Source organism: Flavobacterium lindanitolerans (assembly GCF_002846575.1).
Taxonomy (GTDB): domain Bacteria; phylum Bacteroidota; class Bacteroidia; order Flavobacteriales; family Flavobacteriaceae; genus Flavobacterium; species Flavobacterium lindanitolerans.
The window spans coordinates 1,384,116-1,614,801 of record NZ_PJND01000007.1 but is presented as its reverse complement, the minus strand read 5'-3'; the positions used below and the strand labels follow the sequence as shown (position 1 = coordinate 1,614,801).

Genomic DNA, 230,686 nt, shown 5'->3' with positions numbered 1-230,686 from the left:
AGCCCGCCCATTCCGAAAGCAAAACCATAAAAAAGGCCGGAAACCATGCCCAGTTTTTTAGGCAATAGTTCTTGTGCATATACCAGAATTGCAGGAAAAGCAGAAGAAATGATGATTCCTATAACCACAGACAAAATACCGGTCCAAAACAAATCGGCATAAGGCAAGAATAACGCAAACGGAGCCGCTCCCAGAACCGAAAACCAGATGACATATTTTCGACCAAACTTATCGCCTAACGGTCCTCCTAACAATGTTCCTAAAGCACAGGAAGCCAAAAACAGGAAAAGGTGGAATTGGGCATCCTGAACAGAGACATTAAATTTTTCAATCAGATAGAACGTAAAATAACTGGACATACTGGCCATGTAGAAAAACTTCGAAAAGATTAATACCAGCAAAATGATGACAGTCAGGACAATCCTGTTTTTTGACAAATCCGGCAAAATGACTTCTATTTTTTTCTTAGCTCTTAAAGTAAGATGATTATCATACCAGCGTGCAATCCTGCCCAGAACTAACAATGCCAGAGTGGCTATTATCACGAAAAACAAAATATAGCGCTGTGAATTTGGCACTACCAGCAACGCCACCAATAAAGGCCCTATAGCGGTACCTGCATTTCCTCCTAATTGAAAAACCGACTGTGCCAGTCCGCGTTTGCCTCCTGAAGCCAGAAATGAAATTCGGGAAGCTTCCGGATGGAAAATGGAGGAACCTATCCCTACCAGAATTACCGAAAGTATGATGACATAAAAATTCGAGGCATAAGACAGCAGGATAATTCCTGATAAGGTAAAAAGCATTCCGTAAATCTGCGAATAAGGCTGTGGCTTTTTGTCTGTATAAAACCCTACAAACGGCTGCAGGATTGAAGCTGCCATCTGATAGGCAAAAGTAATCAGTCCTATCTGCGTAAATGACAGCTTATAGCTTTCTTTTAATATGGGATAAACAGACGGAATGACCGCCTGAAGCAAATCATTCAGCATATGTGCAAAAGCTATAGAGAAAAGAATGGAATAGACCGTTTTTTGCGCTACTTCCTTATTATCCTGAGCTTGAAAATTCAAATCTGTTGCTTTCATATTTTTTTAAAAAGTAATTAAAACCCAATACCAAAAGGCCAATGTTATAAACGAAAGCGGAATACCAATGCCAATCATCATACTGCTGAGCTTAGGTTTGAGCCCATAATTTGAAGCAATGATTGATGCTGTAATCATGGGTGCCATAGCCGACTCCAATATCGCAACATCTGTTTCGATTCCGTTTCCGTTAAAAATTATTTTATATAAGACATAAAAAAATGCCGGAGTAATCATCAGTTTGAAAAACAATCCCAAAACCAAAAAATTCCAATGCCTGCTTTTTTCCTGTATTTTTATCTGTAAACCTACCGCTACAAGGGCTATTGGTGTTACCGTACTTCCCAATCGCTGAAAAACCAATTGTAGGTTTTCATTAAAATCGGCATCCAAGACATTCATCAGCAAAGCTGCAAAAAAGGCCAGAAAAGGAGGAAAAAGCAAAATTTTTGAAACAATTTCTTTGGGATTTGGAGTACCTCTTGAATAGAGCGATGCTACAATAATCCCTAAAGTTGCCATGACTACGAACGTACCGGGCTGGTCTACAATTATAGCCGTTTCCATTCCTTCTTTGCCATATAAAGCCTCTATTACGGGAAAACCAACAAAAGCCGTATTTCCTAAACCACCCATCAGAATAAGGCAACCCACTAATTTTCTCGACCATTTGAAATAACTTCCTAATACCGAAAAAAACAGGAAAGAAAATAAAAAACCCAGCCAGGCTATACCCAATGGAAATAAAAGTTTGGAACTGATTTCAATCTTAGGAATATAGAATAATGCCAGAGCCGGCAATGAGATATAAATCACGAACTGGTTCAATACCTGATGTGAATTCGCCGGGAAATTTTTAGCTCTTTGCAGTACAAATCCTACCAGCAGGCACAAAAACAACAAGATAATACTATCCATTTTTATATTCAAATTACGGAGGTTTAAGACCTATCCCGTCTTTTGTTTTTTTTATTGATGAAAACAGTGCAAATTTACGGCATTACCTACAATTTATCAGTCATCCCGGAATCATAAAAAAAAGCCAAAATATTTGTTAAGAAATAAAATCGTTATAAATTTGTAACATATTTTATTACAGTATGATTTCCGGCAAGTTTGCAATAACGCTTCATATCCTGACCCTTCTGTCTAAGTTTCCTGACGAATATCTTTCCTCAGAATTCCTTGCAGGGAGCATGAACCTGCATCCGGTACTGATTCGAAAAGAAATTGCCAACCTCAAAAAACACAATATTGTAGAAAGCAAAGAAGGAAAAAATGGCGGTACAAAATTATTAAAACCCGCTGCGAAGATTAACCTTGACGACATTTTCAAAATGACTTTTGAAAAAGTGACTTTGGGCTATTCTAAAAATGACCCAAATCCGGATTGTCCGGTTGGAAAAAACATCAATAAAAAATTGGACGAACTATATGAAGATATTAACGATAAAATCATCAAGCAATTAGGTACGATTTCACTGACTGAATTTTCAGATAAGTTCTAGCTATTTTTTTTAAACTAAACTGTAACTTTTTTTATTACTTTTAAAACATATACTATTATGAAAATCGCAATTATTGGAGCCACCGGATTTGTAGGCTCAAAAATTACCGCCGAACTGGCCAACCGTCATCATGAAATAACAGCAATTTCAAGAAACGGGAAAAAATCCGACATCCAAAATGTAAAATATGTTGCAGCAGACATATTCAATATTCAGGAATTGGCGCAAATCTTAAAAGGACATGATGCCGTTGTAAGTGCCTATAATTCCGGATGGACCAACCCGAATATCTATGATGATTTTATAGCAGGTTCTAAAGCGATACAGGAAGCTGTAAAGCTTTCTGATGTAAAAAGATTTGTTACTATTGGAGGAGCCGGAAGCCTTTTTGTAGCTCCCGGGTTACAGGCTGTAGATACTCCCGATTTTCCAAAAGAATACCACGCCGGAGCAAGTGCTGCCCGAGATTATCTCAACATTCTTAAAGAAGAAAAAGAGCTGGACTGGGCCTTTTTTAGCCCGGCTTTTGAAATGCACCAGGGAATCACAACCGGAAGAACCGGTAACTACCGTCTTGGTTTGGATAATCCTGTTTTTGATGAAAACCAGAGAAGCATCTTATCTGCTGAAGATTTGGCTGTTGTCATTGCTGACGAAATTGAAAACCCAAAACATCATCAGGTTCGATTTACGGCTGCCTATTAACACTCCGCAATTCAATACCAAAAACAGTTTCTTTAAGCGCCGTCTTTTTGAAACTGTTTTTGTTTTCATTACTTTTACCTTTCAAAACTGCTATAGTGTCTAAATCCGGTCCACATAAATCTGCGCTAAAAGAAAAAGAAGGAATCAGCCAACCTGAAAGCGTTGGCAAAAACTCAGTTGCCCAAATCATACAATTCCGAAAGAAGCAACCTTCAGCACAAGAATTAATCGACGGGATTTTAAAAGGTGATAAAATTTCATTGAGCCGTGCCATAACTTTGGTGGAAAGCACACAGCCCAAACATCTTGAAAAAGCCAACGAAATCATCCAGGCCTGTCTTCCGCATGCCAATAATTCGGTCAGAATCGGGATTACGGGAGTTCCTGGTGTCGGCAAGAGTACTTTTATTGAAGCCTTTGGCCGTTATCTAACTGCAACCGGTAAAAAAGTGGCCGTATTGGCAGTTGATCCCAGCAGTACCATATCACATGGAAGTATTTTAGGCGACAAAACCCGTATGGAAGAACTCGTCAAGGACGAAAATGCCTACATCAGGCCTTCGGCTTCCGGAGAAACGCTTGGTGGTGTGGCCAGGAAAACGCGTGAAACCATTATTTTATGCGAAGCCTGCGGATTTGACACCATCATTATTGAAACTGTTGGCGTAGGACAAAGCGAAACTGCCGTTCACAGTATGGTAGATTTCTTCCTGCTTTTGAAAATAGCTGGCGCCGGTGATGAACTTCAGGGAATAAAAAGAGGCATTATGGAAATGGCAGATGCCATAGTCATCAACAAAGCAGATGGTGACAACATCAAAAAAGCCAAAATGGCCAAGACCGAATTTAATAGAGCATTGCATCTGTTTCCGGCAAAAAGCTCAGGTTGGCAGCCTAAAGTCACCACTTGCAGCGCTATTACACATGACGGCATTGCCGAAATCTGGGAAATGATTTCAGAATATCTCATATTAACAAAAAGCAATGATTATTTTTTCGAGAGAAGAAAAGACCAAAATCAACATTGGCTTTTGGAAACAATCAACGAACAGTTAAAAAATCACTTTTTTGAGCATCCTGAAATAAAAAATCTATTAGAGGAAAATAAAAAAGCGGTACAAAATAGTGAAGTCTCCCCGTTTGCCGCTGCTCAAAATCTATTACAAATCTATCAAAACAGTAAGAATCTTAAATAAAAAACCGCTCCAAAATAAATTGGAAGCGGCTTTCTTTGTTTGGGGTAAAAAACAATTTAGTTTTCAGCTATCGGTATTGAGATGGTATAGAATTCATCATTTCCCTTAATTTTATACCTTCCTTCACGTAACTTATCTGATCTGAATCCTAAAGACTTTGCTACTTCCTTAGGAATGGTTTGCCCTTTAGGAATAGTATAATAACCACCATCCCTTAACAATACACTACCATGTTCTTCAGTAAGAGCGCTTTTATAAATCTTCATAACAAATAATCCGTCAACATTTTGTGCGCCCACCGGAGTATCACCGTTTGGTAGCGGCATAATTAAATTACGCCAGGTGATCCTCCAAATTTCATGGCAAAAACCGTCTGGCTGACTACAATCTACGTTGTGGGCACCCCAAGCCCGTACAATAAAATAATCGTAGTAAATTCTGGCTGCTGTATCAGGCGTATTCTCAGTTTCCTGCTGATCATCCTTGCTACAGCCTACCATAAGTGCTGTCAAAAATAGTGTTACCACTATCGTTTTTACCCCCATCAACGATACAAATCTGTTTGTTTTTTGTTCGGATTTTTTTAAATCCAGGTTTCTAAAATTCTCCATAATTTGTAATTTAATTATCCCTACTCTTTGATTGGCTTTTCGGGTTACGCCGACTTTAGAGTATATCAATTAAATTGTTTTTTTGTTACCCCTTGATTTTTACATTTTTGGAAAATCAATTAATGTATTAAAAAAAAAACGGCTGTAAAACAGCACTGTTAGCCGCTTTACAACCGTTTTTTATTGGAAGGTTTTATTTTGGATTTATGATTTTGGATGTTATTATACTATATTTTTAACCAAACATATTCTAACAAGCACCAAAAACTATAAACTATCAACTATCCTCTATGAACTATCAACTATTCCTCATATCTCCCCACTTCCCTGTCATAAAACTCATTTGCTTCTGTAATCAGGCCTTCCATTACCTGATTTAATTCTCCTTCATCCAGATCTTCTGCTTCTTCCAGAAACTCAACTTCATCGTCTTTCAGATTAATAATAAACCTTGGATAGTCCATATGGATAACAAAGATATCATCCGGGAAATCAGTATTGTCGCCTAATAAAAATTTTGGTAGTTCCATATTGTTTGGATTTTTGATTTATGATTTCAGATTTATGATTTCAGATTGCTGTTTCGACAGTAGCCTCTTTTATCATTTTTTTTGTGAGATAATTAAAGCGAATATACAAAAATACCGCTGCAACAGTCAAACCTGCCAGAAGACCTATCCATATTCCTGTTGCCTTAAGGTCTGTATGTTTTCCTAAATAGTACGAAACCGGAAACCCTACTACCCAATAGGCGGCAAATGTAATATACATTGGCACTTTTACATCCTGGAGTCCTCTTAATGCTCCTAATACTACTACCTGTATTCCGTCTGAAATCTGGAACACGGCTGCCACCAGTAATAGTTTGGCAGCAATAGCTATTACTTCTTCATTGTCTACAAGCAAGGCGCTGTTTTCCATATTGAGGAACAAATGCGGTAAGAATTGATGGAAAAGTACAAATCCTATTGCAAATACTACCTCAATGATAATTGCCAGAAGAAAAATCGAACGGGCAACTACCAGCAGTTTTTTATAGTCTTTCAATCCTTTCTGGTTGCTCACACGAATCATGGCGGTTACGCTCAATCCCATCGCAAACATAAAAGTTGCCGAAGCTAAACTTAAAGCAATCTGGTTGGCGGCCTGGCTGATTTTACCCAAAGACCCCGAAAGCCAGATAGCAGCTGTGAAAAGTGCTACCTCAAAAAACATCTGCATGGCCGAAGGCAATCCAAGACCGATGATTTTTTTAAGCATGGATTTTTTAAGTTCCTGAAAACTGAAATTTTGGAAATAGGCTGTCAGCTTTTCATTTTTAGATAAAATGATGTGCATAAACACCACCATCATAATTCTGGAAATAACTGTTCCAAGCGCCGCGCCAATAATACCCATACGCGGAAAAAACCATATTCCATATATGAGCAGGTAGTTCAACACCACGTGCACAACATTAGCCATAATAATGGCATACATCGAATATTTTGTCATTGAAAGCCCGTCTGCAAATTGTTTGTATCCCTGGTAAATAACCATCGGGATTAAAGAAAAAGCGACCCAATCAATATAAGGCTTTGCCAAAGCAATAACCTCATCCGGTTGCCCCATATAATACATTAGCGGCTTTGCCAATACGATAACGCCAAACAATGTGAGTCCTAAGATGCCACACAAAAATAAACCGTGGTGAAAAGCCGACCTTATCTTTATATTATCCTTTTCTGCATCAGCCTGCGCAATAATAGGCGTAATGGCTGTCGAGAAACCAATACCTAAGGAAATTGCAATAAAAATAAAGCTGTTTCCAAGTGAAACGGCAGCTAATTCGGCAGCACCCAATTTGCCTACCATTATATTATCGACTATTCCTATTAGTGTATGGCCAAGCATACCCAAAATAATAGGGTAAGCTAATTTCAGGTTATATGAAAATTCTTTGGTGTATTGTTGTAAGTTCACGATTGTGTAGAAAATTGTGTGGCAAAGATAGCACCATATCCTACAATTCCACACTTTTAAAAATATTTAATTTTTTTAGGAAAAATTTCACAAATATTACAATTCACTTGCAATCAAAGCCTTATCAGGATGTTAACCTTTTAACAATACTTTAAAAATTAACATTTGGAGGAGTGGCGTTATTATTGTTAAATTTATAGTAATAACTTTTAAAACCTGATCTATGAAAATTTTGAAATCAATTACCGGCTTATTTTTACTTTGCTCTACGGTTCTAACGACAGCTACTATGTCGGCCCAGGAAACCACTTCTGCAATTGGCGCTACTGAAAATTATGACCAAGGGTTTCGTTTAGGGTTTGGAATTAACGGAGGTTTTATTTTTGATGACCCTTATGATTTTTCATTAGGAGCCGATGCCAGAATCCAGTATGACCTGAATCAAAGGTATTCGATTACGTTTACTACCGGATTTACCAATTTGTTTATAGGAGATGATATTCCTGACTTGGGTTTCATTCCTGCCAAAGCCGGTTTTAAAGCTTTTGTTTGGGAAAATCGTTTTTATGTGCTTGGCGAACTTGGAGCCGCCATTCCTGTAACTAATGATTATGATAAGACCAGCTTATTATTATCACCTGGAATTGGTTATGCCAATAAATACTTTGATGCCAGCATTCGTTATGAATACTACAATGATTTTCCAAGAGAAAATGGCGAAGGAGTCGGCCAATTGGCATTACGTCTGGCCTACGGATTTAGACTTTAATTTTTTATATAAAAAAAGCCTTGAATTATCAAGGCTTTTTTATTTTTAGTGTTCATTGGTCAGTTCGTTTTTATAAAACGACATATTGTCTTTGACCTTGTCTTCCAATTCAGGATATTTTATGTCTTTGTGCTGTGACAAAACGTCCCATATTACTTTTGCCAAAAGCAAACGACAGGCATCCTTATCGTCTGCCGGTATTACATACCAAGGTGCTTTTTCTTTAGATGTTTCATTAATGGCTTCTTCATAATAGCGTTGATAATCATCCCAGAAACCTCTTTCTTTTAAATCGCCGGGCGAAAATTTCCAGTTGTGCTTTTCTTTTTCAAGTCGCCTTAAAAGACGCTGTCTTTGTTCTTCCTTGCTCAAATGCAGGAAAAACTTCAAAACAATCGTTCCATTTTCAGCTATATGATTCTCGAAATGGGCTATTTGCTTCATTCGCTTTTTCCAAAAATCTTTCGGAATATCTTCAACAGCTTCAATTCCAGGCAGATTTTCGTTTAGGATATATTCCGGATGGACCCGCGTGACCAGAACATTTTCATAATGTGTCCTGTTAAACACCGCAAACTTTCCTTTTTCAGGCAAAGCAATATAATGTCTCCATAAATAGTCGTGTTCCAGTTCGGCAGAAGTAGGCGTTTTAAAACTATGCACCACTACTCCCCTTGGATTAAATTCCCTAAAAACTTCCCGAATCAGGCTGTCCTTGCCGGAAGTGTCCATTCCCTGAAGACAAACCAGAACACTGTAACGGTTATGGGCGTACATTTTATCCTGCAAATCACTTAAGGCTTCACGCGTCTCATCAAGAGCATCCTTTATTTCGTCTTTTGTAGCTTTGAGGTCTATAAACGTAGGCAGGTCTGATAGTTTTGTTGGGCCGGTAATTTTGAAATCGTCTGTATTTATCGTTCTCATAGGATATTATTTTACATAAATGTATATATTTATCCTAAGAATCCGCGTTCTAACTGTAAATTTATTTCCAAACCACATTTTCAATACTTCTTCAAAGAAACATAGACCATGCAAAAATTTAAGCTTGAATTATTATTTCAGATTATCGGAATAGGTTCCGCCTCAGGATTAGTTTTTAGAGACAATTCGCTTTTCATAATTTCCGATAACAGTAGTGTGCTCTATGAATACAATATGGATAGTAAAAGTCTGGAATCGCACAAAATCATAGAAATGCCAACAGGCACACCTGCTGAAAATATTCCTAAAGCCCAAAAGCCCGATTTTGAATCTATTACCGGCTTTGGAGAAGATTGCTATATTTTTGGTTCCGGTTCTACCGAAAACCGAAACAGGATGATACATTTTGATGTAGACAAAAAGGAAAAAATTAAAGAAACCGATTTGACCGACCTCTATCTGGTCATGCAAAGTTTTGGAAATACAAAACCGGAAGATTTTAATATTGAAGGTGCTGTTTACAATGGCGAAAACTGGTTTCTTTTCAATCGTGGCAACGGTGCTTCCGGTAAAAACGGAATTTTTACCATTGGCGGAAATAACCTGACAGATGATTTTTCTGTTTTATATAATTCTTATAAACTGCCCAAAATAAAGAGTATACAGAGTTCTTTTACAGATGCCGTTCGCGTTGATGGAAAAATTTACTTTTTAGCAACTGTCGAAAATACCAAGTCAACTTATGATGACGGAGCTGTTCTTGGAACATTTATTGGCAGACTGGACATTGAAAAAATGAAAATTGATTTTACCCAAAAGATAACCGACACCCACAAATTTGAAGGACTGACGGTTTACAAAGAAAACGACAAGACCATTGAATTTTTGCTTTGTGAGGATAAAGACAATGACGATTTGAAGTCGGATATATATAAGCTTACTTTGGATAAGTGATATTAGATTTCAGATTTTAGATTTTAGATTTTAGATTTTAGGTAGGTATAAATCATAAATCTTATATCATAAATCCTACATCATAAATCAAAAATTTTTCCACCTCATTCCAACCTTTTTATCTTTTTCTCTCTCTATACAGGAAAGACATTTATTGTGATAGACGAAAAACTAATTACAGCCTGCAGAAAAATGCAACGGGACGCACAGCGTCAGGTGTATGAGCTTTTGGCTCCTAAGCTGTACCGGACTTGCAAGCGGTACCTGAAAAAAGAGGAAGAAATAGAAGAAGCGTTGGCCGATGCTTTTTACACTATTTTCACGAAAATCGATCAATTGAAGGAAGTCCGGGCTTTTGAAGCCTGGGCCAGAAAAATTGCGGTCAATCAATGCTTACTGTCGCTTAAGAAAAACATCAACTTCAACATGTATCTTGACGACGTGAAAATCATTTCACAGCCGATTACAAATCACATGACCGATCTGGAGGAAGAAGATCTGCTTAACCTATTGAATTTTATTCCCGAAGGATGCCGAACCATTTTCAACCTTTTTGCCATTGAGGGCTATTCTCACAAAGAAATTGCCAAAACGCTTGATATTTCAGAAGGAACGTCTAAATCACAACTGAATGTCGCGAAGACCAAACTAAAAGAACTGGTCAATAACCTTTATTATCAAAAAGCAAAATAGTGATGGAAAATCAAGATAAAATATTCGAACAATTCAAAGATGCCTCAAAAAAGGCAGAGACGAAAGACTTTCCGGCTATGGAAAAAGTCTGGAACCGTGTTGAAGAAAAGCTGGATAAGAAAGATGATAAAAAAACAATAGCGCTTTGGAAAAAAATCGGGATTGCTGCTTCGCTTCTTTTGTTCTTTTCTTTAGGCTATCAATTTCTAAAAACAGACGAAACTACAATCGATACTCCAAAAAATCCTGTAGTAACTCAGGAAAAAGAAAACACGATTTCTAATTCTGAAAAAGAAGCCGTTGTTGACAATTCTGATATTACTGTAAAACCTGAAAAGACAGAAACTAAAACTTCTAAAATTATTAAAAGTAAGGCTGTCAGTATAAAAACAGATGCTGTGGCAGTTGCTGAAGACACCAAAGAAAAAGAGGAAGTCTATAGTAAAGCTACAGAAATAGCCGGGGTAGAAATAACACAGGCCAAGCCAAAAGCAGAAACACTTAAAGAGGCAAAAATTATTGTTGCCGAAACTAAAACCGATCCGGTTACAAATGAAAAAACTGTAATAGGAACCGTAGTTGACGGTCAAAATTTGCCTTTGCCTGGCGTTAATGTAGTTGTTAAAGGAACAACCCGCGGCACACAAACTGATTATGACGGAAAATATAGCATTGCGGTTAATCCTAACGAACAACTGGCTTTCTCTTTTGTGGGCTATAAATCAACAACTGTTCCCGTTAAAGATCAATCCAGATTGGATATTGCACTATCAGAAAGCTCCGAAATGCTTAGCGAAGTAATTGTAACCGCATATACTTCTACAAAAAGAACAAAATCATCAGCCGCAGTAAAACCAATTGAATCAGGACGTAAATCTAAAAAAGAAGCTGCATTGGATCCATCAGGTTCTTTTGCAAACGGACATATAGCTCAAAATAATTCAACGGATAACAAACTTTATAGAGATGGAGACAAAAACGGTAATCCTACTATCCAATCGTTACAAGGGGCAGTTGCCGGTTTGAACATAGGTACCGGAAGCGGACAACCCGGCGGAGACACCTCTATTGTTATTAGAGGTAATGGATCTGTTAATGACAATAATGAGCCATTGTATATTGTAGATGGCATGCCTGTGGATGAAGAAGGTTTCAGAAAGCTCACTCAAAACAATATTGAAGAAATCACTGTTTTAAAAGATGCTTCGGCAACAGCTATTTATGGCAATAGGGGTATTAATGGAGTAATCGTAATTAAGACTAAAAATGGTACTAATCAAAAACTTTCTAAAAGAGAATTAAGAAAAAAACTTCGGGAATTAAAACAAAAGAAAAATACCGAAGTTTATAGAACGGATGAACATACAGAAGACTATAATCCGTTTGTTGAAAATCCGTTTGAAAATCCTAAGAGCGAACCGCTTTCTACTTTTTCGATTGACGTGGATAATGCCTCTTATACCAATATACGCCGATTTATAAATAATGGTCAGGAAGTACCAAAAAATGCTGTACGAGTTGAAGAAATGGTCAACTTCTTTAAATACAGTTATGAACAGCCAAAAGGAGAAGATCCGTTTTCTATACAAACAGAATACAGCGATGCACCATGGAATCCGAAACACAAATTATTGAAAATAGGGTTGCAGGGAAAAATTATCCCTACTGAAAAGCTACCAGCTTCCAATTTAGTTTTTTTGATTGATGTTTCCGGCTCTATGGATGAAGAGAACAAGTTGCCATTGCTAAAACAGTCACTAAAGATTCTGGTTAATGAACTGAGAAAAGAGGATAAGGTTTCTATTGTAGTGTATGCCGGAGCTGCCGGAATGGTTTTACCTCCTACTTCCGGAGACGACAAAAAGACCATTATTGATGCTTTAGAGAAACTAAATGCTGGTGGCAGTACGGCTGGAGGTGAAGGAATTGAGTTGGCGTATAAAACAGCACAGGAAAATTTTATCAAAAACGGAAACAACAGGGTTATTCTGGCAACAGACGGTGATTTTAATGTTGGAAAATCATCCAATGCCGACATGGAAACGCTTATCGAAGAAAAAAGGAAATCGGGTGTTTTCCTTACCTGCCTGGGTTATGGCATGGGAAATTATAAAGACAGTAAAATGCAGACCCTGGCCAATAAAGGAAACGGGAACCATGCGTATATCGACAATATTCAGGAAGCCAACCGCTTTTTAGGAAAAGAATTCAAGGGTACGCTTTTCGCCATTGCCAAAGATGTAAAAATCCAAATTGAGTTTAATCCAAAACACGTTCAGTCTTATCGCCTGATTGGTTATGAAAAACGAAAATTAAAAACCGAAGATTTTACCAATGATGCTATTGATGCCGGCGAATTAGGAAGCGGCCACACCGTTACGGCTTTATATGAAATTATTCCTGTTGGAGTAAACAGTGAGTTTGCCGGTAAAACACCCGACTTAAAATACACTAACGCCCAGGAAAACAATACATCCTACAATGATGAGCTGGCAACCATAAAATTCCGGTACAAAAAACCTGATGGTGAAAAAAGTATTGAATTGACAAATGTTGTCGGGAATAAATCTATCCCATTGAATGCCGCTTCTAATGATTTTAAATTTTCTGCCGCAGTTGCATGGTTTGGATTAAAATTAAGAGATTCAAACCTGATTCCGAATAAATCTTTAAACGACATCAAAAAATTGGCAAAAGAAGGATTATCTAATGATGAGGAAGGCTATAAGGCCGAGTTTATCCGATTGGTGGATAGCGTAAAATAAAGCAAGATGAAAAAGTATATTTATATAATCGTACTGTTAATTTCGCCACTTGCATTTGGCCAGAAACAAAATGAAATCGGATGCACAAAATACGCTGCCATGTCTGCCAAAACCAATTTTGAAAATGACCTTAAAAGTAATAGCATTACTATTCATCTTCGTGGCGGAATTGTTTCTGTAATCAAAAAAGAAGATTTAGCGTTTCAGGAAAAATACGGCATCCGTTATCATGATTCGGGTTGTGTAGCCACAAGAGATTTTGATTATTACAAACTGTACAATCATCATGTATTTACCTATTTGTCGGGGAAATTTGGAGAAGACTGGAAGAAAGAACTAAATACCAGCGCTTGGCATAGAGTAGTAAAATAAAAAAACCGATAGCTGGGCTATCGGTTTTTTTATTATTATTTCTCAATTTCTCTAAGGCTCTCCATCTTTTTATGGGCCAGGAATCCGGTAATATCCTCAAAATGTTCCTTCACTCTTTTGTTTCCAAATTCAAATACTTTTGTGGCCAGTCCGTCAAGAAAATCACGGTCGTGGGATACCAGAATCAAGGTTCCGTCAAAATCGCGAAGCGCATCCTTGATAATATCTTTTGTTTTCATATCGAGGTGGTTGGATGGCTCATCCAGAATCAAAAGGTTTACCGGTTCCAGCAATAGTTTAATCATCGCCAGACGTGTTTTTTCACCTCCCGAAAGCACTTTTACTTTTTTAGTCGTATCATCACCGCTAAACATAAAAGCGCCCAGAATATTTTTAATCTGTGTACGGATTTCACCAACGGCTATGCTGTCAATAGTTTCAAAAATAGTAGCGTTTTCGTCTAATAAAGAAGCCTGGTTTTGGGCGAAATAGCCAATTTGCGCATTGTGCCCTATTTCAACCGCACCGCTGTCTATGCCAATTTCCTTCATGATTGCCTTAATCATGGTTGATTTTCCTTCCCCATTTTTTCCCACAAAGGCTACCTTCTCTCCTCTTTCAATTACGATATTGGCATCTTTAAACACCACATGGTCGCCATATGATTTCGACAAATCCTTAACGACTACAGGATATTGTCCGGAACGTACGGATGGGGGGAATTTCAATCGCAAAGCAGAATTATCAACCTCATCAACCTCAACAGGCACTAATTTTTCAAGCATTTTCACACGCGATTGTACCTGTAATGTTTTGGAATAGGTTCCTTTAAAACGCTCGATGAATTCCATATTTTCTGCAATCATCTTCTGCTGTTCTTCATAAGCTTTCAGCTGATGTGCTCTTCTGTCTTTTCTCAATTCCAGATATTGGGAATACTTGGCTTTATAGTCATAAATCCTTCCCATTGTTACTTCAATCGTACGGTTGGTGATATTATCGACAAAAGCCCTGTCGTGCGAAATGACCACTACTGCTTTTGCAGAATTGATAAGAAAATCTTCCAACCATTGGATAGATTCGATATCCATGTGGTTTGTAGGCTCATCCAGCAATATCAAATCCGGTTTTTGCAATAATATTTTAGCCAGTTCGATACGCATTCTCCAACCTCCTGAAAATTCAGAAGTCAGGCGTGTGAAATCTTCTCTTACGAAGCCTAATCCCATCAGGATTTTCTCCACTTCCGCTTCGTAATTGATTTCTTCAATGGCATAATATTTCTCGCTCAAATCAGAAACCCTTTCAATGAGTTTCATATAATCATCAGACTCGTAATCGGTACGGATTGTCAGTTGTTCGTTCAGTTCGTCGATTTCAGCCTTCATCTTAAAGATTCCGCTAAACGCTTTTGAAGTTTCCTCCATAACCGTTGTTTCATCTTTAGTGAGTAAATGTTGCGGAAGATAGGCAATCACAGCATCTTTTGGTGCAGAGATATTTCCTCCGGACGGTTTGTTTTGGCCCGCTATTATTTTTAGAAGCGTTGATTTTCCGGCTCCATTTTTACCCATAAGGGCTATTTTGTCATTTTCATTTATGGAAAAAGTAACATCGCTGAAAAGCGTAGTGCCTCCAAACTGTACTGAAATATCGTTTACTGTAATCATCTGATATGCTATGAAATTGATTGCTAAATCCGCCTCCCGGATTTTTGAAGGTGCAAAGATAACGCAATTAAGGAATTAGGCAATCTGAAAAAACTGGTAATACTGATAGAGAATTCAAAATTAATTGACTTATATTTATAGTAAAGATTTTACTAATGTCTAAAACTACACCTTTTTATACGCGGCTTGCCCATGTTCTGGTTTCTATCATCGGCTTGTTCTATCTCGCTATTATTGGAGAGACCCTACTGGCACCTCTTATTTTTGCTTTTTTATTTTCTTTATTACTACTACCTTTTGCTAACTTTTTAGAAAAACGCTGGAAGTTTCCCCGTTCGTTATCATCGGCTACCGTATTGCTTGCTTTGGTACTCGCCATCACATCCATAGCCTATCTGCTTTTGAATCAATTGAGCGACCTGACCAATGACCTTCCGGCCTTTAAAGAACAGCTTTTGGCCACATCTACTACTTTGCAGGATTGGATTTCAGACACTTTTAATATTGACAATCACGAACAAATCAGTTATATCAATTCTGCCACGACAGAGGCTTTAAGCAAAGGAACCTCTATATTGGGACAGACCTTATTGTCTGTTTCGTCGGTTATGCTTTTTTTGGTATTTATTTTTTTATATACCTTTTTTATATTGCTCCACCGCCGGTTATTACTCACTTTTTTGGTTTCGTTATTCAAGGAAAAACACTCTGCCGTTGTGTATGATGTTGTTTTCAACATACAATATATTGTCAAGAAATATATAGTCGGACTCTTTCTCCAAATGCTGATTGTTTCTGTATTGGCATGTACCGCTTTTGAAATTATCGGAATAAAATATGCTTTCTTATTAGGACTGATTACAGGAATTTTTAATGTCATTCCATATATTGGCATACTGACTTCGCTGATACTTACCGTCCTGCTGACATTTTCAACGATGAATTCTACGTCTGTACTGCTGGTTATTTTCAGTGTCTTTCTGATTCATTTGATTGACAGCAATTATGTCATGCCAAAGATTGTAGGTTCCAAAGTAAAGATAAACACACTTACTGCGTTACTCGGTTTGGTTTTGGGAGAATTAATCTGGGGGATTAAAGGAATGTTTTTATCCATCCCGATTATCGCTATTTTTAAGGTCATTTTTGACCGGGTCGACGGACTGAAACCTTGGGGCTATGTTTTGGGAGAAGATGACAGCACTCCGAAAATTCCCGTTACGGAAACTGAACAAGCCATCATTGAAAAAATGGAAGAACCCGAATAGTTAGCTATTCGGGTTCTTTATTTCATACCAGGCTTGCGAAATGCCGTCCTCATCAAAGAAATTTACAAAGTGTAATCCTGCTTTTTCGAGTACTTTTCGGGAAGCGAAATTATCAAAATCAGCGTAGGCATTGATTTTTTCCAGCTTCATTTCATTAAAGCCAAAATCAACAAAAGCTTTTGCCGTTTCACAGGCGTAGCCTTTGCCCCAATGCTTTTCTATAAAACGGTAGCCTAAATCATAATAGGTGTCGTGTCCGTTGACATTCTTATTCAATTTCAAACCGGACCAGCCAATAAATTCACCTGTTTCTTTTAAGATTACGGCCCAACGCCCAATTCCATTTTCCAGATATTGCTGACGGATATTTGCAATTGCTTCACGAACCTGCTCAATATCTGTAACCGGATTTTTTCCAAGATAGGTATGAACTGCCGGATTGGAATCCAGTTCAAAGATACCCACATCGTCTGAAGGCTGCAGCTCCCTCAGGAGCAATCTTTCGGTTTCTATAGAAGTCCTCATATCCGATTATTAAAGGTTCATTTTGAAATCCGTAATTATCGGGTCGGCTTTTCCATATTTTGATTCATCAATAAAAATCTCAACAGCAATACTGCCTCCTGTTCCCAGAACAATTGCAGACTGGTTGTTATTTCGCATTAATGTTTCAATACCTGCTTCTTCCAGTTTTGTTTTTAAAGCTATTGCCAAAATCTCATCTCCTGAGAATACTTTCATTAGTCCCATTTCTGTTTTTTTTAGTTGTGTTATTCTGTTTCTTCTTCCTCTTCCCAATCATCCATCTCAAAAAACAGAGGCTCGACCATTGTCCGGTCTGCAAAGCTATCCACTCTTTCTGTGATATTTTCTGAAAAATAAATTCTTTGTGTTTTGCCCATTGACTCTGAAATCCTTGCCAGTTTGGTATCAAAACGCAACCTCAGCAAATCATCAGTATCTTCAATAATGAACATTTTCAAGCGGTTGACATCAAATCCTGCTGATGAAAACATATCGCTCAAACGGTTTGGCGTTCCAATCAAAACATCGATTCCCAGAGAAATCTGGTTTTTATCAAAATCAATATCGCCTTTGTCATGAACACCATACACACGAAGATCTGTATAGTTGCCTAATTTTTCGAAAAGCTGTTTCATTTCCAGCATTTTCTCTTTGCTTTCAACAACAATCAGGGCTCTGGGAGATTCCTCAAATGCTTTTTCAAGTCGTTGGATTACATTGATGACCAATGTCGTCGTTTTTCCTGATTTTTCCGGTGCAATAATGACGCAATCAGCACCACTCTTTATGGTTGAAAAAGTTTCCTGCTGCATTTCGTTGGCCTCAACAAGTCCGTTTTCAACCAAAGCTATTTGAAGCTTTTCGTTTATTTTTTTTAATTTCATCTTATATTGTATAACGTCCTGAATGCATTCCCAGGGAAGCTGTTATTTGCTGGCAAAAAGCTTTACATCTGTTTCGGAAATTTCGTTTCCGCCAAGAATAATCAAGCGTTCCACAACGTTTCTTAATTCCCTGATGTTTCCTGTCCAATCATATTCTTTCAAAAGTGCTATGGCTTCATCAGAAAACTGTTTAGGTGCATTTCCCTGTTCAGCTGCTATTTTTTCAGTGAAATGGTGTATTAATAAAGGTATGTCATCGCGCCTGTCATTTAACGCGGGTACTTTAATCAGAATAACGGCCAATCTGTGGTATAAATCTTCACGAAAACGGCCTTCCTCGATTTCTTTTTTCAAATCTTTATTGGTAGCGGCAACCACTCTCACATCTACCTTAATATCTTTATCGGCACCTACCCTCGTGATCATGTTTTCCTGTAAGGCACGCAATACTTTGGCCTGGGCAGAAAGGCTCATATCTCCTATTTCATCAAGGAAGATGGTTCCTTTATCTGCTGCTTCAAATTTCCCTGCCCTGTCTTTTACGGCAGAAGTAAAGGCTCCTTTAACATGCCCAAACAATTCGCTTTCAATTAATTCCGAAGGAATCGCAGCACAGTTTACTTCAATTAAAGGTGCTGCAGAACGTTCGCTTCTTTCATGAAGCTGGTGTGCTACCAGTTCTTTTCCGGTTCCGTTTGGCCCGGTAATCAGAACCCTTGCATCGGTCTGGGCTACTTTTTCAATAATCTGCTTGATATGGTTGATGGCTTCGCTGTCGCCAATCATCTCATAATTCTTGCTTACTTTTTTCTTCAATATTTTGTTTTCAACAACAAGCTTCTTTTTGTCAAGCGCATTGCGAACGGTATTCAAAAGCCTGTTCAAATCCGGCGGTTTTGAAATATAATCAAAAGCCCCGAGACGCATCGTATTGATGGCCGTTTCCAAATCACCATGTCCGGAAATCATCACCATTGGAATTTCAGGCTTGATTTTCTTTACGGCTTCGAGAACTTCGACACCGTCCATTTTAGGCATTTTGATATCGCAAAGCACCAGGTCATAATCATCATTCTTGATTTTTTCAAGTCCTTGCTGGCCGTCTTCGGCTTCCTCAACAACATACGAATCATTTTCTTCAGAAAGAATCTTCACGAGTACTCTCCTGATTGCTGCTTCGTCTTCTATAATCAATATTTTGGGCATATCTTAATCTTTTACTTTGCGTTTAATATTTAAGCCATTTGTAAAGTTCTTTCCAGGTAGGTTTTTTGCCATACATCAGAATACCAATTCTATAAATTTTTGAAGCAAACCACACCACCAAAAAGAACGTTCCGAACAGCAATACCAGAGAAACCACTATTTGCCACCACGGCACGCCAAAAGGAATTCGCATCAGCATGACAATTGGCGAGGTAAGCGGAATGAATGAGAATACGGTGGCTACGGTTCCATGAGGGTCGTTTAGTACGCTAAAGAAACCTACATAAACACCAAGCATTAATGGAAGGATGATTGGCAAAAGGAATTGTTGCGAATCGGTTTCATTGTCAACGGCAGCACCAATTGCTGCATAAATGGAGCTGTATAAAAAGTAACCTCCAATAAAATAAACGATAAACGAAACCAGCAATGTTACTATTGGCAGATTTCTAAATTCATTGACATAAAGCTGCATATTGCCAGAAATTCCCTCATTAGCCGTCGCCATCATTTCAGGAGACATTGATGAAGATGCCCCTATATTAATACCTAGAAATACCGAAACGACAAACAACAATATTCCTCCAAGTAATGCCCAGATTACAAATTGCAGTACGCCCGCCAAAGAAGTTCCAATAATTTTACCCAACATTAGCTTGAACGGCTTTACAGATGAAATAATAATTTCAATAATACGATTGGTTTTTTCTTCGATAACGCTTCTCATCACCATATTTCCGTAAATAATGATGAACATCATAATAAGGTAACCAAAAGCGGCTCCTATAAAAATCTTGATTTCGTTGAGTCCTTTTACCGTTTCCTCACCCGATGCTTTTGCAAGGCTAATGTCCACCTGTGCTTCGGCATTTCTGATGGCCAATGTATCGAGATTGGCCTTTTCAAAATTAGATTTTGTGAGTTTTTGGGCAATAATGCTTTCCAAATCGTCTATATAGGAAAGACTTGGACTGTCATTAGAAATATACTGTATTTTTTTGGACAGTTCTTTATTGTCATCCACTTTCGGAATATACAAAACAGCCTCATATTTTTCGGCCATAATACTGTCTTTCAATACTTTTAAATCGACATTGGAACGGTCAAGATAATGGTATTCGTCTGAATTCTTGAATTCCTTGACAAAAAGATTGGATTCATCATGGATTGCGATTTCCTTGACATCTGACTTCATCGTACTCAGATAGGCTACAAATGCCACAAGCCCTACCATAAGCAAAGGGCTCAGGAAAGTCATGACGATAAATGATTTGTTACGAACCTTTGCAACAAATTCTCTTTTTATGATTAGTGATAATACGCTCATTTTAGATTTTAGATTTCCGATTTATGATTTAGTGATTTTTGGCATGATATAATGCTTTCAAACCGCAACTATTTATCGCTTACTGTTTGGATAAAAATATCGTTAACGCTTGGTATTTTTTCCACGAAATGTGTCACCTGACCCATCTGCGTCAGGATATTCAACAATTCATTAGGTGAAGAATCTCCAATCTGTACTTCCAGTTTTAAATCGTCATTGAGTGTCTTGAAGCTGGTCTGTCCAACAGTAAATTTCTGAGTGAGCTGATACATCAATCCTTCTACATTTGAAGTCATAATCCCTACCTGGAAACTATTGGTTCTGTATTCTTTCTTGACGTCATGCAGTTTTCCCTCAATCAGTTTATTGGATCGGTGAATCAAGGCAATATCATCACAAAGCTCTTCCACGCTTTCCATTCTGTGAGTAGAAAAGATAATTGTAGAACCCTGTTTTTTCAGTTCCAGGATTTCGTCCTTTATCAGATTGGCATTCACAGGATCGAAACCGCTAAAAGGTTCATCAAAAATCAAAAGTTTGGGTTTGTGCAGAACGGTTACTACAAATTGGATTTTTTGAGCCATTCCTTTTGAGAGTTCCTGAATTTTTTTATTCCACCAACCCTGAATTTCAAGTCGGTCAAACCAATAATCCAGCTGCTTTTTGGCTTCCGCTTTTGAAAGTCCTTTCAACTGGGCAAGATAAAGTGCCTGTTCGCCAACCTTCATAGTTTTGTACAAACCTCTTTCCTCCGGCATGTATCCAATATGCTGAACGTGTTCCGGCTTTAATTGTTCCCCATCCAAAAAAACAGTGCCGCTATCCGGCATTGTTATTTGATTGATAATTCGGATTAGCGAGGTTTTTCCAGCGCCATTAGGACCAAGAAGTCCGTATATGCTCCCTTTAGGAACCTGTAGCGAAACATTGTTTAAGGCAGTATAATCGCCATATTGCTTGACTACATTTTTAACTTCAAGTATGTTACTCATTATGTTTTTTTGGATTTATTTCTTCAATAGGGCCTAAAGGTCCATGAGTCTGTAAAAATAAGGAATTTGAAGGCAAAATTTATGCGAATTTCAAAAAAAAACCCACCCCTATTTGCACAAGGATGGGAAAAATTGCTATGAAAAAGAAAATTACTAGTTGCCTAGTAATTTCCAAATATAAAAATTTTTGAATTATTATGAAAACATATCCTTAACTTTTTCAAAAAAAGATTTTTCACTCTTCTCTGGTTTTGGGATAAAATTTTCTTCTGTAATTGATTTTTCAAAAAATTGTTTTTGTTCTTTATTCAAATTTTTTGGTGTCCAAACGTTTACATGCACCAGTAAATCACCATTTCCATAACCGTTGATGCTTGGAATTCCTTTGCCTTTCAGGCGAAGAATCTTACCTGACTGTATACCTTCTTCCAACTTGATTCTTACTTTTCCGTTTACTGCTTCGATATCTCTTGTGACTCCCAAAACAGCTTCCGGGAAACTTATATACAAGTCCAGATGCAGGTTTTCGCCTTCACGTTTTAAAAATTCGTGTTCGACTTCTTCAATTGCAACAATCAAATCGCCCGGAATACTGTTGCTTCCCGGCGCATCATTTCCTTTATTGGAAACTTTTAACTGCATTCCGTCTACTACACCGGCCGGAATTTTGATAGAAACGGTTTCATCAACCATAATCATTCCCTGAGCATCCGCATCTTTAGGCTTGCTTTCAAGCACCTGACCCGAACCACCGCAAGTATGACAGGTTGTTGCCGACTGCATTCTTCCTAAAATTGTATTGGTAACTCTCATTACCTGACCTTGACCGTTACAGGTAGGGCAGGTTTTATAATGGGCATCTTTAGCCTGTACTTTTCTTTTGACCTTTACCTTTTTCTCAACACCATTGGCAATTTCCTCTAAGGTCAGTTTTACCTTGATTCTCAAATTGCTTCCTTTCACTCTTCGCGGACCCGAGTTTCCACCTCCGAAACCACCAAAACCGGCTCCAAAAGCGCTGCCGAAAATATCTCCGAACTGGCTGAAAATATCATCCATATTCATACCTCCGCCACCAAAACCACCTGCGCCATCAAATGCCTGGTGTCCGTACTGGTCGTATTTTGCCTTCTTTTGAGGGTCGCTCAAAACTTCATAAGCTTCTGCCGCTTTCTTAAAATTTTCTTCTGCTTCCTTATTTCCCGGATTCTTATCAGGATGGAATTCTATTGCTTTCTTTCGGTATGCCTTTTTGATTGCAGCAGCATCTGCAGATTTTGAAATTCCTAATATTTCGTAAAAATCTTGTTTCATTTTTTCATTTTTAGCATTGAAATGCTGTAGGATTTTCTACAGCATGACGAGTCATTACTGTCCGATTACCACTTTAGGGAAACGGATAATTTTGTCGCCCAATTTATATCCTTTCTCTACAACATCAACAATCTTGCCTTTCAAATCGGCCGAAGGTGCAGGGATTTGTGTAATTGCCTCCGCAAAATCAGGGTCAAATGAATCACCTGCTTTTACGTCAACTCCTTCAAGACCCTTTGATGCCAAAGTTGTTCTTAGTTTCTCGTGAATCAATTCAACACCTTTTAGAAGGTTTTCGTCACCGGATTTCGAAATTTCAACCTGAGCCCTGTCAAAATCATCCAAAACAGGCAATAATGCCAGAAGAACTTCCTGATTGGCCGTTTTGAATAAATCAATTCGTTCTTTTGCAGTTCTTCTTTTATAGTTTTCGAATTCTGCAAAAAGACGGATAAACTTGTCTTTTTCGGCTGCCAAATCCTGGGTCAGTTGCTCTTCAACGCTTAATTCTTCAACAATTAACTGCTCTCCATTTGCGTTAGCTTCTAAAGTTGCGTCATCGATTTCCTGCTCTTTGTCTTGATTTTCAGCATTCATAGTATTTTTACTTTTAAATATATTCTTAATTTTCATTTTCTGCTTTTCAAGGGATTGCAAAAGTACTGCCAATTGTTTTAAAATGTCAAATTGTCACGCTTTTTTTCTCCTATATTAGAACCTAAAACCCTGAAAACATTTTGATTTTAATATAATTTTAAGATATTTTTGGCCTGAATTTGATATGTTTGCTAAGCTAAAAAATTAAATCTTATGAAGAATCGTATCGCATCTCTATTAATTTTATCTGCATTAACCCTGACAGTTTCCTGCAAAAATGACAAAGCAGCTGAAGCCGAAACTACTGAAGCGGGTGCTGTAAAAGAAGCATCTGGTGAAGCTGTATCCTATACAGTTGACAAAGGGAATTCAAAAATTGACTGGACCGGTTCCAAACCGACAGGAAAACATACCGGAACAATTAATCTTAGTGACGGAACGGTTTCTATAAAAGACAATGTATTGGATAGCGGTAAATTTACTATTGATATGAATACGATTACCGTAACCGACCTGAAAGCCGGTGACGGAAAAGAAGATTTGGAAGGCCACTTAAAAGGAACTGGTGGTACTGAAGAAGACTTTGACCATTTCTTCAACGTAAAAAAATATCCTCAGTCTACTTTTGAAATTACAAAAGCCGTGACTGAAAACGGAAAAACGGCTGTAGAAGGTAACCTGACCATGAAAGGTATTACAAAAAACGTAAAGTTTCCTGCTACCGTAACTGTTGACGGAAATACGGTGACACTTGTCAGCGACCCTTTTACTATCAACAGAACGCTTTGGAATGTGAACTACGGGTCAAAATCTGTATTTGACAATCTGGGAGACAAATTTATCAATGACGACATCGAACTTAAGGTTAGCATTACTGCTAAGAAATAATTGTTAATTCACCCCAAAAAGAGCTCCATTTGTTGAAATGGAGCTCTTTTTATTTTTAAGAAACTCTATATCCTGATAAGTTATATCTTTTGCGGCGCGGCGCCTTTGCGTAAAATAGTTGCCGCAAAGAAGCAGAATCGCAAAGTTTATTAAAGAGTGATTGCTGATTTATTTTTATCAGCCTAAAAGATTTTCCAGAGCCTTATCTAAAGTCCTGTATTTAAATACAAACCCGTTGTCCTGAGCTTTTTGCGAACTAACATTCTGGCTTGAAACCAGCAATATATACATTTCGCCCAAAAGCAGTTTGAGAAGAAATTCCGGGACATTAGGCATAAAAAAAGGCTTTTCAAGAATAGCAGCCGTTTTTTTGACCAACTCATGATTATCGACCGGATTTGGAGCAGTAGCATTGTAGACACCTTCCCATTCGTGCTGGATGGCAAAATGATACAAATGCACTAAATCATGAATATGTATCCAGGATTGCCATTGCTTTCCTGAACCGTAAGCAGAACCCATTCCAACTTTTATTGGCTTGAGCAATTCTTTCAGCATACCCCCTTTTTCGGAAAGCACAAGGCCGGTTCTTATTTTACAAACCTTAATATTTAATCTTTTAAAGTTATCGACAGCTTCCTCCCATTTCACTACTACCTGCCCCAGGAATGAATTATCAACCGATTTATTGTCTTCTGTATAAAAAGCAGTAAGGCTGTCCGGATAAATTCCTATGGCGGATGCCGAAACAAAATGCCTTACCTGATGCGGATGCGATTTCAATATCCTGTAAAGCAAATTTGTGGTTAAAGTACGGCTCTCGATAATTTCCTGTTTATTTTTTGAAGTCCAGCGCATAGAAATAGACGCTCCGGCCAAATGTACAATGGTATTTACCCCTACAATTGCCTTTTCATCAATAACACCTTGTTGCGGATTCCAATAAAAGCCCTGATAATTAGGCTCATTTTTTATTTCTTTTTTAGAAGTGGTCAGATAATGGATTGTGATTCCGTTTTGCAATAACAGGGAAACTAACTCTGTTCCTATCAGACCCGTTGCTCCTGTAATCAAAATTTTCATAGCGTATAAATTTTCTGTATGTCAAATTTACGAGTGCATCAGCGTAATAAAATGTTAATTAAGGTAGGTTTAACGGCAAAGTCCTGTCAGGAAATTACTTCACTCTTATACTCCATTCAAAATCCATTTCGGAAACCTGCTCCCCTTTTTCATTAATACCAATAGATTTCATCCAGAAGGTTTGCCCTTCTCCGGTTTGTATTGTACGCTTTACGGCATCTTCAATCAGATGTCCATCCTGGCAGGTAAAAACAATTCTTCCCGTTGCTTTTTTTGTAAAATTCCCTTTATTGTTGGCAACCAACATGGATATTTTTCTGTTGCTTCTTTTTATATGGTACATGACCAAAGCTCCGGTAGATAATTCTGCCGCCATGGCCTGAACAGCAAAATACATCGAATTAAAAGGATTCTGATTAATCCATCGATGCTTCACGGTAACGACACAACGCTCCAAATCGATTTTCTGTACTCTTACACCGCACAAAAAAGCAGAAGGCAGTTTAAAAAAAAGAAATTTATTGAGTTTTCCGGCTGTAAATTCCATCAGTTTATTTTTTTTGAAATATACTAAATATTAATTGATTTGGAGGAAAAAGATAAAAAAGATGATAGATAAATAGACGGCAGATAAAAGACAAAAAACGCATTACATACTAAATATCAGGTACTTAATTTATTTTTAAAGATTTTGTATTTGTTAATTTTTTGTTAAATATAAGTACTATGTAAAACAAGATACTGTTTTTTAGCCATATATTTGCATAGGATATTATTATATACTTTTACATCATGGAAACATCATCAAATCAAAAAACGACCAGCGCCTTTGTACATTTAAGTACATTGACACAATATTTTATTCCATTTGGGAATTATATTTTTCCGATAATTATTTGGGGAGCCAGTAAAAAAGATTCGGACTATATTGACCATCATGGAAGACAAACCATCAACTTTCAACTTAGTCTTCTATTGTATTCTTTACTATTATGCCTGATTGCTATTCCGATTTTCATCGTTACTATTTTCAAAAACATACCTATCAACGCCATTGTCTACAACGATGACTTTATAATCGATAATTTTCATCTGGAGCATATTACCGGAATTGTGATTATAGGCATAACCGCAGCAGTTCTCTTCTTTACATTAAAAGTTGCCGAATTCTTCTTAATAATTTATGCATCTATCAAAGCCGCAAACGGAGAATTATACAAATATCCGCTAACCATCAACTTTCTTAAGACAGAGAAAAAAGAGGAAAACAAAACTGAAATTTCAGAAGAAAACGAATCATCAATCAATCATCAATCAGAAAGCGAAACAGTTTAACCATCCAAAGCCATGAAGAAAATATAATATCAGGACTAATCATCCAAAAACCATCAATCAATCATCATCAATCATCAATCATCAATCAAAAAACGAACAGTTATGTTAAAATTCATCATCACAACAGCAATGGCAATGGCAGCTTTGACAGGCTATGCCCAGGTATCAGAAAACAGAAAAGTCAATGATTTTTCAAAAATAGAAGTAGAATCAGGAATTGAATTATTTTATATGGAAAGTGACGAAAATTCAATACGAGTAGAGGGAGACAGCAAAGATGGACTTGATTCCATTATTACTGAGACAGATGGAAAAACCTTAAGAATTTATCATGTAAAAAGAAATAAAAAACAAAATGAAAGCATTTCAAAAGTTTTCGTGGCGGCTAAAAATGTCAATTCGTTCAAAGCCTCTTCAAAATCAAAATTATTTTTTGAAAATCCGGTAACTTCAGACGATATTAAAATCGAAATTTTATCCGATTCTTATTTCAGGGGAACCGTACTTCCCAATTCAAGAGTTAGTGTAAAAGTGAGTTCGGGTTCTCTTTTCAGCGGAAGATTTGAAACCGATTCTTTTACCGGAATGTTCAAAAGCGGTGCAACGGTTAGCCTTACAGGGAAAGCCAAAAAAGCAACCATCAATACAAGTTCAGGCGCTTATTGTAATGCTAAAAATTTCTTTGTCGACAAGATGACGGCAACGGCAGACACAAAATCATCTGCCCTGCTCAATGCCAGAGAGAAGATTGCCAAAGCCACAGATGCTTCTTCGATAACCTTTTTCGGAAATCCGGAGAATTTAAAAACAGGCTATGACTCTTTTGCCATTGTCAACAAATCCGGAGCCATTACATGGAATACTCCTGAATAAAGTAAAAAACACAATTAATTAAAATTTTAAAAGCACATATATGAACATTGAAAACACTAAAGCCCAGATGCGCAAAGGAGTGTTAGAGTTCTGTATCTTATCCGTCTTAAAAGAGAAGGATGCTTATACTTCAGAAATACTTGACACTCTAAAAAATGCCAAACTGCTTGTTGTAGAAGGAACGGTTTATCCGTTGCTGACAAGATTGAAAAACGACGGTCTTCTGAACTATCGTTGGGAAGAATCGACATCGGGGCCGCCAAGAAAATATTACGGCCTGACCGAATTAGGAAAACAATTTTTAAAAGAATTAAATGGCACGTGGACGGAATTGTCTGATGCCGTAAACATTATAACCAGCCAAAAATAATCATCATGAACAAAACAGTAAATATTAACTTAGGAGGTATGTTCTTTCATATTGATGAAGATGCATATCAAAAATTAAATCGCTATTTCGAAGCTGTTAAGCGTTCCTTGTCAAACTCAACCGGAAAAGACGAGATTATGAAGGATATCGAAATGCGAATTGCTGAATTGCTTACCGAAAAAAACCGTGGCGAAAAACAAGTCGTAGGTCTGAAGGATGTAGAAGAGATTATTACGGTAATGGGACAGCCGGAAGACTACCGAATTGATGATGAGGAAGTGGCAGAACCTGCCTATAACTTTTCCAGAAGAAGAACTAAAAAGTTATACCGCGACAAAGACAATTCAATGGTGGGTGGTGTATTGGCTGGGTTTGGACATTACCTTGGAATCGACCCGTTATGGTTACGTATTATCATGGTAATCCTTCTTTTGGGCTTTGGTACAGGATTTTTAATCTACATTATCTTATGGATTCTAATGCCGGCAGCCATCACCACAACCGAAAAGTTGGAGATGACCGGTGAACCCGTAACAATTTCAAATATTGAGAAAAAAGTCCGTCAGGAATTCGACACTATTTCTGAAAAATTCAAAAATGTAGATTACGACAAATTTGGCAACCAGGCCAGAAATGCCGGTGAAAGAATCGGGAGCAGTCTAAGTGACGTTCTGCTTAAAATCTTCTCTATTTTTGGAAAATTAATTGGTGCTTTTCTTGTTGTTGTTGCTTCTGCAACGTTGGCATCACTTGTAATCGGATTTATCACTGCCGGTTCATTTTCAATGGTAGATTTTCCATGGCAAAGCTATATCGACAATTTTACAGACGTGCCACTTTGGATTGTTGGAATGTTAATTCTGATAGCTATTGGAATTCCTTTCTTCTTCCTTTTGATATTGGGATTGAAACTATTGATTACCAATATGAAGTCTATCGGAAATCCTGCCAAATATACTTTACTGGCACTTTGGATAATCTCAATTGGAACCTTAGTCGCTTTAGGATTACAGCAAGCCACAGAAGTAGCATTTGATGCCAAAGTAGTGCAAAAGCAAAAATTCGACCTGAATCCGAAAGATACTTTACAAATCAAATTTACATACAATGACTATTTTGCAAAAAGCATCTATGACAGGGAAGATTTCCTGTTCGCACAAGATTCCGCAAAAACAATGGTTATCTATTCCAATAATGTGACCCTGCGTATTTTGAAAACCGATGAAAAAACGCCATACATCCAGATAGAGAAAAAAGCAGAAGGCAAATCGTTTGCTGCCGCCAGAGAAAGAGCTGAAAAAATCAATTACGGCTACAAATTCAAAGGAAATCAGTTACTACTGGACAATTACCTGCTAACTGACAGCAAAAACAAATACCGCCATCAAAAAGTAGAAATCTTCCTGTATCTTCCGGAAGGAACCTACTTCAAACCGGATATGACCGTACAAAATTACGACCATACAGATAATGGTTTCTTTGACTTGTGGTTTGATTCTGACATTTATATCTATCAAATGCAATCTTCTCAGGTAAAATGCTTAAATTGTGCGGATGTACATGGAGAGGGAGAAGGAGAAGTCTGGATTGATGAAGAACAAATAGCCAGAGAAGCGGAACAAGAGGCCCGACTTGAGGTAGAGCGTGAAATGCAACGCCAGAATATACAGAATGGCCAAAATTCTTCAACAACTGTAACAATTAATGACAAAAGCGTACAAATAAAAAAAGAAGGAACAGAAGGACCACAAGGTAATAAGCCAAAAGGTTTAAAAATGGATAAAAACGGAGTAATCATTAAAAACAACTAATTATGATTCGAATTATAATTTATTTCATGAAATTAATTATAGCCCTGCTATTTGCACTGTTCTTTTCTTCATGCCGTTACACAAATGAAAGAACAATAACCGGCAGTGGAAATGTTAGGGTAGAGACTCGAAATGTAACCGGTTTTAAAGGAATCAACGTAAGCAACGCCCTTGAAGTAGAAGTAGAACAGGGCGATGCCTATCAGGTAGTTGTTGAAGCTGATGAAAATCTGCTTTCGCATATTATAACGAGAGTTGAAAACGGAATACTCCATATTGAAGCAGATTCCAATACCTTCAGAAATATTGATGCCAGAAAAATCAAAGTAAAACTGCCTGTAATTGTTAGCCTCGAAGCGTCCAGTGCCTCAAAAATTACCAGCATAGGTACGCTGATAACCGACAAACTTTTGGTTGATGCAAGCAGTGCCGCCGGAATTGATATTGCCGTTGAAGCCGACGAACTTACCTGCAACAGCAGTAGTGCCAGTTCTGTAGATTTAAAAGGCAAAGCCCTAAAATTTAAAGCCGATTCTTCCAGCGCCAGCGAAATCGATGCTGATCAATTGTTAGCAAATGACGTTATTGCCGTTGCTTCCAGTGCTGCTACCATTAGTGCCCACCCCATTCTGACACTGGATGCCGAAGCCAGCAGTGGCGGAAATATAAGCTACAACAATACTCCAAGGAACTCATTAAAACAAAATGCTGATTCCGGAGGCGGTATCAGCAAAAATGAATAATTAAAAATCCCGATAGTTTTTATCGGGATTTTTTTTGCTTATAACTTCTGTTATTTCCTCCATAAAAAGACAAGTTCCTAAAAATTCATCCTTCCACAAAACGTTAGCAATCTTTATTTATATTTGTGAAAACAATCCTTACATTATAATGAGAAGACTTATTCTATTTGCCGTCATTTTGACAACAGCCGTTTCCTTTGCACAAAGCAAGGAAAGAATTAAAGGTACCAAAGTCGTTACCATAGCACCCCGCGAAATCCAAAGTTTTGAAAACCTGGAAGTAGAAGACAATATTGAAATCTTCCTTGTCAAGGGTGATAACAATGCGCTGGAAATTGAGGCAGATGAAAATCTTCATGAAATAATCGAATCCAGCCTGAACGGAGGTACTTTGCGCCTTACAACCACGAAAAATGTAACCAGCTATAAGAAACTAAGTGTCAAGGTTACGTATACCGATGACTTTAAAATGGTGACGGCGAAAAATGAAGCAACAATTAACGCGCTTTCTGACATTGAACTGGATAACATTACCTTTAAGACATTCGACTATACAAAACTGTTTTTAAATGTCAAGTCGCGTTGGTTTACCATTTTTGCCAACGACAAATCCAAAATAGAACTGAATGTAAAAGCAGAAACTGCGGCAGTCGAACTGAGTAAAAGTGCCAATATGAAAGCACTGATTTCTTCTGAATCTCTAAAATTTGATATGTACCAAAAATCGACGGCAGTTATTGAAGGCGATATCGTGGATTTAAAATTACGTCTGGACAACAATGCTAATTTTACAGGAAAAAACCTGAATGCCAAAAATGCTGAAATCATTACCGAAGCTTATGCTAACGGAAGCATACAGGTTAGTGTAAAAGCCATCATAGAAGCAGGAGGCAAATCAGAATTGCAGTTGTATGGTGACCAGAAAATTGAAATCAAAAATTTTACCGACAGCGCGGTACTTATGAAAAAGCCAATCAAATAGTCTCGCAAACAACAATCATAAATAAAAAATCCGGGCAATGCCCGGATTTTTTTATCGTATACATTTGTAGATTAATGTAATGTTGCCAGATAACGTTCTGCATCCAAAGCTGCCATACAGCCTGAACCAGCCGCAGTAATTGCCTGACGGTATTCTTTATCCTGAACATCGCCCGAAGCAAAAACTCCCGGAAGGTTTGTTTTGGTTGTTTTTCCGGACGTAATCAAATAGCCCGTTTCATCCATATCCAACTGTCCTTTAAAGATGTCTGTATTTGGCTTGTGCCCTATCGCGATAAATAATCCGGTAATAGCAATTTCCGATTTTTCACCTGTTGCATTGTTAATCATTTTTAGACCTTCTACTACCTGGTCACCCACAACTTCTTCTACTTCTGTATTAAAAAGCACTTTCAGGTTAGGTGTGTTTTCAACACGGTGCTGCATCGCTTTAGAAGCTCGCATCACATCTTTTCGAACCAGCATGGTTACGCTTTTACAAATATTGGCAAGATAGGTGGCTTCCTCGGCAGCGGTATCTCCTGCTCCAACAATGGCAACATCCTGGTTTCTGTAGAAAAATCCGTCGCAAACCGCGCAGGCAGAAACTCCGCCACCGCGTAATTTTTGTTCACTTGGCAATCCAAGATATTTTGCCGTAGCTCCGGTAGAAATAATTACCGTTTGAGCAAGGACTTCCTTGCTTCCGTCAACCGTAATTTTATGCCACCCTCCTTTTTCTTTTGAAAATTCAACAGCAGTAACCATTCCAATTCTAACTTCTGTTCCAAAACGTTCCGCCTGTTGCTGTAGTTGTATCATCATGGTTGGCCCGTCAATACCTTCCGGATAGCCAGGAAAGTTATCAACTTCTGTCGTGGTGGTTAATTGTCCCCCAGGTTCCATACCGGTATACATAACAGGTTTCATATCCGCACGGGCGGCATAAATTGCAGCAGTATATCCAGCAGGCCCGGAGCCTATAATCAAACATTTTATTTTTTCAATAGTATCAGACATAATAGTATAGTGAATTATTTTTTTCCAACGCAAAAGTACATTTTTATCGAAAGATTAAATGCATAAACGGATTAGTTTTAACTATCTAAAAATAATATTCTCTTATTTCTTTTTTTTCTGTTGCAGAATAAAAATATAGTCTTATATTTGCACTCACCTTTTCGGGGTGTAGCGTAGCCCGGTTATCGCGCCTGCTTTGGGAGCAGGAGGCCGCAGGTTCGAATCCTGCCACCCCGACTAAAACGACAAATGGTGCCATTGGAAGACAAATGGTGCCATTTTTCATTTTAATCCCTTTTTTATTACTATAGCAAGGCTTCCTGTAAAAATTCCCTTTAATTAAAGAATCACCATATCAGTATTTTTGAGCTTATTTTGAGTCAAAAGTCAAGAATATGGGAATATGTTTAAAGGATTCGAACCATGTCCACGCTTTTAAATATTTTCTTTTTTTCAACCGATCTTGATTTTGATAGAAATGCAAATTTCTGCAAGTTTTAACAGGAAGGATAAAACCTTAGTGGCATTTTGAGTTGATATTTTATTCCCTTTGATTAGTTCAATTTCTATAACATTCGAGATTATATCTTCTTGTTCTTTGCTAATGTTTTTAATGACTCCTGCTTCTTCAAAGTTCTCTTTTGTATTAGAGTGCTGAGATACATAAACGATCCGAACCTCATCTTTCAAGTGACTTGTAAAGTCGGCATCGCTATATACAAAATCTTTATTCAAGAACAACGAAGCAACTTTTAATTCTATGGAATTGTCTGTACCACGAAAAATAAGAGCGGGCTTTAAGAAACATTTCGTAAGCTTTTTTAAACTCTGCTTCTGCTGTATATCAAGTTTATAAGCATCATTGAGTTGTGTGCCTAAGATGCCAATTCTATTTTCGCAGTCTGATTTTATTGAATGGTAATCTTCTTCGTCAATTGTACCTTTTACTAAAAGTTCCCTTGCATTAGCAACTCGTTCTATCATTTTATATAATGATCTATTGATATTGGTTTTATCAATAGATTTTTGTTCGTACAATTTGCCATAAATCTTTCTGATAAGATCTTCGAAAATTGGAGTATATTCCACATTTGGTTTTAGCAAACGAATCCCTGATAATAAGTTTTCATTTACTTGATCTGCCCTTACTCGATAACCACAAGAAGAAGAACAATGATAATAAAAGTACTTTTTGGACCTTCCTTTTGAACCACTTCCAGACATTTTTTTTGAACAAAGAGGACAACTGAGTATTCCTCTAAACATAAGCTCACTATTGTCGCTTTGTTTAATGTATTTTTTGTCGCGTCGTTTAATTCTTGATTGTACTTCATCAAAAATTTCTATTGAAATTAAAGGTTTATGGATTCCTTGAACCTCTACTATAGTTTTTCCATTTAAAGATGGAACTCTTATTTTACCACAGTAGACTGGATTTTGAAGTATATTGAAGAAAGCATTTAAACTACATTTTAACCCACCTCTAAGAACGGTTTTGTGGTAAGAACGAACTGATATATTTTCATCGAAGTCTCGAAATGCCTTTTTGATCAATGTTGCCTCTGGCTCACGGGGTACGATTGTTTTTGTGCCATCTGGTAACGATATATTGAGATAACCTATAGGTGCTCGCCCCATATATCTTCCTTCCTTTTTGGCTTTGTGTATGCCTTGCTTAATGTTTAAAGACCTTCGGTCATTCTCTACTTCTGCTGTGACTATATACATTGCTAATAATACTTTGTTTTCAGGTACTGACATATCCAAAGGTTGATCTGTAGCTTGGGGTTCAATTCCAATCTTTTGAAGTTGGGTTATTGTATAATACGCATTTGCTGTATTCCTACTAAATCTATCCCAGCGAGTAAATAGAATAAGGTTTGGTCTTGTAGCTCTATTCATGTTTAATTCTTTTATCATTGAAGTCCAGGCTGGTCGGTCAAAGTTTTTTGCCGAATGATCTTCAAATATGGTCTGGACAATTTCAATATGATTGTCTCTACAATATTTATTTAATTTTTCTTCTTGGCTACGTTGAGAGTATCCTTTTTGTGCTTGTTCGTCTGTGCTGACACGGATGTAAATAATTGCTGTTGACATAATTTTCTAATAATAACGTGAGCGTATTAATGGAAAATTAATTATGCAATTAAACTCTTGAAATTATTGTGTAAATACGGTTTTCCGTAATTGCTCAATTTCTTTTTTTAATATATTTGTAGGTAATACAAGTTGTTGAAAGTCTGTATATTTAGATTGATTGAAGAATATAAACCAATAAGGTCATAGGAAAAATATAATAGTTGATATCTGACTTGTAAATATGTTAAATTTAAGTCATGATGAACAGCCTATTTCCGGAGGAAAAAATTGAAATTATTTTCAATTGTACATATATAAAAAGTATCAACGGCAATAAAAAAGAATATTATATTGGAGTTGAACAAGGCATTATAAGGAAATTTAATGGAAGTAAGTTTTCAGGATATGAATTTCTTTCCGAAAATGGTTCAAAGTATTTTATCTCAACAATTAAAAGCCAGATCCCACAAAATTATGATGCTGTATTCACATTGCTTGAAGAGTATGAAAAACTGACCATTGCAATTCTTTCGAAATGTAAAAAGAAAGCAGAGTATATAAAACTTCCTGATCACAAAAATATCCTTCAGACTTGGGAAGGGAAATTTAATTACAAAAAGGAAGTCAAAGATGAAACTGGTAATATTACTCAATTTGGACTTAGACCTCCACAAATTGGTGCATTACATTCCATCCTCTCACATTGGAGTATTTCAACCAAACCTGCTGTAGTTGTAATGCCTACTGGAACAGGTAAGACTGAAACAATGCTATGCTTAACTATAGCAGAAAAGTGTCAGGGCTTATTGGTAGTCGTTCCCTCGGCCTCATTGAGAACCCAAATTTTCAATAAATTCAAATCTCTGGGTGTTCTCAAAGATAAAAGGTTTCAGATTGTTTCCTCTTCTGCCAAAAACCCTATTGTAGGTTTCCTAAAAACGGGTATAAAAAGCATAGACGATGCAAATACTTTGTTTGAATCAAATGTAATTATTTCCACTCCGCAAATAATTACAGGGATACTGAGTGGTGATACGAAAATAAAGGGGGCATTGCTTAATTGGTGCAATCTTTTAATTATGGATGAAGCACACCATAGTCAGGCAAAAGAGTGGAATAACATTAAAGTACAATTTGAAACTTTTAATAAACCTATTTTGTTATTCACGGCGACTCCATTTAGAAATGACAAGAAACGTTTACAAGGTAAGGTGATTTATGATTATCCCCTCTCACTCGCCCAAAGAGACAATTATTACAAACAAATTGTTTTTCATCCTATTCTAGAATTTAACCCTCTGAAATCTGATCAACTTATTGCAGAGAAAGCAATTTCCATTTTGGAAAAAGATATAGAGGAAAAATACGACCATATACTGATGGCAAGGGTGGATACAATGTCTAAAGCTGAAGAGGTGTTTGAAAAAATCTACAAACCATATCAGAAGTACAATCCGGTATTTATTCATAGTGGTATTAAACAGACAATTCGCAAGAAAATATTGGAAGACATTATTGCGGGAAAACATAAAATAATTGTATGTGTAGATATGCTTGGAGAAGGATTTGACCTTCCTCAGTTAAAAATTTGTGCATTGCACGATTTGCATAAAAACATCACAACCTCATTTCAGTTCTTTGGAAGGTTTACGCGCGAATCAATATTAAAATTGGGCAATGCGTCTATAGTAGCCAATATTGCAGATCCGGAGCTAAAGGGGACTTTGAAAAAATTATATCAAAAAGATTCGGACTGGGATAAAATTATCAGTATGGCGAATGAAGATATAATAGGCTCAGTAAAAGAAGAACAAGACTTTTTTCAGAATTTTTCAGATGCTGAGATCCCGGCAAAAATTCCATTGCGAAATATAACGCCAGCGATGAGCACAGTTGTCTTCAGGTTATTTGATGATAAGATCGAATGGGAACCACAGAATTATACATCTTGTTTTAATGAAGAAAAATATGAAACAGTATCAGTAGAACATGAAGAAAAAAATCTACTCGTTATTGTTGCAAAAAAAGTGGATCCTGTAAAATGGGGGAAAATAGACGATTTGCTAAACTGTCAATATGATCTCTATATAGTATATCTGAACGAAGAACAGAAACTACTCTATATAAACAGTACAAATAATGGAACAACACATGATAAACTTGCCGAAGCCATTGTAGGTGCCAATAAAAGTTTGTTTAATGAGGCTGATATCTATAAGTGCCTGGATGGAGTATTTCAATTAGAGCTATTTAATTTAGGTTTAAAGTCTACTTTAGATGGTCCCATCAGTTTCACTATGTATGCAGGGAATTCTATCGTGAGTGGTCTGGATGAATTGGACAAGGATACTAAATCCAGTTCAAATCTTTTCGGAGTCGGCTATGAGAATGGAGATAAGGTCACAATTGGTTGCTCCTCCAAAGGTAGAGTTTGGACTAAATTGGTGAAAAGTATTCCCGATTTCTGCCAATGGTGTGATAGTCTTGGTAACAAGCTTTTGGATGATTCCATAGATACACAAGACATTTTCAAATTCATTCAGAAACCAGAATTGATTACAGAACTTCCTGCGAACAAAGTTCCTGTAGCCATGAAATGGAACGAAGAATTATATGCTTATACCTCCATGACTTTGCACAGAGGTATTCCTGTAGTTGATTTTAATGTTAAATTGAACTCTTATGGCCGTGATTATGTTGAATTCTCGATAGAGTCGAATCAGAATGCCATCGACTATAAACTTGTATTAGATCCCAAGATTGGACGTGGTTATAGATATGAATTGGTTGGAACTATGCCTTTTGTAATTACTTACAAAGGAAACGAAATAGATATAGCAGAATTATTTTATGATTTTCCTCCTGTGACTTGGTTCCATGACAATTCCAAAATGTATAATAATATCTTCTTTCCTTTTAAAGGGAAAATCAACCTTTTTGATACCTCCAAAATACTTGCTTTAGAATGGACAGGTACAGACATTCGGAAAGAATCACAAAAACAGGAAAAGAGAGCAGACTCAATTCAATATCATATTATTGAAAAGCTAAAATCTAATACTGATTATAAAATAATATTTGACGACGATGATGCCAATGAAGCGAGTGATATTGTAGCGATAAAATTTTGGGAGGGTGGCGACAGCAGAATAAAAATAGACTTGTACCATTGTAAGTTTTCATCAAAATCACAAAGTGGAGGTCGCTTAAAGGATCTATATGAGGTTTGTGGTCAAGCACAAAGAAGCTTTCATTGGAGACATACCACTTATGAGCTTCTGCAACATATGGTTAGACGCCAAAATTCACGGATTAACCAAGGAAAAACAAGTAGATACGAAATTGGCGGGGATGAAGAAATGAATACCTTATTAAATATGATAACATCAGGATATTGTGAACTTGAATTCAATATCTATGTTGTGCAACCAGGTATTTCTAAAAAGGCTATTGAAAAAGAAACAGAACACTTGAAATTACTTGGAGCAACTGATTTACTATTAAAAAAGACAGGGAATAGCTTCTTTGTAATGACCAGTGAATAATGAAAATAATTGAAAATATTATTTAGAAACAAAATCATCAAATATGCCTGAAAACCAAATGCGTACTCAAGAGCTTTTAGCCCAGGAAGGGCTGGAAAGTATTGGACAGAAACTTTACAATAACATCAACATTGAATTATCAGGGGATCCTCAAAGTGCAAGAAGGTGGGTTTGGGAGTTATTGCAAAATGCCAAAGATGTAATCACTGATGATGGGCAAATTGAGATAAACTTAACAGACTCAGCCGTTGAGTTTTCACATAATGGAAGCCCCTTTCAACATAGTAATTTGCTGGCAATACTCAGCCAGCGTTCTACTAAAGCCCCAAGTTATACTGATGATGAAAAACAGACCTTTTTTGATCGCTTATTTAGTGAAGAAGGTATTAATAATGACGATGCAAAAAAGTTCCTTAACACTTCAGGTCGGTTCGGCACAGGTTTCATGACCACTTATTTGTTAAGTAAAAAGATTTCTCTTGAGAGTATTTATACAACAAGTGATAGAATAAAATCCTTTTTTATTTCTCTAGATCGGGAAGCAGAAACTCCAGATCAGATGAAAGAGAAGGTAAAGAAATCCTTTGCTTCATTTACAGAACTGGAACAATCAAACGATACAGAAAACAATATTAGTGATTATAAAGAAGGTAGTAAATGTTACACCAAGTTTGTTTATGAATATGATGCCGAAGGAAAGAAAACAGCAGAAATTGGAATTGCAGACCTTCATAAGTCAATTCCCTTTACGCTTTCATTTGTTGAAAAGATCAATAGTGTTAAAGTAATAGAATATGGAAAGGTAACTACATATACTAAATTAAAACCCTTAACATTTGATAGCGTTTCCATTGTAAGAATTGAAAAGGAAACCGAAAATGATAAAGCTCTTATCGAAATAGCAAAGGTTTCTGAAAAGCATGGTGCCTTAACGATTTCTATACCAGTTGAAAATATTGGAGAAAGCAAATACAAGATACTTTTTCCTAATGAAGCAACACCACGTAAATTCATTTCATTTCCATTGGTTGGCTCTGAAACATTTCCATTTCCCGTAATCATTAATAGCTCTCTTTTTAATCCAGCAGATGATACACGAAGTAGCGTGTCTCTTAATCTATCAGGGAGTTTTCAATATGATAAGAAAGTTCATTTAAATAGAGCAATATTTGAGAAATCTATTGGACTCTATAAACAGCTCCTTTCTTTTGCGAGTGAAAAGAAATGGGAAAATATTCATTATTTGGCTAAATCCGATTTACCTATTGATGTTGATAAGATTTGGTATCAACAAAACATACAACAGGAGATAAGGAAAGAAATTTTAGATGCCGATATTGTAGCAACGGAACACAGCACTACACGTATTAAACCTAAAGATGCAAAGTTCCCCATATACAGTAGTGATAAGCTGGATGAATTTTGGGCATTGTGTCAATATCTTATAGGTGATAAAATTCCACGGAAAGATGATGTAGAGATATGGAAGAATATTATAGAGGCTAATACAGAAAGCTGGTTAGGCGCAGACTTTGATTTTACTCTTGAAAAGCTTTTATTACTTATTCAGGATGAGGGTAATTTTACTGAATTCAGCAAGAAATACTTTTCTACCAATGAAGAGGCCTTTAGCGCATTAAATAAAATTATCCAGTTTGCAGAAGATGAAAACAAAGAGTTATTGGATAGAAAAGAAAACCCATTAAAAGTTTTTCCTGATCAAACACCCGAATCAATCTTTAGGGAAAAGAAAGATTTGAGTAGGGATATAAATGTTCCATTTCAAATTAAAAATGTACTGAGAACTACCGGAGATAATTGGTATGAGAAATTGGTAAGGAATGAGATGACCATATTCGAGCGAGAAAGTAAGTTGACAATAAAACATGCTTCAGACAGAATTAAAGACAAAATAGAGAAGTCGTTTTCAGGAAAGCTTAAAGAGGAAGAAGAAATACAATTGAATGAAGGATTATTCGAACTTATTGGCTATTCTTTTACTGACTCAGAAGCTGATTTTGAAACGCTTCATAGGTTTGCAGCACGTATCTTTCCTGATAAGGTGAATGATAAGTTGGAAGAAGTCACAGGTTTAGATGATTTTGATTATAAACCGTGTCAACTTTGGGCAATTAAAACGATTCTCAAAAAAGTTTCAGAGCTTGTCGACTTAAATGGTCTCTCTCAGCATCTTTTCAACGTAAACTATCCAGAGGTGAAAGATGAATACTCAGAAGCTGAAAAGGACCAAATGTATCCTCTTGATGTCTTTCTTAATGATCTTATTCAATTTTCCATCGCATTTGAAAATAATCAATATCATTTATTATCCAAATATGCAATTATTCCAAACCAGTTAAATGAGTTATGCAAATTTAATAGCGAAATCTTTAATGATGATAACATACCTGTTGAGTTAAAGAACATTCTTAAAGATTTTGGTGTGGAATGCAGGGGAAATTTATTACATAATGGTGTGTCTATAAAATTGAATGACAATCGTGATCTCAAGTGGATTTGCAGCCAGCTTGATGATGTTGTTATAAAAGAGCAAAATAATGACAGCGTTAAACAACCAATCAGAGAATTGGACAAATGGATTTCTGCGCATAAGGAAACGATTACACGTATGGATGAGTTATTTAAAAGTTTCAATCGCAAAAGATCAGGCATTGTATTAAACACTTATGGCTTAGAAGAAAGAAATCAATTTGATGAAATATTAAAAAGTGGCATGAGTGCTGATTTTGCTGACATAGTAAAATCGGGAGCTAAAGCAGAAACAATTAAAGAGCTTGCAATTATATCCAAAGATATAAATCTTGAATCTGCTCTGTCAATCTTGAAAGATCATCCTGAATTAACTTCTGAAAAGATAGAGCGCTTACTGGAACTTGAAGAATTAAGCAAAGGCTGGAATCCCGAATTGAGCTATGAACCTGATGAGGAACAGACAAGAAGAAACTTCGAAAATGGCTGGAAGGGTGAAGCATTTGTTTATAAAGAGCTAAAGAAAAAGAATTTTGAAGTAGATTGGGTAAACCTTTCGAAAACTGAAAATAATAATTCCATAATTGATTTTGAAGGAGAAAAGCATTACATCGTTGACACTGGTGGTAAGTATGACCTGAAAGCCAAGTTAAGCAATGGTAATACCATATACATACAGGTAAAGGCTACCATAACCGATATATCCAATGCTGATCACATTGCTATGCCGATAAGTACAAGGGAGTGGAAATTTGTTTTTGAAACCAATGATAATGAAGCCTATTATTTAGCCAGAGTATTCAATGTGAACGAAAAAGACCCTGAACTATATTTTATGAAACTTGAAAAACCACAGGAATTATGAGCACGTCCAGTATAATAAGCACGCGGTGATGATCGCTGCTTTACGCCTGCTCAGGTCCAGCCCCCTTTTGGAATGAGAATATAATTCTTGGGAAGGAATGCTGGCAGACCAGGTTACCATCCGAGAGGATGGGTACTGGATATCCGATTGGATGGACGAGGTACCTGAAATTAAATTCAGACCCAAAGATGAAAGCTTTGATGAGTGGCAGGATAGTATTGATCAAGGTACTCCGCCGGGATACCCTGGGCAGATGGATGGCCTATTACATTGCAGAAAAATGACTGTTTCACAGACAAAAAATGCTGAACAAAAAGCTGTAGCTGAAAAAGCCTGTATGGAAATCATACTCGCTGCTTAGAAGTACCACTAGGAACTTCAGCTAGAATCCAGGCCGCCTTATCACTTCAGAGAGAAAGTCTTTTTAGCCTTCCCCATGGATTTAAAACGTTAGTCAGGGCCTATCCGAACTAGATTTAGAATGGTGGTAGGATCGTTCGATAATAGGATAATAAAGAAATAAGATTTGAAATTAATTTACTTAACGTAATCAAATAAATATGGCACTTTCAAATGCACACGAAGGATATGAATACCAGGATCTGCTGACCTGCTATTTTATTCTCCAGGAAATATTGAATGAAAACGTCAGTGAGTTCTTCATTGACAGAAAAGAGTTCGCCGACGATAAAATTGATGACCTGACGATAATCCGGCAGGACAAAAAATTTAAAAAACAGATCAAATACAGTAACGCTGACAGCAATCACCGCCTTTGCAAAAATGATCTGTCCAGTGAAACGGCCTACCAGCTTTCCATAGACACTTTATATAAGGCCTGGCAAAACAATCCGCAGAAGGAAAATACAGAATTTCGCATCTGCTTGTCCTGGCTACCGCCCCAAGACACATTACTGGAGATATTGAATGAAAAAAGTGGGATCGGAACATTCAGCAATCATAAGACTACGGTTTACGAGATTGACGGAGCAAGGATATGGCCCGAAAATGCTGAGCCGCTAAGTTCATGGAGACGCTTCAAAGCGGAATCCCAGAATATAAATCGTGACAACTTTCTGCAATTCTGTAAGGCCATGATGATCGAAGTAGAGATGCCCAAACTGAGCCTCAATTTAGATCAGCCCGGAGAGCTGGAAGTTTTAGTACTTAACCAAGCCAGAAATTTGGGTGTTGGAATATTTCCCAACGATCACTGGAGGGTGGAAACATTCGTCCTGACGCTGCTTGCGATTATCAAAAGATCCCGAAGCAGGGGGCAAAACATCAGCTCCGGCAATTTATTCCATGAACTCAATCTGGTCACAGATTATGGATCAATAGCGCAAAACTTCCCCATCGTGGAACATGAAAATGTCCTGAGGAAGACCAAACTGAATGAGTTTGTTAAGGATACTCAGAGAAAAAGCAAAGTAATCCTGGTCGGTGAACCCGGAAGCGGAAAATCATGGTTCGTAGAAAACCTGACCAAAATTCTCCGTAAGCATGGGGCTAAGGTTGTCCGGCATTACTGCTATACCAAACTTGACGACTCTTATCAACAGGAAAGGATCAAAGTCAATGTATTTTATGGAAACCTGATTGCTGAACTTATTGAAACATTTCCGAGACTGAAAGAAATTAAAGAACAAAAATTCGCCAGCAATCTGAACGAACTGAATAGGTTGCTGCTCCATATTGATGAACCAACCTACGTTTTCATTGACGGCCTTGATCATATTGAGCGGATTGCGACCTATCGGAACTATTCAAATATCAGCAAGCAGGACATTGCGATCATTGAAAATATCGCCAAGCTAAAAGCCTCTCCAAATGTAAAAATTGTAGTAACCTCGCAATATATTGATCAACTCAGACTGATTAATGAATTCGAGATTGTCAGTTTGCCCGACTGGAAAGAAACCGATATCAAAAGACTCCTCAAAAACCGGGATATCAACAACCTGCTTTTAACGAAGGACCTAAAGCTATCCCGGTTTTTACTGGAAAAGAGCAATGGCAACCCGCTTTACCTGAAGTACCTTCTGGATGACATAGAAAAGCGCAAAAATCCAACCCTAGCCGAACTTCGGCTGCTACCAGACTATTCATTTAACCTCAGCCAGTATTACCAGTATCTGCTCAGTCAGCTAAACACCAGGGAGGAAGTGCCTCAGGTGCTTTCCGGAGTCAGCTTTAGTTTAACAAAAACCGAACTGCAGGAGATTACCCTCGCAGGTGATTATGTTGATGAATCTCTAAAGATCCTGTCACCAGTCCTAACCCTGAACCTGACTAAAAGTGGTTACAGGATCTACCATGAAAGTTTCAGAAGGTTTATTCTTGAGCATCTCAGGTCACGCAACATCCCGGTAGAAAAAAAGATTTTCAAACCCATTCAAGAGTGGTTCCAAACCAAGGACTTCTTTACCTACCGCAAAAGCTACCGGTATTTTCTACAGTTTTTGTTTGAAGGGGACAATTATACAGAAACCCTCGCATTGCTTAACCACACCTTTGTAACCGATAGTATAATCAACGGCTATTCCTGGGAACTGATCGAAAGGAATTATAAATACTTCGTTGACTCTGCTTGCCGGAGCAAGGATTTCAAGAACATCATCCTGCTCAATGAGATCAACAAAGTAATACACAGCTGCGCGGAGGATTTTGACGAAATGTTCTCACTCTACGCCGAGACCCTGGGCAAAATATTTGGCTATGGCACTGTCAGTGAATACCTGCTTTTTGACGGATTGCCAACCATGAGCCTTTATAAAGGCTTGCAGGCCTGTTATATATGTGATCAAAATGGCTCGGCAGCTCCCTGGAGCGTGTATATGGATTTTTTCAAGCCCGGAAAGCCAGTTAAACAGGAACAGTTCAAATATTTTTTGAGGGGGATGCTTGTACTGGATGAACGAAAGCGGATTGCCAAAATTGCGAAAAAATTGCTGAAAATTGGGGAAGGTGAGCTGAGTGAAACATTTAGGGAGGAATTCAAGCTGTTTAAAAATCAAAGCCAGATCAAAGAACTGCAATCGGAATTTCCAGCGATTGCCAAAATCATCGATTATCAGGAAGCTCCTTCTGTCGCAGTTGACCGTGATGAGATCATCAGGCTAGCTGGAGAAATCATCAGTTTCGACAATGTGTTCCATAAAGAAGAGGATATCATCATAAAATTCATAGAGGTCAGTCGTCTCCACAGTAATGATGATGAGCTGCATGAGGTTTTAGTAAAGCTTTTCAAAGGCAAAAATTGGTTTTATAACTGGTTGATTTATACAATAAAGATCATGAGGGTCAATTCGGACTCTGCCTATGCTGATGTCAAATCGGCATTTGATTACCTGGCATACGATACTGAACCATTTCGTGGTAAGCCTAGAACCTGCGATCTGTACTCCATCCACGGCATCATCCTGAACTCAATTCATCAGGGGCTGAATTTCCTGAAGACTTCGCAGCAGTGGAAAGAAACGATCGACACATTGGTTGAAGTCAGCAACAATGTTGCCACCAGTATTCAAAGGACCAATACCGGACCATTGACAACCGACAAGCTGTTCGGGATGCTTTCTGAATATGCCTGCCCAGAAAATATAGCCTACATCAACCAGGTTTTTGAAAGCATCACTGAACAAAAGGAAGAATATCACCTGCATGGTGACATTGCTGAATACAACCTTCGACTGGCATCTATCGCCGCCTTATCCAAGGATAAAGATAGAGCTTTGGGCTATTTCCAAAAGGCTATCCAATTTGCGCTCGCCTATACCATGAGAAAGGATATGACGCTGGTCGATGTGATAGAAGGAGTAAAGGCTTATGCTAGAGTATCACCTGTAAATATCAACGAAACGCTCCGGTTGAGCAGAATGATGGTCGATTCAGCCGTTGACCATACCGACGGCAAGGAAACCGCGTACTTTCCTGAACTCTGGTTTAAAAGTTTCCTCGAAATTGACCTGTCCCAATCTATGGTATATCTGCTGCATCAATTGGTTGCTTTAAGATACGATTGGCGGGCGGAAGGTTCACTGGTAGATCTGCTGGTAAAACTTGACGGATCGGTAAATCCTGAACTGGAAGCCTGGCTCGCATTGAGTTTCCCAGTACGTGACGGAAGTGATTTCATACAATACTGTCTGAACCTTTATCATAAATTACTGCCCTATAATCCTGCCCTTGCGGAAAAATTAGCTGCCAGGATCATTCCTGCCATGAGACCCAGAAACAACAGGCACCGGAGTGACGTCCTGGTCAGCGAGTACAACCAGACCCTGGGAAAGTCCTTTGGACAGGTTAAATACAAAAATGATCGAAACTATTCTACAGGCCAACAGCAACATTGGTATGATCATCTGGTAGAAAGGGCCGAGTTTTCTAACATGAGTGAAACCGAATTGCTTGCCTATTTTGAATCAGACAAACTTCAATCCGGCGACCTCAATTCACTGGGCTATGTACTGGATGGATTTCTGGAACTGACAGATTCTTTGAAAGAACTGGTTTCAACTATTGTCAACAAAAACAACAACAGGTATTCCGGCAAGCTCAGCCTAGATGATGTATTTGCTACCGGCAATGACATCGAGTGCTATTACTGGGTCTGCAGGTTCCTCAATGACCGCGGGGGTTGGTTCCAGAAGTTTGTTAATCAGGAAGCGTTTGTCAAAGCACATGCGCTCAACCCCGAAATGGCATTTACGCATCTTTTCGAACTACTTCCGGCCTATTTGGAAATAGGTTTCAGCAGTGAATTTTCAGCTAATCTGATTAAACTCCTTGTGGATCTTGGCTACGACAATAACACTATCGAAATGATGTGGCAAAATTTGATGACCATGACCTCTTATCGCCTGCCATCCCAGGACCAGATTGACTGGCAACAGGAAGCGGGCAACCCATTGGAAATGAATGATGAAGAAATATTGCTGTCAATACTGATCTGCCGTTACCGTGCAAACACCATTGAAAGATATCGGTTGACAACCGCTGCTCTGGAAATGTTTCTGGAAAGGCAACCTGAAAAGCTGATCAAACCATTTCAATGGTTCTTCGAGAACAGGAAACTGTTTGAAAAATCAACGGAATCCATCATCCTTCAGTTCATCATGGCCGAGAAAGACAAAGACCGTAACTTTCATAAGCATTTTGAAGAACAGCTCAAAAAAGGCTTTCCGTCTAGGTATTTTCACACCGATTTGATCATCGCAAAATTATATGGTTTAAAGGTCAGTCAGATCAGTCTTAACCCTAGTTTTTCTTATCCATCTATTTCAGAAGGTCATTACAACTATCTTTTCAATATGAACCGTAGGTTCAGGATCTACGAGGACTTCGGAGTGGACCTGGAACAGGCTTTTAGCAAGTTCAGCGAAACCTATGCTACCAGCTACGAAGATATTTTTGAAGCGTATGCAAACCGTGCGCATAAAAGAATGGTTCCGCATATTTACTTCGCAGAACACCAGCAAAGAATACTCAATGAAGATCATTACGATGAACTGAGAGATTGGTCAGAAATGGATTCTGAGGAGGGCTTAACTTATGGGTTGATGCTTGCAATCGATGCAATGGCCACGCATGGCAATGCATTTGGTTTGCGGCCTACTGACTTGAAACGGCCTCAGGAAATGGAAGTAACTTCAACTCACTCGTTGATAGACGAACAACCCGATTGGATCCGGATTGCGCACCAGGAGAATGAACTGCATGAAGGTGCTATCTTCAAACTTGAAGCCTATAAATCCTACGGAGCCGTTGTTTTTTCATCTGCGCCTAAAAAAAACCGGCTGCCTTATTCCAGATACTCTCCATTTCCATTTCAACTTTGGTGGAGGCGAAACATTGATTTTGAAATTGATGAAAACATTATATTTTCTATACTGCAGGACGACCCGATCGAGAATTTCAAGATATTGTGGTTGAATCCCAGCCTGGTTACGCAGCTTGGTTTGCGTACAGTGCGGACGCAGCAAGGCTTAGTAGCAAAAAACCATGAGGGTGAAATTGTGCTAAAAATGCGCACCTGGAGCTGCGACTACACAGGAGACGGATATCACAATAACCTCCGGGATGAAATTCCAAAGCTTACAGGAACCGACTTAATACTCAGGAAGGATTACTTTCAAAAGATCAAGACTTATTTCCCTGCGCAACCAATTTATGTTTCTAAAAGTGAAGAAGGAGATTTTTTTTAAGATGGAAATTAAAGAGAGCAATCCCATAGCGCTGAGAAAACAGAATTCATTTCCGGCAAATTGGATAACTTGGCTGAACTGAAATTCAATTAATGAACTGCTGAAATCCGCATTGAACGTTTTTAACACAGCGATAATCGGCAGGATTTTCCTGAACAGCAGACAGACGGTGGCGAAGCTTATTCGAAAAGATTGAATGTATTTTTTCTAGACTATTTTAATCTGGTATGGTTGTAGGGGTATCCGCTCGAAAAGAAAATTGAGCTTACTTTCTATAAACACCCAGAAAATTTTCTGCGGTTTTTATATTATGCCAAATTGGAGACCATTATTTTTAAAATAGCAAAATACTTGGGCTTGCCATAGAAGCAGAGAGGCAAGGCTTTAAGCTCAATTAAAAGTCCATCGATGAAAAAATAGATAAAAAAATATGTAACACTATAGCCTTACCTTTTAAGTTGCAAAGTAAGACTATCGTGTGACTAATTTAATTTGGCAAATACTTAAATAGGCTATAACGAAGGAAATTATTAGCGAGATATGGAGTATATATTGTACCTTTCTTTATTAATGGAAAACATATAGGAAATAAATTCTTTATTGATGGGACAACTCACTCTAGTATATGTATTTTAATAAAATGCTTGTTTAAAATCTTATATTTTATTAAATTCGGTATTATGTAGTAACTTAAATAAAGGAGGTGAATTATGGCATTAAAACCAGGCCCAAAAGAATTGCAGATTCTACAGGAAAGCCGGATCGTAGGCAACGGGATAACAAAAGCACTCCCGAGAATACCCCAAGTCTGAAGCCTTCCAAGAGTTCAAAAAAGTAGATTTTGGATGTTGAATCATCTTTAAAGACAAATTTAATATATGGCAAATTAATGAAGCTATTTTTTTAGATAGCATTGGAAGATTTATACTTTATTCAAAAAAAAAATTTTAAAAACTGAAATAATCCTCGTCTACTGACACCAATTTCCTTAGATCTTCTAAAAAATGGTTCGAAAATTGTCCCGACAGGACGACAAAGTAATAAAAGCTCTGACGAAAGTCGGGGCTTTTTTGTTTTTGGACACAGCCTAAAGAAAAATTGATTTTGAAAGAACTCAAATGAATTGCAATTTTTTGTTTTAAGCCACAGATTATAATAATTCCACTGATTGAAGAAGGCAAAATCAGACAGTCAAAATCAATACTCCTATTATTTATAAACTTTGCGACTCTGCGCCTTTGCGTGAAATAGTTCCTCGCAAAGACGCAGAGCCGCAAGCAAGGAACGAGCTAAGTGAAGCTAATTTTTTTGTATATTTAGATTCGTAAAAAATTAACTTATGAGCTCACCTCTTCTTACCGAACAAAAAATATTGGAAATTGAAAATCAACTTCGCGAAGCGATGAAGAAAAGCGATGTCGAAATTCTGGAACAATTGCTTCACGACGATTTGCTTTTTGTTCTTCCAAGCGGTGAAGTCATTACCAAGAAAACCGATTTGGAAACCCACAAATCCGGAAACCTGGTTTTAGAAGAAATCACTTCATCCATAGACTCTATAAAGCAAATCGACCAAAACGTTGTGGTTACGTTATCATCAAAGCTTAAAGGAAAAATGCTGGAGCAAAACTTTGAAGGGAATTTTCGTTATCTGCGGGTTTGGAAAATGTTTGACGGTCAATTAAAAGTTATTGCGGGAAGTTGTGTGGCGGTATAGAGGTAACTAGAAATAAAGTTCTGACTTTCCTTGGGGCTTTTTATTTGGACAACCCCTAACAAATCAATAACAGCCTATACTCCCCTTTTTCCACAGGAGCCCTATGCACACAAGGCAAAACCTTTTGCTCCGGATGATCAACTGCCAATCTCCAAAGATGTCCCAATCCTAAATTAACAGGTTCAGCATTTGGTTTAGCCTGATAATGCAGATCAAAATAATTCTCTTTTAAAAAATCTTCAAATTCTGATTCCGGTCCGTCGTGTAACTCTTTCAGCTTTTCACGAACTTCCGGAATCAGGATTTTTTGTAGGACCTCATCATTTGTTATAATATCACTTGCAGCTCCATAATAAGTACATAAAAAAGTATCTGTACCCACAGGCGAACGGTCTACATGCCAGGAATAGACATCGGTTGAAATAAAATCGAACTCCTCATCCCGTTCATAGCGTTTCAACAAATTAAGAGAAGGCGACGCTCCGAAATCGGTTAATAATTGCAGATCGTTTAAGATAATTTCTCTGGCTACACTCCCCTTTTCTGATAATTGTAATGTTAAAAGATCATCTACGGAAACTTCGGTAATATTTTGCTTTAATTGCAACTTAAACACAATTTCTTTAAAATCTCCGTCTAAATTTCTGTGCCAGCATAGTGCATTGGTATTTCCCTGAAAATCGGTATTCATCAATTCAGCAAATGTAGCAACTACTCCAACCTGTTTGTTATCAAAAAATCTGTTACTCATATTTTAATAAAGCCTGTTTACATTTTTTCATACATCCGTTTTGGCAAAATTTTTAAGAGTAAAGCAATCAAACTCCATCTTTTTGTTATGTAGGCTGTTCGTTTTTTATTACGAATTGCAGCATAGATTTGCTTTGCCGCTTTTTTGGGAGTTGCTACCCAAAACTGCCCATCACCCTTAGCCATATCGGTAGCAACAAAACCGGGACGAATATCGGTTACGGTCATGTCAAGTTTTGCTTTTCCAGCCTTTTGCCGTAATCCTTCCAGGTAATTAATCTGATAGGATTTGCTGGCATTATATGAGGGTGCAATACGATTGCCCCGTAAGCCCGCAAGCGATGTAATACCTACTAAATGTCCGGATTGCTGTTTTTCAAAGTATTGATAAGTCCAGTCTGCAACAAAGGTAAATCCGGTAACGTTAGTATCAATAGTCTTTTTTTCTATATCGAAGTCAAGTATAGGATTAAGGTCTCCTGTTCCGGAACTTATAACCAGCAAATCCATACCTCCTAATTTATAAACCAATTCATCGAGTTTATTTGAAAGCGTGTCGATTTCTGTAATGTCTAACTGTAAGATTTCAAAAGCTTGTGGATTTCCAGTCTGGATATCTTCAAGTAGTTGCTTTCTCCTACCCGTTAGGCCTACCTTATATCCGTTATTTGAAAGAATTTTGGCCAGTTCTTTTCCAATTCCGGATGTGGCACCAATGATAATTGCTTTTTTCATAAAAATGGCAAAGGCTTATTTTGCTTTTATGCCAAATATACGTAAAAGGATAAACAGGAATAAAGATACAATCCATTATCAATTTGCAGATTCAAAAATCTCGTTTTGACAGGTATTCTTTTATGTGATTTAGCAACGTTTAACTTCTTTTCAAAAGAAATAGTTTTGGATATAAAACAACAAAATCATGAACAATTGCAATACCATAAAATTGAAAAGCATCATATTTTATTATATTATAAACATTAACGTTTATACCTTAAAATACTTACTTTTAAAGTTAATTATTTTAAAAATACCGGTTAACTTACTGTTAAAAAGATTAAACCGCTAGGTCATGTAATTAAATTCTCTATATATTTACACCCTGAAAATAAGCACATATGAAAACACTTACAGGCCAAAATGATTTAGATTTTATCAAAGTCTTCCTCACAACAGGGATGTCCGGAACCTCAAAAATGGAAACAAATAAACGGCGCCTTATTACCTTTTATCAGTTATAGATAAGAATTACTCCCATTCTTGCAAGCAAACTGTTTTGACGGATTACATCCGTTCAAAAGCATACAATATGATTTCATCCTACATCCAATCGAAATAGGTTTCGAAATTCAATAGTCTTGCCTTATCTAAAAATTTTAAGCGTGTAACCCTTAACCGGAAACCCAGTCCTGCGGTTCCGCGGTAGCGTATTTTTATTTACTCATCTTTAATAGCATTCGACTGATTATGCAGTTTTCGGAAACAATTCCGCATCTGTCTATGAGTCCCTTTTGTAGCAATTCTACAGCAATCGCTGTCTGGAATAGCTTCTAATTTAATGATTCCTATAAAGAATCGGGATTGAGAACAAATTAAATTGATTTAAAGATGAGAAAATTACATTCTACTTATTTATTGGCCTTTTTGCTTTTGGGCTATATCCATAGCTTTGCAAACAAACATTTATCATCAAACAATGATGTGGCAACCGTATTGGCTACAAAATCTGTATTATACAGCTTTATTGACAATATGCCGGATGATAGTAGTGTATTCTATAAAAAAGACGCACACAATACAACCAGTAACAGTAGCACCTATAAAACTCCTATAGGTAAAAATTACCTTCAGAACACCAACGCAGCTACCGGCGTTACAGAAACAGTTTCAATACCGGAAGCCAATACTGTCGCCCCGGAAAACTTTATTACTGTTTGGGACATGAGCAAACCTCACGGACCGTTAGGTAGTTCTACGGCTTTGCGTTTTGGTATTACAACCTTGCCTAATACACCGGTTAACTATAGCTGGACCGCATCTAATGGCAATAGTGGTAGTGGCACTATACCTGCAAACAGTGCTCAGGCAACAATTATAGGTTTGCCTGCAAATGAATTAATTACATTAAGTATAGCACCTGAATTCACCGCTTTTAACCAAATTGAGCCAAAACGACTTGTGAACATTTCTCAATGGGGTAACGTAGCATGGAAAAGTATGGAAAATGCATTCTTAGCTTGTACTTACCTAAGAGTAACCGCTACAGATATTCCAAATCTTACAGGAGTAAGCAGCATGAAGGGGATGTTTTACGGATGTGCGGAACTTCAAACCGTTCCCAACATAGAAAGTTGGAATACTGAAAACATAACCGATATGTCCGCTTTGTTTAAGCAGGCTTTCGTTTTTAACGGCAATATAGGCAGTTGGAATACAGCGAATGTGACTACTATGGAAGGTCTTTTTCAAGACGCAAAAGCATTTAATCAGAATGTTGGCAACTGGGATACTAAAAAAGTGACCAATATGCGTGCTATGTTTTATCAGGCAGAAACTTTCAATCAGGACATCAGTCGTTGGAATACCATTTCAGTAAAAAATATGGACTTTATGTTTGGTTATACTTATACCTTCAATCAAAACATAGGCAACTGGAATACGGCAAACGTAACCAATATGGGTTATATGTTTCAGAATGCCAAAGTTTTTAATCAAAACTTGAGCAACTGGAATACAGCTTCCGTAACAGATATGAGAGAGATGTTTTACAGAACAGGTAGATTCAATCATGACCTTGGTAACTGGCAGCTTAATGCTTCTGTAAATATGGGTAGTATGTTCGATGAATCCAGTTTAGACTGCGTTAACTACTCAGCAACACTGAATGGCTGGGCCAACAATCCAAACACGCCTGCCGGACGCAGACTTGGAACATTGGGCCTACAATATGGCAACAATGTCACAGCATCAAGAACCTTTTTGACTAACACCAAAGGCTGGATTATTATTGGAGACAGCCCTAGCGGGCAAAGTTGCGGACGTTCACAAACCATTACAGTAGCCGATATGGTCAAAACCTACGGCGATATACCTTTTGTGCCAACGGCCACGGCAAGTTCCGGTCTGGAAGTCAGCTATATTTCCGCAGATAACAGTATTGCAGAAGCCTTTAGGGACAGTGCAGACAACAACAAATGGAAACTAAAAATCAAAAAAGCAGGACAAGTCAATATTACCGCAAAACAGCCCGGAAATGAAATATATACTCCGGCTCCGGATGTTATTTTTAGACTAACGATAAACAAAGCTCCTTTAAACGTAACAGCCGACGCCAGGTCAAAAGAATTTGGCACGGCAGATCCGGTACTGACCTTTACCACCAGCGGATTGGTAAATGGCGATACTCCGGCTGTAATTTTTGGCACTTTGCAAAGAGCCATTGGTGAAGCCATGGGCACTTATCCCATTACACAGGGAACCTTATCAGCAGCTAACTATACCATTAGCTATACCGGAGCCGATTTTACCATCACCAATGCTACCGGAGATTTTATTACCGTATGGGACATGACCAAAGCAAGTACCAATACAAGGATAACGATCAACATTACTACGTTACCATCGCCAAACAATCAGGTCAGATATTTCTGGACAGCGCCCGATGGCAGCACCGGTAGTGGCACCGTTACTACTTCGGGTAACCTTCAAATTACCATACCCGCCAATAAGCCAACGATTACACTTCACGTAAAACCTGAGAATCTGGCGGCTTTTAGTGTCTTTAACGACCCACGCCTTATCGACGTTGCCCAATGGGGAACCGCTGAATGGCGCAGTATGCAAAATGCGTTTGTACAGTGTTCTAACCTCGATGTTACAGCTACAGACATGCCAGACCTGAGCAGGGTAACCAATATGAGAAGCATGTTTGCGGACTGTTCCTCACTCACTGGTCCGGCCAACATAGGAAGCTGGAACACGTCAAATGTAACCAATATGATTCAGGTTTTTAGCAGGGCAACCCGTTTCAATCAGGACATCAGCAATTGGGATACACGAAATGTAACCACCATGGCTTACATGTTCAGAGGAGCCTCAGCCTTCAATCAGAATATCAGCGGCTGGAATACCGAAAAGGTGAACGATATGGAAGCAATGTTTCAGTTTGCTCAGGCATTTAACCAGAACATCAGCAGCTGGAACACAGCTAACGTAACCAATATGTCAAAGATGTTTTCATTTGCTTTGGTTTTCAATCAAGAGATTGGCAGTTGGAATACGTCAAAGGTAACCAACATGGAAGGCATGTTTCAATATGCCTACGCTTTTAATGGCAATATTGGCAACTGGAATACAGAAAATGTTACCAATATGGGAAGTATGTTTTCTTACACACAGGTCTTCAACCAGAACATAGGTAACTGGAATACAGCAAAAGTAACCTCTATGGGGGGAATGTTTTGGAACGCCTGGGTATTTAATCAGAACATAGGCAACTGGAATACAGCAAACGTGATCCATATGGGTTATATGTTTCGAGAGAGTCCGATATTTAATCAGGACATCAGTAACTGGAATACGGCAAACGTAACCAATATGGAGGAGATGTTTAGAAGTAATCCGGTATTTAATCAGAACATAGGCAACTGGAATACAGCAAACGTAACAACTATGGAAGCAATGTTTCAGGGAGCTCAGTCATTTAACCAAAACATAGGTGACTGGCAACTGAATCCTGTTGTAAAAATGACTAATATGTTGAGCCAGTCGGGTTTGGATTGTACCAATTATTCTGCAACGCTCAGAGGCTGGGCAGCCAATTCCAATACACCCTCAGGGCGTAACCTTGGAGCTTTATACAGACAATACGGCACCAGTGCCTTAGCAGCACGTACATCGCTGACCACCACCAAAGGCTGGACCATTACTGGCGACAGCCCAAGCGGTACTATCTGCGGAAGACCGTTTGTTACCGTTTGGGATATGAGCAGATCTTCTGAAAGCCAAAGCACGCCCACCAGCCTGCATTTTGGAATTACCACCTACCAAAATGCACCAGTAAGCTATATCTGGACATCATCAGGAGGTAGCAGTGGTAGTGGTACACTGACAACAAACAATTCCGCCCAGATAACAGGTCTGCCCGCCGGCGAAATCATCACTCTGAGTATTGGTTCTGAAATAAAAGCTATTAGTATCGCAGCCATCAGTAGCAACGACAAGCGACGTCTTGTAGACATTATCCAATGGGGTGACGTAGCCTGGAGCACAATGGAAAATGCCTTTAATGATTGTGTCAATCTCAATATTACCGCTACTGATATACCTGATTTGAGTGCAGTACGTTCTATGCGAAACATGTTTAGAAACTGCCAGTCGCTTACCGGTCCTGCTAACATCAACAGTTGGAATACAGCAAATGTAACCGATATGGAGGGTTTGTTTTACATTGCCGTTGCTTTTAATCAGGATATTAGCAGTTGGAATACGGCAAATGTGACCAACATGAGTTATATGTTTACTATTGCCAGATCATTCAATCAAAATATAAGCAATTGGAATACAGCAAATGTAACCGATATGAGCTATATGTTCAATAATACGAATGTTTTTAATCAGGACATTAGCAACTGGAGTACGGCAAACGTAACCAATATGAGTACAATGTTTGCCTATGCATTGGTCTTTAATAAAGATATCAGCAATTGGAATACATCAAATGTAACCAATATGAGCTATATGTTTAGAAATGCCGAAGCCTTTAACCAAAACATCAGTAGTTGGAATACCGCTGCCGTGACGGATATGACTGGGATGTTTTTTTATGCCAAAGCATTTAACCAGCCTATTGGCAACTGGAATACTGCTGTGGTAACCAATATGGAAATTATGTTTGCCAGTGCCAAAAATTTTAACCAGGATATTGGCAACTGGAATACCTCAGCAGTAACCAATATGAGCGGTATGTTTGATTCGGCAACTGCATTTAATAAACCCATAGGTAACTGGAATATTACTGCAGTGACCGATATGTCTGGTATGTTCAATTATGCAAGCTCCTTTAATCAGGACCTAAGCCATTGGAATGTTTCTTCAGTACTTCGTTTGGGATACATGTTTTTAAATGCTACTGCCTTTAATCAAAATATTGGCAACTGGCAGCTCAATCCAAATGTAGATATAACCAATATGTTAAGCAATTCAGGAATAGATTGCCAGAACTACTCGTTTACACTACAAGGATGGGCAAACAATCCAAACACACCATCAGGACGTGATCTGGGAGCTAGAGGCAGACAATACGGCACTAATGCTGAAAGGGCAAGAAACTTTTTAACCAACACCAAAGGCTGGACCATTACAGACGGCGGGCCAAGTGGGCAAAACTGCGGGCTTGATCAAACCATTACAGCTACTGATATGGTAAAAACCTACGGCGATGCGCCTTTTGTACCTACTGCTACGGCAAGTTCAGGGCTTGAGGTAAGCTACGTATCTGCTGATAACAGCATCGCAGAAGCCTTTCAGGACAGTGCAGACGGTAACAAATGGAAACTGAAAATCAATAAAGCAGGAGTAGTCAATATCACGGCAAAACAAATAGGTAACGATACCTACATTCCGGCGGCAGATGTCATTTTTACATTAACCATCAACAAGGCTCCTTTATCCATAACAGCAAATGCATTATCCAAAGAATACGGCACGACAGACCCGGCACTGACCTATACGGCTACCGGATTAGTGAATGGAGATGACCAGACTGCACTGACAGGAACATTGAGCAGAGCAGCCGGCGAAGCCGTAGGACTCTATGCTATATCTCAAGGGACATTAGATGCTGAAAACTATACCATTTCTTTCACCGGAGCAGACTTTACCATTACAGCCGCAACAGGAGACTTTGTCACGGTATGGGACATGAGCAAGCCAAATTCCGGCAATACGATCAGGTTTTATCCAACCATTTCTCCCGGCACATCAGTAGACTATTTCTGGAAAGCCTCGGGAGGTATCAGCGGTAGCGGAACAATTGCAGCAGGCACTTACGAAGTTAATATTTCCGGACTGCCTGTAAACGAAATCATTACCCTGAATCTCAAACCAGACAATCTCAAAGCAATTAAAATCAGAAACCCGCAGCTGAACCCTGAACGATTAAAATTGATTGATGTTACACAATGGGGTACGGTACAATGGAGTACAATGAAAAATGCGTTCATGGACTGTCATAACCTGAATATAACCGCAACTGATGTACCCGATTTGAGCAACGTTAGCGATATATCCAGTATGTTTCAGGGATGTTACTCCCTCAATGGCCCCGCCAATATAGGCACCTGGAATACAGCGAATGTAGCCAATATGTTCTATCTGTTTTATGGTGCACACATTTTTAACCAGAATGTAGGCAACTGGAATACACAAAATGTAACCAATATGTTCGGCATGTTTGCAAATGCTTATGCTTTCAATCAAAATATCAGCAGCTGGAATACACAAAATGTAACCAATATGTCCACCATGTTTAATTATGCCGTAGCATTTAATCAGGACATATCCAACTGGAATACATCGAATGTAACCAATATGTTTGCAATGTTTGCAAATGCTTATGCCTTTAATCAGCCTATTGGCGGCTGGAATACATCGAATGTAACCAATATGGGAAGTATGTTGTCAAATGCATATGCTTTCAATCACAATATCAGCAGCTGGAACACTTCAAATGTAACCAATATGGGAAGTATGTTTTATGGTACACGGGTTTTCAATCAGGACATCAGTGGCTGGGACACTCAAAAGGTAACTGATATGTCCGGCCTGTTTAATTATGCCCAAGCATTCAACCAAAATATAGGCAACTGGAATACCGCAAATGTAATCAACATGAGCTATATGTTTTCAGGCAATCGTGGCTTTAATAAGGATATAAGTAACTGGGACACGCAAAAGGTCACTAATATGTCCGGCATGTTTTATAATGCACAAACATTTAACCAAAACATAGGCACATGGCAACTCAACCCTGCTGTAACGATGGACAATATGCTGAACAATTCAGTAATGGATTGTCAAAACTATTCGTTTACGTTACAAGGATGGGCAGCCAATCCAAACACACCATCAGGGCTTAGCCTCGGAGCGGAAGGCAGACAATACGGAACCAATGCCGAAGCGGCAAGAACCCTATTGACCACTACCAAAGGCTGGACCATTACAGGTGACAGTCCAAGCGGAGAAAGCTGTGGATTATCGCAAACCATTACGGCTACTGATATGGTCAAAACCTATGGTGATATGCCTTTTGTACCTACTGCTACGGCAAGTTCAGGGCTTGAAGTAGGCTACGTATCTGCTGATAATAGCATAGCTGAAGCTTTCCAGGACAGTACAGACGGAAACAAATGGAAACTGAAAATCAATAAAGCAGGAGAAGTTGATATCACCGCAAAACAAGCGGGCAACGAAACCTATAATCCGGCAGCGGATGTTATTTTTAGATTGACAATCAACAAAGCGAATCTGACAGTAACCGCCGACACTATTAGCAAAATATACGGAACTGAAGACCCAATATTGACATACGTCACTAACGGATGGGTAAACGGAGATACAGAAACTGTATTAACTGGATTGCTTACCAGAACAGCCGGAGAAGATGTAGGAACCTACGCCATTGGACAAGGAACATTAAATGCTGAAAATTATATTATCTCTTACACCGGTGCTGATTTCAATATCACAAAAGCAACCTTGAACATTGTTGCAGATGCGAAATCAAAAGCCTACGGAACGGCTGACCCGGCATTGACCTATACCGTTACAGGGTTGGCAAACGGAGATGACCAAACGGTTATCACGGGAGAATTGTCAAGAATTGCAGGCGAAAATATAGGAACCTATGCCATCAACCAGGGAACACTGGCCGTAAGCGGAAACTATGACATCGCCTACACCGGGGCCGATTTCAACATCACAAAAGCAACCTTGAACATTGTTGCAGATGCCAAGTCAAAAGTATACGGAACGGCTGACCCGGCATTGACCTATACTTTTACAGGTTTGGTGAATGGAGATACCGATGCAGTAATTACCGGAAATCTAACAAGAACAGCCGGTGAAAACATAGGAACCTATGCCATCAACCAGGGAACACTGGCCGTAAGCGGAAATTACGACATTGCCTACACCGGTGCCGATTTCAACATCACCAAAGCAACACTGAACATCGTTGCTGATGCCAAGTCGAAAACCTATGGAACGGCTGACCCGGCACTGACCTATACCGTTACGGGATTGGCAAACGGTGACGACCAAACGGTTATCACGGGAGCATTGACAAGAACGGCAGGCGAAAACATCGGAACCTATGCCATCAACCAGGGGACACTGGCAGTAAGCGGAAACTATGACATCGCCTACACCGGTGCCGATTTCAACATCACAAAAGCAACCTTGAACATCGTAGCCGATGCGAAATCAAAAGCCTATGGAACGGCTGACCCTGTATTGACTTATACCGTTACAGGACTGGCAAACGGTGACGACCATACGGTTATCACGGGAACCTTGACAAGAATTGCCGGTGAAAACATCGGAACCTATGCCATCAACCATGGAACACTGGCAGTAAGCGGAAACTATGACATCGCCTATACCGGCGCGGATTTCAATATCACGAAGGCAACCCTGAACATCGTTGCAGATGCGAAATCAAAAGCCTACGGAACGGCTGACCCTGTATTGACTTATACCGTTACAGGACTGGCAAACGGTGACGACCAAACGGTTATCACGGGAACCTTGACAAGAACGGCAGGCGAAGACATAGGAACCTATGCCATCAACCAGGGGACACTGGCCGTAAGCGGAAACTATGATATCGCCTATACCGGTGCCGATTTCAACATCACCAAAGCAACACTGAACATCGTTGCTGATGCGAAATCGAAAACCTACGGAACGACTGACCCGGTATTGACATACACCGTAACAGGTTTAGTCAATGGAGATACACAGGCGGTACTTACCGGATCATTGGTAAGAACCGCAGGCGAAACTGCCGGAACCTACCCTATCACACAGGGGACACTAAACGCAGGAAATAATTATGACATCGTTTATACCGGAGCCGATTTTACCATTATGGAAACATTGGCCATAACAGATTCCTCCCAGACAAACGTAACATGTTATGGAAGTTCTGACGGTTCGGCTACAGTCAGCATATCCGGAGGAACGGCACCATACTCCTATTCATGGTCACCAAACGGAGGAACGGCGCCAACCGCAGCAGGACTGGCAGCAGGAATCTATACCGTTACGGTAACCGATGCCAACGGTTCCGTAATCACAAAGGTATTTACCATCACCCAGCCTCAGGAAGTAGTACCGCCTGTTGCGGAAGAAATACAGGAATTCTGTAGTACCGCCAATCCTACCATAAGCAACCTTGCAATACAGGGGACGCAGGTAAAATGGTATGCTTCTGCCAATGCAACACAGGAACTTCCAGGCAATACGCCGCTGGTAGACGGAACGACCTATTATGCCTCGCAAACGGTCAACGGATGCGAAAGCCCGGAAAGGACACTGGTCATCGTCACCCTGAACGACAGGCTGCCAACTCCGCAAGGAGCACCATTGCAAGAGTTCGAAGAAGGAGCTACCATAGCAGACCTTGTGGTAACGCCTGCAAATGTAACCTGGTACGCCAGCTACAATGACGCGGTAAACAATACCAACCCATTGCCTACCGCTACCCAACTGGTTGACGGGGCAACCTATTATGCCGTTGCTATTGAAGACGGGCATTGCCCGAGTCTTCCTCTTGCCGTTGCGGTAAATGCGGCACTGGGTGTTGGAAAACCGCAAAAATTGACCTTTAAGTACTATCCGAATCCGGTGGAAGATTACCTGAACATCCAGTGTTCGGAAACCATCGATTCGATTGAGGTATACAACCTCATGGGTCAGATGGTGAGAAAACACGACGACCATTCTGCGGAAGTAAGGCTATTCCTTGGCGATTTGCCTGACGGAACCTACGCCTTATCCGTCATGTCAAATGGAAAAAAATCGACTGTAAAAGTCGTCAAAAAATAAAATAGTAATAACCTAAAAAAAAGCACGCCCATATTTGGGCGTGTTTTTTTATTTATCCAGATTCAGGTTTCCCAAATCTGCGTAATCATTTTAATCTGTGGCTAAAATAAAAATTCTCAGGTGAACCTCTCTTTAATCTTCTCTCCTAAATTCAAAGGCTCCTTTTCTAAGGTTGATACCATATTCCAGATACGCTTTAAGACAGGCTAGAAAATTTGCCCAACCTTCCGTATTTCCCATCAGCCAGCTAATTCCTTCTTCATTATTTTCCATTCCTTTCTCAGTAACCGTTACAACAGTATCTTTTCCAAAAGACGATAAGGTTATTTCTACCAGATTTTTCTTTTTATTGACATCCCAATAATACGATACATACTTGTCCTTTTCGATTTTGCCAACCGTAATCGGGAATTGCATATCAAATTCAGGAAATTTCCATTCAATTTCTATCCCTTCCTCCATCCTACCCGAACCTTTCGCAATAAAATAATTTGCCATTTTTTCAGGATCAACAATCGCTTCAAACACTTCAGATACAGGCTTGAGTATTTGGATTGCTGCCTTAATGGTCAGTTCCTTTTTTTCCATAATTTTTATTTTTAATCTGCTATTTGTCAGCCCTATTAAAATTAATAAAATTCTGTTGCTTGTGGATTAATTTTTTCTCAATTAATCAGAACTCCAATTCTCCGCTGAAACATTTCCCTAAAAAACAAAAACCACTCTCAATATAATTTCTATTTTTGCCAAAAGAAAAACATAACACAACCCTTATGCTCATTATCGGAATTGCCGGCGGAACCGGAAGCGGAAAAACAACTGTTGTCCAACAAATTATGAACGAATTACCTCAGACTGAAGTTGGAATAATCTCTCAGGACTCCTATTACAGAGAAAACCATAATCTCAGTTTTGACGAAAGAGCACTCATCAATTTTGACCATCCAAGGGCCATCGATTTTGAATTGTTAGTTGCTCATTTAAAGGATTTAAAAGCCGGAAAAAATGTAGAACAGCCGGTTTATTCTTTTGTAACGCACAACCGTACTGAAGACACTATCAACACGCATCCAAGAAAAGTTATGATAGTTGAAGGCATCCTGATTCTTGCCAATCCGGAGCTTCGCGACATGTTTGATATAAAAATCTTTGTCCACGCTGATCCGGATGAACGTCTGATTCGCCGCCTCAAACGTGATATTGCCGAAAGAGGCCGCGACATGGAAGAAGTATTGAACCGCTACCAGACAACATTAAAACCAATGCACGAGCAATTTATCGAACCAACTAAAGCTTTTGCAGATATCATTATTCCAAACGACAAATACAATACCGTGGCCATTGATGTAGTCCGGGCCGTAATCAATCAGCGTATTTTATAATTTTTATTCCTAATTTTATAAAGTAAAAATTCAGGGATGAAAAATCCGTTCAAAAATATAATCAGCCGTTATCCTTTTCTGAGATTTCTCGGAAACAGATATGTATTGGTATTGGCGCTTTTTATAGCCTGGATGGTTTTTCTTGACAATTATTCCCTGCTAGACCATAGAATTCTTAACAAGGAAATAAAAGAACTGGAAGACAATAAAAAATATTATCAGGACGAGATTAAACTCGACGAAGAAAAAATAAAACTGCTCAAGAATCCTGATCAGATTGAAAAATATGCCCGTGAAAAATACTATATGAAACGCGACAGCGAAGACATATATATTATCGAATTTGAAGAAGACCTGCCAGAAGAAGAGCAAAGCAAATCATTATAATATTATCTCTGCGAAGATTAACAGTTTTAGCAGAACAACATAACCTAAAAATGGCCGACCATCTATTTGACGACTTCAATCCAGTAACTTCCAAACAATGGAAGCAGCAGATTCAGTACGAACTCAAAGGAGCAGATTATAACGAAACGCTAATCTGGGAAAGTCCGGAGGGCATCAAAGTAAAGCCCTTCTACCATATTGACGAATTTGAAAACCCGCTTTCTTTCTCAGAAAAAGAAACCGCTTTCAAAATAGTCCAGAATATTTTCGTACATGATTTGGATAAATCTGTAAATCGTGCCTTGGAAACCCTGTCCAGAGGAGCAGAAAGTATCGGGTTTACTATAGAAGATGAAAATCTGGATATAGCTAAACTATTGGAAAAACTTCCGTTAGAAACGATAACCGTTTACTTCCATTTATCATTCCTTTCAATCGATTTCGTCAAAAAAATCGACACCATTGCCAAAAACAGAAACGCCAACTTTTTTATACAAATTGACCCGATTGGAAAACTGGCAAAAGAGGGCAACTGGCACACGAATCTTGATTCCGACTTTAACCTTCTGAATAGAATTTCCATCTCTTGCCAAAATGCGAATTTCCTTAGCATTGACGGAAGCCTTTATCAAAATGCCGGAGCCAATATTGTCCAGCAACTGGCTTATATGCTAGCCCATGCCAATGAATACTTTAACCGGATGGCAACCGTTTCAAAGCCCATCACATTTCAGGTAGCTGTGGGAACAAATTATTTTTTCGAGATTGCAAAACTGCGTGCCCTACGCCTGCTTTTTGACCTTTTGGCTAAAGAATACGACCATAATTCAGGCTGCCACATACTTGCTGTCCCAACCAAAAGAAACAAAACACTCTACGATTATAACGTAAATATGCTTCGCACCACCACAGAATGCATGAGTGCGATTTTAGGCGGTGCGGATGCCGTTTCGAATCTGGCATACGATTCCTTATACCATAAAGACAACGAATTTGGGGATCGCATTTCAAGAAACCAACTTCTGGTACTAAAACACGAAAGCTATTTTGACAAGGTCAATAATCCGGCAGACGGAAGCTATTATATAGAAACATTAACAGAGCAATTAGCCGAAAAAGCTTTAGCCCTGTTCAAAGACATCGAAGCAAACGGTGGTTTAATTACACAATTGATTGAAGGCACTATTCAAAGAAAAATTCAGGAGAGTGCTGCAAAAGAACAGGATTTGTTTGATTCAGGAAAAGAAATCCTGTTGGGAACCAATAAATATCCTAACAAAAATGACAGGATGAGCCACGACCTGGAGCTATTTCCTTTTGTAAAATCAAAACCTAGAAAAACGCTGGTAACACCAATCATAGAAAAACGATTGGCAGAAAAAATGGAACAGGAACGTTTGGAAAGCGAAAAAGAAAACGGATAAGGTTATGAAAAACTTTAAAAACTTATTAATCTGCATATTCTTTATAGGCAATTTGACCTATGCGCAAAAGTCATTTAAAAATACATTTTCCCGAAATCTGATGCAAATTGAACTGGCCAATTTGAAATTGTATCTGAATAAATATACTGAGACCAATTTGGATTCTGTTTCAATGCTGTCAATCCATTACATACAGCCTCGAAAATATTGCCATTATTCAAAATACGTGGGTGATCCTAAGAAAGGAGAAGAATGGTTTGATAATTTCTACAAAGAAGGCAATGTTGTATTTCCGGAAAATTCCAAAATCATAAATTCTTTTTATGAAGAAAAAGGAAAGGAAAAATATACTCCGGAATACAATTATTATTACGATGAGAACCATTTTCTTCATAACTTAATAAACAAAATAAATAAGATGGAGAGTTGCGAGTGCTTTATCACTCTTAATTCGAAAGGCAAGCTTATGATAAAATATGGAGAAGTTAGTACAGACGAAATAAAACACTTTATCAAAGAAACAGCGATTCTAGATAAACCATGAAAAGAAAAGACATCCAACATATAAAATTAGGTTCACAAGCCGACAATAAAAAGACCCTATCAGAAACCGTCGAAAACTTCCTGACGGCCGAAGGTATCGAACTGAAAAACACCTATTCCGAAGAAGACATCCAAAATCTGGAACATCTTAATTTTGGAGCAGGATTCGCACCAAATCTTCGTGGCCCGTACGCCACTATGTACGTTCGCCGTCCCTGGACTATTCGTCAATATGCCGGATTTTCAACAGCAGAAGAAAGTAATGCCTTTTACAGAAGAAACCTGGCTGCCGGGCAAAAAGGACTCTCCATTGCATTCGACCTTCCAACGCACAGAGGTTATGACAGCGACCACGAAAGAGTGGTTGGCGATGTTGGAAAAGCAGGTGTGGCTATCGACTCTGTAGAAGACATGAAAGTACTGTTCGACCAGATTCCGCTTGATGAAATGTCGGTTTCCATGACCATGAACGGTGCCGTATTGCCAATTATGGCATTTTATATCGTAGCTGCTGAAGAACAGGGCGTAAAACCGGAACTGCTTTCAGGTACCATCCAGAATGACATCCTGAAAGAATTCATGGTACGAAACACTTACATCTATCCGCCTACTCCGTCAATGAAAATCATCGCCGATATTTTCGACTTTACGAGTAAAAAAATGCCTAAGTTCAATTCTATCTCGATTTCCGGATACCACATGCAGGAAGCCGGAGCTACGGCAGATATTGAACTGGCCTATACTTTAGCCGACGGACTTGAATACATCCGTACAGGACTAGCTGCAGGAATGAAAATCGACGAGTTTGCTCCACGACTTTCGTTCTTTTGGGCCATTGGGATGAACCATTTTATGGAAATTGCAAAAATGCGTGCCGGAAGAATGCTGTGGGCTAAACTGCTCAAACAGTTCAATCCTCAGGACGAGAAATCGCTTGCCTTAAGAACCCATTGCCAGACTTCGGGCTGGAGTCTTACAGAACAGGACCCGTTTAATAACGTAGCCCGCACCTGTATCGAAGCCGCCGCCGCCGCCTTTGGAGGTACGCAATCATTACATACCAATGCCTTAGACGAAGCCATAGCCTTGCCTACGGATTTCTCAGCAAGAATTGCACGAAATACACAGATTTTCCTTCAGGAAGAAACCAAAATTACCAAAACGGTAGACCCTTGGGCGGGAAGCTATTACGTAGAAAAACTTACCGATGAAATTGTCCACAAAGCCTGGCAGCTCATTCAGGAAGTAGAAGAATTAGGCGGTATGACCAAAGCCATCGAAGCGGGAATACCAAAATTGCGAATTGAAGAAGCCGCAGCCAGAAAGCAGGCAAGAATCGATTCCAGCCAGGATATCATTGTAGGCGTAAACAAATACCGACTGGAAAAAGAAGACCCGCTACACATCCTGGATGTCGACAACCAGATGGTGCGCAGACAGCAAATCGAAAGACTGGAAAAAATAAAAGCTACAAGAAATACCGAAAAAGTAAAAGAGAACTTGCATAAATTGACCGAAGCCGCTAAATCCGGCCAGGGCAATTTATTGGAAATTGCAGTAGATGCCGCCAGAAACAGAGCCACTTTGGGTGAAATCAGCGATGCATTGGAAACTGTTTTTGGAAGATATAAAGCGCAAATCAAATCGTTTAGCGGCGTGTATAGCAAAGAAATTAAAAATGACGAGAGCTTTGAAAAAGCAAAGCAAAAAGCCGACGAATTTGCAAAATCCGAAGGCCGTCGACCAAGAATAATGATTGCCAAAATGGGACAGGACGGACATGATCGTGGTGCCAAAGTTGTCGCAACAGGTTATGCCGATGTAGGTTTTGATGTTGATATTGGACCTCTGTTCCAAACGCCGGCAGAAGCAGCCAAACAGGCCGTAGAAAACGACGTACATATTTTAGGTGTTTCTTCTCTTGCTGCCGGACACAAAACATTGGTGCCTCAGGTAATCGAAGAATTAAAGAAATACGGACGTGAAGATATTATGGTAATCGTTGGCGGCGTAATCCCTGCCCAGGACTACCAATATCTTTTTGATTCCGGAGCAGTAGCCGTTTTTGGTCCCGGAACTAAAATCAGCGAAGCTGCCATTACAATCTTAGACATCTTAATGCAGGAATAATCATTTCAAAAAGCGGGAAATCATATTCCCGCTTTTTTTTATTGTCAAAACCCTACTCAAGGGACAAAACAACCAATCATGAAAAAAATACTACTTATACTGATGCTTGTCAGTTGCTTCAAAGCAAATGCCCAAACAGTAAATCCTAACTATGACAGCAAACTTGCAGAGTCTTTGGGTGCTGACGATTACGGAATGAAAATGTATGTCCTGGCTATCTTAAAAACCGGAAGCAATAAAATAGACGACAAAGAAAAATTAAACGAGCTTTTCAAAGGCCATATGGACAACATCAACCGTCTGGCTAAAGACGGCAAGCTGATTGTTGCCGGTCCTTTAAAGAAAAACGATAAAAATTATCGCGGCATCTTTATCCTGAATGCAAAAACAATTGAGGAAGCAAACGAATTATTACTTACCGACCCTGCCATAAAAGAAAAACTTTTTGAGGTAGAAGTATTTGAATGGTACGGTTCGGCTGCTTTGCCTGAATACCTGAAAATACACGATAAAATAGAAAAGACGAAACACTGATTTAAAAAGTCTCTTCCAGATTTCCATTATTATGAATTTAGCGTTCTTGTGCCTTTGCCAGCAATATTTTCAGGCAAAGACACAGGGCCGTAAAGTTTTGAAAATTTAAAAAAGCAGTTATTAATATTTTCTTCTGTCTGACAGGAACTCTTCAAATCTGCACAATCATCTAATCTGTGGCTGAACAGAAATTTATAAATCACACGCCCTTACCCTAAGTTAAACTGCCAAACGTTTATTAAGCATTAATTCCATCTCAACAACTACTTGAGCATTTATTTTGAATAGGAAAAATATCTTTTGTAATAATTCCGTATTTTAGTAAAAAAGAAAAACGACACACATGGATTTTACAAAAAAAATGCTTCGCGATAATGCCCTCGAAGGAAAAACAATTGTTGTTACAGGCGGTGGAAGTGGGCTTGGAAAAGCAATGACAAAATATTTTCTGGAATTAGGCGCCAAAGTTGCCATAACTTCCCGCGATCTTGAAAAACTAAGAACTACCGCAGAAGAACTTGAAAAAGAAACCGGCGGTGAATGCCTTCCTTTAGCCTGCGATGTCCGCAACTATGAGCAGGTTGAAACCATGCTCGCTTCAGTTCTGGAAAAATTTGGTAAAGTAGATGTATTACTGAACAATGCGGCCGGAAATTTTATTTCTCCTACAGAAAGGCTATCGGCCAACGCCTTTGATACCATTATTGACATTGTGCTAAAAGGCTCCAAAAACTGCACCCTGGCTTTTGGAAAACATTGGATTGACACCAAACAGCAAAACACAACCATCTTGAATATTGTCACAACCTATGCCTGGACGGGCTCTGCTTATGTAGTTCCGTCAGCCACAGCAAAAGCCGGCGTTTTAGCCATGACCCGAAGCCTTGCCGTTGAATGGGCCAAATACGGAATCCGTTCCAATGCCATAGCACCGGGACCATTTCCTACCAAAGGTGCCTGGGACAGATTATTACCGGGCGACCTGAAAGACAAATTCGACCTGGCAAAAAAAGTACCACTAAAAAGAGTGGGCGACCATCAGGAATTAGCCAACCTTGCCGCCTATCTCGTGTCTGACTTTTCAGCCTATGTCAACGGTGAAGTCATTACCATCGATGGTGGCGAATGGCTTAAAGGTGCCGGACAGTTCAATCTTCTGGAAGCCGTTCCTGAAGAAATGTGGGACATGTTGGAAGCTATGATTAAGGCCAAGAAAAATAATTAGGAGAGGTACTAAGCTGCTAAGGTTCTGAGAGGCTAAGGTTTTGCATTTTATGTATATAAAAGAGGATCTTACCAAAATAACTAATGTATTCTTTTATTTGACACAAGATTCAAAATCTGTATAATCATACTAATCTGTGGCTAAAACAGTTAATAAAGTTGCTAAGTCGATAAGGTTGTGAGTTTTATGAACAAAGTAGAAAGTTATCCAAAAACTGATTTTGAAATAACAAGGCATACTGCCAAAAACAAAAACAGCACCATAAGCCGGAGGAATACTTCCGGCTTTTTTATTCGCTATCTCTTTTTATATTGTTAACAAAATAGATTTTCAAAACCCATAAATAATTGTATTTTTACGGTTCAAAATTTTAGAAATTAAATGGGCAAAATCATTGCTATTGCAAATCAAAAAGGCGGCGTTGGCAAAACAACGACGTCTGTTAATTTAGCAGCTTCCTTGGGAGTTTTAGAGAAAAAAGTATTACTGATTGACGCTGATCCTCAAGCGAATGCAAGTTCGGGTTTAGGAATCGACGTAGAGTCGGTAGAAATTGGAACTTACCAGATTCTGGAACACAGTAATACGCCGGAGGAAGCAACAATCGAATGTTCATCTCCAAACGTATCCGTGATTCCTGCCCATATTGATTTGGTGGCTATCGAAATCGAATTGGTCGACAAGGAAAACCGGGAATATATGCTAAAAACAGCATTGGAAAGCGTAAAGGACAAATACGATTACATTCTAATCGACTGTGCTCCATCGTTGGGATTGCTGACATTAAATGCATTGACAGCAGCAGATTCAGTAGTGATTCCAATCCAATGTGAGTATTTTGCTCTGGAAGGATTAGGAAAACTATTGAATACGATAAAAAGTGTCCAAAAAATCCATAATCCGGATCTGGATATAGAAGGCTTATTGCTGACTATGTATGATTCCCGCCTTCGCCTATCCAATCAGGTAGTTGAAGAAGTACAGAAACATTTCCACGATATGGTTTTTGAAACAGTTATCCAGCGTAATGTAAAATTGAGCGAGGCCCCAAGTTTTGGAGAAAGCATTATCAACTATGATGCAACCAGTAAAGGAGCAACCAATTATATCAACCTGGCAGAAGAAATCATTAAGAAAAATACGAAATAGAAACAGTTTATGACAAAGGCGATAAAGAAACAAGCATTAGGAAGAGGTTTATCAGCATTGCTAAAAGATCCGGAAAACGACATCAAATCGGCAGAGGATAAAAATGCAGATAAAGTAGTTGGTAATATTATTGAGCTTGAAATTGATGCTATTGAAATAAACCCGTTTCAGCCAAGAACCAATTTCAATGAAGAATCCCTTCAGGAATTGGCTACTTCCATCAGGGAATTGGGTGTCATCCAACCTATTACCGTACGAAAATTAGACTTTAACAAATTCCAGCTAATCTCCGGAGAAAGAAGGCTTCGTGCTTCAAAATTAGCCGGATTGACAGTTGTACCTGCCTATATCAGGCTTGCCAACGACAATGAATCGCTGGTAATGGCTTTGGTAGAAAACATACAGCGTCATGACCTTGACCCTATCGAAATCGCCCTGTCCTACCAACGTTTAATCGACGAGATTCAGTTAACGCAGGAGCAGATGAGTGACCGCGTAGGTAAAAAGCGTTCCACAATTGCCAATTACCTGCGATTATTAAAACTTGACCCGATTATCCAGACCGGAATCCGCGATGGTTTTATTTCTATGGGACACGGTCGTGCTATCATTAACATTGAAGACCATGACATACAGGCTGATATTTACCAAAAAATCGTCAGCCAAAATCTTTCTGTAAGAGAAACGGAAGCCTTGGTTAAAAATTACCAGGACAGCCTGAAACCGGCTCCGCCAAAAGCGGCAAAAGGTAATGCATTTACCATTGATGAATCAGAAAAGAAAGCCATAGGAAACTATTTTGGCACAAAAGTAGATGTCAAAGTAGCCGGAAATGGTAAAGGAAAAATCACGATCCCATTCCATTCTGAAGAGGATTTCAACCGAATTATCAAATTAATCAAAGGTTAGTGAATAAGTTAGTTTCCATATTTTTTCTCTTTTTTCTGATTGGAATTACTTCCGTCAGCGCACAGGAAGAATTGAATATTGTCGTACGCGACAGCATAAAAGGAGAAGAAATCAATCCATTGGCTCCTTCTAAAGCTGCCTTTTATTCGGCCATACTTCCGGGTATGGGACAGGCCTATAATAAAAAATACTGGAAAATTCCCATCGTATATGCAGCATTAGGAACCGGAATAGGAATCTATGCTTACAACAACAAGAATTACCACAAATACAGAGACGAATACAAAAGGCGTTTAAACGGAACAGAAGACCCAAACGGAAAACTTTCCAACCTGACAGACAATCAGCTGATTTCTGCACAAAGGCAGTTCCAGAAAAACCGCGACCTTTCTTTGATTGTCACGGTAGGTATCTACATCCTGAATATTGTTGAGGCCAATGTGGACGCGCATCTCCTGCAATTCAATGTAAGCGATAAGCTCACGCTCAAGCCGGATATTTACCAAAACGACCTGAATTACAAAAAAAATGTCGGACTGACATTAAATTACAATTTTTAATAGCACAGCATGAAAATAGCACTTTTGGGATATGGCAAAATGGGTAAAGTGATTGAAAAAATCGCTTTGGAAAGAGGCCATGAAATCGTTTTGAGAAAATCTGCAGAAGATACTTTTGAAGGATTGGAACAGGCAGATGTCGCAATTGATTTTAGTATTCCTGACGCTGCGGTTAGCAATATCTCAACCTGTTTAGACAACAATATTCCAATCATTTCCGGAACTACCGGTTGGCTTGACAGCTATGACAAAATGGTTGCTCTTTGCCAGGAAAAAAACGGGGCATTTATCTACGGTTCCAATTTCAGTTTAGGCGTAAACATATTTTTCCAACTGAATGATTATCTCGCTAAAATGATGTCAAACATCAGGGAATATAAAGTTTCCATGGAAGAAATACACCATACACAAAAATTAGATGCACCAAGTGGCACCGCCATCACCTTAGCCAAAGGAATCATAGAAAATTCGGACTATTCAAGCTGGGCATTGGAAAATGCAAAAGAGGACGAAATCTTAATTGATGCCAAAAGAATCGAAAATGTTCCGGGCACACATAGCGTTTTCTACAATTCAGCCGTCGACACTATCGAAATCAAACATATTGCCCATAGCCGTGAAGGTTTTGCATTAGGCGCGGTAGTAGCCGCAGAATGGATTTTAGGCAAAAAAGGTGTCTACACCATGAAAGATGTGCTTAATTTAACGTAACAAATCTTTTTCACAACAGACATATACATAAAAATACATACAGATGACAATTAATCAATGGTTTCTATTTTTCCTTATCCTTCAGGTAGTACACTTTTTAGGAACATGGAAATTGTATAAAAAAGCAGGAAGACAAGCCTGGGAAGCAGCAATTCCAATCTACAACGCTATTATCCTGATGAAAATCATCAACCGACCGAAATGGTGGGTTATTTTGCTTTTTATACCTATTGTAAATCTTATCATGTTTCCGGTTGTTTGGGTCGAAACCCTGAGAAGCTTTGGAAAAAACACAACTTTAGACACAGCTCTGGGTGTGCTTACCTTAGGACTTTATATTTATTACATTAACTACACTCAGGATGTAAAATATATTGAAAACAGAAGCCTGCATCCAAAAAACAAGACCGCAGATACTGTCAGCTCATTGCTATTTGCTGTGGTAGTTGCCACAATTGTTCATACCTATGTAATGCAACCTTTCACAATTCCGACGGGTTCATTGGAAAAAACACTTTTGGTAGGCGATTTCCTTTTTGTGAGTAAAAACAATTATGGAGCCAGAACACCAATGACAACTGTTGCCCTACCAATGGTTCATGACCAGATTCCTTTCTCTACTACTAAGTCATACGTAAACAGGCCACAGCTTCCTTATTTCAGATTCCCGGGATTTGAACCAATCGAAAAAAATGACATTGTAGTATTCAATTGGCCTGTAGATACTGTTGCCGTTGCAACAGCATCTGATTTCAAGCCAATCGACAAAAAGACAAATTATGTAAAACGTTGCGTAGGAACTCCTGGTGACAGCCTTTCTTTCGTTGATGGTGATGCTTATATTAATGGCAAAAAACTAATCCTTTCAGACAGGGCTAGAGTCCAGTATTCTTATAGAGTAATTACCGTAAATGGTAGTATGCTTGATCAAAATTATCTCACAAAAGATTTGAAAATATATCCGGATGACTTTAAATTCCTGCCTGATAATAGCTATATCTTCTATTCATTAACCGATGAAAATGCAGCCATTCTGAAAAAGAATCCAACTGTAGAAAGTGTTACAAAACAGATTTTGAAAGCTGAAGAGTATCCAGAGCCTAGAATTTTTCCATATACTAAAAAATGGAATCAGGACAATTTAGGTCCTATCTATATTCCACAAGCCGGAAAAACTGTAAAACTGGACAAAAATTCACTTCCTTTTTACAGAACAATTATTAAAGAATACGAAAAGAACGATCTAAAAGTTGAGGGAGACAAAATCATAATCAACGGTCAGGTTGCTGATTCTTACACGTTCAAGCAGGATTATTACTATATGGTTGGAGACAACCGCCATAACTCGCTGGATAGCCGTTTTTGGGGCTATGTTCCTGCAGACCATATCGTAGGAAAGCCGGTGTTTATCTGGATGAGCTTAGATCCAACCATTCCGTGGTCAAAAGCTATCGACAAGATTCGTTGGGAAAGACTATTCACAACTGTTGGCGGAAGCGGCGAACCGGTATCCTATTTCAGTATTTTCGTCCTATTAATGGCAGGGTATTTTATTGCTAACTTCTTTATCAGAAGAAAAAAGAAAAAATTAGACAGGTATTAAGATGAATATCCTTTTGCTTCCTACCTATTTCCCGTCCATCAGCCAATTTGCTGCCATGGTTCAGGCCGATTCGATTACCTTTGAGATGGAAGACAACTTCCAAAAACAGACCAACAGGAACCGAATGTATATCTACAGCCCGAACGGCATACAGATGCTTAACATTCCTGTAAAGCATTCCAAAGGCGACAGGCACCAGAAAACAAAAGACGTTCGTATTGAAGATGCCTTTGACTGGCAGAAGCAGCATTTCAAATCGCTTGAAGCAGCCTACAGGACATCGCCTTTCTTTGAATATTTTGAAGACGACCTGGCTCCTATCTTTCGAAAGAAACACGACTTTTTGATGGACTTGAATTTTGAAGCGATGGAAATCGTTTCAGACTGCCTTGGCTTTGAATTTAGCTATAAGAAAACGGAAGAATATTTTCATGAAGCACCTCAATTCACAGATTTCCGACCTTTAGCAAACGGGAAAAAAGATACTTTGGAATTTGAGCCTTACACTCAGGTTTTTGGAGAAAAACACGGCTATCTGAACAATTTGAGCATTCTGGACCTTTTGTTCAACGAAGGAAGGCATGCCTTAGATTACCTAAAAAATCAATCGCTTTAAACCCGATTTAATTTTCGAACGCCAGCCTTGCCATAACCGGAAAGTGGTCTGAATTGATAAAATCAGGGTAATTTTCAAAGTTTTTGACCTGCATCTTCTTATCAACAAAAATATAATCGATTCGGGCCGGATAGTATTTGAAATTATAGGATTTTCCAAATCCGCTGCCGGCTTCTTCAAAGGCATCATTCAGATTTCCTCTGATACTTCTGTACACAAACGAGAAAGCACTGTTATTCATGTCACCGCATATAATCTCAGGGAGCTTACTGTTTTTCTTGTGATTCATTATGATTTCGGCCTGCTCCTGCTGCTCTTTAAAAGCCTCGCTCATCCTCTTGATAATCTTCTTTGACTTTTGCTCGTTAATCCCGTTTATATCTTCATTGATTTCATGGACATCAGGCGTAATTCTGATGGATTGCAAATGCATATTATAAACCCTGATTGTATCCTTCCCTTTTTTAATATCGGCATAAATAGCATTGTTATTGGAATTTGGAAATACGATATCGCCTCTGCCTACAATTGGAAATTTTGAAAATATGGCGTGTCCCGTCTTTGTCTTATTTCCTTTCATCAGGATATATTTGTGCTTATAAGCCCTCAAATTAATTTTCCCTTCAGAATATTCCTGAATGCATAGAATGTCCGGATTCTTATCATTAATGAAATTGGCTATCAGTTCCGGCACATCGTCCCTTTCAATCCATTTGTAAAGATTAAAAAGGCGCACATTATAACTCATCACCGTAAAATCATTATCAGAGGGCGGAAGGTCTGTAGTCGAAAATTTATAGAACTTATTAATAAAAGTAATACCCATTAACAGCACCACCGAAGAAAGCAAAATCTGCCTTTTCATCTGTATTCCCCAATAAATAAAAAAGAGGAGATTTAAAATCAACATGAAGGGCAATATCAGGGTCAGTACAGATAGGATTGGAAATAATTTTGGAGCCAAAAACGGTAAGATATAAGCAACAAAAGTCAATACAGTCAACACTATATTGAAAAAAAACATTGCTTTATTGAACCATGAAAGGTTTTTCATTTTTTGGCAAAAATTTTTTGAGTTCTGGCAAAGATTATAAAACTTTCTTTACTTTCCTGCTTTGAAAAGAAATTCTTTTTCTTCTTTTGTCAGGCTATCATAACCGGACTGGCTTATCTTGTCAAGAATTTCATCAATCTGCTGTTGTGTTTTATCCTTCACGACAATTCTACTGGCAGGAGCCGTTTTTGGTTTCGGCTGACTAACATTGCGATGTACTTTTTTAAAAGGCGTTCCCTTTTTAGGCTTAAACAGATTGGCAAAGAAGTTCAGTATTCTGGTAACGATTAAGCTTAAATCGGTTCCGTTCTGCAAAAGCTTGATATAAATAAAACCAAATACGGCACCGCCCAAATGGGCAATATGTCCTCCCATATTATTGGTTGGTATCTGTATCAGGTCCAATATCAGGAAAACAATAGCAATATGCCATAATTTGACAGTTCCTATCAGCAAGAGCCTTATCTGATATAATGGCGCATAAGTCGCTGAACCTATAAGCACCGCCATAATTGCTCCTGAAGCTCCAATAATAGGAGCTTTATAGCCAAAAAGGAAAAATGTACCCAGAAAAACCAATCCGGCAAAAGCAGCACCCAACAAATACAGTCCCAAAAACTGCTTTTGCGTAAAAAAAGTAAGGAAAAGTCTTCCTGAAAAATTAAGCATAATCATATTGAACAGCAGATGCAGTACATCCACATGCAGAAAACTATACGTAAGCAGTGTCCAGGGCTTTACAATAAACTCTGAAGGATCAGAAGTAAGCTGTATCCACGACATCAAAGACAGGAATCCGTCATTAGAAAAGGCGTGCAGCAAAAACAAAGGTATGGCAATACCAATATTCCAGAAGATCAACTGTAACGTAATTCCTCCGGTTTTGTATTGCATCTTTAGATCATCAATGATTCCCATAAAACCCAAAGATTAATTCCAACGATTGTTATGAAACTGGTTCTTTTTCCAGTACCACATCATGAAAAATCCTACTACCGCCCCGCCAATATGAGCAAAGTGAGCTATATTTCCACCTCCAAAAATAGAGATGCCCGTAACGCCTGAAAATAAATCCATGAGAAGAATTACCGGAACAAAATATTTTGCTTTTATTGGTATTGGAAGAAAAAGCATCATCAATTCAGCATTGGGAAACATAAAAGCAAATGCAACTAAAAGCCCATAAATAGCACCGGACGCTCCTACGGCCGGAGTTACATAAGATCTGGCAAAATTTTCCAACCCTGATTGACCAAGAACCTGTCCCCATTGCTGATTTATCATGTCTTTATTTAATAATTCAAGAATACTATCCCGTGAAAAACCGGCATTGATAAGTTCAGTCAAACCAGTATGAAAAAAATAATAATTAACTCCTGTATGAAGTAATGCAGCTCCAAGACCACAGGAAATATAGAAAAACAAGAATTTTTTTCCACCCCAAAAATGCTCTAATGCACTCCCAAAAGAATAAAGTGCAAACATATTAAAAAAGATATGCATAAAGCCTCTATGCATGAACATATGTGTCAAAGGCTGCCAAGCATAAAATTGCGGATTTTCAAAAAAGTAAAGTGACAAATAATGATAGGCAACTTCATTTTTTATTAATTGCGTCCCAATAAAAAATATAATGTTTATAATCAATAATTGCTTGACCGTTGGCGTAATATTCATCATACTGCAAATTTTTTATCTAAATCCTCTACACTCATCGTGATAAAGGTTGGTTTATGAAAAGGCGAAACATTAGGCTCCTTACAGGCAAAGAGTCCGTTAACTAGATTCTCCTGCTCTCTTTCTGTCAGATACGTCCCAGTCTTTACAGCAAGGCTTTTTGCCATCGATTTTGCAATCGTATCGTTCTGGCTGAAACTGCTTTCCGGAATTTCGTCTTGTAGGTCACTCAATAACTGTTCCAACAGGATGGAAACCTCGCTTTCTGTCACATTGACCGGAATACCCGAAATTACAACGCTGTCTTCTTTAATTTCTTCAAAAACAAACCCGGTATTGACCAGAGAAAGCTCCAATTCAGAAATCAATAATATTTCCTGGGATGAAAAATAAAGATTCAGCGGAAACAACAACTGCTGGCTTGATGCCTGATGCACTGTCATATTCGCCAGAAACTGTTCATACAAAACGCGTTGGTGTGCCCGTTGCTGGTCAATAATCACCATTCCAGATTTGATTGGACTGACAATATACTTTTTATGAATCTGATAGGTCTTGTAAATCGCTTCTTCGATTTCCTTATCATTAAACAGAGAACCGGTTACTTCTTCAGATTCAAACTGGATATCCTGAATATCAGTTATCGTTTCCGTATCCTGTTTTAATCCCACATACAGGCTTTCCCAGTTAGACGATTCAGGCTTTCTGTAAGAACCACCCGAACCACTATAACTGCTGCTATTGCTTCCGCTACTGTATGATTTTGCTGGTATCGGATCCGGATCGCCAAACGGATTAAAATTAGCATCTACCTGAATTAAAGGCATAGATGCTTCTTTCTTCTCATATTCGTAGGGCGTATCCAGATTAGAATCCCTGTCGAAATCCAAAACCGGAGCCACATTAAACTGTCCCAAACTGTGTTTTATGGCAGAACGTAAAATAGCGTAAAGCGCATGCTCATCGTCAAATTTTATTTCCGTTTTTGTCGGATGTATATTGATATCAATTGTATTGGGCGGAACGTCCAGATAGATAAAATAACTAGGCTGGCAACCGTCTTTCAGCAATCCTTCATAGGCAGCCATAATAGCATGGTGCAGGTAACCGCTTTTGATAAAACGGTCATTGACAAAGAAAAATTGTTCGCCACGGTTCTTCTTTGCAAATTCAGGCTTGCTCACAAACCCCTGTATTCCTACGATTTCTGTACTTTCCTGAATCGGAACCAGTTTTTCATTGGTTTTTCCTGAAAAAATATTCACAATACGCTGACGCAGGTTTGATGCCGGAAGGTTAAACATTTCGCTTCCGTTATGATACATCGTAAAATGAATATTGGGATGGGCCAAAGCAACCCTCTGAAATTCATCAACAATATGGCGGTGTTCCACCGTATCCGATTTCAGGAAATTCCTTCTTGCCGGTATATTAAAAAAAAGATTCTTTACCGCAAAAGACGTCCCTTTTGGCAGAACGGCCACATCCTGCGACACAAACTTGCCTCCTTCAATGGCGAGATGCGTTCCCAATTCATCCTGCTCCTGCTTTGTTTTCATCTCTACATGTGCAATTGCGGCAATAGAAGCCAATGCCTCGCCACGGAAACCTTTGGTGTGCAATGAAAACAAATCTTCTGCTGCTCTGATTTTTGAAGTAGCATGACGCTCAAAACACAAACGCGCATCAGTAACACTCATACCAACACCATTATCAATCACCTGTACAAGCGATTTTCCGGCGTCTTTAATAATAAGTTTGATATCGTTGGCCTTAGCATCAACTGCGTTTTCAAGAAGTTCTTTCACCACAGATGCAGGCCTTTGTACTACTTCTCCAGCGGCTATCTGGTTGGCAACATGATCGGGAAGCAATTGAATTATACTCGACATTCTATAAATTTGTTGACTTCCAAAGTTACATAATTAATATAACAATTGAAAAATTAGAAAATAGGAAAACCGGAAAGTTTTTCACACAAAAAAGCCTATTTCGTGTAAAGGAAATAGGCTCTATAAAAAGTTTATCGGGACTTTATTATTTCGAAGACTGCTGTCTTAAATAAGCCATCTTTATTGCCGCAATCGCCGCTTCGGTTCCTTTATTTCCATGAACCCCGCCACTTCTGTCAATAGATTGCTGCTCATTATTATCAGTCAGCACACAAAAGATAACAGGAACGTCTGTCTGAACATTCAAATCCTTGATGCCTTGCGTAACGCCTTCACATACAAAATCAAAATGTTTGGTTTCTCCCTGAATCACACAACCGATTACGATAACCGTATCCACCTGCTGTGTTTCTATCATACGCTTAGCCCCATAAACAAGCTCGAAGCTTCCCGGAACATTCCATCGGATGATATTATCCGGTGTAGCATCACAGTCCAGTAATGCCTTTTCAGCCCCGGAAAAAAGACCCTCCGTTATTTTGTCATTCCATTCAGAAACAACAATCCCAAACCGAAAATCTTTCGCGCTTGGGATTGTGTTTTTATCGTATTCTGATAAATTTTTATTAGCTGTAGCCATTGTAATAAGATTGCAATCTCAAATCAAGACTTCAGAAATCTGAAATCTAAAATTCAAAATCTAAATTATTGTGCCAATCCAATCATTGCATCAATATTCATCGCTTCAGGAGCCGTATCGTATTTCTCCTTGATTTCGTTGAAATATTTCAATGCTGTTTCTTTTTGCTTCAATGCCAAAGCCGTTTGCCCTGCTTTCAGCAAGAAACGTGGCGTAGTCATGTCATTCTGATTCATCTCTGCAGCCTTAACATAATACTCCAAAGCTTCTTTTGGCTGGTTCAATTGAGAGAAGGCATCACCAATTGCTCCTTTTGCAATTACCGAAAGCATCAAATCATCTGAACTGAATTTTTCAAGATATTCGATTGCCTCTTTGTATTTTTTAGTATTCAGATAAGCGATACCCGCATAGTAATTTGCCAGGTTAGCCGCATTGGTACCAGAATAATTTTCTATAATTCCTGTGAAACCCAGCTTCCCTTCTCCACCTTTTAGAGACAGGTTATAAAGTGAATCGCTTGCTGTTCCTTCAGTTGCCTGCTGGAAGTATTTCTGAGCCTGGAACATTTCGTTCGCAGCTTCATCTTCTTTAGGCTCTACAATAAATTTCTTATATAAAAGGTAACCTGCCGCTATAAGGGCAACAGCACCAATAACGATAAAAATACCTTTTTGGTTTTTAGCAACCCATTCTTCGGTTCTAGAAGCACCCTCATCTAAAGAATTGAATACTCCTGCAGTTGTGCTATCTTTTTCTGAAATTGCATCAAGTGGGTCCGGTTCGAATTCGTTTTCTTCCTTTGGTTTAGGAGCCTTATAGCCTCTTTTGTTATATGTTGCCATTCATGTTTAATTAAGTGAGGTGCAAAAATAAAATTTTTATTCAAATGTAAAAGATGTTTTTTCGTTATTTTTCAATAATTTGCACCCTCTTAAAAAAATTGTGTCAAAAACCACAAGGTTCTCACTATCAGCTGGCGTTTGCAGATGTATCTAAAAAAAATAGCATTATTCAATTATAAAAACTTTTCGGAAGCCAATTTCGAGTTCGACAGCAAGATAAATTGCTTTGTAGGAAAAAACGGTATCGGCAAGACCAATGTACTTGATGCCATTTATCATTTATCCTATGGCAAAAGCTATTTCAATCCTTTAGCCGTACAGAACATCAAACATAACGAAGAGTTTTTTGTGATTGACGGGGAATTTGAAAAAGACGACCGAAACGAACAAATTGTCTGCAGCTTAAAAAAAGGACAAAAGAAAATCCTGAAAAGAAACGGAAAACAGTATGAGAAATTTTCTGACCATATCGGGTTCATTCCTTTGGTTATTATTTCTCCGGCCGACCGCGACCTGATTATCGAAGGAAGCGAAACAAGAAGAAAATTCATTGATTCTGTCATTTCCCAATTGGATTCCCATTATCTCCAACAGCTCATACAATACCAGAAAGTCATTAGCCAGCGAAATGCATTATTAAAATATTTTGCCATCAACCATGTTTTTGAAAATACAACACTGCTCATCTACAATGAGCAGCTCCACAGCCTGGGTCATGCTATTTTTGAAAAGAGAAAACAATTCCTTGAAGACTTTGTGCCCATCTTCAACAGGCACCATCAGACAATAACGGGAAATGCAGAAACCGTACAACTGGTTTATGAAAGCCAGCTTCATGAAAAAGAGCTGATGGCATTGCTGGAAGAAAGTCTGGCAAAAGACCGCGTCATGCATTATACCACTGCCGGAATCCACAAAGACGACCTGTCTTTTGAGATTGACCACCATCCTATAAAAAAATTCGGTTCGCAGGGACAACAGAAATCTTTTCTGATTGCCCTGAAACTGGCACAGTTTGAATTTGTAAAAAAACAAAGCCGCCAGAATCCGATACTGCTTTTTGACGATATTTTTGACAAACTTGATGAAACCCGCGTCGGGAAAATTATAGAAATGGTTAATAATGATGACTTTGGGCAACTGTTTATCTCTGATACGCATCCGGAACGCACAGAATCTGTGATAAAATCAATGCATCAGAGTTATAAAATATTCAACCTGTAACCTGTAAGGTATTTTTTGCCAAAATCTATTTGTAAATTACAAAAAATCAGCCGTACATTTGCAGCAAATTATTTAAACTTTTCCTACCGCACTATCTTAAGTTTTCTTAATTTTAAGCATCTATATTTAATAGGCAAGCTTCCCCGGTTTGTTTGAACAAAAAAGTTCATTGCTTCTTAACTTAAACCTACTCCCATGTTAGCGTCTTTAAAACACAGGAAAACAATCCATAGCGGACTTTTCATTTTTGTCATTTTACTGCAAGTGCTGATTTTTTCTTTATGGTATAACCAAAATACCAACGAAAACGAACTTGCCGATTCTTTCCGGAAAGCCAGCAGGCAAAGCCTGATTATGAGCTATTCAGGCGAAGTAACCAAAAATTATTTTGATGCGGAAGATTCTTTTATGGAATACCTGTACAGTTATGACAGGAGTGCGTTGCACAAATACCGCAACTCACTTTCGTTGATGACCTCCTATCTCGACAGTCTGAACCGCCTACTGAATAAAGACGAAAAAACACTTCCTAATATCCAGAGCAAAAAAGAAAAAGAAAAAAAAATCATTGTTCTTAGAAAAGAATTGGATTCTTTAATCAAATACAGAGTAGACCCTGTTTCTGAATCCAATCCGGAATTATTCGCCCTGAAGCCTTACAACCACAAAAAGGTCATGAAGTCGATTTCATACGACACGATACGGTCATCTGAAGGCGTAGAGAAAAAAGGATTTTTCAAAAGAATAGGCAATGCTATTGCCGGAAAATATGACGTCGAAAAAGAAGAATTCCGTTATTATATGACCATGACTTTTGGCGCTGTCGAAAAAACCGGAACTCCTGAGGAACAGATGGCAAATATCTTCAATAGCACACGTCAGTATTATGAAAAAGAGTTTGGACGCCTTAGAAACACCTATTCCAACCTAAGGGAAATAGACAGGGAACTAATGGCCATCAACAAAAAAATATTAAAAAACAGCCAGGACATTATTCTTCTCTATGACAAATCTGTTCAGGAATCCAACAAACAGCAATTTGAAAAAGCACTGGAAAACCTAAAAAACAAAAGAAGCCTGATTGCAACCCTAATGATTGTCATGTCAATATGCACCGGACTGCTCCTGCTCTACTCCATCTTTGCCTACCATTTTGAGAAAAAATTGGCTGCCGCCAAAATAGAAGCTGAGAAGAATGTGGAATTTAAAAACCGTATTATCGGAATGTTAAGCCACGAAATGCGTTCGCCTTTGAGTATTATTTCAAATCTTACCAACAAGTTGATTTCAACCAAAATGGACGGCGCACAAAACGATATGGCCAAATCGTTAAACTTTACATCAAACTCACTGCACATTACCGTGAACCAGATTTTGGATTTCTTCAAAAATGAAAACGGAAAGCTGCAATTGTACAATTCCAAAACGGTACTGAAAAACGAGATTACATCCATTGTAGAATCCTTAAAATCTTTAGCCGATGCTAAAAAAATAGAACTTGTCTCACACATAGACGATTCCTTGCAAAATGAAGTCTGGGCTGATAGCGGAAAAATACACCAGTTGTTCTACAACATGATAGGAAATGCCATAAAATTCACTTCAAAAGGAAACATTACCGTTGATTGCAGATTTACCGAAGTCAACGATAAATTCAAATTGGATGTAAAAATCAAAGACACGGGAGCCGGCATCCCTAAAGAAGACCTCGATAAAATATTTGACAAATACTATCAAAGCAAATTCCACAAAGACCAGGCAAGCTTTGGCGCCGGTTTGGGACTTAGTCTTTGCAAAGAAATTATAGAATTGTATGACGGAGAAATACGTGTTGAAAGCGAACCTGGCACAGGAACCGAAATTTCATTCCATCTGTTCCTTGAAAAATCGGACAGTTCACAGGAAACCAATCAGGCAAGATTAATCCGCAGTTACGGAAAGTCGGGAATCAGGGTTGCGGTAATAGACGATGACAGGATAATCACCACATTATTGAAAAAACTGCTGGCTGATATCAACTTCGAAATGATAGGCTTCAATTCAGACATTGCCGCCAAAGAATACCTGAAAAAAGAAAACGCCAACATTATCCTGACCGACTTGCAGATTGCCAACGCCTCAGGAATTGACCTCATCAAAGACATCAAAAGCATACCGAATCACAATGCAACCGTTCCTGTTATTGCAATAACCGGCGACACCTACATGAATTCGATTGAACTATCCAGCATACAGGCTGACGAGCTACTAATCAAGCCAATCAACAAAGAAGAATTATATTCAAAACTGCTGAAAGTGCTATCTAAATAAACCAAACGCATTCCTGCTTTGCGCCTCTGCGCCTTTGCGAGATAATACACGCAAAGGCGCTAAGCCGCTAAGCTTATAAAATCTGCATAATCATCCTAATCTGCGGCTAAAAAACCTTTTCTTCTCTCATTTAACAGAAACCTGCCAACAGCCATTAAAATTGACTTTGGACATCCATAAATCGAATAAAATTTCTTAATATTGTTAGGCTGTTTTCAGCCTAACTTAAATAATTTTCCAATCCGTATGCTTTCACCAAAAACACTTCAATTCCTAGAGGACTTAAAAGAAAACAACAACCGTGATTGGTTTCAGGCCAACAAACCTTATTACGAAGAATATAAAAAAGAATATCACCGGCTGATTGCCGACTTTTTAGAAGAAATGGCACCGCATGACGAATCGTTACGAACGCTGGAACCCAAAAAATGCGCTTTCAGAATCAATCGCGATATTCGCTTTTCCAAAGACAAGTCGCCTTACAAAACCCATATGGGAATCTGGATGACTACCGACCAAAACTGTGGTAACGCTCCCGGATATTATGTCCATATCGAAAAAGGCGGAAGCTTTATTGCTGCCGGACTCCATGTGCCGGAAGCTCCGGACCTGAAAAAAATCCGAAAAGAAATTGCTTATTTTTATGAAGACCTGGAAGAAATCTTCGCCGACAAGGATTTTAAAAAAATCTATCCTGATTTTGATAGGAACGAATCCAATTCACTAAAAACAGCTCCGAAAGATTATGAAAAAGACCATCCTGCTATTGAGTTTCTAAAACTAAAAAGCTTTACGGTGACTCAAAAACTAGACGATAAATCATTACTGGAAAAAGATTTTGTCAAAAAAACAGCAAAAAAACTGATTGTTGCAAAACCACTGAACGATTTTCTAACCCGCGGCCTAAATACCGAATAGTTCATTATGAATTATTAATCGTTTAAAGTACTTTTGCCTTTTATTTTTATTCCTCATCATAATGGAAATTATCGATAATTTTTCCCTTAAAAACTACAATACTTTTGGTATTGAAGCCAAAGCAAAACAATTCGTTTCGGTACACTCGGTTGAAGAACTTCAGACCGTACTCAAAGAAAACCCTGCCCAGAAAAAATTTATTCTTGGCGGCGGAAGCAATATGCTGCTGACAAAAGATATTGAAGCACTGACCATCCATGTAGATATCAAAGGCAAAACAATTATCGACCAGACAGAAGATGCCGTTTGGGTAGAAGCCAAAGCCGGTGAAAATTGGCATGAATTTGTTCTGTGGACGATTGACCAGGATTTTGGCGGATTGGAAAACATGTCTTTAATTCCCGGAAATGTAGGAACTACGCCCATACAAAACATTGGCGCCTACGGTACCGAAATCAAAAACACCTTTGTGTATTGCGATGCCGTAAACATCCAAACTTTAGAAATCAGACGATTCAATAAAGAAGAATGCAAATTTGGCTATCGTGAGAGTATTTTTAAAAATGAGGTAAAAGACCAGTACATCATCGTTTCTGTAGTTTTTAAATTGACCAGAAAAAATCACAAAATCAATATTTCATACGGAGATATTGCTGCCGAACTCGCCAAAAAAGACATTTCGGCTCCTACATTAAAAGAAGTCAGCAACGCCATCATAACCATAAGACAAAGCAAACTTCCGGACCCTAAAGAACTGGGCAACAGCGGAAGCTTTTTTAAAAACCCGATTATCCCAAAAAGTGATTTTGAAAGAATCCACTTGTTGCACCCCGAAATGCCAAGCTATACTGTTTCTGAAACCGAGGTAAAAGTTCCGGCCGGATGGCTCATTGAAAAAGCCGGATTTAAAGGAAAACGTTTTGGCGATGCCGGAATCCATAAAAATCAGGCGCTGGTTCTGGTTAATTACGGCAACGCAACCGGACAGGAAATCCTGAATGTTTCTAAAGAAATCCAAAAAACGGTTAAAGAGCTTTTTGACATTGAAATTGAAGCTGAAGTTAATGTGATTTAGGCATTTGCAAATTTATTTCTTGAGCAATGAATAACATTTTCGACAATAAAGCTGAATTTCAAAAAAGAGGCTTTACCACTATCAATTCTGTCTATTCACAAGAAGAAATTGATTCAATCATAAAATTTATTGAAGAGCAAGACACCAATAGCCCTATTTTCAGAAAGTCAGAAAACCTATTCGCAATCAGGCAATTCATAAAAGAACTACCCGAAATAAAACCTCTGATTTTCAATGACAGACTAAAATCAATCATCAATATTATTGGAGAAAATGCTTTTATTGTAAAATCGATATATTTCGACAAGCCGGAAGAATCAAACTGGTTTGTTGCTTATCATCAGGATTTGACAATCTCTGTCAACAAAAAAGAAGATGTTGAAGGTTTTGGTCCATGGACATCAAAACACAATCAGTTTGCCGTGCAACCTCCTATAGAAATTCTTGAAAACATATTCACTATACGAATCCATCTGGACGACACGAACGAAAACAATGGTGCGTTAAAAGTAATTGACGGTTCACACCACAAAAACATATACAGGCCAGAAAATATAGATTGGAAAAATGAAAAAGAAAGTTGCTGTAATGTTGACGCAGGAGGAATCATGCTTATGAAGCCTTTGCTTCTTCATAGTTCAAGCAGGACATTAAACCACAAAAGGAGACGAGTCATTCATATTGAATTTTCAAATATAGGGCTTCCGAAGCCGTTGAAATGGTCTGAATACAGCCAAATCAGCTATTAAATTTTATAGAAAAAAACAATTAAGAAATATAAAAACTGTAATGGATAATTTTCTTAATTTTAATTGCGATTCACAATTGAAATTCCGCTTATCAATTGTACCTTTGCACACATTTTTTAAAGACACCAAGCTTATATGTTGACTATTACTTTTTATGCGTTTATTGGAGTTGTGGCTGTACAGTTATTCTATTACATTGTTGTTTTCGGGAAATTTTCTTTTGCAAAGCCACAAAAAAGCACCCCAAAAAGAATTCCTATTTCTGTAATCGTATGTGCCAAGAATGAAGAGGAAAATGTAAAAAAGTTTGTTCCGCTTTTGGCAGAGCAAAATTATCCAGATTATGAAATTATCCTGATCGACGATGCCTCGAGCGATAATACTTTGGATGTTTTTGAAGAATTTGAAAAACAATATTCCAACATCCGTTTGGTAAAAGTTCAAAATAACGAAGCTTTTTGGGGCAATAAAAAATTCGCGCTCACTCTTGGAATAAAAGCCGCTAAAAACGAATACCTTCTTTTTACCGATGCCGACTGCTATCCTTCTTCCAAAGAATGGATTAAAGAAATGAGTTCGCAATTTACAATGAGCAAAACCATCGTATTGGGTTATGGAGCCTATGAAAAAATTGCCGGTTCGTTCTTAAATAAAATCATCCGTTTCGAAACCATGCTTACTGCCGTACAGTATTTTTCCTGGGCAAAAATGAAGCATCCTTATATGGGCGTCGGAAGAAACCTGGCCTACAAAAAAGAAGAGTTTTTTAACGTAAATGGCTTTATTGACCATATGAAAATCAGGTCTGGCGATGACGACCTTTTTATCAACCAGGCTTCCACTAAAAAAAATACGACCATCTGTTTTACTCCGGAAAGCTTTACCTTTTCAGAACCTAAAAAAACGTTTAAAGATTGGTTTGACCAAAAAAGAAGACATGTTTCAACCGCGTCTTTTTACAAAGCTTTTGACAGAATGCAGCTGGCAGTTTTCTTCCTGTCACAGTTTTTATTTATTGTTTTGGCTGTAGTACTGCTTGCTTTCCAGTTTAACTGGATGATTATCGTGCCAATTGTAGCGGGAAGATACCTTTTCTCCTGGATTTCCTTAGGCTATTCTGCCGGCAAGCTAAAAGAAAAAGATGTTATTTATTGGTATCCTGTCATTGAAATAATGCTTATATTCACACAATTGAATATCTTTATAACAAACCTCTTTTCAAAGCCTGTCCATTGGAAATAAAAAAGCAAATAGAGAAAGCTAAAGTCGGAGACCAGGTTGCCTTCACTACTCTATTGGATTATTACTGGAATGAAGTCTACGGATTTATGCTCCAGAGAACGCAAAACGAAACCGATGCGGAAGATATCACTATAGAAACTTTTGCCAAAGCATTCGACAAAATTGCCACCTACAATCCCGATTTCCAATTCAATACCTGGCTGATTTCCATTGCCAAGAACGTCCACATCGACATGCTCCGCAAAAAAAAATCTACTCTTTTTATTGATATCACTGATGAAGAAGACAGCCAGGCCTATAACATTGCCGACAGTTCTCCTTCTGCGGAAGACAAACTGATTACCGAACAAAACCTGTCAAGACTTCTCCAATGCATTAAGGAGTTAAAACCACACTATCAGGAAGTTATACAGCTTCGTTATTTTCAGGAGTTAAGCTATCAGGAAATTTCGGAAGAGCTTGAAGAGCCTTTAAGCAATGTAAAAATAAAATTGCTCCGTGCCAAAAAACTTCTGGCCGAAATTATCAAAAACAAACGATAGGCGGCTTTCATTTTCAAGTAGTATTTTTTTTAACAGGGCGCTTTTGTAAAAAAGCGTAATTTTATATTGTTAACCAATCATATACTTAAAATGAAACAAAAACTATTTTTCATGTTAGCCGTCTTCCTTTCGATGACGGCGGCAAAAGCCCAATACACCACGCCAAACACGGGTGTAACCTGGAGCCTCGACGACCTGGTAGCCAATTCCTCAGGAGCCTTAACCTTATCAGCAGGAATTTATACCCTATCCCAAAACCTTACAATTGCAGCCAATGATGCTATTGTAATCAATACAGACGCTACCCTGAAAATTAATGCCGATATCGGAATTCTTGTCAACGGCGATTTTACTTCCGATGCCGGTGCAATTACCATTACGGCAACAAATACCGCAACTCCATACAATGCCATAACTTTCGAAACAGGTTCCAGCGGTTATTTCAGGAACACAACCATCAGCTATGGAAAAGGAATACGTGTAGCTACTCCTGATTTTGAGATGCAGTCCTGTGTTATGTCATATCACATGAATGGCTCAACGACAAGTTCGGCCATAAATTTCTCAACTGGTGGAAACGCATTAATCAACAATTCCAGATTCTTATTCAATTATTATCCGGCTTTTAGCTCAGGAGCCAACCAGTCTGTTGCCCCAACACTGACCAATAATTATTTGGAAGGAAACAACCAATCCAACGGAAACCGCCCGCAAATTAACATGGGACCTAGTGGTGCCGATACGTTGAGAATAGTAGGTAACACTATTAAAGGCGACCGGACAAAAATCAGGACTGGAGGTATTGGAGCTTCAAATTTACTGGGAGGAGGTCAACTTAAAGTCATAATCGACAATAATATTGTTACTGACAACCGTTATGGCATCACTGTTGTTGGAGCCGCTTCATCAGGATATATCAGAGGTAATATAATTGAAGATAATAACTCCCAGAACATTCCTGCAGAAGGAGGAAGTGGTATTTCGTTAAGTGCTTCCGGGGCATCAACAATGAACATTATTGCAAGCCGTAACCAAATCCGAAGAAACCTTTGGGGTATTACGGTAATCGGGACTGCAAGAATCAATTTGGGCGACACCAATGAAGCTACTTTTAATGAAGGTGGTAACATATTCTCAGAAAATGGAAATACTGGAGCAGCCTACGCTTTGTACAACAATACCGCATTCCCTATAATGGCCAAGAACAACTGTTGGATTGAAGGTCAGACTCCTACAGAGGCACAGGTAGAAGCCGTAATCAGCCACCAGGTTGACGATAATACTTTGGGACTGGTTACCTTTACTCCTTTTGGTTGTGATGCCTTATCAAATCCTGATTTTACAGTTGTAAAACCTATCATTTATCCTAATCCGAGTAAAGGAAATATTGCCATAGATACACCCGAAAACGGAACATTAAAAATATTTTCCATCAACGGGATGTTTATCAGCAGTTTTGACTTGAATGCCGGAACAAATACTATCAAACTGGATTTACCTGCGGGAATTTATGTCACAAAAACAGAAACAAAAGACAAAAATTTCAGCAATAAGTTAGTTATTCAATAAGCAAGTTATCTCATAATTATTTAAGGCAGGCCCGACCGGGCTTGCCTTTTTTATTAAGTTAAAATAGGATTAACTTTAATTGGCAATTTATAAACATAAAATTGCTTTTTTATTTAAAAAATAAGCAATAAAAAAGTTAACATTAACGTTATGTAATTAAACACTTCCAGCTTATGGGAAACATCTACGCTAACTTAAAATTATGCAATCATGTCAAACCTCAACATTTTTAGCCAAAGCTGGAACGAAAACGTTTTTGAAGGAAGAAACAAAGAATATGGCGCTTACCAGCTACGCCAGGAAAATCCAAAAACTACCCTGAAAGCATTATTTTTTGGAACTTTAGCCTGTGCTTCTTTAGTGAGCATACCTATTATTTCTAATTTGCTGACAAATAAAGGACAGGGTGAAATTATTTGTGCAATACCCGCTGAACTGCCTCCTGTAACCTATGTAAATTTGGGAGAAAAACCCAAAATAGAACCGGAAAAAGCAACCAATATTATACCTGAAAAATCATCAGCGAAGCAAACCAAATATGTGACTCCAATAATAACTGACAATCAGACCACCCCACAAGATGTAGCAACAATTGACCCTGCTAAAAATATCAAAACGGGCGATTCTGATAATCCCGGCGATAACATGGGGGCTGTAGCTCTTGGAAACAGCTCAATTGACGGAACAGGAACCGAACCTGCATTTGGAAATACCGGAACCGCTACAGACCCCGGAGATGGTATCTTTACAAACATAGGACTTCAGGCCAGCCCTGAATTTCCGGGCGGTATCAAAAACTTCCTGGCTTTGGTCGGAAAAAATTTCAGACTGCCAGAGATAGGAGAAAAAGCAACAATGAAAGTGTTTGTTTATTTTGTAGTCGAAAAAGACGGAACCCTGACCAATATAAAAGTGGTAAGAGACCCCGGTTACGGATTAGGAGCTGAAGCCATTCGTGTTTTAAAATCTATCAAAACAAAATGGAAACCGGGCATCCAGAACGACAAACCTGTGAGAACGGCCTACAACCTTCCTATCACCGTTGAGATAAAAAATTAAATTTAGTAGTTAGTTAACTATTTATTTCAAAAAGCCCTGCATACTGTGCGTGCAGGGTTTTTTATTGGTTTTAGCTACATCTTCAATCGCTATTCCTTCTTTCACTCAACACCAAATTTCACTAACATCACATTAACGTAATAAATAAAAACATTCGTTATCTTTGTGCTTTCAATTTAGAGTTATGGACACTGTTTTAGATAATGCTATTTTACCTACAGGAAAGCCAAAATGGCTCAAGGTAAAATTACCTATAGGCCAAAAATACACAGAACTTAGAGGATTAGTCGACAAGTACAAACTGAATACTATCTGTACGTCAGGAAGCTGTCCGAATATGGGAGAATGCTGGGGTGAAGGAACGGCAACATTTATGATTCTCGGAAACGTCTGTACGCGTTCGTGTGGTTTTTGCGGCGTAAAAACAGGCCGGCCGGAAACTGTAGATTGGGATGAACCGGAAAAAGTAGCCCGTTCCATCAAAATCATGAATATCAAGCATGCGGTTGTCACCAGTGTTGACCGCGACGATTTGAAAGACGGCGGTTCAATTATCTGGATGGAAACCGTAAAGGCCATCCGAAGAATGAATCCAAACACTACACTTGAAACTTTAATTCCAGATTTCCAGGGAATCGAAAGAAACATAGACCGAATCGTAGAAGCCAATCCGGAAGTAGTTTCACATAACATGGAAACCGTACGAAGACTAACACGCGAAGTACGAATTCAGGCAAAATACGACCGTAGCCTTGCCGTGCTTAAATATTTAAAAGAAAAAGGAATCAACAGGACAAAATCAGGCATCATGCTTGGTTTGGGCGAAACAGAAGAAGAAGTCATCCAGACCTTACACGACCTTCGCGAAGCCAATGTAGATGTTGTAACGATTGGCCAATACCTGCAGCCAAGTAAAAAACACCTGCCGGTAAAAGAATTTATCACACCAGACCAATTTGCCAAATACGAAAAGATAGGACTGGAATTAGGTTTCCGCCACGTAGAAAGCGGTGCTTTGGTAAGGTCATCTTACAAGGCCCAAAAACACATTCTTTAAATTGTAAGTTTACAGTTTGACTTTTAGAAACTGACCATACCAATGACTAAAACCAGGATTGCCATTAATGGATTTGGCAGAATCGGAAGAAATTTATTCCGCTTACTGCTTAACCACCCAACCATTGAAGTTGCGGCCATCAACGACATTGCAGACAACCGAACAATGTCACATCTCATTAAATACGATAGCATTCACGGCGTATTGCCATTTGAATGTTCTTTTGACCAGGACAATATCATTATTGACGGAAAACCCTATCCGTTTTTTCATGAAAGAAGTATTTCAAATCTGGATTGGAAATCGCTGGCTATTGATGTTGTCATAGAAGCTACAGGAAAATATAAAACTTTTGAAGACATCAATCTCCACATTCTGGTTGGTGCCAAAAAAGTAATCCTGTCTGCTCCTTCAGAAACCGATAAAATCAAGACCGTAGTTTTAGGTGTTAACGAACACATACTGGACGGCACCGAAAAAATCATCTCGAATGCAAGCTGTACGACAAACAATGCAGCTCCTATGATAAAGGTCATTAATGACTTATGTGGCATTGAGCAGGCCTATATCACTACCGTACACTCTTACACAACAGACCAAAGCCTGCACGACCAGCCTCATAAAGACCTTAGAAGAGCGCGTGGCGCGGCCCAATCCATTGTTCCTACAACAACCGGAGCCGCCAAAGCACTGACAAAAATATTTCCTGAACTGGATGGTAAAATTGGAGGAAGCGGTATTCGCGTTCCTGTTCCGGATGGCTCACTAACAGACATTACCTGTTATGTGAAGCGTGAAGTCACCATCGAAGAAATCAACAAAGCGTTCCAACAGGCCTGTCAAAACCAGTTCAACGGAATCATGGCCTATACAGAAGACCCAATCGTTTCTGTAGACATTTTAGGTAACCGAAATTCCTGTTTATTTGATTCGCAACTCACCTCGGTAATTGACAAAATGGTAAAGGTTGTAGGGTGGTATGATAACGAAATCGGATATTCTTCGCGCCTTGTCGATTTAATTTTATTAACAAATAAGAAATAGCTACTTTTATCCTTTATCAAGGGTTTTAGAATGAAGCATTTACCACTTTTCTTTATTCTTCTTTTTTCAACGCTGTTACCCGCACAGCATGACAAACTTATGTCTGAAAAAATCGATAGTGTTGACTATTATATTCAGCTGGCCAACTTCAACCTAAAGATAAATAATTACCAGAATGCGTTGGAAAGTTCTCAAAATGCCATTGAAGTCTCACAGAAAAAAGGGAACAAAGAACAGGAAGCAAATGCCTACACTTTTTTAGGAAGTATTTATTTCGAACTTAAAAAGTATGATGACGCTATCGAAACCTATGTGCGCAGCATCTCACTCTATAACGACCTCGAACCCTCTACAGAACAGGCCTATTGCTATTACAATCTCGGGTTATGTTATATGGAAAAAGGAAAATATGGTGTAGCCGAAATTTATTTTGATAAGGCAAATGTCATTTATGAAACCATTGACATTCCGGATGCAAAAGAATTACTGAATCTTCAGAAAGGAATCCTGTACAAAGCCAAGGGCAAAACCCAGTTGGCAGCCACTATCTTTAATTCCATTATTGCAAAACCCGACAATAATGACAGTTTCAAGACCAAAGCCGAAGCTTTATATCAGATGGGTGCTATTGAATTTGAAGCCGGCCGAAATAATCTGGCCTTGAATTATCTAAGACGGGCACTGGATTTAAATGCCAAAAGCGACAACTTCGAACAGAAGTCAAAAATCCTGAAACTGATTAGTGAAACCTATGAGAAAATGATGGATATTGACAATTCGTTTATCTATCTGAAAAAACACCTGGCACTAAAAGATTCTATCCTAAGGCTCAACAGTCAAAAAATTGGCGCAGAAGCTTTCGAAAAATTTAAGGAAAGCGAGCAGATGAAAACCATCAAGCAGAAGGATAAAGAAAACCGGGAGCAGAAAAAATTAATTAAGGTGTCCAAACTCACCAGCGTGTTGAGCATTGCCCTCATAACGATTCTTTCGCTTTTGAGTTTGTCACTCTACAAAAACAACATTATCCGAAACAGGACGAACAAACAGCTGCAGGAAAAAAATACGGAGCTTGAAATCGCCAAAGACAAGGCCGAAAAAGCATCACAGGCCAGAGCCGAATTCTTATCTACCGTAAGCCATGAGCTCAGAACGCCATTAAACGCCATTAACGGCATTACGCATTTGCTGATTGAAGAAAATCCGAAAAAATCCCAAATCGAATATCTGAAATCGCTTAAATTTTCAGGAAACTATCTACTGACATTCATCAATGAAATCCTGGAAATCAACAGGATTGAATCCAACAATATAGAAATTGAAAACATCTGTTTCAATCTAAGGCAGCTTTTGACAGACATCCAAAACTCATTAAAAGAGATTGCCAGCCAGAATAATATTGATTTCGGATTGGAAATAGATCCGGAAATCAACACTTCATTTTCGGGCGACCCTACAAAGCTTTCCCAGATTTTTATGAATCTGATTAACAATGCCCTCAAATTTACGGAAAACGGAACCGTTATTGTCCGTGCCAAACTTTTGGGAGAGACAGAAACCAGACAAAATATTTATTTTGAAATCGTAGATACGGGTATCGGAATACCAGCTGAAAAACAAGAGGTTATTTTCGAAAGCTTTTCGCAAGGTTCCGTTGAAATCAACAGAAAATATGGAGGAACCGGTCTTGGGCTGGCCATTGTAAAACGATTGGTTTCTTTATTGGGCGGTACCATCAAATTAGAAAGCACCATTTCCAAAGGTTCTAATTTCAATTTCAGCCTCGAACTGGAAAAGGGAATCGAAAACAAAGAATCCCTAAAACTTTTCACAAACGATTCTGATTTTGTCGATAAAAAAGTACTGCTGGTTGAAGACAATAAAATCAACCAGATGGTTACCCGGAAAATGCTGGAAAAGAAGCAAATTCAATGCGAAATCGTTGACAACGGAGAAGATGCCATAGAGGCTGTCAGAGAAAACAAATACGACCTTGTGTTAATGGACGTGCATCTTCCCGGCATAAACGGAACCATTGCCACTCAAAGTATCCGGAAATTTGACAAAAAGACACCAATCATAGCCCTCACGGCTATTTCACTGAATGAAAACAGGGAAATGCTTCTTTCATTTGGCATGACCGATGTAATCACCAAACCTTTTAATCCGGACGTTTTTTACAGGGTTATTGCTGAGTCAATGAGCTAGACTAAATGACTATCGGGAAGTGTATACAGATAAAGTAAAATTGACTTTGATACTATCGGTTCACAGCGATTTTATTTTAATCGCTGATTTAAGAAATTCACGCTATAATGTAGGTAACGTTCAATTTCTATTATTAAGAACTTTGCGGCTCTGCGCCTTTGCGAGCAATTATTTCACGCAAAGGCGCAGAGCCGCAAAGCATTAAGTCTTATCAAAGAAAAATTTATGAAAGTGAGCCTTTTTCGAATTTACTTTTATTTTATATGGATTCTTTAAATCTGCTTAATCATTTTAATCTGTGGCTAAATCCACTATTCTTTGATTTCGTATAAAATAACCGATAGTCATTTAAGATTAATTTCTTGAAATCAATTCCCTGATAAGCGTTCTCACTTTTGGCTCCGCCTTTTTGGCTGCTTCAAGCACTTCGCTATGGGAAACAGAGTCGATATTATGTTCATCGCCCATATCTGTAATGACAGAAATTCCAAAGCATTCCATATCCATATGACGTGCTACTATAACTTCCGGTACGGTCGACATCCCAACACAATCAGCACCTAAGATTTTTACCATTCTGTATTCTGAAAGCGTTTCAAACGTTGGCCCCTGAAGTCCGTAATAAATTCCGTCTTTTACTTCAATATTCAGCTCAATGGCAATTGCCTTGGCCTTATTGATTAAGTCTCTTGAATAAGGCTCACTCATGTTCACAAATCTTGGCCCAAATCTTTCATCGTTATGGCCTCTTAACGGATGTTCCGGCATCATGTTGATATGGTCGTAAATTACTACAATATCTCCAACCTTGTAAAAAGGATTCACACCTCCGGAAGCATTGGAAACAACCAATCGCTGTACGCCCAGATATTTCATCACTCGCACAGGAAAAGTCACTTCTTTCATGTCGTAACCTTCGTAAAAGTGGAAACGCCCCTGCATGGCAACTACTTTTTTACTGCCAATGGTTCCAAAAACCAAAGCCCCTTTATGGCCCTGAACGGTTGAAACAGGAAAATTAGGAATTTCACTGTAAGGCAATGTAAACTCAATCTGGATATCTTCTGTAAAACCGCCAAGTCCGGAGCCTAGTATAACCCCATATTCCGGTGAAAAATTGGTTTTTGACTTTATATAATTAACGGTTTCTTGAACTTTTTCCCACATAATTTAAAATTGTTTTATCAAAATCATCACCTCCGGATATGAAATCGCTCTTTATTGGAAGATAGAAAAGCTGGCTGTCCGGTAGTTTTCCTTTTAATCGGACAAAATCTTTTTCGGTTGTAATGATTTTTTTGTCTTGTGCTTTAATTTTTATTTCTGCAATATCTTTTTCCGTAAAATGATGATGGTCCGGAAAAGTCATGACTACATCGTTATCGCTTTGCAAATATGCGAAAAACGGTTCGGGTTTGGCTATTCCTGCCAAAAGTAATTTATCAACATCCTTTATTTCGGAAACGGCAAGCTGGCTTTCTTCGGAAAAAACAAACGTATCATAGGCTATGGTCGTAAAGCATAATTTTTGGTCCAAATCTATTTTTAATTTCCGCTTAATATCATATTGCTCCTTTGCCGAAAGATTGGACGGACATTTTGTAACCACAATGATTCCCGCCCGTTCTGCCCCACTTCTACCTTCACGCAGATTTCCTGCCGGTAATATGAAATCATCCACATACAAATCACCATAAGCTGTGAGCAAAATATAAAATCCCGCCCTGACTTTCCGGTGCTGATAGGCATCATCCAGCAAAATGATTTCCGGCCGGGTAATTTCCAAAAGCCGTTCAATACCATTTTTCCTGTCTGCATCTACAGCCACATTAATATTGGGGAATTTTTTATAAAACTGGAAAGGCTCATCTCCTAAAAGGGCAGCATCAGAATTTTCATCGGCTAAAACAAATCCTTCTGATTTTCGTTTATAGCCCCGGCTCAAGGTAGCCACTTGATATTCCGGAGAAAGCAAACGAATTAAATATTCAATCAAAGGTGTTTTACCCGTTCCGCCTACACTAAGATTGCCTACAGCAATAACAGGAAGGTCAAATGAATAGGATTTAAGTATTCCCTTGTCAAAAAGAAAATTCCTAATGCTTGTTATTAATCCGTACAGAACAGAAAAAGGAAGAAGTATTTTTCGTAGTAACATCATAGTACGAAAATATAATATTTTATCTTTGAAACATAAAGCAAATTCGAGTTTAAAAGGCTTTTTACAGCCAAAGCCTTAAAACAAATCACCTCAGATTGATAAAATTTCGTTTAAAGTTATGAAAATAAAAGAAGTAATTTCCGTTATAGAAACCATGGCACCGCTGGCCTATGCTGAAGATTTTGACAATGTTGGCCTACTCGTAGGAAATCCGGAAGACGAAACCACAGGAATCCTGGTCTGCCATGATGCCTTAGAAAATGTGATTGACGAAGCCATTTCAAAAAAGTGCAATATGGTTGTTTGCTTCCATCCTATTTTATTTTCGGGGCTAAAGAAAATTACGGGCAAAAATTATGTTGAACGCGCCGTATTGAAAGCCATCAAAAATGATATTGCAATTTATGCCGTACACACTGCTTTAGACAACCATCAAAACGGGGTAAACAAAATTTTTTGTGATGCTTTAGGGCTGCAGAACACCAAAATTCTGGTTCCAAAGGAAAACTTCATCCAAAAATTAGTTACTTATACGATTCCTGAAAACCATCAAAAATTGCGAAATGCTTTATTCGATGCCGGAGCCGGAAGCATTGGAAATTATGAAAACTGCAGTTTCAATACGCAGGGAATTGGCAGCTACCAGGGCAACGAAAACAGTAACCCTGAAATTGGAGAACGTGGTGAATTTGTGGAAAATACCGAAATAAAAATAGAAGTCACTTTTGAAAAACACCTGCAAAGTAAAATTCTGAAAGCCTTGTTTTCCAACCATGTCTATGAAGAGGTTGCCTATGAAATCTACGACCTGAAAAACAGCCACCAAAACATAGGCCTGGGAATGATTGGCGAATTGGAAACTGAAATGCCGGAAAAAGATTTCCTGCTGTTCGTAAAAAACAAAATGAAAGCGGACGGAATCCGACATTCGGAATATTTGGGAAAACCAATTAAAAAAGTGGCAGTACTTGGTGGTTCGGGAAGTTTCGCCATTAAAAAGGCCATACAGGCCGGTGCCGATGCATTTTTGACTGCCGATTTTAAATACCATCAGTTCTACGAAGCTGAAAATCAATTACTTTTAGCCGATATTGGGCATTATGAAAGCGAACGCTATACAAAAAATTATATAGTTGATTATCTTACGAAAAAAATTCCTAATTTTGCAATCATTTTATCAGAAGAAAATACAAATCCAGTTAAGTACTTATAAAATATGGCGACTACAAAAGAATTGAGTGTTGAAGACAAGTTAAGAGCGATTTATGACCTACAGCTAATCGACTCAAGAATTGACGAAATCAGAAATGTTAGAGGTGAATTGCCTTTAGAAGTAGAAGATTTAGAAGATGAAGTGGCTGGCTTGAGCACACGTCTTGACAAATTAAAAAATGACCTGGAAGTTATCGAAGAGCAGATAAAAGGAAAAAAGAATGCTATCGACGAGCATAAGGAAGCCATCAAAAAATACACAAAACAACAAGAAACCGTTCGCAATAACAGAGAATTCAACTCTTTGACTAAAGAGGTAGAATTCCAGGAGCTTGAAATTCAATTGGCTGAAAAGCAAATCAAGGAAATGAAAGCTTCTATTGAGCACAAAAAGCAGGTAATTGCTGATTCTAAAGAAAAATTAGAAGCAAAATCGGCTCACCTAAAACACAAAAAATCAGAATTGGAAGCTATCATGTCTGAAACAGAAAAAGAAGAAATCTTCCTTACTGAAAAATCAGCTGAATATGAAGCTTTAATCGAAGAAAGATTATTGCAGGCTTACAAGAGAATCAGAGGAAGCGTTCGCAACGGATTGGCAGTAGTTTCAATCGAAAGAGGTGCTTCTGCAGGTTCTTTCTTCACGATTCCACCACAAACTCAAATGGAAATTGCTTCCCGTAAAAAAGTAATTACAGATGAGCATTCAGGAAGAATCCTGGTTGATGCAGCCTTAGCTGATGAAGAAAAAGAGAAAATGGAGAAATTATTTTCACAATTCTAGATATATTTAGTCCCGATAATCATCGGGACTTTTTTTTATGAAAAAGATAAGCAATTTTCTTCTCGCCAAATCTGTAGGATTGTATATCAACCTGCTCAGTTACGTATTTCCAAAGAAAGCGTCACAACTGGCCTATAAGTTTTTTAGCGAGCCAAGAACAGGAAAGCTTTTCTCAAATCAGATGCCGGATGTACTGAAAAATGCCAAAACAGAAATCCTAAACCTTCACGAACACCAATTCCCGGTATATATTTGGGAAGGTAATGACACCTATGTATTACTTGTGCACGGATGGGAGAGCAATGCTTCGCGTTGGGAAAACTTTCTCCCTTATTTGAAAGAAAGCGGCAGCACAATTATTGCCCTGGATGCGCCGGCTCACGGCTTGTCATCAGGAAGAGAATTTAATGTGCCCCGATATGCCGAGTTTGTAAACGTAGTGGTTGAAAAATACAAACCGCAATTTTTAGTAGGACATTCCATGGGTGGGGCCACTTCCCTATACTACCAACACCTTTATCAGAATAAGGCCGTAGAAAAATTAGTTTTATTGGGCGCTCCTTCTGATTTACAGACTTTGGTTTTAAATTATGCAAAATTGCTGAGCCTGAATCTAAAAGCCATCAGCATGATTGAGAACCATTTTATGGAACATTTCAAAATTAAAATTGAAGAATTTTCCGGAAAGGTATTTGGCTCGAAAATTAAAATAAAAGGGCTCATAGCCCATGATATTGATGATGATGTGGTTTCCTTTGAGGAAGCTAAAAAAATAGTAAGTTCCTGGAAAGAAGCCGTCTTTATAGAAACCAAAGGCCTGGGACATAGCATGCATGATGACATGCTGTATCAGAAGATATGCTCTTTTCTGTTTGAAAAAGACAATTATAGGGATAAAAAAAGAGCATCTTAATGATGCTCTTTTTTTATTTCTTTACTATTTTTTTAGTCTGCGTTTTATTTCCATCAGTAACTTTCACAAAATACAGTCCCTGTGAAAATGAACTCATGTCAATTGTATTTTCCTCAGCTATTGCTCCTTTATGAACAAACTGCCCCAAAGAATTGCTGATTTCAACTTTTGCATTTGCTGACAGGTCTTTTGTTTTGATGGTCAATCTGTCCTGAACCGGGTTAGGATAGGCAATAAATTCCAGTCCCGTCCATTTTTCCCTGCTTAAAAACTCATCCTGAATATAAAGGATGGCTGCCTCCATATCCGGAAACTGGCCAATGTTTCCTGTAGTTGCTGTTCCTTGTGGCAAACCCGTATTTTTAAGGAGATTCCTCATCTGTACAGAAGTCATATAATTTCCGGTAAGACTATGATAATAGGATTGCAAGACAATGGCACAAGAAGCCACAATAGGCGTTGCCGAACTCGTTCCTGAAAAATTGGTATAATATTGATTGAAATCACCTCCTATTTGCTGTGCATCACCATAACCCGATGAAAAAACACCCGTTCCCCAGCCTTGTACATCTACCCTGTCACCATAAGTACTGAAAGAAAGCTTATTGTGATTTATTGTATTATCTCCGGCTCCAACAATAATGGCTCCGCTATTGCCTCTGTTTCTATAGCTTTGATAAACCGCATCATCCAGATTTTCCGCACCATTGCCTGCAGCCGCTACGATTACCATTCCGGCATCGGTTGCTGCTTTGGTCAAATCCCAAATTGTACCAGCATATTCTGCCGGTCCATAATTTCCCTGGGCACCTGTTGCCTGCATCTCATAAATCAAAACATCGCCTGCTGTAGAATTCGCTATAGCTTGTGTGACGGCATTAACACGATTATATCCGGATTGCTGCCATTCCGGAGCGAGCATCATTTCTGCAGCTCCATAAGCCATCCCTGAAATGCCATAAGCGCCTTTATCACCATATACGATACCAAAAACTGCCGTTCCGTGTTCCGTGAAACTTACACTGGCACTAGCAGAAATTGTCATTCCCGGTGCTATCGAAACATTTCTTTCATTTAAATCTTCATGGCTGGCATTAAAACCATATTCTACATCACGTACTCTTATTCCTGCTCCCGTAAGATTCAATCCCCAGGCATAGGTCATGTTTACACCGGGATTGGGCCTGATATAGGTTTGGTTTACCTCAAAATTTGGCGTTGTCGGAGCAATATCGTAAGGTGGTTGTACAGGCTCTAAAGAATTTAATGAGCAATATTCCACTTCCTGAAGTCCTTCCAGTTTTTTTGCCAGTTCCAATAGCCTTTCGTTGGTAGGATTGTCAATTCTTACTTTAAGTATGTTGCGTAATTTCGCTACAGAATTTCCCTTTCCGGTAAGTTCAATTGCCTTTTGCTCCATTTCTTCAAGCTTTTCGTCAGAAATCAATATTCCTTTTTCCAAAACAATATTATATTCTTCCTGCAATGTCTTAAAGTCCGGTATTTTTTCAAGAGCCACAGCCTGGTAAGCCTCTCCTTCAAAATGCAACGTTGGTTGAAAAGAAACATACAATTCGTGAGATTCACTTCCTTTTTCCAAAACAAAACTGCCTTTCCTGTCCTGCCCGAAGGAAACGGATAGCGAAAACAAGGCACAACTTATAACAAGAGTAATTTTTTTCAAAATAATTGGGCTTTAGTTATTATGCATAAAAATCTGATGCAAGATATATATTTTTCAGACACACTAACTTGGCACTTATTAATATTTATCTGTTTCAAAGCAACTTATATAAATAATCAGGATGTTTTCCTAAAAAGCAAATTAACCCTACCTTTGCATTATGGAAGAAAATATCAAGCGTCTCAATAAATTTATTGGCGAAACAGGCTATTGTTCACGCCGTGAGGCAGACAAACTTATCGAAGAAGGCCGTGTAACCGTTAATGGCTCTGTAGCCGAAATGGGTACAAAAGTTTCCCAAAATGATGAAGTGCGTATTGACGGAAGGCTGATTGTTGAAAAAAAGGAAAAGCCAATTTATCTTGCTTTCAACAAACCGGTGGGAATTGAGTGTACAACCAATCAGGAAGTCAGGAATAATATAGTTGACTATATTAATTATCCTACTCGTATTTTCCCTATCGGACGTTTGGACAAAGCCAGTGAAGGTTTGATTTTTATGACAAACGATGGCGATATTGTCAACAAAATTCTGCGGGCACGTAATAATCACGAGAAAGAATATATCGTGACCGTTAACAGACCGATTACAGACCGGTTCATTGAAAGAATGAGCAATGGAGTTCCTATTTTAGATACTGTAACCCGGAAATGTAAGGTTGAGCAGGTTAGCAAATATATTTTCAAGATAATCCTTACCCAGGGACTGAACCGTCAGATTCGCAGAATGTGTGAGTATCTGGGTTATGAAGTTACTGCACTGAAGCGTATCCGTATTATCAATATTTCGCTTGACGTTCCGGTTGGCCGATACAGGGAACTGACAGACAAGGAAATAAAAGACATGAACCAACTGATTGAACCTTCAAGCAAGACAGAAGAAGCAAGCCTTCCAAAACCAGAACCGAGGCAACCTCAGCAAAGAGTTATCCGAAAAATTCCACCAAGAAATAAGGACAATAGAAATTTCAGAAAAGACAGATAAAATAAAAACCCAAGACGAAAGCCTTGGGTTTGTTTTTTTCTTATTAATCTCTCAAAAGTTTCTGTTCTCTTGCCAGAAGCGTATTTTTAAGTAACATAGCAATAGTCATTGGACCAACTCCGCCGGGAACAGGCGTAATAAAGGATGCCTTTTTGCTTACAAATTCAAAATCCACATCTCCGGTAATTCGATATCCTTTTTCACTATCATCGCTAACACGTGTAATTCCCACATCAATTACCACAGCATCATCCTTCACCATTTCTGCTTTCAGGTAGTTTGGCACTCCCAAAGCGGTAATGATAATATCTGCCTGAGTAGTGATTTGGGCAATATTTTTAGTGTAGCTATGGGTTAAAGTAACCGTGGAATTTCCAGGAAAACCTTTGCGTCCCATCAGAATACTCATTGGTCTGCCAACGATATGGCTTCTTCCAATAACTACGGTGTGTTTTCCTTTCGTTTCTACACCATATCTTTCCAACAATTCCAAAATTCCAAATGGCGTAGCAGGAATAAAAGTACTCATATCCAAAGCCATTTTCCCGAAGTTTTCCGGGTGGAATCCATCAACATCTTTTTTAGGGTCAATTGCCATCAATACTTTTTGCGTATCAATCTGGTCTGGCAAAGGCAATTGTACAATGAATCCATCGATATTGTCATCTTCATTCAATTGCTGGATTTTTTTTAGAAGTTCTGTTTCAGAAGTAGTACTTGGCATTTTCACCAGGGTCGATTCAAAACCTACTCTTTCGCAGGCTTTTACTTTACTTCCCACATAAGTAAGACTGGCACCGTCATTACCCACAATTACGGCAGCAAGATGGGGCACTTTTTCGCCCTTTTCTTTCATTTTCTGCACTTCGGCAGTAATTTCATTCTTGATGTCATCCGAAACTTTTTTTCCGTCTAGTAGTTGCATTCTCTTTTAGTTAGTGTTGTTTATAAAAATTTTTAGGGCTTAAAATTTCAGCCCGAAACTTTAAGCCCTAATGTATGTTTTAGTTATCTCATTCCTTTCATTCCCCCCATCATTCTCATGAGGTTTTTGCCGCCACCGCCTTGCATCATTTTCATCATTTTGCTCATCTGGTCAAACTGTTTCATCAACTGGTTGACTTGCTGGATATCCGTTCCGGAACCTTTTGCTATACGGTTTTTTCTTTTCAGGTCGATAATTGCCGGTTTGCTTCTTTCGCCCGGTGTCATGGAATGAATGATAGCCTCAATATGTTTGAAGGCATCGTCTTCAATTTCCACATCTTTTAATGCTTTACCGGCACCCGGAATCATCCCAACAAGATCTTTCATGTTACCCATTTTTTTCACCTGTTGTATCTGAGTCAGGAAATCGTCAAAACCAAATTCGTTTTTGGCAATTTTCTTTTGCAGTTTTCTTGCTTCTTCTTCATCAAACTGTTCCTGAGCTCTTTCTACCAAAGACACAACGTCTCCCATTCCCAGGATTCTCTCTGCCATACGGTTAGGATAGAAAACATCAATAGCATCCATCTTTTCACCCGTACCAATAAACTTGATTGGCTTGTTGACAACAGATTTGATAGAAATTGCAGCTCCACCACGCGTATCACCGTCCAGTTTCGTCAGGATAACCCCGTCAAAATTCAACCTGTCATTAAATGCTTTTGCTGTATTCACTGCATCCTGTCCGGTCATCGAATCCACAACAAACAAAGTTTCCTGTGGTTGGATTGCTTTATGAACGTTTGCAATCTCGGTCATCATTTCTTCATCAACCGCCAAACGACCTGCCGTATCGACAATAACCACATTAAATCCATTAGATTTGGCATGTTTGATAGCATTTTGTGCAATTTCAACAGGATTTTTATTTTCCGGTTCAGAATATACTTCTACACCAATCTGCTCACCTACTACGTGCAATTGGTTTATCGCCGCAGGACGATAAATATCACAGGCAACCAATAGCGGTTTTTTATTCTTTTTCGTTTTAAGATAATTCGCCAGTTTTCCGGAGAAAGTTGTTTTTCCGGAACCTTGAAGTCCTGACATTAAAATCACCGTTGGATTGCCTGAAAGATTAACTCCCGCTGCATCGCCTCCCATCAATTCAGTCAATTCATCCTTAACCAACTTTACTAAAAGTTGTCCTGGCTGCAAGGTTGTCAAAACGTCCTGACCAATTGCTTTTTCTTTTACTTTGGTTGTAAATTCTTTTGCAATCTTAAAGTTGACATCGGCATCAAGCAAAGCACGGCGCACTTCTTTAAGAGTGTCTGCCACGTTAACTTCCGTGATTTTTCCATGTCCTTTTAATATATGGAACGCTTTATCTAACTTATCGCTTAAATTATCAAACATAATGATTTTCTTTATTGAAGGTGCAAAGATAAGAGAAAGACGGTAAGTATCAAAGAGACAGCAAAGCAATCGTAAATAAAAAAACCAGACATCGCTGCCTGGTTTCCCGTCTTAACTAAACTACTAATTATCTAAACAATTATTATTATCGCCTTCTAATTGGAAAAGCGTTGTGACCTGTTGTGGCGTCAATGCTTTTCTGTAAACTCTCAAATCATCCACAAAACCTTGAAAATCTTTCCCTATATAATAATCAAAAGCCTGTGTATTCAGGAACAGGTCTGAACCTTGCCCGGAATTTCTTAAAACACCGTCTCTGTATATTTTTACATTGCTTATATTTCCTGCGGCTGCATGTTCAACTGTTATCACTATATGGTGCCAGTTTGTAGTATCCGTTGGCAGGTTTGGGTCCATATTCCATTCATTATCCCAAAGACTGTAATTATTACCATAATACAACGGAGTATTCAAATCGTATACTGCCAGTCCAAATCGTGGCTGAAGATGATTCGAACTGCCATCTGATTTTTCAAATATTCGTTCCAAATCGCCCATCACGGTATTTTGCATCTTAATCCATACACTTATCGTTAATGAATTTCCAACCTGTATATTACGGGCTGATGTGACATTTAGCCTAAGGAAGTTGTTACGGGTAAATGAAATAGCGCTATTCGCATTGCCACTTCTGTCTGTTACAAATGTTGGGGCAGCAGCAGGAACAGCATAATCTCCACTAACCAAATCACGAACCTCATTAGCAAAAGGCATATAAATTATCAGGTCGTTGGTTAATATATTCGGATTCGGGCATTGGTTATTGATACAGTCCTGAATAGCACCTGACATTTCTATATTGTTTCGGATGGTAACCTGATTGCCTTCCCTGTTTGTTATGGTAATTGGATAATCGACTGCATAAAATTCAGTAGCGTTCAAATTGAATAACAGTAGAAAAAACTCCATATCATTACGGATGGTATAAGTATGTGCCAATTGGTAATTGCTATTGTATCCAAAAACACGTATTGGGTAATGAATGGAAACACATGAAATATTCCTCTGTCCCGGTTCAGGCTCCTGGCATGCGTCTTTTAATGCATTGAATTGTGTCTGATTTTGAACCACTACTTCGCTATAATCCGGATAAACAATTGTAATCGGGAATACAAAATCCACATAATCCTGGTCCGTATCTGTCACTTCAAAAATATCGTTTACCAAATGGTAATCATTTTCTGTATTGATAGTAACCGACTGGCTGTTCACAATCAAATTGACCGGCAATTTTACGCTAAAACAGCTTGTACTGTCAATGACATTATCATCTGCCGTTGCATTCATCGACACTCTTTTCATCAGGCCTGTCAATGGTGCTGTCTTACTTAAAGTCTCTTCATTCTGGCGTGTTTCGTTCTCTTCATCCTGGCAGGAAATGGCAAAAACGGCAATGCAGCTCAACACTAAAATCGATTGTAAAACTTTTTTCATATTCATAATTATTTGGTTTATGGTTTTGCTATAAAACAAGCAATACCAAAAATACCCTACCCGGGCAAACCACTTTTTTTAATTAAAGCCTATATTTGGAAAACTTAAAAAAATAATGAGATATAAAGGTAGGGTTTTTATCATCTTAACTGTTATACGTCAGGAACTGTCTTTAACTGTATGGAAGAAATAAAAAAAATTGGGAGCATCTGCGAAGAAATTGTCTTTTCGGATTTCTTTCGTTCCCATGCAAAAACCTTACGGAATTATCTGTTGTATAAGTTTGGCAATGAAGAACAGGCTAATGATATGTGCCAGGAGGCTTTTGTAAAACTTTGGGAAAACTGCGCCAACGTGCCTGTAGGCAAAGCAAGATCATTTCTGTATACGGTTGCCAATAATGCAACCCTAAACCAGATTGCGCATCAAAAGGTAGTCTTGAATTATGTAAAAAAAGAAAGTTCTTCACAGCATACTAACGAAAGTCCCGAATTTATTTTAGAAGAAGAACAGTTCAAAAAGAAATTAGAACGTGCCATCCAAAACCTAAGCGAAAGCCAAAGAACGGCTTTTCTTTTGAATAGGATTGATGGCAAAAAATACAGTGAAATTGCAATTCTGCTCGACATCAGTGTCAAGGCTGTGGAAAAAAGAATACATGGAGCCCTGGTTTCTTTGCGACAGGAAATTGAAAATATAAAGTAGGGTTTTCCCGCAGTTGTCTGTTTTTTAATAAAAAAAGCAATGGAAAATAATGTTGATTTAGCAAAGTGGCTGGCCGGAGAAATGACAGGAAGTGAATTGGAGGCTTTTGAAAAATCGCCTGAATTTGCTACCTATCAAAAAATTAAAAACTATTCGGGTAGTATGGAAGCTCCAGCTTTTGATACTGACGAATCGTATCAAAACGTTATAAAACAAGTAAAAAAAGAACCGGTCACCAAACGAAAGCAAAACTACTGGTTTATAAAACTAGTCGCTGCTACTCTTGTAATCAGCCTGGGAACAGTGTTCTATTCAAAAAACAAGACCACTACCCAATATGCAGAAGCCGGGCAGAAAACAACTTTTTCTCTTCCTGACCAATCAGAAATCGTACTGAATTCTGATTCAAAAATCCAATATAAAAAATGGAAATGGAAAACCAACAGAAGTTTGAAGCTTGAAGGTGAAGCTTTTTTTAAAGTTTCCAAAGGCGAAACGTTTGACGTGAATACCAGCCTTGGAAAAATAACGGTTGTAGGCACAAAATTCAATGTCAAATCCCGAAACCGGAATTTTGAAGTGGAATGTTATGAGGGAAAGGTAAAAGTTGCCTTTGGAAATAAGAACTTCCTGTTAGAAAAAGGAAACAGCATTACGGTACGAAATGGAAACATAACCGCTACAGTGCCGCTGAATACAGAAAAACCAAGCTGGCTTTTGAACGAAATAAAATTCAGCCAAAACAACTTAAAAGAAGTCATGGACGAAATTCAACGCCAGTACGGCATTGAAATTGAATATCCTCAAATTCATTCGGGTCATTATTTTACCGGGACAGTTCCGGCAGACAATATTGATACGGCCATGAAAATTATAGGCAAGGTGTATCATTTGAATTATATAAAAGCATCTGACAAAAAGATTATTTTGAAGAAAGAATGAGGAAAATAATCTCGCGATTATTGTTGTTTTTGATGTTATTTTTCGCGGGCCAATCGATGCTGGCTCAAGAAGAAAGCCCTGTTGTACCCTTAAAAGAAATTCTTGCCAACTTATCCAAACAGTATAAAATCCAGTTTAATTTTCTTGAAGAAGAAGTAAAATATATTTCGGTCATACCGCCTTCACCTGAATTGAGCTTGTCTGAAAAACTGCACTATTTAAGCAACCGGACGGCATTGACTTTTGAAAACATAAACAATCGCTATATTGTTATTACTTCACAAAAGCAGGTAATTACTATAATTGACTCTGTTAAAGGTATTCCTATTCCCCTTGAAGAAACGGTTATTGAAAAATACCTGACCAAAGGCATTGCCAAAACCGCAGAAGGAAATCTGGTCATAAAACCTAAAAAATTCGGGATACTTCCAGGGCTGACGGAAGCAGATGTATTACAGACCATGCAACAGGTTCCAGGAATTTACAGCGCTGACGAAACGGTTTCCAACATCAATGTGAGGAGTGGCACCCACGACCAGAACCTGTTTTTATGGAATGGAATCCGGATGTTCCAGACCGGACATTTTTTTGGATTGATTTCTGCCTTTAATCCGTCACTTCCACAAAAAATAACCATTTCAAAGAATGGCACTTCTGCCTTTTATGGAGAAAGTGTTTCCAGCACTATTGCTATATCTTCTTTTCCTGAACCTATTGAAAATACGGCTTCCAGCATCAGCACTAACCTCATTGCGGCACAGTTCAATTCTAATATAAAAATTTCCGACAATTCCAGCTTTCAAATTTCCGGCAGGCGTTCCTTTACGGATTGGGTCAATTCTCCAACCTATCAGAACTTATATAATCGCGTTTTCCAAAATACTATCGTAACCAATATTGAAAACAATGAAATCTATGATTATCACACAGACGAGAAATTTTACTTTTATGATTTTACCGCCCAATACCAGCAAAAAATAGGCTCCAAGTCTGAAGCCACGGCCGCATTTATAGGAATCAACAATTCACTGGACCTTGACCAGAACATGATTTCCGAAGGAATCCAAAAATCCCGGAACAGTGATTTGAGTCAGCAAAATTTTGGAGGTATGTTAGCACTAAAAACAGTCTGGAATGATAATATTTCCAGTAAAATTAGCGGCTATCTTTCCTATTACAATCTCAATTCAAAGAATGAAGCCGTAGAAAATAACCAAACGCTGGTTCAGCAAAATACGGTTATCGATATGGGATTCCGATTGGAAAACAGACACATCCTGAATCCAAACATGGTTTTAAATACGGGCTACCAATACAACGAAACCGGAATCAGGAATTTCGAAAACATTGATAATCCGGGATTTTCCAAAAGCATTAAAGAGGTCTTACGTTCCCATTCTTTAATTTCTGAAGCCGAAATGCATTATCTCGACGGACATCTTTTTATAAAGCCGTGCTTCCGATTTAATTATATTGAAGAATTAGAAAAATATATTTTTGAACCGCGCCTGCAATTCAATTACAGACTCACACAGGAAATAAGCATAGAAGTTCTGGGCGAACTGAAAAGCCAGACCGCCTCACAGGTTATTGACCAGCAGCAAGACTTTCTTGGTATTGAAAAAAGACGTTGGGTTTTGGCTGACGACCGCTCTATCCCGATACAAAAAAGCAGGCAGGCTTCTGTCGGGTTTACCTACAACACATCAGATTGGCTGATTTCTTTAGATAATTTCTACAAAAAAGTGACTGGAATTACAACACCAAGCCAGGCATTCCAGAATCAATTGGAATTTATAAAACTCAATGGCGATTATACGGTATTGGGTTCCGAATTTCTGATACAGAAAAACTTTGACCGATTTTATTCCTGGATTAGCTATAACCTGAGCAGCAGCGAATACAATTTCGGGACACTCCTACCTTCTCAATTCAGCAACAATTTCCAGATAATCCACAACATCAATTGGGCAGTGATTTATGATTGGAACAATCTTAAGGTAGCTTTAGGTACTAAATGGCATTCCGGAAGACCGGAAACCACTCCGGCAACAAATCTCCTGGATTTGAGTAATCCGGCAAAACCTGAAATCTATTATAACTTCCCAAACAATAAAAACTTAAGCGATTATTTTCAGGTAAATTTTTCTGCTGCTTATTGCTGGAAGTGGAATTCAAAAAACCAATTAGAATTGGGCATATCAGTCCTTAACCTATTGAACAAAAAAAATACGATTAGCCGTTATTATAGAGTGAATGATAATAATGCTATAGAAAGCGTCAATACCTATTCATTGGAAAGAACACCTAATATTGCTTTGAAATTTAATTTTTAAAGTCAAAAAAAGCCGGTCTGAAAAGACCGGCTTTTTGTTATTCTACATTTTTTTCAAAAGTCAGGTAATCCGTTCCACTACCACCGCCACTCACGTCAACAAGCCTGATTTTTGTTGGGGTTGTTTCCAGAATATCCCAATCATCGCTTAAATCTGCAAAAGTAGCCGGTGCAGTAAAGGAAATATTAAAGTCGATGTCATTTGCTGAATCATCGTCACGTGTTACACTCCATACACCCTGATAATTATTGGTACCATTGTTAGCTATGAGAATATCACCCGCTCCAAAAGTAAAATTATAGTTTGTAAAATTATCGGTTTTAATAGTCCCACTATCTATATAACTGGTAATTCTCCAGCTACCTGAACGGGCAATATTGGTAACCTGTTGAATTGTTGCATTTGTCGACGATGAATTACTGTCATCATCCGAGCTACAGGCTGTTGTAAAAAACAATGCCATAGCAAATACTCCAAAAATTAGCTTCTTTTTCATAGTTGGTCGCTTTTATCGTTAAAATAATATTCTATTAACAATAATAACGAATTTATCCGTTTATTTATTACAAATAAATCTTAAAATAATATAAAAAAACACTAAAACTGGAAATAGATAAAAGGCTGCGGGCCTGCTGTTGCAGTAGCATAGACTATCCAATAGACGAAGCCTAATATCAAGGCTTTACCAACCAGCGGAGTTTTGTCAAAAGCCAGCTTCATGTTTCTGGTAATGCCTTCCGGAAGGAAATGCCAGACATAACCTATCAGCATCAAAAGAAATACATTTTTATAGCCCTGAATGATAATCTGCCATTGTTTTGGGTCAAAAGTAAGCTGCCCAATATTATTGATTACCTGTAAGGCCGTGTCAAAGTCTTTCGCTCTGAAAAACAGCCAACAGAAAACCACAAAATGAAACGTTAGCAAAACAGAGAAAAATCTCCAGATATAGCTGAAAGCATTCTTTTCACCATCTTTTTTGGACGGGAAGAATTCCAAAAAGATTTTGTGTACTGCCAAAGCAATTCCGTGCAAGGCGCCCCAAATAATAAAACGCAAACTGGCTCCATGCCATAATCCCCCTAACAGCATTGTAGTGAGCAGGTTGACATTGGTAAACATAGTTCTTTCCCTGTCTTTTGAAAGGATAAAGGTAAGGCTGAAAAGTACCAGGGATGAAACGGCAATAATCAGCGGAATATGGCTGATTGTAGAATAGCTGATACCCCAAACCACCAATCCGAAGAAAAACAGTGCCGGAAAAAGGAATCCCGCAAAAGAACCATTACGGTTTCCGCCAATCGATATGTATAGAAAATCTTTTAGCCAGGTAGAAAGCGAAATATGCCATCTTCTCCAGAATTCAGTTATGGAAGCTGATTTATACGGAGTCCTGAAGTTCGTAGGTAATTTGAATCCAAGTAACAATGCTACACCAATCGCCATATCTGAATATCCGGAAAAATCACAGTAAATCTGAATCGCATAGCCATAGGAAGCCATCAGGTTTTCAAACGCCGTATAGCTGGTTGGTGCGTCAAAAACGCGGTCGACAAAGTTGACGGAGATATAATCCGAAATGACCGTTTTTTTAATAAGTCCTCCAATCAAAAGAAATAAGGCCGCATTGACATCTTCTTTGGTAAGATTCAGTTTTTGGTAAATCTGCGGTAAGAAATCTTTGGCTCGGACAATTGGACCCGCGACCAATTGCGGGAAAAACGACACAAAGAACAGGTATTCAACATAATTATTGGTAGGAACAATTTCCTTTCTGTAAATCTCAATAATATAACTTATCGATTGGAAAGTATAGAATGAAATACCAACAGGCAACAGTATGTCATGGAATGCGAAATGGCCATTAAACATATCATTGTAAGTGCCTATCAGGAAATTGGTATATTTAAAATAACCTAAAAGTCCTAAGTTCAGGATGACGCTGAGCCAGATATAGAATTTACGCCAGCCTTCCCTGTTCTCCCGATAAATGACGCCGCTGAGATTATAATCGACAACGGAGGACAGAATCAGCAAAAGAAAATAAATCCCGCTTGACTTGTAATAAAAGAAAAGCGAAAACAGGATGACATATACCAATCTTAAATAAAAGGTCTTACGCAGAAAGGCATAAACCAGATAAAAAATCAGGAACATTCCTAAAAACAATCCCGTATTAAAAAGCAAAGGCTCTTTCGGATTGTATATAAACCAGCCTTTCACCTGCTCTAAAGTGATTGCTCCAAAGGTTTGAATAAACCAGTCATTTATGCTGTTGATCGTCATTAATTCTCTGTACCTGATTTAAAATTATAGTATGCTTTTAGAAATGCTTCCGACAAAAGATTTCCTTGTTTTTCATAACCTGCTTTGGAATAGTGAACTCTGTCTCCCGACATGAGTCCTCTTGCCGCATTACGCTCCACTCCATACAAGCCCCCAAACTGGGAATACAAATCCCAAACCGCAAAGCCTTTTTCTTCTGCCGATTTCAGTATATTTTCTGAATAATCGGCTGCAAATGTATTTGGAAATTTCCTTTTAAACAAGGAAGGCGGTGGTGTCGACACCAATACGGAAGCGTTTATATTTTGAGCCTTTAAATTCTCCAGAAACAGGTTGAGCTGTACCATATATTCTGAAGAAACGGTTTTATCGAAAGTTTCATTTGTTCCTAAGGAAAGGACAATCATGTCCGGCTGCAATGCTTTCAGTTGTTCGAAAAACAGCGGATATTTGTTGTAATCTGAGAATTTTGCTCCGTTAACTCCAATACTGCTATAAATAACACCCGGATTATTATTTTCCAACACCAGTCCGTTCAATGCAAATTCTGAAGCCTGAGGTTCAGGAATAAGATAAATCTTGCTTAAAGGAGTGTCACTTGTATAATAATGCGTTAACTGATTGGACTGTATATCCAAAGGAATAAATTCCGACCTTGAAATGGATTTTTGCTGCATTTCATTGGTAGGAATCCTGAGCGTTTTTCCTGCGCGGATATTATTCGACTTTAGATTATTTGCTTTTTTTAATTGGGCAACCGAAATACCATATTTTTCAGCAATAATAGAAACTGCTTCCCCTTTTTTAATCTTATGCGTAATCTTTTTAGGAACGCTCGATTCCATTACGATTGTTTTTGATGCCGTAGCAACATCAAACATATCTTTATTTTTAGGAGTAATTATCTTAATAGTATTGAAACCGTAGGAACTGTCCTTTACATTGATTTCAATGGCAAAATCCTTTGCCTTAGTCCAAAGTCCGATTCCGCTCAAACCAACAGGATGTCCTATTGCGGGATAAATATTCCGATAGCTTTCCCATGTTCTGTTTGATGAAAATCTTTCGTTATAAGACCCGTTTGTTTTGGCCAGACTGTACGGAAAAATAAATCCTCTCCCGCCGTTTCCAAATTCGCTCTGCAGTTTTTTCCGGATAACATTCGTCATCAAATCGGCCTGTATATGGGAATCACCGATATGAACAATATTGATTTTTCCTGTTTTTTGCTGCTGATTAAGGATTAGCTTTTCAAAAAATGGCTTCAATGCCTTGGTATTGTGAAAATGATTGTCGGGAATAATGATAGCTTCTGTCGTATCAATTGCTGCAACCGTATCGATTTCTACAAATATAGAATCTGTTACCTGCGCACGCATACCAACCACAGCCAATAAAAACCACAGGCTTAAAAATAATTTTAGCTTATGCATTGACGCTGTCCTTTTTAATTCCTGTTGAATCCGGAGATTTTTTTGCCGCCGGCTTTCTCTTTTGTCTTAAAGCCTTGTACTTTTCATATCCCTGATTCAGCTGTTCGTACAACAATCCTGCAATCTTTTTAGCTCCTCTGTGATTGAAGTGGGTATAATCCTTATTTGCCTTTACCGGTTCTTCTTCTACCCATTTTACCATGGAACCGTCACCACCCATTAAGGTATACAGGTTCACAAATCCGGATTGGGTTTTCAAAGCATATCTCTTTTGGGCAACAGTCAACGGAACCACAGCCGAATCGGTTTTCATTTCCAGGTCGTATTTTGTTCCCTTATCTGCTGTCGAAACAATCAGTATGGCAACTCCCGGAAAGCATTCTTTCAGGTGATTCACGGTTTTGGTCATGCTTCTGTCATACCAGGTATAATCTTTCGTTCCGTAGTTCAATACGTTTGTTCCATAGTGCAATACAATCAGGTCATAACCCAACTTGTTGTTAAATGCCTGCATTACCGCCGGATTAAATGTTGAAATAGGCAATCCGGAATTACCTCTCTGCGAGAAGTTATCGACATGCACACCTTTTCCGTCATCAAAATTGAAACCGAAGATTGGAATAGAATCGGCCTTTATAAAATCGGCCTTAAATCCTTTTATGCTGTTGGAAGAAACCTTTAGGGTATTCACCAGATTATTTGGCGTCAGGCTTTTTACAATGGTATCTTTTCCAATAATTACGTTGACTTTTCCGTTAAGATTAGACGATTTGCCATAGAAAAGCGTTGGATTGTCAAGCATGGTTGCAAATCTTGTCGTATTAGCCTTGAAGCGTACCCATTCGATATGAGCCGTGTCGTTGGCAAAAAACACATGACCGTTCACTCCAAACGGACTTCTCGGTTTTTTGACATTCAAATAGGACTGGGTTTTCCAGTTTCCGGAATATTGGTGCGTGATAGAACCTCTTGAAGCTGCCGATTCAGAAGTTATGGAAACAAAACCAACGCCCTGTCCTCCAAATTTTGCCTGATAGTCGGCTCTCAAATCCTGAACAATCATGTCGCCATCTGTCATGGAATCACCAAAATAGGCAATCCTTACATTTTCAGACTCCGGATTTGTTTCCAGCTGATAAAGCTTTTCATAAAAAGAAATCAGGTATTGGTAACCTTTATATTCTTCAAATTTTTCTGCAGGAAAAGTAACTCCAAAGGTCGGGTCAAAGACAATCTTTTTATTTACCAATGTATCCTTTGTTGTTGCCTTGACATCTTTTGCAACCGCATCCAGAAGCATACTGTCAATCAGTACGTTCTTTGAATTAGGAGCACTTTCAGAAAAAATTTTCTTAGGCAGAAACTGTTTAAACCCAATAAATGCGACAGTTGCCAGAAGCACAATTGCAAATGATTGAAAGAAATAAGATTTCGTTTTCACTTAATTGATTATGATTTATGCGTTACATTCTTTCAGGAACATCAATTCCCAAAAGGCTAAATGCCGAAGCAATAATATCGGCTACTTTTTTTGACAACTGGACGCGGAAAATCTTCTCTGTTTTATTTTCAGAACCCAAAATAGGCACGGCCTGATAGAACGAGTTGTATTCACGAACCAGCTCATACGTATAATTTGCAATTAGTGCCGGGCTGTAATTTTGAGCCGCATTCTGAATTACTTCCGGAAAAGCTTCCATTTGCTTCAGCAATTCTTTTTCTTTTTCGTGCAGTACGACCGAAACGTTTTCTGAATAGTCAAAATCTGCTTTTCTGATGATGGACTGGATTCTTGCATAGGTATACTGAATAAACGGACCTGTGTTTCCTGCGAAATCGACAGATTCTTCAGGATTGAAGAGTATACGTTTTTTCGGGTCAACTTTTAATATATAGTATTTCAAGGCACCCAATCCGATAGTCTTGTACAATTTCGCCTTTTCTTCTTCAGAGTAATGGTCCAATTTGCCTAATTCTTCCGAAATCGTTTTGGCCGTTTCAGCCATATCCTCCATTAAATCATCTGCATCAACAACAGTTCCTTCACGGCTTTTCATTTTTCCCGAAGGCAAATCTACCATCCCGTAAGACAAATGGAAAAGATGCTGAGCCCAGTCGTATCCCAGTTTTTTCAAAATCAGAAACAACACCTTGAAGTGATAGTCCTGTTCGTTCCCTACCGTATAGACCATTCCTCCTACATCCGGAAAATCTTTGGAACGCTGAACGGCAGTTCCGATATCCTGTGTCATATAAACTGAAGTTCCGTCAGAACGAAGCACTAATTTTTCATCCAGACCGTCTTCAGTCAAATCAATCCAAACCGAACCGTCAGGCTTTTTATAAAAAACACCTTTTTCGAGTCCGTGTTCAATAATATCTTTTCCTAATAAATAGGTATTGCTTTCGTAATAATAAGAATCAAAATCGACACCCAGGTTGGTATAGGTTTCGGCAAAACCGGCATAAACCCATTGGTTCATCATTCTCCAAAGATTCATTACCTGTTCATCGCCTGCCTCCCATTTTTGAAGCATTTCCTGGGCTTCCAAAATAATAGGCGCCTGTTTTTTTGCTTCTTCTTCTGATTTTCCTTGCTGCATCAATGCGTTAATCTGGTCTTTATAGGCCTTGTCAAACTCCACATAATATTTCCCAACCAGTTTATCGCCTTTCATGCCTGATGTTTCCGGAGTTTCATTGTTCCCAAATTTCTCCCAGGCCAGCATTGATTTGCAGATGTGGATACCCCTGTCGTTGATAATTTGCGTTTTGTACACTTTTTTACCCGAAGCCTTAATGATTTCGGCTACAGAATAGCCTAAAAGATTGTTACGAACGTGACCCAAATGCAAAGGCTTGTTTGTATTTGGAGACGAGTATTCCACTAAAATGGCTTTTTCGTTTTCTTTTGGGGTTACAAAACCAAAGTTCTTTTCGGTTCTGGTTTTTGCAAAAAAATCAAGATAATAGCTATCCGAAATCACAATATTCAAAAATCCGGAAACCACATTGAATTTTTCAACCTCAGCAACATTTTCAACCAGATAGGTTCCTATTTTATTTCCAAGTTCAACCGGATTGCTTTTCACCAGCTTGAGCAGCGGAAAAATCACCATAGTGATATCACCTTCGAATTCTCTCCGAGTTGCCTGAAATTCTATTTTGTCAATAGTAACTCCAAACAAAGCCGAAATGGCTTTTTCAATTTGCGGTGTAAGAATTTGAGATAATGTCATTTTAAGTGTTTTTTAAGCGTGCAAAGATATTAATTCTGACTGAATTTAGGAAGGCAAAATTTTAATTCCAAAAAGATGTTTTTTCCTGTTTTAAACAAATCTGTAAGATTATTAATATACAATATCATAAATATTAACATTTAATCGGAATTATTTGTATTTCGTTGACGCGAATACCTATCTTTGCTATGAACTTTCAAATAAAAGCCCCAATTTTTATTAAGTGAGTATCAAAAAATTTGCCCAGATTTTGATATGAAAAATAACCTATTGATTTTATTGGCATTATTGCCAATAGTTGGCTATTCCCAGGCCATAACTGTCGATACGTCAACCCGTACAGTTCCTGAACTTGTCACCAATGTTCTGGTAAACTCCCCTTGTACAGAAGTAACGAATATTTCATGGCGGACCGGAACCAATTTTGGTTCCAGCAACGGTATTGGCTATTTCCAGAACACCAATCCTAATTTCCCTATACCAAGTGGTGTCCTATTGACCACAGGCGATGCAAACCGTGCTCCCGGACCAAACAATTCAACACTCAATGACGGAGATAATCCGGCATGGATAGGCGATACCGATTTGGAAAATGTGCTGGTAGCAGCAGGAATCACCATGAATTCTGTAAATGCTACCGTACTTGAGTTTGATTTCGTGCCTATTTCTTCAAATTTCAGTATGGATTTTCTGTTTGCTTCTGAAGAATATGGTAATTCGCAGTGTAACTTTTCTGATGCCTTTGCCTTTCTTCTCACCAACCTGAATACGGGAGTCACCCAAAATCTGGCCGTAATTCCAAATACGAACACCCCGATTTCTGTCTTGACGATTCGCGATTTTCTTTACAATTCATCATGCCCTTCAGCCAATCCGGAATATTTCGGACGATTTAACGGAGGTTCGGAGGCATTGGGTTCTGCGATTAACTTCAACGGACAGACAGTACTTTTTCAGGCTTCATCGGTCCTGATCCCAAATACGCCCTACCATATCAAACTGGTTATTGCCGACCGCTCCGACTACAAATCAGATTCTGCCATTTTTCTTTCGTCAGACAGCTTTAATATTGGTCAGGATGTTTTGGGTCCTGATTTGACCATTGCCAGCCAAACGGCTATTTGTCAGGGCGCAACACATACGCTTACTACCGAATTAGACCCGGCCACTTATTCTTTCTCCTGGCTAAAAGATGGAAATCCAATTGGCGGAGATGTTGACGAACTTGTCATCAATGAACCGGGAACCTACTCTGTCACTTACAACAATACACTATTTCCGTGTGAGGCTCCGGTTACTGATACTATAGTAGTGGAATATTATCCTGAACTGATTACACCGGAACCACATACATTATATAAATGCAACACGGGGCAAGCCTCTTATAATTATGACTTGTCCTACAACACGCCTATTATTTTGTCTGGTATTGACCCCGGCGTTACACTTTCTTATCACGCCAGCAGAGCAGATGCAGAAAGCGGAGCCAACATTCTCCCTGCTATTCGTCCAAGCGCGGGAAATGAAACCATCTACGTACGGATTCGCAACACAAACGGTTGTATCACAATCAAATCGTTCGACCTGCTTTTGATTGCACCACCAACCGCAACACAGCCTAATGATATGACAGAATGTGCCGTAGCTTTGGACGCTACAGATGCCGACTTTAGTTTTGCGGTACAGGATTCCTCTGTCCTGAACGGACTTTCTACAGATATTTATACTATTTCATATTATACATCTCTTCCAAATGCGCAGGCCGGAAGCAACCCGCTTCCATCAACAGGCTACACAACAGGAGGCAATCAGACGATTTATGTCAGGATAGAAAACAAAACTGATACAGACTGTTATGACACAACCAGCTTTCAGATTTTCGTAAAAAACCTCCCTCCTGTAGACAGACTGGAAAATGTAATCGTGTGCGACCAGCACGAATTGACTCCTTTAACAAACGGAAATTATTTTTCCGGATCTAACGGAACAGGAACACCACTCCTTCCGGGCGATGTTATTACAGAAACGCAAACCGTTTATGTGTTTAACCAAACGGGAGGCTCACCCAACTGTACAAACCAAAGCAGTTTCAGAGTGACCATTATTGACCCGGAGTCATTAATTCCGCCTGACGGAAGGTATTGCACCAGCTATACTTTGCCAACCTTGCCTTTTGGAAATTATTACACCCAATCTGGCGGAAACGGTACACAGATTGCTGCCGGAACCGTAATCAGAAACACCCAAACTATTTTTGTGTATTATCAGTTTCCTGAAGAGCCTTTCTGTATTATTGATGGTAGTTTTGATGTTGAAATCATACCATTTGAGAATCTTCCTGAAATTTCTTCCGTATTCGACTGCGACTCTTATGTATTGCCTGCCCTGCCTTTTGGAAATTATTATACGCTGCCTGGAGGAACGGGAGCCATAGTGCCGGCGGGTACGACAATTACTGCTACACAAACGCTTTATGCTTACGTACAGAACGATATATGCGAGGACGAGAAAGAATTTACAGTGTTTATCAGAATCGACACTCCACCTAATGCTGAGAATTGTTCAAGCTATACGCTACCCTCACTGCCTATCGGAAATTATTACACAGGACCAGCCGGTTCAGGAACGCAGATTCCGGCAGGAACAATAATCACTACTTCGCAGACAATTTATATATATGTTGCCACAACCGAAAACCCAAACTGTACAGACAATGTCCATTTTGATGTTATCATATCCGACCCGTTTGATTCCATACCGGAAGATATTACAGTTTGCGGCAGCTATACACTGCCTCCTATTACGGTTGGAAATTATTATACCGGTTCTAACGGAACCGGAACGATGATGCTTGCCGGACAAACAATATACAGTACACAGCGGATTTATATTTACAAACCCGTACTTCCGGGACAAAACTGTACTAATGAAATCAGTTATCTGGTGACCATTAACCCTATTCCGCAAATCAGTTCGAGGTCTGACATTGGACCAACCTGCCAGCCTTATACCTTAACTCCTTTGGCTGTGGGTAATTATTATACCGAACCTAACGGACAAGGAAGAATTCTTAATGCGGGAGACGTTATTTCCCAAACGCAAACTATTTATATCTATGCTATCAGCACAACAGAACCTCCGTGTAGTGCCCAAAACAGCTTTACAATAACAATTGTAGGCATTGAAGCCGATTCACCTGACCCTGCTATTAGCTGTGACAGCTACGTGCTTCCACCGCTGACGGTTGGAAATTATTATACGCAAAGTGGCGGACAGGGAACGCTAAGGCATGCGGGCGAAGTTATCACCGCCAGCGAAACGCTTTATATTTATGCTGAAATAGACAACCGTGGCGAAATCTGTTCTGATGATAATATATTCCCAATCACCATTGTCACAACTCCAACGGTAAATCCTATCCCCGAAGATTTGAAAATAACTTGCGATAACGACGACGTTAATGATGGCTTTACCTCATTTGACCTCACTCCGTTTACGGACTTTGCACTGGGCAGCCAATTACCGGCAGATTATCTTGTGGAATATTTTGAATCTGAAAACGACGCCCTAAGAAGAACGAATCCGGTAACATCTTCTACCATGCAGACAATTTATGTAAGGGTTTCGAGCAGGATTTCAGACATCTGTTATGATATTATGCCTATCCGACTAACGGTACGCCGCTTACCGGAACCGCGTCCAAGAGAAGGAACTGTTTGTATTAACAGTGAAACCAACCAGTTAGTCAGTTCCCATACCATGCAAACAGGACTTAGCAGTTCAACCCATACATTTGAATGGTTTGATGAGAACGGGCCAATTGCAGGAGCAACAGGCAGTTCCTATACGGCAACAGCTCCGGGAACGTATTCCGTAATTGCGACCAATAACACGACAGGCTGTCCTTCAAAACTTACGAGCGTTGAAGTTGTACATTCCGAAAAAGCAACCGTCACCTATGTCGTAACCAATACATTTGGCGACAATCAAAGCATTATAGTCACAGCGACCGGCGTTGGAGGCAATTATGTCTACCAACTCGACAACGGACCCTTTCAATCCAGTAACGTTTTTGAAAATGTTTCTTCCGGTGAGCATACCATAACGGTAGACGATTTGAACGGATGTGAAAAAACAACAATTACTGCTTTTGTAATTAATTATCCAAGATATTTCACTCCAAACGGAGATGGTTATAATGACTATTGGAACATTTGGGATTTAGCGCACCAACCGGAAGCCGTTATCTACATTTTTGACCGTTATGGCAAATTACTGAAACAAATAAAACCATCGCAACCCGGTGGCTGGGACGGATTTTATAATAACGCTCCTATGCCTTCCACAGATTATTGGTTCAAAGTCATCTATACAGAAAACGGCGTTACAAAAGAATTCAGGGCCCATTTCGCTATGAAACGATAAATCCGAAACGCTAACATACACCTAATCAGAAAGCTTCCCTAAACAGGAAGCTTTTTATTGTTTGGAATGAATTTAAATATAAAAAATAGTGTAACATATTTTAATTTCTGTAGTCTATATAGGCAACTAAAATCTTGTTCAATATTAAAAAGATGTTAATTTTTGTATAAACTAGTACTATGTATTACATATTAATAAAAAAATAAATACATTTGCAACATCAATCATCAATCAAAAATAACCCAATGAGACTAAAATTATTTTTTCTATGCCTTATTATGCCTTTGCTTTCTATGCAGGCACAAAACAATTTAACGATTACCGGAAAAGTGGTCGACAAATCAGGGCAGCCAATTTCTTATGCTACGGTAACGATTAAGGAAGGCACAGCAGTAATTACAGGAAGTATCACAGACGACAATGGTGATTTCGAAGTAAAAGGACTTGCTCCTAAAAATTACGATATCGAAATACAGTTTATCGGATACAAGCCTTATAACGGAAAAGCAGATTTGGCTTCCGGTCAAAAAAGCCTGTCTTTGAACAGAATTACGCTTGCAGACGAAGCAACACAACTGGAAGGTGTTGAAGTTATTGCAGAGCGTTCAACGATAGAGCAGAAAATCGACCGAAAAGTAATCAACGTGGGGCGTGACCTTACTACGGCAGGTGCAACGGCTTCTGAAATCATGAACAACATTCCAACGGTGAATGTTGACCAGGATGGAAAAATCTCTTTGAGAGGAAACCAAAATGTCAGAGTATTGGTAGACGGAAGACCAACCAACATAGACCCCGCTCAATTGCTAAAGCAAATTCCTTCTACCTCAATCAAGAAAATTGAATTGATTACAAACCCGAGCGCGAAATACAATCCGGAAGGAATGTCGGGTATCATCAATATTGTCTTGCACAAAAACTCCAATAATGGTTTTAACGGAAGCTTGAATTCCGGAATTACTTTTGCCAAAGATGCCAAATTCAACAACTCTCTGGATATGAACTACAGAACAGGAAAAGTAAACTTCTTCGGGAATGCAGGTAGCAACTTCGGAAAATATTACAATGATGGTTTCATCCAAAGATTTGACAACAATTCACAGCAAGTACTTGATATTGTAAACGACAACGAATCTTATTTGTATAAGATTGGCATGGACTACTACATCGATGATAACAATACGCTTTCATTCTATACGAACCAAAACTCTATGAATGGTAAAGGAAATGTAGATACCGATATCCGCTATTTGAATGGCGACCTGCCAAATGTGCTTCAACTGGGAAGATATAAAACAGACAATAATAGCGGAGCCTACAACCTGGCCTATAAGCATAAGTTTGCAAAAGAAGGACATACTTTGGATTTTGAAGGAAACTATAACGATTATGAGCAGACTCAAAATGCGAACTTCAATACAACGACATTCAATACTCCGGCAGAACAGGTTGTTTATGGTGATAAAATCAAGGATGAAAGAAAAACGACAACTTTAAACCTGGATTACGTAAATCCTTTGTCTGAAAAGTCAACTCTTGAATTGGGTGCTGAGGCAAGAATTACAAGAACAACCAATGATTATACAACCGGAAACTTATTGGTTCCGATTGAAAACAGAAGTTCAAACTATACCTACGATATAGATATTTATTCTGCTTATGCTACTTTCGGACAAAAGTTTGAAAAGTTCAGCTACCAGCTTGGAGCACGTTTTGAAAGCTACAAAGTAAAAGCCAACCTGAATGTAAACAATAGCAATGTAGCCTTTGATGACGATTATTTTACTGTTTATCCATCGGCTTACCTTACGTATAACCTGACAGAGAAAAACATGTTCCAGTTAAGTTACAGCCGTCGTGTTGACAGACCAAGTTTGGAGCAGACAAAACCAATCAGGGAATTTGCAACGCCTTTGGTTACCGGTTTAGGTAATCAGGAATTGGAGCCACAGTTTACCAACTCTGTAGAATTGAACTACACCAGAATACTTTCAAAAGGTTCAATTACCGGAGGTATTTACTACAGATTGATTAATGACGAAATCAACAGGGTTTTATATTCTGACGAAACAACAGACAATCCAAATGACCTGATTATGAGTTGGGCTAACTTTGACAACAACTCTGCTTACGGATTTGAAGTGTCTGCGAACTACAAAATCACAAAATGGTGGGATGTACAGCCTTCTGTAGACTTCTCAAACATTACCCAAAAAGGTCTGGTTTCTGTATTGAGACCCGGAACAACAGACCAATTTGATTTTGTAAGAAAAGAAATTGATGCAGCCGCATTTAATGCAAGACTGAACAGTAACTTCAAAGCGACAAAAAATTTAAGTTTCCTTCTGTTCGGATTCTTTAGAAGTGGTGTTGACGGAATCCAAAACGACAGCAAGGACATGTATAAGATTGATATGGGAGGCCGTTATTCATTGCTAAACAACAAACTGAACTTCAGCGTTCGTTTCAATGATGTCTTCAATATGATGGAATACGGTTTCGACAGCAAACACCCTTATCCAAGCACAGGAACTTTCAGATGGGAAAGCCAGAGTCTTTACTTCGGAATCAACTATATGTTTGGTGGAGGTAAAAACAGGGCACTTCAAAGAAAGTACCGTGAAGACAATACCAAACAAGGTGGCGGTATGTTCTAAGAATCAATTTTTAGGTTTTTTTATATATTGGGTTAAAAATGAAAAACTCGGAAGTGATGCCTCCGAGTTTTTCTATTTTATACAACTGCCATTTAAGGAAATATTTCTATTTCTGCGCCTACTTTTACCGCCTCATACAATTCATCAATTTCATAATCGGTTACGGCAATACAACCGGCCGTCCAATCTTTCCATCGGTGGAACTTTGACCGATAGCCCCTCCCGTTCCGAAGTCCGTGAATTTTTATATCACCTCCGGCTGATTTCCCTAAAGCTGCGGCATCTTCCAAATCTTTTTCATTAGGATATGAAACTCCCAGGTTTTTGTGAAAAGCACTTTCCGGATTCTTTCCGTCAATCGTATAAGTCCCTTCCGGAGTTTTACAGTCGCCTTCAATTTCTTTATGTCCTACCGGATTTTTGCCCAAAGCTATCTTATAGGTTTTTAAAAGAATCCCACCGGAATAGACATTCATTTTCCTTTTTGACTTATAAACTTCTATCCTGTCGATAATCTTATCTTTCGGCAATTTTTCCCCACGATAAAAATAGTAGAGAAGAATTGAGATTGGGATGATTAGGAGGAGCATTTTTTTGAGGTACTGAGGTACTAAGGTTTTGAGTTTCTTTGACTAAGACTTTATTTTACAATAACGTTGCCAAAATCATATTATTGAGGGCCTAAGGTTCTGATTTACTAAAACACTAAGGTTTTGGGAATTCTTCAACTTAAGGACTTTAGTACCTTAGCCACTTAGAACCTTGTTTACCTTTTTTACTGTTTTTCAACTTAGAACCTTAGTACCTTAGCTACTTAGAACCTTAGCCACTTTTTTACCAACGAATAACAACACTTCCCCAGGTGAAGCCACTTCCAAAAGCAGCCAATACCACAAGGTCGCCAGATTTTATTTTTCCTTGTTCCCAGGCTTCTGTCAAGGCAATTGGAATAGAAGCTGCGGTAGTATTTCCGTATTTCTGGATATTATTATAAACCTGGTCGTCTGCCAGTTTGAATTTTTGCTGGATGAATTGGGAAATCCTCAAATTCGCCTGATGCGGAATCAGCATATTGATATCAGAAACATCCAAATTGCTGGCTTTTAATCCTTCCATAATTACTTCACTGAAACGAACTACTGCGTTTTTAAACACAAACTGTCCGTTCATGTATGGGAAATAGCTTTCATCATTCGGGTCATTATCAGCAATAATATCTGTCACCCATCGTCCGCCCATTCCCGGAGCTTTTACAATAAGTTCTTCCGCATATTGTCCTTCAGAATGCAGATGCGTCGACAAAATTCCTTTGTTTGTATCTACTTCTCTTGAAATGATTGCGGCTCCTGCACCATCTCCAAAAATTACAGAAACGCCACGTCCGCGTGTTGTCATGTCCAATCCTGTCGAATGTACTTCAGAGCCGATAATCAGGATGTTTTTATACATTCCGGTCTTGATATACTGGTCTGCAATTGACAAGGCATATACAAATCCTGAACATTGGTTTCGGATATCCAACGCTCCAACGGTATTCAATCCTAAATCTCTCTGTACTAAAACTCCAGGACCTGGAAAATAGTAGTCAGGACTTAGGGTAGCAAAAATGATAAAATCGATGTCCTCTTTTGCTACACCGGAACGTTCAATTGCAATTTTTGCCGCTTTCACACCCATTGACGTCGTAGTATTCCCGTCGCCTTTTACAATATGGCGTCTTTCCTGAATTCCTGTGCGCTCCTGAATCCACTCATCATTAGTGTCTATTATTTTAGACAAATCATCATTAGTAACAATATTTTCAGGAACATAATATCCTAAACCTGCAATTTTTGAATGATACATATTTTATTATTTCGTTAAAAATCAGACCGCAAATTTACGCATCCGCAAATTATCTATCGCACAAGTTAGCAAATATTTCAATATCAGCAATTGAGTGTGCGTTTTTGAAAGTACTTTTCTATAACTCCTTTTTATTTATTAACTAAATATTTTAGCACATGTAACAAGCTTGACTTATTTTAGACAAATATTTCATCAACCCTAATATAAATAATATGAAATTAAAGTTATCTATGCTTTTCCTGCTTGTCGGATTGACAGGATTTTCGCAGGAAGAACTTACTTACCAAAAGCCCTCCAAAGAAATTTTGGACCTGGCCGACTATGAAAGAGCTCCTTCGGTTTCGATGGACACCAAAAAAGAATACATGCTTCTTTCGTACCGAAACACCTACAAAACTCTTGATGAATTAAATCAGGAAGAAATGAGATTAGGCGGTTTGAGAATTAACCCAATTACGAATATCTCAAGTACCGTTACCTATATTAACAACCTGAAAGTCCGCAAAATCAAGGACAAGAATGAAACTCAGGTAACCGGCTTGCCACAAAATCCAAAAATCAGCAATATTTCCTGGTCACCGGACGAAAAGAAACTTGCTTTTACACACACTACAGCTACAGGAGTGGAATTGTGGGTTTTGGACATCGCTTCAGCAAAAGCAACCCGCTTAACAGAGGCAACTGTAAATGCCAACATGGGTAGTCCGTACAGCTGGTACAGAGACAATCAGAACCTATTGGTTAGGATGCTTCCTAAAAACCGTCCTGCCCTGATTGATTCTAAAAAAGACCTTCCAAAAGGACCTACGGTTTCTACCAGTGACGGTTCAAAATCACAAAACAGAACCTATCAGGATTTATTAAAAAACAAAACTGACGAGACTAATTTTGAAACCTTAGTAAGTTCTGAGCTTTATAAAATTGACCTTAGCGGAAAAGCGTCGCTGTATAAAAGTGCCGATTTATATGCCGGTGAAGGTTTTTCTCCTGACGGAAACTACATCATGATTACTACGATACAAAAGCCATTTTCTTATATCGTTCCTTTGAGCCGTTTCCCAATGAAGTCTGTAGTATATGACCTGACAGGAAAAGAAATTAAGGTGGTTAACGAAGTGCCTCTTTCTGAAATCATGCCAAAAGGTTTTATGGCTACCCGAAAAGGAAAAAGAAGCATGGGCTGGAGAAGCGATGCTCCGGCAACTCTTTATTTTGTTGAAGCTTTAGATGGCGGAGACCCGGCCAATAAAGTAGATTTCAGAGACGAAGTTTTCTTATGGCAGGCCCCATTTACTTCCAATCCTACATCTTTGGTTAAAACAGTACAACGTTACGGAGGAATTGTTTGGGGTAATAACACTACCGCTATTTTATACGACCAGTGGTATGACACCCGAAATGAAAAGACTTACTTATTCAATCCGTCAAATCCTGGACAGGCTCCAAAAGTAATCTTTGACAGAAACTCACAGGACATTTATTCAGACCCGGGAAGCTTCGAAACAATCAAAAATCAGTACGGAAGACAAGTATTGGCTCTTGAAAACGACAATGCCTTCCTTATTGGCCAAGGTCATACTAAAAATGGTCAGTTTCCATTTATTGACGAGTTCAACATCAAGACTTTCAAGACAAAACGTTTGTACCAATCGGCTTACAAAGACAAAAAAGAAAGTATCTTCTCTATTGAAGACTTCAAAAAAGGCGATGTATTAGTTCAGATTCAGTCAAAAAGCGAATACCCGAACTATTACTTCAGAAACATCAAAAAGAAGAATGAGCTAACGCAGATTACCAATTTCAAAAATCCGTTTGAAAGTATCAAAAACGTACACAAAGAAGTAATCAAATATAAAAGAAAAGACGGTGTAGAGCTTTCCGGAACATTGTATCTTCCTGTTGGTTATGACATGAAGAAAAAAGAGAAATTACCTCTTTTAATCTGGGCGTATCCTGAAGAATACAAAGACAAGAACAGTGCGGGACAAAGTTCTCAAAACCCGAACGAATTTACATTTCCTAACTACGGTTCTTTCGTGTATTGGGTAGCCAAAGGTTATGTAGTTTTGGATGACGCTTCTTTCCCAATCATTGGAGAAGGCTCAACAGAACCAAACGACACGTTTATCACGCAGTTGGTAGACAATGCTGCTGCTGCAATTGACGCAGTTGACAAGCTAGGTTACATTAACCGTAAAAAAGTGGCCGTTGGAGGACACTCTTACGGTGCTTTTATGACAGCTAACCTATTGACACATTCTGACCTGTTTGCCTGCGGTATTGCAAGAAGCGGTGCTTACAACAGAACACTTACACCATTCGGATTCCAAAGCGAGCAAAGAAACTACTGGGAAGTTCCTGAAGTTTACAATACAATGTCGCCATTTATGACTGCTGATAAAATGAAAACACCACTTTTGCTTGTACATGGTGACGCTGATAATAATCCGGGAACTTTCACATTGCAGTCAGAAAGATATTTCCAGGCCCTGAAAGGTCTTGGTGCTCCGGTAAGATTGCTTTTATTGCCAAAAGAAAGCCACGGCTATGCTGCTAAAGAAAACATCCTTCACCTGCTTTGGGAACAGGACCAGTTCTTAGAAAAGCACCTGAAAAACTAATTGGAATCATTTCCAAAAACAAAAATCCCGGAATCAAAAATTCCGGGATTTTTGTTTTAAGATATTTTATTATTCAGTTCCAGAAAAACAAAAGTTTCATTTTCAAGTGCACTATTGTGCTCAAAGAAAATAACCTGTTTTTCAAGTACCGCCTTAACCAGATACCGGTTTCCTTTAAAATAAGATTGTTTTACCAACACCTGTATAAAACCTGTCTGTGCCACTTTTAATTGATGCGGATACAAAAGCAGGTTGATCATTATCCCGTTTTCGTCTTCTACCGTAATTTCATTAATCTCACCAAAAAGCGAAGCTACATATTTGTTAACCGGATTAAAATACAACTCTTTTGACGGTGCTTTTTCAAGCATTCTACCCTTTTGCATCACAATGGTCTCATCGGCAAAAGAAAGCGCATCTGCGCTGTCGTGTGTAGCCACTATACAGGTAATTCCTTTTTTCTTCAGGTAAGCAAACAGGTTTCTGCGAAGGGCATTCTTTCTAAAGTTATCAATATGGCTAAAAGGTTCGTCCAATAGCAAAACTTCAGGCTCTAAAGCCAGAACTCTTGCCAAAGCTACTCTTTGCTGTTGACCTCCGCTTAAATACTTCGCCTTGGTTTTGGCATAATCAGACATTTCAACCATAGCCAGCAAATCGGCTACACGCTGTGCTTTTTCTTCTTTATAAACATTGGAAAGATATTTACCCACATTTTCCTCTACGGTTGTATAAGGCATCAGGTCAAAATCCTGTGCCAGGTATTTGATATAATCTTCTCCGGGAATCAGATTGTATTTTGGTCCTAAAATAGGCGTATCGCCATAAAAAATCTGTCCTTCATCCAAATCGTAAAGTCCATAAATTAGTTTTAAAAGCGTACTTTTTCCGCAGCCGCTTTCACCAATTATGGCAATATTCTGGCCTTTTTGAATGGTAAAACTGATGTTCTCTATTACTTGTTTTTCGGTATAACCGAAAGAAATATTCTGGACTGATAACATGAATGTGAATTGAAGATTGCAAAGTTAGCGAAACGGGAGTTAATCTTAAAAGAAAAAGGCCTCCCAAATGGGAAGCCTTTTTAATATATTCTAATGTTATTCTTAGAATTTGTAAACCAATCCTAATCTGATATCTCTCATATCAAGACCGAAATCAAAAGAATTTGTTTTTTCAGCACCGTCTGCATCTGGTTTAGTAGTTTCGAAACCTAAGATTCCGAAAGAAGCCTCAATTGCAAAGTTTTTAGCAAGGAAATAGCTAACACCTGGAGCTACTGCAACACCAAAACCGTCACCTTTGAACTCACCAAGTGTTCCTGCTTCTGCATCAAATTCATTATCATAGCTCATGTAGTTTACACCCAACTGACCGAAGATAGAGAATTTAGAAGCCGGAGTAAAGTAGTATCTACCAAAAGCACCAACAGAAAGAGTACTGTTTGTTGCATCTGCAGTACCTACATCAACTTTTGAAGACCCGTATCCGAATGCAAGACCTAAAGCAATGTTATCAGTTACAAAATAACCAGCACTTGGAGCAATTTCGAAATCACTAGTTTTGAAATCTCCAGTTTTAGTTGAACCAAAACCTACAGCACCAGAAATGAATACATCACCTTTCTTGAAACCTTCTGAAGTTTCTTCCTGAGCATTAGCAAATCCGAAAGCGAATACTGCTGCTACTGTTAAAACAATTTTTTTCATGTTTGTTTAGTTTTAAAATTATGCGGCAAAAGTATAAAAAAAATAACACGAAACAACTGACATGTTATTTTTCATTTATCATTAAATTCATACAAAAACCACATAGTTCTGAAAATCAGAAAATTATCACAAAAAAAGAGATAGAAACAGTCCATTTGAAAAATAAAAAAACCTCCTGTCAGGAGGCTTTTTTTATGTAATCTAAATTTTATTTCTTAGAAATGCAGCGCAAAACCAATTCTTACCTGAAAAACGTCATCATAAAAATCATCGTTTAAGCTTTTATTGAATCTTAAACCTGGTTCAATAGATACGTTTTGTCCTAAGAAGATGGCATAACCACCCTGGATTCCTAAATAGGAAGGATTTTCATCAGCATCTTTAATAGAAGCGCCGGAATAATCCAACTGAACAGGAATTTGGCTGATGATATAATACTTCGCACCAATTTTGTATGAGAATGCAGAAACATCGTCTCCCATATCTACATAACCCAAACCGGCTTTGATAGCCAAATCATCCATGACAAAATAACCACCTTCAGCACCAATAGACCATGTCGTTTCACCATCTGTAGAATCTAATCCAAAAGAAGTGTTAGCGGCATGAGCAGCACCAAACCCGGTATTTGCCTCAATTAACCATTTCCCCTTTGCAGTTTGTCCTGCATTGGCTGTACTTTTTGCATCCTGAGCATTCGCAAATCCGAAAGCGAATACTGCAGCTAGTGTTAAAACAATTCTTTTCATGTTTGTTTAGTTTTAAATTACTATCAAATTTATCAAATAATTAACATAAAAATTTGACATATTACTTTTGTTATTAACTATTAAATTAACAAAAATAAAATCCAAATCCCTGTATTTATCTGGCTTTAAGAACCAAAATGAAATATTTCAAAATAAAAAAGCCTTACATTTTTTGCAAGGCTTTTAAGTATAGTGAAATGGAATTAAAATCTGTAAACCGCATCAATTTGACAACCAGTAGTATTGATATCAAAACCGGTACGATATCATTACTATTCGTCAACCCGGCATTATATGTTAATCAAAGAACATACCGATTGGCAATTTATAATCTCTGCCAAAATTGGTAAAATTCAAACCCACTAACATCAAATTTAATTTCTTCCTGAGCATTAGCAAACCCAAAGAACCTATCACAATTACTGATAAAAAATTCATGTTCGTTAAGTTTTAAAACACAATCAAAATAGTAAGAAAAACACATGAAATGCCTGGCTTTCATGACTTTGTTTAACTTAATTTTAAGAAAAAAAATATTAATAATTTCATAATTTTAAAATTAACTCAAAAAAACATAGCTACATTTGTTTAGCTAAAAAGCTTTAAAACTTTTAAACCACCTTAAAAAATTTATTATGAAAAAATTTATCGTAGCTGCAATTTTAATCATTGCAGGAGCAACAAATGCTGATGCACAACTTTTAAAATTTGGTATCAAAGGAGGTGTTAACTTCGCCAACTTTAACGGAGGTGCCGATGGTATCGACTACAGCAGCAGAACCGGTTTTCATGCAGGTGCGGTTGCCGAAGTAAAACTTTTTCAAAACTTTTCATTACAACCAGAATTGCTTTATACTTCGCAAGGTGCTGATGTAAAAGGAATTGGTGATTTCAACCTGGACTATGTTTCTGTTCCGGTTTTGGCTAAATTTTACTTAATCTCTGAAAAATTGAGTCTGGAAGTAGGCCCGCAGTTCTCCTTTTTAGTTGATGAAGCAAAAGAGTCTTTCGACAACAAAAGCTTTGATTTTGCGGCTGCCGGAGGTTTAGGACTTAACATTACCGATAACTTTTTCGCTCAGGCAAGATATACTATTGGACTTTCTGAAGTTTCAAAAGAGGCAGAAGTCAAAAATGCCGTTTTCCAATTATCGCTTGGATACTTTTTCTAAAAAATATATTTCTTAAAAGAGAACCGTTTTGTTTGACAAAACGGTTTTTTTATGCCTTAACATTTTATAAAGAACGGAAATTCCTATTTTTACAAAAATCATCTTTCATGAAAATCATTATTATTAACGGACCTAATTTAAACCTGCTTGGAAAACGGGAACCTGAAATCTATGGCAGCCAAACTTTCGAAGAGTATTTTGTTTCGCTTCAGGCTGAATTTCCAAACGTCGAGCTTGTGTATTTCCAAAGCAATATTGAAGGAGAAATCATCAGTAAACTTCAGGAAACTGGTTTTACCTTTGATGGAATTATCCTGAACGCCGCTGCCTACACCCATACTTCTGTAGGAATTGGCGATGCCGTCAAATCCATTACTACCCCGGTTATTGAAGTCCATATTTCCAATACTTTTTCCAGGGAATCTTTCAGACATCAGTCCTATATCTCGCCTAACGCAAAAGGAATCATAATCGGTTTCGGACTTAAGAGTTATAAACTCGCTATACAGGCTTTTCTATAATTTTTTTTACCCATACAACCATTTCATAAATAGAAACGTCTATTTATAATGTGACCGTATTACTAATTTTAAACTTCACTTAACTCTCTGCATGAAACAAATAATTACCCTCATTTTATTTGCCTTTTCTATTGCTGCTTCAGCACAAATTAAGGGAAAAATTACCGACCAGTCCGGAACTACCTTACCAGCCGTAAACGTATACATCGAAAACACCTATAATGGCACCTCTTCCAATGAAGTGGGACAATACGAACTCAATGTAAAATCATCAGGAAAATACACCGTCGTATTCCAGTATTTGGGCTATAAAACCCAAAAAATTGTCATTAATGCGGATAGACTTCCTTATGTCTTGGATGTAACACTGCTGGAAGAAAACATTGCCATTCCGGAAATTGTCATTGATTCAAAAGAAAATCCGGCCAATGCCATCATCCGTAGTGCTATTGCTGCAAGAAAACAAAATTCAGAAATGACTGCCAAATTCACTGCCGACTTCTATTCCAGAGGAATTTTCAGGGTAAAAGACATGCCTAAGAAAATTCTGGGTCAGACGATGGATGAAAAAGGCATCCTGGATTCTACCGGAACGGGAATTATGTACCTATCCGAAACGGTATCCCATATTACTTACCAAAAACCGGACAAGCTAAAGGAAAAGATTATCGCGTCAAAAATAAGCGGAAACGATAACGGATTCAGCTACAATACTGCCAGAAATACCGATTATGATTTCTATCAAAACTATATTGAATTCAACATCAATATGGTTTCTCCTATTGCCAGTAATGCTTTTGGCTATTACAAATTTAAAATGGAAGGTACATTTATAGACGAAAACAACAATACCATAAACAAAATCAAAGTAACCCCTAAAAGAGACAGCGACCCGGTTTTTGAAGGCTATATCTACATTGTTGAAGACAGCTGGGCCATTTATGCCGTAGACCTTGACATCAAAGGTTACAGAATGCAGGAGCCAATTCTTGAAGTAATGAACCTTACGCAAAACTTCAGCTATAATTCCAATTCTAAAATCTGGGCCAAAAGCCTTCAGACTTTAGATTTCAGCGCAGGACTTTTCGGCATTAAGTTTACCGGAAAATTTACGCATGCGTTTAGCAATTACGAATTCAAAGAAGAGTTTGAAAAGAAAACTTTTACCAAAGAAATTGTATCAATAGATAAGGAAGCCAACAAAAAAGACGACAACTTTTGGGATGCTGCCCGTCCTGTTCCTTTGACTGACGAGGAATCAAAAGACTACATCAAAAAAGACAGTATCCAGACAATCCGTAAATCCCAGATCTATCTTGACTCCGTAGACAGAAAGAAAAACCGTTTTAAACCGTTTGACCTAATTGAAGGCTATACCTTTAGAAATTCCTATAAAAACTGGAGTGTAAAATATGACGGATTAATACAAGTACCTGCTTTTAACACAGTACAAGGATGGAATTTAAATACCGGATTTTCATTTATAAAAAGAAATCCAGATGAAAACACCTATACCAATTTTGGCGTAAGAATGAATTATGGGCTTGCAGAAGACAGGCTTAGAGCTTTTGGTTATTTCTCAACAAGATTGAACAACCAGACCAATTCTTATTTTTATGCAGCTGCCGGTAATCAAATCGTACAATTTAACAGCGCGGCTATTTCTGATGTTGTCAATTCAGTCAGCACGTTGTTTTTCAAGGACAACTACATGAAACTATACGACAAGACTTTTGGTAGAATTAGCTACCAGCAGGAAGTTGTAAACGGATTGACCTTGTTTGGAAATGCTGAATATTCCAGAAGAAAATCGCTTTTCAACAATACAGACTATGTATTGATTAAAAACGATAAGGAATATACTTCAAATAATCCTTTGGCTCCTACAGCCAATTCGTTGCCAATTTTTGAAACACACCGTTTGGCAAAAGCTTCGATTTCTGCCAGAGTGAATTTCGGACAGGAATACATCTCAAGACCGGATGGAAAAATGAATATCCGAAACGAAAAATACCCGGTTCTTTTTGCAACCTATGAAAAAGCATTTGCCGGTAGTGAAAAAGAATATGAATATGATGCCATCCACGCCCGTATGACGTATGATGTTACTTTAGGAAATAAAGGAGAGCTTGGAGTAAACCTAAAAGCCGGAAAGTTTTTTAATGCAGACAATATTTCTTTTGCCGATTACAAGCACTTTAACGGCAACCAGACACATATTGGCCAAACTGAAAGATACCTGAACGTATTCAACCTGCTACCGTATTATTCACACAGCACCAATGATGCCTATATTGAATTTCATGCCGAGCATAATTTCAAAGGTTACATCATGAACAGAATTCCTTTGCTAAATAAGCTAAAATCAAATCTTGTAATTGGATATCATGCAATAGCAGTACCGGATGTAAAACCTTATTCCGAGTTTTCTGTGGGCTTAGACAATCTTGGTTTTGGCAAGTTCCGAATGCTGCGTGTAGATTATGTACGTTCCTACCAAAACGGATTCCAGGGCGACGGTGTCATCTTTGGATTAAAATTCCTGAACATTTTAGAATAGGCAAACAAAAAGGCGTTTCAATTGAAACGCCTTTTTTATATCATGATTTGCCTACTATTATTCGGCTGTAATTTTAGCTCCTAATGCTTTTAATCTTTCCTCGATATTTTCATATCCTCTGTGGATTTGTTCGATGTTTTGGATTTTACTCACCCCTTTTGCAGAAAGTGCAGCAATCAACAGGGAAATTCCGGCACGTATATCAGGAGAAGACATGGTTGTAGCTTTCAATTGCGATTTGAAATCGTGACCAATAACTACTGCCCTATGCGGGTCGCAAAGGATAATTTTCGCTCCCATATCTATCAGCTTATCGACAAAGAACAAACGGCTTTCAAACATTTTTTGGTGAACAAGAATACTTCCTCTTGCCTGCGTTGCCACAACCAAAACAATACTCAAAAGGTCTGGTGTAAATCCAGGCCACGGCGCATCCGAAATAGTAAGGATAGAACCGTCAATATAATTCTGGATTTCATAACCGTCAGTATGAGCCGGAATGTAAATATCATCGCCTCTTTTTTCTAATGTAATTCCAAGCTTTCTGAAAGTTCCCGGAATTACTCCAAGGTTTTCCCAGCTTACATTCTTGATTGTAATTTCGCTTCGCGTCATCGCCGCCAATCCAATCCAGGAACCAATTTCAATCATGTCCGGAAGAATGGTATGCGTGCATCCGCCCAAAGACGAAACACCTTCAATTTCCAACAAGTTAGAACCTACTCCTGTTATCTTCGCTCCCATGGAATTCAGCATCTTGCAAAGCTGTTGCAAATACGGTTCGCAGGCAGCATTGTAAATGGATGTTTTTCCTTCAGCCAAAACAGCCGCCATTACAATATTAGCCGTTCCGGTTACAGATGCCTCATCAAGAAGCATTGTAGTTCCTGTTAATTTAGTTGCTTCAACACCATAAAAATGGTCTTCTCTATTGTAACGGAATGAAGCTCCAAGATTGATAAAGCCTTCAAAATGCGTATCCAGTCTTCTTCTACCAATTTTATCTCCTCCCGGCTTTGGAATATAACCTTTTCCAAAACGAGCCAAAAGCGGCCCTACAATCATGATGGAACCACGTAAAGAGCTTCCTTCTTTTTTGAAAGCTTCAGATTCCAGATAAGCCATATTCACTTCATCTGAAATGAAAGTATAAGAACCTTTGCCTATTTTTTCAACTTTAACTCCAAGATTTTTCAATAAGGTAATCAGCTTATTGACATCGATAATATCCGGAATATTATTGATAGTTACTTTTTCCGGAGTAAGCAAAACCGCACATAAAATTTGCAATGCCTCATTTTTTGCCCCTTGTGGCGTAATTTCTCCTTTTAAAGGAACGCCTCCTTCAATCTTGAAAGTTTCCATTTTATTAAATTATGAATTTATAGGTCAGAAGCTATTGGCCAACGCCAAATGCCTGCCTAACCTTGTGGTTTTCTATTGTTTTTGTTTTGATTATTCTGCTTTCCGCCATTTTTAGATTTTGCCTTTTGCGGAGTCGATTGATTTTTATTGGACATTTTTTTGTTTGTACGCATCAAATCTGTAGAATTCAGCAATTCCTCTGAACTCGTCTTCAGATTGATTTTTCCGTTTGACAATTCATACAAATGTTCAAAAATCACTTCATCCTTTACCGTATCCTTATTCCAGCTCAGGTAGGATTTTTTCATGTGATTGGCAATCACTTTTATCAACGCACTTTTCAATTCGCCTTCCTCCCATTTATTGGCCACGTCTATCATATACTTGATATTGTTTCCATAAAATCGGTATTTAGGAAAGTTTTGCGGATATTTCAGGCGTTCCGGCTTTTGCTGCAGCATTTCTCTTGACGGCACCGGATAGGGAGAATCTACATCCAGCTTAAAATCAGACATAATAAAAATCTGGTCCCAAAGCTTATGTTGGAAATCAGGCACATCACGCAAATGCGGATTCAGGCTTCCCATAACCGCTATAATATATTTCGCTGCCTTGTTACGCTCATTTCTGTCTTCGATTACAGTTGCCTGATCGATTAGTTTCTGCAAATGACGTCCATATTCCGGAATAATCAAATGCGGTCTTTCAGCATTATATTCCAGATGATGAACAATGTCGTGTGGGTTTTCTTTTATATACATAAAATCGTCGTGAAGCTTTAAAGCGATATGATTCCTTCGACTGTGGAAACTTCAATATATTTATCAACAATACTCTGTGAACTTTCCATTCTTACATTTACAGAAACACTGGTAAATTTTCCCGTTTTTGATTGCGTCGTATTAATAACAGCTCCCATGCCGTTAAAAGCATTCTCAACTGTGTCAATCTTTTGCTTGTCCGTCGGGACTATGAACTTAAAAAGGTATTCTGCCGGCCAGACATTTGCCTCGTCCAATTCTGTTTTCAGCCTTTCATAAAATTCCTGAGTCTTCTTATCCATCTTCAAAATTAAAATAAAGGCAAATATACGGTATTGATTTTAGATTTAAGACTTATGATATTAATTTAAATGTCTGTCGGGAAGTTTATACCAGATAAAGAAAAGCTGATTATGGTCGGGTCCGTTTGAATTGCATTTTTTTATTTTAGTCACAGGTTATCACGGATTAAAACAAACATCCTAAGCCTAAAAAACAATCCCCGACCTTTTTTACCTTTGCTTATTTTCCCAATTCAGAGTGGTTTTCTAAAAAACAAAATTCACTTTAGTATTTAAAAATCTTTAAGTAAATTTGCCCCTTATTTTCAAAAAAGTGCAAAAAGATATTGTTGTTATCATCGGCGGTCCCGGAACTGGGAAAACAACCATCATTGATGGACTGCTTGAACGCGGACACTGCTGTTACCCTGAAATTTCACGGGAAGTAACAATGGAAGCAAAAAAACAGGGAATCGAACAATTGTTTCTTGAAAATCCGCTGCTTTTCAGCGAATTGCTTCTGGAAGGAAGAAAAAAACAATACCATGATGCCCTGAAAGAGGAAAGTCCGGTAGTTTTTATAGACCGCGGAATTCCTGACGTTTTAGCCTATATGCACTACATAGGCGATGCTTATCCGGCTTTCTTTGACGAAGCCTGCCGCGAACACAAATACACTAAAATCTTCATATTGCCACCCTGGGAAGACATTTACGAATGTGATGAAGCGCGCTATGAAAATTACGAACAGGCAACCCTAATCTACAAGCACCTTAAAGAAACTTACGAAAGTTACGGCTATTCGTTGATTGAAGTTCCAAAAGACACGGTTGATAACAGAATTCTTTTTATATTAGGGCATCTTTCGAACTAGAAATATGCAAGAAGCGTTATCGATTCTCCAAAAATACTGGAAATACGATTCATTCCGAACTCCGCAAGCTGAGATTATAGCCTCTGTCTTAGACGGACAGGATACTTTTGCCCTGATGCCAACAGGCGGCGGAAAATCTATCTGTTTTCAGGTTCCTGCCCTAATGCAAAACGGTATCTGCCTCGTAGTTTCGCCTCTGATTGCATTGATGAAAGACCAGACTGCCAATCTTCAGAAAAGAGGCATTAAGGCGATTGCACTCACAGGAGGCATTTCTACCGATGAAATCAGCGACCTTTTGGACAATTGCCAATTTGGCAATTATAAATTTTTATACCTGTCGCCGGAAAGATTACAAGCTGACTGGATTGTCGAACGTCTCAAAAACCTTCCCATAAATCTCATTGCTATTGATGAAGCACATTGCGTTTCGCAATGGGGACACGATTTCCGTCCGGCTTATTTAAAAATCGCTTCCCTTAAGACCCATTTCCCTAAAATTCCTTTTCTGGCATTAACCGCCACTGCTACGGAGCGTGTAAAAAAAGATGTCATTGCCCAGCTTGGCATGGAAAATCCGGCTGTTTTTCAAAAATCATTCGTAAGGGAAAACCTTGCCTATATGGTTTTTGAGGCCGAAGACAAACTTTACCGGATAGAGCAAATCGTAAAAAAACACCCCCAACCCTCCATTATTTACGTCCGAAACAGAAAAGGCTGCCTTGATACCGCTTCACAACTGGAATCCTTAGGCATAAAAGCTACTTATTATCACGGCGGACTCCATATCACCGAAAAAGAAAAAAACATGAAACTGTGGATGGAAGAAAAGGTTCAGGTCATTGTAGCGACCAATGCTTTTGGTATGGGAATAGACAAGGCAAACGTAAAAACAGTCATCCATATACAATTACCGGAAAATCTGGAAAACTATTATCAGGAAGCCGGACGTGCCGGACGAAACGGAGAAAAGGCTTTTGCCGTTTTGCTGAACAGCCCTTCTGACATTCAATATTCCGAAAACCAAATACTGAACAGCCTTCCCGACAAAAAGTTCCTGAAAGAAATGTATGTCAAACTCTGTAATTTTTTCCAGATTGCCTACGGAGAAGGAATCTATGAACAGTTTTCTTTCAATATCAACCAGTTTTGTGTCCAATATGGCTTTCCTGCATTAAAGACATTTAACAGCCTTCAGTTTTTAGACCGACAGGGAATCATTTCCCTTTCGCAGGAGTTTTCAGAAAAAGTAACTGTACGGTTTGTTATCGAATCCAAAGAAGTAATTAGGTACATGAGCCTTAACCCGCAGGATGAAGAAATAATCCTGACCTTGTTACGTACCTATCCCGGTATTTATGAAATTGTCACCGCCATCAATATTCCGTTGGTTGCAAAAAAATCAGGTGCTAAAGAAACGCAGGTAATGGCCGTGCTGCTAAAGCTGCAGGAAAGGCAAATTATAGAATATCATGCAAAAAATAACGATTCTACCGTTACCTTTAATGAAATACGTGAAGATGACCGGACCATCAACCGGGTCTCAAAATACCTCGAAGAACAAAACAGCCTGAAAAAAGAGCAATTTGAAGCGGTTTTGGAATATGCCACCAACAATACAACCTGCAAAAGCAGACAACTCCTGAGTTATTTTGGAGAAAAAGACAGTAAAGATTGCGGTATCTGCTCCTATTGCATCCAAAAAAACAAAGTTGCAATTCCGGTTACTGCCGGCGAAAAAATACTGCATTTATTAAAAACTGCCCCAATGAGTTCGAGAGAAATTCAGTTTCATTCCAAATTTCCGGATGAGGCACTTATCTTTGCATTGAGACAGCTTTTAGAAACAAACAAAATAGAATTGTTGCCCAACAACAAATACACTTTAAAATAGAATGGAAAAGTTACGCATCGTTTTTATGGGAACTCCTGAATTTGCCGTAGGCATACTGGACACCATTTTGAATACTAATTTTGAAGTCGTTGGAGTAATTACTGCTCCTGACAAGCCGGCGGGTCGCGGCCAGAAAATCAAAAACTCGGCCGTAAAAGAATATGCCTTAGAAAAAAACCTGAAATTACTCCAACCAACCAATCTTAAAGAGGAAGTTTTTTTAGCAGAGCTAAAAGATTTAAATGCCAATCTTCAGGTAGTGGTAGCTTTCCGCATGTTGCCTAAAGTGGTTTGGGACATGCCTAAATTTGGTACGTTTAATCTCCATGCTTCCTTACTTCCAAATTATCGGGGTGCCGCTCCTATCAACTGGGCCATTATAAACGGCGAAACCAAAACCGGCGTCACTACCTTTTTTATTGACGACAAAATAGATACCGGCGCAATGATATTGAGCAAAGAAGTAGCTATTACTCCCGATGAAAATGCAGGACAACTGCACGACACCTTAATGCATCTGGGAAGCCAGGCTGTTGCCGAAACCTTAGAACTAATCCAAAACGGAAAAGCAGAAACAACTTTACAGGTAGACTCGGCTGAAATAAAAACCGCATACAAGCTCAACAAAGACAATTGCAAGATCGACTGGAACCGCCCGGGAAAAGAAATCCACAACCAGATACGCGGACTATCTCCCTATCCGGCCGCCTGGAGCTTCTTTAGCGACAACGGTCAGGAATGGAACGTTAAAATATATGAAGCTAAATTTATAGCCCAAACGCATGCCGAAGCCATTGGAAAAATAATTACCACAAAAAAGGAAATGAAAATTGCGGTCAGTGACGGCTATATAGAAATTATCCAATTACAGTTTCCGGGAAAGAAAAACCTAAAGACGTCCGAACTATTAAATGGTATCAGTTTCGGAACGAATGCCAAAGCGTTCTGACCCCGCATAAACACTGATTTCACAGCGATTTCGAGAAAAACAAGTCGGTTTTATTAACAAAAGCCCCAAGTTATCAACAAAACAGCGAAAAACACCCGAAATGTGTTGCCCAGTAAGGAAATCCTATTAAATTTGTTATAATTAACATAATGTTTAACCAACAATTAAAACTATTATTATGAACAAATCAGAATTAATTGATGCTATCGCTGCTGACGCAGGAATTTCTAAAGCAGCTGCAAAATTAGCTTTAGAGTCATTTTTAAATAACGTAGGTGGCACTTTGAAAAAAGGTGGCAGAGTATCTTTAGTAGGATTTGGATCTTGGTCAGTTTCTTCTAGAGCTGCAAGAGAAGGAAGAAATCCTCAAACTGGAAAAACTATCAAAATCGCTGCTAAAAATGTAGTGAAGTTCAAAGCTGGTGCTGAATTAGAAGGATCAGTTAACTCTAAATAGTTTTTTGTCCCGATATAAATTAAAGCCTTCCATTTGGGAGGCTTTTTTTATACTGTTCGTCGAATTAATTTGGAAAAAAAACTTTTTATTGTTAAATTTAATGAAAAATGCATCCAAATGATTTCAGAAAAACTCAAAAAAGGAATACTTCTGATCGCGGAACCATCCATAATCGGAGACCTATCATTCAATCGCTCAGTGATTTTGCTTGCAGATCATAACGAGGAAGGTTCTGTAGGATTTATCCTTAACAAACCTTTGGAATATACCATACAAGATCTGATTCCTGAAATCAATGCCAAGTTTAAGATTTATAATGGCGGACCTGTCGAACAGGACAATCTTTATTTTATCCACAATATTCCGGAAATGATTCCAAACAGTATTGAAATTTCAAACGGAATCTATTGGGGCGGCGATTTTGAATCGACTAAAGCACTTATTAACGAAGGAAAAATCAAAAAGAATAACATCCGCTTTTTCTTAGGCTATACCGGTTGGGATGCACAACAATTGGATAGGGAAATGCAGGCGAATTCCTGGATTATTTCCAAGAATATCTATGAGAATAAGATTATCGGCAAATCCACCACTGATTTCTGGAAGCAGAAAATCCTCGAGTTAGGGGGTGATTATGTCATATGGTCGAATGCCCCCGAAAATCCGATACTGAATTAGCCCAAACGGATTTGCGCGTTTAATCGAAGCAGCAAGTCTTTAGCCAAGCCCATCCCATATTCTTTTTTACGATATTTTGTTATAGGCTGAATACCTCTGACTACATTCGTTATAAACAATTCATCCGCTTTTTGAAGGTCAAAAGGAGAAATTGGGGTTTCTTCCACTTCTATCGTTTCTATTTTTTTAGCAAGAGCCAAAATTTGCTTACGCATGACACCATTCAGGCATCCCTCAGAAATTGGCGGCGTTACCAGTTTATTTCCCATAAGCATAAAAAGATTCCCGTTTAAGGCCTCAATAACATTCTTTTCATCATTAATCAAAAGACAGTTGTCATAGTCGTTCTCGTCTGCAAAAATACTTCCCGTGACATTTATCATCCTGTTGGACGATTTAATTGTAGAAAGCAAATGTTTGGTAACGATAAAATCTTTGTACAATTCGACTTCATATTGGTCTTTTTCAATTCGGTATACCGAATCTTCCAATGGCAATACCGTAATCAAAAAGGACACATTATTGTCTTTAGGAAGATAAAAGCCTCCTTCTTTTCTATAAACGGAAATACGGGCACGGCAGGAACCTGAAAAATTTTCCGAAGCAGCCGTAGACAAAATCTGCTCTTCGAAATATTCCATCGTAAAGTTCATCGGGATTTCCATACGAACAATCCGCATGGCAGACATCAACCTAAAATAATGATCTTCAAGAAAAAGCACTTTCCCATCTAAAATTTTTACTGTTTCAAAAACCGAATCTCCGTAAAGAAATGCTCTGTTACCAGCCAATATATTTGCGTCTTCTGTAATAGTTCCGTTGAAATTAATCATAAAAAAAGCCCTGAAATTAAATCAGGGCAAATATAAGTCTTAAAAAGGGAATTCTGCTATACCGATCCGATTACATGTTTTAAATCAGAAATCTGGTTTTCCCATAACTGAGTCGATTCGGCCACCTCATCTTTTTCGGCAAAGTCAACCACCATTAAGGAAACATCTTTTGTGATTTCATCCACAAGGATTCGCAATTCAAAGAAATAGTCTCCGTCCTGTCCGTTTTCATCAATCCAGCGAAATTTTACTTTTTCACCGGTTTTTTTGGAAGCCAGTCTGGCTTTCTCTTCAGCGTCATCCCATATGAACGTAAAAAGCTCTCCGCGAGAATTGACATTATCAGCAAACCACTCCGATAAACCCGAAGGTGTTGAGATATACTGATATAGCAATTGAGGTGAGGAATTTAAAGGAAATTCTAGTTCGTAACGTATTTTACTTTCCATAGTATGCTCTAATTTTTTTTGGAAATATATAGAATAAATTCAAGATAACTATAATTTAAAAATTATTTTTTTTGGTCATTTATATTTGCAAGCTTTAAATTTAGTTTTATATTTGCACCCGCATTCAAGGATGCATGTCTTCAGAAATGGCGAGGTAGCTCAGTTGGTTAGAGCGCAGGATTCATAACCCTGAGGTCACGGGTTCAACTCCCGTCCTCGCTACTAGGAAAATGCTACAAATTTTAGCATTTAAAAACATGTTCAAGCCCGCTTTTTAAGCGGGCTTTTTTATTGATTATCAAACACTTATGGAGTTCTAAAAATTTCATATCAAGATTTACCAAAAATTTTAGACTTTTAACTTCAAAAAAATAACTTGTTAATTTTCAATTACTTAAGGTGTTCAATTCTCATTCAGGCACAATCAAAATACAAAATACTGATTATTAGTTAATTAACAATTAAAATCAAAAATAGGATATCAGAGAGTTGAACCCAATAAAAAGCCTATTTATACTACTGATAATCAGATATAAAATCAACTAATTGTTGACCCATAAAGTTCACAAAACGTTCTTCTTCCGAGATGGAAGAATCGCGGGGCACTTCTATTTTCAGCAAAGCGAATTCAGTAAGCTGAATTGTATTATGGGACAACGCAGGACATATTTTATGGGTTACCAAACCGCCATCTTGATAAAAAATACCATATCGGAAAACAAATTTTAAGATCACCAGCCTAACCAATGGCGAAGTATTTCCATCAATTATGTCTTTAACAGAATGAATTTTGCCCATAAATTTTTCCGTTACATCAATCCGCTCTTCAACATATTTTTCTGTAGAATTAATAAGCCCTAATATATTTCCATATTCGACCGCATATCGTTCAGACCATTTCCTGAACGTAACCGCATCTATGGTTTTGTTAATCAGATGTTCTTCGAGCGATTCCATTTTAACATCCAGCTCCTTAAGCATTTTCTTGCGGGCAGCAACCTGCTCTCTTTCATTCACCAAAGCTTTTTCAATTCCTTCCCTTACCTTTCCATTGAGAACAATTAGCTGTTCTGCCGTCAGTTTTAGGTTTTCCAATACTTGATTAAATTGTTCATGGACTTTCTTGCCTGGAATATTTACTGAGACGTGCTCACTACACCTATAGTATAAATAATATTGTTTCTTCCCCTTGCTCCATCCCGCAGTCATGTATTTTCCGCAATTACATTTCAACAGGCCTTTTAGCAAGTAGTCTTTGCGTGTCTTTATTTTTAATGGCTTTTTGGAATTCTTCATTTCTTGAACGAGCCAAAAATCGGCTTCGGAAACAATAGCTTCATGCAGGGCCTTTATATATTTTACCGATCCGTTTTCACTATTTAGCTTGACAAGACCGGCATATACATAATTATCCAATATGCGACCTACTGCATTATGTCCCTTGAGCGGGAAACCAATCTCACAGACGTTGGCAGCTATATCTCCCATAGACATCCCCAACAGATAATAGCTGAAGATTTTTCTAACAATCTCAGCCTCTTCCATATTTTGAACAAGCATGCTTTTTCCCAAAAAATCCCTGCTATTAGAGTAGCCAAATGGTGCCTTGTTGATAAACCTACCTTCTAGCCGCGCTCTTTGTATTCCCCTTTTTGTCCTAGCCCTGATATTCAAGAGCTCTGCATTTGCAGTGGCATATCGGAATGCTCGGCTAATAAATACCGATGGGTCTTCCGTATCGATATCCAACGGTTCATCTACAGAAACAACCTTAATACCGTATATGCTTTCAAATTTCTTGATTTTTGAAAGGGCTTCTGAAAGGTCTCTGCTGAAGCGGTCATGCTCCATAACGACTATATAGTTCACTAATCTGCTATGCTTCTTTACATACATCTCTAGAGCCTTAAAGTCTAGTCTGTCGAAAGAGGAACTTTGCTGTCCATTATCTTTAAAAAGTGCAACAAGCTCGAGCCCATATTTGGCACAATAGGCATTGATAGCCTCTTCCTGTGAATCCAAGGAGTATTTCGACTGGTCCTTGAAACTTAAACGCATATATCCAACAGCGTTACTCATAACCGTGCGTTTTTAGAACAGCAATTTAATGTTATGAAATTATCTGTGGTTTAAGCTATTGTCACTTTTAGTGTACATTTTGCAAAAAACTCAGGTGCATCAAGTTTTAAACCATCTTGAAGTCAGATTGAATATATTATCAATTCAGATTCAATGATTCATTATTGCTTACAAAATATCTGTCGAATTATCATATTTCACGATATCATCTGCTGAAAAAATTAATCAATATATATAAATTTTTCTTGCTTAAAGTTTGCTCAATCTATTTTTGTTCACTATTTTTGAATGTTCATTCCTGCTGAACACTTAATTTTATTGAACAAAGAAATGTATAGAGACAATGATTTTGTTTATGAGGCTATTGCTTCCCTAGAAGACACAACAGGGATTCCTATCACAATTGAAAGTGTTAGAGAAACCTATGATGTGGTGCTTCAAATTAACAATGAGACCTTTTATTGCATTGCTAAAAAGAATGCAAAAAATGCAAATTACGGCATCATTATGTCTGCTTTGAAGGACATTAGTAATTCAAAGAATAATATTGTTATTGCTGATTATTTAACTAAAAAAACAGCAGAAGAGCTTAAACAAAATAGCATCAATTATCTTGACGCATCCGGAAATGCCTTTATTAAGACCAAGGATTTTTTTGTATATGTAGAAGGCAGAAAAACAAAAATCAATAAAAAAACGAACCAAACCCGAGCATTTCAGGAAGCAGGTTTGAAATTACTCCTATTGCTTATCTCTAATCCTGAAACATTGCAATTTTCTTACAGAGAATTAGCAGAAAAAACAGGAATTGCTTTGGGGTCTGTAAGTAATATCTTTAAAGAACTGGAGGAAAGCCATTATTTATTAAAAACAAGAAACAAACGGGTTTTAAAAAATCAGGACGACATCACTGAACGTTGGGTAATTGCCTACAATGAATTATTAAAACCCCGCTCTTTAAGGAAGAAGATGAGAGCTCTAGGAAATGAATTTAATGCCAATGGCATCATAAATAATACAAATATAAAACTCTATTTCGGAGGAGAGCCAGGAGGAGAACTTCTGACTGGTCATTTAAAACCCAAAGATTATATCATATATACGGATGAAGAAACAAGTAAAGTTGTAAAAGAACTGAAACTTGTCCCAGACGAAGAAGGAAATATTGAATTGTATAATAAATTCTGGACAGATAGTCTTCATTTGAAGAATGAACATACTGCACCTCCGTTGGTCGTATACGCAGATTTATTAGGAACCGGAAATAATAGAAATATAGAAACAGCTAAAATTATTCTAGAAAATGGATTATAACATATCAAGTGAAAAACTGGAACATCTATTACTAAAAAAACTATTGGACGAGCTAATTCCTGTATTCCAAAAATTGGAAATCAAGTTTTTCGTCATCGGGGCAACAGCTCGGGATATCATTATGGAACTTCACGGAGAAAAATCCGGTAGAAGAACTCAAGACATAGATATTGCCATAGCTGTGGACAAATGGGAGGAATTTAAAACTATTGAAAACGAAATAATACAATTGCCTGATTTTGAGAAAGATCCAAAGCAACAGCAACGATTTTTGTATCTAAATGACTTTCAATTAGATATAGTTCCATATGGTGGGATTACAACTGCTGAAGATAAAATCTTCTGGCCGCCTGACCAGTCTTTTGCAATGACCGTATTGGGTTTTGAAGAAGCAGAAAGGGATTTAGTCAGAGTTAAGATAGATGATACGCTGGAAATTGATATTGTTTCATTGGCAGGAATTTTTATTTTGAAATTGGTTGCCTGGAAAGACAGACATCATAAAGGTAATAAAGATGCGGATGATATGGGATTTATTCTATTAAACTATCTCAATATCCACGAAGAGAGAGCAGCTATGGAACATTATGAAGAAGTGTATGAAATAAAAGACTTTACCATAACAAAAGCTGGCTCAGCTCTATTAGGTATTGATATTAAAAACCTTTTGGACGATAATGAAGCCAACAAAGCAAAATTAAAAGCAATTATCGAAACAGAAATAAATGCAAAAGAAAATAGTGTTTTATTCAATCAAATACTAGAAACAAATCATATAAAATTTGCTGATATACAGGATTGCTTTCAAATCCTCAACCAAAAATTATAATAATGGCAACCAATAATACAAAAGAACAAATATTAGAAGATAATCAAGTGATGTGCATTCTTACGGAGAACCCGAGAAAAGCAACATCACAAGAAAATAACCTACAGTCTATTATCCGTATGCTCAACGAAGAGTACGGTTTTGATCTGACCGATATGGAACGGGATTTTAATATTATTTATACTGATCCAGACACCGGGAAAAGTAAAAAGCAAAAGATTGAACTCGTTATTTTTGAAAAAGGTAAATCACACGAACAAGATCATATTGTCCGAATTGCCATTGTACAGGACGAAAAGATAAAAGAAAACGATAAGAAGAAAGGTGTAACTGTCACATTGGAGAATGCTCTTGCTGCTGTCGATTATTGTGAATTTGGCTTGTGGACAAACGGAACAGACATTAAATATTTACAAAAAGAAGATGACGCTGTTGGTTTTGATTATACTTTTTCTGATTTATCGGATTTCCCTGGATTTGGAGAAAACTTAGACGATTTAAACCGTGGCGATCGTTCACATAGTCGTAAGCCTGCAAACGATTCATTAATCAAAGTTTTTAGGCGCTCACACGATTATATTTATGGAAATGAAGGTCGAAAGAAAGATGCCTTCTGGCAATTACTCTATCTTATTTTTTGTAAATTGTACGATGAGAAAAGGCGTTTTATGGATATGCCAGAAGGTGTTTCTTATCGTCGTAAGTTTTGGGTAGGCGTAAAAGAGCAAAATACAGAAGAAGGAAGAAGAGCAGTCGCCGAAAGAATAAAAGATCTTTTTAAAGACCTAAAAGAGGATGGAATTTTTTCCGATGTATTTGATGGTTATGAATCCATAGAGTTAACAGACAAAGGAATTGCGTTTATTGCAGGAGAGTTAGCAAAATACTCTTTCCTTGACGCGACTGTGGATGTAAAAGGACTTGCTTATGAAACTATTGTAGATAAAACACTCAAACAAGATTCAGGTCAGTTCTTCACTCCTCGCAACATCATCAAAGCAATGGTAGAAATGATGAACCCAACCGAAAATACCCGAGTCCTCGACCCTGCCTGCGGTTCGGGAGGTTTCTTGGTAATGGTTTTGGATCACGTTCGTAAACAAATAGCAGAAAAACTATATCCAGAAATTACGGATGAGGTATTACTTGCTGCAAAATATAATACTTACGAAGTAAACGAAAGAGTGCGTCAATATGCAGAAAACAGCATTTTTGGCTTTGATTTTGACCCGGATTTGAAGAAAGCTGCTCGAATGAATATGGTAATGGCTGGTGACGGACACGCCAATATCTTTCACGTTAATTCTTTGGCTTATCCTAACTGGGAGCATCCTACCGAAATTGAAAAGATTGAAAAAGCAATCAATCGGAGTTTAAAGGCAATGAAAGATGATGAAGGAATGTATGGAAATAGTGCGAGAGAAAAATTCGACATCATATTTACCAATCCGCCATTTGGAGCTAAAGTAAAAGTAGATGAAGATATTGCAGCACAATATGAGTTATCCAAGTATTCTAATGCTCCCGAAGTGTTGTTTATAGAAGCCTGTTACAACTTTCTGAAAGAAGGCGGGAAAATGGCAATCGTATTACCTGACGGTATTTTAGGTAATCCGAATACCTTACCCGTTAGAGAATGGATATTGGATAAGTTTAGAATATTAGCTTCGGTAGATTTAGCCGTAGAAGCATTTCTGCCACAGGTGGGTGTACAAGCTTCTCTTTTGTTCTTACAAAAGAAATCTGCTAATGAACGCAATATTGCCCACGAAGGAGAAGAAGATTACGACGTGTTTATGGCAATAGCCGAAAAATTAGGTAAAGACCGTAGAGGCAACTCTATCTATTTAAGGGATGAAGACGGTGCTGAAATTATTTTCCCAATCGAGAATAAATATGTAGCCTACCGACCAGAAGACGGGAAACCGATTATAAAAATACGTATTGAAAAACAACGACTGTTGGATGATGATTTGCCTAAAATTTCGAAAGCGTATTTAGAATTTTTAAATAATTAGGAAATGATAATACAAAAGGTTAAAAAGCAACATATAATTGAATCGTTAAGATTCGATGGAAGTTATCATCTTTCCGATGGCACTTTGTATTTAAGAAAATTGCGAAAAATGCCACATCAAGAATTACAAAGTTTATGTTCTGATATTTTTACCGCAGGTAGAAGTAAAAGAATATATACAGAGAAAAATAAAGGACTTCCTTACTTGAGCAATTCAGACGTTGTAAAAGGAAATCCTTTAGAGGGTTGCAAATATAATTCTAAAAAATATGCTTTTGATGAACCTTCTTTTCTGAAAGAAGGGATGATTGTAACGGGAAGAGTTGGGGCAATAGGTCAAACAGCCTATATTACATCTGAACTAGAAGATAATCAGGCAATGGGTTCAGACAATATTATTAGAGTTGTTTGTAAAGAAAAGAATATCTCTGGTTACGTTTATAGTTTTCTAGTCTCAAGATACGGAAATACACTGCTTAATAGATTAGCGGCGGGAGGGGTTCAACCATATATATCTGAAGATATGTTAAAAGATATTCCTATTCCAACCCTGTCAAAAGAAAAAGAACAGGAAATTCATCAGCTGATTGTAGAAGCGTCAGAATTAAGAGTTGAAGCGAATAAATTACTAAAAGAATCACAAAGACATTTATTTAGACTATTAAATATAGACAATGAGAGTGAAGATGAGTTGACAAGACCATTGGAAAGAGAGGTTTCAAACATATTCTCTACAAAACGTAGCGCTTTATCAGCTAATACGTTCAGAAGTCGAAATTATAGTCCACGAAAGCAACAAATAATAAATGTATTAAAACAAGATCAATATTCCAAATTGAAAGAAGTGCTCTCTCAAGAGCCTTTTTATGGGGCTAGATATAAGCGAATTGAATCTTTTTCAGAAAATTCTATTATGCTGTTATCTCAGGGGGATCTTTTTGATCGGATACCCAAAGGACGTTCTATTTCTAAAAGTTCAGTTAAGAATCTAAATGAAGAGATTGTATCCAAAGGAAACATATTAGTACCTGCACAAGGAACATTAGGAGAGAACGAAATATTTGGAAGAGCAGTTTTTGTTTGGGGATATTTAGAAAATACACTCGTAGCTGGTCATGCGATGCGATTTATTCCAAATGAAGAAAAAATAATGGCTGGTTATCTTTTTGCTGTTTTAAATTCTCCTTTGTGGTTTAGACTATTTAGAAATTCAGTATATGGTACAAATTTACTAGGTTTCATCGTTCCTTTGATCAACGAATTGCCTGTCCCAAGATTTTCGAATGAAGAAGAAGAAAATATAGATGTTCTTGTCAAGACCGCTTATGATAATCTTACATTAGCCAATTCAAAAGAAAACCAAGCCATTGCATTAATAGAAAAAGAAATTGACCTATGGCAAGTATCATAAAACCGCCTTATTTCGAATCGGTTGTTAATGCCGGGGAAAAGAGATTGTTGGATTATCTGGAGATACATCTTCCTGATAATTACTATTTAATTCCCAATGTGGAGATTGCTTCTACCAATCCCAAAAACAATCGTACCCAATACTGGGAGTACGATTTAATTGTGGTAGCTCCACACGGTATCTACAATATCGAAAACAAAGATTGGAAAGGACGTATCGAAGGCGATGACCATTATTGGTATCTTAATGATAGACAAATGCCCAATCCGCTTAAAACAGGTAGGCAAAAAACAGCAATATTAGCGTCCAAACTCAAAGAAGCCAACTTTGCTTGGGGAAAAGCGTGGATTCAAAATATGCTTACGCTTTCTTTTGATAACACTTATCCACCTGTTATTTCTCACGAAGCTCAAAAGCTTACCTTCGGACTGAGTAAGAATTTGATAGACTTTATTACCGATCCGTACAGGATCGGTAAATTAGAAAATGACATAGTTAGTGTTCAACAGGAAATAGTACAGTTCCTGATCGGTCAACAGTCACAAAAATCTCCCGAACAAAAAAGAGAAATTGAAGGCTATGAAGTAGTGGAAATCATACAGCAGGAGCCGAATTTCACGGAATATCTGGTAAAACCCAAAGGTGTTACTTCAGTGCGTCGCAGGATCAAAGAATACGCCTTGCAAGTAAGCGGACTGTCAATAGAAGAGTTGAAAAAACGTGAGGATAAAATTAAGAACCAATATCACGCACTCAATAAATTAAAGGCAAAACCATTTATCCTAAATGTAGAGTTCCGTATAGACGAGGTTAATCATCTCTTCTATGAAATTTCTGATTTCTTGGAAGAAAATTCATTACGTTCAGAAGCTCGTGTCAAAACCTTTACGTTCAAAGAAAAGATTGATATTATCAATAATGTAATGGTAGCACTAAAGGAAGCTCATAAAGAAAGCATCTTCCATCGTGACATCAATCCTGATAATATTTATTTAAGCAGTGGCTATGCGTATCTGGGCAATTTTGGCAAATCCTATTTCATTGATCACAGTGAGGAAGGATATACCGTTATGCCAACCATTAACCAGAATAACGCAACGGCTTACCATCCTTTGGAGCTGACAGTGAATGATGCCAGTGCGGCTTCGGATATTTATTCATTAGGAGTTTTAATCTATTGGTTATTCACGGACAAAGAACCGTTTAACACACCTTATGATTTAGATAAAATGGGCGGTAAACTGAAAGCAGACCTACTGCCCACATACATCAATTCTAATTTACCCAAATGGATTGACGAAGTGTGCTTGCAAACCATTTTGACAGATGAACTAAAACGAATAGAAAGTGTAGAAACTTTACAGGATGTCATCGCCAATGCTATAGAAAGCAAATCCATTGCAGAAGCATCTCCTGTAGTTGTCCCTGTTGTAAAGCCATTAACCTTTGAAGAATTAAAAGAAGGTGATTCTATTGGAACCTATTCCATTCACAAAGTATTAGGTAAAGGAGGCTATTCCAAGGTATTTAAGGTTAAACACCGTATTCAAGATATTTATTATGCCCTGAAACTATTCAATGAGAGCGTAAACTTTAGTTCTGTAAAAGATGAATATGATGCTTTAATAAAATTAGACCATCCTAACATAGTACAATTCAAATGGAATGACGAGGCAGCTTCCGGACAGTTTTTTACGGTAATGGAATACTTGGATGGGGAAAACCTAAGCATTTACACTCGTACTGACGCCAAACTACCTATTCATAAAATATTTCAAGTGGGTAAAGAGATTCTTTCTGCTTTGGTGGAGATGCAGTCTAAAGAAAAACCCGTTTTACACAGAGATATCAAACCTCAAAACATTATTTGGGATAAAGGAGAACGTTTTGTACTGATTGATTTTAATGTAGCTTCTTCCAATCAAACCAACAAAGATTTTGTTGGTACCAATCCGTATTTAGCACCAGATTTGATCGCAGACAATTATAAAGTAAATTGGAATTTATCTGCGGATACTTTTGCTCTCGGAGTAACTTTGTATGAGCTGGTCTGTAAGCAATATCCTTGGCATCCTTCTAAAATGCCTATGGGAAGCAAGCAGCCGAATAATCCAAAAGAGTTAGAGCCTAGGATATCAGATAAGTTTGCGTCATTTTTATTGAAAGCCATTGCTACCGATACTGCACAGCGTTTTCAAAATGCCCAAGAAATGTCTGATGCATTGGTTTCATTAGAAGATAAGATTTTAGAAGACACTTCTCCAAAAACTAAATCCAATACTACAAACGATACACCGACTGATGCTGATATTATTCAATATATCAACTCGCTGTACAGTCAGTCTAAATACGGTAATTTTGGAACAAGGGTAAATAACAGTGCTCATCAATTGGATGAATTAACCTATACCCCCACCAAACTGGACAAGAGCCTTATTCCGGCTATTGTAGATGGACAGTATAAACTGCTTATCATTACTGGAAACGCAGGAGACGGGAAAACAGCATTTATTAAGAAAATTGAAGAACACGCTTCTGTTAAAGATGTTGAACACTTTACGCATCATAACGGAGCGAGGTTTAAGATAAATGGCGTTACTTACGAAAGTAATTATGACGGTTCACAGGATGAAGAAAACAATATAAACAATGATGTTTTAGAAAAATTTTTTCAACCTTTTGAGGATGTACAGCATTATGCTCAAGCAACGGAAGGACGTATCATTGCCATAAATGAAGGGCGTTTAGTCGAGTTTTTAGCGACTTCAAATAACCACCATAAATTGGGAAAGCTAATTGAAGACTACTTTTATGAAGAGGGACATACAGAACTTCCGGAAGGAGTTATGATTGTCAATTTAAATCTTCGTTCAGTGGTTGCTGATGATTCGGGGGAAGGTAGCTTGTTTAAGAATCAGGTAAAAGCTTTGACCCAAAAATCACTTTGGGCAAAATGTGAAGGATGTGAGCTTGCTAAAGACTGCTTTATCAAATACAATGTTGATACCTTAAATGATACAGCAGCCGGTGAGGCTGTAATTAACCGTTTGGAATGGTTGATCAGAACTGTTAGTTTAAAGCGTGAATTGCATATCACTATGCGAGATATACGGTCTTTTATTGCTTTTATGCTCACTCGTGATATTTCTTGTGAAGAATTACCACAAATCGAGTCATTAAAAGATTCGAATCCTGAAAAATATTGGCAATATTACTATTTCAATATCACTAATCCTAATTTGGATGACAGCGGCAATAGAGATCGCTTAATTAAGATTTTACGAGAAACAGATATAGGGGAAGTTGCTATTCCACATTGGGACAGAGAATTATTTTTCAGCCGACATAATCCGAAAGACTATGTTGAATTTGCAGAAAGAGAATACAATTTACTCGATAGTTTTAACGATCATAAATCATTTATTCCGGCACATGAACAAACTCCGGAGTTGATTCAAACCATAAGGGAGAAACATAAAGTATTTGCCCGACATCATTATTTTGAGGGAAAAGCAGCCTGGTTCCAGGAAGATAGATTTATGGAAGAAACTACAGCAAAACCAGCTGAAAAGGGTTTAAAGCCTTCGTATCTGTTACGTTTACCCTATAAATCGGTTTTTGATTTTGTTTCTATATTATCCCAATCAAGCATCGATACAACGACAAAACAAGTGATTTCACGGGCAGTCTCCTTAAATGAAGGGTGTGATAATGAGTCTTTGGACAAGGAGAACTTAATCCTTGCATCGACCGATGTAAAGGATGTTCGAGGGAAATCATTCAAAATGTTTCCTTTGGAAGATTTTGAACTGATTGTAAATCGTACGGATCATTTGATCAAGTATCTTGAATATGAACCGGACAGCTTAATTTTTAGACACAAAATAAATAGGCATATCGAGTTAGCTATTTCATTGGATTTGTATGAAATGCTTTACTTTATTAAGAAAGGTTTTAGTCCATCTCTGAATGATTTGAGAGGTAAATTCATTGAATTGATTGTGTTTAAAAATCTATTGGAGAACCTGAACTATGATGAGATTGTGGTAACACCAGACAACCGCCTGTTTTATTCTATCAAAAAGAATAATAACAAAATCGCTATTAAAAAATTAACCTATTAACTATGGCTATCAAACTAAACAAACAGGAAAGTACGTTCAGAAATGAACTCCTTTTTACGGCTGATGCCAAGACAATAAATATAGATAATACATTGGTCAATCTCTTTATGCTTTTAAAGCACGAAGGCATTCGCCCCAAGCAAAGAACACGAAGAGGAGATAATGTTTTTATTGAGCTTGATAAACTTAAAAACATCTTCCAAAAATTGGAAGAGAACAATGAATTGGAAGGTTTTAATGAAAACCCTGATGCGGTAGAACTTTGGTTGCGTACCAACCTTGTTAATATGGTTAACCGAGGTAATTCTGAAAAAGAAAAGATATCATCTTTAAGACCTATACACCTTGAAAGCTACCGGGTAAGAAATGTTCCCAATACAAGAGATTATTTTACTGCTGACCAAATTTACCTGATGTTAGGGCAAAATCCAGTTGTAAAAGAGGATCTCCGAAACTTTTTAGCCGAAGGATGGGATAAAACAACAAATCAATTACTCCATTCAAAAGAATTGGATGTAGATAGTTTAGGCGTCTTATATCTTATAAAAAATGTTAGTCCAGGTTTTTTGGAGAGTAATACCACTCTTAATAAGATAAAGCCACTTTTAACCGAACAAGCAGAATTGTTTTGTGACGATGTTCGAAGATTGTTGGTATATAAATCTAAAATTCCTCGAAATGTTCTAATTGATTATCTGAAAACAATTACTTCATTTCATCTTTCCTTGTATGTACATAAGGTGATTCATCTATTGCCGAAAATGATTGAGGCGGGTACTAAAGATATTATTGATGATTGGAGCATTGTAATAGATACTACAGACGATTTTGAAAGCAAAGTTTCTTCAATTGCAATAGCTGATGCGGAAAAGACATACAATTCTCTATACAAATATATCAAAGCCACGTTTAAAATCAACAGCGTCATTCAAAAGTTGAAATTAGATGAATCCAATTCGGATAGTGTTGAAAAAGCCGTTAATATTCTCAAAAGCGAAATAGACAATTATGAAATAAAATTTGAGACCTATTGGGATTTCCTTTATCATGAGCAGGACGAGGATGATAAAGATCTATTATCTGAAATGGTGAAATATGAAACTACTTATTTTGACAGATATATTGAATTACTACTAAAAGTAAAAGGACCTTATCAGCATAAATATCATTTACAATTGATAGACAGTTTATCGCAAAAAAATAACGAAAGAGGCTTTTTGGCTCAGGGAAGAAGTAAAAAACACCCGAGAAGATATGTGCTTGGAACCAGATTATTAGAAACCTTGGTTCAGATTCAAGTACTGCATCTGGATGAAAATAAATTCATCACCCAAAGCTTGTCTATTGAAGAATTGATGAGTAATCTACGAAATCGTTACGGATTAATTATAAATGGATTAGAGGAAGAACGCTTTCAAAATGTCGATCTGTATACGCATTTAGCTTTTAAAGAAAATGTAGAAGCCTTTAAGATAAAATTGAGGCAGATAGGCTTTTATAACGATTTAAGTGATGCTTACATCTTACAAAAAATAAGACCTCGTTACGAACTATCATAACTTAGAAATAATGGACGTCAATATTTTAACACGTTACTATCAATACATCATCGAGCTGATTGTAGATATATACAAGAATGAGTTCGAAAATGCCAAACCGGGTCACTGTATGAAAATTACAGGGCTGGGTAACGAACAATTATTATCACTTTGGGAAGTTATAACAAGTCATTTTAAGAATTTGGACACATACATTGTTGATGAAGCACAACAAGGTGATTGTTATATTTCTGCAACTAAGCTGATCGAATTACGTAATCAGCAGAAAAAACCTTTGCTCATACTTGTTCCTTCAAATAGCAGAACTGCTGCGGAAGACTCGTATGGTAATGCTACTTTTAAAGAAATTTCCTTGGAGAGTATAGAACCTCTTTTAGTTTCCAGATTGCAAGATAAAATTCCTAATGAGGTATCAGCATTTGTCCGTACCGTGATTAGCTACATAGATAATCCTAATCAAACAAGTTTATTGAGCTATCTTTTAGCTTTAGAGGAAGAATCATTTACAAGGGAAAGTATTGGACGAAATTTGTTTTATTTAGGCTTATTGCCGGATCTCAGATTAGTAGATGATGAAAATTTGATTCGCTCAAGACTTAACCTGAATATGGTAAGTTGTAATATATTGGCATCTTTTAATAAACCTGTCTATGACAGAGTAGACGAACTTCAAATAAAAAAGGATTCTCTTCAGAAGGACTTTATTCAGCTGTTTAGAAATGAAGATGACATTATCTCGTTAAATAGACTTGTAGAAATAGTTGGAGAGAAATATTCTGAACTATGGTTTGATAAATGGGATATTCCGAGTCTTAATTTTAAAGAAGTCAAATTGGAAATTGTTGAAATCCGATCAACGGATTTTACTATTGAGGAAGGTAAAAAAGTCCTTTTATCTGATGGTAAGTCTAATCCAAAAGTGACCATCCGGTTTAAAACCACGCCTGAACCAAAAGATATTGAAGAATTAAAATATTTCAGGGTTGTTTTAATGGCTGTAGATGGTTTTTCAGGTCAAGAAATAACCACACTAAGGAAATTAAAAAATACGAACTCTAAACAATCATATCGGGAAGCCAAAATAGAATTGAATGCCAATAATATTGAAGAGGGATCTTATTTCTTTAAAGTATTAGCTGAAGATGAATTGGGTAATATCCTAAATGTAAACGACAATTTTTATGAGGATTCCATACAACGAGTGTGGGAAGAAAATGATTGTTCTGTTGAAAGTAAAAAGCAGCTTCGGTATAAATTAAAATGTGATTCGGAGGATTTTGATTATTTTATTGACATAAATACTGAGAAAGAAGAAACAATACGGAAAGATAAACTGAATAACGTTCTTCAAGCATTTTTTAAATATAATATTGACAGTTTAAGACAAGGAACAGCTTTAGATAGTCCTATATCAAGTGATCAGTCCAACATCTGGCTAAATGATGATAAAATAAAATTATCATCTGTTTTTCATATCAATTATTCTAATAAGCATAATTACCAAATTATTCTGTCATCAAAACTTAGACTGATCGAAAATGAAATTCTGAATAATAGTAATCATTTTGGTTTTGTAAATGTTGTAATTAGTGATAACAATACCACACCAGGATTACAGAATATCGAATACACGATAAGTAGTCTGACCGATATAGCTCCAAAAAAATTATTAGAATCACGTAACGTTGTTTTTGAGAAGATTAAAAATTCGAATAGCTCGGAGAATGGAGTATTAGAGACTACAAACCTCTACGATCTGAAAGAGGACATTAAAACTTATCTGGAATACTATAATAACTGGTTAGTTAATCTTAACAAAAAGATTGAGAAATCCGAAGTTTCAGCGGAAGAAAAAGAGAGTATCAAGCTTCTTTATACAGAAGTTCAGTTTTTAGATACAGTAAAAATTAAAACAAAATTACCAACTGGTGGCTCTGTTTCTGCGGTTTTATTATCGCCACTTCATCCACTTAGGCTGACTTGGTTTATAAACCTTATTGACCAGTTCCAAGAATGGTTTAATAAAACACTTCAATATGACGATCACATTCGTGAATGGCAACAGTTGGAAAACTTATTTTTAGGAGAATTGATCCCCAGCAACAGTCCTTTGGTATTAGTTGATCCAAGTCAGTTCATAAACTATGAGTATCTTGGTGAATTAAGTTTTGGCTGGGGAATATATATTAACGCATCTACTCCCAATCCAAATGATTCGCTTGTCCCTATTTCACACCAATTAAAGTACTATTTTAGACATTTGCTTAATATTGACGCAGGAAATATTGTCAATAATGATGTTAGCAGAACATTAGTAGTTAAACATATAAAAAACTTTTTGATACAACATCCTTACACGGATACGCTAATTATAAATTTATTTAATGTCGGTGATGCGGAGGTTTTTGCCGATGCATTTGTAGATGTAAGTAAACATTCCGAATACTACAATACCAAGTTTGAGGTTCGTATCTTTGTTGGACAAGAATCATTGATTGAACACGGATTAGCTTTAAAAGCCTTACTCAATCCGGAAACAAATATCAGTGAAGAAGCAGAACTATTTTCACAACCTTCCAAAAATAGACTGTTCCCTAAATTGAGGTTTTCTATTAACAATATTGAGGATTTTGTCCAAAACCCGGTAGTTTTTAACGCCCATATTAGTTTTTTGGTTAATCCATTTGCGGCAAAAATTACATTATACAAACCGTATAGATCATATAGGTCTGCTTACCTGAACAGTTTAATTATTGATCCAGCAACAGATGTTGAGATCATTCAAGAGCCTGAAAAAATCACATGGAATAACTATGTTAAAATTGAAAATCCAAAAGAGAATCTGATTAACAAATTTTATACTTCGTATCAGATTTTTACTTCGGGTTCTTTAGCAGCTCATGCCACAGATGCGGTTCCTGCTACACAATTAAGTTTGACGAACAGAGATCAGGTATTATTGGCGCATTTACACGAATATTCCGACTGGGTAATTACTTTTGATAAAAATTTAGGTCCCCAAGTTTTTGATCAACCATCGGAAAATGGAAAGATTCCATTTCTATTGGACTATGTTCCCGGTGAGGAGGTGTCAGGTATTTCTTCTTATCTTACGACTAAGCCTTCCAGTGAAATAATTGGGTTATTAAGTCCTCATTTTACATCCTTCGGATTAAATATGGACAGTTCCGAAAGTCGAAGTAAAATCCAAACTATTCTTGAAGATTTAAGAGCAATCAGCAGTTCTTTGGTACTACAATTAAACTCTTCAAAAAACAAAGCTTTTGAAGCTATAGGGACAGCTTTTTCTAAAAGAGTTTTGGAGAAAAAAGGATTATTAGAAAATGCTTTTCTCATCCCGATAGATTTACATCAAAACCTTTTTGAAAGTTTAAATACCAATTCCAAAAGTCGTGCAGACAATTTGTTTATTACAATAAATAACGAGAAAAGAGAAATAAAAATAGCCGTTTTAGAGATAAAATGTAGAAGTTATTTAGGGGCAGCAGAACGAGAAGAGTTAAAGACAAGAATGATTGAGCAAATTGACAATACAATTGCTGCGATCAAACATCACTTTGACCCAAATGATTATAAGAGTAATGATCGTTTAGACCGTGAAATAAAAAACAAGGAATTAAAATCTCTGTTCAGCTTTTATATTGAAAGAGCTTACAGGTATAATTGCCTGTCTGAAAATGCTTATAACAGCTATATTGATTTTATTCAAACTCTCAATAATGGATTTGAACTCAAATTCATCCGATTAGGATTTATCTTCGACTTTTCTTTTGAACAAAAACATCAAAAGCAAAATTTCGATGATAATACCACCATTTTTACTTTTGGTCATAAGCTAATCAGTGATATTTTAGATCCAGATTCTGATTTGAACACCAAAAGATTAGAGGATACGGAACTTAATAAAGAATTGGTTTCTGCCTTTGAATCCAACAACAAGTTGAAGCCATTTATCCATAAGTTTAAATCAAAACTTAAAGCGTCTTCTGACGAAAAGGAAAATAGTAACACCAACGAGATTCAAGATTTATCTGAAAAGGATACAGAAGATTTATTTGATGAGAGCATTGACGAACAACCTAAGAATGATAATGTAACAGAATCTGGCGATGAGAACAGTAGTTATCAAGATGATTCTGAAAAGAATGATAGAACTTATAATATACCTGAATTTGATATTATCGTAGGGAAAAATAGTGCGTCTGATCAATTTGGAATTATTGGTACTTCAATACACAATAAAAAGATTGCAATCGACTTGTCTGAAACCAATACCATAAGTTTATTTGGTGTTCAGGGTGGGGGAAAGAGTTATACCATTGGTACAATTAGCGAAATGGTCTTGAAACAATTTTCAAATATCAGTAAACTTCCTGCTCCTTTGGCAGGGGTTATATTCCATTATAGTGAAAGTATGGACTATGAACCGGAATTTACTTCGATGATTAACGCCAATACTAATCTTACCGAGTTAGGGAAATTAAGGGAGTTATATGGTGCCGAACCAGACAAGATAGAAGATGTTATTATATTAACTCCTTCAGATAAAGTTGATGAACGTAGAGAAGAATTTCCATCTATACAAGTTGAACCAATAGCCTTTAACTCTAAAGAATTGAATGTTCAGGACTGGATGTTTTTATTGGGTGCCGTTGGAAACGACTCATCATACATTAAGCAATTAAAATTTATGATGAAAGAACAACGTAGAAATATTACGTTGGAAGGGCTAAGAGAAAGTGTGGAAGCATCTGAACTACTTTCAAACACTCAAAAATCTTTAGCTAGGCAGAAACTTAGTTTTGCCCAAGAATATATTGATGATAGTTTCTTTCTTAAAGGAGTTTTGAAACCGGGGAGATTAGTCATTGTAGATTTACGAGATGAGTTTATTGTTAAGGACGAAGCGTTAGGGTTATTTGTGATTATGCTTAATATTTTTTCAGGGGTAAAAACTTTTAATGACAAGCATTTTAATAAGTTCATTGTTTTTGACGAAGCTCATAAATATATGGACAATAAGGACTTGACTAATAATATAGTTACGGCAATTCGAGAAATGAGGCACAAAGGAGTAAGTATAATGATTGCTAGTCAAGATCCACCAAGCTTGCCCATTGAAATCATTGAATTAAGCAGTATTGTATTACTCCATAAGTTTAACTCACCTCAATGGTTAAAGCATATTCAAAAATCCTTGACACAGTTGAATAGCTTGACTGCTGCTGATATGAGTGCATTGAAACCTGGTGAAGGCTTCCTATGGGCTTCCAAAGCATCCGAACAAAGTATAACAACAAAGCCGGTAAAAATAAGTACACGACCAAGAATTACTAATCACGGAGGAGCAACAAAAAAAGCAACAGGGAATTAATGAAAGTACAACAGCTGACAGGAACAGGAAAAAGAGAAAGTAATCAAGATTTTATCTGTATAAACAGATTAGAGTCTGGTGCCTCTTTTTTTCTTATTGCTGACGGTATGGGTGGTTATGATAGAGGAGACGAAGCCGCAAAGATTGTTTCTGAGAACATCTTTACATTCCTCAATTATGTTGACAACATCAATGAGCAAAATATACAACAAGCTGTTCAAAAAGCGAATTTGGCTATTAAACAATTCAACGTTAAAAATAATATTAAATCTGGTGCGACGATAGGCGGTATTATTGTAGAGAAAAATATCTCACATATTTTTTGGATTGGAGACGTAATGGTTTACCAAATAAATAAGGATAAAGTTTTGTTTCAGACAAAAAGCCATACACTGATTAATAGTCTTTTAGAATCCAATAGTATAAAAGAAGAGAAATCTTTAGAGCGATATAAGCATATCGTAACCCGATCTATAACAGGAAAACCTTCTGAATCCAGTATCGGATATCAATCTATTGAATTTTCAGAAGAAGACTCGTTTATTATTTGTTCGGATGGTGTTCATAATAATATTTCGATAGAGCAGATTCTTGTATATACTTGTCAAGAAAATGGCTTACAAAAACTAGAAAGACAGTTCTTGAAGGAAGCACAAGACAACTTTACAATTATCACCATACAAGATATTGATGACTTTTCTTTGTTAAAAGACAAATAATAAAAGAATTAGGGCAATATTCCTGGTTTAAAAAACCATTTCACTTTTTTTCTATTTAAAATGAATTTTTTTGGCCACAGAACTCTATATATAACTATTTTATTCGTTCAATCTGAGATAAAACGCGTAAAAATTGAATTAAGAGTTCAAATGAACTCTCGTTCCCGCTACTAGAAATGGCAAAGGCTGACAGAAAACTGTCAGCCTTTTTTTCTTTTCCTCAACAGCAGGTATAATCCTTTATACATTCTCCTAATCAAATTTATAGTCTAACATTAGCGCAACCAGCACTCACATTCTCATTGACAATTTTTCATATCAGAAACTGAAAAAATGTCATTTTTTTCGCTTGGCACATTTTTGGATTTTCACATATAGCACTCATCAAATGAGTGCATTATTTAAAAAATATTGTCAAACAATTTAAAAGTTAAATGTTATGAATCTTATCAAAAGAAACGGAAATCATACACCAGGTTTCCACCGTTCGTTTTTTGATGACATTTTTGGCCGTGAGCTTTTCAATTGGGAAAACAACAATTTTTCTACCACAAGCACAACGTTGCCATCTGTAAACATCAAAGAAACCAAAGACACTTATGAAGTGGAAGTCGCCGCTCCGGGACTGGAAAAAAACGACTTCAAAGTCACTCTTGACGGCAATTTGCTTACTATTTCTTCAGAAAAAGAAAATAAGCAGGTAAGTGAGCAACAAAATTTCACACGCAGGGAATTCAGCTACCAATCATTTCAACGCAGTTTTGAATTACCAAAAAATGTGGTTGATGAAGAAAACATCAGCGCCCGATATGAAAACGGGCTCTTGCTGCTATCTATTCCAAAAAAGGAAGAAGCTAAACAGAAGCCTCCAAGAATGATTGAAATCCAATAATACTGATTATTGTATCTGTAAGAGCTGCCCAAAGGGCAGCTCTTTTTTGCACTATATTTTAAAAGCCATTGCCATGCCACACAATAGCGGTTAATCTTGGAGGGCTATATTGGGATTGCTATATCAAAAAAATGACAGTAATCTTTTGGATTTTCATCTTTCCGCACGAAATATTCAATACCATTATCCTAACACTCATTTTATACCGGAGTATCTGAAATTTAAGTTAATCATTAGGGTCAAATATTGCTTTTTACAAAATTAAATAAGACATTTAAAAATTAAATTTTTATAAAATTCAAAATGAAAAAAGGAATTCTTTTATTCGCATTAACATCAATGATATTCTCGTGCAACAAGAAATCTGAAGGCGACCAGAATACGGAAGCAGAAACAGAGCAAGTTTCTGAAAAAAACAACCAACCGGAGACAGAAAAAAAATTCAATATTGAAGATATCGCTTTTTCGAATGCCAGCATAGGCGATTTCCCATTTTTCACTCTACCACAAGGACTAACGCAGCAAAACAAACCATTGGAAAAAAAATTCGATGTTTGTTATTTCCCTATTGACGGCATAATGACTCCATTTGAAGGCAGACTCTACAAAGCTAATATAACTTCTAAGGCGGGCGAAGAATTTTCACAGCGGTATTTCGAAAAGAGTCTTGAAGATTATCTTACTTCAGTGGGAGCAGTAAAGGTTTTTGATGGAAAAATTTCTTCAGAAGAATATGACCGATACAACAAACAGGATCCTAATAAAGGCGATGAAGGGGATATTGGTTATGCAGACGAACAGATTAAATTTTACATTATCCGTACAAAAGATAAAGGAAATATTTATGTTCAGTTTTCTGCCAATAATGCTGCCGGAAAGCTTAATATTCTTCAGGAAGAAGCATTCAAACAAACCATAACAAAGGTTACAGCAGATGAAATAGCAAAAGATTTAGCAGAAAAAGGCAAATCAATCTTATACATTAATTTTGATGTAGATAAATCTACCATTTTACCTGACGGTAAGGAAATCGTAAAAGAAATAGCAGGAGCATTAAAGGAAAAATCTTCTTTAAAAATTGCCATAGAAGGACATACTGATAATTCAGGTAATGCCGCTCACAATAAAAAATTGTCCGATGATCGTGCTAAAGCTGTATTGTCTGCCTTAACAGCACAGGGAATTGACCAATCAAGACTTTCAGCTAAAGGTTTTGGGGCAGAACGTCCGTTAGTTCCAAACGATTCAGAGGATAAAAAAGCCAAAAACCGAAGAGTAGAACTGGTTAAGATAAAGTGATACATAATTTAATCCGCCTCAATTTGGCTAAATAGATGTAAAAAGAATTATTCGTTCAAATAATTACCGTTCCGATTCCCTATAAAAAAGGCTAACAGGAAACAGGTTAGCCTTTTTTAGAAAGACTCACTTTATATTATTCCACGAAATCAACCCGCTTATTATTCTTTGCGGTTTCCCTTCCCCATTCAGAAATAGCCTGGAGTAAAGGGATTAGTGTTGTTCCAAATTCTGTCAGCTCGTACTCTACTTTTAATGGTGGCTTGCTGGCATGAACGGTGCGCTTAATTAAGCCGTCTTCTTCCAGTTCCTTTAATTGGAGACTGATGGTACGTTCCGTAACCATTGGCAGTTCTTTTCGCAATTCGCTATAGCGTAATTTCCGAATCAAATGAATAAGAATGACCGCTTTCCATTTCCCACCAATATATTTCATGGTAAGGCTGGTAGTGCAGGGATATTTTTTGTCGTCTATGCAATACATTTATACTATCTATTTTGACCGTTATTGCAAAGCTACCTAACTATACTTAATTTTGCAACTATAAAATATATAGTATAAAAAATCAGAACACATATGAGCTTCTTAGACCTTGCAAAAAGCAGATACACTACAAAAAGCTACAATCCGAATAAAAGGATTTCAGAAGAAACCATTGCAGAACTAAAAGAGATTTTAAGCCTGAGCCCTTCTTCTATTAACAGCCAGCCCTGGAAATTTATTTTTATTTCCGATGAGAAACTAAAAAGCGAACTGGCCGGCGTTTCTTATTTTAACCAGCAAAAAATCAATGACGCAAGCCATCTGGTTGTTTTCAGCGTAATTGATGACATTCAGTTATTTGAAAATCAAATCAGGCAAAATTTACCTGAAGGTTCGGTAAATTATTACAACCAATTTCTAAAGCCAAAACCGGAATCTGAAATCAAATCGTGGCTGGAACATCAGGTTTATTTGTCACTCGGTTTTTTCCTTTCGGCTTGTGCGAGTATGGATATTGATAGTTCACCTATGGAAGGCATAAAAAATGAAGAATACGACAAAATATTGCAATTAGATGGCTATAAATCGTTATTTGCTGTTGCCATTGGTTACAGAAATCCGGAAGATTTCAACCAGCCTTCGGTTAAAGCCAAGTCGCGTTTATCTCTGGAACAGACAATACAATCTTTTTAATTTATTTACATATCCGGCAGGAGCAGAATCGGGATAAGAAATAACCAAATCATTATTCAACTTTACTTTTTGACCTCCCCATCTATTAGTCAATATACAAAAGCCGGCTATAGGAATGTTTCACCAAATTGAAAATCTAACCCTTTAAATAGATGCTACAAACATTAGTGCGTTTGTGGCATTTATTCTTACTAATCTTTTTTATAAAGCTAGACAATCACTATCTTTAAAATAAAAATGTACAAACACAAGCTTATTTTCAGAACCACTACACCACCTAAATCAATAGAAGTCAGCAAAGAAGAACTAACGTCTATAATAAAAGATGACTCTACCGTTTTTGAATATTTTGGTAAAATGGTTGAAAGACCTCTGGATTATGAATATTACGCAGAATTGGGTAATCTTATTGATGAAATCAGCTTTATTATGTTTTATTTTGATACGGATAATGAGATTATCTATTCCGAAACAGAGCCTAAAAAATATGCAACCAATCTTTTAAATTTGCCAAATATTCGTATCCTTTCAGATGGTAAGGATATCGATGTGTTTTTGGAATTAGAGTAATGTAGCAGCAACTGTCCTGTTGTATTTGTTTTTATATTCCAGTGGCGACAAACCTGTAATTTTCCGAAACACCTCGCGAAAAGCCTTTACATCGGCATAACCAACCTCATACATTATTTCATTGATTGTTTTACGGGAAGTTTCGAGTTCTTTTTTTGCCGATTCGATTTTTACTCTTTGCAGGTATTCAACCGGCGTATTGCCCGTTGCTTTTATAAATCTGCGGTCAAAATTTCTTCGCCCTACGGTGAATTTCTTCGAAAGTTCTTCTATCGATATTTTCTCCGTGAAGTTCTTTTCAATATATTCCTGTGCTTTTACAACTACTTCATCCCCATGCGTTTTCTGCCCGTTAAAAATCACAAAGTCAGATTGTGCCTGCCTGTCAATATCGATTTGAAAAACCTTGGAACAATAAATGGCTGTTTGCCTGTCATAATATTTTTCAACCAGATAGATAATAAGATTCAGGAATGAATAACCGCCGCCGTTGGTATAAATTCCCTGTTCATCTGTAATGAGTTTTTCAGCTTTCAGGTTTACCTTCGGGAACAACTGTTTAAAATTCGCAGCCGCATTCCAGTGAATGGAACAGCTTTTCTTATCTAACAGACCTGTCGAAGCCAAAATATAGGCTCCGGTACACATGCTCGCTACCTCAGCACCTTTTTTGTACTGCTCCAATATCCAATCCACCAGAAGAACATTCCCTCCTTCTACTTTTTTAAAAGCAGCCAGTATTGCAGGAATAATAATCAGGTCTGTTTTGGTAATGGAATTTATTCCTTTTTGTGGCATAACGGCAAGCAAACCATTTACAAAATTAGATTGTTCTGAAACACCCGCCATTTCAATAGTAAATACCGGGTCTTTATGTTGCCGGATATAATAATTATTGGCTTCCGTAAAAATATGATAGGCACCAATAATACACGACAGCGTGTTGGGTCCGGCCTGGGCATCGGGCACTAATATGGTAAGGTGTTTCATAAGACAAGATTTAAAACCATTTCATTTCATAACTCCATAGTTACTACAAAGTTAAAAAAGCATTTTGTCCAAATCAACCTCTTATAAAGTCTATTTCACACCCTATACAGATAGTTTCTTGTCAATACCTTTGAATTAGAGAATAAAAACAACAATCAAAATAGCAAACAAATCATGAAACAAGAAGATTTTACAACCTCTTTTACCGTGGACGCTACGCCGCGAAAAGTATTTGATGCCATCAACAATGTACGCGGATGGTGGTCCGAAAACATAGAAGGCCCAACAGACAAACTTAACGGCGAGTTTTCCTATCATTATATGGATGTTCACCGCTGCAGGATAAGAGTAACGGAAATGCAGCCCGATACTAAAATAGTCTGGCATGTACTTGACAACCATTTTAAGTTTACCAAAGACAAAAGCGAATGGAAAGATACTTATGTGATTTTTGAAATTACTGAAAAAAATGGCCGGACGGAGATGAAATTCACACATCAGGGGTTAGTTCCAACCTATGAATGTTATCAGGTATGCCACGATGCATGGACCTACTACATACAGGAAAGCCTGAAAATGCTTGTCGAAACAGGCAAAGGTCAGCCAACACCAAAAGAAACGGAATCGGCAACTGTAACCAAACAAAACAACAACCCATCCGATACAAAAAGCATCTACCACAAATTACTGATTAAATCACCTTTAGAAAAAGTATATCAGGCGCTAACCACACAGGAAGGATTAGCCGGATGGTGGACGCCAGACACTATTGCAAAACCTGAAGTGGGCAGTATTTTGAAATTTGGATTTGGTCCGGAGTATTTCAAACAAATGGAAGTTTTAGAGTTAAAACCGTACAGCTTTATAAAATGGAAGTGTATCAAAGCTTTTGAAGACTGGATTGGCACCACGCTCACTTTTGAATTGGAAGCCCATCAAAAAGGCTGCACTCTATTGTTTCATCATGATGGTTGGGAAGCCTATACACCGGAAATGGCGTCGTGTAGTTTTGATTGGGCACTTTTCTTTAGAAGCCTGAAGTTTCTTTGTGAAACAGGCAAAGGATTTCCTTATCCCGATTTTGATAAATAATCTGACGGTTTTGCAGCGGGTAATTCACACAAAGGCGAAGAGTCGCAAAGCAATTAGTATAAAAACAGGAACGGCGGAGTATTCACTTCAGCCGTTCCTGTTTTCCGAAAAGGTATTTTTATAATTAAGCAGATGCTTTCTTACCGAATATTTTTTTTATTACAGTTACCAAAACAACTACTATAATTCCAACAACCAGACCAATACCAAATTCTTTAACTATTGAAGGTATGGAAGGAAATAATTCATGAAGGAAATGTACGTTATGCACAAAAATTCCTCCGGCAACCAAAATTAGGGCAACAGTACCTACTACTGCCAATCCTTTTATAATCAAAGGCAATGATTTCACCAGCAATGTCCCTATTAAAAACAGAAAAGATTTTTCTTTTGAACGCCTAATCAAATTGTAACCTGCATCATCCATACGAACAATTAGTGTCACAATACCATAAACACCCACCGTGGCTATGAGTGCCACGGCTGAAACCGTAATTATCTGTACCGTCAAGGGTTCTGTTAATACGCTTCCCAAAGCAATGATTACGATTTCGACCGAAAGTATAAAATCTGTGGTGATAGCCGACCTGACTTTTGTTTTTTCCGCATCCCTATCATTTCGAACTTCTTCAACTGCAGGCGCATCATGACTGGCCGTTTTTCTGTGAAAAAGATATTCAACAATTTTCTCTACTCCTTCATAGGCCAGAAAAGCTCCACCAAACATCAGGATAATTATAATAGCCAGCGGAAGAAAGGCATTTAACAGCAAAGCTATAGGCACAATAATTACCTTATTAAGCAGCGAACCTTTAGTAATTGCCCAAAGAACAGGGATTTCTCTGGAAGCCAAAAAACCGGTTGCCTTTTCTGCATTCACTGCCAAATCATCACCTAAAATCCCGGCAGTTTTCTTGGTTGCTAACTTTGTAGTCATCGCTACATCATCCATGAGTAGCGCAATATCATCTAAAACGGCAAAAATACCTGAAGCCATATTTTTTTTAATTATTCAGGCCGCAAATTAGACAATCGGCAGATGTCCTACAATAGCCGCAACAATTTTAATTGAATAAAATATTAAGTTGGAAGGTTGAAAAGTTGGAAAGTCGAAAGGTTGAAAGTTAAAAGACTATTCGGAATGCCTTTCACTATCAACTATCCATTATCCACTATCAACTATACACTATTAACTATACACTATCAACTATACACTACAGCTTATAATTATATCCTATCTGAAGAAGATACGGCAACAGCGGTTTTGTTTTAAAATCCTGAGAAACTATACTTCCTAATTTCAAATAAATCTCCTGGTTTTTAAATGTATAGCCGCCTTGAACGGCATAATAAAAATTCCCTCCCGTTGCGGGTTCATACCATCCGTCTTTGACACCGGGAAAGGTTTCTCTGTATTTATCCGTATGTTTAAAATGGGTGACTATGGCTTTGTCAAAACCTGCTTCGGCTCCTGCAAACCATCTGTTTTCATAATATCCCAAAATCCCTGACACATCCATTCCAAAATTGGATAGCCGTACATTTTCATTTCCGAATCTTCTGAAAACACTCTGTGCTTTGGTAGAAAATTGAAACTTTCCGAGTTTTACCCATCTTATATTTCCGCCTATTTTCGATTTAAAATCATCCAGAAGCTTCTCTCCGGAAGGAATGGAAAATTCTGCGTTGGCAATGATTGGAAATAATCCGGAATTCAACTTATAACCATAGGCTATCCCATAGATAATTCCATATTCTGCACCTGTATTGACATTTAAAATATGTTTCTCGTTTTCTTTGAGGCTCTGCCAATTAACCGTTTGCGCCTGTATTAAATGAGATAAAAGCCCGATAATTAACAGATAGATATAATGTTTTCTATTTTTCATTGTTTCTTTTTTAAAGGCTGTTGATGTAGTTTATAATTGCAGGTTTTGTCTGTTCGTTCCAGGCCTGTGTGTTGGTTACAATACCGTCATGTCCCACCCCGCTTACTTTCACAACTTGTATGTTAGTATAATGGCTTGTTATTTTTTGTGCCCAGGAATCGTGATAGGCCCTGTTTCTTCCGCTGTAAAAGAAAAGTGAAGGAGTGGTATAATTTTCAAGACCTTCTGAAAAATCAATTTTATAGGCCTCTCCAATGCTAAAAAGAGCATCCATAATGACGGCTCCGCTTCTCCAATTAGAACTTGGGTCAAAATCGCCTTCACCGGTAATATCATTTCTGGAAGCCATCATTGCCATCTTATAATCGAGTATTTCATGCTGGTCTTCCTTGCCTGTAATAAACTGGTCAAGATAGGTCGCATCATTCAAAATCTCGCCCCAATATTTAAATGACCTTGATTCCTTGATGTAATCTTCAATTTCTTTCCATTTGAGTCCTCCGGGTTCGCAAAGAATAAGTCCTTGCGCCATGTCAGGATATTTTCCTAGATAACCTGATGCCAGAATTGCTCCCCAGGAATGCCCAAACAGAATTACCTTCTGGTTAGGACTTTTGCGGTAATGGGAAATAACAGCCGTCAGCTCATCATACATCAAATCGATTGCACCTTGTTTGAGTGAAATGTAGGACCGCTTCGGAAACCTTTCAGACAGACCGGAACCTCGTTGGTCATAGAATACAACCCTATAGCCGCTGTCTGTCAAATCTTTGCAGTTAAGGAGATAGCGGTAATCTCCTCCCGGCCCCCCATGAATGGCAATAATCATAGTGCCATCTTCAGGGCCGAAAGCTTCGGAATGAAGCCATGCCCCATTAGCATAGATGGTAGGTAAAGATGTGTCTTGGGTTACTGTTTTAGGAACCAGATTTCCAGGTTCATCAATTGAAAGTTCTTCTCCACACGAAAACAGTAGGGCGGTGCTCATTATAACCACAATACCAAATAGTTTTTTTTGTCTCTGACTTATCATAATTTGTGAATTTAATTTTCACAAATATTGTCCATCTAAAAAATTGAGAGGTTGCAACAGGAAAGTTGAGACCTAAAAAAATGTCCTTGTAAGACATTGGTTTTAATAGACTTATGACAATTGAGACTACATCCCTGAAAGATGATACTTTTACGGGTTAACTTTCCAACTTTTTTTGGTATTCGCTTGGTGTCACTTCAAAATATTTTTTAAAATTCCGGTTAAAGGAAGCCTTGGAGTTAAAGCCACACTCATACGCAATAGCTAATAAAGTATATTGTTTATTTTCCGGATTCTCAAGTTTTTTTACAAACTCATCAATCCGTTTTTCATTAATGAGTTCATAGAAATTCTTTTCTTCTTTTGAATTTATAACCTGTGAAAGGTAATTAGGATGTATTTCGAGCATTTTGGCCAGTTCGTTAAGCGTGAGGTTAGGGTTGACAAAAGGCTTATCTTCCTCCAGCAACTGAATCAATTTGCTATGAATGGCATCAATATCGTTCGCTGTGAGACCGGAATTTTTATATTTCTTTTCGGCCTCATCAATAGCTGTCTCTTCATGAAAATAATTTGTAGCCGCTTTTTCATATACCTGATAATCATTTTCAGACAGGCGTGGCTGATGGAAAACATGCACCTGCTTTATACCGAAATAGCCAAGCCACAAAATAAAAAAAGCAGTAGCCGCATATATAAAACTGTCTTTCTGAATAAACAGTACAAAAAACCAGATAACAATTATCCAGATGATAAGATACAACAGCCAGTTAAAATTAATTTTCTCGGTATTTGAAAATTGCTGCACCATATTTTTTCTGTACCTGTATAACGCCAGAAGCGACAAAGAAACATAAATAATTCCGGACAGATACACCCCATAAGTACGGACAAGCATTTCCAGTCCGTAACCCTGTCCTTCATGAACAACTACATCCAGCCGCTTCGAAAACGGAGACAGATAAAATGATGCAAACAATATATTTCCTACTACAAGTGGTAAAAAATGCAAATAATCAGAGAGCAGAAACCTGCTTTGAGAGGTTTGTTTTTTTACATACAGGTACAAAAAAGGGCCGTGAGCCAGGGGCAAAGTGGTACCAAATACCACAAAGGAGGGTAACTCCTGATACTGGTTGGTTAATAAAAGATAATAGGCAACAAGGTTAAGTCCTAATATGCAAAGCCAGGCAGATAGAATAAAATCGGCTGCATTTTTATCCTTCTTTGTTATCAATACAAATGATAGAAAAAAAGCTAGAAAAATTCCTAAAAGATAAAGCATCGTTACATCCTGATTTAATTAAGGTTTCTGGTATGGCTTTACAAAATTAAAGATTAGTTTTTCAGAAAAACCCTATTACTTAAAAAACTTGCAAAACGGCAGTATTTTGGCTTAAATGGAAATATTTTACAATAATTTAACATTATTTAAATCTTTTTTCCTACGTTTGTAATCCCAAATCTAATATTAATTATGAATAAAACTACCTTATTAGGAGTGTTATGCCTATTCGTTATGGGCATAACCCAAGGTCAGGTTGTGTCCCAAAACAAGTCCCCACTTGAAAAAGCACAGCACTATCTTAAAGAAAAAGGAGAAGTAGTCTTTACTTTCCAGGCTCAATCCAAAGAACAATTTAAAGAACTGGCGCGTTTCTTGTCAATCAGCCACAAGAGGGTCGACCAAAACGAATTGAAAGTGGAGGCATATGCCAATCCGGAGCAATTCGAAAAATTTCAGACGTATGGCATTCCATATGAAGTCAGCGTTTTCGAAAATGAATTTATTGCAGATGAATATCTTGCTTATGGTACTTCGGCCTGGGATGACACATGGAATGCATATCCAAAATATTCCGAGTATGTAGCCAAAATGCAATATTGGGCAAACACCTATCCCAATTTATGCAAGCTTCAGAGCATTGGCACCACCCCAAACGGACGGACACTCTATGTATTAAAAATTTCCGACAACGCACAAGTTGATGAAGCCGAACCGGAATTTCTATACACTTCTTCCATGCACGGAGATGAAATTACCGGATATCCAACCATGCTACGTCTTATTGATTATTTGCTGACAGGCTATGCTACAAACAGCGAAATCAGCGATATTGTCAACAATACCGAAATCTTTATCTGTCCGTTGGCCAATCCTGACGGTTCTTATAAAACTGCCGGAAACGACACTATGAATTCAACGGGAAATACGGCAACACGTGCCAATTCTGCCGGAGTCGACCTCAACAGAAACTATCCTGACCCAATTGACGGGCTTCACCCTGACGGTTATGCTTACCAACCGGAAACGCTTGCTTTTATGGAGTTTGAGAAAACAAGAAATTTTGTGCTGGCAGCCAATTATCACGGTGGTGCAGAAGTAGTTAACTTTCCATGGGATACATCAACTACGCCAAGCACTTCCAATTTCAGCATCCACCCGCACGACAATTATTTCAAGTTTGTTTCCAAAGAATATGCACAGCTTTGCCAAACTGCAGACGGAAATGCCAACTATATGGACGATGTTTACAACACAGGCCAATTTGCAGGAACCACAAACGGTGCTGCATGGTATTCAGTTTATGGAGGAAGACAGGATTGGAACAATTTCTTTAACCATAACAAAGAAATGACCATTGAGATTTCGGCAACAAAATTTCCGTCTGCAGCCAACCTTCCATTCTATTGGCAAAGAAACAGACAGGCGCTTCTTAACTATATGAAACAAGCCAACTATGGTCTCAAAGGAACTGTTAAAAACAGCGCTGGCGAAGCTATTGATGCCAAAGTATACATCAACGGCACTGACCTGATGGGTTCGTGGGTAAAAACAGGACCGCTGGGAGATTATTACAAAGTAATGATTGAAGGAACATACAACGTAATTTTTGAAGCTCCGGGTTATATCAGCCAGACACAAAGTGTTACTGTTTCTAATAATGCAGCCACTGTATTAAACGTAACAATGGTGCCAAGCACAACCATTCCAACGGCAAACGATAAAACCATCTGCGAAGGACAGACTGCTGCATTGACGGCAACCGGAACAGGAACTATCAGATGGTATGCAGACAATACAACCAGCACAGTACTTGCTACAGGCACTTCATATACCACTCCGGCATTAAGCGCAAATAAATCATATTTTGTTGAACGCGAAACACCTCAAACAGTAGGCCCTGCAACAGTTTCAGGAGGCAATGCAGTAACCAATACAAACTCCAGAAACAGGTACATGATTTTTAGCGCTACGGCTCCATCGAAATTGAAAACAGTCACAATCAATACAAGTGCAGCCGGAGAAATTCTGGTAGAACTTCAAAATAGCACGGGAACAATGTTAGAATCCAAAATGGTAAAACTGTCAGCCTCCGGAACTCAGGAAATCGACCTGAATTTCTTTGTGCCAGCCGAAAATAACATGAGATTGGTTTTAAGACAAATTTCCGGATTCAATATTTATATCGCTAATTCCGGAATCACCTATCCTTATAGCAACGGAATAGTATCAATTACTGCCAACAGCGGAACCGGAACATTCCTGCCTTTCTTTAACTGGAAATTCCAAACCTTCAAGAGTGTCAGAGACGAAGTTATCGTAACTGTAAAACCAAATCCTGCCATTACTACGATTACTCCAAATACAAAAGTGAGAGGCGAAGCAGGCTTTACGCTAACCGTAAACGGAACCAATTTTGTTAACGGCGAATCTATAATTAACTGGAATGGTACAAACAAGACTACAACTTTTGTAAGTTCAACCCAACTGACTGCATCAATTTCTGCTTCAGACATTGCTACAAGTGGTACGATAGAAGTCAAAGTATTCAATACATGCAATAACTTTTCCTCAACGGCAGCCAACTTTACGATTACGGCTCCAACGTCAACAACATGGAACGGAAGCAGCTGGTCAAACGGAGCTCCAACCGCAAGCCTTGACGCTATTATCAACGGAAATTACGCTTCGGGTACTAACGGTTCATTTACAACCAAGAGCCTTAGCCTGAACTCCGGTTATACACTAACTGTAAATACAGGAAGTAGTATCACCATCAGCGACGCTATCGTAAATAATGCAGGAGCAGCAAATTTCATTGTAGAAAGCAACGCCAACCTGATACAGACAAACAATGCCGTAAATACCGGCCTGATTACAGTAAAAAGAAACAGCGCTCCGTTATACCGTTTTGACTATACCTTATGGTCCTCACCCGTGAGTGGTCAGAACCTGCGTAATTTCTCACCTGCTACATTAACAAATCGTTTTTACGTCTATAATCCTGCATCAGGAAACAACGGTAACTATGAAGCCATTTTTCCTGCACAAAATGAAGGCACTTATACATTTGCACAGGCAAAAGGATACCTGATCAGAGTTCCGGACAATTATGTTTCTTATGTAAATTCATCCATTCCCGGAGTGTCTTATAATGGTGTTTTTGTAGGAGTTCCTTACAATGGCAGCTTTAGCTTTCCGCTTTCCAATGCCAACAACGGATTCAACCTTGTAGGAAATCCTTATCCTTCAGCTATCTCAATTTCAGGACTATTTTCTTCTAATTCCAATGCTATTGACGGAACTGTCTGGTTCTGGAGAAAAAGAAATGGCGTTGCCGGAAGTGGTTATGCTACCACAACAGGATTGGGCATCACCAGCGCACAGCCGGAAGTAGCAGGCATGAATCCAAACGGAATCATCAGCAGCGGACAAGGATTTTTCGTGAAAGTGAAAAACGGTGCTACTCAGTCATCTCTAAATTTCAACAACAGTATCCGTTCGGCCGGTACAAATGGTGTATTTTTCAGAAATGGCAATACCAATTCAGACGAACCTGAAAAGCACAGAATATGGTTAAACCTGTCTAACGAAACAGATATCATTGGCCAGACCTTGCTCGGATATATGGCCGGTGCTACAGAAAATGTTGATTATGGCATTGATGGAAAATATTTCAACGACAGCCCAATTGCCCTGACTTCTTATATTGACAATTCAGAATATGCAATTCAGGGAAGAAGCCTGCCATTTTCTACAAATGACGTGGTTCCTCTGAGCTTTAAAACCAACGTTTCGGGCAGCTACAGCATTTCTATCGACCATCTTGACGGACTTTTTGAAGCAAACCAGGATGTTTTCTTAAAAGACAATCAGACCGGACAAATCCATAACCTAAAAATAGCGGCTTATAATTTTGTAACAGAATCCGGAAATTTCACCAACCGATTCGAGATTGTATACAGAGCTGCACTGGGTATGGAAACCCCAACAATCAACTCAAACAGCATTGTCGTTTACAAGAAAAACGAAATGCTTTACATTGATGCCGGAAATTATATGATGGAGAAAATTGAGTTTTACGATGTAAGCGGAAGACTTATTTATTCGAAGTCAGAAGTTGATGATACGAAAACCGTAATCTCAAACCTTTCCGTTGCCAATCAGGTATTGCTGGTAAAAATCGTCACATCAGAAAACGGAACTGCTACCAAAAAGATTGTTTACTAATTAATAAAAGAAAACATGAAAGATATAGCTCTGAAATTCTCTGTCCTGATTTTCTTCTTATTTAATTCATTGTCGGTACTGGCTCAAAATCCTGAAGAAGTTCCTGAAGAAGTTGACGGTCCTAGTGCTCCTATTAGTGACCATCTTTGGCTTCTCGCGTTAATTGGATTGGTCTATATTTTCTTTAAATACAGCCCGAAAACGGTGAAAGCAAAATCATAATATCCTAAAAAGAGTCTGTCGTAATATCAAATTTGCAAAAATGAGACTTCTTAAAACGTAAAACCCTATTAATTAAAGGCTTGCAATTCCAGTATTTGCAAGCCTTTGTATTTTTTACACTATATTTTTACTAATTTTTGTTAAAATTTAAAAAAACTTTTTTATATTTGAATACCCAAATCTAGTATTAATCTTTAAAATCTATAAAATAGCCCAAGTTGCTAACCCCTGCAACTTTCACACATCAAGACCCCAGTCTATTTTATCGTAATTTATCATTATCTAAACCCCATAAGATTATGAAAAAAACCTACCTACTAGGCTGTAAGCTAGCGCTTACACTATTCCTTGTATTGCTTACTTCCGTAAGCTATTCACAAAACCAGACTTATACATCTTCAGGAACTTTTACCGTTCCCGTTGGCGTTACCAGCATCACTGTTGAAGCATGGGGCGGCGGCGGAAAAGGAGGAACAAGAACCAGCAACGGCGGAGCCGGCGGAGGTGGTGGAGGCGCTTATGTCAGAAGCGTAATGACCGTGACTCCCGGAACTACTTATACTGTAACTGTAGGCGCCGGAAGTACTTCTACTGCTGCCGGAGGCGATTCGTGGTTTGGCTCAAATACAACCCTGCTTGCCAAAGGAGGCGAAAGCGTTGCAAACAATACAACAGGCGGAGGCAACGGAGGTGCCGCCGCTGCAAGTATAGGCGATTTTAAACGTTCCGGCGGTGATGGTGCCGATGGGTCTTCCTTAATAACCATATACGGTGGAGGTGGCGGTTCGTCTGCAGGAAATGCTCTTGCAGGAACCAACGGAACTACTTTTAACGGCGGTGCAGCTCCGGCCGGAGGCGGTAATGGAGGTAACGGAGTCAACTCCAGCACTACTAATGGAAATGGCGGAAGCGGAACTATACCTGGCGGAGGTGGAGGCGGTGCAAAAAGAACCAGCGGTTCTACTACCCGAAATGGAGGTAACGGAGCCAGCGGACAAGTAGTTGTCAGCTATACCTTACCCAACGGACCTGGCGGAATTACAGCCGCACTGCAATTATGGCTACGCGCCGATTTAGTAAACGGAACTTCTTCTGTTGCAGACAATACGAATGTTTCTTCCTGGCAGACACAAGCTATGGGAAGCAACGCCTCAGTATATACGTCAGGACAAGAGCCAAAATTTAAAAACAACCCGACAGACAATGTCAATTTCAACGCTGTTGTTGACTTTGACAATGTTTCTACCGAAGCCTCAGGAAGCTATAACTATGGTTTGGCAGGCCAGCAATATCTGGTAGGAAATTCAGGATATTATACGCAAGACCAGTTTATTGTTGTCATTCCAAATGTTACCGTAAACAACTCTTTTGGAAGTATGGATATTCTCTGTTCCGATGCCGATACATCAACCCAGGAAAATGATGGAACAGGAATTGGTTTTGGAGCTTATTCGCAACGTTTCAACAACGAGGTTCTTTCCTATGCCTATGGCACTTCATCCGGTTTAGGAAACGGATACGGTGTTGCTGAAACAAGCACAACAAAAACTTATACAAACGTTGGGATAATCAATACCCGAAACAATGCAGGAGCTACTGCCCAGGAACTTTTCTATAATGGTGTAAGCGTTGTAAATACAACCTCCACCGGAACATTTACCAACCTATCCAACGGAAAATACTGGATTGGACGAAGTGAAGGATGGAAAGCCACTCTTGATGGAAGAGTTGCCGAAATAATTACCTTTAGCTCACGTAAAAACGATGCAACCGAAAGAATCCGGATTGAAAGTTATCTGGCTATCAAATACGGCATCACTATGGGCGTAAACGGTACGTCACAAAACTATGCCAATTCTGATGGTACGGTAATCTGGAATGCGACCTCAAATGCAGGATTTAACTGGAACATTGCCGGAATCGGACGTGATGACCTTTCAAAATTAAATCAAAAACAATCCAGAAGTGTTAACTTGGCTACAGACGTTGCCATTGGATTAGGAGAAATAGCAGCGACCAACACGCAAAACGCAACAACTTTTACAACAAACAAAGACTACCTGGTTTGGGGATGCAATAACGGTACTTTTGCATCATCAGGCACAACTACAAACGTAAATCTTGGAGGACTTACGACTTCTTTTACAGCCGGAAACAGAAAATGGAAAATTGTAGAAACCGGAACAGATGTGGGTCAGGTAGTAGTATCACTTCCAAAATCTTCCCTGACTTCTAATTTCACAAAAACGGCTACACAGGAATATGTACTGATTGTTTCATCAACAAGCGCTTTCGGCAGCAATGATATTGTTGACATCATCCCGTTGACAGATACCGGCAGCAATTATGAGGTATGGTATGATTTCGACGGTACTAAATTTTTCAGCTTTGGAGTTTCCAACCAATTTGACAACAAATACAGACTTGACAACCAGACCGGAGATTTTGTTTTGGGAGAAAAAAACATCAACCTTAATTCGAGCTTTACTGTTTCTGGATGGGTTAGACACACCAGCGGAGGCGGAACTGTTTTGGCAAAAAGCGGTGCTTACCAATTCTATATTAACGGTTCCAATAAACTCGTAGGAAACTGGAATGGCGGAGATAGAATTACAAGTACAACTTCTGTCAATAACGGAAAATGGCATTATGTAGCCGTTGCTTTCAACAGTGGCACTGCCAGCCTTTATATTGACGGTGTGTTGGATGCTACCGCAACAGGTCAGCCAACACCTGTGTCTAATACAGCTAATTTTTCTATTGGTGCAATGTGGTCCAACAAATCAGCAATCTCCAGTGTATTTTCAGGTGATATCGATGAAATCAGGATTTGGAACAGCGCTTTGACAGCCGCTCAGATTCGTTATATCATGAATCAGGAAATTGAAAAAAATGGTACAAATACGTATGGAAAAGTCATTCCTAACACAATTACCAAAAACGATATTGCAAGCATTCCGTGGAATAATCTTCAGGCTTATTATGACCTGAATACTTTTTACGGTACATCCATAAAAGACAAATCCGATAATAATCGTTGGGCAAGAATCAAATACCTTACAGTAGACAAGAATATTGTAGCTACACAAACGGCTCCACTTCCTTATGTTTCTGCAACAGACGGAGCATGGGCAACCACAACAACCTGGACGAACGGTAATGTACAGGAACTTCCTAATAATGTTTCCATAGTGAATGCCGGCATTCCGGTAGATTGGAATATTGTACAGACATCACACAATGTTACTTCTGTGGGCAATAAAACCCTATTGGGACTCAACGTTAGCAGCAATACATTAAGTGCCCAAAACGACACTAAGATAGAGGTATCTCATTACCTAAAAGTAAACGGAAAAATTGACCTTGTAGGAAAATCACAGCTGATACAGACATTAAACAGCGACCTTGACCCTACCAGTTCAGGAGCTCTGGAAAGAGACCAACAAGGCACCAGCAATAAATACAATTACAATTACTGGTGTTCGCCGGTGAGTACTCAAAATGCGACGACAAATAATATCGGATATACCATAAATGGCGTATTGAGGGATGGTACAACAAGCACACCGCAAACCATTATGTGGACATCCGGTACTGACGGAGCTCCGGGTTCGCCTATCACTTTGAGCAGTAAATGGCTTTATAAATTCCAAAGTGCCTCAAACAATTATGCCAACTGGATTTATGTAGGTCATACCGGAGGATTACTGGCCGCACAGGGCTTCACTATGAAAGGAAGTGGTGCTGCTACTCCCACACAGAACTATACTTTTGTAGGCAAGCCTAACAATGGAAGAATCCAGTACAGCATAGGTCCAAACTTACTGAACCTGACCGGAAATCCATATCCATCCGCACTGGATGCCACTGCATTTATTAATGACAACCTGGCTACTACAACCGGAACACTCTATTTTTGGGACCATTTTGGCGGTGAAACCCATGTATTGTTATCCTATTTAGGAGGTTATGCGGCAAGAAATCTCATTGGCGGTGTGGTAGCGATGTCACAGCCGGAACTTCAGGATGTAGGTCCGGGTACTAAAATCCCGAACAGATATATACCAGTTGGACAAGGATTCTTTGTTACTTCAAGTAACATTGGTGGCGATATGGTGTTTAACAACAACCAAAGACAATTCGTTAAGGAAGATAATGCCAGTTCAAACCTGATGTTTAGAAACCAGGCGGGCACTATTCCAAATGCCAGTCATTTTGAAAAAAATTCAGAAGATTTGGAAGAAGAACAGGATGATTTCATCAAAATACGATTAGGATACAATTCCAGAAACAATTACCACAGACAGGTTCTTTTAGGTTTTATGAACGAACTTGCCAGCAGTGAAATTGAACCGGGCTATGATGCCATCCACATTGACAATCAGGTTAACGACATGTATTTTATCCATAACGGCACTAAACTGGTCATTCAGGGTGACGGTTATTTTGATGTCAACAATATCTATCCTGTAGCAGTAAAAGCAGACGCGGCAGGAAATGTAAAATTCATGCTTGACAAAGTAGAAAATCTGGACGAAAACCAAGGTATTTATATTTTTGACAACATGACCGGAATCTATCACAACATCAGGAACAATGCCTTTGAAATCAATCTTGATGCGGGATTGCACGACCGAAGATTTTCGCTACGATTTTCACCACGTGAAAACTTAGGAATTGAAAACCCGACCCTGGAACAAGGAGTTGATATTGCCTTTACAAGCAACAACAATACGTTACACATCAAAAACAAATTATTGGATACTACGGTTACTTCGGTTACTGCATATACAATATTAGGCCAAAGCCTTACCACATGGAATGTGGAAAATCAAACACAGCAAAACATCCAGGTTCCAATTTCAGGTTTAAGCGCCGGAGCTTATATTGTCAAAATAATCACTACAGATGGTGAGCTAAGCAAAAAAATCATCGTAAAATAATTATAATAATGGGGATTATAATTATTTAGGTTGGTTTAATAAAAAAGTCCCGGGTTTCCGGGACTTTTTTTATTGGTATTTTAATTATTGTAACATCTTTTTCAGGCCTTCAAAATCTAAAGTGTGTTTCTCACCCGTTACCAAATCTTTTACACTGTAGCTTCCGGTTGCAATTTCATTAGAACCTGCCATTACAGCAAAAGAAATCTGGCGTTTTTCGGCATATTTGAACTGCTTGTCTAATTTCGCCTTGTCAGGATACAATTCTACTTTTATGCCTTCATTTCTTAATCTTGTAATGGCCTGCATCGCATAAAAAGCTTCGGCCTCTCCATAGTTAAAAAAGATGGCTTTGGAAGTAGCCGTAACCGTTTGTGGAAAAAGCCCCAATTCTTCCAATACGAGATAGATTCTGTCAAGTCCGAAAGAAATCCCGACACCACTCACATTTTTCAATCCGAAGATTCCGGTCAGGTCATCATACCTGCCACCACCACCAATAGAACCCATGGCAACGGTTTTTGGAGCAGCTACTTCAAAAATAGCTCCTGTATAATAGTTCAATCCACGAGCGAGTGTAACATCCAAATCCAGATTTGATTTTTTCAAGCCTAACTTAGTCACCGTATCACAAATAAATTGCAACTCCGCTACTCCTTTTTTTCCTTCTTCAGACGACTGCAAAAGTTCTGAAAGCTTCTCTATCTTTTCTGCAATTGTTCCGGTAAACTGAAACAAAGGCTGGACCTTTTCGATAGCTTCGGGCGAAATTCCTTTTGCAAGCATTTCTTTTTTCACACCCTCTTCGCCAATTTTATCCAGCTTGTCCAAAGCCACGGTAAAATCAATAAGTTTATCGCTTGCGCCAATAACTTCTGCAATACCGGACAAAACTTTTCTGTTGTTAATTTTTATGGTAACACCTTCCAGACCTAATTCGGTAAAAACTGCATCATACAACTGTACCAATTCCACTTCCTGCCATAAAGAGGTCGAACCAACCACATCGGCATCACATTGGTAAAATTCCCTGAAACGTCCTTTTTGCGGATTATCGGCTCTCCAAACAGGCTGAATCTGATACCTCTTAAACGGAAATTCTATCTCCGCCTGATGCTGCACAACATATCTGGCAAAAGGTACAGTCAGGTCATAACGCAATGCTTTTTCTGATAATGAGTTGGAAAATTTGGCAAGATTATTTGCCTCCAAAGCTGCTAAATCCGCTTTTCTGACCTTATCGCCAGAATTTAAAATCTTAAAAATCAAACGGTCGCCTTCTTCTCCGTATTTTCCCATAAGGGTTTCAGAATTTTCAAAAGACGGCGTTTCAATAGGCTGATAGCCATATCGTTCAAAATTGGTTTTTATAATCTGGATAATATACTGTCGCTTCGAGACCTCGATTGGTGAAAAATCTCTGGTCCCTTTTGGAATTCCCGGTTTGGCCATTTTTTAGACTTCTTATATTGTAATTTAAACTTATGCAAATATCTTATTTTTATTTGGGATTTGGGAAAATAGAATCGGGTTTCAACTTCCCTCCCCGACTTTGGACTTTCGACCTTCGACTTTCAACCTTCGACTTTCGACTTTGGACTTACAACTTTCAACCTTCGACCTTCGACCAACAACTTTCGACTTTCAACTTGCAACTTTCGACTTAAAATTCATACTTTAGAGCCATAAAACGGAGACATGTTCAAACTGCTGAAAGAAAACGTGCATATCGCCATGGGTTCCATCCGAACCCAGTTATTGCGTACCATCCTGACGGTACTTATTATCGCTATCGGAATCACGGCTTTGGTCGGAATCCTTACCCTCGTATCTGCTTTGGAGAATACAATTAGCGGTAATTTTTCCTCTATGGGCTCCAACACCTTTTCAATGAGCCAATACGATTCATCCGCTCAAATCAACAGAAATAATAATACTGAAAAAGTCAACCCGATTATAAGCTATCCGCAGGCAAAAGCATTTCAGGAAAAATATTCCTATCCTTTTACTACAACCTCTTTGTCTTTTACGGCAACCTCAACCGCTGAAATCAAGTTTGAAAATAAAAAGACTGACCCGGATATTTCCGTTTTGGGTGTAGATGAAAATTTCCTGGTGAATTCAGGACTGGAGACACAAACCGGAAGAAATTTTACCGGGTTTGATATTCAAAACAACAATTATGTATGCATTGTGGGTTCCGATTTTTTAAAAGGAATTCTAAAAGACGTCAATCCAATTGATAAGGTACTTTCCATTCGGGGTGCTAAATTCAAGGTAATTGGAGTACTTAAAGAAAAAGGCTCCACATTTGGAAACAGCCAGGATTTGCGCGTATTGATTCCAACCCAAATTGCGCGTTCCCTGTTTACGGCACCCAACATCAATTATGACCTTAAAGTACTTGTAGGAAAAAAAGAATTATTGGATTCGGCTGTTGATGATGCCATTATTACGATGCGTAGAGTACGTAAACTGAATCCGGTTGAAGAGAATAATTTTGGAGTTACCAGAAGCGACGAACTTTTAGAAATGTTACGCTCCCAAACAGAAATTATGGGCTATGCCGCCTGGATTATTGGCATCATTACCATTTTTGGTTCCTCTATTGCCCTGATGAACATCATGATTGTTTCTGTGACTGAAAGAACGCGTGAAATTGGCGTTCGGAAAGCACTTGGAGCAAAACGTTCCACCATCGCCTTCCAGTTTTTCACAGAAAGTCTTGTTATTGGGCAAATTGGAGGTTTTGTTGGAATTTTTCTCGGAGTACTGATTGGCTATTTAATTTCTCTCGGTCTGAACTTTGAATTTGTTGCTCCGTGGATGGCAATCATCGCTGCTGTAATTATCAGCTTTATCGTCGCCTTATTCTCTGGACTCTACCCTGCCATTAAAGCAGCCTATCTGGACCCGATAGAAGCTTTAAGATACGAATAACAGTCTATTTTTTTCCGAAAATCATCCTGTCATTACCATAAATATCTTTTCTTAATTCGATTTCGTTAAAGTTTTTCGCTTCTAACAAATCAATCATTTCAGTCCCCAGGTATTGATTAATTTCAAAATACAGCGTTCCGTTTTCTTTTAGGTTTTTCTGTGCCAGTTCAGAAATCTTTCTGTAAAAAAGCAAGGCATCATCATCTTCCACAAACAAAGCCAGATGGGGTTCATACTCCAAAACATTCTTTTTGATTTCGTCCTTTTCAAGGTTTCTCACATAAGGCGGATTGGAAACAATAAGGTCAAAATCCTGTTCCAAATCTTCAGTTTTTAGTATATCCCTTTGCATAAAAACAACATTGACTTCATTAGTAAAGGCATTTTTTTTTGCCGTTTCCAAAGCTTTTTCAGAAACATCAATGGCAAAAACTTCGGCATCGGGAAGATTTTTCGCCAGTGAAATCGCTATACAGCCACTACCTGTTCCTATATCCAGAATTTTGATTTTTCCTTTGAATTCGTTCTTTTTGACAATCCATTCCACCAATTCTTCGGTTTCTGGCCTCGGTATTAATGTATTTTCATTGACTTCAAATTCGAGTCCGTAGAAATGGGCCTTACCCAAAATATATTGTATCGGAATTTCTTTTTCGAGCTTTTCCAAAACCAGATTCCACCTGCTGATTTCCTGGTCTGTAAAAACAAAATCAGGTTGCAACGCCAGGTCAATACGTTTCATTTGGTAAAAATCTTCTAGGAGTATATAGAAAAAACTTTCTGCTTCAAGCACATCATACAGAGGTGCCAGCTTTTGTATAAAACGATTCCGGTAATCTTTGGCTAACATTTTTGATTGGTTTTTGCAGATTTAGCAATCGAACTGGATAGCAATTTCAGCAACTTTTTTGACATTGCTTCCTGGTTCGGCTTTGGAAGAAAGGAACAAAATTACTCTTTCCTCTTCATAATCCCTATTGGCCCCAAAAATAAAATCCAATTTGCCATCGCGGTCAATATCGCCCGCAAAAAGTAATTCAACAAAAGTATCGTTAAACGAAGCCTCCTGTAAAAGTAGCTTTTCGGGAGTATTTTTCGTAGAAATATACAATTTGTAGTTTTTCACATTCTGGAAAAACTCTTCTTTCCCGTCATCATTAATCACTTTTTCAGATGCCAGCACCTCTCCTTCTCCTCTCAAAACATATTCCGTGCCATTAAAAGTAAGTGTTATTTTTTCGTTTGGCCAAATCTTATTCCTGTCCATTTTCAATGATTTGATTTCCCCTGATTTTAATTCCGGCAAGTCAATAAAAAGAAGCGTTTTTGTGGCAGAGTTGATAATTCTGGTAGAATCGCCTGCACATTCGTCATAGCCATTTTCTATCTTAAAATCAGCTTTCCCCAAATAAAACCTGCCATTCTTCTCATACAAATCCGCCCAATTTTTAGTCAAGGAAGTGGCCGGATTTTCATTCTCCCAGGTGCGATAACTTGTAGCCCTTAAAATATCAAAATCGTTTTTGAAATCAGCTTCATCAGCAGGCATCTCCCCCGGAGTTTCTTTTTCTACCACCGGAACATTAACCGTATCAACGGTTTTTTCCTGTTCTACCACTTCTGCTTTCTTACAGGAAAACAATATAAAAAAGGCGAAAAAAGGGAATAGTATTCTTTTCATTTTCAGATTCTGGATTTCAAGCCCTAAAAATTTTAGCTTATTTTTGTTCCGTGAAGATACACGAAAAATACATATTACGATGCATTGAGCTTGCCAAAAACGGACTTGGAACAACTTATCCGAATCCTTTGGTAGGGAGCGTTATCGTATATGACAATAAAATCATAGGCGAAGGCTGGCACAAAAAAGCCGGAGAACCCCATGCCGAAGTCAATGCGGTCAATTCTGTAAAAGACAAATCACTGCTCGAAAAAGCAACCATTTACGTCAGCCTGGAACCCTGCAGCCATTTTGGAAAAACGCCTCCTTGTTGCGACCTGATTATACAGCAAAAGATCCCCAATATTGTCATAGGAACAATTGACCCATTTGCAAAAGTATCCGGAAACGGAATCAGGAAACTGAAAGAAGCCGGCAGGAACATAACGGTTGGCATTTTGGAAAAGGAATGCAACGAACTGAACAAGCGTTTCTTTACATTTCACCAAAAGAAAAGGCCCTATATTATTTTAAAATGGGCTGAAAGCGCCGACGGTTTTTTAAGTCCGGACACCCGGGACGAACAAAAACCGGTATGGATTACCAATACCTATTCCCGACAATTAGTCCATAAATGGCGAACCGAAGAACAAGCTATTTTAGCAGGAACACAAACTGTATTGGACGATAATCCGAAGTTAAATTCCCGCGATTGGAAAGGCAATAACCCTATCCGAATTGTATTGGACAGAACCGGAAAAATCCCAAATCACTATGCCGTCAAAGACAATACGTCCAAAACGGTTATCATTACCGAACAGGAAAAAACGACAAATTCTGAAAATATTATTTTTGAAAATACTATCTTTGATAGTAGCCTCCCCGATTCTATTTTGAAAATTTTGTACAAGAACGATATTCAGTCCGTGATTATCGAAGGCGGCAAAATGACATTGCAAACTTTTATAGATGCAGGACTTTGGGATGAAGCCAGAGTCTTTAAAGGAGCCATTTCATTGGTTTCAGGAACGGCGGCTCCAAAATTTAAAGGAGAATTGATAGACAGGAAAAACATCCTGAATGACGAACTTTTAATTTTCAAAAGCCATGATTAATACAATAATTTTCGATTTTGGAGATATTTTTATCAATCTGGATTTCGAAGCCATGCAAAAGGCGTTGAAATCATTGGGATTAAAAGAATGGACAGAGGAACTGGACAAATTGAACTATAAATTCGAAAAGGGAAACATCAAAGAAGAAGCTTTCCTGAAAGGAATCCAAAGCCATATTCCTAATGCTTCGCTGGAAGAAATCAAAAATGCCTGGAACAAAGTGCTTTTGGATTTTCCCTTATACCGATTGGAATTTCTCCAAAAGCTTTCGCACAATTACCGTTTATTTTTGCTAAGCAATACCGATTCCATCCATGTGGAGCAATTTGAACATATTGTTGGCGAATCATTCAGCCGGGATTTTTACCAATGCTTCGAGAAAGTTTATTTTTCGTTTGAAATCGGACAGCGCAAACCGGAACCGGAAGCCTTTAACTATATTATCAACAAACACGAATTATCACCCAAACGCACTTTATTTGTTGACGACCGGAAAGACAATACAGATGTTGCCGAAAGCCTCGGGTTTCAGGTATGGAACTTAAAAGTTGGCGAAGAAGATGTTGTAGATATGTTCGACAAAAAAATTATTTCATTATAAATCTTGGAAGTAAAAGATACTTACAGAACGCTTGATTTTCTTTCGGAAGAAGTCTTATACAAAGAAAAAAACAGCAAATTTTTCGGTTATGCATTCCCAATTTCCTCTGAAGAGGAAGCCAAAGAAATCCTGGACAGCCTGCGCAAGCAGCATCACTCTGCCAGACATTGGTGTTATGCGTTCCAGATTGGAACAGAAAAAATACATTTCAGGGCTAACGATGACGGCGAACCCAGCAATAGTGCCGGCATGCCCATTTATGGACAAATTCAATCGTTTGAAATCACAAACGTACTGGTTGTGGTTGTTCGTTATTTTGGAGGAATCAAATTGGGCGTTGGCGGATTGATTGTTGCCTACAGGGCTGCGGCACAAATGGCGCTGGAAGCTTCAGAAATTGTAGAAAAAACAATTGACATCCATTACCTGATTTCTTTTGACTACAAAAACATGAATAAGGTAATGCGGGTCATCAAGGAAAAAAATCTGGATATCGTTTCACAAAAAATGGAAATGAGCTGCGAGATTGAAATAAAAACCCGAAAAAAAAATGCCGAAATGGTATTCGACATTTTTTCTAATTTATATGAAATCGGCATCAAATTGAAAGAATAAATACCGATTTGATATTATTCTTCCTCAAGCGCTAAAAGCTTCTCAACAATATAGTCCGGAGGAAGCGTTGGACGTCCGGTTTTCATGTCAACAAATACTAACACCGAATTACCGATTGTTAATAACTCATTCTTTTCATTATAAATTTCGTAGTCGAATTCTATCTTGACAGACGTCTGGCTTTTAAAGATAGTTTTTACACGAATCAGGTCGTCATATCGAGCCGGTTTTTTATAGTTCATAGAAAGTGAAACTACGGGAAGCATAATTCCGTTTTCTTCCATCCATTTATAAGAAACCCCTAGATTTCTGAGCCATTCCACACGCCCCATCTCGAAATATTGGGCATAATTTCCATGATAAACAACCCCCATTTGGTCCGTTTCAGCATAACGAACTCTTACTTTAAACTCATATTCCCGCATACCTTTTTTTGTAATTTAAATTTAAGGTTAAGTCAATGTATTTTTACTGTGTACTTACAACAATATTTTTACAAAATCAACATGTAATTAATTTTTTTTTACAGATTTTTGTCACATATTTGTTCTCCCAAAGAAGTTACGAAAGAGGCTCTTTTTCTTTTGTAGGAATAACTTTAAAAACATAATAATTTATCAGGATAATATGAACAAAACTGCGCAATCGGTATGGGAAAACTGTCTCTCTTTTATAAAGGACAACATTCAAGATCAGGCATACAAAACTTGGTTTGAACCTATTAAATCGGTTGAGCTAACAGACAATGCTTTATACATCCAGGTTCCTAGTAAATTCTTCTATGAATGGTTGGAGGAACACTATGTTAAATTATTAAAAGTTGCGTTGACAAAAGAACTTGGAAAAAACGCAAAGTTACTCTATAAAATTAAAATGGAAAACACTTATGGCAATAAACAACCGTTTACGGAACAATTGCCTAGTGCGCACCGCCAACCTGTAAAAGCACAGGATGTTGATGTTCCGTTACAAAATAAAAATCCTGAACTGAAGAATCCTTTTGTTATTCCGGGAATCAGGAACGTCAAAATCGAATCCCAACTGAATGCCAATTATAGTTTTGACAACTTTCTGGAAGGTGATTCCAACCGATTGGCCCGTTCAGCAGGTATGGCCGTTGCCAATAAACCAGGCGGTACTTCCTTTAATCCTTTGTTGATTTTTGGCGGTGTTGGTTTGGGTAAAACCCACCTGGCACACGCAATAGGTGTCGAAATAAAAGACAAATACCCTGAAAAAACCGTACTTTATATTTCTGCCGAAATATTCACGCAGCAGTATATTGATTCCGTAAAGAAAAATACGCGTAACGATTTCATCCATTTTTACCAATTAATAGATGTCCTTATTATTGACGACGTACAGTTCTTATCCGGAAAAACAGGAACACAGGATGTATTTTTCCATATATTCAATTACCTGCACCAAAACGGAAAACAGGTAATCCTTACTTCTGACAAGGCTCCTGTTGACATGCAGGATATTGAGCAAAGATTGCTTTCCCGTTTTAAGTGGGGACTTTCTGCAGAATTGCATCAGCCAGATTACGAAACAAGAATTTCCATCTTAAAGAACATCCTTTATCGTGATGGAGTTGAAGTTCCGGAAGAAATCATAGAATATGTTGCCCGAAACATCAAGACAAACGTACGCGAACTCGAAGGAGCTATCATTTCATTGATTGCACAATCTTCTTTCAACAAAAAAGAAGTAACCCTGGATCTTGCCAAGCAGATTGTAGAAAAATTCGTGAAAAACGTAAAACGCGAAATCTCAATCGACTATATCCAAAAAGTCGTGTCGGATTATTTCCAGCTAGATTTGGATATGCTTCAGTCAAAAACAAGAAAGCGACATGTGGTACAGGCAAGACAGCTGGCCATGTTCTTTGCTAAAAAATACACCAAAGCTTCTTTGGCCAATATTGGCTCACAAATTGGAGACCGTGACCATGCAACCGTGCTTCACGCGTGCAAAACTGTTGACAACCTGGTTTCAACAGACAAGCAGTTCAAAAAATTTGTAGACGATATCAACAAGAAATTATCTTTATAAGAATCCGGAAACTTCCCGAAGCCTGAATTCTGATAACTAACATCTTTTAAAATTATGCCCGTAAAAATATTGATGGTCTGTCTCGGAAACATCTGCCGTTCACCATTGGCAGAAGGAATCCTGCAGTCCAAACTTCCGCGCGACAGATTTGTTGTAGATTCTGCAGGTACCGGTGACTGGCATATAGGCAGGCAACCCGATTCCCGATCAATAGCCGTAGCCAAATCAAACGGACTCGATATTTCAAGACAAAGAGGAAGACTGTTTACCGCCACAGATTTTGAGACCAACGATTATATTTTTGTAATGGACAATTCCAATTATAAGGATGTGATGCGTTTGGCTCCGAATGCAGAAGCAAAATCAAAAGTCAGCCTGATTCTTAACGAACTTTTCCCGGGTGAAAATGTAGATGTTCCGGATCCTTATTTTGGATTGGAAGACGGATTTTCAAATGTTTATGGAATGTTGGACGAAGTTTGTGAAATCATAGCCGATAAACTCAAAGCAAAACACCAATGAAAGTCTTAGGAAAACTATACCTGATTCCGACCACGCTTGGCGAAAGCGACCCGATGGACGTATTGCCGCAAACCGTGAAAAGAGCCATTGATTTCATTGACTACTATATTGTCGAAAACGAAAAAACAGCCCGAAAATCCATAAAGGCTATACACCCTGAAAAAAAACAGCCGGATTTAAAAATAAGCCTGCTTAACAAACATACTGACAGTCGCGAATACGAACAGATGATTAAACCCTGCCTACAGGGAATTAATGTAGGATTAATGTCTGAAGCCGGATGCCCCGGAGTTGCAGACCCGGGTGCTGTAATCGTCAAGATTGCACATGAAAGAGGAATTCAGGTTGTGCCGTTAGTAGGCCCTTCCTCCATCCTATTGGCTCTTATGGGTTCGGGAATGAACGGACAGAGCTTTGCCTTTAACGGCTATCTCCCTATTGACAAATCGGAAAAAAAATCGGCTTTAAAAAGCCTGGAAAAACTGTCCTACGATAAAAACCAGTCACAGCTTTTTATAGAAACACCTTACAGAAATAACAAACTTCTGGAAGACCTGCTCCAGACATTGCAAAGCAACACTTTATTATGCATTGCGTGCGATATTACGTTACCTACAGAGTACATCAAGACTCTGAGAGTGGCCGACTGGAAAAAGACAAAAACAGACCTGCATAACAGACCTTGCATTTTTATCATCCACAAAATCAATTAGAAAATTATTAGCATAAAAAAAGGAAGACTTTCATCTTCCTTTTTTATTTTCTGTAAGCTTTTAATTCAGCTTCACCTTTGCATTCATATTAGGAATGATATGCGAAGTGTCATAGCCGCCAAACAGCTTAAAATAACTCTTCATTGAGGTACCAAAACCATCTTTAAATTTGCGTTTGCCATTGCTGTGCAGATAATTCTTTACAGAACCGGCTCCACCTAAATGTGCCGCTGCCAGAATTCCGGATTCGGTAATTTTCACACCGTTGATAATCTTTCCTTCAAATTTTTCAATTTCAGCAGACAATTGTGCCTTGTTGATGGACAATAGCGCCTTGAAAGCTTTTTCCTGAAGTCTCGGATTATTTAAGAATTCGCTTCGGCTTTTGATTCCGATAGAACGCAGAGCCGACATACCAAACTGGTATTTGCCCATGTATCCAAAAGGATTCACTAATTTGTATTGGCCTTGAGATTCTCGGATAGCTATGGCTTGTTTAAAGCCGGTGTACGATTTCCCGGTGTAAGGGAGTTCCAAGTTGACATATTGGCTTTCATCCAGTGTAGGAACGGTGCTAATGATTTCTTCATCATCTCCTACATAAAACCAAGAGTCTTTTTCAGATTCTTTAGAGGTAAACCCTAATGTAATGAACGCAACGGACAGTATCAGTCCGCCAAAAAAATAATACTTTCTTAACATAAATTTGATTTCTCAAGCGCTGTCACCATCTTGAAATTTCTACGCGGCAAATATACAACAAATAATATTAATCTGAAAATCAGCCTGTTAATGTTTTCTAAAAATAGATGAAGTGCCACTTTATACCGCCTAACTCCCTGAATTCTATAGTTGGTGCAGGAATTTTTACAGAATTAAAAACAGAGAAAAGCGTCTTTAAAAAATGTGAATTGGTATTAATTTTTGTCAAATCAACGTCAAGACTAAGATAAAATTGGCGCGTTCTTTCCTTTTCGGGCAGGAAAATCGTATTTACCAATTCGTCATTTGCCGTAATCATTCCTTCGCCTCCATAGCCAACAGCCACATTGAGCCATTTTGGGATTTTTGATTCCTTAAAAAAAGAATGGATATTGGCTGAAAGCCAGTAGGTCTGGCCGTTATAATCTTTTAGAATTTCTTCAGAAAAAGAAGCGCCCAACACTTCCGGTCTTGCCTTGGCATAAGGAGTTCTGTGAAAAGAAAACTTAGGAACAATTCGCTGTTCGTTCCAAAGCAGTTCCTGTGATACATATAATAAAGTTCCCGAAGCATTAGCTGCAGCATCACCCCACGAAAATCCCCATTCAGAAGAATAGCCGTCAAGGACTTCCACGGCGGTCAGGAAAACAAAACCTGTGGTGGCCCCGTAAATTAGCTGGTCCTTTTTTGAAACACCACTCCAGTTGAGAAGTTCTGCTCCAAAACGGCCAATATGATAAGAAGAATAAACATGCCCGGCCTTGTCCATCTGAAGCCAGGAAGCATTGTCATTTTTGAAATGAAAGCCGGATTTGTCATAATCATTGTACCATAATTGGCTCAATCCGACTAAGGCTCCTGTTATGGCTACACCTTCCGAAATAACAACGGCATTTCTTCGCGGTATATTTAAACTATCAGATGGCCTGAGAAAATCCTGAAATTGATTTTGCGCCAGGCCATCTGTAAATAGCAGCAAGAATAAAAAATATAATGCGCTATGATATTTCAAAACTATCTTTTGATTCCTTGTTTGTTCACCCAGGCTACATATTTCTGACGGTTTACCTCATGCTGAGCAGGTGTTACTGCAAATTCATGATAACCAAAATTAGTAACGCTTGCACAGAAATAGATGTAATTGTGTTTTTCCGGATTCAATACGGCATCAATTGCCGATACGTCAGGCATAGCAATAGGCCCTGGAGGCAACCCAAAATTTCGGTAGGTATTGTATGGCGATACCGTTTCAAGATCCTTGTACAGAACTCTTTTTATGACGCGGTTAAAATCATTAGCTTCTTTTTTCACGGCATAGATAACCGTAGGGTCCGCTTCCAGTTTTATTCCTGATTTTAATCGGTTTAGGTAAACACCCGCTACCCTTGGTCTTTCGTCTGTTTTTACCGTTTCCTTATGCACGATTGATGCCAAAGTAGAAACTTCCAATGGTGTAAGATTTTGGGCTTCAGCTTTTGCCTTTCTTTCATCATTCCAGAAAGCACGGTATTCTTTTGCCATCCTGTCACGGAATTTCTCTGCAGAAGTATTCCAGAAAAATTCATACGAATTAGGGATAAACATACTCAGTACATTTTCTTCCGTAAATCCGTTTTCATCCAAAAATGCCTTGTCTGTAAAAGCTTTCATCAGAGAAGTACTGTCCGCTTCAATCTGCGAACCGATTCTTCCCGCAAAATCCTCCAGTCTTTCCTGGTTATTGAATGCCAGTTTTACCGGAAGGCTTATACGTAACGAATTGATGATATCATTATTATTCATTCCTTTTTTCAAAAGAAATTTACCCGGTTTTACATTAGTAATGTATGATTTCTTTTCTGCAACCATCCTGAAGTTATCCAGATTTTCAACATAGGGTGCTACAATTTTTTCTGCAGTTTCATAATTTGCATCTGTCGGAATATAGACATACACCTCTTTTTCTGAGAAATTGGTATTGGCAGAAAAGATTTTTCTGTACAACATATAACCATAGACAGATAATGCCAGCACTAAAAGCACTGAAAATATGGCAACGATTTTTTTAATTTTCACGTAATACTTTTTTTTTAAGATTGTTGATTGATTAGCTGAAACATCGCTTCGTCTTTATAAACGCCATCGATGAGATTCCATTGTTTTTTTATTCCGATTTTTTCAAAGCCAAAATTAGTAAAAAGAGCTATACTTGCTTCATTCTCCGGATTGATATTTGCGAAAAGCTGTTTTAAATTTAACTGGCGGAAAGAATATTGGATAAGCAGTTCCAATGCCTGCGAGCCTATACCCTGATTCCGATTCCCTTCGTTTTTGATTACAACCCCTATTCCGGCACGATTGTTCCTTGGGTCGTATTCAAAAAGGTCTATCAGTCCGACAGCCTCGAATGTATCATTTTTGCAAATAGCCAAACGCAGTTGTTTGGCTTCATAAATATCCTGATGGGCATTTTCGAGATACTGACGGATAAGAAACCGGCTATAAGGAGTCTGCGTATTGCTGAATTCCCATATCGATTCATCGTTCTCAACGGCAAAAACAAATTCAAGGTCTTCGGGTTCGAGAGCTCTCAGATAGATGGTTTTTCCTTGCAGCGTTATCATCAGGAGTTTTTATTAAATTGTAATATTTCCGCCAAAGACAAAAGTGGCAGGCCCTTTTAAGAAAACGTCTGTATATTTTCCGCCTTCTGGAACAAAGGAAACTTCCAGTTTACCACCTTCAACATTTAGCTGGATTTTATCTGAATTTGTTTTGCCCAAAGCATGCATCGCAATGGCTACAGCAGTTGCACCGGTTCCGCAGGAAAGCGTCTCATCTTCTACTCCTCTTTCATAAGTGCGTACTGAAAAAGTGTCAGCTGATTCCTGATTTACAAAATTAACGTTGCTTCCCGCCTGTCCGTATAATGCTCCATACCGAATTGCAGCACCCTTCCCTTTAACGTCAAAATGTTTTAAATCTTCTACCAGTTCCACATGATGCGGTGAACCCGTATTTAGAAATACATAACCTTCTTCTATTTTCACCTCATCTACATCTTTCATCCGTAACGAAACTGTTCCATCTTCAAAGACAGTAGCATGGTGCAATCCGTCTGTGGCTACAAACGTAGTTTCATCGCCAATAACACCAAGTCGCTTTGCGAAAGCAACAAGACAACGCCCGCCGTTTCCGCACATAGAACTCTCATTGCCATCTGAATTATAATAGACCATTCTGAAATCTGTCGAATTGTCATTTTCAAGCAAAATCAATCCATCAGCACCAATCCCGAAACGCCTGTCACACAGACTTTCCACCAATTTGGTATTGTTTTTGGAAAATAATCCCTGACGATTATCAATCATGATGAAATCGTTTCCGGTTCCTTGATATTTATAGAAGTTGAGTTGCATTTTTTGTTCGTTTATTAACCCTGGCAAGGTGTTGAAACACCCTGTCAGGGTAGAAAATTAATCAGAACAAAAATAGGAATATTTAATGAAAAGTTAATCATTGTTAATCGGGAGTTAAACTTAAAATCATGGCACAATTTTCAATATATATTTACGATTAAATAACTTAATTACAAATACTATGAAACGATTTTCCGGTTTATTCTTAGTGTCCCTATTAAGTGGCGCAACCACTTTGGGCGCTTACAAGCTGTTTATTGAAAACGACGGCTTATTTTCTGTCAATCAAAAATCAGTTGTGACAACTGCCCCCGTTAACTATACGAAAAATGTAGGATTGGGCGCAGAAGCAGTTGATTTCACCGCGGCAGCGGATAATGCAGTACATACTGTAGTCCACGTTAAAAATCTTTCTTACAGAACCATCAGCAATCCGATGCTGGAATATTTTTACGGCTATAAAGGAGGCCAGCAACAGGCACAGGTAGGAACCGGTTCCGGGGTTATCATTTCTGAAGACGGCTATATTGTTACCAATAACCACGTAATACAGGATGCATCTGAATTGGAAGTGACCCTGAACAACAAAGAAACCTATAAAGCAAAATTGGTAGGAACCGATTCCAAAATGGACATTGCCCTACTTAAAATCGATACCGGTAAAAAACTTCCCTATGCCATTTTTGGAGATTCAGACAATGTGAAAGTGGGTGAATGGGTACTTGCAGTAGGAAACCCATACAATCTGACCTCAACAGTTACGGCAGGTATTATTTCTGCAAAAGCCAGAAATCTGGACCAAAGAGGCATTCAGTCTTTTATCCAGACTGACGCGGCTGTAAACCCTGGAAACAGCGGAGGAGCCTTAGTCAACACAAGAGGTGAACTGATTGGAATCAATACTATGATTTCTTCAATGACCGGTTCTTATGTAGGATATTCGTTTGCCGTTCCTTCCAATATTACCCGAAAAATCATCGAAGATATTATGGAATACGGAAATGTGCAGCGTGGTGTTTTTGGTGTGGAAGGTTATGAATTGAACAGCACTATCACAAAAGATATGGGACTTTCTACCTCTCAAGGTTACTATGTAAAGAAAGTGGTTAAAAATTCCGGTGCTGCCAAGGCAGGAATACAGGAAGGCGATATCCTGATTAAATTAGACAACACCAATATTTCAAGTTATGTTGACCTGTCCAGCTACGTAAACACCAAACGTCCAAATGATGTGGTAAAGGCAACATTTATCAGAAACGGAAAAGCAATGCAGGTGCCGGTAACCATAACCAAAAACGAATTTGTCAATGCAGAACTCAATGGAATTATTTTTGAAAACCTTGACGCTTCCGATAAAAAACGATTCAACATTGACTATGGAGTAAAGGTAAAAGACATTACTAATAAACATTTCATGCGTTACTATAATGCTTTGAAAGGAAACATTCTTATAGGTATTAACGATGCCAAGGCTGTCGATACCGAAACAGTCGCAAATATTCTCAACGAAAAACTCTCAAACGAATCAGTGGTCGAACTGACCATGATTAACAAGCAGGGCGTACTGGTGAAATTTTTTGTTGAAGTAAATTAAATTTTGACAATTTATTATCCCGAACATGCAAGTATGCCTTAAAATATTTGCCACAGAAAGCCAGTTATCACAACTGGCTTTTTTTATGTAAATTTTTTTAATAAAATGCTTTACGAAAACGTTTGAAATCTATACTTTTGCGCCATCAAAATATGCACAACACACTAAACTACATTTTTTTACATTATGACAAAGACCGCATTATACGAAAAAGAGCTTTCTTTTCAGGCAGACAGAAGAAGAGCTGGCGTAGAATTCATTAAAATCATTAGTGATTTATGGTATGACAAGTCTATTGAATTGGTTCTTTTCAAAAATCAGCTAATCAACACGAATGTAAGCGACATTATTAATCTTCACGAATATGCCGGAGAATTTGTCGGAAAACCTATTAATGTTTTTGACTCTGTTGAAATAGCACGTGCCATCTTATCTTTAGACCTTCCTCCTGCGAAATTGGATATTGGTAAACTAACTTACGAATACCATCTGGAGGACAACAAATACAATGATGCGAAGGCTTTTGTTATTGACAAATTGAAAAACGCAAAAGATTTTCCAAACAACAAGCCGAAAGATGTTGTATTATACGGTTTTGGGCGTATTGGAAGACTACTCGCACGTGAATTGATGTCTAAGACAGGGAAAGGAACACAGTTGCGATTGAGAGCGATTGTGGTTCGTGAAAAAAATGATGCTACAAGCTTAGAGAAAAGAGCTTCTCTTTTGAGATATGACTCTATTCATGGTGACTTCCAGGGTTCTGTTGCTGCAGACCCGGAAAACAATTCCCTGATTATTAACGGAACTACTGTTCACGTTATTACGGCAGGAAGCCCGGAAGAAATCGATTATACAACTTATGGAATTTCTGATGCCCTGGTAATAGACAATACAGGTGCTTTCACAACACAGGAAGCTTTGGCCAGACACCTGAAATCAAACGGTGTTGATAAAGTTTTACTTACGGCTCCAGGAAAAGGCGTTCCAAACATTGTTCATGGTGTTAACCACAACGAATACAATCCGGACGAAGTAAACATCTTCTCTGCCGCATCCTGTACTACAAATGCTATTACTCCAATCTTAAAGGCAGTTGAAGATACTTTAGGCGTTGTAAAAGGACATTTGGAAACTATCCATGCCTATACAAACGACCAGAATCTGGTTGACAACATGCATAAAAAATACCGTCGTGGCAGAGCCGCTGCCTTAAACATGGTTATTACTGAAACAGGCGCCGGAAGTGCAGTTGCAAAAGCATTGCCTAGCCTTGCCGGAAAACTGACTTCCAATGCTATCCGCGTTCCTGTTCCAAACGGTTCGCTTGTAGTGTTGAATCTTGAAGTAAACAAAGAAACATCTGTTGAAGAAATCAACAATATTATGAAGCATTATGCTTTGGAAGGAGAACTTGTTGAGCAGATTAAATATTCGCTTAATAACGAACTTGTTTCTTCTGACATTGTAGGAACTTCTGCTCCATCAATTTATGACAGTAACGCGACCATAGTTTCTGCCGATGGAAAAAATATCGTTCTCTACATCTGGTACGATAACGAATATGGCTATAGCCACCAGGTAATTCGCTTAGCGAAATACATCTCTAAAGTAAGAAGGTATTCTTACTATTAGTAGTTTTTTGAATTTTAATTTTGGTAAAAAATCCGTCATAGCAATAAGGCGGATTTTTTTTATTTACATAATTCACGAAATGAAACTTATTAAATATTAACATTCTCATTTTGCGATTTAACGTATTGTTTTATAACTTTGATAGTACCCAAATCTAAAATATTATGAAATCAATACTACTCCATCTAATGATGCTATTGCCAGTACTTGGATTTTCGCAGGTAGGGATAGGCACAACCGACCCAACTGCTATGTTAGACGTCAACGGTAATTTCAGATTACGAAGCACTACCAGCAATACGCGTGCTACGGCTGCAAAAGACTCAATACTTGTAGTAGATGCTATGGGCAATGCACAAAGAATATCGTCGAAAAGTGTTATTGAAAGTCACCTTAAGACTTTTATCAAAGGTGGATTTGCATCGGGCAGCCCGGCACTAATCAATATAAGTATTTTAGCAAATGCATACACTACGATACCTTTCAATACAATAGAATTTGATACCAATAACGAATACAACACTACAACCAATACCTTTACTGCAAAGCAACCCGGAATCTATTCCGTATATGCTGCTATCAAAGCCAGTCCGGGTCTTGTAGCTGCCGGAGATTTTGGCCTGGCTATATTTAAAAACGGCGTCGTCAATGTAAGGGAAAGCTATATGAATGTGCAGCTGCTGGGAATAAACATCAATCCGCCTAACCGATCCATACAGACCTTAATGCAGTTAAATACGGGCGATACAGTAACTTTCAGAGGTTTTAGCGGAGGAGTTCTTACCGTGGGAATATTATCTGGCGGCGAAGAATCCTATTTTACTATTCATCAGGTAAGATAAATAAGCTATATTAAAAATGGTTAAATTTGTGAGACAATGATTTTTAAACTTCACAAATGCACCCAGAACACAACTACAAACTGACTGTCCGCTGGACCGGAAACAATGGCACAGGAACATCCGGTTACAGGGCTTACGAAAGAAGCCATGTAATTCTTATTGACAACAAAGTCGAGATAAAAGGTTCGTCTGACCCTGTTTTTCATGGCGATAAAACCGTTCATAACCCCGAAGATCTTTTGCTGGCTTCACTTTCTGCCTGCCATATGATGTCATATCTGCATGTATGCGTCAATGCAGGAATAGTCGTAACCGATTATGAAGATAATGCCACCGGAAAAATGACCGTGAACACTGATGGTTCAGGACATTTTACGGAAGTCACTTTAAATCCAATAGTAACAGTTAGCGACTCTTCCATGTTGGAAAAAGCAAATGAATTACACAAAATGGCCAACAAGCTTTGTTTTATTGCCAATTCGGTCAATTTTCCGGTAAAACATATTCCTCAGAGCAAAATATAAACAAGCCAATCAAAAAATATGGCAAAGTCAAAACTTTCTAACGAAGAACAGGTCTCAGAATATATTCAAAAGCTCGATCCTTCACTTGCAGAAACCATAACATTTTTAAGACAAATTATTCTTGCAATCAATAATGAGATAAGCGAACATATCAAATGGAATTCTCCCAGTTTTTATTATTCGGGTGAAATGAAACCTTTTGATCCTAAAGAATACAAAAGGGATATCCTGGTTATGAATATTCGCCCCGGCAAGCCAATTTTACTTGTTTTTCCAACCGGAATCAAAATAACTGACACTTCCGGGCTGTTGGAAGGCAATTATTCTGATGGCAGAAAAATAGCCACAATAAAAAATTTGGAGGAAGCAAAAAGCAGGCAAAAGGATCTAGAGAATGCAATCAGGAACTGGATGGACCAGATAGAAAAATAAAAAAACTCCCGATAAATCGGGAGTTTTTTTATAAATGATTGGCTATGAATTAAGCCTTTCCTGCTGCTGCAATCAGGTTTAATGCAGAACCTGCAACGAACCATCCAATCTGCCCTTCGTTATATGTATGGTTTGCCAGAATTGTTTCTGTTGTTCCGTTATCATGGAAAATCTCAATAGTAAGTGGTTTTCCCGGAGCAAATTCTTTCAGGTCTACGAAATTGAAAGTATCGTTTTCCTGGATTTTATCATAATCTGCTTCATTTGCAAATGTAAGTGCCAACATACCTTGTTTTTTCAGGTTAGTTTCGTGAATACGTGCAAATGATTTTACCAATACTGCTTTTACTCCAAGGAAACGTGGTTCCATTGCAGCGTGCTCACGGGAAGAACCTTCACCATAGTTATGGTCACCCACAACAATAGTAGGAACTCCTGCCGCTTTGTATTCTCTTTGAACCGCAGGAACTGAATCGTATTTTCCATTCATTTGGTTCTTCACAGAATTTGTTTTTTGGTTAAAGGCATTCACCGCACCAATAAGCATATTGTTTGAAATATTATCCAAGTGTCCGCGGAAACGCAACCATGGACCTGCCATAGAGATATGGTCTGTCGTACATTTTCCGAAAGCTTTGATTAGCAATTTAGCACCCATGATATTTTCTCCATTCCATGGCTCAAAAGGAGCTAATAACTGCAATCTTTCTGAAGTTGGGCTAACAATAACCTGAACTCCTGAACCGTCTTCAGATGGTGCCTGGAAGCCCGGGTCTTCTGCATCAAATCCTTTTGGAGGCAGTTCGTTTCCTGTTGGCTCGTCAAGCATTACTTCCTGACCGTCTTCATTGATTAATTTATCTGTTATAGGGTTGAATCCTAAATCACCGGCAATAGCCAAAGCTGTCACCAATTCCGGAGAACCTACAAAAGCCAAAGTATTTGGGTTACCATCCGCACGTTTTGAGAAGTTACGGTTGAAAGAGTGAACGATAGTATTTCTTTCTTCTTTTTCAGCTCCTTCTCTATCCCACATTCCAATACATGGTCCGCAAGCGTTAGCAAAAACAGTCGCACCGATTTTATCAAACGTATCGATAAAACCATCTCTTTCGATAGTATAGCGAACCACTTCAGAACCCGGAGTAATGGTAAATTGTGCTTTGGTTTTTAAATTTTTATCGGCTACCTGTTTTGCCAAAGAAGCTGCACGTGAAATATCTTCGTAAGAAGAGTTCGTACAAGAACCTATCAAACCTACCTGAATTTCCAAAGGCCAGTTGTTTTTGATAGCCTCTTCTTTCATTTTAGAAATTGGCGTAGCCAAATCCGGAGTGAAAGGACCATTCAAATGTGGCTCTAATTCAGAAAGGTTAATTTCGATTACCTGATCAAAATATTGTTCCGGATTAGCATATACTTCAGCATCACCTGTAAGGTATGGCGCTACTTTATCTGCAGCTTCTGCCACATCCGGTCTTCCAGTAGAAATCAGGTAACGGCGCATTGAATCGTCATAACCAAAAGTTGAAGTAGTGGCTCCGATTTCTGCTCCCATGTTACAGATTGTACCCTTTCCGGTACAAGACATAGCAGTAGCACCTTCACCAAAATATTCAACAATAGCTCCGGTCCCTCCTTTTACAGTAAGGATTCCGGCTACTTTCAGGATTACGTCTTTTGGAGCTGTCCAACCAGACAATTTTCCTGTCAATTTAACACCAATCAGTTTTGGGAATTTCAATTCCCAGGCCATACCCGACATTACGTCTACAGCATCAGCACCTCCAACACCAATGGCAAGCATTCCCAAACCACCGGCATTTACCGTGTGAGAATCCGTACCAATCATCATACCTCCAGGGAAAGCATAATTTTCAAGAACTACCTGGTGGATAATACCTGCACCCGGTTTCCAGAAACCAATTCCGTACTTGTCAGAAACTGATGAAAGGAAATCAAAAACTTCATTGCTTTGTGTTTTTGCTCTGGCCAAATCGGTTGCAGCATCCACTTTCGCCTGGATCAGGTGATCACAGTGAACCGTTGTAGGAACGGCTACCTTATTTTTTCCGGCGTGCATAAACTGCAATAATGCCATCTGTGCCGTAGCATCCTGGCAAGCCACTCTGTCCGGAGCAAAATCAACATAATCTTTTCCTCTGGTGAAAGCCTTAGAAGGCATTCCTTCCCAAAGGTGTGAGTATAAAATCTTTTCTGAAAGCGTTAATGGACGACCAACCAATTGACGTGCCTTATCAACACGCTCTGCCATTGTTCCATACGCTTTTTTAATCATTTCAATATCAAAAGCCATAATCAGTAATTAGTCTATTTTATTTATATTTTAGTTTGTTTCTTTGCAATGCAAATTTACTCATTTCCCTCCATATTTGAAAGATTTTTAAAAAAAGCGGTGTTTCGAAACATTATTATTCCCAAAATCTGATTTTTAATGATTATTATTAAATTATAATTAAAAACCAATTAATTTTTTCCGTTTTTGTTAATTTAAAATCTTTTTTTTGTCAAATTCGAAATTTAGGCCAACCGAAAGAGCACTCTATAAATTAAGAATGTTTCTAAATTACAGACAGAGCATGAAAAAGGCAAAAAAATGCTTCGTGAAAATGTTATTTTTTTGACTTTTCTCTCAAATCCATCATCGGCTTTTCATACCAAATATAGAGCCCATAACTAAAAAAAATTGTGAGCAGCAGATAGACAATAGTAAATATATGTTTTTGCAACATCGGATAGTTTTCAATATCAGTAAAATATTTCATTAACTGTAAGATTACACTGTAATGCAGCAGGTATACAGAATAGGAAATCAGGCTTATAAAGACAATCGGATTTTTCAATTTTGATTTTTCCGATTTCCAACCCGATAAAAAAGGTAGAAAAAATGCGATAGAAATAGAGACGACAGGAAGGTAAACAATATAGAGAAAACTGTTCAGGCCTTCTTCTGTAAAAGGTATTTTTCCAAATCCGAAAAAGATAAACAGGAAACAGAAAATGCCCGCGATTAAAAAAAATGATTTGCCTTTTTGCCAGAAGGTATTGTGACAGCAATATATCCAACTTGCTACTACACCATAAAAAATCGCATCTAAACGGTATATCACTACCGCTTTCAACGACAGATTCCAGTCGTTCAGATTGGCATGAACCGTGTTCTGGTAGCAAAAGATTTTTGCCAACAAAAAAAATACCAACAACACAACCAAAAGGATTATAAAGAATTTGGATTTGTTTTTAGACGCAACAAAAGGTGTTATTAGTAATAAAAGCAATGGCAGTACAACATAAGCCCATTCTTCTACGGCAAGACTCCAAGATTCCGGAAAGAAAGCAGGCATGGCGCCGCTAAAATTCTGGACAAAAAAGAAATACTTCCACAGCGACTCTATTTTGTAACCGATAACAGATGCTATGAGTATATTGACAAGCAGAATCAGAAAATAATTCGGAAATGTTCTAAACCATCTTCTTTTTAAAAAATTCCTGACCTGTGAAAAAGAAAAATCTTCTTTCAGATACGATTGCAAAAGAATTCTTCCGATAAGAAAACCACTGAGAACGAAAAAAATTTCAACCCCTAAAAACCCGAAAAGTTTTAAAAGTTGTGCAATAAAACTGTTGCTTTCAGGATAAATCCAAAGGCAATGCGAACTGAGAACCATAAGTATGGCTACAGCCCTCATAAGGTCCAAACCGAAAATGCGTTGCGGATTGTTTAGTTCTTGCTTTAGCAATGTGTTTGTATTTCTGTCAAATATAGAAATACAATTTGTGAATAGTTTCTACAGAATATAAATTTTACAGCTTACATTAATTTCTGGATAATCATTTCTTCCGTAATTCCTTCCGCATCCGCTTTGTAATTCTTGATAATCCTGTGACGAAGAATGCCCGTTGCAACTGCTTTTACATCTTCAATATCCGGAGAAAATTTACCATTAAATGCGGCATGTGCTTTTGCAGCCAATATCAGGTTTTGTGAAGCTCTTGGCCCTGCTCCCCAGTCTAAATAGTTTTTCACGTAATCATTTGATAACGCATTATCCGGACGTGTTTTACTTACCAACGTCACGGCATATTCAATTACATTATCTGCTACCGGAATACGGCGAATAAGGTGTTGGAAATCGATAATTTCCTGTGCTGTGAAAAGCGGATTTATTTTTTCTGTCTGATCTGTCGTTGTACTTTTCACAACCTGTACTTCTTCAGAAAATGACGGATAATCTAATTTAATAGCAAACATAAAACGGTCAAGCTGGGCTTCCGGAAGCGGATAGGTTCCTTCCTGCTCAATTGGGTTTTGGGTTGCCAATACAAAATAAGGCAGGGATAATTTATAATGCTGTCCGGCTATTGTTACCGCCCTTTCCTGCATGGCTTCCAAAAGTGCTGCCTGTGTTTTAGGCGGTGTCCTGTTAATCTCATCTGCCAAAATAATATTTGAGAAAATAGGTCCTTTTATAAATTTAAATTGACGGCTTTCATCAAGAATTTCACTACCAAGAATATCAGAAGGCATCAAATCCGGCGTAAACTGAATACGTTTGAAATCCAAACCAAGAGCCTGAGAAATTGTATTGACCATCAGCGTTTTTGCCAAGCCGGGAACTCCAACCAAAAGGGCATGCCCTCCTGAAAAGATGCTCAACAAGATCTGGTCAACCACTACTTCCTGTCCAACAATTATTTTTGAGATTTCTTTTTTAAGCTCTATTCTTTTCTGAACCAGATTCTGTATTGCAGCTACGTCTGACATTCTATAATTGTTTGGTTATTAAAATTTGATTCGGTTAAATGTGTCTGATTATTTTTTAAGCCAGTTGTTTACAAAAACGCAGTCTCTGTACTCGCCATTAATCTTGATATATGTTTCCTTGATTTTTTCATCTGTCCATTTGCTGATAGCTTTGATTTGTTTTTCTTTCAAAGCCAAATCCTTAATTTTCAGATAATCCTGCGCATAGTCTGCTGTATGGGCATCATAACGTTTTGTAACAGTAATCAGCTTGAATGTCTTACGCCCCAACCTGTCCTCGTCAACCATTGGCTGTGATACCTGACCTTCATTAAGATCTGAAATCTGTACATATAATGACGGATCCATTTTAGTCAGGTCAAAACGAGGATCAAGCGTTTGAGGATTAATCAATACACCTCCATTGGCTCTTGTTTCTTTTTCATCAGAAGAATTTCTTGCGGCGTCAGCAAATGAAATTTCGCCGTTAACAATTTTATTTCTGATTCCAATAATCTTGTCTTTGGCTTCCTGCATGGCTTCCTCAGATATTTTCGGAATCAGCAATATGTGTCTTAGGTCAACATCCTGTCCGCGAATTTTTTCAACCAGAATAATATGCCATCCGTATTCTGTCTGAAAAGGTTCTGAAATTTGTCCTTCTTCAAGACTAAAAGCTCTTTCCTTAAATTCTTTTACCAGATTTGTTTTTCTGTTGACACGCATAAAACCTCCATTGGATTTTGTTCCCTCATCTTTACTGTACAACACCGCCTTACTAAAAAAGCTACCATTACCGGCCATTACATCATTCCTGAATTCATTCAGCTTGTCAATTACTTTCTGCCGTTCTTCTTTGGTAACTTCCGGATTGATTACAATTTGGGATACTTCTACTTCCGCACCAATCTGTGGCAATTCTTCTTTAGGAAATTTTCTAAAGAATGTCCTTACTTCTTCAGGAGTAATTTCAACATTTTCAATGATTTTATTTCTCATTTCCGAAGTCAGCTTACCCATTTTCAAGATATCAAAGAAATAGGTTCTGAATTCTTCCTCGTTTGGCCTGTTATAAATCTTTAATAGTTTTTCCATCGAACCGGCACGCTCTACAAAAGCATCGATTCTTTCCTGCATCATACTGTTGATTTCAGCATCTGTCACAACAATACTGTCCTGAACAGCCTGGTGTGCATAGAGTTTATCTTCCAGCAATTTTCCAAGCAACTGACATCTTGTAATATCTTTTACAGGGTTACCCTGGTTTGCAATTTCAATATAGGCAATATCGATATCAGAGTCTAAAATCACATAATCTCCCACAACGCCAATCACTCCATCAATCTTCTGTTTCTGGCTTACAGGCTTCGGAACGACCTTTTTTACAGTATCGTTCTGAATGATTTCCTGTGCATTTACGGCATTAAAAAATGCTGCAAAGCCAAAAATCAGACAGGCATTCTTAATTATAGATTTCATACTTCTCATTTTTAATGGCATCATCAGTAATGTCTTTTTCAATTTTTTTTATTAATTCTAATTTTCTTTTGTTTAAAATCACCTGTTCTAGTGTCGGCTTTATATATTCGTATGGGCTCACTTGATTTTTATCCAAAACGTTTGTGACTTTCACAAGATATACTTCTAAAGAATCCTGTTTTTCTATTGCTTTCCCGGCAGCAATATATTGCGACCTGTTGTCTGGAGTAATGAAAGGCAGTTTACGATACACCTGGTTCATTTCAACCCAAACAGAATCATTCAACACAAAACTTTTGAATTGCATTCCATAAGTATCCCAAAATTTCCTGTCTGATTTTCTGTAGTCAAAAAATTTGCTTTTTATGGTTTGAAATTTCGGGTGGTCTTTTGGCAATTGTATATAACGCAATTTTACCAAAGTTCCGTCTGTCTTGAAATTTTCTTTGTTCTGCTTATAATATTCTTTTAGCTCAGCTTCAGTAATTGTTGTGTCTACTGTAGTCTTTACTAATTCTTCCAAATAACCTTTTGTATAAAGATCAATTTTATACTGCCTGATAAGCCCATTGTATTCTGCCTGCTTGTCAGCACTCAAATTAAGCTCTGCCGCATTCATCATCAATTTCTGTGATGCCCAACGGTCGATGAAATTCCTGACAATTACTATACTGTCTTCTTTTGGAGTTCCCGGCGGCACCAGGTCCTTAATTTCATCCTTAAACAAGTATGAGTCATTTACTCTGGCAATGGCCTGTGGTTTTGCTTCCGGTTTGGTATTACATGAAGCAAAAAACGACAGCAATCCTATGACTGCATACTTCTTCATTTACGACTTTATCTGCTTTTTCACCTTTTCAAAAGCAGGCTGGTTAACATCTACCTTGAATTCCTGTTTCAAATCACTAACCCATTTTTCTTCAAGATATTGTTGGTAATCGTTCACAACTTTTCCTTTTGCCTCTTCCAGTGTTTTTGGACCGGCTTCAAGATGCTTGTTTATTTTGACAACAAAATAATACTCACCGTCTTTTATAATTCCGGAAACACCGTCTTTCTTTTCAAGTCCCTTTGGCAGAGCATCACTGTTTTCTTCAAAAATTCCGGCATTTGACATTACCTCAACTTTACCATTCTGGTTGAATTTTTCCTTGATAAATTCAGCTGACTTTCCTTGTTTCAACAATTTTTGTGCTTTTTTAGCCATATCCATTTTTGTTGAAGAAAGAATCAGTGCATCTACCCTATTCCCCCAACGGTAATTATTTTTTCTGGCTTCATAAAAATTCTGCAATCCAATCGTATCCGTTTTTGCCTTTTCCCAGATTTCTTTTTCCATCAGGTCAAAAAGCAACAGTCCGTCACGGTATTCTTCCATCACAGCAGCAAAATCAGGGAATTCATTTTCAAGATTGTTATTGTACAACTCATTGACTTTCGCATCTACATACTCCTGGTATTTTTTCTCTACCAGTTTACTGATTGGTCTGATTGTATTTTCACCTCTTTGTTGTGCGACCAAATATTTAAGAAATTCATCTCCTGATATTGTCTTCTTATCTATTGTAACCAGGTTTCCTTCAAAAGGCTTCATATTTTCCGGAAGTTTCCAGTCACCGGTATAGAATTTATCATTTACCGTTTTTGAAATTGCAGCAAACAGCTTGTCATTTCTTTTTATTGAGTATTTCTTTTTCAGCTTTTCAGTCAATGAATTTGTAATCAGTCGTGAACGCTCGTCTTTTCTGATTTTACCATCCAGCTCTGACTGCATTTCCTGCGCTGTTTTAAGCGGATGTTTTTCGATTAGCTTAATGATGTGCCACCCAAAATTACTTTCTACCGGAGCTGAATAATCGTTCGGGTTTTTCAATGCGAATGCTGCGTCTTCAAATTCTTCAGAACTTAATTGTCCTGAACCAAAACGATTCAGCACTCCACCTTTTGAAGCCGACGATTTGTCTTGAGAAAATTGCTTGGCAAGGCTTTCGAAGTTTTCGCCCTGCTGTAGTTTTTTATAGATGTCCTGGATTGTAGCCTTTGCTTTTTCTGCTTCTTCAGGGTTTTGGTTGTTTGGTTTTAAGATCATGATATGGGCAACCGTAAGTTCGCCACGGTTATCTCTGATGTCTTCCACTTTTATTATGTGGTAACCAAAACGGGTTCTCACAATTTTTGATATGTGCCCTTTTTGAGTTTTGTAGGCTGCAGATTCAAATGGATATACCATTCTGAAAGCTGAAAAATAACCTAACTCTCCTTTATTTTCTTTCGCTGAAGGATCTTCGGAATATTTAACAGCCAGGTCACCAAAGTTTTCACCTTTCAAGGCTTTCTCCCTAACCTCAACTGCTTTTTTATAAGCTTTAAGAGTATCTTCTGGCGAAGCATTCTCATCTACCATAAACAAGATGTGGGCTGCCTTGATTTCTTTCTGTGACCTTTGGTAGGCTTCTTCGATTAATTCCTGTGTAACCTTGGAATCCGTAAGATAATTTTTTGAAAGTTGGTTTCTGTATGACTTTAATTCCGCCTGATAGGCCTGTCCGTTTTGAAGTCCCAGCTTATTGGCTTTATTAATTTTCAACTTATAACCTACAAATAAGTCCAGATATTGATTTAAATCTTTTTGGGATTCGTCTTTTACCAAATCAATATTTTTATTGTAAACCCTTGCAAATTCGTCGGTATAATAAGGCTTACCGTCAATTGTAAATAAAACTTCCTTATTGTTATTTTGAGCAAAACTCGTAAAACTTGCGGAAAGCAGTACTCCGAAGAACAATTGTTTTAATTTCATTATGTAAATTCTATAAGTTGGGAATTAATTTAACGCCTGAATAGCAATCAACAAAAGTAACAATTCAAACGCATTAAACAAGTACGGGCCTTACTATTAACAAAAATTTATTAACAAATTATTAGCGATATTTTCATGTATTGGGACGCCGTATTTATAAAAAAGCATAACTCCGGTTTCTTGTTATTATTATACGCTGATTATTTGTTGAATAAATAGTATTTTTGCAATCCATTTTTATACAGGATATGAGTTTTCAAAAAGAAATAGAAAGAAGAAGAACTTTTGGGATTATTTCGCATCCCGATGCCGGAAAAACAACACTGACTGAAAAATTACTTTTGTTTGGAGGAGCGATTCAGGAAGCCGGAGCCGTAAAAAACAATAAAATTAAGAAAGGTGCCACTTCCGACTTTATGGAAATTGAGCGCCAGAGAGGAATTTCGGTTTCAACCTCGGTTTTGGCTTTCAACTATAAGGATAAAAAAATCAATATTCTTGATACGCCGGGACACAAGGATTTTGCGGAAGACACTTATAGAACGCTTACTGCAGTTGACAGCGTTATTGTTGTTATTGACGTGGCAAAAGGGGTTGAGGAACAGACTGAGAAATTAGTTGCTGTTTGCCGAATGAGAAATATCCCGATGATTGTTTTCATCAACAAATTAGACCGCGAAGGAAAAGATGCTTTCGACCTGATGGACGAAGTGGAACAAAAATTAGGATTGACGGTTACTCCATTGAGTTTCCCAATTGGAATGGGTTATGATTTCCAGGGAATCTACAACCTGTGGGAGAAAAACATCAATCTTTTTAGTGGGGACAGCCGTAAAAACATTGAAGAAACCATTGCTTTTTCTGATGTCCAGAATCCTGAACTGGAAAAAATCATCGGCCAAAAACCGGCAGATAAGCTGCGTGAGGAACTGGAATTGATTGAAGAAGTTTACCCAAGCTTTAACAGGGAGGCCTATCTTGAAGGAAAGCTACAGCCTGTATTTTTTGGCTCTGCCCTGAATAACTTCGGAGTTCGTGAGCTTTTGGATTGCTTTATAGAAATCGCACCTTCGCCAAGACCGAAAGAATCAGAAACAAGATTGGTTGACCCTTACGAAAGTAAAATGTCGGGATTTGTATTTAAAATCCACGCCAATATGGACCCAAAACACAGGGACAGGCTGGCTTTTGTCAAAATCGTATCGGGTACTTTTGAAAGAAACAAGCCTTATTTGCATGTCCGCCAGAATAAAACTCTAAAATTCTCAAGTCCGAATGCTTTCTTTGCCGAGAAAAAAGAAATTGTCGATATCTCTTATCCGGGTGACATTGTAGGTCTGCACGATACCGGGAATTTTAAAATTGGAGACACCTTAACGGAAGGCGAATTGATGAGCTTTAAGGGAATTCCTAGTTTTTCGCCGGAACATTTCCGTTATATCAACAATGCCGATCCGTTGAAATCGAAACAGCTTGAAAAAGGAATTGACCAGCTGATGGATGAAGGTGTAGCCCAGCTTTTCACTTTGGAAATGAACAACAGAAAAGTAATCGGGACCGTGGGAGCTTTGCAGTATGAAGTTATCCAATATAGATTGGAGCATGAATACGGGGCTAAATGTTCGTATGAAAACTTTCCGGTGCATAAAGCATGCTGGGTAAAACCTGATGATGCCCGAAATGAAGAGTTTAAGGAGTTCAAACGTATCAAGCAAAAGTTTTTGGCCCATGACAAATACGGGCAATTGGTATTTCTTGCCGATTCTGATTTCACTATCCAGATGACACAAAACAAATACCCAACCGTGAAATTGTTTTTTACTTCAGAATTTGATTAATCAAAAAACATCAATAAAAAAAGGCTGTACAATGTACAGCCTTTTTGTTTTTGAGCTTCTAACAATTAAGCCTTTTTCGCTTTTCCTTTAATAAAAGTGTAACCTAAAACCACTCCTGCCAAAAGCATTGGCACGATATAATCGTTGATTGGCGCTGGCGTCACATCTTCATCATCTGGTGCTTCAGTTGGATTTTGAGCGAAAGATGCCGTGCTTAGGAATAACAAAAGCAACAGGCTGGATATTTTTGTTGTAATTGAGTTTTTCATATCTGACGGGGTAATATTAGTAAACAATTTTTTTGTTGGCAGTTCCATTTTCAGTCGTAGTAATTTTCACTACCAAAACCTGGTTTGCGATAGGAAGATTTGCTATTACTGCTGATGAAGCATCGATATTATTTTTGGTATAAATAAGACGGCCACTCATATCGTAAAGCTCAATGTTTTCCATAACATAGTTTCCGGAATTGATAACCAAAGAACCGTTTTGTTTGTATGCTACAATATTATTAGAAGAAATTGTAGGTACCTTAACACCAAGTGCTGCTCTGTAAACTATCTCAAAACGATTGTTAAACACTCCTGTTTCAGACGCAAATGAATAAGCACCTGATTTAAGATTATGAAGTTGTCCTGTCGTATTATCTTTTAAGAAAACTTCCTGGCTGCCTGCAAAAAGTCCATCAACATGATCAATTGCAATAGTATAGTTTCCTGCAACATCTGTTTTAAAACTCATTGGAACCACATCATCAGATGTAAAAGGAAGACTTCTTCCCTGAATTGCAAATTCCTTGTTTTCGATATAAGAAGTGAATGCGATGGCACTATCATTAAAGTAGCTACCTTCAATACCATAGTCAATACCTGAAGTAGCACCTGTCATATAACCTAATAAAGTCTGACCTACAACCTCTGTTCCGTTAGAAAGATTCAACCATATTCTGTGTCTTTCTACTTCGGTTGTATTTGCATTTCTAAAAAATGCACCTCCGGTAGTTGCTGAACGAAGCGCATTGCTAAAATTCAATGTATTTTGAGTCGCTCCCGATTTCACTTTTACGAAGAATCCTTGTCCGGCATTGATTACACCATTTGGGTTAAGAGCTGCTGCTTCCGGCTGGGCACTTGTTACTCCCATTCCTGTTGAAGTAGCGTAACCGCTACCTGAGGCTCCGTTTCTTTTTCTCCAGAACCAGATTGTTCCGTCAATTGCATCGGAGTTAGAAGAAAACAATTGAGCAATTGAAATTGCAGATGGATAAGGATTTCCAACAAGATTGAAACCTGTATTTGCATTTGAAAGTGCCACGTTTACACTTTGGTTATATGGAACACCTGTAAATTCTGCATTGATTGCAGTTCCAGGATCGCCTTCAACATAAGCCGGATGTGAGTCCGGAGTTCTGATCAGGTATCCTTTTCCTGATTCAAAATTATAAGACCCTTCACTTTGCGTTGGAAAAACAGCTTCGTAATCACCATTTGTACCCGTCGCAGTATTGTAGGTATAAAATCTGTTGGAAAGCGTTGCTGAAGAAAAACCTTTCAGATTTTGCCCGATTAATGGAGACGACCATAAAGTGTAGTCAAAACGGTATAACGGATTACTGTTTCTTTTTACCTTGATTGATCCTGTATTGGCTACAGCATTTGTCTGAATCAGATTCGCATTATTCTCTACAATAAAGTTGCTTGAAGCCGCATTGTTTACAATTGCATTTTCAACAGTTACCGAAGTTCCTGTTGCCACTGTAAATATTCCTGAATTTACTGTAAGCGATTTAGCTGTAAATACCCCTTGTGGAGCTGCTGCACCTGTAGAGTAATCTCCTGCTATAATAGCGTCTAAAGAAGAAGTTGGTGTTCCGTTTGACCAAGCCGTTCCATTCCAGGTTGTTGAAGTTGGAACAGTACCAATAGATGCCGGAACCGCATTATAGACAACCACATCGTCAACAAAAATATTTGCAGCATTGGATGTACTACTAATCCCTATAAATGTTGTACTGTTAACATTAGATCCACTAGACATTGCTCCTTGTGCAATATCATTACCTATCAAAACACCGTCTACATACAAATCATATTTTTGGGTAGCTACACTAGCAGGCAAACCATTATATGTATAATTAATTACGCCGCTCGATTTATTGTTACCAATAATCTCAACCTTATGCGCTTCCAGTTGTGTCAAGGCAGTAACTGTAAATCCAGTACTAACCCAGCTAGAGTTTTGTCTCGAAGTGATATTCACATTTCCTCCTGAATCATATGTAAAACGGATTCCTGCAAATACTGCTGATCCTGCGAAATCAGATGCATCGGAATACATTGACCCAGAACCCTGATAAAAAGTCCAACTACCAGAACCTGCTACTGCCGTAGCAGTAGAATTCCCAAACAACACTTTAAATGAAGTATAAAATTCTGTACTTCCTGTATATCCAACTATTGGCGAAAACTTCGCTACAGAAGTAGTAGAAGAAGCTGTTGCTTTTACATAACTTCCATCAGCCCCTAAAGGATTTGTTCCATTCAACAGACTAATTGGAGCATTAGGTGCTGTCGCCCCTCCTCTTACCCAAGTAGTTCCGGAAGTTGGATTAGGTATAACACCTGTAGATCCTGTTTGTGATGTATGGTTTGCTGTTCCAGTACCAAAGTTTTGAACTGAAGTTTGCCCCCATACTCCATTAAAAAATAATCCAAACACCAAAACCATCAGTGTCCGTAAGGATGTAAATAGTAAAGTTTTTTTCATTATAAATTTGTTTTTCACAAAGTTAAGAATTCGTTAATAAAACATTAAACAAACGCATTATCTTTTTGTTAAGAATTAACATTTTATGTTATTCATCGAAATTAATTGTATTTTAAACGATAACAAAAAATATTTTTAACAATAAAATTCTTTATAGAAATTTAAAAATTTACTTTTCAATAACTTTTTTACAACAAAAAAGCCTCCCGAAGGAGGCTTTTCATTTTTATCAATAAAAATTGATTATTGATTCTTCAATAGTTTAACCATTTTGGATTTGTTACCTGAAGATACTTCCAATAAGTAAGATCCTGCCGGCAAATTAGACATATCAATTTGTGTTTCATTTGCATTTACTGATTTAGTAATCAGCTGCTGTCCTACCATATTGTAAAGCTTAAGACCTGTTATGGCTTCGCTGTAAGATACAGTTAAAATATTGTTTACAGGGTTTGGATAGTACTTAAAGTTCGCATTGTCGAAACCGTCTACTTTAAGTGCCGTACCAGCCTGTATTGCTACTCTTTGAACACTTTCGCAACCACCTACTGTTTGTGAAGCATAGTAAGTAGTTCCAGAAACTATTGGAGTTGTAGCTGGCAATACGTTCCCTGCTGCACTTGAGTCATACCAGATAATTCCAGTACCATTCACAGTCAAACTTGCCAATGTTGCACCCGCAGGGAAATCTTGTGGAGAAGTAGCTGTTGGAGCCGGAGTAACCGTTACAGTTACATTTAACGTTTGAGTTGTAGCACATTGTCCTGCAGTTGGCGTAAACACATAAGCTCCACTAGCTGTATTGCTAATTGTTGCAGGACTCCATGTTCCTGTAACTCCATTTGGAGAAGTTGTTGCCAATGCTGGAGCTGTTGAGCCCTGGCAAATATCTGCAATTGGTGCAAAGTTAGGAACGGTTTCTGGAGTAATAACAACATTCAACGTTTGGGTTGTGGCACATTGCCCGGTAGTTGGTGTGAAAACATAACTTCCGTTTGCACTCATATTAACCGTTGCAGGAGACCATGTTCCGGTAATTCCGTTTGGAGAAGTCGTCGCAAGTGTTGGAGCCGTAGATGACTGACAAATTGTTCCAATTTCAGCAAAGTTAGGAGTAACAGTTGGTGTAACAGTTACCAAAGTACTGTCTGTTGAAGAACAGGTTCCAATAGTAGCAGTAGCTGTATATGTTGTGTTACCAACAGGTTTCACATATATTCTTCCTGCTGCACTACCGGCTACGTATGGAATTGTACCTGCTGCGTCAGTAAACAAATCACCTGTTCCAGTTGATGTCCAGGTAATTGCAGGAGCAATTATTTCAAACGTTACATCATTTCTAGAGCTATAAGTAAAACTTGAAGTTCCAACAAATGCATCTATTGCTGTACCAGTCACATTATCTGCTCTATAGAAAATAGTACTTACAAAAGTTGTAGGGCTATGTTTAGCCGTGTTATAAGTAGTACTATTACCACCGTTATTATTGCTATAGTTCATTTCAATAATTAAGTTATCAGTACCATTCCAGGTAAAAGGAGCGTCTAACACAAAATTATTCAAGCCTACAACCGGAGTATAGTTAGCAGCAGCCTTAACCGTTGTCATACCCGCCTCCCATGAAGTAGCTGTAGCAAAACTTGCTGTAGCAGAGTTTTTCATTTTTACAACAAGATTGTTAAGTGCATAAGTAGTATTGGCTGTAGCTAAATCTAATTTTATAGCACTAATCTGCGTATTAGGAATAAAGCCTAAAGCCGTCAATTCAGCTGCAGTATAAATCCACTGCTGTTTTGTACCACCATAATATGCCTGGAATGGATTTGGACCTAATGTTGCATTAGTAGCGTTAGTACCTGAAGTAGCAGCTCCCGTTCCGGAAACAACAGTTGGTGAGGCAGGCACACCTGATACTGTCAATTGCTGTACACTTCCGGCGCAAACTGCAGGCGCATCAGGCGTCACAGTAATTGCAGGAGGAGTTGTATTTACAGTAACATTCACTGTTGCGGTAGTAGAACATCCACTTGTAGTGTTGGTTGCAGTAAGCGTATATACAGTAGTTGCCGAAGAAGTGAATGTCCATCCTGAACCAGCATTTCCGGAAACACCTGTAGAAGGCGACCATACATATGTATCATAATCTGAAGCACCAGCTGTAATTGTTACGGCTGTAGTAGCAACGCCTCCACAAACCGCGGCCGGGTTTCCACTCAATGTAAGAGCCGGAGCAGTTGTTACCGTAGCAACAACAGGAACTCTTGGCGAAGAACAGATTGACTGTCCGTTGATTATAAATTTAGGTCTGAAATTAGTTGTACTGTTTACATCCGTTTCAGCTAACATCGCTGCAGGAGTAACACTGTCTCTTTGTCTGTAAGCCGATGCTACGAATCCTACATCATCTACTTTCAAAGAACTATTTGAAGAAGTTGTAGCGCTTGGAACACTACTCCATGAAATAGTAACAAGAATGTTAGAACTACCGTCCCAGTTAAACACCGAAGATGAACCTGCACCTGTTCCAAAAGCTAATGTATTCACTGTGTTAGCTACTGGTGTAAATCCACCATTGGTTCCGGTTCCAGCGTATACTTGCACCAATCCTGAGTTAATAAAAGTAGTTGTAGGAGCTGTTGTCGCTGTTGTATTTGCCAATTGTACAGTAAATCCTTGGTAAGCCTGACCTGAAGTTGTAGGTTCAAACCCTAAACTAGTAAAGTTAGACGTTCCTGAAAATCCAGCGGCAATCAATTCAGAAGCTCTGATAATATACTGAGTCTTGGTTCCTCCCCAGCTTCCTGGGAAGAAAGATTGTCCTGCAGTAGTTGAATTTGTTGCTCCGGCTCCTAATGTATTAGCTGCAGGAGGAGTAGACACTTCAGCAGCAGCATAATAGGTTGTTGTTGCAGAAATAGATGGAGTTGTAAAGGTATTTCCTGTAGCTACCGGAGCACCTCCAGCAGCTGCTGCATACCAATTAATAGTAGCACCTGCACTTGGTGTAGCTGCTAGCTGAACAGTTCCCGTACCACAACGTGTAGCCGGCGTATTTGTCGCTACCTGATGTGTGAAAACAATATGCACAGGAGTTGAAGTTCCTGTAGCTGGTCCCGCAGAACATGTCACTACGCACTCATAATATGTAGCTACCGTTGGCACTACAGTCAATGTAGGCGTGTTTGCCCCGGCAATATCATTATAAACAGTTCCGTCTGTAGAACTTTTCCATTGATACGTAACACCTGAACCAGAAATTGCATTTTGCAGGCTTAATGCTACAGAAGCACCAGCGCAAATTGTAGTAGCAGAAGCTACAGTATTTCCTGGATTTGGAGTACCACTACAAGCATTAGAATCTGCAAAAGAAACATAGCCTGTGAAATTAGCGGCAGAAATAGGCAGATTGGACTGAGTAGTATTAGGAGCTCCCGCCGTTCCAGCTGCATAAGTGGCAACGCTACCAAAAGCATTTGTGTAAACACCTGCAGGAGTTAGCGCCTGAACAGGGATACTTGTGCTCACAATTGAAGCATCTCCCAATCTTACATTCATATCAGTAATTGTACCTGACATTAAAGGAATTTCCCATCTTCTTGTTGCAGACAAATTAAGTAAGCTTACGTCTGCTGTACCTGTATTAGAATCAAAAGCTTCTGCTTTAAAGTTAGAAACCGCAGTTGTAGCGGGAGCTAACCAAATTGGCGCATAAGCAGCTTTTCCTACAGGAAAGTGCTGGTAAGTAGTATTTGGGTTACCGCTTATTATAGTTCTGGCCAACGGACCATTTACATAAGCTGTTGCACTTCCTCCTGTTAATGTTCCACCAGCAGTAGCTGTCCCTAACGTTAATAAATTAACATTAGTCGTATTAACTTTTCCGCTTGTAAGCGTTAATGTACCACTAATAGAAAGAGGAACATCTAAAGTTAAACCTGTTGTACTAGAGTTGTTAACTGTCAAAGAGGTTAAGTTAGCAGTAACAGTAGTTCCTGAGTTTCTGAATACACCTGCTCCGGAAATAGATTGTGGATTTGTAGATGCTACAGCAGCGCCATTAAAATCATTAATATTTAATGTACTTCCTGCTGTTAAAGTGCCATTATTAATTAGGTTTCCAGCTAAATGATGCACACTTCCCATTTGGTACTCACCGGAAATAATATTCAGGTTACCTCTAATTGCTACAGCACTAGTTGTTTTTACAAACCTATTTGTTCCTGTAGTTCCAGAATCCACAGTAACATTTCCTAATCCATAATAAGAGTTTCCAGGGAAAAGATATATATAAAATCCGTTGCTTCCTGTTGTACTATTATCATTAGATATACCATCTCCAAATTTGAAAGTATGGTTAACACTAGCTGAATTATATGCTCCATCTTGATAAATTCTCAATGCATACGTTGAAGCACTAGAACTTTGAGGAGGATCGACAATAGTAATTGTACCACCTGTTAGGCTTAGGTTAGCTACAGCATTTGCAGTAATATTTAATATATGGGTTCCTGAAGCTACAGAATTAGTAGCACTTCCGGCATTATTACCATCAATATTAATGTTTCCACCACTCTGATTGAAAGTAGAACCGCCATTATGAACCATGTTACCAAAAACATTCACTGTTCCTGAAGTAACGGTCATAATTCCACTGTTTGAGAAAGTACGGTTATTTGCACCTGCTGCAGAAAGGTTAATTGTTCCACCACCAACTGTAAGTGTAGCGCTTGATCCGTTTGTGATACCAGTAGTACTTGCTCCCGTAACATTCAAGCTACCGCCGGTAATGTTCATTATGCTATTGTTTGCAACTGTATTTGCAGCAATCAAAGAAGCTCCAGAAATGTTTACCGTACCACCATTTGTAAGAGATGTAAAGTTAAGGCTTCCTGTTGCAGCATTCAAAGTACCGCCAGTTGCTACTGTTAAACCTGTAATAGTATTAGCTCCATCTAAAGCTACAGTTGTGTTATTTGCAATTGTTACAATATCTGTAGCACCCGGAACTGCATTTTTGTTCCATGTAGCCGGAGTAGTCCAGTTTCCGTTAGCAACAGAAATAAATGGAATATCAGAAGATGCAACACCTACATATAAAGGAGCAGACAATAAATCAGTCTGAGATACTGTAATTCTTTGCGCTCCAGGAGTTGTCGTACCATTTTGGTGAGCACCTCCAATAGCTGCATTAGCAAACATAACCCTTGCATTTCCATTAGCCAATCCTGAGAATGCATTTTGAGCGAACAAAACAACAGTATAAGAACTTGAACTAACAGGTGTTCCTTCATTTGAAACCACCCATCTTCCATTATATCTTTCGTTTATTGTATAAGCGCCATCAGCTACTGACAAGCCTGAAGTAACACCTGCAACATCATTATATATTACTGCCAATTCACCGGCTACAGCACCTGTTGCATTGGTTCTCGTAATATACATTGCTCTGTTCTCTCCTGCATTGTTTATAAAAGGATATCTACTCGTTGCATTTGTAGGATCTGTTGCTGCCGAAATAGTAGTTCCTGTTGCTGTTGCTGTCCACCATCTTGAGAACTTAGCACCTGGAAGGAAACCGGTCCCTACAGGAGCCGTTAAAGTGCCCCCTGCTGCATTCGCACCAAAAGTCATTTTATTAGTTCCCAAATTAATTCTGGCACCAGTTATATTTAAATTATTAGCAATTTTGACATCATTAATAAGCCAGTTCACGTTTGGTGTAGCTGTGTTCGTATTGCTAAATGTTAAGTTTCTTATAATACCAGTATTAAAAGTACCTGAACCATTTACAGTTTGTACAGCTGTTCCATTTAACGTCAGCGTACCGGCTGTTCCACCTACAGAAACATCAATCACTCCATTGTTCTGGATATTTCCAGTGACAGTTAATGTTTTTCCAGTAGTTCCATTAAAAACGTTTACAATTCCACCTGATGCTACTGTTAGATTATTGCCTACTGTAAAATTGGTTGGTGTAGTTCCATAAGCTAAAGTTCCTTCAACCGAAAGATTGTTTATAGACAAACCTGTCACATCAACCGTTACCGTTGTTCCTACAGAAACTATTGCACTATCAAAAGAACTAGGAACCATTCCAGCATCCCATGTCGAAGCTGAATTCCAGTTCCCTGTTGTAATAGAAGTAAATGTACCCACAGCATTTGTTGCCTGAACAGCATCTAAATCAGTACTTTTTCCTCCTTCACTAATAGCATAAACACGCCATGAATAAGCAGTAGCGGGTGTTAATCCTGTTACATTGTAAGTGGTAGTTCCTACGTTCACAGTACCAGCCTGAGTATAAGTAGCACCTCCATCAGAAGACCTTAAGATTATGTATTTTAGTACATCTATATTTGGAGATGACTCTGCCCAATTTAACGTCATAGATGCCGAACCAACATTTGAAAAAGATAAAAATGTAGGTGGCGGAATAACTGTAGCTAATGCATTACCAGGGTTTCCTGGAGGTATAAACTGATAAACTCTTCTGTTTCCATCAGCAGCAGAATTTAGATTAGCAATTGATCCCAAAGCAGTTACAGCCGGATTGGCAGCATATGGATTCGTTACAGAAACAGTATTTCCGGCATATAAAACCGAAGCAAAAGCACCTGTAGCAGACCCAGTATAAAAACCAATAGAAGGGGATTTATTTCCGGCACCAACATCTACTGCTGACATGCTTCCGTAAACATATTCTACATTACCTTTTTCGTAAAGTCGTATTTGCCATGTTGAATTTGCTGTTACACTTGTAGTTGAAGTATAAAAAAGTTGCATATTAAGAAACTCAACTACCAAAACCCTGTTTGGTGCTGTTCCCGATACTTTATAATGAACTTTTCCGGTAGTAAGACCTGTTCTTAAATCAGCATTAAAAGCTGAAAGCCTTGGAGAAGTAGCCGAACCTCCATTTATGCTATAAGTATTGGTTGGCGCAGCTGTTGATCCCAATTGCAAGATTCCATCTTCCTGAACCGAAAACTGGGTAAACCTGTTTCCCATAAAGTGAAAGTCGAATCCAATATTGGTAACAGCCGAAACGGCTGCGTCAAGACCAGGACCTATCAGCTGTGTTGTTCCTGTACTCATATCAACGGCTCCGCCATTCATATCAAGTGCCAGTGAACCTGTAGTGGAAGTGGCAAACGTGTAATTTGCCGAGTTCTGGGCCCAAACTGAATGATTCATAGCCATCAATATGACTATCAAAAACAAGCTAATCCAAGAAGGCCTAGCTCCGCGAGAAATAGAATCAGGCCGGGGGTCAGCCAAATTCCCAATCCCTTTTCTGAGTTTAGAGGTTTTTCTAAAACTCGAAAGAGTGTAATAATTCATCATAGTTTAAGTAAATTGATTAAAAATAAAGTAAGAACATCTATTAATGGAAATCCACATTATATTACAAGACAAAAGACCCTCAAAGGATTTGACAAATCCCTTAAAATATCTTCCGTAATTTGCATAAAAAAATGCGATTCAATCAACGCGGAAAATTAATATAATATTTAACACAAAATTAATATTTAAAGAAAAAATTTATGAACAATGCCAAAATTACCTGTTCCAAGCAATAAAAATCCTCTTTTTAAAACACTTTTAGCAACAAAATTCAACATTACTATATTGTAACAAATGCATAACTTTTAGAGAAGTTTTAGCGATTTTATTTATTTCAAAACTTCCTTTACACAAAATATTTCTTACAAATAGTTCTAAAACCTTTTTCTTAAGTATCTAAAAAAGCTCTCCACCGCTAATTTGAAAAAAAGGATGAAGAGCATTACTTAATTAAAATATTATGCTGGATGTCACTAGCCAAAAAGACCTGCACAACTCAATAAAAGCAAAACCATAAACACAAAAAATCTGACGATGGAGTTGCCTGACAGCATTGTATCATCATTACGACCAACAGCATTCGACTCTTTATACAAAATCTTCATCTCAAATAAATTTAATACATTAACTTCTAATCTTAGGGGAAATTAGCTGGTGTGTGGTAGTATTTGCAGTATTTGTAATGAAATTTTAATTCACAGATAAACTTAGAGAAACTGTTACCGAAAAAAAAATAAACCCGATAAAGTTCAATAAAAAACGTTGAAGTAGCGTTGTAGTACAAAATAAAAAAGCCTCCTGAAAATTCAGGAGGCTTTTTGTTTATGCTTGTCCGGCAGGACCAAAATTCAAAGGAATTGGAGGTTGTTCCGTGTCTTTTATTTCGCCGTGAGCGCTTTCATAACGGTGGATATTCTCTCCTATAGCCTTTAATAATCTTTTGGCATGCTGCGGTGTCAAAACGATTCTAGATTTCACTTTTGCCTTTGGAATTCCCGGCATAATGCTTACGAAATCCAATACAAATTCTGAAGCTGAATGGTTAATAATAGCCAGATTGGAATAAATTCCTTCGGCAGTTTTTTCATCCAATTCAATATTAATCTGACCTTGTGGTTGTTTTGAATCGCTCATATCTTAATAATTATATTCTTCTTTTGCAGCCATTAGCTCATTGTATTCTTCTTTAGAACCTACAATTACGTTATCGTAATCTCTCATACCTGTACCAGCAGGGATTCTGTGACCAACGATAACATTTTCTTTAAGTCCTTCAAGCATGTCTACTTTTCCAGCAACAGCAGCTTCGTTCAATACTTTAGTAGTTTCCTGGAACGATGCCGCAGAGATGAATGATTTAGTCTGCAACGAAGCTCTGGTGATACCTTGTAATACCGGAGTTGCTGTAGCCGTGATAACGTCTCTTGCAACAACCTGATTTTTATCCGTACGCTTCAATAGTGAATTTTCGTCACGCAATTGGCGAGGAGAAACAATCTGTCCCGGTTTAAGGTTTTCAGAATCACCAGCATCTTCTACTACTTTCATACCATACAACTTATCGTTTTCATAGATAAAGTCTTTAGTATGGATTAGCTGATCTTCAAGGAACAACGTATCTCCCGGATCCTGAACCTGAACTTTACGCATCATCTGGCGGATTACAACTTCAAAGTGCTTGTCGTTGATTTTTACCCCTTGCAGACGGTAAACTTCCTGAATTTCATTTACAAGATATTGCTGTACTGCTGATGGCCCCTGAATTCTCAAGATATCGTCAGGAGTAATTGCTCCGTCAGACAATGGCATACCTGCTTTTACGAAGTCGTTTTCCTGTACAAGAATCTGGCTGGAAAGTTTTACAAGATATTTCTTGATTTCACCAAATTTAGACTCGATTACGATTTCACGGTTACCTCTCTTGATCTTACCAAATGAAACAACACCATCAATTTCAGAAACAACAGCCGGGTTCGAAGGATTACGAGCTTCTAACAACTCGGTAATTCTTGGAAGACCTCCTGTGATATCTCCTGCTTTTGAAGAACGACGTGGTATTTTTACTAAAACTTTACCTGCTTTAATCTTCTCACCGTTTTCAACCATCAGGTGGGCACCCACCGGTAAGTTGTAAGAACGGATCAATTCGCCGTCTTTACCGTAAATTAATAAAGTAGGAATCAATTTCTTATTTCTTCCTTCAGAAATTACTTTCTCCTGGAAACCTGTCTGCTCGTCGATTTCAACCTGGTATGACTGTCCTTGCTCTAAATCTTCATAGGCTACTTTACCTGTGAATTCAGAGATGATAACACCGTTATACGGATCCCATTTACAGATAGTCGTTCCTTTTTCAACAACGTCACCATCTTTAACAAAGATGCTTGAACCGTAAGGAATGTTATGTGTATTAAGAACAATACCTGTCTTAACATCTATCAATTTTAATTCTGTTGAACGAGAAATCACAATATCAGTAGTATTTCCTTCAAGATCTTCTCCTTTAACAGTTTTAAGATCTTCAATTTCAAGACGACCGCTGAATTTTGTAGTGATGCTTGATTCTTCAGAAAGACCTCCAGCAACCCCTCCAACGTGGAATGTACGAAGCGTTAACTGTGTACCTGGCTCACCAATTGACTGTGCTGCAATTACACCAACAGCCTCACCCTTTTGGGTCATTTTTCCGGTTGCCAAGTTTCTTCCGTAACATTTAGCACAAATTCCTTTGTCTGCTTCACATGTTAATGGCGAACGAACTTCCACTTTTTCAATTGGTGATTCGTCAATCAATTTAACAACAGCTTCTGTAATTTGTTCACCAGCTGCAACCAAAACTTCGCTGGTAAGCGGGTTGATTACATCTTGTAAAGCTACACGTCCTAAGATTCTTTCTCCAAGAGTCTCAACAATCTCTTCGTTCTTTTTCAATGCTCCTACTTCAACACCTCTCAACGTACCGCAATCTTCTGTGTTTACGATAACGTCCTGAGAAACGTCGTGTAATCTTCTTGTCAAGTAACCCGCATCCGCCGTTTTCAAAGCGGTATCCGCAAGACCTTTACGAGCACCGTGAGTAGAGATAAAGTACTCAAGGATGGAAAGACCTTCTTTAAAGTTAGACAAAATCGGGTTCTCGATAATTTCACCACCACCGGCAGTCGATTTTTTAGGCTTAGCCATCAATCCACGCATACCGGTCAACTGACGAATCTGCTCTTTAGAACCCCTTGCCCCAGAGTCAAGCATCATATACACAGAGTTGAATCCTTGCTGATCTTCTCTAATGTTTTTCATTGCTAATTCTGTAAGCAAAGCATTGGTTGAAGTCCACACGTCAATAACCTGGTTGTAACGTTCGTTATTGGTGATAAGACCCATGTTATAGTTCATTGAGATACCTTCTACCTGTTCGTTGGCATCATCAATTAATGATTGTTTTTGATCTGGAATTTTGATATCTCCCAAGCTGAATGACAGACCTCCGCGGAAGGCGAATCTGTAACCCATATCTTTCATATTATCAAGGAAGGCAGCAGTTGTAGGTACATCTGTTACGCTTAAAATTCCACCAATAATATCTCTTAACGATTTTTTGGTCAATACCTGGTTGATATATCCGGCTGCTTCAGGAACCACTTCGTTGAAAAGTACACGTCCTGCAGTAGTCTGGATGATTTTATAAACCAATTCTCCATTTTCATTGAAATCTTTAGCTCTGATTTTCACTCGGGCGTTTAATTCCAATCTTCCTTCATTCAAGGCAATGTTTACTTCTTCAGCAGAGTAGAATGTCAATCCTTCACCCAAAATTTTGTGATCCGGAGTAGACAAACGCTCTTTGGTCATGTAGTACAGACCCAAAACCATATCCTGAGAAGGTACCGTAATTGGAGCACCGTTAGCAGGGTTCAAGATATTGTGAGAAGCCAACATCAACAATTGAGCTTCCAGGATAGCCTCTGGCCCAAGTGGCAAGTGAACCGCCATCTGGTCACCATCGAAATCCGCGTTAAATGCCGTACAAACCAATGGGTGAAGCTGAATTGCTTTTCCTTCGATTAGTTTTGGCTGGAACGCCTGGATACCCAATCTGTGCAATGTAGGAGCACGGTTCAGTAATACAGGGTGTCCTTTAATTACATTTTCAAGGATATCCCATACTACCGGTTCTTTTTTATCAATAATCTTCTTGGCAGATTTTACTGTTTTTACAATTCCTCTTTCAATCAGCTTACGGATTACGAAAGGTTTGTAAAGTTCAGCTGCCATATCTTTTGGAAGACCGCATTCGAATAATTTCAATTCAGGTCCAACGACAATTACCGAACGGGCAGAATAATCCACACGTTTACCCAAAAGGTTTTGACGGAAACGTCCCTGCTTACCTTTCAAGGAATCAGAAAGTGATTTTAACGGTCTGTTAGATTCTGTTTTTACAGCAGAAGCTTTTCTTGTATTATCGAATAACGAGTCAACAGATTCCTGCAACATACGTTTTTCGTTACGAAGGATTACTTCCGGCGCTTTAATCTCCATCAAACGCTTCAAACGATTGTTACGGATGATTACTCTTCTGTACAAATCGTTCAAATCTGACGTTGCGAAACGACCACCATCAAGCGGCACCAACGGACGCAATTCTGGCGGGATAACCGGAACTACTTTCATAATCATCCATTCCGGACGGTTCTCACGGTTTTCGTTAGACTCACGGAATGATTCAACAACCTGAAGTCTCTTTAAAGCTTCAGTCTTACGTTGCTTAGAGGTTTCGTTGTTTGCAGAGTGTCTTAATTCGTATGACAATTCATCCAAATCAATTCTTGCCAACAAGTCCATGATACATTCAGCACCCATTTTGGCGATGAATTTGTTTGGATCGTTGTCATCCAAATATTGGTTTTCCATTGGAAGCGTATCCAAAATATTCAGATACTCTTCTTCTGTCAGGAAGTCCAATCTATGTAATGAATCTCCATCAGGACCTTTAGCGATACCTGGCTGGATTACTACATATCTTTCGTAGTAAATGATCATATCCAGTTTTTTAGACGGAAGTCCAAGGATATAACCAATTTTGTTTGGAAGTGAACGGAAATACCAGATGTGAGCAATTGGCACTACCAAATTGATGTGACCTACTCTATCTCTACGTACTTTCTTTTCAGTAACTTCCACACCACAACGGTCACAAACGATACCTTTGTAGCGGATTCTTTTATATTTACCACAAGCACATTCGAAATCTTTTACAGGACCGAAAATTCGTTCGCAGAAAAGACCGTCACGCTCTGGTTTGTGGGTTCTATAGTTGATAGTTTCCGGCTTCAAAACCTCACCTCTTGACTCAGCCAAGATAGATTCTGGAGAAGCTAATCCTATCGAAATTTTGTCAAACCTTTTAATTTGGTTTTTATCTTTATTTCTGTTCATCATAGTCTTTACTATTGATATTGTGATATTGAAAACCTTTTATTTGCTTAAAGCCCAGAGTTTAGGATGGATATCCTAAACTCCGGAACTAAAAACTATTCCTCTAATCTGATGTCTAATCCAAGACCTTTCAATTCGTGCATCAATACGTTGAACGATTCTGGCAATCCTGGTTCTGGCATAGTTTCACCCTTAACGATAGCTTCGTAAGTTTTAGCTCTACCAATAACGTCATCCGATTTAACAGTCAAAATTTCTCTAAGCGTGCTTGATGCACCGTAAGCTTCAAGAGCCCAAACCTCCATCTCTCCAAAACGCTGACCTCCGAATTGTGCTTTACCTCCAAGAGGCTGCTGAGTGATCAACGAGTATGGTCCGATAGAACGTGCGTGCATCTTGTCATCAACCATGTGTCCAAGTTTCAGCATATAGATAACTCCGACAGTTGCTGGCTGGTGGAAACGCTCACCTGTTCCTCCATCATAAAGGTAAGTATGTCCGAATCTTGGGATTCCGGCTTCGTCAGTCAATTTATTGATTTCATCCAAAGAAGCACCGTCGAAGATTGGCGTAGCGAATTTTCTACCCAATTTTTGTCCGGCCCATCCCAGTACTGTTTCATAAATCTGACCGATGTTCATACGTGAAGGTACCCCAAGTGGGTTCAATACGATATCAACTGGTGTTCCGTCTTCCAGGAAAGGCATATCTTCGTGACGAACGATTCTGGCAACAATACCTTTGTTACCGTGACGTCCTGCCATCTTATCCCCTACTTTCAGCTTACGTTTTTTAGCAATGTACACTTTTGCCAATTTCAAGATTCCGGCTGGTAACTCATCTCCAACAGTAATCGTGAATTTCTCTCTACGCAATGCTCCCTGAAGATCGTTTAGCTTAATCTTATAGTTGTGGATCAAGTCGTTAACCATTTTATTGGTTTCGTCATCAGCAACCCACTGTCCTTTGCTTAAGTGTGCGAAATCTTCAACAGCATTTAACATTTTTTGAGTGTATTTCTTACCTTTTGGCAATACTT

Annotated in this window: 171 protein-coding genes and 2 tRNA genes (2 of these 173 only partly in view); 96 read left to right on the top strand and 77 right to left on the bottom strand. The window is 38.2% G+C overall.

Annotated features, from left to right (window positions below; genetic code table 11):
* A protein-coding gene (locus B0G92_RS06960; RefSeq protein ID WP_101471561.1) for an MFS transporter crosses the window boundary here: on the bottom strand, positions 1-1,088 show its 5' portion. Its footprint begins 127 nt before the window's first position; 1,088 of the gene's 1,215 nt are visible here — the first part of the coding sequence; its start codon is at positions 1,086-1,088; its stop codon lies beyond the left edge, outside the window.
* Positions 1,089-1,094: 6 nt separating this feature from the next.
* Positions 1,095-2,006: an AEC family transporter gene (locus B0G92_RS06955; RefSeq protein WP_056069760.1), complete on the bottom strand. Its 912-nt coding sequence runs from the start codon at positions 2,004-2,006 to the stop codon at positions 1,095-1,097.
* A 182-nt stretch (positions 2,007-2,188) separates the two neighbouring features.
* Here B0G92_RS06955 and B0G92_RS06950 point away from each other — a divergent pair, with 182 nt between their 5' ends.
* From B0G92_RS06950 to meaB, 3 genes are all read left to right on the top strand, one after another.
* Complete coding sequence (locus B0G92_RS06950) at positions 2,189-2,596, top strand: Rrf2 family transcriptional regulator (protein ID WP_101471560.1); 408 nt, start codon at positions 2,189-2,191, stop codon at positions 2,594-2,596.
* Positions 2,597-2,653: 57 nt separating this feature from the next.
* Positions 2,654-3,301, top strand: a complete 648-nt coding sequence (locus B0G92_RS06945) for an NAD(P)-dependent oxidoreductase (protein ID WP_101471559.1) — start codon at positions 2,654-2,656, stop codon at positions 3,299-3,301.
* A 95-nt stretch (positions 3,302-3,396) separates the two neighbouring features.
* A complete protein-coding gene (meaB, locus tag B0G92_RS06940; RefSeq protein ID WP_180326410.1) occupies positions 3,397-4,497 on the top strand; it encodes a methylmalonyl Co-A mutase-associated GTPase MeaB in 1,101 nt (366 codons plus the stop codon).
* A 56-nt stretch (positions 4,498-4,553) separates the two neighbouring features.
* Here meaB and B0G92_RS06935 read toward each other — a convergent pair whose 3' ends face one another.
* The 3 genes from B0G92_RS06935 to B0G92_RS06925 form a co-directional block, all read right to left on the bottom strand.
* Complete coding sequence (locus tag B0G92_RS06935; protein ID WP_101471558.1) at positions 4,554-5,108, bottom strand: hypothetical protein; 555 nt, start codon at positions 5,106-5,108, stop codon at positions 4,554-4,556.
* A gap of 302 nt (positions 5,109-5,410) precedes the next feature.
* Positions 5,411-5,638 carry a hypothetical protein gene (locus B0G92_RS06930; RefSeq protein WP_056069751.1) on the bottom strand — a complete coding sequence of 76 codons (228 nt, stop codon included), beginning with the start codon at positions 5,636-5,638 and terminating at the stop codon, positions 5,411-5,413.
* 40 nt (positions 5,639-5,678) lie between these two features.
* Positions 5,679-7,070, bottom strand: a complete 1,392-nt coding sequence (locus B0G92_RS06925; protein WP_101471557.1) for an MATE family efflux transporter — start codon at positions 7,068-7,070, stop codon at positions 5,679-5,681.
* Positions 7,071-7,293: 223 nt separating this feature from the next.
* Between B0G92_RS06925 and B0G92_RS06920 the strand changes: the two genes are divergently transcribed.
* Positions 7,294-7,839 (top strand): hypothetical protein, encoded by a 546-nt coding sequence (locus tag B0G92_RS06920; RefSeq protein ID WP_056069745.1) that lies wholly within the window; start codon positions 7,294-7,296, stop codon positions 7,837-7,839.
* Between the two features lie 45 nt (positions 7,840-7,884).
* Here the strand turns inward: B0G92_RS06920 and B0G92_RS06915 are convergent, their stop codons facing one another.
* A complete protein-coding gene (locus B0G92_RS06915) occupies positions 7,885-8,766 on the bottom strand; it encodes a PPK2 family polyphosphate kinase (protein ID WP_101471556.1) in 882 nt (293 codons plus the stop codon).
* Positions 8,767-8,874: 108 nt separating this feature from the next.
* Between B0G92_RS06915 and B0G92_RS06910 the strand changes: the two genes are divergently transcribed.
* The 4 genes from B0G92_RS06910 (at position 8,875) to B0G92_RS06895 (ending at position 13,550) form a co-directional block, all read left to right on the top strand.
* Positions 8,875-9,720, top strand: a complete 846-nt coding sequence (locus tag B0G92_RS06910) for a DUF6929 family protein (RefSeq protein ID WP_101471555.1) — start codon at positions 8,875-8,877, stop codon at positions 9,718-9,720.
* Between the two features lie 192 nt (positions 9,721-9,912).
* Positions 9,913-10,413 (top strand): RNA polymerase sigma factor, encoded by a 501-nt coding sequence (locus B0G92_RS06905; protein ID WP_056071381.1) that lies wholly within the window; start codon positions 9,913-9,915, stop codon positions 10,411-10,413.
* Between the two features lie 566 nt (positions 10,414-10,979).
* Positions 10,980-13,178 (top strand): vWA domain-containing protein, encoded by a 2,199-nt coding sequence (locus tag B0G92_RS06900; protein WP_425432910.1) that lies wholly within the window; start codon positions 10,980-10,982, stop codon positions 13,176-13,178.
* 6 nt (positions 13,179-13,184) lie between these two features.
* Complete coding sequence (locus tag B0G92_RS06895) at positions 13,185-13,550, top strand: FEKKY domain-containing protein (RefSeq protein WP_101471553.1); 366 nt, start codon at positions 13,185-13,187, stop codon at positions 13,548-13,550.
* 35 nt (positions 13,551-13,585) lie between these two features.
* Here the strand turns inward: B0G92_RS06895 and B0G92_RS06890 are convergent, their stop codons facing one another.
* The gene (locus B0G92_RS06890; RefSeq protein ID WP_101471552.1) at positions 13,586-15,220 is read right to left on the bottom strand and encodes an ABC-F family ATP-binding cassette domain-containing protein; all 1,635 of its coding nucleotides are present in this window, start codon (positions 15,218-15,220) and stop codon (positions 13,586-13,588) included.
* A 155-nt stretch (positions 15,221-15,375) separates the two neighbouring features.
* Here B0G92_RS06890 and B0G92_RS06885 point away from each other — a divergent pair, with 155 nt between their 5' ends.
* Positions 15,376-16,488 (top strand): AI-2E family transporter, encoded by a 1,113-nt coding sequence (locus B0G92_RS06885; protein WP_101471551.1) that lies wholly within the window; start codon positions 15,376-15,378, stop codon positions 16,486-16,488.
* Here the strand turns inward: B0G92_RS06885 and B0G92_RS06880 are convergent, their stop codons facing one another.
* The 8 genes from B0G92_RS06880 to B0G92_RS06845 all read right to left on the bottom strand — a co-directional run bounded on the left by B0G92_RS06880 (position 16,489) and on the right by B0G92_RS06845 (position 23,369).
* The gene (locus tag B0G92_RS06880) at positions 16,489-17,013 is read right to left on the bottom strand and encodes a GNAT family N-acetyltransferase (protein WP_101471550.1); all 525 of its coding nucleotides are present in this window, start codon (positions 17,011-17,013) and stop codon (positions 16,489-16,491) included.
* Positions 17,014-17,022: 9 nt separating this feature from the next.
* The gene (locus B0G92_RS06875; protein ID WP_056071373.1) at positions 17,023-17,238 is read right to left on the bottom strand and encodes a putative signal transducing protein; all 216 of its coding nucleotides are present in this window, start codon (positions 17,236-17,238) and stop codon (positions 17,023-17,025) included.
* 20 nt (positions 17,239-17,258) lie between these two features.
* Complete coding sequence (locus B0G92_RS06870; RefSeq protein ID WP_101471549.1) at positions 17,259-17,897, bottom strand: DEAD/DEAH box helicase; 639 nt, start codon at positions 17,895-17,897, stop codon at positions 17,259-17,261.
* A gap of 42 nt (positions 17,898-17,939) precedes the next feature.
* On the bottom strand, positions 17,940-19,103 hold the full coding sequence (locus tag B0G92_RS06865) for a sigma-54-dependent transcriptional regulator (RefSeq protein WP_056069722.1): 1,164 nt from the start codon (positions 19,101-19,103) through the stop codon (positions 17,940-17,942).
* A 22-nt stretch (positions 19,104-19,125) separates the two neighbouring features.
* Complete coding sequence (locus B0G92_RS06860) at positions 19,126-20,430, bottom strand: ABC transporter permease (protein ID WP_101471548.1); 1,305 nt, start codon at positions 20,428-20,430, stop codon at positions 19,126-19,128.
* 68 nt (positions 20,431-20,498) lie between these two features.
* Entirely contained in the window at positions 20,499-21,422 is a 924-nt protein-coding gene (locus B0G92_RS06855) for an ABC transporter ATP-binding protein (RefSeq protein ID WP_101471547.1), read from the bottom strand.
* Between the two features lie 195 nt (positions 21,423-21,617).
* Entirely contained in the window at positions 21,618-22,736 is a 1,119-nt protein-coding gene (gene dnaJ / locus B0G92_RS06850; protein WP_056069715.1) for a molecular chaperone DnaJ, read from the bottom strand.
* A gap of 54 nt (positions 22,737-22,790) precedes the next feature.
* Positions 22,791-23,369, bottom strand: a complete 579-nt coding sequence (locus B0G92_RS06845) for a nucleotide exchange factor GrpE (protein ID WP_101471546.1) — start codon at positions 23,367-23,369, stop codon at positions 22,791-22,793.
* Positions 23,370-23,546: 177 nt separating this feature from the next.
* Between B0G92_RS06845 and B0G92_RS06840 the strand changes: the two genes are divergently transcribed.
* Positions 23,547-24,221 carry a YceI family protein gene (locus B0G92_RS06840; protein ID WP_101471545.1) on the top strand — a complete coding sequence of 225 codons (675 nt, stop codon included), beginning with the start codon at positions 23,547-23,549 and terminating at the stop codon, positions 24,219-24,221.
* A 177-nt stretch (positions 24,222-24,398) separates the two neighbouring features.
* Here the strand turns inward: B0G92_RS06840 and B0G92_RS06835 are convergent, their stop codons facing one another.
* Both B0G92_RS06835 and B0G92_RS06830 read right to left on the bottom strand, forming a co-directional pair.
* Positions 24,399-25,304: a TIGR01777 family oxidoreductase gene (locus B0G92_RS06835; RefSeq protein WP_101471544.1), complete on the bottom strand. Its 906-nt coding sequence runs from the start codon at positions 25,302-25,304 to the stop codon at positions 24,399-24,401.
* Between the two features lie 94 nt (positions 25,305-25,398).
* Positions 25,399-25,851 carry a DUF4442 domain-containing protein gene (locus B0G92_RS06830; RefSeq protein WP_056069703.1) on the bottom strand — a complete coding sequence of 151 codons (453 nt, stop codon included), beginning with the start codon at positions 25,849-25,851 and terminating at the stop codon, positions 25,399-25,401.
* Positions 25,852-26,096: 245 nt separating this feature from the next.
* On the opposite strand from B0G92_RS06830, the gene B0G92_RS06825 reads away from it, so the two are divergent.
* The 6 genes from B0G92_RS06825 to B0G92_RS06800 all read left to right on the top strand — a co-directional run bounded on the left by B0G92_RS06825 (position 26,097) and on the right by B0G92_RS06800 (position 31,418).
* On the top strand, positions 26,097-26,639 hold the full coding sequence (locus B0G92_RS06825) for a DUF4870 domain-containing protein (RefSeq protein ID WP_101471543.1): 543 nt from the start codon (positions 26,097-26,099) through the stop codon (positions 26,637-26,639).
* A 102-nt stretch (positions 26,640-26,741) separates the two neighbouring features.
* Positions 26,742-27,512, top strand: coding sequence for a GIN domain-containing protein (locus B0G92_RS06820; RefSeq protein WP_101471542.1), 771 nt, complete (start codon positions 26,742-26,744; stop codon positions 27,510-27,512).
* Between the two features lie 40 nt (positions 27,513-27,552).
* Positions 27,553-27,882 (top strand): PadR family transcriptional regulator, encoded by a 330-nt coding sequence (locus B0G92_RS06815; RefSeq protein WP_056069700.1) that lies wholly within the window; start codon positions 27,553-27,555, stop codon positions 27,880-27,882.
* Positions 27,883-27,887: 5 nt separating this feature from the next.
* Positions 27,888-29,693, top strand: a complete 1,806-nt coding sequence (locus B0G92_RS06810; RefSeq protein WP_101471541.1) for a PspC domain-containing protein — start codon at positions 27,888-27,890, stop codon at positions 29,691-29,693.
* A gap of 2 nt (positions 29,694-29,695) precedes the next feature.
* Positions 29,696-30,436, top strand: coding sequence for a head GIN domain-containing protein (locus B0G92_RS06805; protein ID WP_101471540.1), 741 nt, complete (start codon positions 29,696-29,698; stop codon positions 30,434-30,436).
* A 148-nt stretch (positions 30,437-30,584) separates the two neighbouring features.
* The gene (locus B0G92_RS06800) at positions 30,585-31,418 is read left to right on the top strand and encodes a GIN domain-containing protein (protein WP_101471539.1); all 834 of its coding nucleotides are present in this window, start codon (positions 30,585-30,587) and stop codon (positions 31,416-31,418) included.
* 71 nt (positions 31,419-31,489) lie between these two features.
* On the opposite strand, the gene trxB is transcribed toward B0G92_RS06800, so the two are convergent.
* Entirely contained in the window at positions 31,490-32,437 is a 948-nt protein-coding gene (gene trxB / locus B0G92_RS06795; protein ID WP_056069686.1) for a thioredoxin-disulfide reductase, read from the bottom strand.
* Between the two features lie 162 nt (positions 32,438-32,599).
* On the opposite strand from trxB, the gene B0G92_RS06790 reads away from it, so the two are divergent.
* Positions 32,600-32,674, top strand: a tRNA-Pro gene (locus B0G92_RS06790).
* 216 nt (positions 32,675-32,890) lie between these two features.
* Here B0G92_RS06790 and B0G92_RS06785 read toward each other — a convergent pair.
* On the bottom strand, positions 32,891-34,537 hold the full coding sequence (locus tag B0G92_RS06785; protein ID WP_101471538.1) for a recombinase family protein: 1,647 nt from the start codon (positions 34,535-34,537) through the stop codon (positions 32,891-32,893).
* 239 nt (positions 34,538-34,776) lie between these two features.
* Between B0G92_RS06785 and B0G92_RS06780 the strand changes: the two genes are divergently transcribed.
* The 5 genes from B0G92_RS06780 to B0G92_RS06760 all read left to right on the top strand — a co-directional run bounded on the left by B0G92_RS06780 (position 34,777) and on the right by B0G92_RS06760 (position 49,342).
* A complete protein-coding gene (locus B0G92_RS06780) occupies positions 34,777-38,064 on the top strand; it encodes a DEAD/DEAH box helicase family protein (protein ID WP_180326409.1) in 3,288 nt (1,095 codons plus the stop codon).
* A gap of 43 nt (positions 38,065-38,107) precedes the next feature.
* Positions 38,108-41,419 carry a protein NO VEIN domain-containing protein gene (locus tag B0G92_RS06775; RefSeq protein WP_101471537.1) on the top strand — a complete coding sequence of 1,104 codons (3,312 nt, stop codon included), beginning with the start codon at positions 38,108-38,110 and terminating at the stop codon, positions 41,417-41,419.
* A gap of 151 nt (positions 41,420-41,570) precedes the next feature.
* Positions 41,571-41,780, top strand: coding sequence for a hypothetical protein (locus tag B0G92_RS06770; protein WP_143395000.1), 210 nt, complete (start codon positions 41,571-41,573; stop codon positions 41,778-41,780).
* A gap of 199 nt (positions 41,781-41,979) precedes the next feature.
* A complete protein-coding gene (locus tag B0G92_RS06765) occupies positions 41,980-47,625 on the top strand; it encodes a P-loop domain-containing protein (RefSeq protein ID WP_101471535.1) in 5,646 nt (1,881 codons plus the stop codon).
* A gap of 1,339 nt (positions 47,626-48,964) precedes the next feature.
* On the top strand, positions 48,965-49,342 hold the full coding sequence (locus B0G92_RS06760; RefSeq protein WP_101471534.1) for a nuclear transport factor 2 family protein: 378 nt from the start codon (positions 48,965-48,967) through the stop codon (positions 49,340-49,342).
* A 55-nt stretch (positions 49,343-49,397) separates the two neighbouring features.
* Here B0G92_RS06760 and B0G92_RS06755 read toward each other — a convergent pair whose 3' ends face one another.
* Together B0G92_RS06755 and B0G92_RS06750 are read right to left on the bottom strand one after the other, a co-directional pair.
* On the bottom strand, positions 49,398-50,093 hold the full coding sequence (locus tag B0G92_RS06755) for a DUF1826 domain-containing protein (protein WP_101471533.1): 696 nt from the start codon (positions 50,091-50,093) through the stop codon (positions 49,398-49,400).
* Between the two features lie 17 nt (positions 50,094-50,110).
* Positions 50,111-50,827: an SDR family NAD(P)-dependent oxidoreductase gene (locus B0G92_RS06750; protein ID WP_101471532.1), complete on the bottom strand. Its 717-nt coding sequence runs from the start codon at positions 50,825-50,827 to the stop codon at positions 50,111-50,113.
* Positions 50,828-51,700: 873 nt separating this feature from the next.
* Here B0G92_RS06750 and B0G92_RS06745 point away from each other — a divergent pair.
* Positions 51,701-61,201, top strand: coding sequence for a BspA family leucine-rich repeat surface protein (locus tag B0G92_RS06745; protein WP_101471531.1), 9,501 nt, complete (start codon positions 51,701-51,703; stop codon positions 61,199-61,201).
* 132 nt (positions 61,202-61,333) lie between these two features.
* On the opposite strand, the gene B0G92_RS06740 is transcribed toward B0G92_RS06745, so the two are convergent.
* Positions 61,334-61,789, bottom strand: a complete 456-nt coding sequence (locus B0G92_RS06740; RefSeq protein ID WP_101471530.1) for an SRPBCC domain-containing protein — start codon at positions 61,787-61,789, stop codon at positions 61,334-61,336.
* Positions 61,790-61,974: 185 nt separating this feature from the next.
* Here B0G92_RS06740 and udk point away from each other — a divergent pair, with 185 nt between their 5' ends.
* From udk to B0G92_RS06675, 13 genes are all read left to right on the top strand, one after another.
* The gene (gene udk, locus B0G92_RS06735; RefSeq protein ID WP_056069670.1) at positions 61,975-62,583 is read left to right on the top strand and encodes a uridine kinase; all 609 of its coding nucleotides are present in this window, start codon (positions 61,975-61,977) and stop codon (positions 62,581-62,583) included.
* A gap of 36 nt (positions 62,584-62,619) precedes the next feature.
* Positions 62,620-62,970 carry an FtsB family cell division protein gene (locus B0G92_RS06730; RefSeq protein WP_056069665.1) on the top strand — a complete coding sequence of 117 codons (351 nt, stop codon included), beginning with the start codon at positions 62,620-62,622 and terminating at the stop codon, positions 62,968-62,970.
* A gap of 50 nt (positions 62,971-63,020) precedes the next feature.
* Positions 63,021-64,394 (top strand): methylmalonyl-CoA mutase subunit beta, encoded by a 1,374-nt coding sequence (locus B0G92_RS06725; RefSeq protein WP_101471529.1) that lies wholly within the window; start codon positions 63,021-63,023, stop codon positions 64,392-64,394.
* Positions 64,395-64,398: 4 nt separating this feature from the next.
* On the top strand, positions 64,399-64,938 hold the full coding sequence (locus B0G92_RS06720; RefSeq protein WP_101471528.1) for a hypothetical protein: 540 nt from the start codon (positions 64,399-64,401) through the stop codon (positions 64,936-64,938).
* Entirely contained in the window at positions 64,935-67,067 is a 2,133-nt protein-coding gene (gene scpA / locus B0G92_RS06715; protein WP_101471527.1) for a methylmalonyl-CoA mutase, read from the top strand. Before B0G92_RS06720 ends, scpA begins: the two co-directional genes overlap by 4 nt.
* Before the next feature lie 78 nt (positions 67,068-67,145).
* Complete coding sequence (locus B0G92_RS06710; protein WP_101471526.1) at positions 67,146-67,601, top strand: YciI family protein; 456 nt, start codon at positions 67,146-67,148, stop codon at positions 67,599-67,601.
* Between the two features lie 343 nt (positions 67,602-67,944).
* Positions 67,945-68,826 (top strand): SDR family oxidoreductase, encoded by an 882-nt coding sequence (locus B0G92_RS06705; RefSeq protein ID WP_056069654.1) that lies wholly within the window; start codon positions 67,945-67,947, stop codon positions 68,824-68,826.
* A gap of 381 nt (positions 68,827-69,207) precedes the next feature.
* Positions 69,208-69,975: a ParA family protein gene (locus B0G92_RS06700; protein ID WP_056069651.1), complete on the top strand. Its 768-nt coding sequence runs from the start codon at positions 69,208-69,210 to the stop codon at positions 69,973-69,975.
* Positions 69,976-69,984: 9 nt separating this feature from the next.
* Positions 69,985-70,884, top strand: a complete 900-nt coding sequence (locus B0G92_RS06695; protein ID WP_056069648.1) for a ParB/RepB/Spo0J family partition protein — start codon at positions 69,985-69,987, stop codon at positions 70,882-70,884.
* Positions 70,884-71,444: a DUF5683 domain-containing protein gene (locus tag B0G92_RS06690; RefSeq protein ID WP_101471525.1), complete on the top strand. Its 561-nt coding sequence runs from the start codon at positions 70,884-70,886 to the stop codon at positions 71,442-71,444. The genes B0G92_RS06695 and B0G92_RS06690 overlap by 1 nt, the downstream gene beginning before the upstream one ends.
* Positions 71,445-71,453: 9 nt before the next feature.
* Entirely contained in the window at positions 71,454-72,155 is a 702-nt protein-coding gene (gene dapB, locus B0G92_RS06685; protein WP_101471524.1) for a 4-hydroxy-tetrahydrodipicolinate reductase, read from the top strand.
* 43 nt (positions 72,156-72,198) lie between these two features.
* Positions 72,199-73,758, top strand: a complete 1,560-nt coding sequence (gene lepB, locus B0G92_RS06680) for a signal peptidase I (RefSeq protein WP_101471523.1) — start codon at positions 72,199-72,201, stop codon at positions 73,756-73,758.
* 1 nt (position 73,759) lies between these two features.
* Positions 73,760-74,374 (top strand): WbqC family protein, encoded by a 615-nt coding sequence (locus B0G92_RS06675; RefSeq protein WP_101471522.1) that lies wholly within the window; start codon positions 73,760-73,762, stop codon positions 74,372-74,374.
* A gap of 7 nt (positions 74,375-74,381) precedes the next feature.
* Here the strand turns inward: B0G92_RS06675 and B0G92_RS06670 are convergent, their stop codons facing one another.
* The 6 genes from B0G92_RS06670 to B0G92_RS06645 form a co-directional block, all read right to left on the bottom strand.
* Positions 74,382-75,428, bottom strand: coding sequence for an endonuclease/exonuclease/phosphatase family protein (locus B0G92_RS06670; RefSeq protein ID WP_101471521.1), 1,047 nt, complete (start codon positions 75,426-75,428; stop codon positions 74,382-74,384).
* A 48-nt stretch (positions 75,429-75,476) separates the two neighbouring features.
* Entirely contained in the window at positions 75,477-76,346 is an 870-nt protein-coding gene (locus B0G92_RS06665; protein ID WP_101471520.1) for a rhomboid family intramembrane serine protease, read from the bottom strand.
* Between the two features lie 12 nt (positions 76,347-76,358).
* Positions 76,359-77,108 (bottom strand): rhomboid family intramembrane serine protease, encoded by a 750-nt coding sequence (locus tag B0G92_RS06660; RefSeq protein ID WP_101471519.1) that lies wholly within the window; start codon positions 77,106-77,108, stop codon positions 76,359-76,361.
* Positions 77,105-78,997, bottom strand: a complete 1,893-nt coding sequence (mutL, locus tag B0G92_RS06655; RefSeq protein WP_101471518.1) for a DNA mismatch repair endonuclease MutL — start codon at positions 78,995-78,997, stop codon at positions 77,105-77,107. Before mutL ends, B0G92_RS06660 begins: the two co-directional genes overlap by 4 nt.
* A gap of 145 nt (positions 78,998-79,142) precedes the next feature.
* A complete protein-coding gene (ribH, locus tag B0G92_RS06650; RefSeq protein ID WP_101471517.1) occupies positions 79,143-79,637 on the bottom strand; it encodes a 6,7-dimethyl-8-ribityllumazine synthase in 495 nt (164 codons plus the stop codon).
* Between the two features lie 65 nt (positions 79,638-79,702).
* Positions 79,703-80,482 (bottom strand): tetratricopeptide repeat protein, encoded by a 780-nt coding sequence (locus tag B0G92_RS06645; protein WP_101471516.1) that lies wholly within the window; start codon positions 80,480-80,482, stop codon positions 79,703-79,705.
* Positions 80,483-80,626: 144 nt separating this feature from the next.
* On the opposite strand from B0G92_RS06645, the gene recF reads away from it, so the two are divergent.
* The 12 genes from recF (at position 80,627) to B0G92_RS06585 (ending at position 95,479) form a co-directional block, all read left to right on the top strand.
* On the top strand, positions 80,627-81,706 hold the full coding sequence (gene recF / locus B0G92_RS06640) for a DNA replication/repair protein RecF (RefSeq protein ID WP_101471515.1): 1,080 nt from the start codon (positions 80,627-80,629) through the stop codon (positions 81,704-81,706).
* A gap of 195 nt (positions 81,707-81,901) precedes the next feature.
* Entirely contained in the window at positions 81,902-84,016 is a 2,115-nt protein-coding gene (locus B0G92_RS06635; RefSeq protein WP_101471514.1) for an ATP-binding response regulator, read from the top strand.
* A 246-nt stretch (positions 84,017-84,262) separates the two neighbouring features.
* Positions 84,263-84,934, top strand: a complete 672-nt coding sequence (locus B0G92_RS06630; RefSeq protein WP_101471513.1) for a DUF2461 domain-containing protein — start codon at positions 84,263-84,265, stop codon at positions 84,932-84,934.
* 61 nt (positions 84,935-84,995) lie between these two features.
* Complete coding sequence (gene murB, locus B0G92_RS06625) at positions 84,996-86,009, top strand: UDP-N-acetylmuramate dehydrogenase (protein WP_101471512.1); 1,014 nt, start codon at positions 84,996-84,998, stop codon at positions 86,007-86,009.
* Positions 86,010-86,035: 26 nt separating this feature from the next.
* The gene (locus B0G92_RS06620) at positions 86,036-86,758 is read left to right on the top strand and encodes a phytanoyl-CoA dioxygenase family protein (protein ID WP_101471511.1); all 723 of its coding nucleotides are present in this window, start codon (positions 86,036-86,038) and stop codon (positions 86,756-86,758) included.
* Between the two features lie 135 nt (positions 86,759-86,893).
* Complete coding sequence (locus B0G92_RS06615) at positions 86,894-88,000, top strand: glycosyltransferase (RefSeq protein WP_101471510.1); 1,107 nt, start codon at positions 86,894-86,896, stop codon at positions 87,998-88,000.
* The gene (locus B0G92_RS06610; RefSeq protein ID WP_056069597.1) at positions 87,991-88,542 is read left to right on the top strand and encodes an RNA polymerase sigma factor; all 552 of its coding nucleotides are present in this window, start codon (positions 87,991-87,993) and stop codon (positions 88,540-88,542) included. The genes B0G92_RS06615 and B0G92_RS06610 overlap by 10 nt, the downstream gene beginning before the upstream one ends.
* 111 nt (positions 88,543-88,653) lie before the next feature.
* A complete protein-coding gene (locus B0G92_RS06605) occupies positions 88,654-90,111 on the top strand; it encodes a T9SS type A sorting domain-containing protein (RefSeq protein ID WP_180326408.1) in 1,458 nt (485 codons plus the stop codon).
* 210 nt (positions 90,112-90,321) lie between these two features.
* Positions 90,322-91,170 carry an energy transducer TonB gene (locus B0G92_RS06600; protein ID WP_101471508.1) on the top strand — a complete coding sequence of 283 codons (849 nt, stop codon included), beginning with the start codon at positions 90,322-90,324 and terminating at the stop codon, positions 91,168-91,170.
* Positions 91,171-91,354: 184 nt separating this feature from the next.
* The gene (gene lipA, locus B0G92_RS06595) at positions 91,355-92,227 is read left to right on the top strand and encodes a lipoyl synthase (protein ID WP_056069590.1); all 873 of its coding nucleotides are present in this window, start codon (positions 91,355-91,357) and stop codon (positions 92,225-92,227) included.
* A gap of 42 nt (positions 92,228-92,269) precedes the next feature.
* A complete protein-coding gene (gene gap, locus B0G92_RS06590) occupies positions 92,270-93,271 on the top strand; it encodes a type I glyceraldehyde-3-phosphate dehydrogenase (RefSeq protein ID WP_101471507.1) in 1,002 nt (333 codons plus the stop codon).
* Positions 93,272-93,301: 30 nt separating this feature from the next.
* Positions 93,302-95,479: an ATP-binding protein gene (locus B0G92_RS06585; protein WP_056069584.1), complete on the top strand. Its 2,178-nt coding sequence runs from the start codon at positions 93,302-93,304 to the stop codon at positions 95,477-95,479.
* Positions 95,480-95,833: 354 nt separating this feature from the next.
* Here B0G92_RS06585 and B0G92_RS06580 read toward each other — a convergent pair whose 3' ends face one another.
* Both B0G92_RS06580 and lpxK read right to left on the bottom strand, forming a co-directional pair.
* Positions 95,834-96,646 (bottom strand): purine-nucleoside phosphorylase, encoded by an 813-nt coding sequence (locus B0G92_RS06580; RefSeq protein ID WP_056069581.1) that lies wholly within the window; start codon positions 96,644-96,646, stop codon positions 95,834-95,836.
* The gene (lpxK, locus tag B0G92_RS06575) at positions 96,618-97,640 is read right to left on the bottom strand and encodes a tetraacyldisaccharide 4'-kinase (protein ID WP_101471506.1); all 1,023 of its coding nucleotides are present in this window, start codon (positions 97,638-97,640) and stop codon (positions 96,618-96,620) included. The genes B0G92_RS06580 and lpxK overlap by 29 nt, the downstream gene beginning before the upstream one ends.
* 118 nt (positions 97,641-97,758) lie before the next feature.
* Between lpxK and B0G92_RS06570 the strand changes: the two genes are divergently transcribed.
* The 3 genes from B0G92_RS06570 to B0G92_RS06560 are packed head-to-tail and all read left to right on the top strand — an operon-like array spanning position 97,759 to position 100,549.
* Positions 97,759-98,853, top strand: a complete 1,095-nt coding sequence (locus tag B0G92_RS06570; RefSeq protein WP_101471505.1) for a Nif3-like dinuclear metal center hexameric protein — start codon at positions 97,759-97,761, stop codon at positions 98,851-98,853.
* Positions 98,854-98,856: 3 nt separating this feature from the next.
* Positions 98,857-99,636 (top strand): zinc ribbon domain-containing protein, encoded by a 780-nt coding sequence (locus tag B0G92_RS06565; RefSeq protein ID WP_056069573.1) that lies wholly within the window; start codon positions 98,857-98,859, stop codon positions 99,634-99,636.
* Between the two features lie 37 nt (positions 99,637-99,673).
* The gene (locus tag B0G92_RS06560; protein WP_056069570.1) at positions 99,674-100,549 is read left to right on the top strand and encodes an alpha/beta hydrolase; all 876 of its coding nucleotides are present in this window, start codon (positions 99,674-99,676) and stop codon (positions 100,547-100,549) included.
* Between the two features lie 13 nt (positions 100,550-100,562).
* On the opposite strand, the gene B0G92_RS06555 is transcribed toward B0G92_RS06560, so the two are convergent.
* The gene (locus B0G92_RS06555) at positions 100,563-102,233 is read right to left on the bottom strand and encodes a S8 family peptidase (RefSeq protein ID WP_101471504.1); all 1,671 of its coding nucleotides are present in this window, start codon (positions 102,231-102,233) and stop codon (positions 100,563-100,565) included.
* Positions 102,234-102,393: 160 nt separating this feature from the next.
* On the opposite strand from B0G92_RS06555, the gene rluF reads away from it, so the two are divergent.
* Positions 102,394-103,218 carry a 23S rRNA pseudouridine(2604) synthase RluF gene (rluF, locus tag B0G92_RS06550; protein ID WP_056069564.1) on the top strand — a complete coding sequence of 275 codons (825 nt, stop codon included), beginning with the start codon at positions 102,394-102,396 and terminating at the stop codon, positions 103,216-103,218.
* A 43-nt stretch (positions 103,219-103,261) separates the two neighbouring features.
* Here the strand turns inward: rluF and B0G92_RS06545 are convergent, their stop codons facing one another.
* The 3 genes from B0G92_RS06545 to B0G92_RS06535 all read right to left on the bottom strand — a co-directional run bounded on the left by B0G92_RS06545 (position 103,262) and on the right by B0G92_RS06535 (position 107,058).
* Positions 103,262-104,143, bottom strand: a complete 882-nt coding sequence (locus B0G92_RS06545; RefSeq protein WP_101471503.1) for a bifunctional 5,10-methylenetetrahydrofolate dehydrogenase/5,10-methenyltetrahydrofolate cyclohydrolase — start codon at positions 104,141-104,143, stop codon at positions 103,262-103,264.
* A gap of 83 nt (positions 104,144-104,226) precedes the next feature.
* Positions 104,227-105,564, bottom strand: coding sequence for a signal recognition particle protein (ffh, locus tag B0G92_RS06540; RefSeq protein ID WP_056069559.1), 1,338 nt, complete (start codon positions 105,562-105,564; stop codon positions 104,227-104,229).
* A gap of 123 nt (positions 105,565-105,687) precedes the next feature.
* Positions 105,688-107,058, bottom strand: coding sequence for a LamG domain-containing protein (locus B0G92_RS06535; RefSeq protein WP_180326407.1), 1,371 nt, complete (start codon positions 107,056-107,058; stop codon positions 105,688-105,690).
* A 180-nt stretch (positions 107,059-107,238) separates the two neighbouring features.
* Here B0G92_RS06535 and B0G92_RS06530 point away from each other — a divergent pair, with 180 nt between their 5' ends.
* The 3 genes from B0G92_RS06530 to B0G92_RS06520 are packed head-to-tail and all read left to right on the top strand — an operon-like array spanning position 107,239 to position 111,041.
* A complete protein-coding gene (locus tag B0G92_RS06530; RefSeq protein ID WP_056069553.1) occupies positions 107,239-107,763 on the top strand; it encodes an RNA polymerase sigma factor in 525 nt (174 codons plus the stop codon).
* A gap of 39 nt (positions 107,764-107,802) precedes the next feature.
* Complete coding sequence (locus B0G92_RS06525; RefSeq protein ID WP_101471501.1) at positions 107,803-108,705, top strand: FecR family protein; 903 nt, start codon at positions 107,803-107,805, stop codon at positions 108,703-108,705.
* Positions 108,702-111,041 carry a TonB-dependent receptor plug domain-containing protein gene (locus B0G92_RS06520; protein ID WP_101471500.1) on the top strand — a complete coding sequence of 780 codons (2,340 nt, stop codon included), beginning with the start codon at positions 108,702-108,704 and terminating at the stop codon, positions 111,039-111,041. The genes B0G92_RS06525 and B0G92_RS06520 overlap by 4 nt, the downstream gene beginning before the upstream one ends.
* Before the next feature lie 37 nt (positions 111,042-111,078).
* On the opposite strand, the gene B0G92_RS06515 is transcribed toward B0G92_RS06520, so the two are convergent.
* From B0G92_RS06515 to argS, 5 genes are all read right to left on the bottom strand, one after another.
* The gene (locus tag B0G92_RS06515; protein WP_056069545.1) at positions 111,079-111,537 is read right to left on the bottom strand and encodes a hypothetical protein; all 459 of its coding nucleotides are present in this window, start codon (positions 111,535-111,537) and stop codon (positions 111,079-111,081) included.
* Positions 111,538-111,638: 101 nt separating this feature from the next.
* On the bottom strand, positions 111,639-113,327 hold the full coding sequence (locus B0G92_RS06510) for an MBOAT family O-acyltransferase (RefSeq protein ID WP_101471499.1): 1,689 nt from the start codon (positions 113,325-113,327) through the stop codon (positions 111,639-111,641).
* Entirely contained in the window at positions 113,327-114,760 is a 1,434-nt protein-coding gene (locus B0G92_RS06505; RefSeq protein ID WP_245867725.1) for a LysM peptidoglycan-binding domain-containing protein, read from the bottom strand. Before B0G92_RS06505 ends, B0G92_RS06510 begins: the two co-directional genes overlap by 1 nt.
* The gene (locus tag B0G92_RS06500) at positions 114,753-116,201 is read right to left on the bottom strand and encodes an SGNH/GDSL hydrolase family protein (protein WP_101471497.1); all 1,449 of its coding nucleotides are present in this window, start codon (positions 116,199-116,201) and stop codon (positions 114,753-114,755) included. The genes B0G92_RS06505 and B0G92_RS06500 overlap by 8 nt, the downstream gene beginning before the upstream one ends.
* A gap of 22 nt (positions 116,202-116,223) precedes the next feature.
* The gene (argS, locus tag B0G92_RS06495; protein WP_101471496.1) at positions 116,224-117,999 is read right to left on the bottom strand and encodes an arginine--tRNA ligase; all 1,776 of its coding nucleotides are present in this window, start codon (positions 117,997-117,999) and stop codon (positions 116,224-116,226) included.
* Positions 118,000-118,254: 255 nt separating this feature from the next.
* Between argS and B0G92_RS06490 the strand changes: the two genes are divergently transcribed.
* Together B0G92_RS06490 and B0G92_RS06485 are read left to right on the top strand one after the other, a co-directional pair.
* Positions 118,255-122,424: a T9SS type B sorting domain-containing protein gene (locus B0G92_RS06490; RefSeq protein ID WP_101471495.1), complete on the top strand. Its 4,170-nt coding sequence runs from the start codon at positions 118,255-118,257 to the stop codon at positions 122,422-122,424.
* Between the two features lie 245 nt (positions 122,425-122,669).
* Positions 122,670-125,081: a TonB-dependent receptor gene (locus B0G92_RS06485; protein WP_101471494.1), complete on the top strand. Its 2,412-nt coding sequence runs from the start codon at positions 122,670-122,672 to the stop codon at positions 125,079-125,081.
* A 92-nt stretch (positions 125,082-125,173) separates the two neighbouring features.
* Here the strand turns inward: B0G92_RS06485 and B0G92_RS06480 are convergent, their stop codons facing one another.
* Positions 125,174-125,671 (bottom strand): L,D-transpeptidase family protein, encoded by a 498-nt coding sequence (locus B0G92_RS06480; protein WP_101471493.1) that lies wholly within the window; start codon positions 125,669-125,671, stop codon positions 125,174-125,176.
* Between the two features lie 244 nt (positions 125,672-125,915).
* Positions 125,916-126,926 (bottom strand): 3-oxoacyl-ACP synthase III family protein, encoded by a 1,011-nt coding sequence (locus B0G92_RS06475; protein ID WP_101471492.1) that lies wholly within the window; start codon positions 126,924-126,926, stop codon positions 125,916-125,918.
* A 215-nt stretch (positions 126,927-127,141) separates the two neighbouring features.
* Here B0G92_RS06475 and B0G92_RS06470 point away from each other — a divergent pair, with 215 nt between their 5' ends.
* Entirely contained in the window at positions 127,142-129,550 is a 2,409-nt protein-coding gene (locus B0G92_RS06470) for a prolyl oligopeptidase family serine peptidase (RefSeq protein WP_101471491.1), read from the top strand.
* A gap of 56 nt (positions 129,551-129,606) precedes the next feature.
* On the opposite strand, the gene B0G92_RS06465 is transcribed toward B0G92_RS06470, so the two are convergent.
* From B0G92_RS06465 to B0G92_RS06450, 3 genes are all read right to left on the bottom strand, one after another.
* Complete coding sequence (locus B0G92_RS06465; RefSeq protein WP_101471490.1) at positions 129,607-130,554, bottom strand: ABC transporter ATP-binding protein; 948 nt, start codon at positions 130,552-130,554, stop codon at positions 129,607-129,609.
* Positions 130,555-130,656: 102 nt separating this feature from the next.
* On the bottom strand, positions 130,657-131,259 hold the full coding sequence (locus B0G92_RS06460; RefSeq protein ID WP_101471489.1) for an OmpW family outer membrane protein: 603 nt from the start codon (positions 131,257-131,259) through the stop codon (positions 130,657-130,659).
* A gap of 215 nt (positions 131,260-131,474) precedes the next feature.
* Entirely contained in the window at positions 131,475-132,008 is a 534-nt protein-coding gene (locus B0G92_RS06450) for a hypothetical protein (RefSeq protein ID WP_101471487.1), read from the bottom strand.
* 635 nt (positions 132,009-132,643) lie between these two features.
* On the opposite strand from B0G92_RS06450, the gene B0G92_RS06445 reads away from it, so the two are divergent.
* The 3 genes from B0G92_RS06445 to B0G92_RS06435 all read left to right on the top strand — a co-directional run bounded on the left by B0G92_RS06445 (position 132,644) and on the right by B0G92_RS06435 (position 136,261).
* Entirely contained in the window at positions 132,644-133,180 is a 537-nt protein-coding gene (locus tag B0G92_RS06445; RefSeq protein ID WP_056069515.1) for a porin family protein, read from the top strand.
* Positions 133,181-133,287: 107 nt separating this feature from the next.
* Complete coding sequence (gene aroQ, locus B0G92_RS06440) at positions 133,288-133,701, top strand: type II 3-dehydroquinate dehydratase (protein ID WP_101471486.1); 414 nt, start codon at positions 133,288-133,290, stop codon at positions 133,699-133,701.
* Between the two features lie 91 nt (positions 133,702-133,792).
* On the top strand, positions 133,793-136,261 hold the full coding sequence (locus B0G92_RS06435; RefSeq protein ID WP_101471485.1) for a DUF5686 and carboxypeptidase regulatory-like domain-containing protein: 2,469 nt from the start codon (positions 133,793-133,795) through the stop codon (positions 136,259-136,261).
* A gap of 57 nt (positions 136,262-136,318) precedes the next feature.
* Here the strand turns inward: B0G92_RS06435 and murA are convergent, their stop codons facing one another.
* Genes murA through B0G92_RS06420 form a run of 3 tightly spaced genes read right to left on the bottom strand, consistent with a single transcriptional unit; the run spans position 136,319 to position 138,689 of the window.
* Positions 136,319-137,626 carry a UDP-N-acetylglucosamine 1-carboxyvinyltransferase gene (gene murA, locus B0G92_RS06430; protein ID WP_056069507.1) on the bottom strand — a complete coding sequence of 436 codons (1,308 nt, stop codon included), beginning with the start codon at positions 137,624-137,626 and terminating at the stop codon, positions 136,319-136,321.
* Positions 137,627-137,682: 56 nt separating this feature from the next.
* Positions 137,683-138,387 (bottom strand): DUF4290 domain-containing protein, encoded by a 705-nt coding sequence (locus B0G92_RS06425; RefSeq protein WP_101471484.1) that lies wholly within the window; start codon positions 138,385-138,387, stop codon positions 137,683-137,685.
* 17 nt (positions 138,388-138,404) lie between these two features.
* The gene (locus B0G92_RS06420) at positions 138,405-138,689 is read right to left on the bottom strand and encodes a DUF493 family protein (protein ID WP_101471483.1); all 285 of its coding nucleotides are present in this window, start codon (positions 138,687-138,689) and stop codon (positions 138,405-138,407) included.
* Between the two features lie 313 nt (positions 138,690-139,002).
* Between B0G92_RS06420 and B0G92_RS06415 the strand changes: the two genes are divergently transcribed.
* The 5 genes from B0G92_RS06415 to B0G92_RS06395 all read left to right on the top strand — a co-directional run bounded on the left by B0G92_RS06415 (position 139,003) and on the right by B0G92_RS06395 (position 143,520).
* A complete protein-coding gene (locus B0G92_RS06415; RefSeq protein ID WP_056069499.1) occupies positions 139,003-139,542 on the top strand; it encodes an AAA family ATPase in 540 nt (179 codons plus the stop codon).
* A 4-nt stretch (positions 139,543-139,546) separates the two neighbouring features.
* The gene (locus B0G92_RS06410; protein WP_101471482.1) at positions 139,547-141,436 is read left to right on the top strand and encodes a RecQ family ATP-dependent DNA helicase; all 1,890 of its coding nucleotides are present in this window, start codon (positions 139,547-139,549) and stop codon (positions 141,434-141,436) included.
* Position 141,437: 1 nt separating this feature from the next.
* Positions 141,438-142,385, top strand: a complete 948-nt coding sequence (gene fmt / locus B0G92_RS06405; RefSeq protein ID WP_101471481.1) for a methionyl-tRNA formyltransferase — start codon at positions 141,438-141,440, stop codon at positions 142,383-142,385.
* 178 nt (positions 142,386-142,563) lie between these two features.
* Positions 142,564-142,842 (top strand): HU family DNA-binding protein, encoded by a 279-nt coding sequence (locus tag B0G92_RS06400; protein ID WP_056069491.1) that lies wholly within the window; start codon positions 142,564-142,566, stop codon positions 142,840-142,842.
* 117 nt (positions 142,843-142,959) lie between these two features.
* On the top strand, positions 142,960-143,520 hold the full coding sequence (locus B0G92_RS06395; RefSeq protein ID WP_056071367.1) for a YqgE/AlgH family protein: 561 nt from the start codon (positions 142,960-142,962) through the stop codon (positions 143,518-143,520).
* Here the strand turns inward: B0G92_RS06395 and B0G92_RS06390 are convergent.
* Together B0G92_RS06390 and B0G92_RS06385 are read right to left on the bottom strand one after the other, a co-directional pair.
* Entirely contained in the window at positions 143,517-144,353 is an 837-nt protein-coding gene (locus B0G92_RS06390; RefSeq protein WP_101471480.1) for an aminotransferase class IV, read from the bottom strand. The genes B0G92_RS06395 and B0G92_RS06390 overlap by 4 nt on opposite strands.
* A 56-nt stretch (positions 144,354-144,409) precedes the next feature.
* Positions 144,410-144,802: an START-like domain-containing protein gene (locus B0G92_RS06385; protein WP_056069486.1), complete on the bottom strand. Its 393-nt coding sequence runs from the start codon at positions 144,800-144,802 to the stop codon at positions 144,410-144,412.
* A 148-nt stretch (positions 144,803-144,950) separates the two neighbouring features.
* On the opposite strand from B0G92_RS06385, the gene B0G92_RS06380 reads away from it, so the two are divergent.
* Positions 144,951-145,024 (top strand) — tRNA-Met (locus B0G92_RS06380).
* A 294-nt stretch (positions 145,025-145,318) separates the two neighbouring features.
* Here B0G92_RS06380 and B0G92_RS06375 read toward each other — a convergent pair.
* Entirely contained in the window at positions 145,319-146,881 is a 1,563-nt protein-coding gene (locus tag B0G92_RS06375; RefSeq protein ID WP_101471479.1) for a recombinase family protein, read from the bottom strand.
* 318 nt (positions 146,882-147,199) lie between these two features.
* Between B0G92_RS06375 and B0G92_RS06370 the strand changes: the two genes are divergently transcribed.
* The 10 genes from B0G92_RS06370 (at position 147,200) to B0G92_RS06325 (ending at position 166,440) form a co-directional block, all read left to right on the top strand.
* The gene (locus B0G92_RS06370) at positions 147,200-148,195 is read left to right on the top strand and encodes a type IV toxin-antitoxin system AbiEi family antitoxin (protein WP_245867723.1); all 996 of its coding nucleotides are present in this window, start codon (positions 147,200-147,202) and stop codon (positions 148,193-148,195) included.
* Entirely contained in the window at positions 148,185-149,024 is an 840-nt protein-coding gene (locus B0G92_RS06365) for a nucleotidyl transferase AbiEii/AbiGii toxin family protein (RefSeq protein WP_101471478.1), read from the top strand. The genes B0G92_RS06370 and B0G92_RS06365 overlap by 11 nt, the downstream gene beginning before the upstream one ends.
* Before the next feature lie 2 nt (positions 149,025-149,026).
* The gene (gene mads2 / locus B0G92_RS06360) at positions 149,027-151,042 is read left to right on the top strand and encodes a methylation-associated defense system DNA methyltransferase MAD2 (RefSeq protein ID WP_101471477.1); all 2,016 of its coding nucleotides are present in this window, start codon (positions 149,027-149,029) and stop codon (positions 151,040-151,042) included.
* Positions 151,043-151,045: 3 nt separating this feature from the next.
* Complete coding sequence (gene mads5, locus B0G92_RS06355; RefSeq protein ID WP_101471476.1) at positions 151,046-152,452, top strand: methylation-associated defense system restriction endonuclease subunit S MAD5; 1,407 nt, start codon at positions 151,046-151,048, stop codon at positions 152,450-152,452.
* Entirely contained in the window at positions 152,437-156,576 is a 4,140-nt protein-coding gene (mads6, locus tag B0G92_RS06350) for a methylation-associated defense system protein kinase MAD6 (RefSeq protein ID WP_101471475.1), read from the top strand. The genes mads5 and mads6 overlap by 16 nt, the downstream gene beginning before the upstream one ends.
* Positions 156,577-156,578: 2 nt before the next feature.
* Positions 156,579-158,135 carry a methylation-associated defense system protein MAD7 gene (gene mads7, locus B0G92_RS06345; RefSeq protein WP_101471474.1) on the top strand — a complete coding sequence of 519 codons (1,557 nt, stop codon included), beginning with the start codon at positions 156,579-156,581 and terminating at the stop codon, positions 158,133-158,135.
* A gap of 10 nt (positions 158,136-158,145) precedes the next feature.
* A complete protein-coding gene (gene mads8 / locus B0G92_RS06340) occupies positions 158,146-163,530 on the top strand; it encodes a methylation-associated defense system ATP-binding protein MAD8 (protein WP_101471473.1) in 5,385 nt (1,794 codons plus the stop codon).
* On the top strand, positions 163,530-164,249 hold the full coding sequence (locus tag B0G92_RS06335) for a PP2C family protein-serine/threonine phosphatase (RefSeq protein ID WP_101471472.1): 720 nt from the start codon (positions 163,530-163,532) through the stop codon (positions 164,247-164,249). Before mads8 ends, B0G92_RS06335 begins: the two co-directional genes overlap by 1 nt.
* Positions 164,250-164,688: 439 nt before the next feature.
* Positions 164,689-165,141 carry an Hsp20/alpha crystallin family protein gene (locus B0G92_RS06330; RefSeq protein ID WP_101471471.1) on the top strand — a complete coding sequence of 151 codons (453 nt, stop codon included), beginning with the start codon at positions 164,689-164,691 and terminating at the stop codon, positions 165,139-165,141.
* 303 nt (positions 165,142-165,444) lie between these two features.
* Positions 165,445-166,440 carry an OmpA family protein gene (locus B0G92_RS06325; protein WP_101471470.1) on the top strand — a complete coding sequence of 332 codons (996 nt, stop codon included), beginning with the start codon at positions 165,445-165,447 and terminating at the stop codon, positions 166,438-166,440.
* A 136-nt stretch (positions 166,441-166,576) separates the two neighbouring features.
* On the opposite strand, the gene B0G92_RS06320 is transcribed toward B0G92_RS06325, so the two are convergent.
* The gene (locus tag B0G92_RS06320; protein WP_101471469.1) at positions 166,577-166,924 is read right to left on the bottom strand and encodes a winged helix-turn-helix transcriptional regulator; all 348 of its coding nucleotides are present in this window, start codon (positions 166,922-166,924) and stop codon (positions 166,577-166,579) included.
* A gap of 93 nt (positions 166,925-167,017) precedes the next feature.
* Here B0G92_RS06320 and B0G92_RS06315 point away from each other — a divergent pair, with 93 nt between their 5' ends.
* Both B0G92_RS06315 and B0G92_RS06310 read left to right on the top strand, forming a co-directional pair.
* Complete coding sequence (locus B0G92_RS06315; RefSeq protein ID WP_101471468.1) at positions 167,018-167,617, top strand: nitroreductase family protein; 600 nt, start codon at positions 167,018-167,020, stop codon at positions 167,615-167,617.
* A 237-nt stretch (positions 167,618-167,854) separates the two neighbouring features.
* The gene (locus B0G92_RS06310) at positions 167,855-168,187 is read left to right on the top strand and encodes a nuclear transport factor 2 family protein (protein ID WP_101471467.1); all 333 of its coding nucleotides are present in this window, start codon (positions 167,855-167,857) and stop codon (positions 168,185-168,187) included.
* On the opposite strand, the gene B0G92_RS06305 is transcribed toward B0G92_RS06310, so the two are convergent.
* On the bottom strand, positions 168,179-169,177 hold the full coding sequence (locus tag B0G92_RS06305) for a GlxA family transcriptional regulator (protein WP_101471466.1): 999 nt from the start codon (positions 169,175-169,177) through the stop codon (positions 168,179-168,181). The two genes, B0G92_RS06310 and B0G92_RS06305, sit on opposite strands and share 9 nt — an antisense overlap.
* Before the next feature lie 174 nt (positions 169,178-169,351).
* Between B0G92_RS06305 and B0G92_RS06300 the strand changes: the two genes are divergently transcribed.
* A complete protein-coding gene (locus tag B0G92_RS06300; protein WP_101471465.1) occupies positions 169,352-170,269 on the top strand; it encodes an SRPBCC family protein in 918 nt (305 codons plus the stop codon).
* 124 nt (positions 170,270-170,393) lie between these two features.
* On the opposite strand, the gene B0G92_RS06295 is transcribed toward B0G92_RS06300, so the two are convergent.
* The 4 genes from B0G92_RS06295 to B0G92_RS06280 all read right to left on the bottom strand — a co-directional run bounded on the left by B0G92_RS06295 (position 170,394) and on the right by B0G92_RS06280 (position 174,428).
* The gene (locus B0G92_RS06295) at positions 170,394-171,266 is read right to left on the bottom strand and encodes a DUF808 domain-containing protein (RefSeq protein WP_101471464.1); all 873 of its coding nucleotides are present in this window, start codon (positions 171,264-171,266) and stop codon (positions 170,394-170,396) included.
* A gap of 217 nt (positions 171,267-171,483) precedes the next feature.
* Positions 171,484-172,158 (bottom strand): hypothetical protein, encoded by a 675-nt coding sequence (locus tag B0G92_RS06290; protein WP_245867721.1) that lies wholly within the window; start codon positions 172,156-172,158, stop codon positions 171,484-171,486.
* A gap of 10 nt (positions 172,159-172,168) precedes the next feature.
* The gene (locus B0G92_RS06285; RefSeq protein WP_101471463.1) at positions 172,169-173,191 is read right to left on the bottom strand and encodes an alpha/beta hydrolase; all 1,023 of its coding nucleotides are present in this window, start codon (positions 173,189-173,191) and stop codon (positions 172,169-172,171) included.
* Positions 173,192-173,348: 157 nt separating this feature from the next.
* Positions 173,349-174,428, bottom strand: a complete 1,080-nt coding sequence (locus tag B0G92_RS06280; RefSeq protein ID WP_180326406.1) for a helix-turn-helix domain-containing protein — start codon at positions 174,426-174,428, stop codon at positions 173,349-173,351.
* 240 nt (positions 174,429-174,668) lie between these two features.
* On the opposite strand from B0G92_RS06280, the gene B0G92_RS06275 reads away from it, so the two are divergent.
* The 3 genes from B0G92_RS06275 to B0G92_RS06265 all read left to right on the top strand — a co-directional run bounded on the left by B0G92_RS06275 (position 174,669) and on the right by B0G92_RS06265 (position 183,871).
* The gene (locus B0G92_RS06275) at positions 174,669-178,706 is read left to right on the top strand and encodes a M14 family zinc carboxypeptidase (RefSeq protein WP_101471461.1); all 4,038 of its coding nucleotides are present in this window, start codon (positions 174,669-174,671) and stop codon (positions 178,704-178,706) included.
* 15 nt (positions 178,707-178,721) lie between these two features.
* On the top strand, positions 178,722-178,928 hold the full coding sequence (locus B0G92_RS06270; protein ID WP_056069432.1) for a hypothetical protein: 207 nt from the start codon (positions 178,722-178,724) through the stop codon (positions 178,926-178,928).
* 299 nt (positions 178,929-179,227) lie between these two features.
* Complete coding sequence (locus tag B0G92_RS06265) at positions 179,228-183,871, top strand: DUF8202 domain-containing protein (RefSeq protein ID WP_101471460.1); 4,644 nt, start codon at positions 179,228-179,230, stop codon at positions 183,869-183,871.
* Positions 183,872-183,955: 84 nt separating this feature from the next.
* Here the strand turns inward: B0G92_RS06265 and hisS are convergent, their stop codons facing one another.
* A complete protein-coding gene (hisS, locus tag B0G92_RS06260; protein ID WP_101471459.1) occupies positions 183,956-185,323 on the bottom strand; it encodes a histidine--tRNA ligase in 1,368 nt (455 codons plus the stop codon).
* Between the two features lie 246 nt (positions 185,324-185,569).
* Between hisS and B0G92_RS06255 the strand changes: the two genes are divergently transcribed.
* Entirely contained in the window at positions 185,570-186,811 is a 1,242-nt protein-coding gene (locus B0G92_RS06255; RefSeq protein WP_056069422.1) for an ABC transporter permease, read from the top strand.
* Positions 186,812-186,815: 4 nt separating this feature from the next.
* On the opposite strand, the gene prmC is transcribed toward B0G92_RS06255, so the two are convergent.
* Both prmC and B0G92_RS06245 read right to left on the bottom strand, forming a co-directional pair.
* On the bottom strand, positions 186,816-187,661 hold the full coding sequence (gene prmC, locus B0G92_RS06250) for a peptide chain release factor N(5)-glutamine methyltransferase (RefSeq protein WP_101471458.1): 846 nt from the start codon (positions 187,659-187,661) through the stop codon (positions 186,816-186,818).
* Positions 187,662-187,682: 21 nt separating this feature from the next.
* Positions 187,683-188,492, bottom strand: a complete 810-nt coding sequence (locus B0G92_RS06245; protein ID WP_101471457.1) for a hypothetical protein — start codon at positions 188,490-188,492, stop codon at positions 187,683-187,685.
* A 50-nt stretch (positions 188,493-188,542) separates the two neighbouring features.
* Here B0G92_RS06245 and ribD point away from each other — a divergent pair, with 50 nt between their 5' ends.
* The 3 genes from ribD to B0G92_RS06230 are packed head-to-tail and all read left to right on the top strand — an operon-like array spanning position 188,543 to position 190,802.
* A complete protein-coding gene (gene ribD, locus B0G92_RS06240) occupies positions 188,543-189,586 on the top strand; it encodes a bifunctional diaminohydroxyphosphoribosylaminopyrimidine deaminase/5-amino-6-(5-phosphoribosylamino)uracil reductase RibD (protein ID WP_101471456.1) in 1,044 nt (347 codons plus the stop codon).
* Positions 189,579-190,187: an HAD family hydrolase gene (locus B0G92_RS06235; protein WP_101471455.1), complete on the top strand. Its 609-nt coding sequence runs from the start codon at positions 189,579-189,581 to the stop codon at positions 190,185-190,187. The genes ribD and B0G92_RS06235 overlap by 8 nt, the downstream gene beginning before the upstream one ends.
* Positions 190,188-190,190: 3 nt before the next feature.
* Complete coding sequence (locus tag B0G92_RS06230; protein WP_101471454.1) at positions 190,191-190,802, top strand: IMPACT family protein; 612 nt, start codon at positions 190,191-190,193, stop codon at positions 190,800-190,802.
* Between the two features lie 14 nt (positions 190,803-190,816).
* On the opposite strand, the gene B0G92_RS06225 is transcribed toward B0G92_RS06230, so the two are convergent.
* Positions 190,817-191,227 (bottom strand): acyl-CoA thioesterase, encoded by a 411-nt coding sequence (locus B0G92_RS06225; protein WP_056069402.1) that lies wholly within the window; start codon positions 191,225-191,227, stop codon positions 190,817-190,819.
* A 202-nt stretch (positions 191,228-191,429) separates the two neighbouring features.
* Between B0G92_RS06225 and dnaA the strand changes: the two genes are divergently transcribed.
* The 3 genes from dnaA to B0G92_RS06210 are packed head-to-tail and all read left to right on the top strand — an operon-like array spanning position 191,430 to position 194,092.
* Positions 191,430-192,857 carry a chromosomal replication initiator protein DnaA gene (gene dnaA, locus B0G92_RS06220; RefSeq protein WP_056069399.1) on the top strand — a complete coding sequence of 476 codons (1,428 nt, stop codon included), beginning with the start codon at positions 191,430-191,432 and terminating at the stop codon, positions 192,855-192,857.
* Between the two features lie 54 nt (positions 192,858-192,911).
* On the top strand, positions 192,912-193,379 hold the full coding sequence (locus B0G92_RS06215) for a low molecular weight protein-tyrosine-phosphatase (protein ID WP_101471453.1): 468 nt from the start codon (positions 192,912-192,914) through the stop codon (positions 193,377-193,379).
* Positions 193,376-194,092, top strand: a complete 717-nt coding sequence (locus B0G92_RS06210) for an SAM-dependent methyltransferase (protein ID WP_101471452.1) — start codon at positions 193,376-193,378, stop codon at positions 194,090-194,092. The genes B0G92_RS06215 and B0G92_RS06210 overlap by 4 nt, the downstream gene beginning before the upstream one ends.
* A 60-nt stretch (positions 194,093-194,152) precedes the next feature.
* Here B0G92_RS06210 and B0G92_RS06205 read toward each other — a convergent pair whose 3' ends face one another.
* The 5 genes from B0G92_RS06205 to dapF form a co-directional block, all read right to left on the bottom strand.
* Entirely contained in the window at positions 194,153-194,794 is a 642-nt protein-coding gene (locus B0G92_RS06205) for a hypothetical protein (protein ID WP_056069389.1), read from the bottom strand.
* 97 nt (positions 194,795-194,891) lie between these two features.
* Positions 194,892-195,773: a DUF2279 domain-containing protein gene (locus B0G92_RS06200; protein ID WP_056069386.1), complete on the bottom strand. Its 882-nt coding sequence runs from the start codon at positions 195,771-195,773 to the stop codon at positions 194,892-194,894.
* A 35-nt stretch (positions 195,774-195,808) separates the two neighbouring features.
* Positions 195,809-196,849 carry an endolytic transglycosylase MltG gene (gene mltG, locus B0G92_RS06195; RefSeq protein WP_056069383.1) on the bottom strand — a complete coding sequence of 347 codons (1,041 nt, stop codon included), beginning with the start codon at positions 196,847-196,849 and terminating at the stop codon, positions 195,809-195,811.
* A gap of 14 nt (positions 196,850-196,863) precedes the next feature.
* Positions 196,864-197,397 carry a GNAT family N-acetyltransferase gene (locus B0G92_RS06190; RefSeq protein WP_056069380.1) on the bottom strand — a complete coding sequence of 178 codons (534 nt, stop codon included), beginning with the start codon at positions 197,395-197,397 and terminating at the stop codon, positions 196,864-196,866.
* A 12-nt stretch (positions 197,398-197,409) separates the two neighbouring features.
* Entirely contained in the window at positions 197,410-198,192 is a 783-nt protein-coding gene (dapF, locus tag B0G92_RS06185) for a diaminopimelate epimerase (RefSeq protein WP_101471451.1), read from the bottom strand.
* A gap of 181 nt (positions 198,193-198,373) precedes the next feature.
* On the opposite strand from dapF, the gene B0G92_RS06180 reads away from it, so the two are divergent.
* The 5 genes from B0G92_RS06180 to B0G92_RS06160 all read left to right on the top strand — a co-directional run bounded on the left by B0G92_RS06180 (position 198,374) and on the right by B0G92_RS06160 (position 203,219).
* Positions 198,374-199,786 (top strand): S1C family serine protease, encoded by a 1,413-nt coding sequence (locus B0G92_RS06180; RefSeq protein ID WP_101471450.1) that lies wholly within the window; start codon positions 198,374-198,376, stop codon positions 199,784-199,786.
* 186 nt (positions 199,787-199,972) lie between these two features.
* Positions 199,973-201,421: a glyceraldehyde-3-phosphate dehydrogenase gene (locus B0G92_RS06175; protein WP_056069371.1), complete on the top strand. Its 1,449-nt coding sequence runs from the start codon at positions 199,973-199,975 to the stop codon at positions 201,419-201,421.
* 164 nt (positions 201,422-201,585) lie between these two features.
* Positions 201,586-202,263 carry a C1q-like domain-containing protein gene (locus B0G92_RS06170; protein ID WP_121366397.1) on the top strand — a complete coding sequence of 226 codons (678 nt, stop codon included), beginning with the start codon at positions 201,586-201,588 and terminating at the stop codon, positions 202,261-202,263.
* Between the two features lie 56 nt (positions 202,264-202,319).
* On the top strand, positions 202,320-202,787 hold the full coding sequence (locus B0G92_RS06165; protein WP_101471448.1) for an OsmC family protein: 468 nt from the start codon (positions 202,320-202,322) through the stop codon (positions 202,785-202,787).
* An 18-nt stretch (positions 202,788-202,805) separates the two neighbouring features.
* A complete protein-coding gene (locus B0G92_RS06160) occupies positions 202,806-203,219 on the top strand; it encodes a DUF1801 domain-containing protein (RefSeq protein ID WP_101471447.1) in 414 nt (137 codons plus the stop codon).
* A 49-nt stretch (positions 203,220-203,268) separates the two neighbouring features.
* On the opposite strand, the gene B0G92_RS06155 is transcribed toward B0G92_RS06160, so the two are convergent.
* From B0G92_RS06155 to B0G92_RS06130, 6 genes are all read right to left on the bottom strand, one after another.
* Positions 203,269-205,536: an aconitate hydratase gene (locus tag B0G92_RS06155; protein WP_056069359.1), complete on the bottom strand. Its 2,268-nt coding sequence runs from the start codon at positions 205,534-205,536 to the stop codon at positions 203,269-203,271.
* Positions 205,537-205,852: 316 nt separating this feature from the next.
* Entirely contained in the window at positions 205,853-206,980 is a 1,128-nt protein-coding gene (locus B0G92_RS06150; RefSeq protein ID WP_143394999.1) for an acyltransferase family protein, read from the bottom strand.
* Between the two features lie 71 nt (positions 206,981-207,051).
* Positions 207,052-208,005 carry an AAA family ATPase gene (locus B0G92_RS06145; RefSeq protein WP_101471445.1) on the bottom strand — a complete coding sequence of 318 codons (954 nt, stop codon included), beginning with the start codon at positions 208,003-208,005 and terminating at the stop codon, positions 207,052-207,054.
* A gap of 48 nt (positions 208,006-208,053) precedes the next feature.
* Positions 208,054-209,484, bottom strand: a complete 1,431-nt coding sequence (locus B0G92_RS06140) for a peptidylprolyl isomerase (RefSeq protein ID WP_056069351.1) — start codon at positions 209,482-209,484, stop codon at positions 208,054-208,056.
* The gene (locus tag B0G92_RS06135; RefSeq protein ID WP_101471444.1) at positions 209,447-210,292 is read right to left on the bottom strand and encodes a hypothetical protein; all 846 of its coding nucleotides are present in this window, start codon (positions 210,290-210,292) and stop codon (positions 209,447-209,449) included. Before B0G92_RS06135 ends, B0G92_RS06140 begins: the two co-directional genes overlap by 38 nt.
* On the bottom strand, positions 210,293-212,263 hold the full coding sequence (locus tag B0G92_RS06130; protein WP_056069344.1) for a peptidylprolyl isomerase: 1,971 nt from the start codon (positions 212,261-212,263) through the stop codon (positions 210,293-210,295).
* A 248-nt stretch (positions 212,264-212,511) separates the two neighbouring features.
* Between B0G92_RS06130 and B0G92_RS06125 the strand changes: the two genes are divergently transcribed.
* Complete coding sequence (locus B0G92_RS06125) at positions 212,512-214,101, top strand: peptide chain release factor 3 (RefSeq protein WP_056069343.1); 1,590 nt, start codon at positions 212,512-212,514, stop codon at positions 214,099-214,101.
* Between the two features lie 65 nt (positions 214,102-214,166).
* Here B0G92_RS06125 and B0G92_RS06120 read toward each other — a convergent pair whose 3' ends face one another.
* The 6 genes from B0G92_RS06120 to rpoB form a co-directional block, all read right to left on the bottom strand.
* A complete protein-coding gene (locus tag B0G92_RS06120; RefSeq protein WP_143394998.1) occupies positions 214,167-214,370 on the bottom strand; it encodes a hypothetical protein in 204 nt (67 codons plus the stop codon).
* 16 nt (positions 214,371-214,386) lie between these two features.
* Positions 214,387-216,867 carry a T9SS sorting signal type C domain-containing protein gene (locus B0G92_RS06115; RefSeq protein WP_101471442.1) on the bottom strand — a complete coding sequence of 827 codons (2,481 nt, stop codon included), beginning with the start codon at positions 216,865-216,867 and terminating at the stop codon, positions 214,387-214,389.
* Between the two features lie 243 nt (positions 216,868-217,110).
* Positions 217,111-224,061: an Ig-like domain-containing protein gene (locus B0G92_RS06110; RefSeq protein WP_180326405.1), complete on the bottom strand. Its 6,951-nt coding sequence runs from the start codon at positions 224,059-224,061 to the stop codon at positions 217,111-217,113.
* 972 nt (positions 224,062-225,033) lie between these two features.
* On the bottom strand, positions 225,034-225,345 hold the full coding sequence (locus tag B0G92_RS06105; RefSeq protein ID WP_056069326.1) for a DUF3467 domain-containing protein: 312 nt from the start codon (positions 225,343-225,345) through the stop codon (positions 225,034-225,036).
* A 3-nt stretch (positions 225,346-225,348) separates the two neighbouring features.
* Positions 225,349-229,650, bottom strand: a complete 4,302-nt coding sequence (gene rpoC / locus B0G92_RS06100; protein WP_056069319.1) for a DNA-directed RNA polymerase subunit beta' — start codon at positions 229,648-229,650, stop codon at positions 225,349-225,351.
* A gap of 92 nt (positions 229,651-229,742) precedes the next feature.
* Positions 229,743-230,686, bottom strand: partial view of a DNA-directed RNA polymerase subunit beta gene (rpoB, locus tag B0G92_RS06095; protein WP_056069315.1) — the 3' end only. The gene runs 2,869 nt beyond the window's last position; 944 of the gene's 3,813 nt are visible here — the last part of the coding sequence; the start codon falls outside the window, past its right edge; the stop codon is at positions 229,743-229,745.

Bases quoted from the DNA above. Each gene is read 5' to 3' on its own strand.
- B0G92_RS06740 (WP_101471530.1), bottom strand. From the start codon at position 61,789: ATGGAAAAAAAGGAACTGACCATTAAGGCAGCAATCCAAATACTCAAG.
- B0G92_RS06630 (WP_101471513.1), top strand. From the start codon at position 84,263: ATGCTTTCACCAAAAACACTTCAATTCCTAGAGGACTTAAAAGAAAAC.
- B0G92_RS06395 (WP_056071367.1), top strand. From the start codon at position 142,960: ATGATTTCAGAAAAACTCAAAAAAGGAATACTTCTGATCGCGGAACCA.
- B0G92_RS06660 (WP_101471519.1), bottom strand. From the start codon at position 77,108: ATGATGAATATTACGCCAACGGTCAAGCAATTATTGATTATAAACATT.
- B0G92_RS06635 (WP_101471514.1), top strand. From the start codon at position 81,902: ATGTTAGCGTCTTTAAAACACAGGAAAACAATCCATAGCGGACTTTTC.
- B0G92_RS06120 (WP_143394998.1), bottom strand. From the start codon at position 214,370: ATGAAAAACTCAATTACAACAAAAATATCCAGCCTGTTGCTTTTGTTA.
- B0G92_RS06515 (WP_056069545.1), bottom strand. From the start codon at position 111,537: ATGAAAAAGAAGCTAATTTTTGGAGTATTTGCTATGGCATTGTTTTTT.
- B0G92_RS06840 (WP_101471545.1), top strand. From the start codon at position 23,547: ATGAAGAATCGTATCGCATCTCTATTAATTTTATCTGCATTAACCCTG.
- B0G92_RS06545 (WP_101471503.1), bottom strand. From the start codon at position 104,143: ATGCAACTACTAGACGGAAAAAAAGTTTCGGATGACATCAAGAATGAA.
- B0G92_RS06155 (WP_056069359.1), bottom strand. From the start codon at position 205,536: ATGGCTTTTGATATTGAAATGATTAAAAAAGCGTATGGAACAATGGCA.
- argS (WP_101471496.1), bottom strand. From the start codon at position 117,999: ATGACATTATCTCAAATTCTTACACCGCAAATTGAAAAAGCCATTTCG.
- B0G92_RS06755 (WP_101471533.1), bottom strand. From the start codon at position 50,093: ATGAGTAACAGATTTTTTGATAACAAACAGGTTGGAGTAGTTGCTACA.
- B0G92_RS06820 (WP_101471542.1), top strand. From the start codon at position 26,742: ATGTTAAAATTCATCATCACAACAGCAATGGCAATGGCAGCTTTGACA.
- B0G92_RS06190 (WP_056069380.1), bottom strand. From the start codon at position 197,397: ATGATAACGCTGCAAGGAAAAACCATCTATCTGAGAGCTCTCGAACCC.
- B0G92_RS06115 (WP_101471442.1), bottom strand. From the start codon at position 216,867: ATGAAAAAAACTTTACTATTTACATCCTTACGGACACTGATGGTTTTG.
- ffh (WP_056069559.1), bottom strand. From the start codon at position 105,564: ATGTTTGATAATTTAAGCGATAAGTTAGATAAAGCGTTCCATATATTA.
- rpoC (WP_056069319.1), bottom strand. From the start codon at position 229,650: ATGATGAACAGAAATAAAGATAAAAACCAAATTAAAAGGTTTGACAAA.
- B0G92_RS06535 (WP_180326407.1), bottom strand. From the start codon at position 107,058: ATGAAAAAAGTTTTACAATCGATTTTAGTGTTGAGCTGCATTGCCGTT.
- B0G92_RS06830 (WP_056069703.1), bottom strand. From the start codon at position 25,851: ATGGAATTTACAGCCGGAAAACTCAATAAATTTCTTTTTTTTAAACTG.
- B0G92_RS06175 (WP_056069371.1), top strand. From the start codon at position 199,973: ATGACAAAGACCGCATTATACGAAAAAGAGCTTTCTTTTCAGGCAGAC.
- B0G92_RS06390 (WP_101471480.1), bottom strand. From the start codon at position 144,353: ATGATTAATTTCAACGGAACTATTACAGAAGACGCAAATATATTGGCT.
- B0G92_RS06170 (WP_121366397.1), top strand. From the start codon at position 201,586: ATGAAATCAATACTACTCCATCTAATGATGCTATTGCCAGTACTTGGA.
- B0G92_RS06510 (WP_101471499.1), bottom strand. From the start codon at position 113,327: ATGACGATCAACAGCATAAATGACTGGTTTATTCAAACCTTTGGAGCA.
- B0G92_RS06285 (WP_101471463.1), bottom strand. From the start codon at position 173,191: ATGATAAGTCAGAGACAAAAAAAACTATTTGGTATTGTGGTTATAATG.
- B0G92_RS06300 (WP_101471465.1), top strand. From the start codon at position 169,352: ATGAAACAAGAAGATTTTACAACCTCTTTTACCGTGGACGCTACGCCG.
- B0G92_RS06785 (WP_101471538.1), bottom strand. From the start codon at position 34,537: ATGTCAACAGCAATTATTTACATCCGTGTCAGCACAGACGAACAAGCA.
- B0G92_RS06165 (WP_101471448.1), top strand. From the start codon at position 202,320: ATGCACCCAGAACACAACTACAAACTGACTGTCCGCTGGACCGGAAAC.
- B0G92_RS06435 (WP_101471485.1), top strand. From the start codon at position 133,793: ATGAAACAAATAATTACCCTCATTTTATTTGCCTTTTCTATTGCTGCT.
- fmt (WP_101471481.1), top strand. From the start codon at position 141,438: ATGGAAAAGTTACGCATCGTTTTTATGGGAACTCCTGAATTTGCCGTA.
- B0G92_RS06470 (WP_101471491.1), top strand. From the start codon at position 127,142: ATGAAATTAAAGTTATCTATGCTTTTCCTGCTTGTCGGATTGACAGGA.
- B0G92_RS06235 (WP_101471455.1), top strand. From the start codon at position 189,579: ATGATTAATACAATAATTTTCGATTTTGGAGATATTTTTATCAATCTG.
- B0G92_RS06890 (WP_101471552.1), bottom strand. From the start codon at position 15,220: ATGATTACAGTAAACGATATTTCAGTACAGTTTGGAGGCACTACGCTT.
- aroQ (WP_101471486.1), top strand. From the start codon at position 133,288: ATGAAAATCATTATTATTAACGGACCTAATTTAAACCTGCTTGGAAAA.
- B0G92_RS06600 (WP_101471508.1), top strand. From the start codon at position 90,322: ATGTCAAACCTCAACATTTTTAGCCAAAGCTGGAACGAAAACGTTTTT.
- B0G92_RS06485 (WP_101471494.1), top strand. From the start codon at position 122,670: ATGAGACTAAAATTATTTTTTCTATGCCTTATTATGCCTTTGCTTTCT.
- B0G92_RS06290 (WP_245867721.1), bottom strand. From the start codon at position 172,158: ATGAAAAATAGAAAACATTATATCTATCTGTTAATTATCGGGCTTTTA.
- B0G92_RS06675 (WP_101471522.1), top strand. From the start codon at position 73,760: ATGAATATCCTTTTGCTTCCTACCTATTTCCCGTCCATCAGCCAATTT.
- B0G92_RS06955 (WP_056069760.1), bottom strand. From the start codon at position 2,006: ATGGATAGTATTATCTTGTTGTTTTTGTGCCTGCTGGTAGGATTTGTA.
- B0G92_RS06565 (WP_056069573.1), top strand. From the start codon at position 98,857: ATGGCGACTACAAAAGAATTGAGTGTTGAAGACAAGTTAAGAGCGATT.
- B0G92_RS06490 (WP_101471495.1), top strand. From the start codon at position 118,255: ATGAAAAATAACCTATTGATTTTATTGGCATTATTGCCAATAGTTGGC.
- B0G92_RS06225 (WP_056069402.1), bottom strand. From the start codon at position 191,227: ATGCGGGAATATGAGTTTAAAGTAAGAGTTCGTTATGCTGAAACGGAC.
- B0G92_RS06270 (WP_056069432.1), top strand. From the start codon at position 178,722: ATGAAAGATATAGCTCTGAAATTCTCTGTCCTGATTTTCTTCTTATTT.
- B0G92_RS06885 (WP_101471551.1), top strand. From the start codon at position 15,376: ATGTCTAAAACTACACCTTTTTATACGCGGCTTGCCCATGTTCTGGTT.
- mads5 (WP_101471476.1), top strand. From the start codon at position 151,046: ATGATAATACAAAAGGTTAAAAAGCAACATATAATTGAATCGTTAAGA.
- recF (WP_101471515.1), top strand. From the start codon at position 80,627: ATGTATCTAAAAAAAATAGCATTATTCAATTATAAAAACTTTTCGGAA.
- B0G92_RS06110 (WP_180326405.1), bottom strand. From the start codon at position 224,061: ATGAATCATTCAGTTTGGGCCCAGAACTCGGCAAATTACACGTTTGCC.
- B0G92_RS06865 (WP_056069722.1), bottom strand. From the start codon at position 19,103: ATGCCCAAAATATTGATTATAGAAGACGAAGCAGCAATCAGGAGAGTA.
- B0G92_RS06520 (WP_101471500.1), top strand. From the start codon at position 108,702: ATGAGGAAAATAATCTCGCGATTATTGTTGTTTTTGATGTTATTTTTC.
- hisS (WP_101471459.1), bottom strand. From the start codon at position 185,323: ATGGCCAAACCGGGAATTCCAAAAGGGACCAGAGATTTTTCACCAATC.
- B0G92_RS06135 (WP_101471444.1), bottom strand. From the start codon at position 210,292: ATGAAGAAGTATGCAGTCATAGGATTGCTGTCGTTTTTTGCTTCATGT.
- B0G92_RS06695 (WP_056069648.1), top strand. From the start codon at position 69,985: ATGACAAAGGCGATAAAGAAACAAGCATTAGGAAGAGGTTTATCAGCA.
- lepB (WP_101471523.1), top strand. From the start codon at position 72,199: ATGACAATTAATCAATGGTTTCTATTTTTCCTTATCCTTCAGGTAGTA.
- B0G92_RS06420 (WP_101471483.1), bottom strand. From the start codon at position 138,689: ATGGATAAGAAGACTCAGGAATTTTATGAAAGGCTGAAAACAGAATTG.
- B0G92_RS06205 (WP_056069389.1), bottom strand. From the start codon at position 194,794: ATGTTAAGAAAGTATTATTTTTTTGGCGGACTGATACTGTCCGTTGCG.
- B0G92_RS06910 (WP_101471555.1), top strand. From the start codon at position 8,875: ATGCAAAAATTTAAGCTTGAATTATTATTTCAGATTATCGGAATAGGT.
- B0G92_RS06570 (WP_101471505.1), top strand. From the start codon at position 97,759: ATGAAAATAAAAGAAGTAATTTCCGTTATAGAAACCATGGCACCGCTG.
- dnaA (WP_056069399.1), top strand. From the start codon at position 191,430: ATGAACAAAACTGCGCAATCGGTATGGGAAAACTGTCTCTCTTTTATA.
- B0G92_RS06905 (WP_056071381.1), top strand. From the start codon at position 9,913: ATGCAACGGGACGCACAGCGTCAGGTGTATGAGCTTTTGGCTCCTAAG.
- B0G92_RS06265 (WP_101471460.1), top strand. From the start codon at position 179,228: ATGAAAAAAACCTACCTACTAGGCTGTAAGCTAGCGCTTACACTATTC.
- mutL (WP_101471518.1), bottom strand. From the start codon at position 78,997: ATGTCGAGTATAATTCAATTGCTTCCCGATCATGTTGCCAACCAGATA.
- B0G92_RS06325 (WP_101471470.1), top strand. From the start codon at position 165,445: ATGAAAAAAGGAATTCTTTTATTCGCATTAACATCAATGATATTCTCG.
- B0G92_RS06245 (WP_101471457.1), bottom strand. From the start codon at position 188,492: ATGAAAAGAATACTATTCCCTTTTTTCGCCTTTTTTATATTGTTTTCC.
- B0G92_RS06860 (WP_101471548.1), bottom strand. From the start codon at position 20,430: ATGAGCGTATTATCACTAATCATAAAAAGAGAATTTGTTGCAAAGGTT.
- B0G92_RS06315 (WP_101471468.1), top strand. From the start codon at position 167,018: ATGAGCTTCTTAGACCTTGCAAAAAGCAGATACACTACAAAAAGCTAC.
- B0G92_RS06450 (WP_101471487.1), bottom strand. From the start codon at position 132,008: ATGAAAAGAATTGTTTTAACACTAGCTGCAGTATTCGCTTTCGGATTT.
- B0G92_RS06475 (WP_101471492.1), bottom strand. From the start codon at position 126,926: ATGTATCATTCAAAAATTGCAGGTTTAGGATATTATGTTCCTGAAAAT.
- B0G92_RS06615 (WP_101471510.1), top strand. From the start codon at position 86,894: ATGTTGACTATTACTTTTTATGCGTTTATTGGAGTTGTGGCTGTACAG.
- B0G92_RS06530 (WP_056069553.1), top strand. From the start codon at position 107,239: ATGGAAGAAATAAAAAAAATTGGGAGCATCTGCGAAGAAATTGTCTTT.
- B0G92_RS06815 (WP_056069700.1), top strand. From the start codon at position 27,553: ATGAACATTGAAAACACTAAAGCCCAGATGCGCAAAGGAGTGTTAGAG.
- B0G92_RS06385 (WP_056069486.1), bottom strand. From the start codon at position 144,802: ATGGAAAGTAAAATACGTTACGAACTAGAATTTCCTTTAAATTCCTCA.
- mads6 (WP_101471475.1), top strand. From the start codon at position 152,437: ATGGCAAGTATCATAAAACCGCCTTATTTCGAATCGGTTGTTAATGCC.
- B0G92_RS06140 (WP_056069351.1), bottom strand. From the start codon at position 209,484: ATGCCATTAAAAATGAGAAGTATGAAATCTATAATTAAGAATGCCTGT.
- B0G92_RS06605 (WP_180326408.1), top strand. From the start codon at position 88,654: ATGTTAGCCGTCTTCCTTTCGATGACGGCGGCAAAAGCCCAATACACC.
- B0G92_RS06160 (WP_101471447.1), top strand. From the start codon at position 202,806: ATGGCAAAGTCAAAACTTTCTAACGAAGAACAGGTCTCAGAATATATT.
- B0G92_RS06845 (WP_101471546.1), bottom strand. From the start codon at position 23,369: ATGAAAATTAAGAATATATTTAAAAGTAAAAATACTATGAATGCTGAA.
- B0G92_RS06180 (WP_101471450.1), top strand. From the start codon at position 198,374: ATGAAACGATTTTCCGGTTTATTCTTAGTGTCCCTATTAAGTGGCGCA.
- B0G92_RS06130 (WP_056069344.1), bottom strand. From the start codon at position 212,263: ATGAAATTAAAACAATTGTTCTTCGGAGTACTGCTTTCCGCAAGTTTT.
- B0G92_RS06275 (WP_101471461.1), top strand. From the start codon at position 174,669: ATGAATAAAACTACCTTATTAGGAGTGTTATGCCTATTCGTTATGGGC.
- mads7 (WP_101471474.1), top strand. From the start codon at position 156,579: ATGGCTATCAAACTAAACAAACAGGAAAGTACGTTCAGAAATGAACTC.
- B0G92_RS06670 (WP_101471521.1), bottom strand. From the start codon at position 75,428: ATGAAAAACCTTTCATGGTTCAATAAAGCAATGTTTTTTTTCAATATA.
- B0G92_RS06780 (WP_180326409.1), top strand. From the start codon at position 34,777: ATGATGAACAGCCTATTTCCGGAGGAAAAAATTGAAATTATTTTCAAT.
- trxB (WP_056069686.1), bottom strand. From the start codon at position 32,437: ATGTCTGATACTATTGAAAAAATAAAATGTTTGATTATAGGCTCCGGG.
- B0G92_RS06945 (WP_101471559.1), top strand. From the start codon at position 2,654: ATGAAAATCGCAATTATTGGAGCCACCGGATTTGTAGGCTCAAAAATT.
- B0G92_RS06480 (WP_101471493.1), bottom strand. From the start codon at position 125,671: ATGCTCCTCCTAATCATCCCAATCTCAATTCTTCTCTACTATTTTTAT.
- B0G92_RS06310 (WP_101471467.1), top strand. From the start codon at position 167,855: ATGTACAAACACAAGCTTATTTTCAGAACCACTACACCACCTAAATCA.
- B0G92_RS06765 (WP_101471535.1), top strand. From the start codon at position 41,980: ATGGCACTTTCAAATGCACACGAAGGATATGAATACCAGGATCTGCTG.
- B0G92_RS06525 (WP_101471501.1), top strand. From the start codon at position 107,803: ATGGAAAATAATGTTGATTTAGCAAAGTGGCTGGCCGGAGAAATGACA.
- B0G92_RS06710 (WP_101471526.1), top strand. From the start codon at position 67,146: ATGAAAAAAATACTACTTATACTGATGCTTGTCAGTTGCTTCAAAGCA.
- murA (WP_056069507.1), bottom strand. From the start codon at position 137,626: ATGGAAACTTTCAAGATTGAAGGAGGCGTTCCTTTAAAAGGAGAAATT.
- B0G92_RS06620 (WP_101471511.1), top strand. From the start codon at position 86,036: ATGAATAACATTTTCGACAATAAAGCTGAATTTCAAAAAAGAGGCTTT.
- B0G92_RS06255 (WP_056069422.1), top strand. From the start codon at position 185,570: ATGTTCAAACTGCTGAAAGAAAACGTGCATATCGCCATGGGTTCCATC.
- gap (WP_101471507.1), top strand. From the start codon at position 92,270: ATGACTAAAACCAGGATTGCCATTAATGGATTTGGCAGAATCGGAAGA.
- B0G92_RS06105 (WP_056069326.1), bottom strand. From the start codon at position 225,345: ATGAGCGATTCAAAACAACCACAAGGTCAGATTAATATTGAATTGGAT.
- rluF (WP_056069564.1), top strand. From the start codon at position 102,394: ATGGAAGAAAATATCAAGCGTCTCAATAAATTTATTGGCGAAACAGGC.
- murB (WP_101471512.1), top strand. From the start codon at position 84,996: ATGGAAATTATCGATAATTTTTCCCTTAAAAACTACAATACTTTTGGT.
- B0G92_RS06145 (WP_101471445.1), bottom strand. From the start codon at position 208,005: ATGTCAGACGTAGCTGCAATACAGAATCTGGTTCAGAAAAGAATAGAG.
- B0G92_RS06365 (WP_101471478.1), top strand. From the start codon at position 148,185: ATGGATTATAACATATCAAGTGAAAAACTGGAACATCTATTACTAAAA.
- B0G92_RS06330 (WP_101471471.1), top strand. From the start codon at position 164,689: ATGAATCTTATCAAAAGAAACGGAAATCATACACCAGGTTTCCACCGT.
- B0G92_RS06835 (WP_101471544.1), bottom strand. From the start codon at position 25,304: ATGAAAATTTTGATTACAGGAGCAACGGGTCTGATAGGAACAGAGTTA.
- B0G92_RS06750 (WP_101471532.1), bottom strand. From the start codon at position 50,827: ATGAAAAAAGCAATTATCATTGGTGCCACATCCGGAATTGGAAAAGAA.
- dapF (WP_101471451.1), bottom strand. From the start codon at position 198,192: ATGCAACTCAACTTCTATAAATATCAAGGAACCGGAAACGATTTCATC.
- B0G92_RS06805 (WP_101471540.1), top strand. From the start codon at position 29,696: ATGATTCGAATTATAATTTATTTCATGAAATTAATTATAGCCCTGCTA.
- B0G92_RS06410 (WP_101471482.1), top strand. From the start codon at position 139,547: ATGCAAGAAGCGTTATCGATTCTCCAAAAATACTGGAAATACGATTCA.
- B0G92_RS06645 (WP_101471516.1), bottom strand. From the start codon at position 80,482: ATGGCAACATATAACAAAAGAGGCTATAAGGCTCCTAAACCAAAGGAA.
- B0G92_RS06725 (WP_101471529.1), top strand. From the start codon at position 63,021: ATGGCCGACCATCTATTTGACGACTTCAATCCAGTAACTTCCAAACAA.
- B0G92_RS06825 (WP_101471543.1), top strand. From the start codon at position 26,097: ATGGAAACATCATCAAATCAAAAAACGACCAGCGCCTTTGTACATTTA.
- udk (WP_056069670.1), top strand. From the start codon at position 61,975: ATGCTCATTATCGGAATTGCCGGCGGAACCGGAAGCGGAAAAACAACT.
- B0G92_RS06215 (WP_101471453.1), top strand. From the start codon at position 192,912: ATGCCCGTAAAAATATTGATGGTCTGTCTCGGAAACATCTGCCGTTCA.
- B0G92_RS06665 (WP_101471520.1), bottom strand. From the start codon at position 76,346: ATGGGAATCATTGATGATCTAAAGATGCAATACAAAACCGGAGGAATT.
- B0G92_RS06800 (WP_101471539.1), top strand. From the start codon at position 30,585: ATGAGAAGACTTATTCTATTTGCCGTCATTTTGACAACAGCCGTTTCC.
- B0G92_RS06870 (WP_101471549.1), bottom strand. From the start codon at position 17,897: ATGAAATTAAAAAAAATAAACGAAAAGCTTCAAATAGCTTTGGTTGAA.
- B0G92_RS06210 (WP_101471452.1), top strand. From the start codon at position 193,376: ATGAAAGTCTTAGGAAAACTATACCTGATTCCGACCACGCTTGGCGAA.
- B0G92_RS06770 (WP_143395000.1), top strand. From the start codon at position 41,571: ATGGACGAGGTACCTGAAATTAAATTCAGACCCAAAGATGAAAGCTTT.
- ribH (WP_101471517.1), bottom strand. From the start codon at position 79,637: ATGGCTACAGCTAATAAAAATTTATCAGAATACGATAAAAACACAATC.
- dapB (WP_101471524.1), top strand. From the start codon at position 71,454: ATGAAAATAGCACTTTTGGGATATGGCAAAATGGGTAAAGTGATTGAA.
- B0G92_RS06425 (WP_101471484.1), bottom strand. From the start codon at position 138,387: ATGTATATAAAAGAAAACCCACACGACATTGTTCATCATCTGGAATAT.
- lpxK (WP_101471506.1), bottom strand. From the start codon at position 97,640: ATGATGTTACTACGAAAAATACTTCTTCCTTTTTCTGTTCTGTACGGA.
- B0G92_RS06295 (WP_101471464.1), bottom strand. From the start codon at position 171,266: ATGGCTTCAGGTATTTTTGCCGTTTTAGATGATATTGCGCTACTCATG.
- B0G92_RS06560 (WP_056069570.1), top strand. From the start codon at position 99,674: ATGAAAAAGATAAGCAATTTTCTTCTCGCCAAATCTGTAGGATTGTAT.
- B0G92_RS06895 (WP_101471553.1), top strand. From the start codon at position 13,185: ATGAAAAAGTATATTTATATAATCGTACTGTTAATTTCGCCACTTGCA.
- dnaJ (WP_056069715.1), bottom strand. From the start codon at position 22,736: ATGAAACAAGATTTTTACGAAATATTAGGAATTTCAAAATCTGCAGAT.
- B0G92_RS06950 (WP_101471560.1), top strand. From the start codon at position 2,189: ATGATTTCCGGCAAGTTTGCAATAACGCTTCATATCCTGACCCTTCTG.
- B0G92_RS06375 (WP_101471479.1), bottom strand. From the start codon at position 146,881: ATGAGTAACGCTGTTGGATATATGCGTTTAAGTTTCAAGGACCAGTCG.
- B0G92_RS06760 (WP_101471534.1), top strand. From the start codon at position 48,965: ATGAGCTCACCTCTTCTTACCGAACAAAAAATATTGGAAATTGAAAAT.
- B0G92_RS06730 (WP_056069665.1), top strand. From the start codon at position 62,620: ATGAAAAATCCGTTCAAAAATATAATCAGCCGTTATCCTTTTCTGAGA.
- mads8 (WP_101471473.1), top strand. From the start codon at position 158,146: ATGGACGTCAATATTTTAACACGTTACTATCAATACATCATCGAGCTG.
- B0G92_RS06935 (WP_101471558.1), bottom strand. From the start codon at position 5,108: ATGGAGAATTTTAGAAACCTGGATTTAAAAAAATCCGAACAAAAAACA.
- B0G92_RS06920 (WP_056069745.1), top strand. From the start codon at position 7,294: ATGAAAATTTTGAAATCAATTACCGGCTTATTTTTACTTTGCTCTACG.
- mads2 (WP_101471477.1), top strand. From the start codon at position 149,027: ATGGCAACCAATAATACAAAAGAACAAATATTAGAAGATAATCAAGTG.
- B0G92_RS06335 (WP_101471472.1), top strand. From the start codon at position 163,530: ATGAAAGTACAACAGCTGACAGGAACAGGAAAAAGAGAAAGTAATCAA.
- B0G92_RS06580 (WP_056069581.1), bottom strand. From the start codon at position 96,646: ATGTGGGAAAAAGTTCAAGAAACCGTTAATTATATAAAGTCAAAAACC.
- B0G92_RS06745 (WP_101471531.1), top strand. From the start codon at position 51,701: ATGAGAAAATTACATTCTACTTATTTATTGGCCTTTTTGCTTTTGGGC.
- lipA (WP_056069590.1), top strand. From the start codon at position 91,355: ATGGACACTGTTTTAGATAATGCTATTTTACCTACAGGAAAGCCAAAA.
- B0G92_RS06700 (WP_056069651.1), top strand. From the start codon at position 69,208: ATGGGCAAAATCATTGCTATTGCAAATCAAAAAGGCGGCGTTGGCAAA.
- B0G92_RS06320 (WP_101471469.1), bottom strand. From the start codon at position 166,924: ATGTATTGCATAGACGACAAAAAATATCCCTGCACTACCAGCCTTACC.
- B0G92_RS06585 (WP_056069584.1), top strand. From the start codon at position 93,302: ATGAAGCATTTACCACTTTTCTTTATTCTTCTTTTTTCAACGCTGTTA.
- B0G92_RS06305 (WP_101471466.1), bottom strand. From the start codon at position 169,177: ATGAAACACCTTACCATATTAGTGCCCGATGCCCAGGCCGGACCCAAC.
- B0G92_RS06465 (WP_101471490.1), bottom strand. From the start codon at position 130,554: ATGTTATCAGTCCAGAATATTTCTTTCGGTTATACCGAAAAACAAGTA.
- B0G92_RS06445 (WP_056069515.1), top strand. From the start codon at position 132,644: ATGAAAAAATTTATCGTAGCTGCAATTTTAATCATTGCAGGAGCAACA.
- B0G92_RS06720 (WP_101471528.1), top strand. From the start codon at position 64,399: ATGAAAAACTTTAAAAACTTATTAATCTGCATATTCTTTATAGGCAAT.
- B0G92_RS06915 (WP_101471556.1), bottom strand. From the start codon at position 8,766: ATGAGAACGATAAATACAGACGATTTCAAAATTACCGGCCCAACAAAA.
- B0G92_RS06855 (WP_101471547.1), bottom strand. From the start codon at position 21,422: ATGAGTAACATACTTGAAGTTAAAAATGTAGTCAAGCAATATGGCGAT.
- prmC (WP_101471458.1), bottom strand. From the start codon at position 187,661: ATGTTAGCCAAAGATTACCGGAATCGTTTTATACAAAAGCTGGCACCT.
- scpA (WP_101471527.1), top strand. From the start codon at position 64,935: ATGAAAAGAAAAGACATCCAACATATAAAATTAGGTTCACAAGCCGAC.
- B0G92_RS06400 (WP_056069491.1), top strand. From the start codon at position 142,564: ATGAACAAATCAGAATTAATTGATGCTATCGCTGCTGACGCAGGAATT.
- B0G92_RS06930 (WP_056069751.1), bottom strand. From the start codon at position 5,638: ATGGAACTACCAAAATTTTTATTAGGCGACAATACTGATTTCCCGGAT.
- B0G92_RS06875 (WP_056071373.1), bottom strand. From the start codon at position 17,238: ATGGGACTAATGAAAGTATTCTCAGGAGATGAGATTTTGGCAATAGCT.
- B0G92_RS06460 (WP_101471489.1), bottom strand. From the start codon at position 131,259: ATGAAAAAAATTGTTTTAACAGTAGCAGCAGTATTCGCTTTCGGATTT.
- B0G92_RS06505 (WP_245867725.1), bottom strand. From the start codon at position 114,760: ATGCATAAGCTAAAATTATTTTTAAGCCTGTGGTTTTTATTGGCTGTG.
- B0G92_RS06880 (WP_101471550.1), bottom strand. From the start codon at position 17,013: ATGAGGACTTCTATAGAAACCGAAAGATTGCTCCTGAGGGAGCTGCAG.
- B0G92_RS06125 (WP_056069343.1), top strand. From the start codon at position 212,512: ATGAGTTTTCAAAAAGAAATAGAAAGAAGAAGAACTTTTGGGATTATT.
- B0G92_RS06705 (WP_056069654.1), top strand. From the start codon at position 67,945: ATGGATTTTACAAAAAAAATGCTTCGCGATAATGCCCTCGAAGGAAAA.
- B0G92_RS06810 (WP_101471541.1), top strand. From the start codon at position 27,888: ATGAACAAAACAGTAAATATTAACTTAGGAGGTATGTTCTTTCATATT.
- B0G92_RS06775 (WP_101471537.1), top strand. From the start codon at position 38,108: ATGCCTGAAAACCAAATGCGTACTCAAGAGCTTTTAGCCCAGGAAGGG.